The organism is Streptomyces sp. NPDC048338 (genome assembly GCF_043201055.1).
Taxonomy (GTDB): Bacteria; Actinomycetota; Actinomycetes; order Streptomycetales; family Streptomycetaceae; genus Streptomyces.
The window spans coordinates 164,416-356,001 of record NZ_JBICYQ010000011.1; the positions used below are offsets into that span (position 1 = coordinate 164,416).

Below are 191,586 nucleotides of genomic sequence, written 5' to 3' on the forward strand. Positions count from 1 at the left end.
GGAGTTCGTGCTCCCCGAGGACGGCGACGCCTTCGTTCCGGCGGGATACGAACTCGGCCCGGCCGACTGCGTACAGGGCATCGAGACGGGCCCGGTCACCCGGATCGCCTACGCGGATCTGGCCGGCGAGCGCCCCTTCTGCGTCCGTAGTCCCGACGAGCGGGACATCGTCGTCGTGCGGCTGGTGGAGGCCCGGCCCGACGGTCGGGTCACCGCGTCGTTCGAGCGCTACCACCGTACGTAGCGGCTCGCGGCCGCCGCCCCGCTCGACCGGTACGACGTGCGGCGTGTACCGGCTCTGCCTCTTCCGTCACTGGTCAGGGCCGTGATCTCCCGGGCGGGAGGGGCCCGGTATGGTTCGGGCCATGGCGTCTCGCAGCACTCAGATTCTCGAAGCCGCCGCCCGGGTGATCGCCCGGCGCGGGGTCCGTGGCCTGCGCGTGGAGGAACTGGCCGCCGAGGCGGGCGTGTCCACCGCGCTGATCTACTACCACTTCAAGGACCGCACCGGGATCCTGCTCAAGACGCTGGAGTTCATCAACGACCGCGCCGGGCGCTACACCACCCACCGCGACCCGGACGCCGAGCCGCTCAGCCCCCGTGAGGAACTGGACCAGACACTCCTGCTGGAACTCCAGGACACCACCGAGGTCAGGGAGAACAGCAGCGCCTGGGGCGAGTTGCGGGCCAGCGCCGTCTTCGACGAAGTCCTGCGCGAAGACCTGGCACGAGCCACTCTGGTCTGGATCCAGGAGGTGGCGGCCCTGCTGGGAGGTGTCCGGCCGACGGCCCCGGCGGTCGCCCTCGCGGCCTCCGCCGAACGGCTCACCGCCCTTCTGGAGGGGCTGAGCATGCGCTGGCTCAGTGGCACTCTCCAGATCTCCCACGCCCGGACCCTGATGAGCGAGGCCATCGAGGCCGAGGTCGAACGACTGGGCCGCCCGGACGCTTCCCGCTGACCTGTCATGCACTGACTGGAATTTCAACAATCGCGTCATCGGAGCCGCCCTCCCGGGTCACCCCGCCGGGAGGGCGGCCTTTTCATTGCCTCAAACCGCCCATTACCGCCCAAAGGTGAGCGCTCTACGGAGGAAATCTTGCCATCGCGACTCTTGACTGAATTTTCAGTCGAGGGCAGGATTCTGTTCACACCGCGTACCCGTCCCCCCCGCCTCGGCCGGATCGAGCCGGCCACCGCCGACGGGTGCTTCTGGCGAGACGAAGAGAGACCCGTGATGACTGCGTTCCGTATGCCCGCCGAGTGGTCCGAGCACGAGGGGTGTCTGATGGCCTGGCCCGTCCGTGAGGACCTGTGGGGCGGCGTGCTCGACGACGCCAAGGAGGAGTACGCGAACGTCGCCCGGGCCGTCGCCGCGTTCGAGCCGGTGACCATGGTCGCGCCGCCCGGCCACGGCGAGGAGGCCGCGAAGCGGTGCGGCCCGGAGGTCGCGGTGGTGGAGATGGCGCAGGACGACTCCTGGTTCCGCGACTCCGCCCCGCTCTTCGTGCTCGACGGCGACGGCAACCGCGCAGGGGTGGACTTCCGCTTCAACGCCTGGGGCCGCAAGCACCACCCCTACGACTCCGACGACCGGATCGGCGCCCTCCTCCTGGAGCACCTCGGAGTCGAGCGCGTCCACTCCGACATGGTCCTGGAGGGCGGGGCGATCACCGTCGACGGCGAAGGCACCCTGATCACCACCGAGCAGTGCCTGCTGCACCCCAACCGGAACCCGGGAATGGACCGGAACCGGATCGAGGCGGAACTGAAGTCCCGGCTCGGCGTCGACAAGGTGGTGTGGCTCCCGTACGGCGGCCTGCTGGACACGGAGACCGACGGGCACGTCGACGGCGTCTGCGCGTTCGCCGCCCCCGGCAAGGTCGTCGTCTCCCTGCCCGAGGACCCCGGCCACCCCGACCACGCCCGCATGCGGGCCAACCGCGCGGTCCTGGAGGCCGCCACCGACGCCCGCGGCCGGCGGTTCGAGATCGTCGACGTCCCGCAGACCGCGTTCGTCGGCATCGCCGGCGGCGAGGTCGAGGTGTCCTACCTGAACTACTACGTGGCCAACGGCGGCGTCGTCGTCCCGGTGGCCGGCCTGCCCCAGGACGACGAGGCCCTCGCGGTCATCGCCGAGGCGTACCCCGGACGCGAGGTCGTCGGGGTGCGGGCGCCCGCCATCGCCTTCGGCGGCGGCGGGGTGCACTGCATCACCCAGCAGATCCCCGCCGCGACCGCCACCGCCTGAACCGACACCGGACCGCTCCGGGAAGGCTGCTCCGCCGACTTCCCACGCCGCACCCCTCACGGAAAGAGAGCGCGACGATGACCCCACCCCGGCCCCCCGGCGGGCTGCGCCCGCCCGGCAGACGCGGACGGATCGCCGCGACGACGGCCGTCCTGACCTCCCTCGCCGTCCTCGCGGCCTGCTCCGGTCCCCCCAAGGACCCGGGCGTCACCGGAAAGGAGGTCACACTCTCCACCTCCACGCCCCGGGCCCGTGGCGAGATCGACTCCTTCACCTGGGCCGTGTACGCCGAGCCGCCCACCCTCGACTACACGGTGGCCTTCGACTACCCGCAGAACACGATCCTGTCCAACGTGTGCGAGAGCCTCATGCGCTGGACACCGGGGCTCACCCTCGAACCGGGCCTGGCGCGCAAGGCGTCGAACCCCGCCCCCACCACCTGGGTCTACGATCTGCGTCCCGGCGTTCGCTTCCACGACGGCAGGACGATGACCGCCGACGACGCGGTCCACAGCCTGAACCGGCAGCGGGACCCGCACAACGCCGCCGCCTGGGCGCAGAGCTTCCAGAACGTCGCCTCCATCCGCAAGACCGGCCCGCTCCAGATCACGGTCGAACTGAGGAAGGCCGACTCCCAGTTCCCCCAGTACATGGCCACCGCCGCGGGCGTGGTCGCCTCCAAGGCCGGCATCGAGGCATCGGGCAAGGACTACGGCACCTCGGGCGGCCTGTCCTGCACCGGGCCGTTCGAGCTGGGCACATGGAGGAAGGGCCAGTCGATCGAGCTCGAACGCTTCGACGGCTACTGGGGGACCAGGGCCAAGGCGAAGAAGGCCGTCTTCCGGATCCTCACCGATCCCTCGGCCCGCACCAACGCCCTGCTCAGCGGCGAGGCCGACGGCGGCTACCTCATCCCCACCGAGAGCTACGGACGCCTGCGCGACAGCGGCGTGGGCACGCTGTATTTCGGGGAGGGCCTGAGCACGGTCAACGTCAACATCACCAACATGCGGGGCCCGCTCGGCGACGTCCGCGTACGCCGCGCGCTGTCCCTGGCGCTCGACCGGTCCGGATTCGTGAAGGCCGGCCTCGGCGGCGCGGGCACCGCCACCGGTTCCCTCACCACCCGCGCCGCCTGGGGGAACGCCTCGGAACGGACCCGGCAGGCCGCCTTCGCGTCGTTGCCGCCCACCACACCGGACATGCGGAAGGCCGAAGCGCTGATACGAGAGGCCGGCGCCACGGGCAGGACCCTGACCGTCGCCACCAGCGCCATCGGCCAGGACGTCTCCCTCCTGGCCACGGCGATCCAGGCCGCCGGCACCAGGATCGGCCTCGACATCCGCCTCAAGACCATCGCCCCCAACGCCTTCACCGCCCTGTTCACCGACCCCCGGGCCCGCGAGGGCATCGACATGTTCCCGCTCACCTACTACGACTCGATCACCGACCCGCTGGACCTGCTGACGAACTTCAAGACCGGCGCCTACCTGAACTTCGCCGGCTACAGCGACAAGCGCTACGACGCCCTCGTCGACCGGGCCACCTCCGTCTACCAGCCCGAACAGCGCATGAGGATCGAGGTCGAGCTGCAGAAGCACGCCGCACAGCAGCTCCTGTGGATCCCGGTCGCCGAGTGGCCCACCGCCCTCTTCCTCAACAAGAGGATCACCGGAGCCCCCGCCACCATCGCCTACATGTACTACCCGTGGGCCGCCGACGTGGGGGCCGCGAAGTGAGCTTCACGAGATTCGCCGTACGGCGCGTCGCGGAGATGGCGGCCACCCTGCTCGCCGCCTCGTTCGTGGTCTTCGGCGCCATGTACCTCGCACCGGGCAGTCCGGCCGCTTTCCTGCTCTCGGGACGGTCCGCCTCGCCGGAGGCACTCGCCGCGATCAACACCCAGTACCACCTGGACGATCCGTTCCTCGTCCGCTACCTCCACTGGCTCGGCGACGTCGTACAGGGGGACTTCGGGCGCTCCCTCACCTACCGCACCGACGTCTCCCGGCTCCTGGCCGACCGCCTCCCCACCACCCTGCTGCTCGTCGCGATGGCGCTGGTCGTGGTCGTGGTGATCGGTCTGGTCCTGGGGTGGATCGGCGCCGTACGCGGCGGAGCCACCGATTCCACGCTCCTGGTCGGGACCACGCTCGCCGTCGGCACCCCGTCCTTCGTCGCGGCCGTGCTCCTCCAGGCGCTGTTCGCGGTCGAGCTGGGGTGGTTCCCCAGCAGCGGCGCCGGAGACGGCTTCCTGGACAAGCTCCGGCACCTGACGCTGCCCGCGGTCGCCCTCGCCCTCTACCTGATCGGAATGCTCGCCCGCGTCACCCGCTCCGCCATGCGCGAAGCGCTCGACAGCGAACACGTCACGGTCGCCCGGAGCCGGGGCGTGCCCGAGGGCCGGGTCGTCCGCCGCCACGTCTTCCGCAACTCGCTCGGCACCGTCCTCACCACCGGCGGACTGATCGTCTCCACCCTGCTGGTCTGCACGATCCTCGTCGAGACCGCCTTCAGCATCGGAGGCGTCGGCCAACTCCTGGAACTGTCCACCACCACCAAGGACTTCCCGACCGTCCAGGCCGTCTCCCTCATCGTCGTGGCCCTGTTCATGACGGTGAACCTGATCGTCGACCTCGTCCTGCCCCTGGTCGACCCGCGCGTCACCCTCGGATCGAGGAGTTCCTCCCCATGACCGCCGTCCTGACCCGCCGGCCCGGCCTCTCCAGGATCCGCACGGCCGAGTCCCCGCTGTACCTGCTCTGTCTCGGCCTGGTCGTGCTCGTCACCGCCGCCGCCGTCCTCGCGCCATGGCTGGCGCCCCACGACCCCAACGCGGTCGACCTCGGCGACGCCCTGGCCGGCCCCTCCGCCGAACACGCGCTCGGCATGGACGCGGCCGGCCGCGACACCCTCTCCCGGCTGCTCCTCGGGGCCCGCACCTCACTCCTCGGCCCTCTCGGAGTCGTGGTCCTCTCCACCCTCGCCGGAGTCGTCGTCGGCACCGCGGCAGCCTGGCGCGGCGGATGGCTGGACTCCGTCCTGTCCCGCAGCACCGAGCTGGTCTTCGCGTTCCCCGGCATGCTGCTGGCGATCCTGATCATCTCGGTCCACGGCGAAGGCCTGCTCGCCCCCGTCCTCGCCCTCTCCCTCGCCTACCTGCCGTACGTCAGCCGGCTCACCCGCTCCCTGGTCCTGGCCGAACGTGAACGCCCGTACGTCAGCGCCTACCGGGTCCAGGGCCACTCGGCCCTCCAGATCTGCCTGCGCCACGTCCTGCCCAACATCGCGCCCGTCGTCCTCGCCCAGTCCACCATCAACTTCGGCTACGCGCTCATGGACCTCGCCGGACTGTCCTTCCTCGGCCTCGGCGTGCCCGCGCTCACCCCCGACTGGGGCCGCATGGTCTTCGACGGCCAGACCGCGGTCCAGCACGGCTACCCGCTGTCCGCGATCCTGCCCTGCCTCCTCATCGTGCTGACCGTCGTCGCCTTCAACGTGGTCGGAGAACGCTGGGCCGACCGCGTCGCAAGGAGAGACCGATGAACACACTCGACATCCAGGGGCTGCGCGTCACGCTGCCCGGCACGGCCCGCCCCGTGCTCGACGGCGTCGACCTGCACGTCGCCGCCGGCGAGACCGTCGCCCTCGTCGGCGAGTCCGGCTCGGGCAAGAGCCTCACCTCGCGCAGCGCCCTGGGCCTGCTGCCGCCCGGAGCCGTGGTCGAAGGCGCCGTCCGCGTACACGGACGGGACGTGCTCACCATGAACGCCAAGGAACTGAGGGCCCTGCGCACCGGCACGGTGTCCATGATCTTCCAGGACCCGCGCGCCGCCCTCAACCCGCTGCGCCGCATCGGCGACTTCCTCACCGAGAGCGTGACCCTCACCAGGACCATGGGCCGGCCGGAAGCCACCGCACGCGCCGTCGAACTCCTCGAAGCGGTCGGTCTGGACGCCTCCGCGCTGCGCAAGTACCCCGGCCAGGTCTCCGGAGGCATGCTGCAACGCGTCATGATCGCGGCCTCGCTGATGGGCGATCCCGCCCTCCTCCTCGCCGACGAACCGACCACCGCGCTCGACGTCACCACCCAGGCCGAGGTCGTCGCCCTCCTCGCGGAACTGCGCGAACGCTTCCGCACCGGCCTCCTCTTCGTCACCCACGACCTCGACCTGGCCGCCGCCATCAGCGACCGCGTCTACGTCATGTACGCCGGCCGCATCGCGGAGAGCGGCCCCGCCCAAGCCCTCTTCGCCCACCCCAGGCACCCCTACACCTCGGCGCTGCTCGCCTCCACCCCCCGCCTGGAAGCCCCCCGGGGCAGGCTCACCGCCATCCCCGGCCAGCCCCCGGACCTCCGCCGGGAACTCCCCGGCTGCCCGTTCGCCGTCCGCTGCCCGCTGGCCACGGAGATCTGCGACCTGGGCGCCCCCGACCCGAGCCCCGCCGCCGGGCTGCCGCTCCACCGGGCCGCCTGCCACCACAGCGACCTGCTCGAAGGGAAGCACGCGGATGCCTGAGAACGTACTGGAGGCCGTCGGACTCCACCGAGCCTTCGGCGGCGTCCGCGCCGTGGACGACGTGTCGTTCACCCTTCCCGAAGGCGGCTCCCTGGGCATCGTCGGCGAATCGGGCTCCGGCAAGACCACCACCGCCCGGATCGTCGTCGGCCTGGAACGCGCCGACGCGGGCGAGGTCCGCGTACGGGGCCGGGCCCGCGACGCGCGAAGCCGGGGCAGGGCCCGGCGCCTGGCCCGCGCCCGGGAGGTCCAGATGGTCTTCCAGGACCCGTACCTCTCCCTCGACCCCAGGACCAGCGTCGAAGGCGTCCTGCGCGAAACCCTTCGCCTGCACTTCCCCGGAACCGACCACGACCGGCGGATCCGGGAACTGCTCGACCAGGTCGGCCTGGGGACCCGCGCCGCCGAGGCGCGGCCGCGGCAGCTCTCCGGCGGCCAGCGCCAGCGGGTCGCCATCGCCCGCGCCCTCGCGGTCGAACCGGCCGTCCTCGTCCTGGACGAGGCGGTCGCCGCCCTCGACGTGTCCGTACAGGCGCAGATCCTCAACCTGCTCGCCGACATCCGTGAGGAGACCCGGGTGGGCTACCTGTTCATCACCCACGACCTCGGCGTGGTCCGGTGCGTCACCGACGAGATCGTCGTCATGCGCCGGGGCGCCGTCGTCGAGGCCGGCCCCACCGATGAGGTGCTCGCCGCGCCACGACACCCCTACACGCGGCTCCTGCTGGAGTCCGTGCCCCGCCCCGGCTGGGATCCCCGGGCGATCGCCGCCGCCCGCCGGGCCCTCTGACGACCCGGTCGCGTCCGCCCCCGGTGAGCGCACGCACCGGTGCCCGCGGAGCGGCCGGGGCGACCCCGCTCGACACCACGGGACCGAGCAGCCGGCTCGGTCGGTTCCACGCCGCTCGTCCGCCACCCGCGCGAGCGCTCGCTGAAACAGGAGGTCACCATGAACGATCATCCCGCAGGCCGCCCCTCACGCGGAGGCCTGAACAGACGAGGATTCCTCGCCGCCGCCGGAGCAACCGCCGTCGGCGCGGCCCTCGCGACGTCCCTCCCGGAAAGGGCCGACGCGGCCGCGGGCGCCTTCCGCGTCCCGGTGGAGGACGTCCGCCACACCCGTACGTGGATGGCGTGGCCCGACAGCACCGCGATCTGGTCCGGCAAGCTGAGCGGAGTGCAGGCGGACATCGCCCTGATCGCCCGCACGATCGCGAAGTACGAACCGGTCGTCATGTGCGCCAACTCCGGCAGCGCCGCCAGGGCCCGCTCGCTGTGCGGCTCCTCGGTCACCGTCATCAGCTCCATCCCCGTCGACGACTGCTGGATGCGCGACACCGGGCCCGTGTTCCGGACCGACGGCCAGGGCGGCCTCGACGCCGTCGGCCTCAACTTCAACGGCTGGGGCGACAAGCAGACCCACGCCAGGGACAACCTCGTCGCCGGACGGATCGCCTCCTACGTCGGCGTACCGATCACCTACGCCGGCCTCGTCGGCGAAGGCGGTGCCATCGAACAGGACGGCGCCGGCACCCTCATGGCCACCCGCAGCAGCCTCGTGAACCGCAACCGCAACCCCGGAATGACCGAACGCCAGGTGGAGTCCGCCATGCTGGCGGCCTACGGCGCCTCCAAGGTCATCTGGTTCGACGGCGTCCGCGGCCAGGACATCACCGACGACCACGTCGACGCCACGTCCCGCTTCCTCGCCCCCGGCGAGGCCCTGGTCCAGATGCCCCTCGCGTCCGAGAACGACGCCTACGCCCGCGACGCGAGGCAGCAGTACAGCATCCTGTCCGCCTCGACGTCCGCCAACGGCATCCCGATGGACACGATGCGCCTGCAGGGCCCGGACTACGGCAGGATCCGCTCCGCCGACCCGGACTTCCTCGCCTCCTACGCCAACTTCTACCTCTGCAACGACGCCGTGATCAGCGCCCACTTCGGCGATCAGCGCGCGGACACGGCCGCGAAGGCGACCCTGGCCCGCCTCTACCCGGACCGTGTGATCGAGCAGTTGAACATCGACCGCCTCGGCACGGGCGGCGGCGGCATCCACTGCGTCACCCAGCAGCAACCCGTCCGCTGACACCCCGCACGACCGCCGGTGCGGTGACGGCCCACGTCGCCGCACCGGCCCTTCGGCAGGTGTCCGCCACCGCCCGGTGTGTGAAGTGATCCCGCTCCCGAGGTCAACCCGGAGCGCCAGGTGCGGCTGAGCTTCCCGAGCCGACTCCCGTCAACGATCATTTCGCGCCACGCGTGGCCAACTCCGCTGCCTCCGATGTCTTTTGGGCCCCTCCAGCAGCTGTTGGCGATATGTTCGTCCTGCCCGGTCAGGCCACCGGGAGGTGTATCGGACGGCGGCACGAGGGACCGGCGGGAGCAGATGAGCACAGGGCAGTCAGACGGAGGGCGGGACCAGCGGTGGAGGGTCCTGCGGAGTACGACGCTCCGGCTGCTGAGCGCGACGCTCGTCGGTGCGCTCATCGGGCTTGCCGTCTTCAGCATGACCCAGGTCACGAGCCGTAGCCTGTTCGTGATCACCGGTGGCATCGCGGGCGCGGCGGCGGTACTGGTGGTGCAGTGGTACCAGCGCACCGCCCGCCTCACCGAGGTGAAGGTCACGGTCCCACAGCTGAGCGAACTCACCTTCACCGTCAACAACGATTCCCGGCAAGTGGCCTGGCAGATGTTCGTGGAGACGGTCACGAGGGTGTCCACTCAGCCGCTCGCCAGCGATCAAGGAGTGGTCCGCGAGTCCCTCACGTCGATGTACGGCCTCTTCGCGACGACGCGCGAGACGCTCAAGGCCGCCCGCCCCTCCGCCGCGGTCCCGGGCGGGCAGACGGTGGAGTACCTGGCCATCACCATGCTCAACCAGGCGCTCAGGCCGTTCCTGTCCCACTGGCACCCTCGCCTGCAGGAGTTCGAGAGGAACCACCCCGACAGCCGGGAGTCCGAGTGGCCGGAGAACGAGACCTGCCGGGCCGCGCTGCGGGTCGTGCAGCGCGACGTCTACGACTACGCGGTCGGCTTCGCCCGCCTCGCCGGCGTGCGTGAGGCCGAGGCGCTGATCGGAGTCGTTCCCGCCCCGCGTGCCCCCGGCGACGGGGCCGGGGCCGGCCAGGCCCGTGCGGCGGGCGGCGGTACGCGGCCCAGCGATTGATCGCCGCCCGGGTGGCAGGTCGGCGGCGGTGTCCCGGCGGGCCGACGACGGTTCGCCGGTTCCGATCCGAAACGGGGGAATGTCAGGTGTCTCGTCGTCCATCACCAGGTGCGCGTCGACGGTCCTCACGACTCAGCCCCCGGTCGGCGGTGACGCGGACCGCGCTCCTGGTCTCGGCGCTGGCGACGGCTTTCGCCGCCGGATGCGGCGAAGGCGGCGAAGCAGGGCCGACGGCCGGACCCGGATCGGGAAGCCGTTCGCCGTCGACTTCTCCGGGGCAGGGGCGTTGGCTTTCAGCCCTGACGGATCGACCCTGGCCACGGCGAGCGACGACACCACGGTCCGACTCTGGGACGTCCGCAGCCAACGGCAGGTCGGCGCGCCCATCGGCATCGGTGACGCAACGGGGACGGTACTCAGCCCGAACGGCCGGACCCTTGCCGTCGTGGGCACGGACGACACCGTGCGCTTCTGGAACCTCGCCACGCGTCGCCCGACCGGCGCCCCTCTGGTCGCGGGAGAGATAGCACTGGGCTCGCGCGTGTCCTTCAGCCCGGACAACGCCGTACTGGCCATCGCCTCACGTGACGTCGACTGTGGGATGTCGCGACCCGCCGTCTCGTCGGCACGCTGCCGCTCGGCACGAACGACGCCATGTCGCTGGCTTTCAGTCCGGACGGCAAGACCCTCGCCACCGCGAGCCGTGACAGCACCGTCCGCACCACCGCGAGCAGATCGGGCATGCGCTGGTCGGCCATCGCAGCGGGGTCACCTCCGTGGTGTTCAGCCCCGACGGGAGAACGCTCGCCACCGGCAGCATGGACCAGACGGTCCGGCTCTGGGACCTCGCCACCGGGCGCCAGATCGCCGATCCGCTCGAAGGACATGCCGCCGGTGTCGTCGGTGTGGCCTTCGGCCCCGGCGGCCGAACCCTGACCAGCTGGAGCGAGGACCGAACCGCACGGCTGTGGAACGTCGAAGCGACGGTCGACCCGGTGCGTTTCCTCTGCCGATGGGCGCGAGGAGCCTTCACCTCCGACCGCTGGCGCGAGGAGGTGCCGGCGGGGCCCGCGCCCCGCCCCCTCTGTCCGGACTCCTGACCGGTGCGCCGTTCGCGGAGCATCGGGTAGGGATGACGTTCCTTCGCCAGGTACCGCCTCCCCTCCCGTCGCCGGCGAGCGTTCTACGGTGGTTCGATGCGATCTGTGCCGAGATGGTCCCTGATCTCGTCGGGTTGTGCCCCCGTCCTGCTCATCGGAGGCTGGACGGTCGCCGCCGCGCTGGAGGGGCCCGCCTACGATCCCGTCAGCCAGACGATCAGCGTGCTCGCGGCCTACGGCGCCGCGGGGTTCTGGGTGATGACGACGGCCCTCTTCGCCCTGGGCGTCTGCCACCTCCTCACCGCCTGGGGGCTCCGCCCCGCGGCGACCGCCGGGCGGGTGGCGCTGGCGTGCGGGGGAGTCTCCGCCCTGGCGGTCGCGCTGGTTCCGGCACCCAGCAGCGGCGGGTCCCTGCGCCACGGCTCGGTCGCCGCGGTCGGCTTCGCCCTCCTGGCCGCCTGGCCGGTGCTGGCCGCCCGCCGCGGAAGCCGCGCCCCCTGGGGCTTGCGACCCGTGCCCGCCGCCACGGCCTCCGCCCTGATGGCCCTCGGCGCCGCCTGGTACCTCGTCGCCACGCAGGGGCACGGGACCGCCGGCGTCGCCGAGCGCTTCGTCACCTGCCTCCAGGCGCTCTGGCCCTTCGTGGTCGTCGCCTCGTGCCTGCGCCGTTCCGGCGAGCGGGAGACCCCGAGCGGCCCGGCCCGCGGGTGACGGGGTGCCGTCGGTGCCCGATCCTGGTGACATGAGTGCCAACGGTGCCGACGCCGAGGACACCCAGGGCGCCGAGGCCACCGGCCGGGGCAGACACCCGCGCCGGCCGCCCCCCGCCTACGCCGCCGCGGCCCGACGCTCGCTACAGGTGACCCTCGCCGCCGGGGGCACCTTCTACTTCTTCCTGTACGGCCTCGACCAGCCCGTCGCCGCCACCTACGCGCTGTTCGCGGCGGTCTCGCTGGCCGGCCTCGCCCGCATCCCCGGCACCGGGCGGCAGCGCGCGGGCATGCTGCTGCGACTCCTGCCGGTCACCTGGCTGCTCGTCGCCGCCGGCACCCTGCTCGCCGTGGAGACCTGGAGCGCCGTCGCCGGCATGCTCGTCATCGGCTTCGTCCTCGCGTTCGTCGCGGTCGGCGGCCCACGGCCCGCCGGAGCCGCGCCGGGCCTCCAACTCCTCTACATCCTTCCGTCCTTCCCGCCGTTCGCACCGGAGCAGCTGGGCGAGCGGCTGATCGGGGCCACCACCGGAATCCTGCTCCTCGTCCTCGCCGAGGCATTCGTGTTCCCGGAGCCGCCGACCGTGTCGTACCGGGAGCTGACCGCCCGTGCCGCCCTCGCCGCCGAACAGTGCGCCGCCGACCTCGCCCGCGCGCCCTTCGTCCTGTCCCCGGCGACGAGAACCTCGGCCGCCGCGGCGGCCGAGGCCCTCCGGCCCTCACTCGTACCGGAGGCGGAACGTCCGGCCGGCCCCGGAGTCCGCTCCCGCGGCCTGGCCCACGCCGGCCTCGCCGCGCGGACGCTCCTGCACCGGCTCGTCCGCCTGCCCCCGCTGCCGCCGGACCACAAGCCCACTCCCTCGGGCCTGGACCTGCTGCACGCCGTCGGGCGTTCCGCGGCGGACAGCGCGGCGCTGCTGCGGGGCGGGCCCGCCGGCGGACCGGACGCCGCACCGGCCCGCGAACGCGCGGCGCTCGCCGCACTCCCCACCGGAGGGGTGAGTCCGGCGGCCCTGCGCCGCCGCGCCGACCTGCTGGAACTCGCCGACGCCGCGTCCGCTCTGGCCCGCGCCTCCGGTCTGGCCGTACGGGGCCGGGAGGCGGCCTCCGGCGTGCCCCTGGACCGGTTCTGGTACGCGCGGATGCGGGCCCCGCAGCTGTGGTGGCGGAGGCTCGTCGGGAACACGGGAAGCCGGTCGGTGTTCTTCCAGAACGCCGTCCGCATCAGCCTGGCCCTCGCCGCGGCCCGCGCCGTCGCCGGCATCGACACCCTGCCGCACGGTTTCTGGGCGATGCTGGCGACCCTGTCCCTGACCCGCACCACCCTGGTCGCCACCCGGACCGGGATCCGGCAGGCCGTGACCGGGACCCTGGTCGGCGCCCTGGCCACGGCGGGCATCCTCGCGCTCGTCGGGGCGGACACCACCGTGTACGCCGCCGTGCTGATCCCCGTACTGCTGCTGACGTTCACCGTGGGACCGGTGAAGGGCGTCGGCTGGGCACAGGCCCTGTTCGCCATCACGGTCGCCCTGGTGTTCGCCCAGCTGGCGCCCGCCACCTGGCAGCTGGCCGAGGTCCGGCTGCTGGACGTCCTGGTCGGCAGCGTGATCGGCGCCGTCTTCGGGCTGCTCGCGTGGCCGCGCGGAGCGCAGGACGAGGTGCGGCGGTCGACCGCCGTGCTCCTGCGGTCCGCCGCCGAGGCCGTCGTCATGACGAGTTCGGCGCTGGCGGCCGGCGGCCTGCGCGACCCGGCCGCGCCGCCGCTCAACGGTCTGCTGCGGCACTCGCTCGTGCTGGCCGAGTCGACCTTCGCGCAGTTCCAGAGCGAACCGACGGCGCCCGTGGCGGCACGGCCCGGATCCGTCCGGACCCGGGAGGACCCGTCTCGGGCCGTCGACTGGCAGGCCGCGCTGCTGGCCGGGCACCACACGCTGTGGGGAGCGGAACGCGTCCTGCTGCCGCCCGCGTCCGCGGACGGCCCGGTCGGGCCCGTCACCGTACCGCCGCTGGAGCCGGCCGTGGCCGCGTCCCTCACCCGGCTGGGGGAGCGGGTGGCGGGGCGGATGCTGCTGCTGTCCGCCGTACTGGACGAGAACGCGCAGGCCGAACGGGTCCCGGTGCCGCCCCCGCTCGCGGGCCGGGCCGCCGGCTCGCCGCCCGGGGTCGGGACGGCGGCCGGGGTCGAGACGGCGACCGAGAACACACCGGTGCCCGAGGACGGGACGGCGACCGACGTCGCGGGGGCCTGGGCGCCGAGCGGCTCGTACGCGGCGGACGCCTGGCTCCGCTCGCTGCTCCTCGACCTGGATCGGATCACGGGCGGGAGCGGTGGCGGCGGAGACGACGGCGCCGCGAGCGGGGGAGCGGACGGGTCCGGGCGGGTGGCGGCCGAGGGTGCACGGGACGCCTGACGTGGCGGCCGTCCCGTCAGGCCCCTGCGCGACGCGGACCGGCCGGAACCGGGCCCGAGGGGTACCGTTCCTTCTAAGGAACCCCTCAGTCCGCCGGTCCGCAGGCCGGTCCGCGTCAGAGTGCCCGGAGCGTGCCCCCATGAGCCGACTCCACGCCCACCCGTCCGCCGACGCCGAGGACCTGCTGCACACGCTCGTCCGGCTCACCGGTGAGGTGCTCGAAGGGATCAAGCTCCAGGAAGCCCGCGTCGAGCTGGCCCTCGCACTGCAGCGCCAGGTCCTCCCGGCCGAGCTGCCCACGGTGCCCGGTCTCGCCGTCGCCGCCCGCTACGTGCCCGCGCGGCGGGGGCTGGAGATCGGCGGCGACTGGTACGACGGCTTCGTGATGGCCGACGGGACGATCGGCGTGGCGATCGGGGACGTCCAGGGCCACGACGCCGAGGCCGCGGCCTTCGTGGGGCAGGTACGCAGCGGACTGCGCGCCGGCGCCCGGGCGACCACCGACCCCGGCGACGTACTCGCCCAGGTCAACGAGCTGCTGGTGTCGATGGACAGCGGACTCTTCGTGACCTGTTCGTTCCTGCGCTTCGACCCCGTCACCCACGAACTCGCCGGAGCCCGCGCGGGCCACACCCCGGCGGTCTGGGCCACGGCCGACGCCGGCCCCCGTTCCGTCCTCGACGCGGGCGGACTGCCCCTGGGCATGTTCCCGGGCGAGCACTATCCGGTCACCCGCCGTGTCCTCACCACCGAGGGCGCCGTCGTCCTCGTCACCGACGGAGTGGTGGAGGGTCCGCGCTTCCCCATCGAGGACGGCCTGGAAGCGGTGGCCGCGCTGGCACACGCCGGATTCGACGCCGACGCCGACCTGCTGGCCTCCTCCGTGATCAAGATCGCCGACATGACGGGCCACAGCGACGACGCCGCCGTGGTCGTGCTCCGGCACGCCGCCCTTTCCCCGCCGTGACCGACCCGACCTCCGCCCGCCGTGACCGACCCGGCCTCCGCCCGGTGGTCTTCCGGTCTTCCGCCCGGCCGTCTGCCGGAGCCCTGCCCTGCGCGTCACCGCCAGGCGTTGTTCGATGAATACATGACGTTCCTGGAACGGCTGCGGGGACACCCGACCGGCGGTGGCGCCGTCGGCGCCGTCGTCATGGTGCTCGCCGTCGCGGGCGCCTACTACGCGGGGGCCCGGCTCGGGCTGCTGCAGGAACTGGTACGCGGACAGGTCACCCCGCTGTGGCCGCCGACCGGCATCGCCGTGGCCTGCCTTCTCTGGTTCGGCCTGCGGGTGTGGCCCGGGATCGCGCTCGCCGCCTTCCTCGTCAACCTGCCGATCGGGCCGTCGCTCCCCGCGGTCGTCGCGATCGCCGCTGGGAACACGCTGGCGCCGGTCGTCGCCTTCGTGCTGCTGCGCCGGGTCGGCTTCCGCACGGAGCTCGACCGCATCAGGGACGCCTTGGCGCTGGTGTTCCTCGGCGCCCTGGCCGGCATGTTCGTCAGCGCGACCGTGGGCGCCGGTGCGCTGACGCTCTCCGACGCGGTGCCGGACGGCGGCTTCTGGGCCGCGTGGTCGGTGTGGTGGACGGGCGACGCGATGGGCGTCCTCGTGATCACGCCGTTGCTGCTCGTCCTGCCTGCCCTGCGTCGGCCTCGCGGCGTCTCCCCCTACCGGTGGGCCGAGGCGGCGCTGCTGCTCGCCGGCACGGCCGCCGTCACGGTCGTCGCCACGACGAGCACGGTCAACCTGCTCTTCCTCGTCTTCCCGTTCCTGCTCTGGGCGGCGCTCCGGTTCCAGCTGACCTGCGCGGCGCCCTGCGTGCTGATCGTCTCGCTGCTGGCGATCCACGCGGCGGCGAACTCCTCCGGGCCGTTCCAGGGCCACGACCTCTTCGACCAGATGTTCACGCTCCAGGCCTTCAACGGGGTGGCCTCCATGACCGCCCTGCTCCTGTCGGCGATCGTCACGGAACGCAACCGCACGCATGAGCAGGTCTCCTACGTGTGCGGGCTCCTCGCCACGGCGGTCGCCCGGCTCACCCACGACGAGGGTTCCGGGGTACGGCTCCGTCCGCCGGAGCACGACCTGCCCGGAACCGCGCCCCTTCCCGACGGCCCCGCCGGTCCCTTGCGGTCTCCGCTACCCGGACTCGGCGCCCAGGACCCCGGTCGCGGTCCTGGTTCCGGCCTCGGTGCTGGTCCCGGTCCCGGTCCCGGAGCTGGTTCCGGTGCGGCACCGGGACCGGAGGGCCGCGGCCCGGCGGACGGGGCCGGCACGGACGCGAGCCGCTGACCGGCGCGCCATCGACCGCCCGTACGCGGGCGGCAGCAGGTCCCCGGTCGTGGACGCCGGAGTGCAGCGCACCCCGACGCCGCGCGGCAGCGCCGCTCACGTCCCCGACGGCCGCGGCTGCTCCGGCGGAACCGAGCTCTCGGCGACCGCCATCCACTGGTCCAGGTCGGCCTGGGTGAACTCGGTCCACGGCGGGATTCCGGGGAGCCGCCGGAGGAGGTCGTAGGCCTCGGGGATCCGGGCTCCGCGGAGGACCGGGCAGTGACAGCCGGCGATGACCTCGGCGTTCAGGTGCTGGAAGTCGGTGACGACCGTCCCGAACTTCTCGGCGTCCAGCAGGGCGACCCAGGGGGACACCAGGCTTCCGCCGAAGAGCTGGCCGTCGCGGAATTCGTCCGGCGACAGCGCCGCCATCTCGGGCACCGGGGTCGGCACGTTCGTGGCGAAGGTGTCCACGGCCCACAGGACGCCGGCCTTCGGGTCGAAGAGGGCGCGGGTCGTGGGGTTGTCGTACAGGGGCGGCCGCTTGGCGACCAGCGTGCGATCCCCTGCGTCGATCGTGTCGCCGTCGGTCATGAAGCGGCACCGGTTGACCGGAGTCTCCCACTCCTCGGCCATGCGGCCGATGGAGAACCATGTCGTCAGCAGGGTGGCGTTCGGGCATTCCGCGAGGACCGCCAGGAGATTGCCGGCGTGGTCGCGGTCGTCGTGGGTGAGGAAGATCCACCGTACGTCCAGCGGATCCACGAGGGACCAGGCCGCCTCCAGCCACTGGGAGCGCACCGCGGGCGCCCCGGTGTCCACGAGGACCGGTTCGCTTCCCCGGATCACCATCGAGTTCATCGGGAAGTGGCCGACCGGCGGGGCCTCAAGGGCCCACGGGATGACGAACGTCTCCTCGGCGATCTTGTACGGCTGCAGAAGGTCGAAGCTCTCCGTGGTGGTCATCGCTGCCCTCCCTAGGACGGAGTCGCCGCAGCGTTCATGAATCCAGTCCAGCCCCGTGCCGGACTGCCGTCAAACGCGGAGTTCCCGGCGGTCGGATTCGGTGAGCGACGGCCCCGTGGCGGAAACCGCCCCCCACCTTCATGACATGTCATTGACAAGACGGGCGCTTCGTCGCTTGATGGGAGGCGGCACGGAATGGGAGCGCTCCCACTCTGTCGCTCCTCGGGTGCGCGTTCCCGGGCATCCGTCAGCACCCGTACCGGGGCGACTCCTCCGCCCTCGTGAACCACGTCCACCGCACCCGCCGATGGAAGGTCGACCCCATGCAGCGCTTCCGCCCCCGACGGCGCGCCTGTCTCACCGCCGCGGTCCTCACCGCCGCCCTGCTGTCCCCGCTCGTCCCGGCGACCACCTCCGCCGCCGCGGGCGACACGAGCCCGGTCCGGGTGAACCAGATCGGCTACCTCAGCGGCGCGGACAAGATCGCCACGATCGTCAGCTCCGCCTCCACGCCCCTGGCCTGGCAGGTCCGCAGGACGGCCGACGACGCGGTCGCCGCCTCCGGCACCACCCGGGTCCACGGCGCGGACCGCGCCTCGGGCGATCACGTCCACCAGGTCGACTTCTCCTCGTTCACCCGGGCCGGCGACTACCGCCTCACCGTCGACTCCGCGGGCGCGAGCGTGCCCTTCTCGATCCGGGACACCTCGCTGTACCCGCAGCTCGGCCGCGAGGCCATGCAGTACTTCTACTTCCACCGCATGGGTACCCCGGTGGAGGGCCGCCACCTGCAGAACCCCGCGCACGCGCACGCCGCCCTGCATCCTGGGGACGACTCCGTGCCCTGCTACGGCAACTGGTGCGGCGGCGGCCGGCTGGACGTCGCGGGCTCCTGGGCCGACGCCGGGGACTTCGGCGTCTACCCGGTGAACCACGCCGTGTCCGCGTGGACGCTGCTCAACCTCTACGAGCGTGACCCCTCGGCCTACGGCGACGGCAGCCTGGCCCTCCCGGAGAGCGCCAACGGCCGGCCGGACATCGTCGACGAGGTCGCCTACGGCTCCCGCTTCATGCCGGGCATGCTCCCGCCGGCCGGACTCGCGTCCCACAAGGTGCACAACCACGAGTGGAGCGCCTTCCCCGTCGCCGACGTCGGCGCGGAGAACGCCTTGGCCCGCTCCGCGATGCCGCCCTCCACGAACGCGACCTATGCCGTGGCCCGCAACAGCGCCCAACTCGCCCGGGTCCTGCGGGCCTTCGACCCCGGCCGTGCCGACCAGCTGTGGGCGAGCGCCCGCACGGCCTGGGAGCGCGCCGAGGCGCAGCCCGACGTCGACTACCCCAGCGGCACGGACGCCGAGGGCGGTGGCGACTATCCCGACACCGTCAACAGCGACGACCGCTATGCCGCGGCCGTCGAGCTCTACCTCACCGCCGCGCGGCGCACCGACTCCGGCACCGACACCTACCGGCGGGCGGTGACGACCTCACCCCACTACGGCCAGGTCGGCATGTTCGACTGGGCCGAGGTCGCCACCACGGGGACCCTCTCGCTGCTGGCGGTCCCCAACGACCTGCCCGCCGCCGACCTCGCCCGCATGCGCGGCAACCTGACCGGCTTCGCCGACCGGATCGTCGCCACGCTGAACGGTGAGGGCTACCCCTCCCTCCTCCCCGGGAGCGCGGCCTACCCGTGGGGCTCCAACTCCGCCATCGCCAACCGCATGCTGCTGCTCGGCACCGCGCACGCCGTGACCGGCGACCTTCGTCACCTGAAGGCGATGCACCGCGGCATGGACTACCTGATGGGCGCCAACGCGATGCGGCTGTCGTACGTCACCGGGTACGGCGAGCACGCGGAGTCCGACCTCCACGACCGCCTGGCCTGGGGTGGCTACCCGGGCACGCCGTACCCGCGCGGCTGGCTGTCCGGAGGCCCCAACAACGAGCTCGTGAACGACAACGCGACCCCCACGGGCATGCCCGCCGCCAAGTCCTACGCGGGCCCCGGCACCGCACCGGACGCGTGGTGCTCCAAGGAGAACACCGTCAACTGGAACGCTCCGCTGGCCTGGGCGGCGACCTACCTCGACCGTACGGCGAACCGGCTGGTCGCACCGGGGTCCGGCGACACGACCCCGCCCTCGGTGCCCGCGGCGCTGCGCGTCACGGGCGCGACCGCGAACTCGGTGGCGCTGAGCTGGGACGCGTCGGACGACGGGCCGGGCAGCGGGGTGGCGGGCTACGAGGTGCTGAGGGACGGCGTACGGGTCGGTGACGTCACCGCCCTGTCGTTCACGGACACGGCGCTGGCCGCGGGCCGCACCTATGCGTACACCGTCCGGGCCCGGGACGCCGCGGGCAACCTCTCGGCCGCCTCGGCCCCGGTGCCCGCCACGACCGCCGGGGACCCGGCCGCGACCCTGCTGTCCCAAGGCCGTCCGGCCTGGGCCTCGTCGGTCGAGAACGCCGGCCTGACGGCCGCCCTGGCGGTGGACGGCCGGGCCGACACCCGTTGGAGCAGCGCCTTCCAGGACGGCCAGTGGATCAACGTCGACCTCGGCGCCTCGCGCTCGGTCTCCCGGGTGGTGCTGCGCTGGGAGGCCGCGTACGCCAAGGGCTTCCGGGTGCAGATCTCCGACGACCCCGCGTTCGGCACGTCACGCGACCTGTTCGCGACGACGGACGGCCGGGGCGGCACGCAGACGCTCGACGTCCGGGGCGAGGGCCGTCATGTCCGCGTCCTCGGCACGACCCGCGCGACGCCGTACGGCATCTCGCTGTACGAGTTCCAGGTCTACGGCCACTGACGCGGAAGTCCCGCCCGGCCCCGCGGCGCGTCCGCGGGGCCGGACGGCGGTTTTCTGCCGTCCGTGGGTCGCGGCGGAGCGCTCCGTGACACGGTCCCGGCCCGTGCGCGACCGCGGTTCAGCCTGAGGCCGGAGCCGCGCGCGGTGTCGGCCGGACCCACGCCGGTACGTACCGGAACACGCCGTGCGGGCCCTCCAGCCGCGAGTAGTCCTTCCAGTCCATCGGGTACGTGCCTTCGAGGATGCGGGTGTGGGGAGGGTACGTGCCTTCGGCCCAGAGGAGCGTCCCGGCGAGCGTGCGGCCCTCGTGGATCCGGAAGTCCGCGTCCCTGGTCCTCGTGGCACCCGCCTTCGGTGGCGTCCACAGGGCCTTGTCGTTGGTCAGGAGCAGGGCCAGTCCGTTCTGGCCGGGGTGGGTGCCGAAACTCTCCAGCCTGGCGATGTCGGACACGAAGCCCAGCCGGCCGAGGTCGGTGGCCGCGTGCGACGACAGCGCGTACCGCTCCTTCGAAGGGCCCGCCGTGCCGCTCCATCCGGCCTTGAAGTACTTGAACTCGACGGCCGTGCGGCCGGCGGGACCGGCGCAGAGCAGGTCGAGGTGGATGGCGCCGGCCATGCCGTTCGGAAACTGACGCACCTCCAGGCGTGCCTCGATGCCGGGTGCCAGCTCCCACAGGACTCGCGCGAACCCGTGCTGGAGATCGGCTTCCGAGTGGAACACCGGCCGGCTCCGTGCGAGGCGCGCCATGACGTCGGTCAGAGGGATCTCGCCCGCGATGAGTTCGGGTCCGCGAGACCCCGCGGCCGTCACCGGGACACCGATCCGTGATCGCGTCGAGCGGCGTGCGCGCGCTTCACCGTCATGCGTCCCCCCGGAGATGGCTCGGTCGTCGCGACGACGGTATCGGCCACTCGCCCGCGTCTGCGCGTGGTTCACGCAGAGAGGAGGCATCCGTGCCGTTCCCCGGGCTCAGGCGTGTGCCAGTTCCCCGAGCAGTCTCCAGGTGCGGCGGCGGTCGGCCTCGCCGCCGAGTTCGGTGGCCGTGAACACCACCTCCGTCGCGCCGGCGTCGCGGTAGCGCCGTATCTCGGCGGCGACATGCTCCTCGTCCCCGATCACCGCCAGGTCCGTGGCGCGCGTGGCGCCGGAGAGCGCGATCGCGCGCTGGTAGGAGGGGATGCCCTCGTACAGTGCCAGCGCGCCGGCCGCGGTCTCCCGTACCGCGTCCGGGCCGGCGGTCACCACGCCGGGAACGAGGGCCACGATCCGCGGCGCCGGCCGGCCCGCCGCCTCGGCGGCGGCAGAGACGGCCGGGACGATGTGCTCGGCGAGCGCGCGCGGTCCTGCCAGGAACGGCAGGATCCCGTCGGCGAGTTCACCGCTGACCCGGAGGGTCTGCGGTCCCATGGCGGCGACCAGCAGCGGCACCGTCGGCCGCGCGTCGGGCACTGCCGCCGGCAGCGGGGTCGTCGCCGTCAGCAGCTCGCCGTGGAAGTCCGCCTCCCCGGTCTCCAGCAAGGGGCGCAGAGCGGTGAGGAACTCCCTGAGGAGCGCCACGGGTCGTTCGTACGGGATGCCGAAGCCCTGCTCGACCAGGTGCCGGGCGCCGAGGGCGATGCCCAGGTGGTAGCGGCCGCCGGTGGCGGCCTGGGCCGTCTGGGCCTGGCTGGAGATCAGCAGCGGGTGGCGGCCGAAGACGGGGATCGCCGACGTGCCCACCTCGAGCCCGGGTACCTCGCGGCCGACGATCGCGGCCAGCAGGGGAGAGTCGTACGAGAAGCTCTGACCGAACCACGCGGAGCGCAGCCCGGCGTCCCGCGCCTCTCTCGCGAGGCGCACCGTGGCGTCGATCGGAAGCTGACGGGAGGTCGCGCTCAGAGTCACACCGATAGTCATGGTCGCGGCAACCGCCAGTGCCGCGAGCGGCATTCCGGATCGCGTGTGACAAGCGTGTGGCGGCTCCGTGACGCGGTCCGAGCGAGGTGGAGTCCGGGTCGAGGAGGGCGGGTTCGGCGGATATCGCCCGCCTTGGGGAGCGCGCTTTCGGTCACCTCGTGCGCCTGGTGTCCCGTCACCACCCGTGGTGGCGAGGGAGCTTCGATTGCGGAGCCATGGCGGTTGCATGACAAGGCTCCAACTTCCTTGTTCTACGCCCGTAGCGCCGCCAGGCTGCTGATCACGCCGGGAGCGGAACACGCCGTTCCCAGCCGTACGTGCGACCCCACGCACCCCCCACCACCGAGCGCCGCCCCACCAGGGCGCGCCGCCGATGAGGAGGACTCCCTCGCCATGACACTCCCGCAGAACTCCAGGACCCGTCTCGCCGTGACGGTCTCCACCGCGACCGCCGCCGCACTCCTGGGCACCTTCGCCGCCGTCCCCGCCCAGGCGGCTCCCGCCGAGGGCGTCGTGCTCGCGGCGGGGTCGGCCGACGCCGTACCCGGCAGCTACATCGTCACCCTGAAGCCGGGCGCGGGCATCAGGGCCGGCTCCGCCCAGGGCCGCGACCTGATAGCGGACTACGGCGGCCGGGTCGGCAAGACCTTCGGCTCCGCCCTCAACGGGTACACGGCCACCCTCGGCGCGACCGAGGCCAGGCGGCTCGCGGCCGACCCGGCCGTGGCCTCCGTCGAGCAGGACCGGATCGTCCGCTCCGACGCCACGCAGTCCAACGCGCCCTGGGGCCTCGACCGCATCGACCAGGCGAACCTGCCGCTCTCCGGCACGTACACCTACCCCGACAGCGCCGGCGGCGGAGTCACCGCGTACGTGATCGACACCGGTGTCCGCATCACGCACTCCCAGATCGCCGGGCGCGCCACGAACGGCTACGACGCGGTCGAGGGCGATTCCGTCGCCCAGGACGGCAACGGCCACGGCACCCATGTCGCCACGACCATCGCGGGCTCCACGTACGGCGTGGCCAAGTCGGCGAAGATCGTGGCCGTCCGCGTCCTGGACAACAACGGCTCCGGCACCACGGCCGGTGTCATCGCCGGCATCGACTGGGTCACCGCCCACCACACCGCGGGCGCTCCGGCCGTGGCCAACCTGTCCCTCGGCGGCGGCGCCTCCACCGCCCTCGACAACGCGGTGAAGAACTCCATCGCGGACGGCGTGACCTATGCGGTCGCCGCCGGCAACTCCGGTGTCAACGCGTCCTCGTCGTCGCCCGCACGGGTCCCCGCCGCCATCACGGTCGGCGCCACCGGCAGCACCGACGCCAAGGCCAGTTGGTCCAACTACGGCTCGGTGCTCGACCTCTTCGCTCCGGGAGTCTCCATCACCGCGGGCTGGAACACCGGCGACAGCGCCACCAACACCATCTCGGGCACCTCCATGGCCACCCCGCACGTCGCGGGCGCCGCCGCCGTCTACCTGGCCGGCCACCCCTCGGCCACCCCGGCCCAGGTCTCGGCCGCACTGGTGAACGGCGCCACGCCGAACAAGGTGACCAGCCCGGGCAGCGGTTCGCCGAACCGGCTGCTGAGGCTCGTTCCGTAACGCCGTCGCCCGTCACGGGTGCGCGAACGCCCCCGGAGGCCGCATGCCTCCGGGGGCGTTCGGCGCGCGCGGCCCGGGTCACCACCAGTAGGCGGGATACCTCGGCGCCGTGCGGCGGATGCGGGAGCCGGCGTATCCCGTCAGCACGAGCAGGACGGTGGAGCCGAGGAGCAGGGGCACGAACCGGACCGGATCGGGGGTCTGGAGGACGATCACGACCGAGGTGGCGCAGGCGGCCGCGTGCGGCGTGCGGGCGAGGGTCAGCAGGGCCAGCGTGGCGCCCGCCGCGACAGCCGCCGCCCAGGCGCTGCTGCCCGCGACGGCCAGTGCGGCGTATCCGACGGCCGCCCCGATCAGGTGGCCCCCGACGACACCGCGAGGCTGTGCGAGCGGCAGGGTGGGCGCGCTGTGCACCAGTGCGGCGCTGGCGGCCAGTGGCGGTATGAGCACCGGCTCGTGGAGGGCCGCGCCGATCGCGACCAGCCCCAGCAGGACGGCGGTCACGGCGCTGATGCTGTGGAAGGCGGCGAGCGGGCTGGGCCGGGCCGGAGCCCGGCCGGCGATCCCCGTCCTCGGGGAGGACGGCGGCGGAGTGGTGCGGGTGGTCTCGGGGCGCAGGGGTGTGGCGGTGCTCATGGGGTGTTTCCGGGGCGGGCGGCCGAAGCCGGGACGGGCGGGGGCAGGGTCGACGGGGCACGGGGCTCTGTGATCGACAGCCGGCCCGCCCCTGCGCCGCACCCGGGTGCGGCGGCGCATCCGAGCACGACCTTATCGTCCGGGTGTGCGACGGAATCGACCGGGGTCGGCGAACGCCGCACGTCAGGGGCGTACGGGCGGTCCGGACCCCAGGCTTCGAGGCGTGCCTTCAGTTCCGTGCGCGGGTCCGTAGCCCGATGCGAGGGGCAGTCGGCCTCGGGTCCGAGGGAGGCCGTGGGCCGGGTCGGAGGGGCGCACTCCCTCGCGGCGCCCCGGCCGCCGGTGCCGGGACGCGGGATGGCAGGGTCGTACCGACCACCCGGGAGGACCCCGTATGACCCGCACCACGCCCCCGCGCCCCGTCGACGTGGCGGCGCTCTTCCCCGCGCTCGCCGCCCACCGCCGGACCGCGACGCGGCTGCACCCCCGACCGGGTGCGGCGACGGCGGACCAGAGCTCGGTGGGCGGGCCGCTGCTCTGGCCTGCCGACGAGCCCTGGCCGGTGTGCACGGCCGTGCACGCCAAGGGCAAGGGGCATCGGCTGTCCGACGTACGGCTGCGCCGCCGCGTCCACGACGAGGCGCGCGGACGGGCGCTCACCCCGCAGGAGCTGCGACTCCTGGACGGTATGACCCGCGGCCGGCACGCCCCGGAGCTGCGGGACGAGGACCCCGTGCCCCTGCTGGCCGTCGCCCAGCTCCACACCCGGGACGTCCCGGACCTCGTCGGTCCGGAGGGCCACGACCTGCTCCAGGTGCTCTGGTGCCCGTTCGAGGCGCACGGTCCGGATCGGACGATCGACGTCCGGCTGGTGTGGCGGCGGTCCGCGGACGTCGGCGCGGTTCTCGCACCGCAGCCCGCACCGCAGGTCGTCGGCCGCGAGGAGTGCGTTCCCACCGCCTGTGTCGTCCACCCGGAGCAGGTCGTCGAGTACGAGTACCTCGGGCTGCTCGACGAGGAGCTCCAGGACGCCATCGACGCGTGGGAGGAGAGCCTCGACGATGACGCCGACGAGGGTGAGGACGGAGAGGGGGACGACGACGGGGACTCCGGAACCTCCGTGAGCTATGCGACCTACGAGGAGTACGAGGCGGCCATGGCCGCCGCCCGCGCCGCGGAACCCGAGACCGTCGACTACATGAGCGACCTCTCGATCGCCCCGGGCTGGAAGGTCGGGGGCTTCGCCTCCTGGCATCTCACCGACCCCGCCCCCGTCGACTGCGCCTCGTGCGGGACGCCGATGCCGCCGCTGCTCACCGTCGCCGGAGTGGAGTGCGACGGTGCCTCGCACAGCTGGATCCCGGTCGAGGACCGCGGTGCCGCCGACGATCCGCGGGCGATCGACCCGGTGGGCGTCTACCTCGGGCGCGGTCTCCTGCGCGTCCACACCTGTCCGGCGGACCCGGACCACCCGCATCGGCTGAGCTTCCAGTGACATCCCGGGGCGGCGCGATCAGCTTCCCCTCCCGGCACCCTCGCTCCTCCCGGTCCCGGTCCCGGTGCCCGCGTTCCTCCCCACGCCCCGCTCCCCGCGTTCCTTCGGGGCCGGGGAGGCGTGCCGTCGGTGCGTCTTCTACCGGAACCCGGGCCGGTCTGGAACGATCCGTGGATCTTCCCGTGCTCCGAGCGATGAGGAGTGGCCATGTCCGGACAGTTCGAGGCGACGGTCGACATCGACCGTCCCATCGACGAGGTGTTCGCCTACCTCGCCGACGGACGCAACGATCCGAAGTTCAGCCCCCGTGTGCAGCGGATCGAGCGGATTCCCGAATCGCCGACGGCGGTCGGCACGATCTTCCGCAGCACGGTCAAGGACGCCGGGATGAAGACCGCGCGCGAGTTCCGCATCACCGCCTTCGAACCGCCGCGCTCCCTGCGCTGGGCCGAGGAGTCCAAGAACATCGTGACGGCCGCTCAGGGCGGTTACGACCTGGAGCCGTTGCCGAACGGCGGGACCCGGGTCCGCATCCACAACGTCCTGGAGGGCCACGGCCTCGGCAAGCTGCTCGTCGGCTTCGCGCTGAGCGCCGCCCGCAAGGACGCCCCCGCCTTCGGCCGACGCATCAAGGCCGCGGTCGAGGCATCCTGATCCGTCGGGGCCCGGCACGGTGCCGGGCCCGCGCGGACAAGGGGAGACGTCACCGTGGAACGCTCATTCGAGGACCTCGTCGAGGAGGCCGCGTCGGTCTCGGTCGAGGGCTGGGACTTCTCCTGGCTCGACGGCCGGGCCACCGAGCAGCGCCCGTCCTGGGGCTACCAGCGCGTGATGGCCGAGCACCTGGCCGGGGCGAAGGCCGCGCTCGACATCCAGACCGGCGGTGGCGAGGTCCTGGCCGGTGCCCCCGTCCTGCCTCCGACGGCGGTCGCCACCGAGTCCTGGCCGCCGAACGTCGCCAAGGCCACGGCCCTGCTCCACCCGCGCGGCGTCGTGGTCGTCGCCGACGCGGACGAGCCGCCGCTGCCGTTCGCCGACGCCGCCTTCGATCTGGTCACGAGCCGGCACCCGGTCACCGTGTGGTGGGACGAGATCGCCCGGGTACTCGCGCCGGGCGGCCGGTACGTCTCCCAACAGGTCGGCCCGGCCAGCGTGTTCGAACTCGTCGAGTACTTCCGCGGCCCGCAGCCCGAGGAGGTGCGCCGGTCGCGGCACCCCGACGACGCGGTGGCCGGCGCCGAGGCCGCCGGGCTGGAAGTCGTCGACCTGCGATCGGAGCGGCTGCGCACGGAGTTCTTCGACATCGGCGCCGTGGTCTACTTCCTGCGCAAGGTGATCTGGATGGTGCCCGGCTTCACCGTGGACGGATACCTGGACCGACTGCGGGACCTGGACGAACGGATCCGCGCCGAGGGCCCGTTCGTCGCCCACACGACCCGCTTCCTCATCCACGCCCGCAAAGCCGCCTGACCCCGCGACGGTGTACGGGCGGGGCCGGCCGGCGGGCGTACGGGCCGGCCCCGCGGCCCCGGGATCGTCCGGCGGTACGGGGGCGACGCGCCGGGAAATGCGATCGACAAGCGGGTGCCCCACCCCCTGTGATGGACCCGTACGCCCGCGAGCGGGCCCCTGCCTACCGTTGGAGCCGTACACGTGGCGACCGAGCAACTCACCGCATCCCGGCCGCCGATCGACGCCGCGCTGGCTCGCCGCCTGATCACCGCGCAGTTCCCGCAGTGGGCGGGGCTGCCCCTGGAACCGGTCGAACCGGCCGGGTCGGACCACGTGATCCACCGTCTCGGGGACGAGCTCGCGGTCCGGCTGCCGCGTCATTCCGGGGCGACGGAGCAGGCCGGCAAGGAGTACGAGTGGCTGCCCCGGCTCGCGCCGCGCCTTCCCCTGGCGGTGCCGGAACCGGTGGCGGTGGGCGAACCCGCCTTCGGCTACCCGTGGTCCTGGGCGGTCTCCCGCTGGCTGGCGGGCGAGGTGGCCACGGTCGAGGCGCTGGCCGACTGCCGCGCGTCGGCCGTCGGACTGGCGGGCTTCCTGACCGCGCTGCAGAGCCTCACCCCCGAGGGACCGGCGCCCGATGCCGGCGGGGCACTTTCCGGCCGCCCGCTCGCCGACCGCGACCGGGGGACCCGGGCCGCCATCGCCCGGGTCGGCGGCGTGTTCGACACGACGGACCTGACCGGACTGTGGGAGTCCGGACTGCGCGCGCCCGGGTGGGACCGCGCTCCCGTCTGGTTCCACGGTGACTTCCACACCGGCAACCTGCTGACGGTCGACGGCCGCCTGAGCGCCGTCATCGACTTCGGCGGACTGGGCATCGGCGACCCGGCGTGCGACCTGGTGATCGCCTTCACCCTCATGTCGGCCGACACCCGTGCCGTCTTCCGGGAGGCCCTCGGCGTCGACGACGCCACCTGGACCCGGGGCCGCGCCTGGGCACTGACCACCGGGCTGAACGCGTACACGGCCTACGCGGCCACCAGCCCGAGGGTGGCCGCGCAGACGACCCGCCAGATCACGCAGGCCCTGATCGGCTGACGACCGGGTCGCCGTGGCCAGGGGTGCCCGGAGAGCGGAGGGACCGCACGAGCGATCCGGAAGCGCGACCGGTCGGCCGCCGACCGGTACGCCTCCCGCGCCGAGGCCTTCACGGCCCACGGCGGCCCGCTGCCGTCCAGTGGATTCAGATCCGGCGTCGGCTCCTTCCTCCCGGGCGAAGCCCAGGGCGAGGGACTGTGACGACCCGCTCGCCCCTCCCGCCCGGAACGTCCGTCCCTGCCTCGCGCCCGGTGAGGAGGAGTGTTTCCCTGAAGAGGAGGAAGGACCCGGCTCGCGGACCCGGCACGAGGACGCGGAGGAGCGGCGACGCGTCGCGCACCGCGCGGTCAGGATCCGCGAGAAGCGGACGGGCCCTTCCTCCCGCCGTCCCCCTCGGGCACGCGGACGACGGCGCCCGCGACTCCGGGCGCGGTCCCTGAAAGGCGGTGGAGGCCATGGAGTCGCCTCTCGTCGTAGGAGTCGACGGTTCCGAGAACAGCCTCACGGCCGTGGACTGGGCCGTGGACGAGGCCGTACGCCACGGTCTCCCCCTGCGCCTCGTCCATGCCTCGCTGTGGGAGCGGTACGAGGGCGTCGTGGGTCCCGGAGAGGAACGGCCACCGGGCCAGGTGCTGGCCGAGAACATCACCGCCGCCGCACTCGAAAGGGCCCGGCGCCGCGCCCCGGAACTGCCCGTCGACACCGACATCGTCGCCCAGGACGCGTCGAGCGCCCTCCTCGACGAGGGGATGACCGCGTCCGCCCTCGTCGTGGGATCCCGCGGCGGCGGGGGAATGGCGGGGCTGCTCCTCGGCTCGGTCAGCCTCCTCGTGGCGGCCCGCGCCCACTGTCCGGTGGTCGTCGTGCGCGGTGAACCGTCCGCGCTGGACAGCCGCCACGCGCGCGTCCTGCTGGGCGTCGGCGGCGACGAGGCGGACGGGCCGGCCCTGCGCTTCGCCTTCCGCGAGGCGGCGGCACGGGGGTGCGAGCTGGAGGTCGCGCACGCCTGGCGACGCTCGGTCCGCGACCCGGTCCACCATCCGTTGATGGCAGGCGGGGCGAGCCCCTACTTCGACGGGCGCGCCGCCGAGCTGCTCGACGAGGTCCTCGGCCCGATGACGCGCGCCCACCCGGAGGTGCGCGTGCGGCGGACCACCGGCGAGGGCCCCGCCCGCCGGCTCCTCGTGGAACGCTCGACCGACGCGGACCTCCTGGTCGTCGGCGCCAGACGCCGCGGCGGCCTCATCGGTCTCGAACTCGGCCGCATCGCCCACCGCGCCCTCCACCACGCCGCCTGCCCCGTCGCCGTCGTACCCCGCCACCCGGACGCACGGGAGGGGGACGCCGAGACCTGAGCGCGGGCGCGGGTGTACGGGCCCCTGCCAGGGCGAACGCGTGCCCCTCCCGGGCGCGCCGCCGGAACGGCAGTGCCTGCGCCGGACCGGGGCACAGGCCGGCCGGCCCCGGACGGGGGCCCGTTCGGCCCGGTCGCACTGCCCCGGGCGGCTCTCGGCCGGGGACGGCCCGCGAGCGACGGTGGAGACAGGACGACATCGCCGCACGAGGAGGACACGGTCATGGCCACCGGCAAGGAGCGCCGTCGCTTCATCCCCGACTTCGACACCTGGTTCGGCAGCGAGTTCCCGGGTCTCCCCGGCTGGCGTCCCGCGACCGCCGCCCACTCCATCCCGATCGAGGTGACCGGTCAGGACGGTCGGTACGTCCTGCGCGCGGAGCTGCCCGGGATGGACCCCGATCACGACATCGGCATCACGGTCGACGGCGACCTCGTCACCGTCACCGCCGAGCACACGGACGGCCCGGAGGACACGGAGCACTCCGAGTTCCGCTACGGCTCGTTCCGCCGCAGCGTGCGGCTCCCGGCCCGGATCCCGCCCGAGGGCGTGGACGCTTCGTACGCCGACGGGATCCTCACCGTGCGCATGACCCTGGAACGCCCGGCCGAGGAGACGGGCCGCCGCATCCCCGTGAAGCGGGCCCCGGACGCCGGCTGAGGCGCCCGGCACGAGCGAAGGAGCGCAGCGATGAACCCGAAACGCGTACTCGTCGCCTACGGGAGCAAGCACGGCGCGACCGCCGGGATCGCCGACGAGATCGGCCGGACCCTGCGTGCCGACGGCCTCGACGCGGTCGTCCTGTCCGCCTCCGACGTGACCGATGTCAGCGGCTACGACGGCGTCGTCCTCGGCGGCGCGCTGTACGCCGGGATGTGGAACGGCGCTGCGCGCCGCTGCGCCCGGCGCAACGCCGACCAGCTCAGGCACCGGCCGCTGTGGCTGTTCAGCAGCGGACCGGTGGACCGGTCGGCGGAGGAGCACGACATCCGGCCCGCCCCCGGGGTGGCCCGGCGGATCAAGCGCCTCGGCGCCCGCGAGCACATGACCTTCGGCGGCGCCCTCACGGACGAGACCCCGGGCGTGTTCGCCCGGTCCATGGTCCGTTCCGGCAAGGGCGGGGACTTCCGCAACCCCGAGCGGATCCAGGCCTGGGCCCACCACATCGGGACCGAGCTCACGGCCCCCGCCCCGCCGGAGGCCCCCGCCAGGCCGTGACGCCCCGACCCGGGACAGGCGTGGCACCCCGGCTCGGCCCGGCACGGGCGACACCGCGCTCCCCGGACGTTCCCGGAGACGGTGCCGCCCGTTCCCGGTTGCGCCGTCGCCCGTTCGCGGAACGCTGGAAGCACAGGTGGTGATGCGGATGGGGCAGCGGAAGCCTCCCGAGATGCGGGCGGTGCTCTTCGACACCGACGGCGTCCTGCTGGACTCGGCCGTCCTGCACGCCGCCGCGTGGAAGCGGGCCTTCGACGCCTGCCTGACCACGGGAGCGCTCGGCGCGGGGCAGCCCGCCTTCGACGAGGTGGAGGAGTACGCCGCCCTCGTCGACGGGAAGTCCCGTTTCGACGGGGCCCGTGACTTCCTGCGGGCGCGGGGCGTCGCCCTGCCGGACGGAACCCCCGGCGACCCGCCCGGCTGCGCCACCGTCTGGGCGGTCGCGGCGGCGAAGGAACGGGCCATGGCCGCGACCCTCCAGGACACGGCGGTGCGTGTCTACGCCGACGTCGCCCCCGCGCTGCGGGCCCTGCGCGACGCCTCCCTGCTGCTGGCCGCCGTCTCCGCCTCCCGGCACGCGCGGCCGCTGCTCGCCGCCGCCGGGCTCGACCTCCTGCTCGACACCGTGCTGGACGGCACGGACGCGGCCCGGCTCGGGCTCCCCGGCAAGCCCGACCCCGCCCTGTTCCTGGCCGCGGCCCACCGCCTCGGCACGCCTCCTGACCGGTCCGCGATCGTGGAGGACGCCCTCGCCGGCGTGGAAGCCGGCCGGCGGGGCGGATTCGCCCTGGTCGTCGGCGTGGACCGGCGGGCGGCCCCCGGTACGGCGGACGGGCTGCGCCGGCACGGCGCCGGCCTGGTCGTCCCGGACCTCACCGCGCTGGCCGCGCGCCTGGGCGGTGGCGCGGCATGACCGGCGCCCCGTGGACCTGGGAGTACGGCGCGTACGACGCCACGAAGGAACGCCTGGTCGAGACGTTGTGCACGCTCGGCAACGGCCGGTTCGCCACCCGCGGATCCGCACCCGAGACCGCGGCCGACCCGGTGCACTACCCCGGCACGTACGCCGCCGGCTGCTACGACCGCCTCACCTCCGCCGTGGCCGGCCACCGGGTCGACAACGAGGACCTGGTCAACCTGCCCGACTGGACCCGGTTGCGCTACCGCTGCCTGCCGGACGACGGCCCGCCCGGCGCCTGGCTCACCCCCGACGGACCCGGCCTGCGCCACCATCGCGTGGTGCTCGACCTGCGCACGGGGGTGCTGACCCGGCGCCTGTTCCACGAGGACGCCGGCGGCCTGCGCCTGGGCGTCACCCACACCCGGATCGTGCACATGGGCACGCCCGTCCTCGCGGCCCAGCGGTCCGTGTTCTCGGCCTACGGATGGAGCGGCGCCGTCGAGGTCGAGTCCCGGATCGACGGCGACGTCACCAACGCGGGCGTGGCGCGCTACCGCGACCTCGACGGACGCCATCTGACCGGCCACCGGGCGGGATTCGAGCCGGACGGCGTGGCCCTGCTCGCCTGCCGCACCGCCTCGTCCCGCATCGCCGTCTGCCTGGCCGTACGCACCGACACCCGGCCCGGAACCCGCGCGCGGGAGGCGGCGCACCGGAACGGGACCGTGCAGACCTTCCGGGTGCCGCTCTCATCCCGGAACCCGGCGACCGTCACCAAGACGGCCGCCCTGACCACCTCGCTGGACCGCCCCGCCGGCGATCCGCCGACGGCGGCCCTCGACGAACTCGGCCGGGCGCCCGACTTCCCCGGACTGCTCGCCTCCCACGTCGCGGCCTGGCGACGGCTCTGGAGCCAGGCGGAGTTGGACGTACCCGGCGAGGCCGGACGGATCCTGCGCCTGCACCAGTTCCACGTCCTGCAGACCCTGTCCCCCCACACGGCGGACCTCGACGTCGGGGTCCCCGCCCGCGGCCTGCACGGGGAGGCGTACCGGGGTCACGTCTTCTGGGACGAGCTCTTCGTCCTGCCCCATGTCACGCTGCACTTCCCGGACGTGGCGCGGGCGCTGCTCCTGTACCGCCACCGACGGCTCCCCGCCGCCCGGGACGCCGCCGCGCGCGCGGGCGCCGAAGGGGCGATGTATCCCTGGCAGAGCGGGAGTTCGGGGCGGGAGGAGACCCAGTCCCTGCACCTGAACCCCCGTTCGGGGCGCTGGCTCCCCGACCACTCCCGGCTCCAGCGGCACGTCGGTTCGGCGATCGCGCTCAACGTGTGGCGCTACGGCCGGTCGACCGGCGACGTGGGGTTCCTGCACGGTCCGGGCGCGGAGATCCTGCTGGAGGTCGCGCGCTTCTGGGCGAGCGTGGCGACGTTCGACCCGGACCGCGCCCGGTACCGGATCCGGGGCGTCGTCGGACCCGACGAGTACCACGACGGCTATCCGGACGCGACCGAGCCCGGCATCGACGACAACGCGTACACCAACGTCACGGCCGCCTGGGTGCTCGCCCGGGCCCTGGACCTGCTCGGCGAACTGCCCGCCGCGCGCCGCGCGGAGCTGGCGGAACGGCTCCGGCTCGACGCCGCTGCCCTCGACCGCTGGCAGGACGTCAGCCGGCGCATGTACGTGCCGTTCCACCGGGGCGTCGTCAGCCAGTTCGAGGGCTACGGCGAACTCGACGAGCTGGACTGGGAGTCGTACCGCTCCCGCTACGCCGACATCCGGCGGCTGGACCGGATCCTGGAGGCCGAGGGCGACACCGTCAACCGCTACCAGGCGTCGAAGCAGGCCGACGTCCTCATGCTGGGCCACCTCTTCCGCCCCGCCCGGCTGCGAGACCTCTTCGCGCGGCTCGGACACCGGCTGGACGACGAACTGTGGCGGGCGACCGTCGCCTACTACCTCGACCGGACCTGCCACGGGTCGACGCTGAGCAGCCTGGTGCACGGGTGGGTGCTCGCGCGGCAGCAGGGGCCGGCCGCCTGGCGGTACTGCGAGGAGGCCCTGCTCGGCGACGTCACCGACGTGCAGGGCGGCACGACCGGGGAGGGGATCCACCTGGGGGCCATGGCGGGGACCCTCGACCTCGTGGAGCGCGGCATCACCGGGCTCGACGCGGACGCCGACGGCCTGCGGGTGGCGCCGATCGCGCTGCCCGAGATCCCCCGGCTCTCCGCCACCCTCTGCTTCCGCGGCCATGGCGGACTGCGTCTGCGGATGCGTCCCGGCCGCCTCGGGATCTCCGTGCCGGACTCGCTGCGTGGACCCCTCGTGGTGATCCTGCCGGGGGAGCGACGGGTCACGGTGGCGGCCGGTGAGGAACGGTGGTTCCGGCTGCCGCCACCGTCACCGCCACTGCCACCGCCGCCCCCGCCGTCCTGAGCGATGGAGGGGGGCGGCCGGCCGGTGGCGTGGACGGTCGGGACCACCCCGTCACGGGCGGGAGCGTCAGTCGAGGTCGAGTACCTCGGAGACCGGCCGGCGGGGCGTGGCGGGGCCGGGAGGGCCGTAGCCGATCCGGAGGATCATCTGGACGCTGCCCGTCACCGCGACCGGGTCGCGGGCCACGCGGCGCAGCTCGGCCCACTCCAGCGGCTGCGAGATCGGGGAGGTGACGAGGCCGTCGAGCGTGGCCTGCAGCAGGACGCGATGCATCGCCTGCCCCGCCCGCAGCCAGTCGGCGGGCCGGTCCTCCTCCGTGCCGAGCAGCAGGATCTGGGGGTGCTTCTCGAAGACGGCGGTACCGCGGTCCGCGAGCCGGCGCGGCGGGTCGAAGTCCCGGACGGGGGCGCTCACCCCGAACTGCCGGGGCCCGAAGGCGTAGGCCGGGACGCCGTCGCCGGTCTCGCCCGGAGCGCCTGTGCGGGTCCACGCGGCGATCTCCCGCCGGACGGTGGAGTCGGCCGCCTCGAACAGCGCGGAGTCCCGCACCAGGGTGAGGACGGCGTCGGTGTGCCACGGCCCCGGCACGACCAGCCGGCAGCCCTCCAGGAGCGCCGCCGCCCGCAGGGCGCCGAGGACCGGGGCGGGGACCGGCTCGTCGCCGTACGGGAATCGGCTGGTGTGCCGGCGGCGCAGGATCGGCTGCAGCGTGGCGAGTTCACGGTCGCGATCCAGGAGGGGATCGGAGCCGCGGTGCACGCGGACGTCCGCGAACCGCCAGGGATCCGCCGGATCGGGCAGCAGCCGCGTGGTGGTGTCCCACCCCCGCCAGGCGGCTGCCACCCGGAGGCCGAACAGGGCTGCGCCGCAACCGAGATGGAGGGCGCGGTGGCGGGGGTCGCCCCGGGGCATGGCCCGGGCGGGGTCGCCGTGCAGCCGGATCGTGTCGGTGCCCGGCCGGTGGGCGAAGCGCCACGGCTGCGCGTTGTGCATCGAGGGCGCCGTGACGGCGTCCTCGACCAGCGAGGTCACGGTCTCCGGGTCGAGTGCGTCGATGCCCACGGGATCGTCCTGTCTGTCCGGGACCGCCGCGCTCCGGCGAGGTGCGGTGCGGTGGGGCGGTCGGTGGTGGGGGAGCCGGGATCCGACGGGCCGGCCCGCGCCCCGGTGCCTCCTCCCTTCACGCTCCGCCCGTCCGCTCTCCGGCACGAGGGCCGAACGGGCCCTCGGTGGGGACCGACCGGGACCCGGTTCGCAGCCGTCCGGCGCCACGCGAGGGCGGGGGACGGGCAGCACCGTCCGGGCGGTCCGCACCGCCTCCGCGTCCACCGCCGCTCCTCGCCGGCGGTCGCGCGTGGTCCCCGGTCGGACCGGTCCCGGGGGAGTCGCCCGGAATCCGGGCTTACGGTGGAACGAGGAGGCGGCGCGCGCTCCCCTGCCGATCTGCACGGAGGCGTCCATGGGAGAGGAGGCACGGGACGGCGCGGCGGCGAAGAGCCCCCGGCCGCGACTGGACGAACTCCTCGACGAGCTCCAGGACCGTCTCGGCGAGGTCCGCGCCACCCGGGACCGGCTGAACGGCCTTCTGACCGCCGTCATGTCCCTCGGCCACCAGCTCGAACTGCCCGAGGTCCTGCACGGCATCGTGGAATGCGCCGTGACCCTCGTGGACGCGCGGTACGGGGCCCTGGGCGTGATCGGTGACGACCGCAAGCTGGCCGAGTTCCTCCCGATCGGCGTCAGCGACGCGCTGCGCGCCCGCATCGGCGCACTGCCCTCGGGACACGGCCTGCTCGGCGAGCTGATCCGGCACCCGGAGCCGCTGCGCCTCGCGGACCTGGCCGACCATCCCGCCTCGTACGGCTTCCCGCCGCACCACCCGCCGATGCGCACGTTCCTCGGGGTTCCCATCCGGGTCGGCGACGAGGTCTTCGGCAACCTCTACCTGACCGAGAAGCGGGGCGGGGCGCTCTTCGACCAGGAGGACGAGGCCGTCGTCCTCACCCTCGCGGTGGCGGCGGGCGTCGCCGTCGAGAACGCGCGCCTCTTCGCCGAGGCCCGGCTGCGCGAGCGGTGGCTGACCGCGAGCACGGCCTTCACCAGCGCCCTGCTCTCCGGGACCGAGCAGGAGCAGGTGCTCGAAGGCATGCTGGCGCAGGCCCTCGGCATCACCGGCGCGGACACGGGGGTCTTCTACGTCGTGGGCCGGGGTGGTGAGCTGCGAGGTTCCCTGGCGCTGGGCGAGGGGGCGGAGGCGCACCGCGGGATCGCCCTCGCGAGCAGCGAGGGCACGCTCGCCGCCGCGGCCCTGGCGGCGGACGGGCCGGTGATCACGTCCGACGTCGAGCACGACGAGCGGGTCAGGGTGCGGCCGGAGCACTGGAAGGGCTTCGGCCCGGCGGTGGCCGTCACCGTCGGCACCCGGGAACGCCTCAGCGGGGTCCTGCTCCTCGCCCGGACCCGTGGCAGGCCGCCGTTCTCGGCCGTCGAACTCGCGGGGCTGCCCGGATTCGCCGGCCAGACCGCGCTCGCGCTCGAACTGGCCGACCGGCGCCGCGCCGCCGAACAGGTCGTGCTCCTGGAGGACCGCGACCGGATCGCCCGCGACCTGCACGACCTGGCCATCCAGAGGCTCTTCGCCACGGGCATGACGCTCCAGAGCGCCCAGCGCTTCGTGGACCATCCGGAGGCCACCGAACGGCTCGGCCGGGCCGTCGACGACCTCGACGCGACGATCAAGATCATCCGATCGACCATCTTCGGTCTGCGCGGACAGGGGGACGAGCGGCAGCCGCGGAAGCTCAGGGCGCGGGCCGTCCGCGCCGTGGACACCGCCGGGGCCGCCCTGGGGTTCACGCCCAGCCTGCGCATGGAGGGGCTGCTCGACACCGACGTGCCGCCCGAGGTCGCGGACGCTGCGCTGGCGGTCATCGGCGAGGCCCTGACGAACGTCGCCCGGCACGCCCGGGCGCGCCGGGCGGACGTGGCCGTCGTCGTGGGCGACGGAACGCTCACCGTGACCGTGAGCGACGACGGCGTCGGCATGCCGGCCGGTGGCCGGCGCAGCGGCCTGCGCAACCTCGCCGAGCGGGCGGAGCGCCTGGGAGGAGGGCTGTCGCTCGCGGCGAACGGCCCGGAGGGCCGGGGCACGGTGCTGGAGTGGCAGGTTCCGCTGCGCGGGGTCCGCCCGGGTGAGTCGGGTACGACGGAGGAGGGGGAGGAGGGCGGGAGTCCCGCCGGGTAGAGCGCTGGGGGCGTCCCGGCACGGCGTGCGCCAACGTGGGCACCGGGCGGGGACCACCGGGCGCGTCGCCGGGCCCGGAGGAGCCCGCCGCGCCGGATCGGGGCGGTCGGCGTGCGGACGTCAGCGCGCCTGCTCCTCGTGCTCGCGCACCTGGGCGGCGATGACCGCCGCCTGGACCCGGCGCTCGACCCCGAGCTTGCCGAGGAGGCGGGAGATGTGGTTCTTCACGGTCTTCTCCGACAGATAGAGGCGCTCGGCGATCCGGCGGTTCGTCAGGCCCTCCCCGATCAGCTCCAGCACGTCCCGCTCCCGCTCCGTGAGGACCGCGAGCCGCTGGTCCTCCGGCGGGCTCGCCGGCTCCGGGTCCCGGAGCGAGTGCATGAGCCGGGCCGTCGTCGCCGGGTCGAGCATCGACTGCCCCGTCGCCACCGTCCGGACGGCCGCCACCAGGTCGGAGCCCTTGATCTGCTTGAGGACGTAGCCGGCGGCACCGGCCATGATCGCGTCGAGCAGGGCCTCCTCGTCGTCGAAGGACGTGAGCATCAGGCAGGCCAGCTCCGGCATCCGGGACCGCAGCTCGCGGCACACGGAGACGCCGTCACCGTCCGGAAGGCGTACGTCCAGGATCGCCACGTCCGGCCGGAGCGCCGGCCCGCGGGCGAGGGCCTGCCCGGCCGTCGCGGCCTCGCCGACCACGGCCAGGTCCGCCTCCGCGCCCAGCAGGTCGCGCAGGCCGCGCCGGACGACCTCGTGGTCGTCCACGAGGAACACCCGGACGGGTGCCTCGGCGGAGAAGCCCGGTACGTCGGACATGGCGGCCCCTGAGATCGGTTCCGGTGGTGCCCCGTCCCCACGTCCAGTGTCCCAGGGTGGGCGCCGATGCACCCGGAGGAAGGCCGTCCACGTCTGCCGGGTCCGTCCCACGGCACCGGGCATCGCCCCCTCCGGGCGGGTTCGCCCCGCGGGGTCACCCGATGGTCACCACCCGTGCCCAGTCGGGCGGTGTGTCCGGTTCGTGGTCGGGGTCGTCCTCGTCCCAGGAGCCGGCGGACAGCGGCCGGGGGAAGAGGCCCACCACGGTCCGGCACGGTGGCGGCGCCTCCGGCCACGGCGTCTGCCCGTCGGTCAGCACCACGATCACGTCGGGGCGCGGCTGCAGCCGCAGCGCCCGGGCGAAACCCGTGCGCAGATCCGTGCCGCCACCGCCGAGCAGCGGGATTGCCTCGGCCCGGCAGAGCGGGTACGCGACCCCGGCCGCAGCGTCGCACGGCAGCACGGTGACCAGGTCGCGCCGACCGCCCACGGCGCGTGAGATCGCGGCGACCTCCAGGAGCGCACCGCCCAGTTCGGCGTCGCTGACGGAGCCGGACGTGTCGATGACGACGGCGACCCGGGGCGGTCTGCGCCGCAGACTCGGCAGCACCACGCCGGGGATACCGGCCGACCGGCGCGACGGCCGCCCGTAGCTGTAGTCCTCGCCGGCGCCGCTGCCGGAGGCCGCCGAGCGGACCGCCGCTCCGAGCAGCTCCCGCCACGGCTGCGGTGGGTGGAACGCCTCCTCCGCCCAGCGCCGCCAGGTCTTCGGCGCGTTCCCCGGCCGCCCCGAGATGCCCTGTGCCACCCGGAACCGCACGGCGTCCTGCTGCTGCGCGGTCAGGCCGTTCGCGCCGTCCGGGCCCAGGTCCCACTCCCGCTCGTCGCCGTCCGCGCCGCTGCCGCAGTCCAGCCAGGCCCAGTCCTGGGTCCGCGGCCCGAGCCGGAACTGACGCAGGTAGTCCTCCATGAGCTGTCCCTCGGGCAGCATCAGGTGCTCCGGCCGTACCGCTCCCTCGGGGCCGACCAGCCCGTCGCCGAAGACGTCGTCGTTGATCTCGAAGTCCGCGGCGATGTTCATCCGCAGCCGGTCGCCGGGGGCCGTCAGCCCGCGTTCGCGCGCCACCCGGTCGCTGCGCCCGTGATGGTCGCGCAGCAGGTGAGACACCTCGTGCACCCAGACGCCCGCCAGTTCCTCGACCGGTGTCCCGGCCACGAAGCCCGGCGAGGCGTAGCACCGCCAGTGCCGGTCGACGGCCATCGTCGGCACCCGCCGTGACTCCACGACGTGCAGTGCGAAGAGGGCCGTCGCCAGGTACGGACGGACGCGGACGGCGTGCAGCCGCGCCGCGTAGAGCTTGCCGAGGTCCAGTTCCCCCGTGGCGCCGGCGGTCATCGGGGCGCCTTCGCGGTGGCGTCCACGGCGCGGGCCACCGCCTCGTCGGCCCGCCGGGACAACGCGACCACCCCGGCGAGCTTCTCGATCGACGCCGGCAGGTCCCAGTCCTCCCGGCGCAGCGAGGCGAGCGTGGTCGCGGGGACGACCACCAGGTCCGGGGCCCCGGTCTCCAGGGCCCGGACCAGCAGCGCCCACGCCGCGTCCCAGCGGGAACGCTCCGGCCGGTTGCGGACCGCGTCCACCACCCCGTCCAGCGTGGCCTGGCGCAGATCGCCGCGCTCGGGCAGTTCGGCGGCCGCCGGGTCGGCGAGCAGCACCTCCGGGTCGGGGAGGTCCATCCGGTCCAGGCTCGCCAGCAGCTCCAGTCCCGGACCGTCCCCCACCGTGCCCCTGACCAGCAGGGCGAGCACCTCGCGGGAGACACCGGCGGCGGTCGCGAAGGCGATCAGGGTCAGGGTCATCTCCCAGCTCCGGGGCGACGGCCAGGCTCCGCCGCGGTGCGTCTCGGTGGTGGGCATCCGGTGGACCAGCGCCGGGCGCGCGGCGAGGAGCCCGCACACCGCGCGGCGGGCGAAGTCCACGGACTCCGCCAGCTTCTCCGGGTCGAGCCGGGGGAGCGTGGCGCGTGGCCAGGTGCCGCCGAGGCCGCGGACGACGACGTCCTGGTCGTGGGTCCATTGGAGGTGGACGAAGCGGTTCGCCAGCGGCGGGCTCAGCTCCCAGCCGTCGGCGGCGGAGGAGCGCGGATTGGCTGCGGCGACGATCCGCACGCCGGACGGGAGGCGCAGGGCTCCGACGCGCCGCTCCAGGACGAGCCGGAGCAGGGCCGCCTGGACGGCGGGCGGCGCGGTGGACAGCTCGTCGAGGAACAGCAGCCCCCGGCCCGCCCGGACGAGACGGACGGCCCAGTCCGGCGGCGCCATCGGGACGCCCTGCTCCGCCGGGTCGTCGCCGACGACGGGCAGGCCGGAGAAGTCGGAGGGCTCGTGCACGCTGGCGACGACCGTGGTCAGCGGGAGGTCGAGGGTGGCGGCGAGCTGGGTGAGGGCCGCCGTCTTGCCGATGCCGGGCCGGCCCCAGAGCAGTACGGGCAGGTCGGCGGCCACGGCCAGGGTCAGGGCCTCCAGCTGGATGTCGGTGCGCTCTTCCGTGGTGGTGTCGCGCAGCAGAGTCAACAGCGCTCCGGCGACGTCGAGTTGAGGGGTGTCGTACGGACCGGCGGACGGCGGCGCGGTCCCGGCCGGGTCGGTGGCGAGATCGGAGGCTAGGCCGACGCCGGCGTCGGTGGCGGGGTCGGCGGCGAGGAGTGGTGCGTAAGAGGTCATGAGTGATCACCTTGGGGTTCGTGGTGAGCGAGTGGGGAAGCGGAACGCAGCGGGAGCGAGGTGGTGGGGGAAGGCGGGAGGGGCCGAGGTGGCCAGCGCCACGGAACGGCAGGGGCGGCAGGGGGGGCAGGCCGGATCGGCCGGGGCGTGCGGCGACGGCGAGGAGGGCGTACAGGGAGGGCGAGGAGGGCGTACGGGGCGGGAGCCCCGCTCAGCGCCCGGTGGTGTCGCGAGGGTGGGATCGATGGTCGCGGGGACGTCGCGGTCCGGGCCGGAGGCGGCCGGGGGCGGGGCCGACGAGCCCCGCCCTGAACAGCCCGTAGGTGAGCCGCCGTCGGGCAGCCGTCTCCAGGGCGTCCCGGAGCGCGCCGTTGCGGAGCGTCGCCTCCGGACCCAGCAGCGCCTCGACGATCGCCAGGGCACCCGCGGTGTCACCGTGGTCCAGGCGCTCCCGCACCCCGCCGAGGCAGTGGGGGTTGCGGTGCGCCTCGTCGATCGCCCGCAGGCAGGGCAGGGGGGTGCCGGTCAGCGCGACCAGCAGCTCCTCGCGCCGGATCTCGACCGGATCGTGGTCCAGCGGGGTGAGTACGCCGTCGACCAGGCCGATCCGGTGCTCGGCGCCCCGGCACTCGACCAGGCGTGGCCGTCCCGCCGGATCCAGGACCGGAGCCCTGGAGAGGCCGTGCGAGGCGTCGTCGGGCAGCAGCGCCGAGACGACGAGCGGATGGAGTTCACCGGCCTCGACCGCGTCCGCACGGAGCAGTTCGAGGTCGGGGAGCAGCCAGGTCGCCGCGTCGGGCAGCAGCGGCAGGGCGCCGGCCGTACCGTCGGAGGCCGCCGTGGTGACCACCGGCCCGCCACGCCGTGCGCCCGGGCGCTCGCCCCCGGAGCCGTCGCCGACCGGGGCGAGGTGCAGGACCAGCCGGTGCCGGCCGACCCGCACGGCGACCCGTCCGCCGGCCTCGGGCCGCCCCTCGGCACGGAGCAGGATCGCCGCCTCCGCCGCCCAACGATCCACGGCACAGGGGACGTCGAGCGGCAACGCGTCCAGGAAGCCCTGGACCACGTGGTGTCCTGCCGGTCGTGCCGGGCTCCCGGCGTCCCGCGGATCCGAGCGCCTCGGGCCGCCGCCCGCCGACGCCTCTCCGGCCGCACCCGACCGGGCCCGGAGCTCGTCCGTCCGCCGCGCGTCCCAGAGATGGCGGTGCAGGTCGAGGCGGAACCGCGGGTGGGGCCTGGGATGCGGATGCCGTCGCGCGTCGGCGCCGGGCCGCGTACCGTCCCACAGCGCAAGGCTCATCCGCTGACCGGCGTCCGCCCAGGCGGGTGCGGTCCGGACCACCAGGTGCACCGGATGTGGTCCGTCGCGCCCGGGAGCGTCGTAGCGCGCCAGAGCGAGGGTCAGACCGGGCCGCAGCAGCCCGTCGGGAGCGATCCTCGGCATGTGCCAGCGCAGCAGATCGGGAGCGAGGTGGCGGAGATCGGCGCGGATCCGGGAGGCCAGCTCCGTGCCGTACGACCGTGCGACGGCACGCAGGTCGAGGTCGACGTCGAGGTGCGCGGCGGTGCACGCGCCCGCCCAGTCGCCGACGGCGCGGCGTGCGGTGGCGGTCTCGATCATGGTGGCCGGGACGGCGTACCGACGCACGCGCGACCAGAGGGAGAGACGGGAGTCGTCGTCCGGGAAGGGAGTGCGCATCAGCACTCACCTTGCGTGGACGGGACCCCCCAACTGTGAGCAGTAAGAGTGATCATCGCGGCGAGCATAGCGCCGTGCCCGGCGCGCTGCCAGGAGATTTCGCGGCGATCGGCGCGCGAGGGCACGGCGGGGGCCTCCCCTCAGGCGGACCCTGACACCCGGTCGACGAGCCGGGCCAGTGCCGCCGCCAGCGCGTCCAGACCCGGGCCCGCGGGCCCGCCCGGCTCCTCCATGTAGAGGTCACGCCGGATCTCGACCATGAGGGCGCCGACGTTCCCGGCCGTGCCGTGGTACCGCAACGGCACGTACGTGCCCGCGAAGGGGCTGTCCAGCCCGATGCCGCCGAAGCCGGCGAACGCCTCCCGTGCCGCGTCGAGCAACGCGGGCGGCGTGTGGAAGGAGTCCGTCCCGAGACAGACCGGCGGACGCGGCCCGTCGCCGTGGAGTTCGTACGGCAGCGCCTTCGTCGGATACGAGTGGACGTCGATGACCACGGCCCGCCCGACGGCGTCGAGCCGTTCCGTCACCGCGGCCGTCATCGCCGCCGCGTACGGCCGGAAGTACCGTTCGATCAGCGGCTGTCCGTCGAAGTCCGCCCGCCGCAGGTCCTCGCGGTGCGTGGTCCGCGTGTACACGGCGCCCATGCCCGCCGCCAGCATCTCCTCGCGCTCGTCGGGGAAGCGCTCCGGGTCGACGACGAGCCGGGACAGTCCGTTGACGAAGCGCCAGGGGGTGCGGCCCGCCGCCCCCGCCGCCGCCTCGGCGATCTCCGCCGTGTGCGCGTCCGTGATGTGGTCCGACTCCACGCCGAGTTCCCGGTCGTCCAGCACGATGCCGGCGCGGACGTCCTCGGGGATCACCCGGGAGGAGTGCGGGACGTGCAGGATCACCGGGGAGTCGGGAGCCCCGGGGTGGAGCCGGAACGAGGGGGCGGTGTCCGTCATGTGTCTCCTTGGGGGGTGCGGGACGTCCGGTGTCCCGTCCATGATCGCTCGCGGCACCGACAGACCGCCGTCGACCGCCACCGGGGTCGCCTCGGCACGCCGTCCGCACCCCTTGCCACAATGACCCGGACCGAGAAACGCAGGTGAAGGGGGAAGAGATGGTCCTGCTCGTCTTGTCCGTGGTGCTGGCTCTCGTGGTGGCCGGGTGCGTCTGTGTCGTCTGGGGCGCCCGGGGCGGGCCCCGCTGGGTGCGCGGCGTGGCCGCCGTCACACTGGCGGCCGGTGAGGCCGTGCGCCGGTCCGGCCGCCGGCGGGGGCACTCGATCTCGTCCGGGAGTGGCGGGGGCGACTCGGACGGCGGCTGACCTGCCGGTCGAGCCCGGCCCGGTGTCGTGGACGCGTCCCGCCCGCCGCCATCGGGCCCGGCCCGCGACGCCGCCCCGGGCGTCCCGGCGCCCCGCTTCGGACCGGCGGTGAAGCCCGCCTGCTCCGTGGCCATTTCGACCGATACGCGCCACCCCGGAACGCCATGAAAGTGGGCATAGCGGTCCAACGGGGGGCGATAGGCGGTGGCGTAGGCTCCTGCGCGTCGGACGGGTATCGTCTCGGCCGCTCGGTCGAGAGGCTTCGAGCCTGCACCGAAGACGCGCCGCGGAATTTTCGGCGTTTCCTGTTATCCGGGAGACGGCCTGCGGTCTCCCAGGTGCCGGGCATCGACAACAGGCGGGACAGGCAGAGTGAATCAGGGCATGGCTACACAGCACGGTACGGAGCTCGTCAGGGCTGCGCAGGGCGGCGACCTGTGGGCGCAGGACCAGCTCATCGCGGCCTACCTGCCCCTCGTGTACAACATCGTGGGACGGGCCTTGAACGGTCACCACGACGTCGACGACGTCGTGCAGGAGACCATGCTGCGGGCGCTCGACGGTCTCCCCGCTCTCCGGGCCCCCGACAGTTTCCGGTCCTGGCTCGTGGCCATCACGATGAACGGGATCCGGGGTCACTGGCACAAGCAGCAGTCCCGCCTCCCCATCGGCGCCCTCGACGACGCGCGTGACATCGCTCACCCCGGCGCGGACTTCGTCGACCTGGCGGTCGTCAAGCTGCACCTCTCCGGGCAGCGGCGCGAGACCGCCGAGGCGACCCGCTGGATGGAGCCGGACGACAGCGCTCTGCTCTCGCTGTGGTGGCTGGAGTGCGCGGGCGAGCTGACCCGCTACGAGGTGGCGGCGGCCCTGGAGCTGTCCACGCAGCACACCGCGGTCCGGGTCCAGCGGATGAAGGCGCAGCTCGACACCGCCCGCGTGGTCGTCCGGGCCCTGTCGGAGAACCCGCTGTGCCCCACGCTCCGGTCCGAGCTGGGCACGTGGGACGGCCGTCCCTCCGCTCTCTGGCGCAAGCGCATAGCCCGCCACGCCCGTGGCTGCGCGCACTGCGCGGGACTCTGGAGCAACCTCGTCCCCGCCGAGGGCCTGCTGGCCGGACTGCTGCTGGTGCCGCCGTCGGCGATGCTGCTGGCCGCCGTCCGGGACGGCGCCGCGTTCGGCCTCACCACGGCCACCACGGCCACCACCGCCTACTCGGCACAGCCCTACGGCTCCGACCCCCTGTACGGGTCGCCCGCGCCGTACGAGGCCACGGGCGCCTACGAGGCGCCGGGCACGTACGGGACCCAGGGGCCGTACGACACACCGGGCGTCCACGACACCGCGGGCCTGTACGACGGGCAGGGCGGGTACGCCACGCAGGGCCAGTACGAGCCGCAGGGCCAGTACGAGCCGCAGGGCCTGTACGACGCGCAGAGCGGCTACGCCACGCAGGGCCTGTACGAGCCGCAGGGCCTCCAGGACACCCAGGGCCTGTACGAGACCCAGGGGTTCTACGAGACGCCCGGGGCGTACGAGACGACGGCGCCGAACGGCATACCGTCGCCGTCGCCGTACGAGGCGACGGCTCCTTACGGGATACCCGCCCAGCGGGCACCGTACGAGGCGACCCAGCCGTACGACCTGGCACCGCAGTACGGGACCGGCGGAGGCTACGAGTCCGCCGCGCCGTACGACCCGGCGGCGCCGTACGGGCAGCACGAGGCGTACCGCCCGGCGGACGGCCGCGAGCCGTTCGAGTCGGCGGCCGGGCACGAGGGCGCCGGAGCGCAGGAGCTGTTCGCGTCCTACGCGACGCAGAGCACCGTCACCTCCGTCGGAGCGGCCGGCCGCGGTTCGCGCGGTGCCCGGCGGCGTCAGGAGCAGGAGCGCCGGCGCGGCCGCCGCAGGGCCGTCGTCGCCGCCGGCATGGCGGTCGTCGCGGTCACCGGCGGGTCCTTCTACCTGAGCGGCGGACCCGACGGCGACGGTGAGGCGCTGGACGTGAACCGTGCCGCGGCCCCCGGTCCGGACCTGCCCCTCGGCCAGCAGCCGACCGCCCTCCTGGCGACCCCCTCCCCCTCGGCGTCGACGTCGGCGAGCGCCAGTGCCACCGCGAGCCCGTCCGCCCGTCCGAGCCGCACCGCGAAGGCCACGCCGCCGAAGACGACCGCACCCCGCACCTCGTCGCCCGCGCCCAAGCCGAAGAAGACGGCCGACTCCGGCTCCGACACCGGCTCGAACAGCGGATCCGGCTCCGACTCCACCGCCGACCAGGTGATCAGCCTGGTCAACGCCGAGCGCGCCAAGGCGGGTTGTTCCCCGCTGACCGCGAACTCGCAGCTGACCAGGGCGGCTCAGGCCCACTCCGACGACATGGCGGCGCGCGGCTTCTTCGACCACACCAACCCCGACGGCAAGGGCCCGGGCGACCGCGTCACGGCCACCGGCTACCCCTGGTCGACGTACGGCGAGAACATCGCCATGGGCCAGAGCAGCGCCGAGCAGGTGATGGAGTCCTGGATGAACAGCCCGGGCCACCGCGCGAACATCCTCAACTGCTCCTTCAAGGAGATCGGGATCGGGATCCACGACGAGGGCGGCCCCTACTGGACCCAGGTCTTCGGCGCGCGCTGACGGCCGGCACGATCCGCCGGGAGCCGGGAGCCGGGAGCCGGGAGCCGGGAGCCGGGAGCCGGGAGCCGGGTGGCGGGTGGCGGCAGGTCGTCGGGCCGTGCCCCCTGCCCAGCCCCGTGCCGCTCCTCTCGATCCCTGCCCCGTCACCTCCGGCGTCTCGGCGCCCTCGCCGTTCGGGGCAGCACGTCAGCGAGCAGCCGGCCCGCCAGGGCGCCTCCGAAGACGACGACGCCGACGGCGAGCAGCCAGGACTGGATGACGAGGAAGGCGCCGAAGGGGCCGTAGGTGACGGCGCTGGAGGCGATCAGCGGCGAGAAGACCAGCCGGGAGAAGATCCTGAGGCCGAGGAGCCCCACCGTCGTCGCGACCGCCCCCGGCAGGAGCGCGAGCCAGCCGATCCGGCCGCCCAGCAGCCAGCGTTGCGACCACCAGAAGAACAGGGTGCCGCAGAGTGCGGTGCCCACGCCGCGGGCCGGGTGGTCGCGCCAGAGGGTCGTGACCGCGAACAGGTAGAGGACGCCGATGAGGACGGCCAGCCACACCACGTGGCGCCACCGCGACCACCAGCGGTCCGGCGGCAGGTCCCAGACCTTCTCGTAGCCGGACTGGACCACCGTGCCGAAGGAGAGACCGAAGACGGCGAGGACGGCGAGACCGAACGCCGTGGTCGTCCGCCAGACCTGGCCCGGCAGGGCGAACAGCCGGGCGATCTCCGCCCGGGCCGGCGCCGAGACCCCCAGCCCGTCCCCGAGCCACTGCGCGAAGCCGCGTCCGCTCTCCGTGTCCGCCGCGGACACCACGATCAGCAGGGGGACGAGGGTGAGGAACCCCAGCGCCGCGAACCCGAGCGAGCGCTGCCAGAGATCGAGCGCGGCCACCCGCCCCCAGCGGTGACCGGCCCGCAATCGGCGGATCACACTGCGTGCCCGCGCGAGAGGAGAGAGCCGTCCGGCGGGGTCGGGGGCCGTCATCGTGCCGGGGGAGGCGCGGCCGCGACGGCCCGCGCCGGCACCCTCGGCACTCCGGCCGCGCTCGGGACGACGAGCATGGCGCGCTCCGGGGGAAGACGCTGGTGCCTCCACCGTAGGGCCGCCCGGCGACCCGGGCCAACGCGAGCCGCGGGCCACGGGGATGCCGTGCCGATCACGCCGGGAGCCGGGCAGGCCCGGCCCGACACCCCCACCGGCCGGTCCGTCGCGCCGCCGTCCTCACCGGGCCGGCCGTTCCGGACCCGCCGGGTACGTACCCGCCGCGGCGGGTAGGGGAAGAAGTGGAGGTCTCGATGTCGTGATCCGCGCCGACTGGTTCCTTGAACGCGGCGAACGCGGCAACCCCGCGACGCGCCTCGACGAGCGGCGCCCCGGCGGAACGGCCTGGTCCGAGGGGAACCTCGTCCAGCCGCTCGTGCACGGTGCCACGTACTTCGCGGAGCTGCTCGCGGCCGTGCGCGGCATGCGCCGCGGTGATCTGCTCCTCTTCACCGACTGGCGCGGCGACCCGGACCAGCGGCTCGCGGGTGCGGGCACCGAGATCGGCCCGCTCCTCTGCCGGGCGGCCCGGCGAGGCGTCGTCGTCAAGGGCCTGCTGTGGCGCTCCCACCTGGACACCCTCCAGTACAGCGAGACGGAGAACCGGCACTTCGGCGAGGAGATCGCGCGGGCCGGCGGCGAGTGCCTGCTCGACATGCGGGTACGCCCCGGCGGATCGCACCACCAGAAGATGGTGGTCCTGCGCCACCCCGGCCGCCCGGAGCGGGACGTCGCGTACGTCGGAGGCATCGACCTCTGCCACAACCGCCGCGACGACGCCGGACACCGGGGCGACCCGCAGGCGCTGCCCCTGGCCGCCGCGTACGGGCCGCGGCCCCCGTGGCACGACGTCCAGCTCGCCGTGCGCGGGCCGGCCGTCGGCGACATCGAGGCCGTCTTCCGCGAACGCTGGGAGGATCCGGCGCCGCTCAGCCGCAGCCCGCTCCTCCGCCTGCGCGAGCGGGCGCACCGGGAGGACACGGAGGCCGACGAACTGCCGCCCCAGTCGGCCGATCCGGCCCCCTGCGGCCCGCACGCGGTCCAGGTGCTCCGCACCTATCCGAACCGGCTGCTGCGCGGCTACCCCTTCGCCCCGGACGGCGAACGCAGCATCGCGCGCGGCTACCTCAAGGCGCTGCGGCGGTCGCGGGCGCTGATCTACGTCGAGGACCAGTACCTCTGGTCGCCCCGGGTGGTGGCCGCGTTCGCGGCCGCGCTGCGGGCCTCTCCCGGGCTGCTCCTGATCGCCGTCGTCCCCGCCGTACCGGAACAGGACGGCCGGCTGACCCTGCCCATGAACCTGATCGGACGGATCGAGGCCCTGGACGCGCTGCGCCGCGCGGGCGGCGACCGGGTCGCGGTGTACGCGGTCGAGAATCCCGTGGGCACCCCGGTGTACGTCCACGCGAAGGTGTGCGTGATCGACGACGTGTGGGCCTCCGTCGGCTCCGACAACGTCAACCTCCGCTCGTGGACACACGATTCGGAGCTCGGCTGCGCCGTGATCGACGTACGCAGGGACCCGCGCGAGCCGCTCGACCCGGCCGGTCTCGGGGACGGCGCGCGGCCCTTCGCCCGGGAGCTCCGGCTGGAGCTCATGCGCGAGCACCTGGACGCCCGGAGCGCGGACGGGCGTCGGGACCCGGAGTCCGACGCCCTCGCCGATCCGGTGACCGCCTTCGCGGCTTTCGCGAAGACCGCGGCGACGCTCGACGCGTGGTACGCGAGCGGCCGAAGCGGTCCGCGGCCGTCGGGCCGGCTGCGCCGGTACGTCCCTCCGGAGCTGTCCGCCGCGCAGCGCGCCGTCGCGATCCCGTTGCACCGCCTCTTCGTCGACCCGGACGGGCGACCGCTGCGGCTGCGCCGCCGGAACACCTTCTGAGCTGCGCCAAGCCCTCCACGTGACGACGGAGGCGTGCCACGGCACATCGGGGGTAGCCGCAACTCCACGAAGAGACCAACGGACTTGGGGGGATCGATGGGCGTACACATCAGACGCCGCCCGGCCGCCGGCGCGGCCGCGGCGGTCGGCGGCGGTACGGGCGCCGGGACGTCACGTACGAAGGCGGCGAAGTCCGCCCCGGCCGGGAAGGGCGGGTACTTCCGCCTCGGGCGGCGGAAACCGGGCGTGGAGGCGAAGCCCGCCCCGCCCGAGAAGGGGAGGTCCTTCCGCCTCCTTCGGCGGAAGCCCCGCGCCGAGGAGGCGAAGCCGGCGCGCAGAGGGCCGAGCCCTGTCATCCGGATCGGCGTGACGGTGCTGGCCCTGGCCGGCATGGTGGCCTTCGCCGTCGTCCTCGCGCGCCTCACCCTGCAGCCGTCGCCGGCCTCGGAGGTGCTCACCCACACCAACCTGCAACCCGGCGACTCGATCCGCAACTACCTCTCGCAGCCCGCGTTCCGCGACACGGTCAAGCAGCTCGGCGGCAACATCCTGCTGGGAGTGCCGTTCGGGCTCCTGCTTCCGGTGGTGTCCCCGTACACCCGCGGCTTCCTCCGCGTCGGGCTGCTGACGGTGGCGACGATGCTGGTGGTGGAGCTGGTCCAGGGGGCGCTCATCACGGGGCGCGCCTTCGACATCGACGACGTCGTGCTCAACACCTTCGGGGCGCTGCTGGGGTACGCCGTGGTCGGACGCAGGCTCGGCCGGGCGGTACACCCGCCGCGGCGACGGCACTGGTGGTCCTCCCGCCGTACCTGACGCGTTCGGGCGGGGGCCCGCCCGGCCGCGCACATGTGCGAGGGTGGGCCCCGTGACCACGAGTGAGAAGCCCGATCGTCTCGTCCTCGGCTGCATGGGCCTGGGCGGTGCCTGGGACACGAGCCCCTACACGGCCGCCGACGTCGACGCCGCGGAGGCGGCCGTCGAGGCGGCCCTCGACAGCGGCATCACCGCCTTCGACCACGCCGACATCTACCGGCACGGCAAGGCCGAGGCGGTCTTCGGCGAGGTCCTCGCCCGATCGGCCGGCCTCCGCGACCGGATCACCCTGCAGACCAAGTGCGGCATCCGGCTGGCCGACGGCGACCGGCCCGGGCTCTACGACCTGCGCGGGGCCACCATCGAGCGGAAGGTCGAGGAGAGTCTCGCCCGGCTCCGCACCGATGTGCTGGACACACTCCTCCTGCACCGTCCCGACCCGCTCGCCGACCCGGCCGAGATCGGCGAGGCCCTGACCTCGCTGCACCGCCAGGGTCTGGTCCGCCGCTTCGGCGTCTCCAACATGAACGCCGCGCAGATCGCCCGGCTCCAGGCGCACGTCGCGCTGCCGCTGGTGGCCGACCAGCTGGAGATGAGCCTGCACCGGAGGGCCTGGCTGGAGGACGGGGTGCTCGTCAACACCCCCGAGTCGGCCGCCAACGGCTTCCCGGCGGGCACCGTCGAGCACTGCCTGACGCACGGGATCTCCCTCCAGGCATGGGGGCCGCTCGCCCAGGGGCGCTACACGGGCCGGCAGGAGACCCCCGACGAGCACGCCACCGCCGCGCTCGTGAGCTCGCTCGCCGAGGCGAAGGGCACCACGCCGGAGACGATCGTGCTCTGGTGGCTCCGCCGGCACCCCGCCCGGGTCGTCCCCGTCGTCGGTTCGTCGAACCCCGGGCGGATCCGCGCCTGCCGGGACGCGGCGACCGGCGAGCCCGACCTGACCCACGAGGAGTGGTACACGCTGTGGGTGACCGCCCGCGGCGCGGCCCTTCCGTGACCCGCCGGGGGCACCCCGCCCGGCGGTCCGCGAAGAAATCCACGACCGGGTGGGTGTGAGACACCGGAACCGGGGCAGCAGGTCGTCATCCCCCCACGGGACACCGAGAGGGAACGGCCTCACCAACCCCCTTCTGGTGAGGCCGTTCCGGTGGTGCGGGACGGACCGGCCCGGAGCCCATCCGGCTTCGGCTGTACTCCCAACTCCCCCTGCACGGAGGGGTGATGGGCCTCTCCCGGTACGCTTCGGCGTGATCACGGCCTCGCCGGCCGCCGCCGTCGTCGCCGTCGGCCCGGCCGAGGCACAGTCCGGCCGGCCCCGGGGGCGAGACACCCCCCGGGGGCGTCGCGCCCCGTCCGGCGCGACCGGCCCCGTCCTGGGGGAGGACCCGTCCATGACCCGGTCCCGAAGCGTTCTCGTCATCGGCGGGGGAACCGCCGGATGCGCACTCGCCGTGCTGCTGGCCCGGGCGGGCATCGCCGTCGATCTCGTCGAGCGGAGCCCCGACGGGAACGCCGGCCGCGGATCCGGCATCACCCTGCAGGGCAACGCGCTGCGCGTACTCGACGCGGTCGGGGTGTGGGACCGCGTACGGGCGCGGGGCGCCGCCTCGGACGGCGTCACGATCGTCGCCCCGGACGGCACGCCCCTCGTCACCCAGGACGACCTGCGGACCGGCGGGGACGATCTGCCCGCCGCGCTCGGCATGCGGCGCCCCGTGCTCCAGAGCATCCTCACCGACGCCGTCCTCGCGGCGGGCGCGCGCTTCCGGCCGGGCCGCACCCTGACCCACCTCGCCCAGGACTCCCAGGGCGCGCAGGTCCGCTTCGACGACGGCACCTCCGGCCGGTACGACCTCGTCGTCGCCGCCGACGGCGTCCACTCCGCCACCCGGGCGCTGGTCGGCATCACGGAGACCCCCCGGCCCACCGGCATGGCCGTCTGGCGGGCTCCCGCGCCCCGCCCCGAGGGCGTCGACCGCACCCATCTCGCCTTCGGCGGACCGGCGTTCATCGCCGGCTTCTGCCCCACCGGCCCCGACACCGTCTACGCCTACCTGGTCGAGGCCGCGCGCGACCGGACCGCCGCGGACCCGGTCTCCCTGGTCCGGGAGATGCGCGAGCTCGCCGAGGGGTACGGCGGTCACTGGAAGACCATCACCGCCGCGCTGACGGACACGTCCCCGGTCAACTACACCTGGTGCACCGAGCACCTGGTGGACGGCCCCTGGTACCGCGGCCGCGTCGTCCTCGTCGGCGACGCCGCCCACTCCTGCCCGCCCACCCTGGCGCAGGGGGCCGCGATGTCCCTGGAGGACTCCCTCGTGCTGGCCGAGCTCCTCACGGAGGGATCCTCCTGGGACGACAAGCTGCTCGACGCCTACACGGAGCGTCGCCTGCCGCGGGTCCGCTCGGTGGTGGAGGCGTCGGTGCAGATCGGCCGCCGGCAACTGGACGGCGTCCGGGACGCCGACGTCCCCGGCCTGATGGGGCGGGTGATGGGGGCGTTGCGCGAACGCCCCTGACCGGCGGGCGGTTTCGCGGGCGGGGTTCGTACCCCGCCGATCGCGACCCGTCAGGCGAAGGCGTACGAGCGGAACGCGGCCCGCAGCGCTGCCACCGGGCCCCGTTCCCGGGTGAAGTACAGCTTGTTGGTGAGCAGGACCGCCCACCGGTGGCGGCCGGGCGCGATCCACATCGCCGTGCCCGTGAATCCGAAGTGCGCCCACACGTCCGCGGGCCCGCCGGTTCCGAGGTCCGGGTCGGGGTGCCAGAGCAGTCCCCGGGCGGGGGCGAGCCCACCGGTGTGGACGCGCAGCGAGTCGCCGACCCACCCGGAGTCGAACGGTGCGGCACCGGGGGAGAGCATGAGGGTGAGGAACCGGGCGAGGTCGCCGGCCGGGGCGAAGACCCCGGCTATGCCGCAGGCACCGCCGAGCAGCCGGGTCGAGAAGTCGTGCACGGTCCCCTTCAGATGGGTGCCCGTCTCGTCGTCGAACTCCGTGGGAGCGCACCGGGCCACGACGTCGGGTGGCAGCGGACCGTAGCGCGTCTCGGTCATGCCGAAGGGGCTCCAGACCCGGCTCGCCGCGAGCTCGGCCAGCGTCCGTCCGGTGAGGTGTTCGGCGAGGTAGCCGAGGACGAGCGCCGCCCGGTCGGTGTAGGCGACGGCCTCGCCCGGCCGGTGGCGCAGGGGTGCGTCGAGCACCCCCGCGCGGACGTCCGCGGGATCGGTGCCGTAGTGGTGGCGGAGGTTCGCCCGCAAGGGCAGACCCGCGGTGTGGGTCAGGAGGTGGTGGGCCGTCGCGTCGCCGATCGGCCGGCCGGCCGCCTCGGGCCAGAACGCGCCCAGCGGCCGGTGGAGTTCGAGACGGCCCGACCCGACGAGGAGGCCGGCGACGGACCAGACCGCGAGGATCTTGGTGAGGCTGGCGAGGTCGAAGACCGTGTCGGCACGCATCGGCTCGTGCGGACGCGCGGGGTCGAGGAGACCCGCGGCGCCCTCCGCGAGGATGCCCCCGGCGTCCCCGACGGACCAGACGGCTCCGGGGCAGACCCGGGCTCCCACGGCGTCCCGGACGAGCGATTCGATGCGGTCGGCGCGGAGTCCCATGGCGTCCCCCGGTGTGCGGTCGGGCGTCCCGAAGGTGGCGGGCTCAGACGGTATGCCCTGACCGGGCCCGAAGGATGCGCCGTCCGGCACCGCCCTCAGGGCCGGAACACCTTCAGTTCCGAGACCGTGTACGACATCTCCGAGACGTTCCTGTCGGGCGCCGGGTGGTAGCGGCCGGCGCAGACGGACAGGTTCACGATGAGATGGGCCCGCCAACTGCGGCCCACCCCCCGCCGGTCGGCGAAGGCCCGCACGCCGTTGACGCTCCACACCACCGAGCTCGCGCCGAACTCGGTCCGCAGGGTCACCCATTCACCCGGGCGGATCGCGGGATCCCGGTAGTAGAGGTGCCCTCCCCGCACGTGGTTGGAGAGTTCGAGCAGGTCCGGGTTGTCGGGGTGGTACTCGAAGACGTCGATCTCCTGCCCGCCGTCCAGCCAGGTCCAGATCGCGGGCCAGGCGCCCAGCTCCTTGGGCAGCTTCACCCGCGCCTCCAGGATGTCGCCGGCGCGCACCATGAATCCCTCGGCGCTGCCCTCCGTCGTCAGCAGGCCGGCGTTCCACTTGCCGTCGGGCCGCCGGGTCGCCCGGAAGACGCCCGAGCGGCTGTACGCGGGGTCCTCGACGAGGTGGTCCAGCTTGTTGTCGCCGGCGTTGGTCGGCCCGCCGTTCGGGTAGGCCCACGAGTGTCCGGCGACCCACTGGGTGGGGGAGCGGAAGTCCGCGGTGAACACCGGTGACGCGGTACGGGGTGGCGCGGGGGCGCGCGAGGGCGCCGGGACCGTGTCGCGGCCCTGCCCTCTGCGACGCCGCTTCAGCCGGTCGATGAGGCCTGTGAGCATGAGTGACTCCCTCGAAGGGGTGGTATGGGCGGTCTGGAGCGGTTCTGCCCACAGGCGCGTCACTCATGCGGAAATGCTCACAGTGTGTCGAGTAGTCGTCACGAAGGAGTAATCGTCATGGGAATGGGGGGCGGGGGCGGGCCGTCCCGGTCGGCGTTCCCCTCGGCTCCCCTCCGCCCTCGGCTTCCCTCGGCTCGCCGCGGTGCCGCCTGGCGCGGGTCCCCGGCCCGCGGCATCCGTCGGGCCGTCGCGCCTCGGGGTCCACGATTGCGCTGTCCGGCTGGCGGCGCACGGCCGCGTCACGCAGGCTCGATCCGTCCGGATCGCCGTCTCCGCCCGAGGTGACGACGCCTCACGAAGGGAAACCAGACCCGTGGCCACTCGCCTCAACCCCTACATCAGCTTCGCAGGCGACGCCCGCCAGGCCGTGGAGTTCTACCAGGAGGTCTTCGGCGGCACCCTGACCCTGAGCACCTACGGCGACGTCTCCCCCGAGCAGGCCGGCGCCGTCGCCGACAAGGTCATGCACAGCATGCTGGAGACGGACGGCGGCCTCACCCTGATGTGTGCCGACAACCCGCCGGGGACGGAGCACAAGCCGGGCAACGACATCGCGGTGAGTCTGAGCGGGGAGGACGCCGGGGAGCTGCGCGGCTACTGGGACAAGCTCGCCGGCGGCGGCACGGTGGCGGTGCCCCTGGAGAAGCAGATGTGGGGTGACGTCTTCGGCATGTGTACCGACCGCTTCGGCGTCACGTGGATGGTCAACATCAGCGAGCGCGGCTGAGCCGACCGCCTCCCGGCCCGGCGCGGCCGGCACGTCGCGCGGCCGTGAGCCCCGCCTCGGCCCTCCGGCGCACCGGAGGGCGGAGGCGGGGCCTCGTGCGTCCGCCTTCGACGGGCCGCCGTCCGGCGCCCCGACCGGGACCCGGGCCGCATCGGCCGCCACGGACCCCGCCGGTCCGGCCGCCCTGGTCATGGGGGGCGTCACACACCGTTCTGGATACCCCCCTGGGTATTGCTGCTACGGTGGAGGGGTAGATACCCCCGGGGGTAAGCATCGCGAGGGAGAGTGCAGTGTTCTTTGTCGACACCCTGGAGACCGAGGGGCTGGGCAACCGCAGCTATCTGGCGGGAGGCGCCGGGGCCGCGGTCGTCGTGGACCCGCCCCGGGACATCGATCGCGTGATCGCCGAGGCCGCCCGCCGCGGTGTGCGCATCGTGGCCGTCGCCGAGACTCACGTGCACAACGACTACGTGACCGGCGGCCTGGAGCTCGCGCGTCTGACCGGCGCGCGCTATCTGGTCCCGGCCGGGGCCGACGTCGCCCACCCGCGGGTGCCGGTGACGGACGGGGACGTCGAGCCGGTCGACGAGCGGCTCGTGCTGCGGGCGGTGGCCACTCCCGGGCACACCCCGCACCACACCTCGTACGTCCTGGAGGAAGAGGGCCGCGCGGTGGCCGCCTTCACCGGCGGCTCCCTGCTGATCGGCGGCGTGGGACGCCCCGACCTGGTCGAGCCCCGGCTGACCGAGAGCCTCGCCCGCGCCCAGTACGCCTCCGTGCACCGCCTGGCCGGTGAGCTGGACGACGCGGTCCCGGTGCTGCCCACGCACGGCTTCGGCAGCTTCTGCTCCGCCGGCCAGGCCGGCGCGACGTCCGGCACCATCGGCACCGAGAAGGCCTCCAACCCCGCCCTCGTGCGGGACGTGGACACCTTCGTCAGGGAACTGCTGGCGGGGCTGGAGGACGTGCCCGCGTACTACGCGCACATGGGCCCGGTCAACGCCGCCGGTCCGGCGCCGGTCGACCTCACCCCGCCGCGGCGCGCCGACGCCGCCGAGATCGAGCGGCGTCTCGCGGCCGGGGAGTGGGTCGTCGACCTGCGGAGCCGTGTCGCCTTCGCGGCCGGCCACGTGGCCGGCTCCGTCAACTTCGAGGTCGACGGCAGGCCGGCCGTCCATCTCGCGTGGATGATCCCGTGGGGCAAGCCCGTGACCCTTCTCGGGGAGAGCGCCGAGCAGATCGCCCGCGCGCAGCGCGAGCTGACCCGTGTGGGCATCGACCGTCCGGCCGCGGCTGCCGTCGGCGGGCCGGCCGACTGGCTCGCGGAGGGTGCCGAGCCGGGCTCGTTCCCGCGTGCCGTGTTCGCGGACCTCGCCGCCGCTCGGCGGCGAGGCGCGGATCCGGTGGTGCTGGACGTGCGCCGGGACAGCGAGCGCGCGGGCGGCTGGATCGAGGGCAGCGTGCACGTGCCCGTCCACCTGATCCACCGGCGCCTGGAGGAGGTGCCGGACGGCACCGTCTGGGTGCACTGCGCGGGCGGGATGCGTGCGGCCATCGCCGCCTCCGTGCTCGCCGCCGCCGGCCGGGCGGTGGTGGCCGTCGACGACGGGTACGCCGCCGCGGCCGAGGCCGGGCTCACGCTCGTCACCCCGTCCGGTGACTGACGGCGCGCGGGTGCCCGGCCCGGCACGCGGGGCGCGCCGATGACCGCGCTCGTCCTGGCCCTGATCGCGGGCGGCGTGGTCGGCCTGGCCCTCGGCGCGCTGGGGGCGGGCGGCAGCATCCTCACCGTGCCCGCCCTGGTCTATCTGCTCGGCTTCGCCCCGTCCGCCGCGACCACCGCCGGCCTCGTCGTCGTGATCGGCACCTCGCTCACCGCGCTGCTGGCCCACGCCAGGGCGGGAGCGGTGCGGTGGCGTGCCGGCCTGCTCTTCGCGGCGGCCGGACTGCTCCCCGCCGCCGCGGCGGGCCTCGTGTCCGTGCACCTGCCCGCCACGCTGCTCACCACGATGTTCGCCGTACTGGCCGGGCTGGCGGCGGTGCGCATGCTGCGGGGCGCGGGGCCGGCGGCGGGGGGCGGCGCGGAGGCGGCGGCCGGCGGGAACGGGGCGGCGGGCCCGTCGTCGGCCGGCCGTGCCGCGGGAGCCGGGGCGGGCCTCGGCGCCGTGACCGGTCTCCTCGGTGTCGGCGGCGGGTTCCTGGCCGTGCCGGCGCTGGTGACGGTCCTCGCCGTGCCGATGAGCGCGGCGGTGGGGACGAGCCTGCTCGTCATCGTCGCCAACGCGCTCGTCGCCCTCGCGGCCCGGGCCTCCACCGCCGTGCAGCTGGACTGGGCGCTGATCATGCCGTTCCTCGCCACCGCCGTCCTGGGGGCCTGGGACGGTCGGCGACTGGCCGCGAAGGTCTCCGCGCGGGCGCTCCAGCGGGTCTTCGGCGGCGTGCTCCTGGCCGTGGCCGCCGCCATGGGCGTCACGGTCCTGCTGTGAGCGGACCCGGGCCGGCGGGCGGACTCAGGCCAGCGAGAGGAAGAGCTTCTCCAGCCGGGCCCGCATCTGCGCGGAGTCGCGCATCTCCGGGTCCTCGCCGGTCATGCACTGCTGCAGTCCGGTGGCGATGATCGAGAAGCCGGCGCGGTCCAGGGCGCGGGAGACCGCGGCGAGCTGGGTGACCACGTCCTCGCAGTCCCGTCCCTCCTCGATCATCCGGATGACGCCCGCCAGCTGGCCCTGAGCCCGCCGGAGCCGGTTCAGCGCCGACTTCAGCTCCTCGGCCGACATGTCGAGTTGCACGCTTCCTCCTCCTGCATATACCCCTGCGGGTATCCTACCGTGGGGGTGAACACTCCACCGAAAGGTTCCGTTCCGTGACGACCCCGACCGCCCTGACCACTTCGCAGGCGACGCGCCGCCTCGGCGAGTACACCGTCATCGACGTGCGCACCCCCGGCGAGTACGCCTCCGGCCACCTCCCGGGCGCCCACAACATCCCCCTGGACCGCGTCGAGGAGGCCGCCCACGCCCTGCGGTCCGCGGCCGAGCGCGTGCCGCTGCTGATCGTATGCGCCTCCGGTGCCCGGTCCGCCCGGGGCTGCGTCCAGCTGGCGGCACTCGGCATCGACGCCACGAACCTCGACGGCGGCACCGGCGCGTGGGCGGCGGCCGGCCACCCGGTCGACCGGCCCGCCGGGGCCAGGACCACCTGGCCGATGGACCGCCAGGTCCGCCTCGCCGCGGGAACCCTGGTCCTGCTCGGATTCCTGGCCGGTCTGGCCTGGCCGCCCGCCCACTGGCTCTCCGGCCTGGTGGGAGCCGGTCTCGTCTTCTCCGGCGTGACGAACGCCTGCGGCATGGCCGCCCTGCTCGCGAGACTGCCCCACAACAGGGCCCCGCGGGACGCCGTCGGGTTCGAGGCGACCCTGCGGGCCCTGACCGTCTGAGCCCACGGCCCCGGCCGTGGGGCCGGGCGGCCCGCCGGTCAGCGCAGGCTCGTGCCGTACACGTGGTCCACGGTCAGCGTGAGCAGGACCCTCCGGTCGGCCACCATGACCGCCCGGTACTCGTCCCAGTCCGGGTGCTCCCCGGCCGCCTCGCGGTAGTAGTCGACCAGGGCCTGGACCTCGGGGCCGTCCGGGTCGGTCCCGGGGCCGACGAGGGTCACGGTGCCCTCGGCCGTCGCCCACGACCGGCCGTCGGCGCTCGTCACCTCCAGGGCGGCGCGTGGATCGCGGCGCAGGTTGGCGGTCTTGGCCGTCCCCGCGGTCGTCGACACCCGGACGACACCGGCGGACCGGTCGTACGAGGGGAGGACGGGGGAGAGCTGGGGGCGGCCGTCGGACTTGATCGTCGCGAGCACGCCCAGCCGGCTCTCCGCGAGCAGGGCGTGCGCGTCGAAGGCTGTGTCGGTCATGCAAGGATCAACTCGCCGCCGGATGCCGTGTATTCCGTGTCCGCGGGGTGCTCCGGCCGCACGCGTGCGCGGAGACCCCCCGCCCCGCGGTGCCGCCCCGCTCGTCGCCCGCCCGGTCAGGGGCCCGTCCTCGGTGCCTACGATGAGCCCATGGCCGAACGCGAGGGATTCCCCACTGCGCGTGATGCGCACCAGCGCACCCCTGGTGCCCGCGAGCTCTCCGCGGCGGCGGGGGTGTTCGCGCTGCTCGCGGACCCCACCCGGCTGCACCTGGTGTGGCTGCTGACGCGCGGGGAGTCGGACGTGACCGCGCTCGCCGAGGCGTGCGGCGCGGCGCGGCCCGCGGTCAGCCAGCACCTGGCGAAACTCCGTCTCGGCGGCCTCGTCCAGCACCGCAAGGACGGACGGCGGGTCGTGTACACGCTGCCCGACGGCCACATGCGGCGGCTGGTCGTGGAAGCCATCAGTCACGCCGACCACCAGGTGACGGGCGAACCCTGGCACGACTGACGTCCGGGGACGGGGGCGTGCCCCAGGGGCGCGAACCCCTCTCGAATCATCATGTGCGCACCTGTGCACATGTCGGCTACGGTGGTGTCCACCCCGACCCCGGAGCCGAACGAGGGCGGTCCCCATGCTGTCCGTGCTGCGCCACCGCGCCTACCGGCACCTCTTCGCGGCCCAGGTCGTCGCGCTCACCGGTACCGGCCTCGCCACCGTCGCGCTGAGCCTGCTCGCCTACGACCTCGCCGGCGACCGGGCCTCCGCGGTCCTCGGGACCGCGCTGGCGCTCAAGATGGTCGCCTACGTGACGATCGCCCCGGTGGCCGGCGCGCTCGCCGAGCGGATACCCCGGCGCGCCCTCCTCGTCGCCACGGACCTCACCCGCGCGGCGATCGCCCTGACACTGCCCTTCGTGACCCAGGTATGGCAGGTCTACGTCCTCGTCCTGCTGCTCCAGGCCGCCTCCGCCGTCTTCACGCCGGTCTACCAGGCCACCCTCCCCGACGTGCTCCCGGACGAACGCTCCTACACCCGGGCGCTGTCGCTCTCCCGGATCGCCTACGACCTGGAGAGCCTGTTCAGCCCGGTGCTGGCCGCCGCGCTCCTGACCCTCGTCCCGTACGGAGGGCTCTTCACCGGCACCGCGATCGGGTTCCTCGCCTCGGCCGCGCTGGTCGTCTCCGTCCTGCTCCCCGGACCCGCGACCGACGAGCCGGCGGCGGACCGGGCCCCCCGCTCCGGCGGCCGGTACGCCCAGGCCGCCTTCGGCACCCGGCTCTTCCTCGCCACACCACGGCTGAAGGCCCTTCTCGCGCTCGACCTCGTGGTGGCCGCCGGTGGTGCCCTGGTCCTCGTCGGCACCGTCGTGCTGGTGCGCGACACCCTCGGCCGCTCCGCCGGCGACGTCTCCATCGCCCTGGGCGCGTACGGCGCCGGATCCATGGCCGCCGCCCTGCTCCTGCCGCCCCTCCTCGACCGGCGCGGCGAACGGGGTCCGATGCTCGCCGCCGCGTTCGCGACCGCCGCGGTGCTCGCCGTGCCGGCGACGACCGGCGCCTGGTCCTGGCCCGGCCTGCTCGCCGCCTGGTTCCTCGTCGGCGCGGTGGGGTCGGCGGTCCTGACGCCCGGTGGCCGGCTGGTGCGCCGCTCGGCGGCGGGCACCGACCTGCCGGCCGCCTTCGCCGCGCACTTCTCCCTGTCGCATCTCTGCTGGCTGCTCACCTACCCGCTCGCGGGCGTGCTGACCGCGACGGCCGGACCACGGGTCTGCGCCGCCGTCCTGGCCGGCGTCGCCCTGGCCGGCTCGGTCGCGGCGGTCCGGCTGTGGCCGCGTGCGGACCCGGACGGGACGGCCCACGTCCATCCCGAGCTGGCGCCGGACCACCCGCACCTGGCCGGTGCGGGCGCGCCCCACGTGCACGGCTACCGCCGGGACGCCCTCCATCCCCGCGGACTCAGCGGGCGCCCCCGGAACGGGCGAAGCGCAGCGTGACGAGCTCGAACGGACGGAGCCGCAGCCGCAGCGCCCCGTCCGTCACCCGCGCCGTCCCCGCCGGGGCGTCCGCGAGGGGACGCTCCAGGAGGTCGCAGAGCTCGACGCCGACGGCACCGGTGAGGTCGAGCGCCGTCGTCAGCCGGACGTCGGCGCGCGCTCCCCGGGACTCGTAGAGCCGGACGACCAGGTCGCCGCTGCGGTCGTCGGCCAGTTTCACGGCGCTCACCACCACCCCGTCATCGTCCAGGGCGACCAGCGGGGCGACGTCCGCGTCGCCCGGGACGCGGCGCTCCGGCAGGTTGACCCGGTAGCCCTCGCGCACGGCGTCGCCCACCGTCGCGCCGGGGACCAGGGCGTGGCGGAACCGGTGCACTCCCTGGTCGGTGTGCGGGTCGGGGAAACGGGGCGCGCGCAGCAGCGAGACCCGGACCGTCGTCGTGGTGCCGCGGTCCCCGGCCGTCCGTACCGTGCGCGTCACGTCGTGCCCGTACGTCGAGGCCGTCACCAGCGCGACGCCCCAGCCGGGCTCCTCCACATGCACGAAGCGGTGGTTGCAGGCCTCGAACTTCGCCGCCTCCCAGCTGGTGTTGGTGTGCGTGGGACGGTAGAGGTGGCCGAACTGGGTCTCGGACGCGTAGCGGTCCGCGTGGACGTCCAGAGGGAAGGCCGCCTTGAGGAACCTCTCCGTCTCGTGCCAGTCGACCTCGGTCCCGAGGTCGAGCCGCTTCGCGCCCGCGTCGAGCGTGAGCGTCTGCACCGCGCGCGAGGCGCCGAAGGAGCGGGTCACGCGGACCGCGACGGACCGCGGGGTGTCGTCGACGACGGCCACCTCGTCGGCCTCGGTCAGATCGGTGACCGTGTTGCGGTAGAAGCGGTCGACGTCCCAGGCGTCCCACATGTTCGGGAAGTCGGGGTGGATCTGCAGCAGGTTGGCCGCGGCCCCCGGAGCGATCGTCTCCCGGCCCGCGGCGAGGTCGACCACCGAGACCACCAGGCCGCGCTCGTCCACCGCCACCCGCAGCAGACCGTTGGACAGGACGTGACCGCCGCCCGGCCGGTCCGTCACCGTGCAGCCCCCGGACGCCCCGTCCCCGTCCCCGACGGCCGGCTGCTCGGCCACCGCCCGCGCGCCGCCCGCCGGCACCCCGGCCCGCGCGTGCGGCGCCGCGTTGAAGACCACCTCGCCCCCCGCCGTGCCGTCCCCGGCCAGCGCCCGCTGCGCCCGCCGTACGATCCCGGTCAGTTCCCCGGCCACGGCCGCGTACGTCCGCTCCGCCTCCCGGTGCACCCAGGCGATCGAGGAGCCGGGCAGGATGTCGTGGAACTGGTGCAGCAGCACCGTCTTCCAGACCCGGTCCAACTCCTCGTACGGGTAGGGCGATCCGGTCCGGACGGTGGCGGTGGCCGCCCACAGCTCGGCCTCGCGCAGCAGGTTCTCGCTCGCCCGGTTGCCCTGCTTGGTCCGCGCCTGGCTGGTCAGGGTCGCCCGGTGCAGCTCCAGGTACAGCTCGCCCACCCACACCGGCGGATCCGGGTACTCGGCCTGGGCCTTGGCGAAGAACTCGGCCGGCCGCTCCCAGCGGACCCGGGCCGATCCCTCCAGGTCCCGCAGGCGGGCGGCCTTCGCGACCATCTCGCGGGTGGTGCCGCCGCCCCCGTCGCCCCAGCCGGTCGGCGCGAGCGAGCGCCGGGACCGGCCCTTGTCCTTGAAGTTGCGGACCGCGTGGGCGATCTCCCTGCCCTGCATCGAGCAGTTGTAGGTGTCCACCGGCGGAAAGTGCGTGAAGATCCGCGTGCCGTCGATGCCCTCCCACCAGAAGGTGTGATGCGGGAAGGAGTTGACCTGGCTCCAGGAGATCTTCTGCGTGAGCAGCCACCTCGAACCCGCCGCCCGGATGATCTGCGGCAGCCCGCCGGCGAAGCCGAAGGTGTCCGGCAGCCACGCCTCCTCGTTCTCGACCCCGAACTCCTCCAGGAAGAACCGCTTGCCGTGCACGAACTGACGGGCCATCGCCTCGGAGCCCGGCATGTTGGTGTCCGACTCCACCCACATGCCGCCGGCCGGCACGAAGCGGCCCTCCGCGACGGCCCTCTTCACCCGCGCGTACACCTCGGGCCGGTGCTCCTTGATCCACGCGTACTGCTGGGCCTGCGACATGGTGTAGACGAAGTCCGGCTCGTCCTCCAGGAGCGCCGTCATGTTGGCCGTGGTCCGCGCGACCTTGCGGACCGTCTCGCGCAGCGGCCACAGCCAGGCCGAGTCGATGTGCGCGTGACCGACCGCGCTGATCCGGTGCGCCGAGGGTTCGGCGGGCGAGGCCAGCACCCCGGCGAGGTGCTCGCGGGCGGCGGCGGCCGTCCCGTTCACGTCCTGGAGGTCGACGGCGTCCAGGGCCCGCTCGACCGCCCGCAGGACGTCCCAGCGCCGCGCCCCCTCCACCGGCAGCTCCGCCATCAGCTCGCCCAGGACCTCCAGGTCCATCACGAGCTGCCACACCGTCTCGTCGAAGACCGCGAGGTCCATGCGCTCCAGCCGGTACTGCGGGCTCGTCCCGGCCGTCGCCTTCTCGCCGAGGCCGGTCGGTTGGAAGGGGCGGTAGTCCATGATCACCGGATTGGAGGCGGCCTCCACGTGCAGCAGCACCTCCTCGCCGCCCGCCACCGGCGCGCCGATCCGCACCCACTGGTTGCGCGGGTGGAGCCCCTTCACCGGGGACCCGTCCGGCCGGTAGACGAGGCCCTCGCACTGGAAGCCCGGCATGTTCGCGTGGAAGCCGAGGTCGATCAGCGCCTCGACCGTCCGGCCCGCCCATGCCTCCGGCACCCGGCCGGAGACGGTGAGCCAGCTCGTGCCCCAGGGCGCTCCCCAGGCGTCCCCGGCGGCGATCGGGGTACGGGGCGCGGCGAGGCCCTCGGCCACGGACACCGGTTCGTCCGGCGCGGTCCAGATCCCGGCCTCCAGGGGCACCGACTCCGGATGGACGGCCGGCCGGATGCGCTCGTCGAGGACCCGCCTCAGCCGGGACTCGATCAGGCTGCGGTCGTCGTGCATGGCAGTCACTCCCTCGCGTGGGGTGTGCGGGTGAAGGCCCGTCGGGCGGGGCCGGGATCGTCGGCCGTGACCGTCCGGCTGATGCCGCGTGCGTTCAGATGCTCGCGGGCCGGGGCCCGCTCCGCCAGTACGACCGCCGGTCGTACTCCGCCCGCGGCGAGCCGCGTGAACGCCTCGGCGAAAGGCCCCGCCGGGGCGCGGACGGGTATCCGGACGTCGGTCGCCGGTGCGGCCGGACCGGGCCCCGCCCGCGGCCCGGTGCGTCGGAACCCTTGACGTGCGGCGAATAGGGAGGAAAATACTGAATACACCAGAAACCAGAGCGAGCCGCACCCGACGGCGAAGACGTTCGCCGCCCCGCGTGACCCCCTCGCGGCTCTGGCCAGGCCCCCGGCAGCTCCTCCCGGGCCCGGGCTCCCGACGACGGTCGAGAACCCCCGGCACGGTGACGGACTACCGGGGGACCGCGTGTCCGGACTCCCCGTGACCAGTCGGGCCCCCATGGAACCCCTCGCCGCCGCCCTGCTCGACATCGACGGGGTGCTCACCGTGTCCTGGAAGCCGCTCCCCGGTGCCGTCCGGGCCGTGCGCTCGCTGCGGGACCGCGGCCTTCCGCTCGCGCTCGTCACCAACAACACCTCGCGGACCCGTGCCTCGATCGCCGGAAGGCTCGCGGCCGAAGGCTTCCCCGTCACCGCCGACGACGTCCTGACCGCACCCGCCGCCACGGCCTCGTACCTGCGGGACCATCACCCGGGCGCGCGCTGTCTGCTCCTCACCACCGGGGACGTCCGCGACGACCTCGACGGCGTGACGCTGGTCGGCGAGGACGACCCGGCGCCCGAGGTGGTCGTCCTCGGGGGCGCCGGCGACGCTTTCGCCTACCCGGCGCTGAACCGGGTGTTCCGCCTGCTCCAGGACGGTGCGCACCTCGTCGCCATGCACCGCAACCTGTACTGGCGCACCTCCGGCGGTCTCGACCTCGACACCGGGGCCTATCTGCTCGGGCTCGAACGCGCCGCCCGGGTGGAGGCGGTCGTCACCGGCAAGCCCTCCGCCGCCTTCTTCGCGGCCGCCCTCGCCCATCTGGAGGTCCCCGCCGCCCAGGCGCTCATGGTGGGCGACGACATCGTCTCGGACGTCCTCGCCGCCCAGCGGGACGGGATCACCGGCGTCCTCGTCAGGACCGGCAAGTACTCGCCCGAGACCCATCGTTCGGCCGACGGGACACCGGACCACGTGCTCGACTCCGTCGCCGACCTGCCGGCCCTGGTCGAACGACTCGCCCGGGACAGCCCTTAGGGGGTGTCTTGTCGATCAGGCCGGATCGGCGAGCGGTGTCCTGGGGCTTCGGACAGGACCCGTCCCGGTCGTGAGGCGGCAGGGTCGCTTCCGGACGGCCGGGCGGGCGGCCGTAGGGACGGTGATCCACGGGGTGGGTGTGGCGCGTGCGTTGAATGGGGCTAGTGGCGAGTGAGCTGGGTGTGGCGAGAGCAGTTGCGTGGTGCCAGTGTGACGGACGGTGGCCGGCCGGTTCGGAATTGTCCGCGGCGTGACGTAGAAACGTGAAGTGGGGGAACCGCTGACAGGTCGAAGGGGACGGGTCGTGCAGACACACGCGGGGCGGGGGTGCGTCGACCGCGCGCCCTTCGTCGGGCGGCGGGCGGAGCTGGACCGGCTCGGCGCTCTCCTGGACCGGATCGACACCGGGGGGCCGGCCGCCGCCCGCGTCACGGCTGTCGACCTCACGGGCGAGGCCGGGGCGGGCAAGAGCCGGCTGCTCACCGAGTTCGCGGCGCGGGCGCGCGCCCGCGGCCTGACCGTCCTGCGCGGCCGCGCCGTCGACGACGGGCACGCGGGCCCCTTCCAGGTCTTCACCGACGCCCTCGGCGACCTCGACCACACCCACGAGGACGACTCCGCCTCCGGCCTCGGCGCCCTGCTCGGTGCCGGTGCCGGTGCCGCCGCCGGTGCGGGTGGTGCGGGAAGCGGCATCACGTTCGGACCGGGCGACTCCGCCGGCGTCGCCGGACGGTCCTCGCTCCTGCGCCGCGCCGCGGCGGCGCTCGGCCGGGTCCCCGGTCCCGGCCTGGTCCTCCTCCTCGACGACCTGCACGGAGCCGACGCGTTCTCCCTGGAGCTCCTCGACCACCTCCTCAGACACCCGGTGCGAACCCCGTTCCTGCTCGTCGCGGCCCGGCGCGAGCGGCAGACCCCGCCGGACCTCGCCGCCGCCCTGGCCCGCGGCATCGACACGGGCGCGGTCACCCGCCTCACCCTCGGACCGCTGGACCTCCGCGACTGCGTCGAGCTGGCACCCGGCCTCCCGGTCCGGCAGGCCGAGGAGGCGTACACCGCGAGCCAGGGCAGCCCGTTGTACTTCCTGGCCCTCGCCCATGCCCGCAGCTGCGCGGGCACCACGGGACCCGAGGCACACCTGCTCGGCGAACTGGCGCAGCTGCCGCCCCTGCAGCGCGCCGTCGTCGAGGCCGTGGCGGTCCTCGGCGACCAGGCGACCCCCGAACTGGTCCGGGCGGTCACGGCCGCCGGCGCCGACGACCTCGCCGAGGCCCTGCGCCAGGCCGCGCGCCGCGATCTCGTGCGCCCCGACGGGGGCGGTCACCGCCTGCTCCCGCGGCACCCCGTCATGCCGCGGCTGGTGCGACGTGCCATGGACCCCTGGCGGCGCCAGGAGTTCCACCGCCGGGCGGCGGCCGAACTCGCCCTGGCCGGGGCCGCACCGGCCGAGCAGGCGCGCCACCGGGAGCACGCGATGACCCGCTGGGACCCGGAGGGCGCCGCCGTTCTGGTCAGCGCCGCCGCGGAGACGGAGGCCACCGCCCCGGGGCGCGCCGCCCGCTGGCTGGACGTGGTCCTCCGACTCCTTCCCGATACCTGCGAACACCGCGGCACCCGGCGGGAGTTGACGCTTCTGCGGGCACGGGCGCTCGGCGCCGCCGGGCGGGTGGAGGAGAGCCGCGACCTGCTCCACCGGCTCATCGACGGCGGTCCGCCCGCGGGCGGCGGCGAGACGGACCGCCGACGGGACGACGGGGCGGACTGCCGGCAGCACGACCTGACCGGTGGCGCCCGCGACGACGTGCCCCGCGCCCGCGCAGGCGACGACGCAGGCGGGGACGACGGCGGGGACGACCTGCGGATCTCGGCCGTCCTGCTCTGCGCCTTCATGGAACGCCACCTCGGCCGCTACCCCGAGGCCGACGCCCTGCTCCGCCGCGAACTGGAACGCGTGCCCGGCCCCCGGCCCGCCCGGCGCCTCGGGCTCGTCGTCGAATGGGGCTGCCGCGCCCTCTTCGCCACCCGCTACCCCGAGGTCCGCGACGAGGTGGCGCGCGTGCTGGCCGACGCCCGGAGGCGCGGCGACGAGCCGGGCGCGGTGGAGGCGCTGACGCTGGCCGCCCTGGGCGAGGCCTACGAGGGCGACGTCCCCGCGGCCCGCTCCCACGCCGACGAGGCGGCGGCGCTGGTCGACGTGCTGACCGACGGCGCGCTGGCGGCCCACTGCGAGTCGCTGGTCCGACTCGGCTGGAGCGAGGTCTTCCTCGACCGCTACGCCGACGCGGAGCGCCACAGCGCGCGGGGCATCGCCATCGCCCGGCGCGGCGGCCGGCCCTTCGCCCTCTCGCAGCTCCTCATGTGCGCGGCGTACGTCCGCTTCACCACCGGCCGGGTCGCGGCGGCCGTGGAGCTCGCCGACGAGTCCCTGGCGGTCGCCCAGACGCTGGGCGGGGCGGAGCTGCTCGGCTTCACCCGGGCGACCCGGGCCGCGATCCTGCTGCACGCCCGGCCGCTGGGTGATCCGGCCGGGCCGGCGGCGGCCGAGGAGGCCGCCGCCACCGTGAGCGGCGCCGAGGGCTGGTGGGCGATCCAGGCGCGCTCGCTGCTCGCCTACGCCATTCCCGCGGGCGAGGACCCCCACCGGGTCCGGGACGTCCTGACACGTGCCGGAGGCGGCCGGGACCTGCCCCGGATCCAGTCCTCCGTCCGGCCGAGCCTGCTGGAACTCCTGGTGGCCGCCGACCTGGTCGCCGGCGATCCGGCCGAGGCCGAGCGGGGTGCGGCCCGCGCGACCGCACTCGCGGAGCGGCTCGATCTCCCGGTCCAGCGCGGGGCGGCCCTGCGCGGCCTCGGCCGGCTGCAGGCGCACCGGGGGGACCCGGCCGCGGCGGCCCGCTCCTTCGCGGAGGCGGCGCGGCTCAGCGCGCGCTCCGGCGCGACCCTGCGGGAGGCGCAGAGCCTGCTGCTCGGCGCCCCGTTCACGCGGGCGGCGGGCGACGGACCCGGGGCGGTCTCGATGTGGCGCCGGGGCCGCCGGCTCGCCGTGGACGGCGGCGCGCGGATGCTCGCCGACCTGGCCGAGCGGCTGCGCCCGGCGGTCTTCGAGCCCGCGCCGGCGGGACCGGCCGGCCCGCGTCCCCCCGCGGCGGGCGGTGCGCCCGCCCGGGACGACCGGCTGGCCCGTCTGACCCCGCGTGAGCGGGAGATCTCCGCGCTGGTGGCGGAAGGGCTCACCAACCAGGCGGTGGCCGACCGGCTGGGCTTGAGCCCCCGGACGGTCGAGAGCCACGTCGCCCGCGTCTACCGCAAGACCGGGGTGGTGACGCGGGCGGCACTCGCCTCCCTGGTCGTGCGGGGCGGCCTGGCCGACGGCGACGGCCCGCCGCCGGGCAGGACCGGTCAGTCCTCCTGCGGGTAGGCGGCGATGACCTTGCCCTTGGGGTCCGCCTTCAGATAGCCGGAGCCGTAGTCGTCGGAGAGGTAGACGCTCATCCCCGGGCCCGTCTTGAAGATGGTGGACGGCGTGTTCACCACGAGGTAGCGGCTGGTGGGGTTCTTGACCCCGAGCTCCTTGTCCGCCCGCTTCATCAGCGCCGGGACGGCGTCCCAGTCGAAGTCGGCGAGATCGACCGCCACGGTGCCCGACATGACCGTGCCGCCCGAGCCCTCCTTCACGGCGACGTCCCCGCCGCGGTAGCTGAACGAGTCGTACCGCTTGGTGCTGCCGTCGACCAGCGCCTCGGCGAGCACGTACTCCGGGTACACCACGAAGCGGGTGACCTTCGTGCCGCCCATGACGGGCTTCAGCTTGGCCACGGCGTCCTTGATGCCCTCGGCCGTGAGCAGGTCGGTCTTCACCGGATCGTCGTCGGCCGCGTCCACGGGGGTGTCCGCCGACGCGTCCGACGACGGCGTGGCGGAGGAGGACGGCCCCGTGGCCGAGGTGGTGGGGCCGCCGTCCTTGGCCTCGTCGCCGGTCCCCTTCCGCTCGTCCCAGTTCAGGTAGCCGATCGGCAGGGCCACCGCGAGCAGCACGGCGAGGGCAGCGCCGACCAGGCGGCCGGTCCGCCGCCGGCCCCCGGACACCGTGGCGGTGGGCGCGGAGGAGGGGAAGGGCGGCGGCGTCGGCGCGGCCGGCCCCCCGTGGACCGGGAACGGCGACGGCGTCGCATTCCCGGCCGGGCCCGTGAAGGAGCCCTGGACCGGGGCCTGGCCCGCGGCGGGCGGCGCCAGATGGAACGACGTGTGCGCCCCGGACCGCGGGTCCCCGGCCGCGGGCACGGCGTCGGCCGGCCGGCCGGCCGACCTCGGGTCGACCGGACCGCCCCCGCCCCCTGCCGAGCCCGTCGCACCGGCCCCCTGACCGGTCGGTGCGACGGGCTCGGCGACGGCGGCCAGCGCGAGGTCGAGCGCCTCGGCGTCCGGGCGCGCCGCCGGATCACGGACGAGCAGGGTGGCCAGTACGGCGCCGAGCGGGCCGGCCTGGCGGGGCGGTGGCACATCGTCGGAGAGGACGGCCGCCAGGGTCGCGAGCGTGTTGGCGCGGCGCAGCGGATGCCGGCCCTCCACCGCCACGTACAGGAGCATGCCGAGGGACCACAGGTCGCCGGCCGAACCGCCGACGCCGCCCCGGACCCGCTCGGGCGCCATGTAGTCGGGCGAGCCGATGACGGAGCCCGTGGCCGTGAGGCTGGTGGACTCGCGTACCGCGGCGATCCCGAAGTCCGTGAGCACCGGCCGCCCGTCGGGGCGCATCAGGACGTTCGCCGGCTTCACGTCCCGGTGCTCGATGCCGCGCGCGTGGGCCGCCCGCAGCGCCGACAGCAGGTCGCGGCCGAGGCGGGCCGCGTCGGCCGGAGCCATCGTGCCGCGCTCCAGCCGGTCGTGCAGCGAGCCGCCGGTCACCAGCTCCATCACGAGCCAGGGGTACGTGCCCTCCCCGCCGTCCACGATGTGGTGGATCGTCACGACGTTCGGATGGTCGACCTGGGCCAGCGCCCGGGCCTCGCGCAGGACCCGCTCGCGCAGCGTCCGGGCGGCCTCCGGCTCGTACTCGGCCATCGCCGGGTCCGGCGGCCGGACCTCCTTCAGCGCCACCTCCCGGTGCAATGCCAGGTCACGGGCGCGCCACACCGTTCCCATGCCGCCCCCGCCGAGCCGCTCCACCAGCTCGAAGCGACCGTCGATCACTCTGCTCACGTACTCTCCCGCGTCCTGTCACCGGCGTTCGCGGCCGTGGCCCGCCGATGGTCCTGCGTGCATGCCCGCAGCCGTTCGAGCTTGGCGCGCAGGTCCGTGGCTCCGGACTCCGTCGCGGACCCGCCCCCCGGACCGGGTGTGGCGCCGAGCCCCCCGGCCCGTACCCCGCACTGTAGGAGAAGGAGGGTGGCGGTCTGCGCGGCGGTGGTGTCCCCGGCCTCGTGGGCCTCGACCACCTGGTCGCACAGGGCTCCGAGAGCGGCCATGGCCCGGGCCTCCGGTCCCGGTCCGGCCGCGCCGGCGGCGTCCGGGGCGCAGAGCAGTGCCCGGGCGCGGGACAGCAGCGACTTGCCGTGGCTGCCGGCCAGTTCGTGCAGCTCGGCCGCCCGCGCGAAGTGCGTCTCGGCGCAGTGGCCGGCGTCGCCGCGGTGGTCGAGCGCCAGGGCGTCGAGGGAGTCCGCCTCGTCGCCGGGGGAGAGCCGGCCGCCGGCGCGCGCGACGGCCGCCGCGGCCCGGCGCCACGCGGCGCCCGCATCGGGATGGCCGGCCTCGGTGAGCATCCGGGCCCGGGCGAGCAGGGTCCCCGCCGTGTCGAAGCCGGTCACCGGACGCCTCGCGATGCGCGGCGGCGGGCTTCCGTGGTGTCCTCGGCGGGGCCGGCTCCGGTGATGCTCTCGAACGCGTTCAGCGGGCCCATCCGTGTTCCTGCTCGGGGGAGACGTGCGGCGGTCGGACGGCGCCGCGCACCGGTCCCGCCGCGGAGCCTTTCACGCCCGGCGCGCGTCCACATCCGTAGAACTACGGAACTTCGCCGACCGGGCCGGCCCCCCTTCTCCCGTCCCGGCCCTGCCCGGCGACGCCGCCGGGCGTCCGCGCGGGCCACCATGCCGCCGGGCGTCCGCGCGCCCCGTCCCGGCGAAGTGAGTAGCGGTACTCATGCCGTCCACCGCCCGCGGCGGGACCATGGCCGACGGGAGCCGACCGGGCGGCTCGGAGGGGGTTGGCATGAGCAAGGCGGCAGGTGTGTTCGTGGCCGCGGGAGCCGCGGTCCTGGCACTGGTGACGGCGTACGCGGTGGGGGCCCCGCCCGCCTTGGTGCTCGGCGTCGGAGCCGCCGTCCTCGGACTGCTCTGGCTGCTGCTGCTCCTGACGGCGCCCTGGAACCTCTACTTCCGCGCCCACGCGGTGCTCGCCGAGATCGCGATCAGCCGGCGGAAGGGGCTGGAGGTCCCGAAGGAGCGCGACGCCGAAGCGGGCCGCATCGCCCGCGTGATGCTCCGCCTGGCCGTCGCGGGCCACCTGGCGACGGCCGTCGCGGTGGGCGCGGTCGCCTGGGCCAGCGGACGGGAGGCGGGCTACTGGTTCGCCGGGTTCTTCCTGCTCAGCACCTTCTTCCGGCCCGCGGGCGCCTACTTCGCCCAGCTGCGCCGGCGGCTGGGACGGCTGCTCGTGGAGGCGACCCACCCACGCGACGACGTGGTCGCCCTGCGCGGCCGGGTCGACCAGGTGGAGAACGGCGCGCGGGTCCTCGAGGACCGGACCGAGGAGCACTACCGGACCCTGGCCGAACTGCGCCGCGCGGTCGACGCGCTGGCCCTGTCCACGGACCGGCGCGCCGACGACACCGACCGTCGCATCGCCGCCATGGCGCGGGAGTTCGAGGCGACGATCGACCGCCTCACCGACAACGAGGAGATCATCGCCGGGCTCAAGGCCTTCCTGCGCCTGCTGCGCGCCACCGACGCCGTCGACGGCACGGGGCGCCCGGCCGCCACCTGACCGGTGGGGGAGCCGCCCGGGCATGTCGGTCCTGCCGGGCTCTCGGCGTGATCGACAAGCCCCCCGGAGGGCTCCTCACAGCGAGCCGGGGGCCACTGTGTGACGCGTGTTACGGACCAAGATCAGCCCGGTTGACACAGATGTAACGGGCATTTCCTACGGTCGTGGCACGAACGGTTCCACAGAGAGGCCCCCGGTGACGCCAGAGGACACGCGCAAGCCGCGCACCGGCCCCGACCAGGTGCGGACCGTCTGCTCGTACTGCGGTGTGGGCTGCGGAATGATCCTCGACATCGGCCGGGGACCCGACGGCCGCCGCACGGTCCTCAAGGCGACCGGCGACAAGGAGCACCCCGCCAACTTCGGACGCCTGTGCACCAAGGGCGCCACCACCGCCGACATGCTCGCCGCGCCCGGACGGCTGACCACCGCGCTGGTACGGGAACGCCGCGGCGAGGCCCCCGTCCCCGTCTCTGCCGACCGTGCCATCGCCGACACCGCCCGCCGCCTGCGCGCGATCGTCGACCGGCACGGTCCGGACGCCGTCGCCCTCTACGTCTCCGGCCAGATGAGCCTGGAGGCGCAGTACCTGGCCAACAAGCTGGCCAAGGGCTTCCTCGGCACGAACCAGATCGAGTCCAACTCGCGGCTGTGCATGGCGAGCGCGGGCACCGGCTACAAGCTCTCCCTCGGCGCCGACGGCCCGCCCGGCTCGTACCAGGACTTCGAGCACGCCGACCTCTTCCTCGTCATCGGCTCCAACATGGCCGACTGCCACCCGATCCTCTTCCTGCGCATGATGGAGCGGGTCAAGGCCGGGGCGAAGCTGATCGTGGTCGACCCGCGGCGCACCGCCACCGCCGCCAAGGCCGACCTCCACCTGCGGGTGAGACCGGGCACCGACCTCGCCCTCCTCAACGGGCTGCTGCACCTGCTGCACGAGAACGGACACACCGACCCGGAGTTCATCGCCGCGCACACCGAGGGCTGGGAGGCGATGCCCGCCTTCCTCGCCGACTACCCGCCCGCCACCGCGGCGGAGCTCACCGGCATCCCCGAGGAGGACATCCGCACCGCCGCCGCCTGGATCGGCGCGGCCGGGGAGTGGACCAGCTGCTGGACCATGGGCCTCAACCAGTCCACCCACGGGACCTGGAACACCAACGCCCTCGTCAACCTGCACCTGGCCACCGGCGCGATCTGCCGCCCCGGCTCGGGCCCCTTCTCCCTGACCGGCCAGCCCAACGCCATGGGCGGGCGAGAGATGGGCTACATGGGCCCGGGGCTCCCCGGTCAGCGCTCGGTCCTGGTCGCCGAGGACCGGGCCTTCACCGAGGAACTCTGGGACCTCGCGCCCGGCACGCTCCGCGAGGACGGCTCCGGCCGCGGCACCGTCGACCTCTTCCGGCGCATGGCGGACGGCGAGATCAAGGCCTGTTGGATCATCTGCACCAACCCGGTCGCCTCGGTCGGCAACCGCCGCACCGTCATCGAGGGCCTGGAGGCCGCCGAACTCGTCATCGCCCAGGACGCGTTCGCCGACACCGAGACCAACGCCTACGCCGACGTGATCCTGCCCGCCGCGCTGTGGACCGAGACCGAGGGGGTACTGGTCAACAGCGAGCGCAACCTCACCCTCGCCTCCCCGGCCGTCGACCCGCCCGGCGAGGCCCTCGCCGACTGGCGGATCATCGCCCGCATCGCCCGCGCCCTGGGCCACGAGAAGGCGTTCGCCTACGAGAGCGCCGAGGAGATCTTCGAGGAGATCACTCGCGCCCGGAACCCGAAGACGGGCTACGACCTGACCGGCGTCACGTACGAGCGGCTGCGGGACACCCCCGTGCAGTGGCCGGCCGCGCCGGGCGGCCCCGACCGCAACCCGATCCGCTACCTGGACGCGGACGGCGCGGGCCCGGTCTTCCCCACGCCGAGCGGCCGGGCCGTCTTCCACGCCCGCCCTCACCTCGACCCGGCCGAGATGCCCGACGACGACCACCCCTTCGTCCTCAACACCGGCCGTCTCCAGCACCAGTGGCACACGCTCACCAAGACCGGCCGGGTCGCCAAGCTCAACCGGCTCGACCCCGCCCCGTTCGTCGAGATCCACCCCGAGGACGCCGAACGACTCGGCATCGCGGAGGGCGACGCGGTGGAGATCACCTCGCGGCGCGGGAAGGCCGTCCTGCCGGCGGTCGTCACCGACCGCGTCCTGCCGGGCTGCTGCTTCGCGCCGTTCCACTGGAACGACCTGTTCGGTGAGTACCTCAGCGTCAACGCCGTCACCAACGACGCCGTCGATCCGCTCTCCTTCCAGCCCGAACTGAAGGTGTGCGCGGTGGCCCTGACCAAGACGGCCGCGCCGGGACCGGGACCCCGGCCGGCGGCGGCGCCCGGTACGGCCGCACCCGGCGGGCCACCGGTGCCCGCCGTCGTCCCCGTCGTCCTGCCCCGGGCGGCCCCTCCCGGTGTGTCCGCGGCCTTCGGGCTCGAACCCTCCCCGCCGCCCGTCCTCAGCGCGGAGGAACGGCAGTATCTCGTCGGCTTCCTCGCCGGTCTGGAGGCCGGCGCCCCGGGCGTCCCCGTCCTGCCGCCCGGCGCGCCCTTCCGCGAGGAGCACGCCCGCTGGGTCGACGGCGTCCTCGCCGGCCTGTACTCGCGCGCCCCCCGGGCCGTCCCCGCCGGGCCGGGCACGGCCGCCCCGGCCTCCGCCCGCGAGATCGTCGTCCTGTGGGCCTCGCAGACCGGGAACGCCGAGGACTTCGCCGCGGCCACCGCCGACCGGCTCGTGGCGGCCGGGCACCGGGCCGCCCTCGCCGGCATGGACGAGACGGACCCGTCCGCCCTGCCGCCGGCGGCCGACCTGCTGCTGATCACCAGCACCTTCGGCGACGGCGACGCCCCCGACAACGGCTCCGGCTTCTGGGACGCCCTCGCCGGCCCGGACACCCCGCGCCTCGACGGACGGCGGTATGCCGTGCTCGCCTTCGGGGACTCGTCGTACGACGACTTCTGCGGCCACGGACGGCGCCTCGACCAGCGCCTCGACGAGCTCGGGGCCGTACGCCTCGCGCCGCGGACCGACTGCGAACCCGACTACGAGCCCTCCGCCGAGGCGTGGCTCGACCAGGTCCTGACCAGCCTCACCGGCCTCACCGACGAGCCGCCGCGGACCGTGCCCGCGCCCGTACCGGGCCCCGTCCCCGTCGCGCCGCGCAGGTCCAAGCCCGTCGCCACCCCCGCCCGCCTCGTCGGCAACCGGCTGCTCAGCCGGCCCGGCGCAGGCAAGGAGGTCCGCCGCTTCACCTTCGACACGAGCGAGAGCGGCACCCCCCTCGGCTACGAGGCGGGGGACGCCCTCGGGGTCCAGCCCGTCAACTGCCCCGGGCTCGTCGCCGAGTGGCTGGCCGTCACCGGACTCGACGCCGGAGCCACGGTCGAACTCCCGGGGCTGGACCCCGTCCCGCTGGGCGAGGCCCTGCACCGCCACCTCGACATCACCCGCCTCACCCCCGCCCTGCTCGGATTCGTCACCGAACGGACCGAGGACCGCGACCTCAAGCGCCTGCTGCGCCCGGACAACAAGGACGGCCTCGCCCAGTGGTCCTGGGGCCGGCAGGCCGTCGACGTGATCGCCGAGCATCCCGTACGGGCCGCGGCGCAGGAGTGGGCCGACGTGCTCGGCCGCCTCCAGCCGCGTCTGTACTCGATATCCTCCAGCCCGCTCACGGACCCGCACCGCGTCTCCCTGACGGTCTCCGTGGTCCGCTACGAGAACCTCCGCGGCAGGCCCCGAAAGGGCGTCTGCTCCCCCTACCTGGCCGACGCCGAGCCGGACGCCGTGGTCCCGGTCTTCGTGCGCCGGGCCGCGCACTTCCGGCCCCCGGCCGACCCCGGCACCCCGATGGTGATGATCGGGCCGGGCACGGGCGTGGCCCCCTTCCTCGGCTTCCTGGAGGAGCGCCGCGCCCTCGGCCACCGGGCGCCGAACTGGCTCTTCTTCGGTGAGCAGCACCGCGCGACCGACTTCCTCTACGAGGAGGAGCTCACCGCCTTCCTCGCCGACGGCACCCTGGACCGCCTCGACACCGCCTTCTCCCGGGACCAGCGCGCGAAGGTCTACGTCCAGGACCGGATGCGGGAGCACGGCCCGCAGCTGTGGTCCCGGCTCCGGTCCGGCGCCCACCTCTACGTGTGCGGCGACGCCGCGCGGATGGCGAAGGACGTCGACCGGGCGCTGCGGGACATCGCCGTCGCGCACGGCGGCCACGACGAGGAGTCGGCGGCGGCGTACGTCAAGCAGCTCGCCGCCGAGAAGCGGTACGTCCGGGACGTCTACTGAGCCTCACGCGCCCTGGGGGGTGTCTTGGCCACTCAGGCGGTGGCGCCGGCGCCCGCGGCGGTCACGGGTGCCACCGGGGACAGCTGCGGGCGCTTCGCCGTGCGCCCGTCGCCGGAGGAGCGGCCGCGCAGCCGGCGGCCCAGCCAGGGCCCCAGGAATCCGGCCGCCCAGCGGACGTCGGCCAGCGCCGCACGCGGGCCGGTCGGGGCGGGGACCTCGGACGGGGGCAGGGGCAGGCTCCAGGTGTCGTCGCTGCCGGGCAGGGCCAGGGCGTGGGCCACGGCGGCGGCGATCCGCTCGTGGCCCAGCGGGCCGGCGTGCAGCCGGTCCGCGCTCCAGATCCGCGGGTCCGTCACCACCTCGTGCCCGGTGCTCTCGGAGACGACGACGCCGTGCCGCGCCGCGGCGACGCGGATCCGGTCGTTGAGCTCCTCGATCCGCGGGCGCAGCGGCCGGGCCAGCGGCACCAGGACGGTCAGATCGGGGAAGGTGAGCGTCGCCACGCGCGTGCCGGAGCCGGTCAGCGCGGCGAACATCGCCTCCAGGTGCCCGGCCACCTCCGCCGCGTCGAACGACGGCCGGAGCATGTCGTTCACCCCGGCGACCACCGTGGCCAGATCGGGGCGGAGCGCGAGGGCCGGCGCGAGCTGCCGGGCGCGCACCTGGCCGGCGAGCAGTCCTCGGACGGCGAGGTTGGCGTACTGCACCCGGGGATCCACCACCGCGAGCCGTTCGGCGAGGCGGTCGGCGAAGCCGCGCAGGCCCACGGTGTCGTCACCGTCGCCGACACCCTCGGTCTGGCTGTCGCCGAGAGCCACGTAGCGGAGATAGGGGGAGGACTGCTCGGTGGTGGGCATGACCTCACTCTATGGTCAGCAGAGTGAGTATTCAACAAATCTACTAATCAGGGAGGGGGGTGCCGGACCGGCCGCCACGGGCCGACGACCGCCCGATCGACTCGACCAGGGGGAGCAGGCGGTGCGGAACCCGCTCCCGCAGCGCCATCTCCGTGCGCGTGCGGACGACCCCGGGCAGCTGGATCAGCTGCTGGATCACGTCCTCCAGATGGCCGTTGTCCCGCGCCACCACCCGCGTCAGCAGGTCCCCGCCGCCGGTGATCGAGAACGCCTCGACGATCTCCGGAATCGCGGCGAGCGCGTCGCCGACCTCGTCCAGGTGCCCCTGCGTCACCTCGATGTGGACGAAGGCGAGCACCGGGTGCCCGAGCGCGGCCGGCGACAGGAACGGTCCGGTGCCGGTGATCACCCCGTCCCGCTCCAGCCGGTCGACGCGGGCCTGCACGGTGCCCCGCGCCACCCCGAGGATCCGGGCGTACTCCCGCACGCTGGTGCGCGGCTGCTCCAGCAGCAGCCGCAGGATGCGCGTGTCGAGCTCGTCCACCGCCATGGTCCGATGGCCTCCTTCCGGCCGATGTCTACTCGCGCAGACTGTACCAATGGCCTACCTCAGGCCGGTCGAGTTGAGCCAGTGGCGGATGAATGTTTTCCTCGGAGCAGAGAACGTAGACGGCGCCGCGCTTGCGCCGGACCGGCGACGAGGCCGGTACCGGACCGCGGCGCCTTTCCCATGTCCGAGAGCAGCCACGAGCAGGCCCGGGCACGAGATCATGCGAAGAGGGTGTGTGTACGGCAGCGGGGGCGGGTCGACCGTCGTGAAGAAGGGCCGGGAGACCGGCGGCCGGCTGGTCAGGCTGGTGTTCGTGGCCCCGGACCCGGGGAAGGTCAGGCTGCGCGTCTCCTCGCGCGCCGTCCTCGGCGTCGGGCTCGCGGTGGCCGCGGCCGAACTCGCGGGCCTCTCCCTCACCGCCTCCCTCACCGGGGGCCTGGCCGCGCTGCTCGCGCTCTTCACCGTCGGCGACCCCACCGTCCGCCGGCAGGCCCTCACCACCGCCCTGCTGCCCGCCGCGGGCTTCCCCGTCCTCGCACTGGCCACCGCCCTGCACGGCGCGCCGCTGCTGCGCGACGCCTCCTGGCTGCTCGTCGTCTTCGCGGGGGTCTACGCCCGGCGCTGGGGCCCGCGCGGCCAGGCTCTCGGCATCTTCGCGTTCATGATGTTCTTCGTCACCCAGTTCCTGCACGCGCTGCCCGCGCAGCTGCCGGAGCTCTACGCCGCGGTGACCCTCGCGCTCCTCGTCGCCGGAGCCGTGCGCTTCGTCGCCTGGTGCATCGAGCGGCGCGTCCCGCCGCCCGCCGCGCCCGCCCCGCTGCCCGGCAGGGGCCTCGCACGGCCCACCACCCGGCAGGCCTTCCAGGCCACGGCCGCGTGCGCCGTCGCACTCGCCGCCGGACAGGTCATCTCGCACGACCGCTGGTACTGGGCCGTCGGCACCGCCTGGTGGATCTTCGTCAACACGGCCTCGCGAGGCGAGACGCTCGTCCGGGGCTTCCGGCGGGTCGTCGGCACCGTCACCGGCATCGCCGCGGGTCTCCTCGTCGCGATCCCGCTGGCGGGCGCGACCGCTCCGACCGCCGCGCTGGTCGCCGTCTGCGTCTTCGGGATCTTCTACACGGCGCCGCTCTCGTACAGCTGGATGATGTTCTTCGTCACCGTCATGGCGGGCCTGCTCTACGGCCTGCTCGGCGTGCTCCACCCCGGGCTCCTGCTGCTGCGCTTCGAGGAGACCGCGGTCGGCGCGCTCGGCGCGGCCGTCGGCGTCGCCCTGCTGCCCGTGACCACCCACGCCGCGACCAACGCATGGATCGAGCGGGCCGTGACCTGCGTGCACGAGTGCACCACGGTCGCCGCCCGCCGCCTCGCGGGGGACCCGGAGGCCGACCCCGCGCCGCTCGCCGCCGAACTCGAGCTGTTGCTCGGCCGGGCGAGGATCACGCTGGCCCCGTTGACACACCCGCTGAGCCCGCTGCGCGCCCGCAAGGCCCGCGCCCGCCGCGTCCTCGCCCTCCTGGACGACTGCGCCCGGGAGATCCGGGGGCTCTCGGCCGTGGCCGCCGACCCCGACGCCTCGCACGACGCCCGGCTCGCCGCCGCGTCCTGGCGGGTCGAGTCGGCCGTCCACGCCCTCGTGCCGCAGGTCCGGCCCGTCCGCCCGGCCTCTCCGGACTCCGCCCTCCCGTCCCACCACCCCGGCGCGGAGGCGGCCCTCGGCCACCTGTACGGCCTGGAGCGCGCCCTCGTCGACCTCGCGACCCCGCTCCGCAGCGCCCCGGACGCCCCCCTGGTCCCGGCGGCCTGACACTCCCCGGCCGCCGGGCGATCGCCCGGAGCCCCGGCCGCGGGGTGGCCGGCCCGGCGGCTCCCGGCCGGGCCCTCCGGCCCGCCCCGACCCGTCGCCCGGACCGATCCTCCGTACCGGAGCCGGTCGCCCGTCCTCCCGCCAGGACCCAGTTGGTCTAGACCGCCTGCTAACGTCAGGCCGGACTACGGAGCGGTCGACCCAGGCCGCTCGGCGGAAGGGGAGACGCCATGGGCGGCACACGCGCGCGCAATCCGGTACGGGCCTTCATCGGCTCCTTCACCTCGACGGGCGGCCGCGGCATCCTCGCCGCCGACGTCGACCCACGCACGGGCGCCCTGACCGTCACCGGATCCACCGACGCGGTCGCCGACCCGTCCTACCTCGCCCTCGCCGGCAGCACGCTCTACGCCGTGTCCGAGACCGAGGCGGGCGCGGTGGCCGCCCTCGACGTCAGCGGAGCCGCGCCGCGGCCGCTCGGCGCCCCCGTGTCCGTCCGGGGTGCCGGGCCGACCCACCTCGCCGTCGCGGCCGGGCACGTCCTCACCGCGAACTACGGCTCCGGCAGCGTCACCGCCCTCCCCGTCGCCGCCGACGGCTCCCTCGGACCGGCCGCCGACGTCGCCCGGCACGAGGGCTCGGGCCCGGTCGCCGACCGCCAGGCCGGTCCCCGCGCCCACCAGGTGCTGCCCGCCCCCGGGGGCCGCTGGGTGGCCGCCGTGGACCTCGGCACCGACTCCGTGTGGATCCACGCCCTCGACGCCGCGACCGGCGCCCTGCGGCCCCACGGCGAGACCTCCCTGCGCCCCGGCACCGGGCCGCGCCACCTCGCCTTCCACCCGGCGGGCGGCCACGCCTACGTCCTCAACGAGCTGGAGCCCACCCTCACCGTCTGCCGCTGGGACGCCGACGCGGGCGTCCTCGAACCGCTCGACGAGGTCCCCGTCCTGCCCGAGGGAGCCGCCGCGCCGAGCTACCCCTCCGAGGTCGTCGTGGCCCCCGACGGCCGCTTCGCCTGGGTGGCCGTCCGCGGCGCCGACCTGCTCGCCATCCTGGCCCTCGACCCGGACGGCGGGAGGGCGGCTCTGGTCGACACCGTGCCCTGCGGCGGCCGCTGGCCCCGTGACCTGGCCCTCGACCCCTCCGGACGCCGGCTCTACGCGGCGAACGAGCACTCCGGCGAGGTGACGTGGTTCGACCTCGACCCGGAGACGGGCGTCCCGAGCCGGGCGGGCTCCGTCGAGGCCCCCGCGGCCACCTGCGTGGTCCTCGGCTGACGGCGACCGGCCCGCGGGCCGGTCCCCGCCCACCACCGCCACCCGCCGGGCGAACCGCCCGGCGGCGCGCAGACGGGAGGGCCCGCACCGGACTCACCCGGTGCGGACCCTCCCGTACTGCTTCGCTGGCCTGCGCGCTCGGCGCGCGGGTCAGTGGCTCGGCGCCCCCTGGGCCTGCTGCGAACCGATGCCCAGCGCGGCGGTGTACTGCGAGAGCACGAGCTTGCCGATCGCCGGGTACGCACCCAGCGGCTCGGCGGCGGCGCAGCCCGCCTCCTTCGCGGCGGCGTCCAGCAGGCCGCCGGCCAGCTCGGGACCGATCAGGTACGGCGCGAGCGCCAGCTGCTCGGAACCGGAGCCGCGCAGCTGCTCGGCCACGGCGGTGATGGAGCCCTCCTGGTCCAGGGCCGCGGCGATCACGGGGACGGCCAGCCGGGCGGCCAGCAGCATGCCGGTGATGCCGGCGGCCTGCACGGCCTCCTCGCCGCCGACCGTGGCCAGCACGATGCCGTCGGCGGCGGTGGCCACCGTGAACAGGCGGGCGCGGTCGGCACGGGCCAGACCGGCCTCCGACAGGCGCACGTGCAGGGCCTCGGCGAGCAGCGGGTGCGGGCCGAGGACGTCGGTCAGCTCGGCGATGTTGCCGCTGTCCATGACGGCCTGGCGGACCCGGCGCATCAGGGCGCTGTCCGGGCCGGCGAGCAGCGGGACCACCACGGCGGCCGGGCCCTCGGGGGCGCTGACCTCGCGACCGGCGGCCAGAGCCAGCTGGTAGCGCTCGGTGCGCACGGCCGCGGTGCGCGTGAGCGCGGCCGCGAGGGAGGGGTACTCGGCGTCGTCGCCGTCGAGGTAGCCGATCACGGCTTCCAGGCCGGGCAGCTCGGAACGGGCGATGCTCACGACCTCTTCGGCCAGTGAGCGTATGGCGGGCGAGGGCTCGCCGGGGACGGCGAGAACGAGTGCGGGAGCGCCCTCGGGCGCCGCCGCGGGTTCGGGGCGGCGGTGCCGTCCGGTCTGGCGGGGTCGCGGCATTCGTACAGGCAGGCCGGAAGCAGGCCCAGTGGGGGAGCTCATGGCGCCGCATGCTACTGGTTTTGCCCGCCGCGCAGTTCGGTGAGGTGCGACAGAGCGTTATCTGCCCCTCTATGTCCGAACAGTGGCTTACCTGGTGAGATGGAGCAACCTCGGCTCCTCCGGCAGCCGGAGCGACCCGGTCGCGCACGCGGCGGCGAGGGAGACGGCTCCGGCCAGTGGATCGCCGGCGGCGGACACGGCGCGGACCTGCGGAAGTTGCTCCGCGAGCTCCTTGCGCAGCGGTGCCAGCAGAGCGTCCCCCAGCTTGAACAGGCCGCCGGTCAGTGCCACTTCGCACGGCAGGCCGGCGGGGCACACGGCGGCGGCCGCCTCGGCGATGTGTGCCGCGGCCCGCGCCAGCACCTCGCCGGCCACCGGATCGCCCGCGTCGGCGCACGCGGCGACCGCGGGCGCGAAGGAGGCCAGCACGGCGGGGCGGTCGGTCCGCGGGTAGAGCGCGCCGGGCAGTCCGGCGGCCGGCCCGAAGAGCTCCTCGGCCCGGGCGAGCAGCGCGGCCGAACCGCCGCGGCGGCCGTCGTACGCGCGCATCGCCGCCTCGAGGCCCGCCCGGCCGATCCACGCGCCGCTGCCGCAGTCGCCGAGCAGATGTCCCCAGCCGTCGGCGCGGCGCCAGGAGTCCAGGTCCGTACCGAGCGCGATCATGCCGGTACCGGCGGCGACGACCGCCCCGGGCCGCTGCCCGAGGGCCCCCGCGTAGGCGGTGACGGCATCGGCGGCGAGGACCAGCGTGCGCACCCCCAGGGCGCGTTCCAGCGCACCGGGCAGCTCGGCGCGGAGTTCGTCACCGAGCGTCGCCATCCCGGCGGCGCCGACCGCCACGGCCACGACCGTCCCGGTCCCGGACGGGCCTGCGCCGCCGCCGGACGCCCCGGCCCGCAGCGTCTCGACGGCGGGCAGCACCTGCGCCAGAAGATGGGCCGCCTCGATCCCGCCCGGCCCGGTCCGCACCGGTTCGCGGGACGAGACGGAGCCCAGCACCCGCCCGCCCGACGCCTCGGCCAGGGCGATCCGCAGTCCCGAACCGCCCGAGTCGACCCCGACGACCAGGTCCCCGGCCCTCGGCGGCGTCACCGCGCGCCGCCGGTGCCGGTCGGGTGACTGCGTGACCTCATGGACGGACTCCTTGACGGGGGAGGAGGGGCGAGGCGGGCGGAGGGGGAACGGGCGGGGAGGGAGCGAGGGGTGACGGCCGGAAGCCTAACGGCGGTGGGCGCTCGGGGTGGGGGATCCGCCCCGGGGTCCCGTGACCGGTCGCGGGAGCGGCGCGCGCCGCCGGCCGCTCCGTGGTGATCGACTGTCCGTGTAGGCCGGTAGGGTGACCGACTGTGGCAGCACGACCGTTGAGTGAACTTGTGGAGCCCGGCTGGGCCGAGGCGTTGGCGCCGGTCGCCGGAGGCATCGCGGCGATGGGCGATTTCCTCCGCGCGGAGATCGCCGCCGGCCGGACGTACCTCCCGGCGGGGCAGCATGTCCTGCGCGCCTTCCAGCAGCCGTTCGACGAGGTGCGGGTGCTGATCGTGGGGCAGGACCCCTATCCCACGCCGGGCATGGCCATCGGGCACAGCTTCGCCGTCGCGCCCGAGGTGCGGCAGCTGCCGGGCAGCCTGGAGAACATCTACCGCGAGCTGCACACCGACCTGGGTCTCGCACGGCCGTCGAACGGCGATCTGACGCCGTGGACCCGGCAGGGGGTGCTCCTGTTGAACCGCGCGCTCACCACCGCCCCGCGGAAGCCGGGAGCCCATCGCGGCGCCGGCTGGGAGGCCGTCACCGAGCAGGCCATCCGCGCGCTCGCCGCCCGCGGCAAGCCGCTCGTGTCGATCCTGTGGGGCCGTGACGCCCGGAACGCCCGCCCGCTGCTCGGGGACCTGCCGGCCGTGGAGTCGGCCCACCCCTCCCCGATGTCCGCGGAACGCGGCTTCTTCGGCTCGCGCCCGTTCAGCCGCACCAACGAGCTCCTGGTCCGCCAGGGCGCCCAGCCCGTCGACTGGAGCCTCCCGTAGGGGTGTCCAGCCCACCGGGCCGGGTGCGTGCCCCGGGGCCCTGGCCCGGCACGCGACCGGACGTCAGCCGATGACCGCCGCGCGTACGCAGAGCACGTCCGGCAGGTGCGAGGCGAGCTGCTGCCAGGTGTCGCCGTCGTCCGCGCTCGCGTACACCTCTCCGTTGCGGTTGCCGAAGTAGACGCCCGCGGGGTCGCCGTCGTCCGTGCACATGGCGTCCCGCAGCACCGTGCCGTAGTGGTCGCCCTCGGGCAGCCCGGCGCCGAGGGGCTCCCAGCTGCCGCCCGCGTCGGTGGTGCGGTAGACGCGGCAGCGGTGGTCCGCCGGCACCCGGTCGGAGTCGGCGTTGATGGGGAAGACGTAGGCCGTGTCGGCGCGATGGGGGTGCGCCGCGACGGCGAAGCCGAAGTCGGACGGCAGCCCGGCGCCGATGTCCGTCCACCGGGCCCCCGCGTCGTCGCTGCGGAAGACGCCCCAGTGGTTCTGCAGGTACAGCCGGTCCAGATCGCCCGCGTCCTGCGCGATCTTGTGGACGCACTGCCCGAACTCCGGGTTCGGATCGGGCAGGAAGACCGCCGACACCCCGTCGTTGGACGGTGCCCAGCTCTCGCCGCCGTCCTGGGAGCGGAACACCCCGGCCGTCGACACCGCGACCGTCAGCCGGTCCGCGTCCCGCCGGTCGGTGACGATCGTGTGCACGGCCTCGCCGCCGCCGCCGGGCACCCACCGGTCCCGGGTCGGGTGCTCCCACAGCGGGCGGACCAGGTCGAAGGACTCCCCGCCGTCCTCGGACCTGAAGAGCGCGGCGGGCTCGGTCCCCGCGTACACGACGTCGGGCGAGTGGACGGGTGCCGGGTGCAGCTGCCACACCCGCTCCAGCGAGGCGCCCGTGTCCTGGGGGAACTTGACCGCCGGCCGCGGGGGCTCGTTCCAGGTGGCTCCGAGATCGTCGGAGTGGAACACGGAGGGACCCCAGTGCGCGCTGTCGCCCCCGACGAGCAGCCGCGGGGTGCCGCGGCGCGTGTCGATGCCGATCGAGTACACGGCCTGCGCGTTGAAGTGCGGGTCGTCGAACTCCCACCGGCCGTCGCGCCTGCGGCCGATGAACAGGCCCTTGCGGGTACCTACGGTGAGCAGAACGTCGGGCATGGCCGATCCCTCCAGGACGTCGTCGTCGCGGACAGGGGCCAGTCTGCACCCGGCCACCGACAGCGGCTCCCGGAACGGCGTCTGCCCAGGTCGGACGCGTGTTACCGGTCCGGCCCGGGGAGACGGCGCGGCAGCGCGCGGGCTCAGATCGCCCAGGCGTACTGGCTGGGGGCGTGGGTCTCGGCGCCCAGCTCGCGTGCGGCCCGGCGCGCCCAGGAGGCGTCGCGCAGCAGTTCGCGCCCGAGGAGGACGGCGTCGGCCTCGCCGTTGGCGACGATCTTCTCGGCCTGCGCGGCCTCGGTGATGAGGCCCACCGCGGCGACGGGGAGCCCGGTCTCGGCCTTCACCCGCGCCGCGAACGGCACCTGGTAGCCGGGGCCGACCGGGATCCGCGCCGGGCCGCCGTTGCCGCCGCTGGACACGTCCAGGAGGTCGACGCCGTGCTCGCGCAGCAGGGCCGCGAAGCGGACGGTCTCGTCCGCGGTCCAGCCCTGGTCCTCCAGCCAGTCGGTGGCCGAGATCCGGAAGAAGACGGGCAGCTCCTGCGGCCAGACCGCGCGCACCGCGTCGACGACGTCGAGCGCGAAGCGGGTGCGGTTCTCGAAGGAGCCGCCGTACTCGTCCGTCCGGTGGTTGCTGTGCGGGGAGAGGAACTCGCCGATGAGGTAGCCGTGGGCGCCGTGCACCTCGACGACCTCGAATCCGGCTTCGAGCGCGCGGCGGGCCGCGTCCGCGAACCGGCCGACGATCTCCCGGATCCCCTCGGCGGTGAGTTCGGTCGGTACGGGGTGTCCGTCGGCGAACTCCACCGGGCTCGGCCCGACCGGCTGCCAGCCGTGACCGTCCTCGGGCACCGGGCCGCGGCCCTCCCAGGGGCGGTTCGTGGACGCCTTGCGTCCGGCGTGCCCGATCTGGATCCCGGGCACCGTGCCGTGGTCCTTGAGGAAGCCGGCGATCCGGCGGAGCGCCGCGACCTGGGTGTCGTTCCAGATGCCGAGGTCGGCGGGGCTGATCCGGCCTTCGGGGGCGACGGCGGTGGCCTCGACCAGGATCAGGCCCGTGCCGCCGGTGGCGCGGGAGGCGTAGTGGGCGAAGTGCCAGTCGGTGGCCACGCCCGCGTTCGGTCCGAACACCTCTGCCGAGTACTGGCACATGGGGGCCATCCACACACGGTTGGGGATGGTCAGCGACCGCAGGGTGTAGGGCTCGAACAGGGCGACGCTCATGGCGGACTCCGTTTCAGGGGGCCTGGTGGGTGCTCGTACGATACTCATCGTAGTACGGCGTCTGTCAAACTACGAGAGCTCTCGTACAATGATCGGGTAGCCAGGACACCGGACGAAGTGGAGCCGCCGTGACGACCGCGACCAACCCCCGGGTCCTCGACCATCCCGCGCGGGACGCGATCCGGCTGGAGGACGTGCTGCACGCGCTGTCGGACGCGGTGCGGCTGCAGATCGTCAGCGAGATGGCGCGCGAGGAGGCGGAGTTGAGCTGTTCGCACTTCGACCTGCCGGTGACGAAGTCGACGACGACCCACCACTTCAGGGTGCTGCGCGAGAGCGGCGTCATCCAGCAGATCTACCGGGGCACGACCAAGCTGAACGCCCTGCGCCGGGACGACCTGGACGCGCTCTTCCCCGGCCTCCTGGACAGCGTGCTGGAAGCCGCCGCCGCGCAGTCCCGCCGTCTCGGCGACCCGCGGCCGGCCGCCGGCACGTCCTGACCCGTCACCCCCGGCCCCTCCGTGGCCGCCCCGCGGGACGGACCGCCGGTCCCGGAGCCGTTCACCCCGGTGGTGTCGCCGCCCCGCCGCCGGTCCGCGCCGCCGCCCGCAGGCCGGCCCAGTCCGGGATCTTCACCCGCCCGCGCCCCAGGGAGCGGCCGAGCTCCGACTCGGCGCGTTCGATGGCGAGCCAGCCCGGCCAGGCGACCGGCTCGTGCCCCAGCTCGCGCAGCGCGGCCAGCGGCTCGGCGCTCACCGGCCGGGCGGCGACTCGTTCCGCGTCGGCCAGGAGCGAGGCGACGGTCTCCTTGGCGCAGGGCCGGTTCGTGCCGATCACACCGGTGGGGCCGCGCTTGATCCAGCCCGCCACGTACTCGCCGGCGGACGGCTCGCCGTCCCGCAGGACGCGGCCCGCCGCGTGCGGGACCGTGCCCCGGGAGTGGTCGAAGGGCAGCCCCGGCAGGGCGACCCCCTGGTAGCCGACGGCGCGCAGCACCAGCTGGGCCTCGATCTCCTCGTACCGGCCCGTGCCCCGCACGCCGCCGTCGCCGTCGGGCTCCGTCCGCTCGAACCGCACCCCGGTGACCCGGCCGTCCGCGCCGAGGAGTTCCACCGGGCGGAGGAAGAACCGCAGCGTGACGGAGCGCCCGTCCAGGCCGTCGGCCGGAGCCGGGTCCGCCCAGCCCCGGACGACCTCCAGATTCCGCCGGTTCACGGCCGGCAGTCCCGACGGGTCCGCGAGCGACGCGTCCAGCGCCAGATCGGCCGGCTCCACCCGCACCCGCGTGCCGGCGAGACCGCCCAGCTCGCGCAGCTCCTTCGTGGTGAACCTGGCCTGACCCGGCCCGCGACGGCCCACCATGTGGACCGTGCGGACCCGGCTCTCCTCCAGGGCGGCGAGGGCCTCCTGGGGCACGTCCGTCGCCCTCAGCTCGTCCGAGGCGCGGACCAGGATCCGGGCGACGTCCACCGCCACGTTCCCGACCCCGATCACCACCGCCGACCGGGCGTCGAGTCCGAACCCTTCGGCGGCGGCGTCGGGGTGCGCGCTGTACCAGGAGACGAACTCGGTGGCCGAGTGGCTGCCGGCCAGGTCCTCGCCCGGCACCCCGAGCCGCCGGTCGCGCGCCGCGCCGACGCAGTACACGACCGCGTGGTAGAGCTCCAGCAGCCGGGCGGGTGTCAGTCCGTGCGCCCCGACCTCGACGTTCCCGAGGAAGCGGATCCGCTCGTCCTCCAGGACCGCGCGCAGGTTCTGCTGGAGGGACTTGATCTTCTCGTGGTCGGGCGCGACGCCGTAGCGCACCAGACCGTACGGGCACGGCAGCCGGTCGAGCACGTCCACCCGCACGTCGGGCACCGCCGACTGCTGGACCAGCGCCTGGGCGGTGTAGACCCCACTGGGCCCGGAACCGACGACAGCGACACGAAGCACGGCCGTACTCCTTCCCGCCGCGGGGAGTCCCGCCGAGAGGCTTCCAGCATCGCACCGCAGCCCTCCCGGGGGGAGAAGCGCGACACGGTCCTTTCGGGTGCCGCGCTCCTCGGCCGCCCGGGGCCTACATCGACCGCATCCGGTTGATCTCCGAGCTCTGCTGCGCGATGACGTCGTTCGCCATCTCCTCCACCAGCACGTTGTTCCCGGAGCCGAGCACCTCCGCCGCCATCGACACCGCCCCCTCGTGGTGCGTGATCATCAACCGCAGGAAGAGCCGGTCGAAAGCGGCTCCCTCGGCCTTCCGCAGCTCGGCGAGCTGCGCCTCGGTCGCCATCCCCGGCATGGCGTGGTGGTCGTGCGCGCCCTGGTCGCGCGGGCCACCGTTGTTTTTCAGCCAACCTTCCATCGCGCCGATCTCCGGCTGCTGGGCCGCGGAGATGCGCTCCGCCACCTTTCTGACCTGCTCCGATCCGGCCCGCTGCGGGGCGAGCGCGGTCATCGTCAATGCCTGCCGGTGGTGCGCGATCATCATCTGCACATAGGTGAAGTCCGCCGCGTTCGGCTTGTCGTCCGGCCTCAGCCGCGCCGCCTCCTCCGGCGATATCCGCCGGGCGGGCTCACCCGGCTTGCCGGGAGCCACCACCGCGGGGCCCGAGGCGCCCGTCGACCGCGACGCGTCCGGGTCGGATCCCGACTCGCAGGCGGCCAGGGCCAATACGGCGGCCGCGCCGAGCGCCACGGCGACTGCTCCACGGATACGGCGGTTCAACACGACGACCTCCAAGGTGGTTCCGGGGACCGGGGGACGAGACCCGGCACGACGGCAGGGGTGGGGCGGACGCGGGGACAGGGACCGTTCCTAGCACCCTTCCGTGGGTCGTTGATCGGAAACCTTGATTACGTCTGTGTTGCCATCTGTTGAGATGTGCATGCAAAGGAAGATACTGCCGGGGTCCATCAACCGTTCAACTACGAACGGACACAAGGGAGGACGGAGTGACTTCGTTGCGTATCACGCGTACCCCGCGCGCACGGATCAGAGGTCTGGGTGTGGCCACCGCCGCAGCCGGACTGCTGGTCAGCCTGCTCGCAGCCGGCCCCGCAACCGCCACACCCGACCCGGGTGACTCCTCCGCGCCGGGCTCCGTCTCGGCGCAGCAGGCCGCCGAGGCGCGGTCCGCCATCCAGAGCGGCGAGATACCCGGTGTGGACGAGGTCGTCCACAGCAAGAACATCGAACACCTCGTCAACATCCCCAAGGACGCGCTCCCGGGGACGAACTCCGACCTGGCCTTCCAGGGCAAGTACGCCTTCGCGGGCAACTACGACGGCTTCCGGATCTTCGACATCAGCAACCCGAGGGCTCCCAGGACCGTCGCCCAGGTGCTGTGCCCCGGATCCCAGAACGACATCTCGGTCTCCGGCAACCTCGTCTTCCTCTCCACCGACTCCTCCCGCAGCGACAACTCCTGCGCCAGCACCACCCAGCCGGCCACGGAGAAGTCCTCCTGGGAGGGCATGAAGATCTTCGACATCAGCGACATCACCAACCCCAGGTACGTCGCCGCCGTCGAGACGTCCTGCGGCTCGCACACCCACACGCTGGTGCCGAAGCGCAAGGACGTCTACGTCTACGTCTCCTCGTACTCGCCGAACGCAGCCTTCCCCGACTGCCAGCCCCCGCACGACGGCATCTCGGTCATCAAGGTGCCCCGCAAGGCGCCCGAGAAGGCCGCGATCGTCAACTTCCCCGTCCTCTTCCCGGGTGAGGGCCCGGACGGCGGCGGAAACCCCGGCGGCCCGACCAACCCGGGCGTCTCCAAGACCACCGGCTGCCACGACATCACCGTGCTGCCGGGCAAGGACCTCGCGGCCGGCGCCTGCATGGGTGACGGCATCCTCTTCGACATCGCGGACCCCGAGAACCCGAAGGTGATCGACCAGGTCCAGGACAACGTCAACTTCGCCTTCTGGCACTCGGCCACCTTCAACCAGAAGGCCGACAAGGTCGTCTTCACCGACGAGCTCGGCGGCGGCGGCGCGGCCACCTGCAACGCGGTCGTGGGCCCGAACCGCGGCGCGGACGGCATCTACGACATCGTCGGCAAGGGCAAGAAGCGCAAGCTCGTCTTCCGCAGCTACTTCAAGATCCCGCGCCACCAGGCCGACACCGAGAACTGCGTCGCCCACAACGGCTCGCTGATCCCGGTCAAGGGCAAGGACCTGATGGTCCAGGCCTGGTACCAGGGCGGCGTCTCCGTCTGGGACTTCACCGACTCGGCCAAGCCCAGGGAGATCGCCTACTTCGAGCGCGGCCCGCTGTCCGCCACCACCATGAGCACCGGCGGCGCGTGGTCGGCGTACTACTACAACGGCTACATCTACTCCAACGACATCGCGAAGGGCTTCGACGTCCTGAAGATCTCCGACCGTCGTACCGACCCCGCGAAGCGGATCCGGATGGACGGCCTCAACGTCCAGACCCAGCCGGACTACTTCGACGACTTCGACCGCTGATCCGACGCGGGTGGCCGGCCCATCAGGGCCACCGGTGTGAGCGGCACCCCGTCGGGCGGACCTCCGCCCGGCGGGGTGCCGCGCTCCCAGCCGAGCCCGTACCGCTGGAACAGTTCCGCGCGCAGCCGGCTCACCGGCATCGGAGCCCCCGGCAGCAGCACCGCCACCACGGCGCCCATCAGCAAGGCCCGCAGCAGGGGGTAGTCGGTGTCCGGGTCGGCGGAGCCGTACCGGACCATCGTGTCCCGCAGCAGGGCGGCGAGCCGCTGCTGCTCCGGGCAGCGCACGAACCCCTCCGCCTGCAGGATCAGCGCCATGTGCGTCCGCATCAGCACCGGCCGGTCCACCGCCAGGCCCAGCACCGCGTCGATCGCCCGCGCCAGGCGCTCCCGGCCGTCGTCCGTCCGCGGCTCGCGCTCCAGCGCCTCCTCCAGCGTCAGGTGCATCAGCCGGTGCACGGCGGACTGCAGCAGCTGACGCTTGCCCGGGAAGTAGTACGAGATCAGCCCGCGGGCCGAGCCGGCCCGCTCGGCGATGTCGCCGAGCGTCGTCGCCTCGTACCCCCGCTCGGAGACCAGCTCGACGGTGGCCTGCAGCAGCCGCTCGCGCGAACGGCGCCGAAGCTCTTCATTGACCGATGCGCTACGCGGGGACATGCTGGACTCCTGCGTTGACTGGCTCACGGCCAATATACTCAGCGCATCCTGCTGTCGCGCCCTCACGGCCGGTCGGCGGGACTGCCGTCTGTTCTGGGCGACGCGGGGGATCGTCCAGGACAGGCGGCGTCACGAGCCTTCTCCCATTGTCCTCCGCTCGTCCGCGGGGGCCGCCCGGCGGTACGTGAGGATCGCGACGGCGACGCACGTCCAGCCGAGGAGCCAGCCGGCGACCACGTCCGACGGCCAGTGCACCCCCAGGTACACCCGGGTCCACCCCACGCCCAGCACCGACACCACCGCCGCCACCGCGAGGACGCTCCAGCCCCGCCACGTCTCCCGCCAGTGCATCGCGAGCACCCACAGCAGCAGCCCGCAGCTCACCACCGCCGTCATCGCGTGCCCCGAGGGGAACGCCGCGTACTGCGCCGAATCGACCGGGTCGGGCCAGCTGGGCCGGGCCCGGCCGACCGCCGACTTCAGCCCCTGCTGCAGCGCCGCCGCCAGCACGCTCGTCCCCGCCAGCCAGAGCGCCGGCCGGCGCTCCCCTCGCCACCACAGCACCACCACGGCCACCGCGATCAGCGCCCGCATCGTCCACGGATCCCACACCCAGTCGGTCAGGATCCGGTTGGCGCGCGTGAAACCGGGTTCGGCCACGGCGCTGCGGTGCAGCGCGTCGACGACCCACCGGTCGAGCGAGAGGAGCGGGGGCCATCCCACGGCCACCAGGACGAGCAGCAACACGGCCAGGGCACCGGACACCACCGCGGAGGAGCGCATGGGGTGATCCTCCCCGACCCGCACACCGAACGGAGCGACCGGCTCCGCGAAGGCGGCTAACCGAGCGCCCGCAGCGCCGGAACGAACGCCACCAGCACCGGCACCACCGGCACCAGCGCCGCCGCGGCGGTCAGCCGCAGGCGCCGCCCCGCCGTGAAGCGCGGCGCGGCCCTGAGCAGCCGGTCCACCCGCCTCGGCAGATCCGCGTCCGGAGTCGTGCCCGGTCCGAACACCCCGCGGTCCTCGTTGAGTTCCACCAGAGCCAGCGCGATCGTCAGCCGCCCGAAGCGGCGCGAGGCGACGTCGTCGGCAGCCAGCTCCACCAGCCGGTGCATCTCGTCCCGGAAGGCCGCGAAGACCGGAATCCCCGGAAAGCCCGTCGCCAGCGCCCCCGAGCAGTGCCGCAGCCAGTCGTGCCGCGCCCGGGCGTGTCCCTGCTCGTGCGCGAGCACGGCGTCCAACTGACGCCCCTTGAGGCGGCGCAGCGCGGCCGTCGTGACGACCAGCTGCGGGGCCGGACCGGGAAGCAGCCACGCGTCCGACCGCTCGCCCTCCAGGACCACGAGCCGCTCCCTGCCGGAGCCGCTCTCCTGTTCCTCGCCCGGCAACAGCGGGGAACGGCGCAGGAGTTCCCCACGGCGCTGCCGGCGCCGGGCCCGCGCCCGGCCGATCTCCCGGCCCAGCATCGCGCCGCTCCACAGGCCACCACAGGCGAGGGCCACCGCGAGCACGGCCGACCAGGGCCGGCCGGCGCCCAGTTCGTACGCCTCCAGCACTCCGCGCGGCGCGGGCGCGAAGACACGACCCCGCACCACCTGCCAGGCCGCCGCCGCGCTGAACGTCATCGACAGCGCGAAGCTCAGCAGCACCCCGGCCACCACGCACTGCCACACCCAGAGCGCCACCACCGGCTCGCGCTCCGCCCAGTCGGACCGCGACAGCAGCCGAGGGGCGACGACGGCGGTGAGGACGCCGAGCGCGAGCAACGCGAGGGAGACCACCATGGCGTCAGACTATGAGGGCCGTGCTACCCGGGGGTATGCCCGTGCGCGGCAAGTGACGCACGCCACGGTTTCGCCCGGCGCGTCGCGCCAGGCCCGCTGTGAGGCGGAGGCCGGCCGGCGGCCTCCCGTTCACGCGGGCAGGGTGACAGCCCGGTGCCGGTGCTCACAGCGTCACGAGCATCGCCAGCATCGCGAGCGCCATCGACAACCGGCAGACCCGCGTGAACTCCGGCCGCTCCGCCCAGAGCACGGGAGCGGAGCCCGCCGGCGCCGCCACCGGGACCAGACGCGCCCCCGCCCGCAGGACGTACACCGAGTAGTACGCGAGGAGCGCTCCCGTGAGCAGCGGTATCCCACCCGTGCCCGCCGCGCCGTGCCCCCCGTGCCCCCCCTGCGCACCCCCGCCCGGGGCCGTGGCCATCGCCACGGCCATGTAGACCATCGCCGCGGACCCCACCAGGTGGTGGAGATGGTGGCCGCCGCTCCGGGCGCCCGCCAGCGCGCGCAGCGACGCGACGCCGAACACCACCGCGTACACCGCCCAGCTCCAGACCGGCGGCGTGAGCACCGCCGCCGGCAGGGCCATCGAGGCCATCCCGAAGCCCATCACGGCCTCGCCGCCCGCGGCCCTGCGCTCCTCGCCCGAGCATCCGCGCCGACGCAGCAGGCAGTACGCCGCGCTCGCCGCGCACAGCGCGACCATCGCCCATGCCGGCCACGCAGCCCACGCCGCTCCGTGCACCGCACACCTCCCCGTCCGACGGCGCCGCTCGGCCCCCCGAGTGCATGCCCAGCCGCACCGGGGCACACGCGAGCGCAGAGGCGCGCAGGGGCGTACGAAGGGGAGCGCGCGCCCACGTTAGGCTCGGGGCGATCGCCTTCACCGATCGATCAGCGCCCCGAGGGGAGACCGAACACCATGGACACCGCCGCGCCCCAGGACACCGGCCGGATCACCTACCGCGACGCGGTCGAGGACGACGTCCCGGTCCTGGTCCCGCTCGTCGAGTCGGCCTACCGCGGCGACTCCAGCCGGACCGGCTGGACCACCGAGGCGGACATCCTCCAGGGCCAGCGGACCGACGCGGAGGGCGTCCGGGCCGTCATCACCACCGAGGGCAGCCGCCTGCTGGTGGTCGAGCAGGACGGCCGGGTCATCGCCTGCTGCCAGCTGGAACACCGCGGCGAAGCCGCCTACTTCGGCATGTTCGCGGTCAGTCCGGCGCTCCAGGGCGCCGGCCTGGGCCGCCTGATCATCACCGAGGCGGAGCGGCGGGTCCGCGAGATCTGGGGCGTGCGCGAGATGCACATGACGGTGATCTCGGTGCGCGAGGAGCTCATCGCCTGGTACGAGCGGCGCGGCTACCGCCGTACGGGACGGATGACCCCGTTCCCGTACGGCGACGAGCGCTTCGGTGTCCCGCAGCGCGACGACCTGCAGTTCGAGCTGCTGGTGAAGGACCTGGTCTGAGAACCGCCCCCGGCCGGGGGCGGGTCAGGCCGTGAAGCGGCCGGTGCGGCGGATCTCCGGATAGTCGGTCGTCGCGCCGTCCAGCTCCAGGGCCCGCGCGAGCCGCAGGTGCTCCTGGGTGTTCACCACCCAGCCGATCACCCGCAGCCGCTCCGCGTGGGCCCGCTCGACGGTCGCCAGCGTCAGGTGCCGGATGTTGAGGACGAGGGCGCCGGCACCGACCGCGAGGGCCCGGTCCACGACGTCCTCGCCCCAGCGGTCCGCGACCAGGGCCGTGCGGACACCGGGCACGAGACGTGCGGTCTCGGCGATCGCCTCGTCGTGGAAGGACAGCACCTCCACCCGCTCGGCCAGGTCGCGCCGGTTCAGCACGCCGGCGAGCGCCTGTGCCGCCGCCACGTCCTTGATCTCGGCCTGGAGCGGGGCCCGCACCGCGTCCAGGACCTCCTCGAAGACGGGGACGCGCTCCCCGTCGCCCGCGTCCAGTTCGCGCAGCTCGGCGAGCGTCTGCGCGGAGATCGGGCCGCTGCCGTTGGTGGTGCGGTCGACGTCCGCGTCGTGCATGACGACGAGGGCGCCGTCCTTGCTCAGGTGGAGATCCAGCTCGATGGCGTCCATCCCGGCCCGCTCCGCCCGCACGAACGAGCGCAGGGTGTTCTCGGGCTCGACGCCCATGACTCCGCGATGACCGATGGTGAGGAAAGTCAAGACCTTCTCGCTTCCGTCGATGTCGGGCCCGGGGACCCCTCCGGGCACCCGGTGCGGCTCGGGGCGCAGCCTAACGGCTGGGCATCGAGAGGTCAGCGCACGTGCGGGTGTCGGCCGCACGGGGCGTTCGAGGCGGCCCCCACGCCCGACGGGGTGCCGGGGGCATCCCGGAACGCTCCCGTCAGGGGCGGCCGAGGACCCGCGCCCGGGCGTCCCGCAGGCAGCTCGCCCGCCGGGCGGCGGCCGGTCGCCGCGCCGCCCGGAGGCCAGGCCGCGTCCGGATGCCTCGACGAGGAGGTCGACGCCTTGTCCCGTGCGGCGGATGCGATTGCCTCGACGCTTCCAGACAGGAAAAACAGCGGCGATCAGGGGGGTCGCACAGGATAATTTCTCCCTTCTCCTCTTGTGGGGGAGAACCTCGCATGGTTACGGTGTCTTAACGCGAGGTTCTCCTGTGGAGGAAGAGGCATGACGGAAATTCTTGTGCAGGACGTGACCAGTGGGGGGATATCCACCGCCACCCCGGTGATCGAGCATCCTGCCTGGCCCGAGCTCAAGGGTGCCGTGGAGGCGATCCGTCCCTGGCAGAACGCCGACGGCTCCATCGACTTCGAGGCCGAGGGTGCGCCGACCCGTGAGGTCGCCACCGTCACCGTCAGCCGTGTCGCGCACGCGGTCGAGCAGCTCTCCCCGCTGCTCCCGCACGACGCCGCCTACCACCTCGCGCTCGTCGCCGACCTGCGCAAGTGGGTCGAGGAGGGCTTCGGCGTGCCGGACTTCCTCGACTCGCTGCTGGCCTTCCAGCCGGCCGCCGGCCGTGCGGACGGGCTCCAGCACCTGGTGCTCTTCCCGATGTACACGCAGAACGGCAACCCGGACCGCAACTTCGAGGCCGTCGTCCTGCGCATGGTGTGGCCCGAGTGGCTCTCGGAGCTGGAGCGCACCCGCTACGACAACCCGCTGTTCTGCGGCATCACCTTCGAGGACTTCACCGCGGGGTACGACACGCACTCCGCCGTCCTCTTCCCCGAGACCATCGCGGTGCGCGAGGCCCCCGAGCGCTTCAGCTGGGGCGGCATCTTCTGCGACCGCGAGGCCGCCCGCTTCCGCAAGGTCACCGAGGCCGCCGTCGACATCCTGGGCATCGAGCTGCCCGAGGACATCGCCGCCATGGTCCAGGACCAGGAGCGGTGCGAGAAGGCGTTCGTCCTGTGGGACATGGTCCACGACCGCACCCACAGCCACGGCGACCTCCCGTTCGACCCGTTCATGATCAAGCAGCGCCAGCCGTTCTGGATGTACGGCCTGGAGGAGCTGCGCTGCGACCTCACCGCCTTCAAGGAGGCCGTGAAGCTGGAGGCCGAGGGCAACACCCACGGCCGTGACGTGCAGTACGCCGTCCTCTTCGACCGGATGTTCCGCTTCCCGGTCTCCGGCGACCGCAACCGCAACTACGACGGTGTGGGCGGCCAGCTCCTCTTCGCGTACCTCCACAAGCACGACGTGGTGCGCTGGACGGACAACAAGCTCAAGATCGACTGGCAGCGGGCCCCCGAGGTCACCAACCAGCTCTGCGCCGAGATCGAGAAGCTGTACCGCGACGGCATCGACCGCCCCAAGCTGGTCCACTGGCTGGCCGCGTACGACCTGGTCTCCACCTACCTCGCTCCGCACCCGGGCTCCCGCTGGGCCAAGGGCCCCGACGCCCTGGACCTGTCGCTGCCGCCCCGCAAGCTCGTCGACGACGTGCTTCCGGACGAGTTTCCGCTCAGCATGTTCTATGAGGCCCTGTCCAAGAAGCTGAAGGGCGTGATCGCCTCCACCAAGGGCATCACCGCCGCCGACGCGTCCCGGGACGGGCAGGCTGCCGCGTGAACCCTGTCACGGAGGAGGCGACGACCATGAACGGCAACGGGAACGGCGGACCGCTGGACGGAGCCGTCATCGCGGTCGCGGGAGCGGCCGGCGCGGCCGGCCGGGCGACGCTTCTGCGTCTCGCCGAAGCCGGAGCGACCGTCGTCGCCTCGGACGCGGATCCCGAGCGTCTGGCCGAGGCGGTCGACGCCGCCCGCTACGCCCACGGCGGTGCCACCGTCATCGGTGACACGGTCGACCTCTTCGACCTGGGCGCCGCCCGCGAGTGGGCGGACAAGACCGAGAAGGAGTTCGGCCGGATCGACGGGCTGGTCCACCTCGTGGGCGGCTGGCGCGGCAGCGGCTCCTTCGCGGAGACCGACCTCGCGGACTGGGCCTTCCTGGAGAAGCTGCTCATCCGCACGGTCCAGACCACCTCGCTCGCCTTCCAGGGCGCGCTGCAGCGCAGCGAGCGCGGCCGCTACCTGCTGGTCAGCGCCGCGGGCGCCTCCAAGCCCACCGCCGGGAACGCCGCCTACGCGGCGGCCAAGGCGGCGGCCGAGGCGTGGACCCTCGCGATGGGCGACGAGTTCCGCAAGGCGGGGGGCGAGAAAGGCCCGTCGGCGGCGGCTGCGATCCTGGTGATCAAGGCACTGGTGCACGACGCCATGCGCGCCGAACGCCCCAATGCGAAGTTCGCGGGCTTCACCGACGTCAAGGATCTGGCCGACGCCATCGCCGGTGTCTGGGACCGGCCCGCACAGGAAGTGAATGGACAGCGTCTGTGGCTGACCCCCAAGCCGTGACCCCGGCGTTCCCCACCAGGACCGACGCGCGTCGTCACCACGACCCGTCGGTCCGGGGCTTCGCCAGCGACAACTACGCCGGCGTCCACCCCGAGGTGCTCGCCGCCCTCGCCCTCGCCAACGACGGTCACCAGATCGCGTACGGCGAGGACGACTACACCGAGCACCTCCAGCGGATCATGCACAGCCACTTCGGCCCGCACGCCGAAGCCTTCCCGGTCTTCAACGGGACGGGTGCCAACGTGACCGCGCTGCAGGCCCTGACCGACCGCTGGGGCGCGGTGATCTGCGCCGAGTCCGCGCACATCAACGTGGACGAGGGCGGCGCGCCCGAGCGGATGGGCGGCCTCAAGCTGCTCACGGTGCCGACTCCGGACGGCAAGCTCACTCCCGAGCTGATCGACCGGCAGGCGTGGGGCTGGGAGGACGAGCACCGGGCGATGCCGCAGGTCGTCTCGATCACCCAGAACACCGAACTCGGCACGGTCTACACCGTGGACGAGATCCGCGCGATCGTCGAGCACGCGCACGGCAAGGGCATGAAGGTGCACCTCGACGGCGCCCGGATAGCCAACGCCGCCGCCTCGCTCGACGTGCCGATGCGCGCCTTCACGAACGCGGTGGGCGTGGACGTCATCTCGTACGGCGGCACGAAGAACGGCATGCTCTTCGGCGAGGCGATCGTGGTGCTCAACCCGGACACCGTCAGCCACATGAAGCACCTGCGCAAGCTGTCCATGCAGCTCGCCTCGAAGATGCGGTTCGTCTCCGTGCAGCTGGAGGCCCTGCTGGCCAAGGACCTGTGGCTGCGCAACGCCCGGCACTCCAATGCCATGGCGCAGCGCCTCGCGGCCGGCGTCCGCGGCGTCGACGGCGTGGAGATCCTCTACCCCGTGCAGGCCAACGCGGTCTTCGCCCGGCTGCCCCACGAGGTCAGCGCCCGGCTGCAGAAGCGCTTCCGCTTCTACTTCTGGGACGAGGCGGCCGGTGACGTGCGCTGGATGTGCTCGTTCGACACCACGGAGGACGACGTGGACGCGTTCCTCCAGGCCCTGAAGGAAGAAATGGCGCGATAGCGCCCATCAGATCGCATGGATATGCGCTCGGACGGAAAGTCATTGACTCCCGTCCGGGCGCTTTCCTATGCTCCCGCCCCATGGAGCTGATCCAGCAAGAACCCGACATCGCTGCGTACCTGACGGAGTGCGAGGCGGTGGACCATCGGCATCCGCGCGTGCGCGCCGTCGCGGACGAGCTGTCATCCCGGCATGTCGATGCATACTCATACGCGAAGGCCGCCTATGAGTTCGTACGTGACGCCATTCCCCATTCGATGGACTCCGGCGACCCGTGCGTGACCTGGCGCGCCTCCGACGTGATCGGGGCCCGCACCGGGATCTGCTACGCCAAGTCGATCGCGTACGTCGCGCTCCTGCGGGCCCGCGGCATCCCGGCCGCCCTCTGCTACCAGCGGCTCGCCGACGACGACGGCTCGAACCCGGTCGTCCACGGCCTGGCCGCGGTCCGGCTGCCGGGGGCCGCGCGGTGGGTGCGCCAGGACGTCCGGGGCAACAAGCCCGGCGTCGACGCGCACTTCTCGCCCGGCGAGGAGCGACTGGCCTGGGTCGTACGACCGGAGTGCAATGAAATGGACTACCCGGTGCTCTATGCTGAACCTCATCCGGTCGTCCTGAGCGCCCTGCGCGCCGCGTCCGACCGGTCCCACCTCGCACGCACGCTCCCCACGGAGCTGTGACCGGAACCGAACGGCGGACCATGACCCTCACGCTCACCGTGTCCGACGAGGTACGCGGCCTCGTCCCCGGCTTCACCCATCTCGCCGTCGAGGCGCGCGGACTGGTCAACGGGCCGAGCGACGAGGTGAGTTCGGCCCTGCTCGATGAGGCGGGCCGCCGCCTGGCCGAGCGTCTCGACGGCCGGTCCCCGGACCGTGACCCGCACGTCGCCGCCTGGCGCGCCGCCTACACGGCCTTCGGTGCGAAGCCCTCCCGTACCCGCAACTCCGCGGAGGCGCTGGCCAGGCGTGCCCTCGCGGACGGCGGACTGCCGCGGATCAACCGTCTCGTCGACGCGTACAACGCGGTCAGCGTCGCGCACCTGATCCCCGTCGGAGGCGAGGACCTAGACCGTATCCAGGGCGCCATGCGGCTCGTCGTGGCCACCGGGGACGAAGCGTTCGCGACGACGGCCGGCGGGGTGGAGACCGTCGAGCATCCGGAGACCGGCGAGGTCGTCTGGTGCGACGAGGCCGGCGTCACCTGCCGCCGCTGGAACTGGCGCCAGGGGCCCCGCACCCGGATCGACGACTCCACCGTGAACGCGCTCTTCCTGCTGGAGGCGCTGGAGCCGATGACGACCGCGGAGCTGGTGGCCGCGGGCGCCGAACTGGCCGCATCGCTGGAACGCCTGAGCCCCGGGGCGCACATCACCGTCGGCGCCCCGGAGTGACGTTTCAGCGGACCGGGCCGGTCAGCCCGCTTCCTTGACCTGCGCCGGCGTCGGAGCCGTGCCCCCGAGGTGCGCCGGGACCCACCAGGTGTCGCCGGCGTCCTTGGGACGCACGGGGTAGGCGCGCTGCGCCGCCTCCAGGAGCTCCTGGACGCGCTCGCGCAGCCGCCGGGTGATGGCGCCCGCGTACTGGTCCGACGGCGCCGCGATCGGCTCGCCGACCCGGATGGTGACCGGGATGTGCTGGCGCTTGAAGTTCCGCGGTCGGCCCTTCGTCCAGATCCGCTGCGTGCCCCACAGCGCCATCGGGATCAGCGGGACCCCGGCCTCCTGGGCGAGCCGTGCCGCACCCGACTTGAAGCTCTTCAGCGTGAACGACTGGGAGATCGTGGCCTCGGGGAAGACGCCGATGACCTCGCCCGACCGCAGGGACTCGAGCGCGTGCTGGTACGCGTGCTCGCCCTGTGCGCGGTCGACCGGGATGTGCTTCATGCCGCGCATGAGGGGGCCCGACACCTTGTGCCGGAACACCGCGTCCTTGGCCATGAAGCGCACGAGGCGCTTCTGCGGCAGCGCGGCCAGACCCGTGAAGATGAAGTCCAGGTAGCTGATGTGGTTGCTGACGAGTACCGCCCCACCCGAGCGCGGGATGTTCTCCGAACCCTGAGTGTCGATCTTCAGGTCGAGCGCCTTGAACATGGTCAGAGCGGCGCCGATGACCGGCCGATAGACGAGTTCTGCCATCGGAGAGGAACCCCTTCTTCAGTGCCTGGGGATGGTTCTCCCGGCGGAAGTTACGCAGCCGTAGGTTTTTGGCTTTGGGCAGATCGTGCCCCATGTGGGCCGTGCTGACCAGTCCTGACGCCTTCGTACGGGGAGATTCTCGTCACCCTGCGCACACGTGGCGGGAATCGAACGGAGCCGTGGGACGCTGCATGCGGAGAGCGGGGACGGCAGGGAGGCGGACACGTGAACGAATCGGGCGAGGGTTCCGGCACCCTCGGGCGGGGCGCCGGCGGACGGGACGCGGGCACGCTCGGCGCCGACCGGCTCGGCGCGGAGCTGGGGGAGCGCGCCACGCTGGTGCAGTTCTCCACCGCGTTCTGCCAGCCCTGCCGGGCCACCCGCCGCACCCTGTCGGAGGTGGCGGGGATGATCGACGGGGTCGGCCACGTGGAGATCGACGCCGAGGAGCGGCTGGACCTGGTCCGCGCGCTCGGGATCGAGCGGACCCCCACGGTGCTCGTCCTGGACCGGACCGGCCGGATCGTCCGCCGGGCCGCCGGGCAGCCCCGCAAGGCGGACGTCATCGCCGCGCTGGGCCGGGCCGTCTGACGCGGTGACACATCTCCCACATCGCGGTACGCACTTGACTGCACCCGGCAACGATCGTCAGTCTGGCGGGGTGCCCCACGAACTCCTTCTCTACGGCCGGGCCCACGTGGACCTGGCCCGCAACGCGAGCGCGCGCTGTCCGGGTGTCTGAGAACCCACGGACCCCTCTCACGACGCCCTCGCAGAAGGACAATTCCATGACGGTTTCGCCCGAGCTCCGCACCATAGGCGCCCCTCGGCAGGCTTCTCCCGATCTCCTCCGCTCCGTCTTCCGCCGGCACGCCGCCGGTGTCGCGGTCGTCACCGCCTACGGCGACCGCCCCGTCGGCTTCACCGCGACCTCCCTCAACTCCGTCGCCGCGGAGCCGCCGCTGATCTCCTTCGGCGTGGGCACCTCCTCCTCCAGCTGGCCCGTGGTGGCCGAGGCCGAGCACATCGGCGTCCACATACTCGGCGAGCACCAGCGGGAGCTGGCCGCCACCTTCGCCCGGAGCGGCGCCGACCGCTTCGGCGACCCGACGCGCTGGAGCGTGGGACCCGAGGGCGTCCCCGTCCTCGACGGCGTGCTGGCCTGGCTCGTGTGCCGGGTGGTCGCACGCGTGCCCGCCGGGGACCACCGGATCGTGATCGCCCAGGCCGTCGCCGGCGACCCCGACGGGACCGGCCGCCCGCTGCTCTACCACCAGGGCCGCTTCAACGCGCTGCGCGACTGAGAGTTCCGCCCCTCGGGCGTTGGCAAGGTCACACGCCTGAGCGCTTGCTTACTGGTAACGGACTGGGTGTACTGACGAGTAATATTTCGGTCGGGGGCTACGCACGCCCCGACCGGAAACCCGCCCTTCAGGCGCCTATGCTGCGAGCAACAAGGCAGCCCAGTAATGACCGATGCAGTAGGAGAGCCGGCGTGAGCTTGAGGATCGTTGTCTGTGTGAAGTACGTGCCCGACGCCACCGGCGACCGGCACTTCGCCGATGACCTGACCGTCGACCGCGACGACGTCGACGGCCTGCTGTCGGAGCTGGACGAGTACGCGGTCGAGCAGGCGCTCCAGATCGCCGAAGAGGCCGACGACGCCGAGGTCACCGTTCTGACGGTCGGCCCCGAGGACGCCAAGGACGCTCTGCGCAAGGCGCTCTCCATGGGCGCCGACAAGGCCGTCCACGTCGAGGACGACGATCTGCACGGCACCGACGTCATGGGCACCTCGCTCGTGCTCGCCAAGGCCATCGAGAAGACCGGCTACGACGTCGTCATCGCCGGTATGGCCTCCACCGACGGCACGATGGGCGTCCTGCCGGCGATCCTCGCCGAGCGTCTGGGCGTCCCGCAGGTCACGCTGCTCTCCGAGGTCAAGATCGAGGACGGCGTCGTGAAGGGCCGCCGCGACGGCGACACCGCCTCCGAGCAGCTGGAGGCCGCGCTTCCCGCGGTCGTGTCCGTGACCGACCAGTCGGGCGAGGCGCGCTACCCGTCCTTCAAGGGCATCATGGCCGCCAAGAAGAAGCCGGTGGAGTCCCTGGAGCTCTCCGACCTCGACATCGAGGCCGAGGAAGTGGGTCTGGAGGGCGCCTGGACCGCGGTCGACTCGGCGACGGAGCGTCCCGCCCGCACGGCCGGCACGATCGTCAAGGACGAGGGCGAGGGCGGCAAGCAGCTGGCCGAGTTCCTCGCGAGCCAGAAGTTCATCTAGGGCTCGCGCGAGCCGTTCAGTCCGCCCCCTTTTCGTTCGCAGGAGATTGAATCCCCATGGCTGAGATTCTCGTCTACGTCGACCACGTCGACGGAGCCGTCCGCAAGCCCACCCTGGAGCTGCTGACCCTCGCCCGCCGTCTCGGCGAGCCCGTCGCCGTCGCGCTGGGCGCCGGCGCCGAGGCCACCGCTCCGGCGCTTGCCGAGCACGGCGCGGTGAAGGTCCTGACCGCCGACGCCCCCGAGTTCGCCGAGTACCTCGTGGTGCCGAAGGTGGACGCGCTCCAGGCCGCGTACGAGGCCGTCTCCCCGGCCGCCGTGCTCGTCCCGTCCTCCGCGGAGGGCAAGGAGGTCGCGGCCCGCCTCGCGGTCCGCATCGGCTCCGGCATCATCACGGACGCCGTGGACCTGGAGGCCGGTGACGAGGGCCCGGTCGCGACGCAGTCCGCGTTCGCCGCCTCCTTCACCACCAAGTCCCGCGTGTCCAAGGGCACGCCGGTCATCACGGTCAAGCCGAACTCCGCCCCGGTCGAGGCCGCCCCGGCCGCCGGCGCCGTCGAGGCCCTCGCCGTCACCTTCTCGGCGCAGGCCACCGGCACCAAGGTGACCGCCCGCACCCCGCGCGAGTCGACCGGCCGTCCGGAGCTGACCGAGGCCGCGATCGTGGTCTCCGGCGGCCGCGGCGTCAACGGTGCCGAGAACTTCTCGGTCATCGAGGCGCTCGCCGACTCCCTCGGTGCCGCCGTCGGCGCCTCCCGCGCCGCCGTCGACGCCGGCTGGTACCCGCACTCCAACCAGGTCGGCCAGACCGGCAAGTCGGTCTCGCCGCAGCTGTACATCGCGTCCGGCATCTCCGGTGCGATCCAGCACCGCGCGGGTATGCAGACCTCGAAGACCATCGTGGCCATCAACAAGGACGCCGAGGCCCCGATCTTCGACCTCGTCGACTACGGCGTGGTCGGCGACCTCTTCGACGTCGTCCCGCAGCTGACCGAAGAGGTCAAGACCCGCAAGGGCTGACCTGCGGATCTGTCGGGCCCGGGGGCCGCACGGTGAACTCTCACCGTGCGGCCCCCGGCCGTTTCGGACAACCATTGACGCAGGTCCCGCCGGACTTATAACTTCGCTATACGGATTGTTGATTCCGTGAAGCGGAAAGTGGGAGGAGCTGGGAATGGGTCAGCAGGGTCGGCAGGAGAAGGTCGCCACGAGTCTCGCCGGAGCGGTCAGCGAGGGCATCAGCGCCTCGCTCGCGTCCGTGGACGCCGAACTGGACCGCCGCTACCCGGGAGACCCCGGCACCCGCCAGCCCGTCCACACCGTCTACGTGCCCGGCGACGTCTTCGACGCCGGCACCCTCCGCTCCTGGGGCGACCAGGCCCTCGCCGCTCTCGACGAGCACGCCCCGGACGCGGAGTCCTTCGCCGCCGTCCTCGGCCTCTCCGACGACCTCGCCGTCGACGTCCACGCCCGGGTGCGGGCCAAGCTGGAGAGCGAGCCGATCGAGGACCTCCGGGTCGACTTCGAGGACGGCTACGGCGGGAAGGACGCGGACGCCGAGGACCGCGACGCCGCCCGCGCCGCCCGCCTGATCGCGGAGGCCTACCGTGACGGCACCGCGGCCCCGTACATGGGCATCCGCATGAAGTGCATGGAGGCCGCCGTCCGCGACCGCGGCATCCGCACCACCGACATCTTCCTCACCGGCCTGATGGAGAACGGCGGCCTGCCCGGCGGCCTCGTCCTGACCCTCCCCAAGGTCACCTACCCGGAGCAGGTCACCGCCTTCGTACGGCTCCTGGAGGCGTTCGAGAAGGCCCACGGCCTGGACGCCGGCCGCCTCGGCTTCGAGATCCAGATCGAGACCAGCCAGTCCATCCTCGCCGCCGACGGCACCGCCGCCGTCGCCCGCATGATCGGCGCCGCCGAGGGCCGCGCGACCGGACTGCACTACGGCACCTTCGACTACAGCGCCTGCCTCGGCGTCTCCGCCGCCTACCAGGCCAGCGACCACCCCGCCGCCGACCACGCCAAGGCGATCATGCAGGTCGCCGCCGCCGGCACCGGTGTACGGGTCTCCGACGGCTCCACCAACGTGCTGCCGGTCGGCTCCACCGCCCACGTGCACGAGGCATGGCGCCTCCACTACGGCCTCACCCGCCGCGCCCTCGCCCGCGCCTACTACCAGGGCTGGGACATGCACCCCGGCCACATCCCCACCCGCTACGCCGCGGTCTTCGCCTTCTACCGCGAGGGCTTCGAGGCCGCCGCCAAGCGCCTGTCCGCCTACGCGAACCACGCCGCCGGGGACGTGATGGACGAGCCCGCCACCGCCAAGGCGCTCGGCTCCTACCTGCTGCGCGGCATCGACTGCGGAGCCCTCGACACCGCGGAGGTCGACGCCCTCACCGGCCTGACCCGCGCCGACCTGGACCGCTTCGCCGCCCCGCGCCGCGGAGACCTCACGGCCACGGCTCAGTAACGCGCGGGGAGTCGACCCCGGGTCGCCCCGACTGCCCCGTACTCCACACGCGTTCACGTGCGTCGCACGCACGCGCGACAGAGGGACGGGGCAGTGGTGTCATCGGGGGAGAACCAGCGGCTCGCGGGCCGCCACCGCATGGTGGGCGGACTCGGCCGCGGCGGCATGGGCGTCGTCCGGCGCCGTCGACGAGGTCCCCGGGGCCGCGAGGCCGCGGGCGAGGAGCGGAGCGCCCGTGCCGGCGCGTCCGCCGGGCCCGGCCTCGTCCCGTCGCGGGTCACGCCGGCGGCGGGACCTCGCCCGAGCCGCGCGCGATCAGCGTCGTCCGCAGCACCACCTGCGCCGGCGCCTCCTCCACGCCGTCCAGGCGGCGGAAGAGCCGTTCCGCGGCCGTACGGCCCAGCGCGGCGGCGTCCTGGGCGATCACGGTGATGCCGAGCAGGTCGGCCAGTTCGATGTCGTCGAACCCGACCAGGGCCACCGGGTGTTCGCGCCCGGCCAGCGTCCGTACCGCGGTGACCGTGACGCGGTTGTTCCCCGCGAAGAGCGCCGTGACCGGCTCCGGTCCCGAGAGCATCGCCGTCACCGCCGCGCGGACCCGCTCCGGGTCCGTCGGGCCGAGGGAGACCCAGGACTCGTCGACCTCGAGCCCCGCCTCCTCCATCGCGGACCGGTAGCCCCGCAGGCGCTCCGTCGCGGTGTGGATGCGGGGCTGGTCGCCGACGAAGCCGATACGGCGGTGGCCGTGGGCGATCAGATGGGCCACTCCGTCCCGCGAACCCCCGAAGCTGTCCGAGAGGACGGCGTCGGCGTCGATCCCGCCGGCCGGCCGGTCCACGAACACGGTCGCGACGCCCGCCTTCATCTCCGGCTCCAGATAGCGGTGGTCGCTGCCGGCGGGGATGACGATCAGTCCGTCGACCCGGCGGGCGCACAGGGCCAGCGCCAACTCCTGCTCGCGGTCCGGGTCCTCCGCGCTGGATCCGTTGATGAGCAGCGCCCCGTGGGCGCGGGCGACCTCCTCCACGGCGCGGCTGAGGGGGCCGTAGAACGGGTCGGCGAGATCCTCCAGGACGAGCCCGACCGAGGCGGTCCGCCCCTTGCGCAGGACGCGGGCGCTGTCGTTGCGGCGGAAGCCGAGCGCGTCGATCGCCTCCTGCACGCGGCGCTCCGTGTCGGGGGTGACCCCCGGCTCGCCGTTGACGACCCGGGACACCGTCTTCAGACCGACGCCGGCCCGGGCGGCGACATCCTTCATCGTGGGCCGATTGCCGTAACGGTGCTCGGAGCGGCGGGCGATGTCGGCCACAGTGCGCAGATCCTCTGTCTCGTCGGGACGGTCTCGTCGGGCGCCGTCGTGATGTTGTCGAGCATAGGCCCTGGACAACGTTGTCAGAGGACGAGAGACTGTAGGTCACACCGATCAACGGCCTTCGCCTGCCCTTCTGGAGACACCGCGCCCATGCATACCGACCTCACCGCCGGCCTCGTCGTCGCGCTGGACATCGGCGGCACCAAGATCGCCGGCGCCCTGGTGGACGGCGGCGGTGCGATCCGGGTCCGGGCGCAGCGGCCGACTCCCGCGCGGGAGGACGGCGAGACGGTGATGCGAGCGGTCGAGGCCGTGATCGCGGAGCTCGCGGTCTCGCCGCTCTGGGACGCGGCGGGTGCGGTGGGCATCGGCAGCGCGGGCCCGGTCGACGCCTCCGCGGGCACCGTCAGCCCGGTCAACGTGCCGGGCTGGCGCGGGTTTCCGCTGGTCGAGCGGGTGCGCCGGGCGACCGGGGGCAGGCCCGTCACGCTGGTCGGCGACGGTGTCGCGATGACCGCGGCCGAGCACTGGCAGGGAGCGGCCCGGGGCCACGACAACGCGCTGTGCCTGGTGGTGTCGACCGGCGTGGGTGGCGGACTGGTCCTCGGCGGCCGGGTGCACGCGGGCCCCACCGGCAACGCGGGCCACATCGGGCACATCAGCGTGGATCTGGACGGCGACCCGTGTCCGTGCGGCGGCCGGGGCTGTGTGGAGCGGATCGCGAGCGGGCCCCACATCGCCCGGCGTGCCGTGGAGAACGGCTGGCTGCCCGGGGCGGACGGCGACACCTCGGCCGCCGCGGTGGCCGCGTCGGCACGGGCCGGGGACCCGGTGGCCGTGGCCTCCTTCGAGCGGGCGGCGCAGGCGCTGGCGGCGGGGATCGCCGCGACGGCGACGCTCGTCGAGATCGACATCGCGGTGATCGGCGGGGGAGTGGCGGGCGCGGGTGAGGTCCTCTTCGCCCCGTTGCGGCGCAGTCTGCGCGACTACGCCACTCTCTCGTTCGTCCGCACGCTGGAGGTCGCCCCGGCCCTGACGGGCACGGACGCGGGTCTCCTGGGCGCGGCCGCGGCGGTGTCGCCGCGGCACCGCGAGGGGGCCGGGGTCTGGGGCTGACGAGCGCCGCCCGGGCGTGGGTTCGGCCGCCGCGTGGGCCCCGTGCCGACTCCCCGTCAGGGAACTCCGGCGTGGATCCGGGTCCGGCCGCTCCGCCCGGCGCGTCACCCTCTCGCCGCGACCGCCGTCCGCTGCTGCACGACCACCAGGAACGCGTCGGACTCCAGGTCCATCACGACCTCCGCCGGGAGCCCCTCGCTCCGGCGGGCGCTGGCGAACTCCTCCGCCGGCCAGCTGCCCCGCGGACCTCCCGCGGGAAACCTCTCCAATACCGTACGGCTCATCTCCGCACCCCCTTGCCTCGCCGGTCCAACGACAGTCCGTGCCGAAGTGTTACGCACCCGGCCGCACGGGCGTTCGCGCAGTGAGGTGACTCACACGCCCGGCGGCCCGCCGCAGGGCCCGTCTACCCCCGTCGCACCGGCCGGAACGCTCCGGTTCAGCCGGGGGGTTTCCGTGGCAGGGTGTTGCGGGCAAGCCACTGTGGGCTACCGAAGAGGGGGAATCGTGATCGTCTGGATCAACGGTGCGTTCGGCGCGGGGAAGTCCGGCACCGCGCGCGAGCTGGTCGATCTGATCCCGAACAGCACGCTGTACGACCCCGAACTCACCGGCGGCGCGATGAGCTCGCTCCTGCCGAAGAAGCGGCTCGCCGAGGTCGGCGACTTCCAGGACCTGCCGATATGGCGCCGCCTCGTCGTCGACACCGCCGCCGCGCTGCTCGCCGAGCTCGGCGGCGTTCTCGTCGTCCCCATGACCCTGCTCCGGCAGGAGTACCGCGACGAGATCTTCGGCGGCCTCGCCGCCCGGCGCATCGAGGTGCGGCATGTCCTGCTCGCACCGGATGAAACGATCCTGCGCCAGCGGATCCTGCGGCGGACGCCCGACGGCTCACCGCCCGAGGAGATCGACGGGGTGCGCCAGTGGTCCCACGACCGCATCGAGCCCTACCGCGCCGCCCGGGACGGCTGGCTGGGCGAGGACGCCTACGTCGTCGACAACTCCGCGCTCACGCCCGAGGAGACCGCCCGGGTCGTCGCCGACGCCGTCCGGGCGGGTGCCGCGGCTCCCTGTGGGATCGTCCAGACCCCCGAGCCGACCGGCGAGACGCTGGCGGCCGGCGTCCTGCTCTTCGACGAGCACGACCGCTTCCTGCTCGTCGACCCCACCTACAAGCCGGGCTGGGAGTTTCCCGGTGGAGTCGTCGAGCGCGGCGAGCCGCCCGCCCGCGCCGGCATGCGTGAGGTCGCCGAGGAGATAGGGCTGGAACTCGACGCCGTACCACGCCTGTTGCTCGTCGACTGGGAACGGCCCCAGCCGCCCGGATACGGCGGCCTGCGCCTGCTCTTCGACGGGGGCCGCCTCCCCGCCGCCGAGGCCGGACGCCTCCTGCTGCCCGGTGCCGAACTGCGCGGCTGGCGCTTCGTCACCGAGGAGGAGGCGGCCGACCTGCTGCCGCCGGTCCGCTACCGCCGGCTCCGCTGGGCCCTGCGTGCCCGGGAGCGCGGCACCGTCCTCAACCTGGAGGCGGGTGTCCCGGTCGGCTGACCACGGCCCCGCTCCCGCGCGCCGGCCGGCGGGCCGCCCCCGGGCCCCGCTCCGGGGACGGCCCGCCGGTCATACGGGCGGGGCGCCCCGCGGCCCAGGTCCAGGCCCGGGAGGACCGCCCGGACTGGATCTAGCCCGCCGCCGCCAACTGCGCCGCCGCGTCCTCGGTCACCGGGTCTCCGTGGCCGCAGCAGATGACCGACGGCTTCAGTGCGGACAGCCGTCGCATCGAGGCCATGGCCCGCTCGCGGTCCACATGGAACACCCCGAAGGTCACGCCCTGCACGGAGGCCACCGTGTCGCCGGTGAACAGCACGTCGTGGCGGGGGAGATGGATCGCGATCGAGCCGTCCGTGTGGCCCGGGGCGTGCACGACCACGGCTCCGCCGCCGAAGTCCAGGACGTCGCCGTCCTCCAGCTCCCGGTCGACGCGGGTCGGAGGCGCCTCGGGGACGGTGAGGCCGTGCGCGTGGAGGGGGATCTCCCAGTCCAGGAGCGTCGGTTCGGGGACCGGCGCCTCGCCGCGGATCACGGGGGCGTCGAGGCGGTGGGCGAGGATCTCCGCCCCGAGACGGTCCGCGAGTTCGCCGGCCGAGCCGACGTGGTCGCGGTGGCCGTGGGTGAGGACGATCCGGCGCAGGCGGGCGGGGTCGAGGCCGGCCCCGCGGAGTGCCGCCTCGATCTCGGGCGCCGCGCCCGTCCAGCCGGCGTCGATCAGGGTCAGCTTCTCCTCGTCCTGCCACAGATAGGCCTGGCCGATGGAGAAGCGGAGCATGTGCAGGCGCGGGGTGATGCCGAGGAAGTCCATGCGGCGAACGTAGGCAGGCCCCCACGTCCGCCGCACGGAAGTACGCTCTCGGCGAGCTCCGCCGAGCGCTTAACCCTGCTTCGAGCGGGCGTAGTTCACCAGGAAGTGCGCCTCCGCCACCGACAGCCGCTCCAGCTCCTCCGGCGAGACCGACTCGTTCACCGCGTGGATCTGCGCCTCCGGCTCGCTCAGGCCGATGAGCAGGATCTCCGCCTCCGGGTAGAGCGTCGCGAGCGTGTTGCACAGCGGGATCGAGCCGCCCATGCCCGCGCTCTGCATCTCCTCGCCCGGGTAGGCGATCCGCATGGCCTCCGCCATCGAGGTGTACGCCGGGCTGGCCACGTCCGCACGGAACGCCTGGCCCTGGCCGACCTGCTCGAAGGAGACCCGCGCGTTCCACGGCGTGTGCTTCTCGATGTGCGCGTACAGCAGCTTCGTCGCCTCGCCGGCGTCCTGGCCGGGCGGCACCCGCAGGCTGATCTGCGCGCGGGCCGTCGACGGGATGGACGGGGTCGCGCCGGCCACCGGGTGGCAGTCGATGCCGATGACGGTGACGGCGGGCCGGGCCCAGATGCGGTCGGCGACCGTGCCGTCGCCCGGCAGCCCGACCCCCTCCAGGACCTTGGCGTCCTTGCGGAAGTCCTCCTCCGGGTACTGCAGTCCGTCCCACACCGCGTCCGCCGGCAGCCCGTCGATGACGGTCGAGCCGTCCGCCGCCCGCAGCGAGTCCAGGACCCGGATCAGCGCGGCCAGCGCGTCGGGCGCGGCGCCGCCGAACTGACCGGAGTGCAGGTTGCCCTCCAGGGTGTCGATCCGGACGCGGATCATCGTCATACCGCGCAGGGTCGCCGTCACGGTCGGCAGGCCCACGCGGAAGTTGCCGGTGTCACCGATGACGATGGCGTCGGAGGTCAGCAGCTCGGGGTGCGCCTCGGCGTAGCGCTCCAGGCCGCCGGTGCCCTGCTCCTCGGAGCCCTCCACGATCACCTTGACCGTGACGGGCACCCCGCCGTTCGCCTTGAGCGCGCGCAGCGCCAGCAGGTGCATGATGAAGCCGCCCTTGCAGTCGGCGGCGCCGCGCCCGTACCAGCGGCCGTCGCGCTCCGTGAGCCGGAAGGGCGGGGTGATCCACGCCGACTCGTCCAGCTTCGGCTGCACGTCGTAGTGCGCGTAGAGGAGGACGGTCGGGGCGCCGGCCGGGCCGGGCAGTACGCCGTACACCGACTGCGAGCCGTCGGGGGTGTCGAGCAGCGCGACGTCCTGGAAGTCCTCGGCGCGCAGGGCGTCGGCCACCCAGTTCGCCGCCGCCTCGCACTCGCTCCGCGGGGCCACGGCCTCGTCCGCGACCGACTCGAACGCCACCAGCTCCGCGAGCTCCGCCTGGGCGCGGGGCATGAGGTCGGCGATGGTCTCGGCGATCGGATTCGCGGTCATGGGCACGCTCCTGGTGGGTGCGACGTTAAGAGGGACGTAGCCGTATGAGTGTTGTACGGCGAACGCACGACCGATCCTACGGCGCGGGTCGCCGAAGATCGCGCCGTAGGATGCGGGGGAGAGCAGGGACGACCGGCCGGATCAGGAGCAGAAGCACATCGTGAGCAGCGAGAACGCAGACGCCGAAGAGGTACGCGCGGAGGCGGCGGAGATCGGGGCCGGGGCAGCGGCCCCGGAGGAGCCGGCCGCCGTCTGGGACGTGGTCGTGGTGGGGGCGGGGCCCGCGGGCGCGTCGGCGGCGTACGCGGCGGCGGTCGCCGGCCGTCGGGTGCTGCTCCTGGAGAAGGCCGAACTGCCGCGCTACAAGACCTGTGGCGGCGGCATCATCGGGCCGTCGCGCGACGCGCTGCCGCCCGGCTTCGAACTGCCGCTCCAGGACCGGGTGCACGCCGTCACCTTCTCCCTGAACGGCCGGTTCGCCCGGACCCGGCGCTCCCGCCGGATGCTGTTCGGGCTCATCAACCGGCCGGAGTTCGACGCCGGTCTGGTCGAGCAGGCGCAGAAGGCGGGCGCGGAGCTGCGCACCGGTGTCACGGTGTCGCGGGTGGAGCAGCACGGCCCGTCCGTGCCGGACCGGCGGACCGTCGCCGTCGTCCTGGCCGACGGCGAGACGGTGCTCGCCCGGGCGGTCGTCGGCGCGGACGGCAGCGCCGGCCGCATAGGGGCGCACGTCGGGGTCAAGCTCGACCAGGTGGACCTCGGCCTGGAGGTGGAGATCCCGGTGCCGCCGTCGGTGGCGGAGGACTGGAAGGGCCGGGTCCTGATCGACTGGGGCCCGATGCCCGGAAGTTACGGTTGGGTGTTCCCCAAGGGCGACACGCTCACGGTGGGCGTCATCTCGGCGCGGGGCGAGGGCGCGGCCACCAAGCGGTACCTGGAGGACTTCGTCGCCCGGCTCGGGCTCGCGGGCTTCGAGCCGTCGATCTCGTCCGGCCATCTGACCCGCTGCCGGAGCGACGACTCGCCGCTCTCGCGCGGGCGCGTGCTGGTCTGCGGCGACGCGGCGGGCCTGCTGGAGCCCTGGACCCGGGAGGGCATCTCGTTCGCACTGCGGTCGGGTCGTCTCGCGGGCGAGTGGGCGGTGCGGATCGCCGAGGCGACCGACGCCGTGGACGCCCGCCGGCAGGCGCTGAACTACGCCTTCGCGATCAAGGCCGGCCTCGGTGTCGAGATGGCGGTGGGCCGGCGGATGCTGGCCCTGTTCGAGCGCAGCCCGGGCCTGCTGCACGCGACCCTCACCGGTCTGCGGCCCGCGTGGAACGCCTTCGCGGACATCACCCGGGGTGTCACCTCGCTGGGCGGACTGGTGCGGTCGAACGGGATGGCGCGACGGGCCCTCGACGTGCTGGACCGCCGGATGGCGGCCACGGGCGGCACCGCGCCCCGCGGGGTCACCCCCCGCGCCCGGGCCGGTACGGACGAGGATTCCGCGGCCGTACGGGGCGACCGTGCGGCCGACCCGGCGTCCACGGGCACCGACGCCGCGCGGGACACCGCGCCGGAGTCACCGGAAGACCTCTGAGCGATGCGTTCCGTCCCGTCGGTCCCGCGTACCCCTCCGGGGGGCGCGGCGGCCGACGGGCGGCTCGCGTGCCCGCTCACGACGTCGTCGAGATGCGGAAGACCGGGTGGTCGGGGGCGGCGGCCAGGATCTCCTCGTCGGTCGACTTGGCGGTCACGCCCTGGAAGTACTGGTTGACCTCCCATCCCCAGCGCTCCAGGTAGGTGCGGAGCACCAGGAGCTTCTCCGCGTCCGGCAGTTCGACCGCCGTGAAGGTGCGGACCTTGCGGCCGATCCGCAGTTCACCGCCGCCCGCGGCGCGCATGTTGCGCACCCACTGGGAGTGACCGCGCGCCGAGACCAGGTACTGCTCGCCCCCGTGCTTGTGCGGGTTGACGGGGATGCGCTGCATCCGGCCGCTCTTGCGGCCCTTCACGGACAGCTCGGCCGAGCCGAGGAGGCTGACGCCGTGCCGGGCGAGCCAGCCGATGACGCTGTTGAGGCGGATGGCGAGCGGGCTGCCCTGGAGGTAGTACGGCTGCGACGACATCGGGACTCCTCGGAAGTGAACTGTCGAGCACCGCTCTGTTTTGTGAGCACTGCTCTCGCTTGAGAACAGTCTGCCTCTTCGGCGCCGCCTGCGCAAGAGCACTGCTCTTGTTTTAGTGCGGTGCTCCGAAACGTGGCACACTGCTCCCATGACCAGCGTCCAGGGAGCCCGCGCCCGCGCCCGCATCGAGATCACCGCCGCCATCAAGGACGAGGCCCGCGCCCAGCTCGCGGCCGAGGGCGCCGCCAGGCTCTCGCTGCGCGCCGTCGCCCGGGAGCTCGGCATGGTGTCCTCGGCGCTCTACCGGTACTTCCCCAGCCGTGACGACCTCCTCACGGCGCTCATCGTCGACGCCTACGACTCCGTGGGCGCCGCCGCGGAACGGGCCTGTGCCGCCGACGGCCCGAGCGGCCACCTCGCCCGCTGGACCGCCGTCTGCCGGGCGGTCCGCGCCTGGGCCCTCGCCCGTCCCCACGAGTACGCCCTGATCTACGGCTCCCCGGTACCCGGCTACAGCGCGCCCCAGGACACCATCGGCCCGGCCTCGCGCGTCGGCCTCGTCCTGATCGGCCTCGCCCGCGACGCCCTCGCCGCGGACGCGATCACCCCGCCCCCGCTGACCGAGGAGCTGCGCCCGGAGGCGGAACGGCTGACCGCCGACGTCGCCCCCGACCTGCCGCCCGCCGTCGCGGTCGCCCTCGTCGCCGCCTGGTCGCAGCTCTTCGGTCTGATCTCCTTCGAGCTGTTCGGCCAGTTCAACCGGATCGTCGAGGAGCGCCAGGCGTTCTTCGACGAGGCGGCCGGCCGCCTCGGCCGCGCCATCGGCCTGGCGCCCGGCACGTGACGCACAGGGCGGGGGCGGGGGCGGGGGCGACCGAGGGGCGGGTGACCGAGGGGCGGGTGACCGACCCCACCCGGCCGGGCTGACCGAGCCGGCCGGGCTGACCGACCCGACCCGGACGGGACGGTCGCACCGTGCCGCCGTCCTCGCCCTGCCGCCCGCGACCTGCCGAGTGGGCGCGTCTCCGAGGGGCCCCCGGCCGTACGGTCTACTCCCGCGGGAGTAGGCGTGATCACCACGTCCGGGTGACGCCCGCGCCGCCGCCGCGCGTCTAGCGTGGCGGGCATGGACCCACAGCCGACACCCGGCCCTGACCGAGGCGCGCGCGGCGGTCCGCCCTGCGGCCCACACGGCCGGGGCGGACCGCCGCGCGCCTGGCGCTGGGCCGAGCGCGAGCCGGGCGGCGCCCTGCCCTGGCTCTCCACCGTCCTCCTCGCCGCCTTCGTCCTCATCGGCTCCGGCTTCGCGGCGCGGAACCAGCCCGACCGGGAGGCGCTCGACGCCCTCGGCCGCGTGCTGCTGCTGACCGGGTCCGCGCTCCTCCTGTGGCGTCACCGCCGTCCGGTGCCGGTGGTCTTCGGGGTCGCCGCGCTGACGCTGGCCTACTTCGCCGCCGGATACGCCTACGGACCGGTCTTCCTCACCGTCGCCGTCGCCTGCTACGCCGCGATCGTGCACGGCCACCGGCGCGCGGCCTGGTGGGCTCTCGGGCTGCTGTGGGCCGGCCATCTCCTGGTCTCCCACTGGCTCTACCGCCATCTCCCGCCGGCCGGTGACGGCCCCGGCCCGTGGGGTCAGGAGATCCCCGTCGCCGCCTTCGTCGTGGCCGTCCTCGCCGCCTCCGAACTGGTCCGGGTCCGCCGTGAGCAGTGGGCCCAGCAGCGCGCCGAACGCGCCGCCGCCGAAAGCCGCCGGGCCGACGAGGAGCGCCTGCGGATCGCCCGTGAACTGCACGACGTCCTCGCCCACTCGATCTCCGTCATCAACGTCCAGGCGGGCGTCGGTCTCGCCCTCCTCGACAGCGACCCCGAACAGGCCCGCACCGCCCTCACCACCATCAAGGCGGCCAGCAAGGAGGCGCTGGGAGAGGTACGTCAGGTCCTCGCCACCCTGCGCACCCCCGGGGACGCGCCCCGCGCCCCCGCGCCCGGCCTCGACCGGCTGCCCGAACTCGTCGCGCAGGCCGCGTCCACCGGGCTGACCGTGGAGACCGCGACCGAGGGGGACCCGGTGCCGCTGCCGCCCGGCACCGACCTCGCCGCCTTCCGCATCGTGCAGGAGGCGCTCACCAACGTGGTCCGGCACTCGGGTTCCCGTACCGCCAGGGTCGTGATCGGCCACACCCCCGGGACGCTGGAGCTGCGGATCGACGACGAGGGGCCCGCCACCGGTGGCGACGCGGGAGGGAGCGGCAACGGGCTCGCCGGAATGCGGGAGCGGGCCGCGGCCCTCGGTGGCACGATCGAGGCGGGCACCCGCCCGGACGGCGGCTTCCGGGTGCGTGCCGTCCTCCCCGTACGCCCTGAGGAGACCTCGTGATCAGCGTCCTGCTCGCCGACGACCAGTCGCTCGTACGGGCAGGGTTCCGCGCGCTGCTGGACGCCCAGCCGGACATCCGGGTGGCGGGTGAGGCCGCCGACGGCGGAGAGGCGGTGGCGCGGGCCCGCGAACTGCGCCCGGACGTGGTCCTGATGGACATCCGGATGCCGCTCCTCGACGGCCTGGCGGCCACCCGCCGGATCACCGGCGACCCGGAGCTCGCCGCCGTCAAGGTGGTCATGCTGACCACCTTCGAGCTCGACGAGTACGTCTTCGAGGCCATCCGCTCCGGCGCGTCCGGCTTCCTCGTCAAGGACACCGAACCCGAGGAGCTGCTGCGGGCCGTACGTGCGGTCGTCGACGGCGACGCGCTGCTGTCGCCCGGGGTCACCCGACGGCTGATCGAGGAGTTCGCCGCCCGGTCCAAGGAGCCCGCCGGGGCCGTCGGACTGGACGAACTGACCGAGCGCGAGCGGGAGGTGATGGCCCTCGTCGGCATCGGCCTGTCGAACGAGGAGATCGCCCGGCGCCTGGTCGTCAGCCCCCTGACCGCCAAGACCCACGTGAGCCGCACGATGGTGAAACTCGGAGCGCGGGACCGGGCCCAACTCGTCGTGCTGGCGTACGAGTCGGGGCTCGTCCGGCCCGGCTGGCTGGGCTGAGTCCCGTCCGGCCCACCCGGTGTCACCGCCGGGGACGGCCCGGGCCCCCGCCGTGGGAGGCGACGGCGCGGGGGAGGCGACGGCGGGGGACGCGACGGCGCGCGGGTCCCGGCGTCAGGACCCGGGGCGCCCGCGCCGCCCCCCCCGTCACCCGGGGTCAGTCGCGGACCGCGACCGGCTCCGGGGGCGTCTTCTCCTGGGCCGCCTTCCCCGGGCGGGCCTGCTCCGGGGCCGACTGCCCGGGCGCGGTCGGCGCCGGGGCGGAGCCCGCCACCACTCGCGAGTCCCGCACCCGGCGGGTGCGCAGCCCGGGCAGCGTGATCAGCAGGCCGGCCAGGGCGATGACCGTGACGACGGCCAGGCCGGGACGGAAGCCGTCGAGGACGGCCTGCGGGTCCCGCGCGGAGCCGGCCTCGCCGCCGTTCGCCGTGATGACGGCCGTGATCACGGCCAGGAACACGGCGCCGCCGACCTGGATGGAGGTGTTGAGCAGGCCGGAGACCATGCCCTGCTCGTGGTCCTCCACACCGTTCGTGGCCTGGATGTTGAGGGACGGGAACACCAGGGCGCAGGCGGAGCCGAGCAGCAGCATCGAGGGCAGGACGACGGCCGCGTACTGCGGGGTGAGCGAGATCCGCAGGAAGAGGGCGTAGGCGACGACGAGCAGGGTGAAGCCGGTCGCGATCACCCGGGGCGTACCGAAGCGGTCCACCACCGCGCCGATCTTCGTGGACGACAGGGCCACCAGGGCGCCCGCCGGCAGGAAGGCCAGTGCCGTCTGCAGGGCCGACCAGCCGAGCAGCGACTGCATGTACTGGGTCACGATGAACTGGAAGGCGACGTACGAGCCGAAGAAGGCGGCGGCGCCGAGCTGCGCCCGCACCTGCGAACCCGACCGCAGCACCCCGAGTCGCACGAGCGGTCCGGGACTGCGCCGCTCGATGGCGACGAAGGCCGCCAGCAGGACGCCGGTCGCCAGGAACGACAGCAGCGTGCGGGCGGACGCCCAGCCCGCCTCGGGTGCCTGGACGACGGTGAAGACCAGCAGCAGCATCGCGGCCGTGCCCGTGACGGCGCCGGGCAGGTCGTAGCCGCCGTGGCCGCGCTCGCGGGCACTGTGCGGGATCAGGCGGACGGCGAAGGCGAGGGCGACCAGGGCGATCGGCGCGGGCAGCAGCATCGTCCAGCGCCAGCTGAGCTCGGTGAGCAGGCCGGAGAGGACGAGGCCCATCGAGAAGCCGGTCGCGGCGCAGGTGGTGTAGATGGACAGGGCGCGGTTGCGCTGCGGGCCCTCCTTGAACGTCGTCGTGATGATCGACAGGCCGGCGGGCGCGGTGAACGCGGCGCTCAGGCCCTTGATGAAGCGGCTGGCGATCAGGAGGGGGCCGGAGTCGACGAGTCCGCCGAGCAGTGAGGCGAGGGCGAAGACGGCCAGCGCGATCAGGAAGACCCGGCGGCGGCCGAGCAGGTCGGCGGCGCGGCCGCCGAGGAGCAGCAGGCCGCCGTATCCCAGGATGTAGCCGCTGACGATCCACTGCAGCGTGGCGGTGGACAGGCCGAGATCGGTGGCGATCGACGGGAGGGCGACGCCGACCATGGAGACGTCGAGGGCGTCGAGGAACATCGCGGCGCAGAACACCAGCAGGGTGCCCCAGAGGCGGGGGCTCCAACGTTCCTGCGGCGGGGAGGCGGTGAGCGGAGTGGTCATGAGCAGCACGGTACATGCGCGTGCATTGAATGCAAACGCATTTAATTCCGATGCAACAAAAGGCGTCTTCTCTGCTAACGTGCGGTCATGGGAGCGAACAAGTCCGAGCGCGCACTCGTACAGGAGTGGCGGGACGTCCTCGCGTTGCACGCACGGACCACGTGCGAACTCGACCGGGCCCTGCACCCGCACGGACTCGGCGCCAGCGACTTCGAGGTCCTCGACGTGCTCGCCGAGCGCGCCTCGGCGGACGGCGACCTGGCCTGCCGCGTCCAGGAACTGGCCGGGCGCGTCCACCTCAGCCAGAGCGCCCTGTCCCGGCTCATCGCCCGCCTGGAGAAGGACGGGCTCGTCGTCCGCGCCATGTGCCCGGAGGACCGCCGCGGCGTGCGGGTCCAGCTGACGGACGCGGGCCGGGAGCGGCACGCGGAGGTGCTGCCCGTCCAGCGCGAGGTCCTGACCCGGATGCTGGAGGAGACCGGCTGAGGTTCGGGGTCCGGCCGGCCGGGTCCTGTCCGGGCGGTCTTCCCGGGCCCGCGACGACGGCCGTTCCGGCGCCGCCGCCTCCACGCCCTACGACCAGGTGACGGCGGACTTCTCCCGCCACAGCCGTACGAGCGAGGCGTCGCCGGTCACCGACACGGCCGACGCGGGCAGCCGGTTCCAGAGCATCAGCAGCAGCCGGTCGGCCGGGCCGCTGAGTTCGCAGTCCGCCACGCCCTCCCCGGTCCGCTCGGTCCGCGGCGCCTCCGTCGACAGCAGTGACGTCCACACGTCACCGGTGTCCGTGGCCCGTACGCGCAGGGTCCGCGGCTCGGTCGTACGCACCCGGCTGCGGGCGCGGCCGTGGAAGGCGCGCAGCAGCTCGTCGATCCCGTCCACGGCAGGCAGCGGGTCGACCGCACCGGGGAGCCCGGCCGGCAGGGCGGACTCGGCGTCCGCCCGGTGGATCGTCGTCTCGTGGGCCTGCCTGCGGGCCCAGAACGCGAGCGGCGAGGGCGCGGGCAGGAAGGTCCAGCACTCCAGGTCGGCCGGAGCCGCCCGAAGGGCGGCGACGAGCAGCGCGTGGCCCTCGCGGTAGTGCGCGAGCAGCTCCTCGCCGTCCAGCGCGGGCTCGCCGCCGTCGGGGTGGTACGCGGTGCGGCCCTCGGCCACGAACGCCGTGGCCCAGCGGTGCACCATCGACGTGTGCCGCAGCAGGTCCCGCACCCGCCAACCGGGGCAGGTGCGCACCTCGGCGTCGGGCCCGGCCTCCGCCGCCACGTCGGCCAGCAGGCGGCCCGCGGCCTCCAGGGCGTCGATGTGCTCGGCCGGCTGCATGATCTCCGCGCTGTCCATGAGCCGTCATTCTGCCGGCGCCCGGACGGGCGCGGGGAGGTCCGCGTGCCGGCCGGGGAGGCCCCTTCGCGTCCGGAGCCGGCTTCTTCGTGTCCGGAGCCGGCCCGGGGGCTCGCTCCGCCGCTGTGCGGCGGACCCTGCCCCGCGGCGGAGAGGCGAGGTCAATCCGCCTCGGGAGCCCGGGTGTTGCGGGCCGCGTACCCGATCACGGCGGCGCCGGCCGCCAGTGCGGCCACGGTGGTCAGGGCCACGGGGAGCGAGAACCAGTCCGCGAGGAAGCCGATGGACGGCGGGCCGAGCAGCATGCCGCCGTAGCCGAGCGTGGAGGCGGCGGCCACCCCGCTCGGACCGGCGAGCGCGCCCGCGCGCGCCACGGCGACCGGGAAGATGTTGGCGAGGCCGAGGCCGGTCACCGCGAAGCCGAGCAGGGCGACCCAGACGTTCGGGGCGAGTGCGGCCGGCAGCATGCCGGCGGCGGCCGTCGTCCCGCCCGCGACCAGGGTGCGGGTCTGGCCGAGGCGCTCCAGCAGCGCCGTGCCCGAGAGCCGGCCGGCCGTCATCGTCAGGGCGAAGAGCGCGTAGCCGGCGGCGGCCACGCCCGGGTGCGCGTGGAGGTCCTGCTCCAGGTGGAGTGCGCCCCAGTCGGCCAGCGCGCCCTCGCCGTACGCCGTGCACAGCGCGATCACGCCGAAGACGACGACCGCGCCGCGGGCGCCGGTCCTGCCGGTTCCGTCCCGGGGCCGGTCGGCGGCGGGGACCGTCTCCGGGAGGGCGGGGGACGGCTCCCGGAGCAGTACGGGACCGGCGGCGGCCGTCAGGAGCAGACCGAGGACGGTCAGGCCGAGCAGGTGGGTCGCGGGGGAGAGGCTGCCGGCGACGAGCCCGCCGAGTCCGGCGCCGAGCATGCCGCCGAGGCTGAACGCCGCGTGGAAGCTGGGCATCACCGGCCGGCGCAGCGCCGCGACGAGGTCGACGGCGGCGCTGTTCATCGCGACGTTGATGCCGCCGTACGCCGACCCGAACACCAGCAGGACGAGCCCCAGGGAGAGCGGTGAACGGGTGAGGGCGGGCAGGGCGATCGAGAGGGAGAGCAGGACGGCGGTCGCGACGGTGACGGCGTGGCTGCCGTAGCGCCGGCAGAGCCGTCCGGTGAGCGTCATCGTCACCACGGCGCCGGCCGAGACGCCCAGCAGTGCGAGCCCGAGGTCGCCCGCGGAGGAACCGGTCTGCTGCTTGATGGCGGGGATCCGGACCACCCAGCCGGCGAACAGGAAGCCGTCGAGGGCGAAGAACAGGGTCAGGGCGGAGCGGAGGCGGGACAGGGAGGGAGAGGCGGTGTCTCCGCCGAGGCCCCCCGGTGCGGCCGTCCGTACTTTGTTTAGTAGCGGCACAAACTCAGGATAGGGGTGTACGGGTCCGGAATTCAACCGAGGAGGCGAGGGGGCGGGATGCGGAGGCCGTCCGGCGCTGCGTCGCGTTTCCGCCACCGCCCCGGCCGGCCCGGACCCGGCGGGATCGAGGGGCCGCCCGATCATGGGAGACTCGCCCCCATGAACGGCAAGGCGACGACGACGCGGACACGTCTGGACAGGGGGCGCAGCGCGCTCGGACCCGCGCTGGAACTGGTGCACACCGGCCGGGCGCCCACCCGTGCCGTGCTCACCGCCGAGCTCGGGGTCACCCGGGCCACCGCCGGCGCCGTCGCCGCCGAGCTGGAGGCGCTCGGCCTCATCCGCGTCGACTCCAACCCCGGCGCCGCCGCCGGGTCGCAGGGCCGCCCCTCGCACCGGCTCGCCGTGGACGAGAAGGGCCCCGTCGTCCTTGCCGCGCAGGTCCACGCCGACGGCTTCCGGGCCGCGCTCGTCGGCCTCGGCGGCACCCTCGTCGCCACTGCGCCGGGCTGCGTCACCGTCTCCGCCGACCCTGCGCAGGTCCTCGGCGCGGTCGTGGACGCCGGCGCCGAACTCCTGGCGGCGAGCGGCCGCCGCTGTGTCGGCGCCGGGCTGGCGGCGCCCTCCGCCGTCGCCGAACCGGAGGGCACGGCGCTCAACCCCCTCCACCTCGCCTGGCCCGCCGGCGCCCCGGTCCGGCAGATCTTCGCCGAACGCGTCCGCGCCGCCGGCATCGAAGGGCCGTCCTTCACGGGCAACGACGTCAACCTCGCCGCCCTCGCCGAACACCGCCACGGCGCGGGCCGGGGCGCGAAGGACCTCCTGTGCGTCGCGACCGGTCACCGCGGCGTCGGCGGCGCACTCGTGCTCGACGGGCGTCTGCACACGGGAAGTTCGGGCCTCGCTCTGGAGGTCGGCCACCTCACCGTCAACCCCGAGGGCCGTCCCTGCCACTGCGGCAGCCGCGGATGCCTCGACGTCGAGACCGACCCGCTGGCCTTCCTGACGGTCGCGGGGCGCGCCCCGGGCCCGGAGGTCTCCCTGCTCCAGCAGGCCCGCGACCTGCTTCGGACGAGTCCCCACGACCCCGGGGTCCGGGCGGCCACCGAGGAGCTGATCGACCGTCTGGGCCTGGGCCTGGCAGGTCTGGTGAACATCCTCAACCCGGACCGCATCATCCTCGGCGGCCTGCACCGCGAACTCCTCGACGCCGACCCCAGCCGCCTGCGCGCGGTGGTCGCCGACCGCAGCCTGTGGGGCCGCAGCGGCGGCGTACCGATCCTGCCCTGCACCCTCGACCACAACAGCCTGGTCGGTGCGGCGGAGTTGGCCTGGCAGCCCGTCCTGGACGACCCGCTGGCGGCCCTGGGACGACCTCGGTCCTGACCCTCGGGGGCCGGACGGGGCGTGCTGGAGCCGGTGGAGGCCGTCCTCACCCCGAACCCGTCCGGGGAACGTGTCTCCGACGAACCGTTCGTCCAGGCGCCCGCGCTCCCCACGCCCTGAGCGGATGTGATCCACATCTCTCCATTCGCGGGCCGGGAGATGTCACAGGACGTGCCCCCGAGGCGTCCTGTGTACGAGTGGATGACCCGGCCTCATGCCGGGCCATCAGGGCCAACGGAGGAGACCACCGTGAACAGACAGCCGTCGACCGCCCCCCGCACCGCCGCGTTCCTCAGGGCCGCGGTCGGCCTGCAGACCCTGACCCTCTTCTTCCAGGCGTCCACCGCCGGAGCGCTCCTGACCTCCTCCCACGGCTACCTCCTCCACGACATCGGCTCGCGGGTCATGTACGCCGCCTGCATGCTGTACGTCCTCGCCGCCGTGCTGGCGTGGCGCCTCGGCGGTGGTTCCCCCCGCCCCGTCCTGTACTCCACGGGCTTCCTCCTGCTCGCCTCGGCGCAAGTGGCACTCGGCGTCGCCCACGTGCCCGGGCTCCATGTCCCCCTGGGCGTGGTGATGTTCGCCCTCAGCACCGTGGCCCTGGTCCAGGCGCTGTTCCCGCGCATGCTGCTGCACCCCGCCCCCAGGTCGAGCTGACGACCGGCGAGCGAGCCGCCGGTCGGCCGCGCCGGCCCGCCCCTGGACCGTTCCGCCGGGCCGAGGGCCGGCCGGGGGAGCCGGAGCCCGCGGCCGTACCCGGTGACACGCGCCCGCCGGCGGCCCGTCAGCCCTCCGGCCGTGCCCGCAGCGCGTCGATCGACCAGCCGAGCACCGGCCGGAGGCTCTCCGGGGCGGGCCAGTCGTTGACCACCGCGAGCAGCGCGAGGTACCGCTCCCGGCGCGGGTCGTTCAGGCCCTCCAGCCGGGTCAGGAGCCGCTGCCGGCGGCCGGTGCCGTCGTCGATGGGGCCGAGGAGGTGCGCGCAGCGGGTCAGGAGGGCCGAGACGCGCGGCTCGGCCCCGGGCGAGACCGGATCGATGCCGGCCGCCACGGCCGGGGCGATCTCGTCGCGGACGATCGCGGCCACGTCGTCGTGCGGCGAGGGCGGGCCGGCCTGAGCGTCGGCCGCCCGGTCCTCGGCCAGGTGGCGCACATGGGCGCGGAAGTCCGGGTCCTGCGACAGCTCGGCCAGTTCCACCCAGGCCTCGACCTGTTCGGTGGTGGGGTCGTCCGGCAGTTCCGGAGTCATCGAGCGCACGACCCCCGCGAACGCGGGGCCGGTGCCCACGCCCTCGAAGGCGGAGTCGAGGAAGTCGCCGACCAGCCGTCGGCGTTCGGTTGCGGAGAGTTTGGCCAGCCGGTGCATCAGATGTGTCTCCTCCAGTGTGGCCCCGCGCTTCGCCACAGCGGTCAGCACCGCGTGTCGCAGTCGCAGGACGCGGATCTCCACGGCCAAGGCCTCCGCGTGCGCCGCGGCGACCTCCGCCGGCGTGCGTTCCTCGTCCAGGACCTTCCGGACGGTCGCGAGGTCCACTCCCAGGTCGCGCAGGGTTCGTACGAGGTCGAGCCGGGCGACGGCCTCGTCGTCGTAGAGGCGGTACCCGGCCGGGCTGCGGTCGGTGGGCGGCACGAGCCCGGCGTCGGAATAGAAGCGGACGGTCTTGACCGCGGTGCCCGTTCGCCGCGCCAGCTCGCCGATCGAGTAGAGCGTGTGGCCGTTCATGTCCCCACCTTCCGGTCTCCCCCTGCCGGAGACTCAAGCCCACGAGAGCGGTTGCCGGGCGGCCGTCGGGCAGCAGGTCGGCCTTCGCGTCGATCCGAGCCGTCGGCGCGGTGTCCGGATTCTCGCGAACGGTGCCGCGCCCGAACCGGATCGAATGCCCCGTTCCGTCGGCGGGCGAGCCTCGGGCAGGTCGAATTCGCTGGTCGGCGGGGCGCGCACGGCGTACCGTCCGACCCTATGACCGATCTTGATCTTCCGCCGCGTCTCGGCAACCTGACCTTCCACGGCCCGCTCTCCGAGGACCGCGCCGTCCGCATGATCGAGCGGATCGCCGCCGCCTCGCCCGCGACCGTCCTCGACATCGGCAGCGGCTGGGGCGAGTTGCTGATGCGGGTGCTGGAGGCCGCGCCCGAAGCGAGCGGTGTCGGCATCGACATCAACGCCGAGGACCTGGCCCGGGGCCGGCTCCTCGCCGAGGAGAAGGGGCTGGCCGATCGCGTCGAGTTCGTCGAGGAGTCGGCGCTCGGCACCACGCGGGGACCGGTCGACGCGATCCTCTGCCTCGGTTCCAGCCAGGCCCTGTGCGACCCCGACCTCCCGCACGATCCCGCGGCGGCCCTCCGCGAACTGCGCCGCCTCGTCCGTCCCGGCGGCCGGGTCGTGCTCGGCGAGGGGTTCTGGGAGCGCACCCCGACCGACGAGGAGCTCGCCGGGATGTGGCCCGGCGCCCGCCCCGACGACCACCTCCTCCTCGGTCCGCTCGTGGACCTGGCGATCGAGGCGGGCTTCCGCCCCGCCTGGATCGAGACGGCGAGCCGCGAGGAGTGGGAGGAGTTCGAGTCCGGCTACCGCCACGACACCGAGGTCTGGCTCGCGGCGAACCCCGGCCACCCGCTCGCCACGGAGACCCGCGAGCGCGTCGACGGGCAGCGCGCGGGCTGGCTGAAGGGCTACCGGAACGTGCTCGGCATCGCCTACCTGACCCTGGTTCCGGTGGACTGACCGGCCCTGGCGCCCTGGGTGGGCCCGCGCCGCCGGCGGCCCGCCGGGCCGTCCGCAGCGCAGGCCCGCCCGGGTTCACGCCTGCCGCCACCCGCGCAGCTCCGACCGCTCCGGCGCGGAGAGGTGGAGCACCTGGAAGCGGTCGCCCCGGTCCGCCGGCACGTCCCTTCCGTCCGCCGCCCAGAGCGTGAAGTGGAGCAGCTCCCAGTGCCGCGGGTCGACCGCCACCGCGCTCGCCACGACGCCCTCCTCCCGGGCCTCGCGGGCCTGCCGTGCCAGCGCCCCGGCGACCGCCTCGGCCGGCGCGACGCCCTGCGGCACGGGGAGCGTGCGGCGCGTCGCGGTCCGCGGGACGTGCGGCGCCGCCGGGCCCTCGCCGTACGCCAGCCCCGCCCAGTGCTGCACCACCGGACGGCCGAAGTCGCGCACGATCCCCTGGAAGCCGGGACCCCACAGGAACGCGTGCATGCCCTCCGGCCGCACCCACAGGTAGAACGGGGCGTACTGGTTCACCGGCGATCCGTCCGCCTGTTCGCGCATCAGGTACGCCTTGAGCCCGAGCCCCGGGAAGTCGTCCAGCAGGTGGCCCCGGGTGGCGACCCGCTCGCGGATGATCTCCATGGGGTGGTCGGCGGGCAGGGTGATCTCGTACTGCATCGCGTGCATCGGGCGCTCTCCGGTTCTCTCGGGCGGGAGGCAATACGGAGGACCGCCCGGGCGCCGCGGGTGGCGTCGGGCCCCGTGAGCGGTGTACTCCTCCGGGCCTGCGGGCACTTCTCGGGGTGGACGGGCCCCGGGTCGGGCGGAGCGGGTCGGGTCGTGTGCGCGGCCGTCAGGTCGCGCGGGGCGCGAGCAGGCTGAGGAGTCCCCGCGCCGCCGCGTCGAAGGCGGCCGGCGAGCCCGCCGCGCGGGCGAGCACGTAGCCGCCCTGGACGGTCGCCACGACGGTGGCCGCCAGTTCGGCCGGTTCGAGCGGACCCGCCAACTCCCCGGTGGCCAGACCCTCCCGGACGACGTCGGCGATCCGGCCGCGCAGCCAGTCGAGAGTCTCGTCGACCGGGGCCCGCAGCCGCTCGTCGGCGAGGACGTCGGGGTCCATCGTCAGGCGGCCCAGCGGACAGCCCCTCAGCACCGGGCGCTCGCGCAGCAGATAGGCCTCCAGGCGCTCGTACGCCGAACCGCCGCCACCGAGGACGGCCTCCGCCGCGCCCCGCATCTCCTCGGCCGTCCGCCGGATCGCGGCCAGCGCCAGATCGGGCTTGCCGGCGAAATGGTGGTACATGCTGCCCTGCCCGGCCCCGGCGGCCTGCTGGATCGCCCTGGGGCTGGTGCCGACGTAGCCGCGCTCCCAGAGCAGCTCGCGGGTGGCCTCGACCAGTCGCTCGGAGGTACTCATACGGCGAGTGTACATACCAGTAGGTACAGAACCGGGAGCAGTCGTCACGGCCACCTCTACTCCCCGCGTCGTACGGGCGGAGCCGCTGGCCGTACGACGACCCGGACCCCCTCCCCGCGCGAGTCTCGAAGCACCGGCACACGCAGTCGGCACGACGCACGAGGAGCTGAGAGATCATGAACACACTGGCCCACGCGGGACCCGGCCCCTGGGTCCTCTTCTTCCCCCTCGTCTGGGCGGCCGTGATCGTCACCGTGGTCACCGTGCTGCGCCGGACCGGACGCATCGGCCCGTCCCGAGGCCGGGGCCCCTGGGGCCGCCCGGCCCACGACGAGCGGTCCCCGATCGCGCTCCTGGGCCGCCGCTTCGCCGCCGGCGAGATCGACGAGGACGAGTACTGGCGCCGGCTGACCGTCCTGGAGGAGCAGTTCGGCCGCTCCGCCGGGTCCGAGGGGCGCACGCGATGAGCACGTCCGCCTCCACGGAGACCACCCCGGTCCCGGACACCACCCGCGCCGCCGCGCGCGTCGTCGACGCCGTGAAGGTCTACGGCGACGGAGACACCGAGGTCAGGGCCCTGGACGGAGTCAGCGTCGACTTCCCGGCCGGACGCTTCACCGCGATCATGGGCCCCTCCGGCTCGGGGAAGTCGACCCTCATGCACTGCGCGGCCGGGCTCGACACCCTCACGTCGGGTGCGGCCCTCATCGGGGACACGGACCTCTCCACCCTCGACGACCACCGCCTGACCCTGCTGCGCCGCGAACGCGTCGGCTTCGTCTTCCAGGCGTTCAACCTGCTGCCGACCCTCACGGTCGCCGAGAACATCACGCTCCCCCTGGACCTGGCCGGCACCGCCCCCGACCGGGAGTGGCTGGAGGTGCTGATCGACACCGTCGGCCTGCGCGACCGCCTGCACCACCGGCCCGCCGAACTCTCCGGCGGCCAGCAGCAACGCGTCGCCGTCGCCCGCGCCTTCGCCGGCACGCCGGACGTCGTCTTCGCGGACGAGCCGACCGGCAACCTCGACTCGCGTTCGGGCGAGGAGGTCCTGCGCCTGCTCGGCCGGGCGGTGCGCCGGACCGCCCGTACGGTCGTCATGGTCACCCACGACCCGGTCGCCGCCGCCCACGCCGACGAGGTGGTCTTCCTCGCGGACGGCCGGCTCGTCGACCGGATGCCGGAACCCACCGCCGAGCGGGTCCTCGACCGCCTGAAGGCCTTCGACGGCGGCACCCGTACCCAGGAGGCGAGGTCGTGACGACACGCCGCAGCACCCATCGCACCGACGACGGGACCCCTGCCCGGGCCGGCGCCCCCACCCGCCCCGCGAGCCCCGCCCGTACCTCGCTCCGGCTCAGCCTGTCCGGGCTGCGCGCCCACCGGCGGCGCTTCGCCGGCACGTTCACCGCCGTCCTGCTGGGGGTAGCCCTCCTCACCGGCACCCTCGTCATGGGCGACACCCTGCGCGCGAGCTTCGACTCGCTGTTCGGCACCGCCGGGGCCGGCACGGACGCCGTCGTGCGCAGCACCGGCGTGGTCACGGTCGCGGGGGAGGGGCAGGGCACCCGCAGCCGCGTCCCCGCCTCGCTCGCGGACCGGATCGCCGCGGTGCCCGGCGTCGCCGCGGCCGTCCCTCGCATCGAGGGCGCCGGCCGGCTCGTCGGCGCCGACGGCGACCCCGTCGGCGGCCAGGGCCCGCCCACCCTCGCGGGCAACTGGATCGAGGACCCCGTCCTCAACCCGTACGCCCTGGCCGAGGGCCGCGCGCCGCGGACGTCCGGCGAGGTCGTGGTCAACCGCGGCGCCGCCGAGGCCGGCGGGCTGTCCGTGGGCGACACGACGACGCTGCGCACCCCCGACCCGGTGAAGGTGACCGTGGTGGGCCTGGCCACCTTCGGGGGCGAGGACGGCATGGCCCAGGTCACCTACACCGGCCTGACCCGCGCGGACGCCGAGAAGTACCTCATGCCGAAGCCCGGCGAGGCGACGGACATCCTCGTCCGGGCCGGTCCCGGCACCTCGCAGCAGGAGCTCGTCGACGCCCTGGACCCGGTGCTTCCCGACGGAGCCGAGGCCGTCACCGGGCAGCGGGTGGCCGAGGAGAACACGGAGATGATCTCCGGACGGTTCCTGACCCTCTTCACCACCTTCCTGCTGGTGTTCAGCGGGGTCGCGCTCCTCGTCTCCGTCTTCTCCATCCACAACACCTTCGCGATCGTCGTCGCCCAGCGGACCCGGGAGAACGCGCTGCTGCGCGCCCTCGGCGCCTCCCGGCGGCAGGTCGTCGGCGCCACCTTCGCCGAGGCCGTGGCGGTCGGTCTGGCCGCCTCCGCCGCCGGGCTGGCCGGCGGGATCGGCATCGCGGCCGGCCTCCAGGCGCTGTTCCCGGCCATCGGCTTCCCTTTCCCCGAGGGCCCGTTGGTGATCGGCGTCCTCTCGATGGCGCTGCCGTTCGCGGTCGGCGTCCTGGTCTGCGCCGGCTCCGCCCTGCTGCCCGCCGTGAAGGCCGGACGCACGGCGCCGCTCGCGGCGCTGCGGGAGACGGCCGTGGACGACGCGGGTGCCTCCCGGGCGCGGACTCGGGCCGGAGCGGCGCTGCTGCTCGGGGCGGTGGGCCTGGTCCTCGGCGGAGTCCTGGGGACCCCGTCGCTGTGGCTCGCGGCGACCGGAGCGGTCCTGGCACTCACGGCGTTCGTGGTACTCGGCCCGGTGGCCGCGTCGTACGCGGTGCGGCTCCTCGGGGCGCCGCTGCGCGGGGCCGCCCGCGGGCTCGCCCGGCGCAACGCGCTGCGCAGCCCGAGACGGACCGCCGCCACCGCGACCGCGCTGATGATCGGCGTCGCCGTCGTCTCCCTCTTCACCGTCTTCGGTGCCTCGCTCAAGGCGACCATGGACCAGACCGTCTCGCGGTCCTTCGCCGGTGACCTGGCCGTCGGCACCCCCTCGTTCGGCGCGGGCGGAAACGGGCTCAGCCCCCGCCTCGCGCCGGCGCTCGACCGGCTGCCCGAGGTGGAGAGCGCCGTCGGTCTCGGCCGCGGCGTGGCGGAGATCGACGGCCGGGGCCGCGCCCTGACCGTCACCGATCCGGCCGCGCTCGCCCGTTCCCTCGACCTGGGCGCCGTCGACGGCTCACTGGGCGGACTCGGCACGGACGGCATCGCCGTCGCCGCGGCGGAGGCGGAGAGGTCCGGACTGCGGCCCGGCGGCACCACCCGGGTCGTCTTCACCGACGGCACCCGGCACGCCTTCACGGTCCGTGCCGTCTACCAGCGGTCCGAACTGGCCGGGGACTACGTCCTGACCCGCGAGGCATGGGCCCCGCACCGCGGGCAGGACGCCGACACCCTCGTCGCCGTGAGCCTCGCGGACGGCGTCTCCGCCGACGCGGGCAAGGCGGCCGTCGAGAGGACCGCCGCGCGGTACGGCGACCCCGAGGTGCAGACCCGGGACGAGTACGCCGCCTCCTCGGCGAGCGGCATCGACATGATGCTGACGCTCGTCTACGCGCTGCTGGCCCTCGCCGTGCTGATCGCCCTGCTCGGCATCGCCAACACGCTCACCCTCGCGGTCCACGAACGCACCCGTGAGCTGGGCCTGCTGCGGGCCGTGGGCCAGACCAGGCGGCAGTCGAGGGTCATGGTCCGCTGGGAGGCCGTCCTGGTCGCGGCCTTCGGGACGGCGGGTGGGCTGGCCCTGGGCGGCTTCCTCGGGTGGGTGCTGGTCGAGGCGTCCGACGGGGCGAGCGACAGCGCGTTCGCCTTCGCCGTACCGCCCGCGCAGCTCGCCGTCGTCGCACTGGTCGGGCTGACGGCGGGCGCCCTGGCCGCCTGGCGGCCGGCCCGCCGGGCCGCACGCGTGGACGTGTTGCGGGCGATCGCGACGGAGTGACGTCCCGGGGGCGGCACACGCCGCTCCCCCGGGGAGTGTCCTGCCGATCCTGCCGGGCTCGCGGTGTCCACTGATCGGGCCTGATACACGGCGCTCCCCAGCCGCCGCCGAAGACGGCTCGGCCACCCGTCCGCGTCTCAGCTCGCGAGGACCGACCGGGCGGCGGCCGGGGCGCGGGCCGGCACCGTGGGGGTGCCGAACTCGATTCCGTCCAGACTGCTGCCGTGGGATCCCCGGTAGCGGGTGTGGCCGATGAAGGGGCCCTCGGTCGTGGCGCCGTAGACGGCGTGCGACCGGGAGGGGACCGCGGCCGCCGGGACGGGAGCCGGGAGGGTGAACCAGACGACCTTGCCGGCCTCCCCGTGCGTCCGGATGCCCCAGCTCTCGCTGAACGCCTCGATGATGGCCAGTCCACGGCCCGAGGTGGCGAGGTCGTCGACGGCCTCGGAGGCGGGGCCCCCGGCCGCCGCCGCACCGCCGACGGCCGGTATTCGCGGGTCGTGGTCACGGACGGACACGGTGAGGCGGTCGAGCAGCAGCTCGATCTCCACGGTGCACCGCTTGTCCGGCTGTGCGTGCCGGTGGACATTGGTGAGGAGCTCGGTGACACCGAGCGCCGCGTGGTCCACCAAGGCGTCGAGATGCCAGTAGCGCAGATGCGCCGATACGATTCTGCGGACCTGACCGATCCGCGACGGCAGGGCTTGGAGCTCCACCGTGCAGTGCCTGCTGGGCTCGCTGATCACGGCTGCGACTCCCCGAAGTAGTCCGGAAGAAGACGAAGGATCGGATCTTTCATGCGCTGCGCACTGCGGCGGCGGGCTGGTTCACAGCGTCACCACCGCTCAACCCTCAGTGAGGTGGTTCCAGCGTGAACCAGTGGTGACCGGCCCGCAACTTGCGGCGACCCGCCGCAGGTCACCCACGTCTCAGACGTTCCCGCCCCGCCGACCGGCCGCCTTCTTCAGCGCGTCGAGGAAGCGCCCCGGTCCGGAGTCGCGGTCCTGCGGCCCGTCCATGGTCAGGCGGTAGCGCGTGCCGTTCACCGTCGCCACCGTCTCGTCCGGTTTGGCGAACCACGGACGGCCCGCCCGCACCGCGTCCACCGGTGCGCTGTCGATCTCGCTGCCGTAGCTGGTCAGCAACGACAGCCTGCCGTCCTCGATCCGGACCTCGCCCGCCCTGGTCAGCGACCGGGGCCAGCGCTCGATCCGGACCCCCGTCGCGGTGAACTCGGGCTCCGCCATCACTCTCCGCCCCCTTCGTGCCGGTTCCTCCGACCAGTGTGCCGGGCGCGCGCCGGGTGCACCAGAGGCCCTTCTGCAAGCGACTCCTATGGACCCCCAAAGTGAACGTTTGTGCAGGTGAGGGAGTTATCTTCGGCAGTGGAAGACCTTGTGGCCACGGCTTGGAGAGCGACGCATGAGCACCACGGAGAACAGCGCGGCGGACGGTGCGGGCAGCACGGGCGCGGCGAACACCACCCCGTCGGTCACCGGCACGGCGACCACCGACCCGTCGGCCACCGCCCCGGCGACCGTCGACGTCGACCGCAGCGACCCGGCGTACCGCGCCTGGCTGAAGGAGGCCGTCCGCAAGGTCCAGGCCGACGCCAACCGGTCCGCCGACACCCACCTGCTGCGCTTCCCGCTCCCGGAGAAGTGGGGCATCGACCTCTACCTCAAGGACGAGTCGACCCACCCCACCGGCAGCCTCAAGCACCGGCTCGCCCGCTCGCTCTTCCTCTACGGCCTGTGCAACGGCTGGATCCGCCCCGGCAAGCCCGTGATCGAGGCGTCCAGCGGCTCGACGGCCGTCTCCGAGGCGTACTTCGCCAAGCTGATCGGCGTGCCCTTCATCGCCGTGATGCCCCGCACCACCAGCCCCGAGAAGTGCCGGCTGATCGAATTCCACGGCGGCCGGTGCCACTTCGTCGACGACTCCCGCAAGATGTACGAGGAGTCCGCGGCCCTCGCCGCGCAGACCGGCGGCCACTACATGGACCAGTTCACCTACGCGGAGCGGGCCACCGACTGGCGGGGCAACAACAACATCGCCGAATCGATGTACCAGCAGCTGAAGTTGGAGCGCTACCCCGAGCCGGCCTGGATCGTGGCCACCGCCGGTACCGGCGGCACCTCCGCCACCATCGCGCGCTACGTCCACTACATGCAGCACGACACCCGCATCTGTGTCGCCGACCCCGAGAACTCCTGCTTCTTCGACGGCTGGACGCGCAACGACCCGTACGCCACGTCCGACTGCGGCTCCCGCATCGAGGGCATCGGCCGGCCCCGCATGGAGCCCAGCTTCGTGCCCGGCGCCATCGACCGGATGATGAAGGTCCCCGACGCGGCCAGCGTCGCGGCCGTCCGCGCCCTGGAGGCCGCGATCGGCCGCAAGGCCGGCGGATCGACCGGCACCGGCCTGTGGAGCGCCCTCAAGATCGTCGCAGAGATGGTCGAGCACGGCCGCACCGGCAGCGTCGTGACGCTCATCTGCGACCCGGGCGACCGCTACCTCGACAAGTACTACTCCGACGCCTGGCTGGCCGAACAGGGCCTGGACATCGCGCCGTACGCCGCCGCTATCGACCGCTTCCTGGAGACGGGTGCCTGGCCGGAGTGAGCCTGCGGTCCAGCCGGCGCATGGCGTCGCGGAAGGACCAGCCGACGCCCGGCCGTGCCAGCCGCATCGCGAGCAGGTACGGCGCGGGGCCGTCCACCGCCATCGTCCACCGGACCCGGGTGCCCGGACCGGCGGGGGACAGGCTCCACTCCTCCACCATGGCCCGTACGGCGGGCGCGTTGGTCTCGTCGACCCGGTAGGCGTACCGGACGTCGGGTTCGGCGGCCATGATCGTCTCCTGGAAGGACACCCCGCCCCGCAGCGCGACCGTCCGGCCGGCCCCGCCGGCGGTCGGCCGGGCCGAGGCCACGGCCGTGAACCAGGCGGGCCAACTGCCCACCTCCTCCGCCAGCGACCGGTAGACGGCGCCCGGCGGGGCCGCCAACTCGGCCGTGAACACCAGGCGTGCGGGCGCGGACGCGACGAAGTCGAGCTCCACCGGCCTGAGTCGGCGTGCCATGGACCGTACCTCCCCAGCAGGTGTGATGCCGATCGTGTCGGGCTCCGGACGCCCTGGGTCCCGCCCCCGGGCGGACGACGCCGCTCCCCGGACGGGACCCGGGAGCGGGCCGAAGTGCGCACACCATAGTCGCCGGCCCGTCAGATGCCCAGCAGTCCGTCCATCACCCGGCCGAACAGCCGCCGTCCCGAGAACGCGAGCACCGGATCGACGAGGCGCGGCACTCCGCGCACCCGCAGCTCCTCACACCAGACCACGCGCGAGCCGCCGTCCGCCGTGCCGTGCACCTCGATCACGGCACGGCCCAGGACCACCCGGCCGCGCTTCTCCAGCCCGCACACGCCCGGCCGTCCCGGCTCCGGCGGCTCCCAGCGGACGACCTCCATCACGTCGTCGACGCCGAGCCGCCCGATCGCCGTCCGGGCCACGAAACGGGTGCCCACCCCGGGCGGGCCCGCGGTCAGCAGCCGGGTCGAGGTCAGCGGCACCCGCTCGCCGTGCGCCGGCCAGTCCGTGAGCCGCCGCCACGCGTCCCCGGCCGGCAGGCCCGTGACGCGTTCGATCCGGAAGGAGCTCACCGGCCGTCGCCCTCGGCCCGCTCCCGCTCGCCGGCCACCACCAGCCCCGGCAGGTGCTCCGCCATCTCCGACCGGGTCTGCGCCGACAGCCCCGCATCCGTCACCAGCGTGTCCACCTCGTCGAGCCGGGCGAACGAACTCAGCCCCACCGTCCCCCACTTGGTGTGGTCCGCCAGCACCACGACACGGCGCGCGGAGCGCACCAGGCGCCGGTTCGTCTCGGCCTCCGCCAGGTTCGGCGTGGACAGGCCCGCCTCGACCGAGATCCCGTGCACGCCGAGGAACAGCACGTCGAAGTGGAGCGAACGGATCGCCTGGTCGGCCACCGGGCCCACCAGCGCGTCCGACGGGGTCCGCACCCCGCCCGTCAGGACCACGGTCGCCGCGCCCGGGCGGGCCTCACCGGAGCCGGGCCGGCGTGCCGCGTGGAAGACGTCCGCCACCCGGACCGAGTTGGTCACCACCGTCAGATCCGGCACGTCCAGCAGCTGCGCCGCGAGCGCGAACGTCGTCGTACCCCCCGAAAGGGCGATCGCCGTACCGGGCGCGACCATCCGCGCGGCCGTCCGCGCGATCTCCTCCTTGGCGCCCAGCTCCAGAGCCGACTTGGCCTCGAACCCCGGCTCGTGCGTGCTCGTCTCGACGACCGGCACCGCGCCGCCGTGCACCTTCTCGACGACACCCTGCCGCGCCAGCGCGTCCAGGTCCCTGCGGACGGTCATGTCCGAGACGTTGAGCCGCCGCGTCAGCTCGTTGACCCGGACACCGCCGCGTCGCCGCACCTCGTCCAGGATGAGGGCGCGCCGCTGCTCCGCGAGGAGGTTCTGCTGGTCGCTGACCACCGATGACGGTCCTTCCGAAGGGGACTGGGGGATTGGCGTCGGATTCCGTGAGGAGCCGTGCACGGGTGCCCGGCCTTCCGCGATCCTGTTGCCTGCCGTCGAATCCTCCCACCCAGAGAGCGAGACACCGAAGTGTCCCCTGCCACACCGTCCCCGAAGAACGGGGGCGCGGCGCTCGAACTCCTCGTCCACGGTGTCGGCGGGGCCACGCCGCAGGACATGCTGGACGACCCGCGGACGGTGCGGGTGACCGGCGACGCGACCGCCGCCATGTACCGGCGCTGCGACGACCTCGACGCCGAGGACCACCCGGAGCGCTACGCCGAACGTCCGGTCCCGGAGGCGTACTGCTGGTCCAACCTCACCTCCGGCAACGGCGCCCGCGCCCTGTGGCTGCTCCTCCTGCCCTTCATGGTCGCCAACCTCGCCCACTGGATGCGCCCGCCCGCCCCGGACCGCCCCGGTCTCGTGCGGCTGTACGGGGTGCTGGTCCGGCTCGTCGCCCTCACCCTCACCGTGCTGCTCACCGCCGCCGCGTGCGAGGTCGCGCTCGACCTGACGGCCTGGCAGTGCGCGGGCGACGCCGCCTGCGCGCAGGACCGCTCCTGGCTGGGCTTCCTCTCCGCCGAAAGGGGCGGCTGGTGGTCCCAGCCGGGACGCCGGCTCGCGCTCGCCGCGGTCGTCCCGGCCGCGCTCGTCGGCCTGCTCTGGTACCTCTCCAACCGGACCTGGAGCGCCTACGAGGCACAGCGCCCGCCCACCGCCTACGACGACGCCCCTCCCTTCGCGGAGCCCGCCGAATCCGCCGCCGGACGCGGCGAGCCGGCCGATCCGGCCACCGACGCCGACCCCGGGGCCGAGGCGGACGACGAACCCGCCGGGCCCCCGGAGGCCGCCCTGCCGACCGAGCTCCGTCCCGCCCTGGGGCGCCGCGGATTCTGGTACGGCCGCCGGCTCGTCGCCCGGCTGCGCGCCGCCCACACCGCCGCCGGGTTCCTGACCGTCACGGCGGCCCTCACCGGCGCCGCCGCCCGCCACGACCGGGCCACCGCCCCCGACGCGCTGCGCACGGACTTCGGATGGGGGCTGCAGGCGGCCGTCGTCGTCCTCGCGGCGGTCGTCCTCTGGGTCGTCTGCCGCCGCGGCCGCAGCGAGCGGCGGCTCGACCTGCGCCTGGAACGGGTCCTGGTGTCCTGGCTGCCCTGCGCCTCCCTCCTGCTGCTCGCCCTCGCGGTCCCGCACGCCTGCTGGTCCCGCCCCGAGTGGCGTTCCGCCGGAACCCTCCCCGGCGACACCACCTTCGGGGCCCTCACCCTGGTCCAGGGCGGCCTCGTCGTGGCCCTCGCCGCGGTCGCCCTCCTCCACCGCCGCCGGCCCGAATCCCGCACCGCGCTCCTCGGCCTCGGCGGCCCGGCGGTCGCCATGCTCGCCTGCGCCCTGGGCGGCGTGATGTCCGGAGGCGTCGCCCAGCGCGTCGCCGACTGGCTGGACGGCTCGGCCACCCCGGGCATGGGCGACGGCTCTCCCATCGGCCCGCCCGTGCTGCTGAGCTGGCAGGCGTCCGTCATCCCCGTGCTGCTCGTGATGCTGCTCGTGCCGGCCCTCCTCCTCGCCGTACGCACCGCACGCGCCGCCCGCCGCCTCGGCCCCGTCGTCGAGGCCGTGTACGCGACCGACACCCCGGACCCGGTGCGCACCGGGCGGATCGCCGCGACCCGGGCCCGCGCCGGCCTCACGGACTTCGCGCCGCCGCTCGTGGGCATCGTCTCGGGCGCCACCCTGTTCCTGGGCGCCGCGTCCGTCGCCGGGGCCTGGATCGGCGGAGCCGTGCCGGGACGCGCCTTCGAGGGGGCCCACCCGGCGATCGCGTCGGCCGCCGACACCGCCCAGTCCCTGGGCTCCTGGATGATCGGCTTCGGCTTCATACTGTTCGTCACCTGGGGCCGACGCGCCTACAAGGACGCCTCCGCGCGCCGCACCATCGGCATCCTCTGGGACGTGGGCACCTTCTGGCCCCGGGCCGCGCACCCCTTCGCCCCGCCCTGCTACGCCGAGCGGGCCGTTCCGGACCTCACCTGGCGGATGAGTTCCTGGACCCGCCACACCGGCGGCCGGCTCGTCATCTCCGGCCACTCGCAGGGCAGTGTCCTGGCCGCGGCGGCGGTCTGGCAGCTGCCGCCGGCGACCCGCAAGCGCGTCGCGCTGCTCACCTACGGCTCACCACTGGAGCGGCTCTACGGGCGTTGGTTCCCGGCCTACTTCGGCCCGGGACCGCTGCGCGGCCTGCACCGCACGGTGCACTGCTGGAGCAACCTCCACCGGGCCACCGACCCGATCGGCGGCCCCGTACGGGTGCCGGCGGAGGGGGACCGGCCGGCCGTCGACCGTCCCGTCCTCCTCGACCCCGTCGAGTACGGCCGCACGCCGGCCCACCCCCTGCCCGAACCGATCCTGGGCCACTCCGACTACCAGGCCGACCCCGTCTTCGCCGCCGAACGGGCCGCGCTGCTCGACCGGCTGCCGCCCGCCCTGCCGCGGCAGCGCGGCACCGCCCGCACCGATCAGGGGAGTTCCGGCAGGTCCTCGGGATAGAGCAGGGTCAGGTCGTCCGTGTTCGCGTCGGCGAGCGCGGCGACCCGGCCGGCGTGCCGCTCCACCATCGACTCGAACGTCTGGCGCGCCGTACGGCCGTTGCCGAACGCCGGGCCCTTGGGCAGCTCGGTGAAGTACGTGCGCAGCGCCTCGCCGGTGCCCTCCGCGAGCCGGTACTCGTGCTCGTCGGCCTGCTGCCCCACGATCCGCAGCAGCTCGTCCGGCACGTAGTCGCTGAAGCTGATGGTCCGGGAGAACCGGGACGCGACACCGGGGTTGACGGTCAGGAAGCGGTCCATCTCGGCGGTGTAGCCGGCGACGATCACCACGACCGCGTCCCGGTGGTCCTCCATCAGCTTCACCAGGGTGTCGATCGCCTCCCGCCCGAAGTCCCGCCCCGAGTCCTCGGGGGACAGGGCGTACGCCTCGTCGACGAACAGCACGCCGCCTCGCGCCCGGTCGAAGGCCTCCTGGGTGCGGATCGCCGTCGAGCCGATGTGCTCGCCGACCAGGTCGACCCGGGACACCTCGACGAGGTGCCCGCGTTCCAGCACGCCCAGCGAGGCGAGGATCTCGCCGTAGAGCCGGGCCACGGTCGTCTTGCCCGTGCCGGGGTTGCCGGTGAAGACGAGGTGGCGGCGCACGGAGGCGGCCTTGAGTCCGGCCTCCTGCCGCCGGCGGCCGACCTCGATCATGTTGGTGAGGGTGCGGACCTCGTGCTTGACGCTCTCCAGGCCCACCAGCGCGTCCAGTTCGCCCAGCACGTCGTTCGAGGAACGTGCCGGCTCCGGCGCGGGAGCGGACGGCGGGGCGACCGCCGCCGTACGCGGCACGGGAACGTTCCCGAGCAGGCCCGGCGTCTGCGTGGCCGTCAGGACGGTCGCGCCCGCGCTGTCGGCCGGAGCCTTCCGCACCCCGCTCTCGTCGCTCGTGCAGTCCTCCACCACCGGGCCGCCGTTCGCTCCCTCGCCCGCCGAGCCGCCCTCGGCGAACTCGTACCCGCGCCGCGCCGACCGCTCCGTGCGGCAGCCGCGCAGCGTCGAGCGGCAGCCGTCCATCACGTGGAAGCCGTAGCCGCCGCTGCCGGTCACCCGGCAGCCGACGAAGGAGCCGCGGCCTTCCGCCGACACGTAGAAGCCGGCCTCGGCGGGCGAGGTGACCGTGCAGCGTTCGATCGTGGGGTCGGCGCCCTTGGTGACGATGACCCCGGTCTGCACGCCGTCGATGGTGCAGCCCGCCAGGGTGCCGCCGCTGCCGTGGTCCCGGAACCAGGCGCCGGTGGACGCCTCCCGGATCCGGCAGTCGTCCAGCTGCGCGGTCGCCCCGTCGCTCACCGAGACGGCGGTGTTGCGCACCTGCGACAGATCGCTGTCGACGACGTCGGCCCGCGAGCCCCGGTCGAGGACGAACAGGGCGTCCGGCACGTCGTGCACGCGGCAGGAGTCGAGCACCGCGGTCGCGCCGTCGCTCACCCAGACCGCCGGGTAGTCGCCGGTGCTGTCGTGGATCTCGCACTGGTTGGCGTCGACCCGGGTCCCCGGGTCCCATACCGACAGGCCGTTGCGGCCGAAGCGGCGCACGGTGGAGCGGGTCAGCGTGAGCACCGAGCGCGAGCGCAGGTCCACCGCGTTCTCGGGGATGTCGTGGATGTCGCAGTCGGACAGCGTCAGCACCGCGTCCGTGTCCAGCGTGATGCCGTCGGCCGAGGTGCGGTGCACCGAGGAGTCGGAGAGGTGCGCGGCGGCCCGGGCGGCGATCTGGAGGCCGGTGCCCTTGATCTCGTACACCTCGCAGCCGACGCCCTCCAGGCCGCTGCCCTCGCCGTTGACGGTGATCCCCGCACCCGAGGCGTGGTGGATCCGGCAGCGCTCCAGCCGGGGATGCGCCCCGCCGCGGACCGAGACGCCGGACTGGCCGGCCGCGACGACCTCGCACTCCTCGAACACCCCGCCCGCGCCGTCGAGTACGGCGATACCGACCCCCGCCGGATTGTCGACGGTGCAGCGCCGGACGGTGGGTCTCGCGGCGCCGCGCACCTCGATGCCGGCCGCCGAGCGGGTCACGATCCGCAGGTCCAGCAGTTCCGGAGTGCCCTCCTCGACGAGCACCGCGGGCGCCGCCGCGTCCTGCCCCTCCACGTGCAGGTCCTGGAGCGTCGCCGAGGCCCGGACGGTCAGCGGCACACCGTCCACCGGAGCGATCCGGACCGGCCCGACACCGCCTTCGGGCCCGCGCAGGGTGACGGCCCGTCGGATGACGAGGTTCTCCCGGTACGTGCCGGGGGCGACGGTGAGGACGTCCCCGTCGGCGGCGGCCTCCAGGGCGGCGGCGAGGGAGGCGTACTCGCCCGTGCGGCGTCGCCACCGCGATGTGCCGGTGTGCGTCACCTGGACCGTGCCCTGTGCCATGGGTGTGCTCTGCCCCCGCCTCATGCGTCGTCGCTGATCCGATGCCCCACCGTAGCGCGCGCGGAGGGGCCGGGTTGACGGGTCAGCTGCCCGCGCCCGTACGCCCCCAGTCGGGACCGGCCTTGGCCCAGGCGCGGTCGAGACGTTCGTACCGTCCCTGCACGAGCCGTCGCACGACCAGACGCCGTGAGGCCTCCACGAACACGGCCGCCAGGGCCGTCGCGAGGAGGCCGACGACGAGGGCGTGCGCACGGGCCGTTCCGGACTGCATCGGCGGCGTCGCCGGGCGTCCGCCCCGGTCGGTCCACATCGGGAAGGTGTCACCCGGGTCCGCGAGCTCGCGGCGGGTGGAGACCGTTCCCGTCCGGGACGTCCCGTCGGGCGCGGTCCAGCGGGCCACCACGGCCCGGCGCAGGGGCTCGTCGCCGTCGGACCCGGAGCTGTGCAGACCGGAGGCGGGGGTGTCGGTCGCCCGCACCACCCGGGCGGTGGTCCGCTGCCGCTGCTCGTGCTGGGTCCGAGCCGCCTGCTGGAGCGAGGCGTCGGTCCGTGCCCCGGCGATCCATCCGACCGCGGGCACGGCGAGGGCGAGCAGGACGACGGCCGTGAAGGCGACCCACGCCTCGATCAGATCGGTCCTCCGGCGCAGGGGATTGTGTCTCCAGCGCCAGATCCCGGTGACTGCGCGCACACGCTCCACCCCCTTGCTCGTCCGGGCCGCCGCACCCGGTGCGACAGCTTCCCCAACGAGTGTGACCCGGTGGTGGGTTCCCCGCGCGCCGGGCGAACCGGCGCGCCCCCTCCGCGTGTGCCCGACGGGGCGTGACGGCGCAGGTGAGGGGGGTGGTGAGGCGGTCGCGGGGGATCAGTCGAGGATCTTGACCTCGTCACCGACCCGGATCGTCCCGAGGTGTTCGGGCACCAGGTTCTGGCCGAAGATCAGCCGGTTGCCGTCCTTGCGGTGCCGGGCCAGCGTGCGCAGGGGTTCCCTGCCGCGCTCGGCGGTCTCCTGGTCGGTGGTGGTCACCACGCAGCGGCCGCACGACTTCGCCACGCGGAAGGAGACCTCGCCGATGGCGAGCCGGGTCCAGTCGTCCTCGGCCCAGGGGGCGGTGCCGTCGATCACGACGTTCGGCCGGAACCGGTTCATGGGCAGCGGGCCCTCGTCGGGATGGTCGCCCCGGGCGATCAGCGAGTTGAGGGCGTCGAGGGAGGCGACGGTGGTGACCAGCAGCGGATAGCCGTCCGCGAAGCTCACCGTCTCGCCGGGGAGCGCGTACTCGGGGTCGATCGGGCGGCGGTGCGCGGGGTCGTCCATGTGCACGAGGCGGACCTCGGTGTCCAGGTACGCGCTGAACCACGCGTCCGCCGCGGCCCCCGCCGGGACCGCCTCCACGGGAGTCTCGAAGACCTCCACCCGAATCGTGGAAGACGGCCGCGGCACCTCGATCGTCATCGGCTCCCGGCCGGGCGCGGACACCCTGAGGGCGTCACCCGGCAGCAGCTCGGCCGAGGCCAACGCCATCTGCGGATGACGGCGTTGGGTCACGACCTTGCCCGACGCGTCCACGACGGTCCAGCGGCGGTCGCCGGCCAGTCCCCATGGCTGGACGTCCGCGGCGAGGGGCGCGAAACCGCGCATCGCCTTGACCGGGTGGACGTGGACGGAGCGCACAACAGGAATCGGCATGCCGTCATCCTGCCAGCCGCTCCGTACCAGGAGTCGGTCAGTACCCTCTGCCCTGGTACGGGCGGTTGTAGGGGTCGTCGTACGGGGCCTGCGCCTGGACGGGGCGCGAGGCCGCGGGGCGCATCGCCTCGTACCCGGTGGTCATCGGGCGCTGCGGCTGCTGCTGCTGGACGCCCGGGTATCCGCGGGGGGCCTGCTGCTGCGGGATGTACGGAGCCGGGGCGTGCTGCAGCGGCACGGGGGCCATCTGCTGCGCCGGCTGCGGGTAGCCGTACGAACCGCCGCCGCTGTAGGCGGGGGCCTGATGGACGGGAGCCGCCGGGAGGGCGGGCAGGGCCGAGGGCAACGCCGGCAGGTAGCTGTTGCCGGTGTCGTAGAGGGAAGGCACTCGGATCGGTGCGATCTGAGGCGTGCCCCGCTCAGCGACGAGGGAGTCGTAGATCGGGGTGTCGGGGAACGACGGCGCGGTGTAGTAACCGCCTCCGTAGGTGGAGCGGGGGGAGGTCATGGCACATAAGTTAAGCCCACGATGTGCTGGTTGGGGAGCCCGATAAGAGGGTTGTTTGACGGGTTCTGAGTGACCGTCGATCCGTAATGCGATCGAACGTGACAAAAACGGTCGCCCGAAGAGGCGTCGATCTTGAAAACCCGAGCTGAGGAGGGGTTACCCACGGGTCGGCCCGGTGTGCTCGGCGTGACCGGCATTAGGTTGACGTAAAGAAATCCTGATGGGCGGGAGCCGTGATGGGGGCGAGCATGTCCATGCTTAAAGGGGCCAATGTTCCGGTGCCGGCACGTGCGGTGCGCGTGGAATTGGGCTGGCGTTCAGGCGCGGGTGTCCCGGACGTCGACGCGTCGGCGCTACTCCTTGTGTCGGGGAAAGTGCGCTCCGACGCCGACTTCGTTTTCTACAACCAGCCGGCGCACGCCTCCGGCGCCGTCCGGCACGAGGGGAAGCGGACCGCGGGCGACGCCGTGACCGACGCCCTCCGGGTCGAGCTGGACCGGGTCGAGCCCGAGGTCGAGCGGATCGTGCTCGCCGGCTCGGCCGACGGCGGCACCTTCGGACGGGTGCCGGGGCTGTACGTCCGGGTCACCGACGCGGACGGCGGGACGGAGCTCGCGCGCTACGACAGCGCGGACGCGAGCGTCGAGACGGCGTTCGTGCTCGGCGAGCTCTACCGGCGCCAGGGAGCGTGGAAGTTCCGGGCGGTGGGACAGGGGTACGACTCCGGCCTGGCGGGCCTGGCGACGGACTTCGGCATCACCGTGGACGAGCCGCAGCACGCGGCCGCCCCTCCGGTCCCCGCCGCCCCGCCCGTCACCGTGCACCCGCCGGTCCGGCCCACGACGCCGGCCCCGACGGCCCCGCCCGCCGGCCCGTCGCAGCCGGTCCGGCTCACCAAGGTCACCCTGACGAAGGAGGCCCCGACGGTCTCCCTGGCCAAGCAGGGCGGCACCTCCGGCGCCATGCGCGTGAACCTCAACTGGCAGATGCGCAAGCAGTTCACCGGCTGGGGGGCCAAGCTGGGCCGGGCGGTCGCCCAGCACGCGGACCTCGACCTCGACCTGTGCGCCCTGTACGAGCTGACCGACGGCCGCAAGGGCGTGGTGCAGGCGCTCGGCAACGCCTTCGGCGCGCTGCACCAGCCCCCGTTCATCCTCCTCGACGGCGACGACCGCACCGGGGCGTCCTCCGCGGGCGAGAACCTCACCATCAACCTCGACCACAAGGACAAGCTCAGCCGGGTCCTCGTCTTCGTCACCGTCTACGAGGGCGCCCGCAGCTTCGCCGACCTGCACGCCACCGTCACGCTCCAGCCCCTGCACGGAGCCCCCGTCGAGTTCTCCCTGGACGACTGCACCGTGCCGTCCACCGTCTGCGCGCTCGCTCTGATCAGCCGCGAGAACGGAGACCTCGTCGTCCGCCGCGAGGCCCGCTACCTCGTCCCGGCCCGCGGGGTCAGTCCGCAGCGGACCGTCGACCAGGCGTACGGCTGGGGCATGAACTGGACACCAGGGCGCAAGTGACGGCCGACCGGCGACCGCCGGCGGGCCGCGGGGCGCCCGGCCGGCCGGTCATCGCCGGTCGGGTGCCGCCTCGGGGCGGGCGTACGTCCGCCCCTTCCAGGCCGCGCCCCGCCCCCGGTAGTGCTGGACCGCCGAGTCCACCGTCATGAGCAGGTAGAGGAGGGCGGTCAGCGGCAGGGCGGGCGCCAGGGAGAGAGGCTGGCCGTAGTAGCGGAGCATCGGCACGTACGTCCCCGCCATCACCGCCCACGCGAGCCCGCCGGCGAGCGCCGCCACCGGATCGCCACCCGCCAGCCCGGCCACCAGCGTCACCGGCGGCGCGAGGTAGACCAGCGCCAGCCCGGCCACCGTGCCGACGAGCAGCAGCGGATTGTGCCGGAGCTGCGCGTACGCCGACCGCGACACCATCCGCCACAGATCCGCGAGACGGGGATAGGGCCGCACGCTGTCCACCCGCTCCGCCAGACCCAGCCACACCCGCCCGCCGGACCGCCGCACCGCGCGGGCCAGCGACACGTCGTCGATCACCGCCTGCCGGATCGCCTCCGGCACCCGCGCCCGCACGGCGGTCCGCGTCCGCAGCAGCACGCAGCCGCCCGCCGCAGCCGTCGCCCGGGGGCGCCGGGCGTTGATCCAGCGGAACGGATAGAGCTGCGCGAAGAAGTACACGAAGGCGGGCACGATCAGCCGCTCCCACAGCGTCGCCACCCGCAGCCTGGCCATCTGGGACACCAGGTCGAAGTCCTCGGTGACCGCAGCCTCCACCAGCAGCCGCAGGCTGTCCGGCTCGTGCGCGATGTCCGCGTCGGTCAGCAGCAGGAACTCGGGATCGCGGGTACGGGCCAGCGCCATGCCGTGCCGCAGGGCCCAGAGCTTCCCGGTCCACCCCGGTGCCGGCTCGCCCGGCGACACGACGGTCAGCGGCAGCCCTCCGTACCGCACGGCCAGCTCGCCCGCGAGCTTCCCCGTGCCGTCGGTGCTGCCGTCGTCGACGAGCACGATCTCCGCCTCGCCCGGATAGTCCTGGGTGAGCAGCGACGGCAGACTCAGGGAGAGCACCTCCGCCTCGTCCCGGGCGGGCACGACGATCGCGACCCGGGGCCGCGGCGGCGGCCCGGTCTCCGCCGACGGTGGTCGCGCCCCGTCGTCCTCCGGTCCCGGCCGCGCGGAGGCGCCGGCCCGAGGACCACGGCCCCGTGCGGACCGCCGCCCGCCGCCCGGCAGGCGCTGGTCCGTACGCCAGAAGAAACCCTGACCCAGCAGCAGCCACCCCCAGGCGGCCAGCGAACCCATCGCGATCCAGGCAGTGGCGCTCATTCGTCGCAGTCTGCCCCAGATTGCCGGGGGCGCAAGGGTGGTCGGCTAGGGTGACCGGGTGAAGATCGCGCTCATGGACTCCGGAATCGGCCTGCTCCCCGCGGCGGCGGAGGTACGCCGTCTGAGGCCGGACGCGGACCTCGTCCTCTCCTCGGACCCCGACGGCATGCCCTGGGGCCCGCGCACCACCGAGGACCTCACCGAGCGCGCGCTCGCCGTCGCGCGGGCCGCCGCCGCCCTCGCTCCGGACGCCCTGATCGTGGCCTGCAACACCGCCACCGTGCACGCCCTGCCGGCCCTCCGTGCCGCGCTGGAGCCGGACATCCCGGTGATCGGGACGGTGCCGGCGATCAAGCCGGCCGCCTCGGCCGGCGGCAAGGTGGCCATCTGGGCGACCCCGGCCACCACCGGCAGCCCGTACCAGCGCGGCCTGATCCGCGACTTCGCCGAAGGGGCCGACGTCACGGAGGTGTCCTGCCCCGGGCTCGCCGACGCCGTGGAGCACGCCGACGCGGAGGGGATCAAGCGCGCCGTGGCCGCCGCTGCCGCACTCACCCCGCGCGACGTCCGCGCCCTGGTGCTCGGCTGCACCCACTACGAACTGGTCGCCGAGGAGATCCGCGCGGCGGTGCAGCACCCCGACCTGCCCCCGGTGGTTTTCCACGGCTCGGCCGGGGCAGTCGCCGCTCAGACGCTGCGCCGCATCGGCGCCGGGGCCGCGCCGGACGCCGACCCCACCGGCGGGCTCACCGTGCTCCTGAGCGGTCGGACCGCGACGCTCCCGGACACCGCGCTGCGCTACGCCGAGGGGCGCCTGCTGGGGGCCGTGAGCCCCGCACGCTGACGCCTGTCCCACCTGTCCCGGTGGTTCGCCACCGGGTTCACGGCCTCCGGTCCTGTCCGGCCGGAGAGGAACCGGCCGAAGGGGCGCCGCGTACGCGGAACGTGAGTAGGCTGCCACCCATGAGGGACGAATCCCGACATCTCGACCCCACAGGCACCGGAGGACCGGTGCCCGAGAGGTGGACCGGCCGCGCCACCAACCGGCTCCAGTGGGTGCCCGCCGTCGCCGGCGTCGCCTGCATGGCCCTGGGCATCACCCTGGCCGTCGAGGCGCCCTGGACCTCCGGTGTCGCGCCGCTCCTGATGGCGGTGATCGGCTGTGTCGCGGTGGGCCTGCTGGTGCTGTTCGGCACGCTCGCCTTCGTCCACGTGGAGGTACGGGTCGACGACCGTGCGATGGAGGTCCGCTGCGGTCACATGGGCCTGCCGCGCCGCCGCATCCCGCTCTCCCACGTGGTCGGCGCCGACTTCGTCCCCCAGGTGACCCCGCGCGAGTGGGGTGGCTGGGGCTGCCGCTGGCGCCCCGAGAGAGGGACCGCCGTCATCGTCCGCCGGGGCGAGGCCCTGCTGCTGCGCCTGGGCGACGGCCGCACGTTCACCGTGACCGTCGACGACGCGATGGCCGGGGTCCGGGTGATCCGCGAGCTGCTCCGCCGCGCGACACCGACCGGCCCCGCCGGCGCCTGACGTCGTCGCCCCGCGTCACGGACGGCCGGGTCGGGTCCGGAGTCGCGGACGGGCCGGTTCGGCCGGGCGTCGCGGACGGCAGTGCCGGGTCGGGTCCGGAGGCGCGGACGACCGGGCTCAGTCCGGAGCGGTGGAGGTACGGGCCGTCGCCAGTCCGGCGAGCAGCCCGGCGCCCACCGTCACCGCGGTGAAGCTCAGCGCGTTGCCCACGGTGGCCAGCGCCGCCAGCGCCGTGAGGGTGGCCCCCGCCGTGAGCACCACCGCAGTGGAGCGCGGCGAGGCCCACAGGGCGCACACCAGCCACGCGTACACGCCTCCGAGCAGGACGACGCCCGGCACTCCCTGTTCGGCCGCCTGCTGGAGGGGCGCCGAGTGCGGAGTTCCGTCCGCGAGCGGCTCCTCCAGGGACGTCCGGCTCAATGTGCCGAAACGGTCCGGGCCGCTTCCCAGCACCGGGTTCTCCCGGGCCTGGTCGATCGCGTCCTGCCACAGTCGCACCCGGTGAGGGGTCAGCGGTCCCTCCAAGGAGACGGTCAGCCCCTCGGGCAGCGCCTCCTCCGCCACCGCGAACGAGGCCCCGACGGCGACGCCCGTCACCAGGACGAGCCCGGCGAGCCCGAGGAACCGGTGCCGCATCCGTACCGCCGCCGCCGAGCAGAGCCAGACACCGAGCGCCGCCACGAAGCCGGCCACGGAGCCCAGCGCCAGCGCCACCCCCGCGACGGCCAGGCCGAGGACGCGCAGCGCCACCCGGGCGGGCGCCGTGCCGGCCGCCGACGCCGCGCAGCAGGCGGCGCCCGCGGCGAGGACCAGCAGGGCGGCGGCCGCGCCGGTCGGGCCGAGCGGCACGGCGGCGGGAGTCGAGCCCGGGACACCGGACCCGGACGCGAGCGCGAGGGCCAGGGCGGCGAGGGAGGCGGTGGCGGCGGCCGCGACCGGCAGGAGGGAACCGCAGATCCGGCCGCAGGCGTACCCGGCGGCCAGGGCGAGCACCGCGAGAAGGACGCCCTCCGGGCGCGCGTCCCGCCCGGTCGCGCTGACCAGCGCCCACAGCGTGCAGCAGCCCAGGACCAGCACCCCGGCGACGTCCGGTGCCCGCCCGTGTTCGCGCACGGCGGCCCGCTCAGTCGCAGGAGCAGCCATCCCGTCGACCCCCCGTCGACCCCGATCAGTCCGGCGGACACCGTAGCGGCCGCGCTCCCGGTTTGTGGAGGGCTGGTGCAGAAACGATGTGGCAGAAAGGGGCGGAGTCGCCGCGTCCCGGGCCTCGACGGAGGTGTGCGGCGCCGGCGCGAGCCTCAGGAGCGGGGGCGGCCGCCCACCGGGAAGCGGGGTGTCGGCCGAGGCCGGAGGCGGGAACGACGTGCCGGGACGGCCACGGACCGGACTCCTCCGGCCGGGGCCGTGCGCCGTAGACTCCGCCACGTGAGCACCACCATCACCCCCGTCGACGCCCCCGGCCCCGCCGACGCCTCCGGGTCCGGCCGCTTCGCCCCACGGCGTTTCGTGCGCCCCGGCGCCGCCGTCCTGTCCGGGCTCCTGCTCTTCCTGAGCTTCCCGCCCCGGCCGCTGTGGTGGCTCGCGCTGCCCGCCTTCGGACTGCTCGGCTGGACCCTCCGCGGCCGCCGGCTCCGGGCCGGCTTCGGGCTCGGCTACCTCGCCGGCCTCGGATTCCTGCTGCCGCTGCTGATCTGGACGGGCGAGGAGGTCGGTCCGGGCCCCTGGGTCGCCCTCACCGCGGCCGAGGCGCTCTTCGTCGCCGCTTCCTGTCTCGGCATCGCGGCCGTCTCGCGGCTGCCCGGCTGGCCGGTGTTCGCCGCCGCGGTGTGGATCCTGGGCGAGGCGGCCCGTGCACGGGCCCCCTTCGGCGGCTTCCCCTGGGGGAAGATCGCCTTCGGCCAGGCCGACGGCGTCTTCCTGCCGCTCGCGGCCGTGGGCGGCACCCCGGTGCTCGGCTTCGCCGTCGCCCTGTGCGGCTTCGGCCTGTACGAGGTGGCCCGCCGGATCCGCGCGTACCGCAGGACCGGCACCGTCCCGCGCGGCCCGCTGGCCGCCGCGGCGCTCACCGTCCTGCTCCCGGTCACCGGCGCCCTCGCCGCCCTGCCGCTCGTCGACGACGCGGCCGAGGACGGCACCGCGACCGTCGCCGCGGTGCAGGGCAACGTCCCCCGGCTGGGACTCGACTTCAACTCCCAGCGCCGTGCGGTGCTCGACAACCACGCCAACCGCACCAAGGAACTCGCCGCGGACGTGAAGGCGGGCCGCAAGCCGCAGCCCGACTTCGTCCTGTGGCCGGAGAACTCCTCCGACATCGACCCCTACGCGAACCCGGACGCGCAGGAGGTCATCGACGAGGCCGTGCGCGCCATCGGCGTGCCGACCGTGATCGGCGCCGTGGTCGCCCCGCCGACCGGCAAGCTCCGCAACACCCTGATCGAGTGGGACCCCGAGAAGGGCCCCGTCGCCACCTACGACAAGCGGCACGTGCAGCCCTTCGGCGAGTACATCCCGATGCGCTCCGTCGTCCGGCTCTTCAACAGCAACGTCGACCGGGTCAGCCGCGACTTCGGTCCCGGCAGCGAGGTCGGCGTCTTCGACCTCGCCGGTACCAAGGTCGGCCTCGCCACCTGCTACGAGGCCGCCTTCGACTGGGCCGTGCGGGACACCGTCACCCACGGCGCGCAGCTGATCTCCGTACCGAGCAACAACGCCACCTTCGGCCGCAGCGAGATGACCTACCAGCAGCTCGCCATGTCGCGGGTGCGGGCCGTCGAGCACAGTCGCTCCGTGGTCGTCCCGGTCACCAGCGGCGTCAGCGCGATCATCCGCCCCGACGGCGAGATCGTGCGGGAGTCGCGGATGTTCACACCGGACGTGCTGGTCGACGAGGTGCCGCTGCGTTCCTCGCTCACTCCGGCGACGCGCATGGGCACACTGCCCGAGGCGCTCCTGGTGGCGGTCGCCGCCGCCGGGCTCGGCTGGTCGGCGCTGCGCGCCGTCCGGGCCCGCCGGACCGCCTGAGCCGGCGCCTTCGCCGCGGGTGCGGTGGGGAGGCCGCCTCCCGGGTCCTCGCCGCACCGGGTCCCGGGGCGATGGCCCGGAGCGTCTCGCCGGCCGCCCCCGCGGTGCGCCACCGGCCTGACCTGCGGGCAGGACCTCTCCCGGCAAGATCGGCAAGACACCCCCTAGGGTCGCGGTATGGGTACTCCTGATTTCATCCGCGACCTGCGGGCCAGCGCCGGACACCAGCTCCTCTTCCTGCCCGGCGTCAGCGCCGTCGTCTTCGACGACCGCGGGCGCGTCCTGCTCGGCCGGCGGGCCGACACCGGCATGTGGGCGATCGTCGGCGGCATCGTCGAGCCGGGGGAGCAGCCCGCCGCCTGCGCCGTCCGCGAGGTGTACGAGGAGACCGCCGTCCGGTGCGAGGTCGAGCGGGTCGTCCTCGTGCAGACCCTGAGGAAGCCGGTCGTCTACCCGAACGGTGACCGGTGCCAGTTCATGGACGTCTCCTTCCGCTGCCGGGCCGTCGGCGGCGAGGCCAAGGTCAACGACGAGGAGTCGACGGAGGTCGGCTGGTTCGAGGTGGACGCCCTTCCCGAGATGAAGCGCTTCTCCCACTTCCGGATCGAGCAGGCGCTCGCCGACGAACCCACATGGTTCGACACCATGCAACCAGGCTGAAGTGTGGGTTCGACACACATCGGTGAGGGGTGGGCCCCTTCATAGGGTGCGGAGCATGAGCGCCCCCACCACATCAGGTCCCGTCCCCGCTCCGTCACCGGCCCCTTCGTCGACCGTGACGTCCGCGTCCGCGCCGACGGGGGGCCGCCGGCCCGGGCCGACTCCCGCGCCCGGATCCGTCGCCCTCGACCTCGCCGGGTGCGTCGCGCTCGTCACCGGCGCGGCCGGCGGGATCGGCCGTGCCTGCGCCTTGCGTCTCGCCGCCGCCGGGGCCCGGGTCAGAGCCGTCGACCGGGCCGCCGAGGGCCTGGAGACCCTCGCCGACGAGGCCGCCGGGCTCGACGGCGCGATCGAGCCGCAACTCCTCGACCTCACCGACCTCGACGCCGCCGAGGCCGCGGCCCAGGGCGCCGACATCCTGGTGAACAACGCGGGCCTCCAGTTGGTCCGTCCCATCGAGGAATTCCCGCCGGACGTCTTCCACACCGTCCTCACCGTGATGCTGGAGGCCCCCTTCCGGCTGATCCGGGGCGCGCTGCCGCACATGTACGCGCAGGGCTGGGGCCGTGTCGTCAACCTCTCCTCCGTGCACGGCCTGCGGGCCTCCGCCTACAAGTCCGCCTATGTGGCCGCCAAACACGGCCTCGAAGGACTCTCCAAGACCGCCGCGCTCGAAGGGGCCTCCCACGGGGTCACCTCCAACTGCGTCAACCCCGGCTACGTCCGCACCCCCCTGGTCGAGCGGCAGATCGCCGACCAGGCCGCCGCCCACGGCATCCCGCCGGAGCGGGTCCTCACGGACGTCCTCCTGAAGGACTCGGCGCTCAAGCGGCTCGTCGAGCCGGAGGAGGTCGCCGAGGCGGTGCTCTACCTCTGCACCCCGCACGCCTCCTTCATCACGGGCACCTCCCTCACGCTCGACGGGGGCTGGACGGCGCACTGAGCGGCCGCGCGGCCTCGCGCACGCCCGGCGGGACCTCGCGGCTCGCGGGCCCCCGGGGGGACCGCCCTGGCGGCCGGACCCGGGCCCGCCCGGCAAGACGCCCCTTCGGCGGCCCTCCACCCGCCCGGGCCGCCGAAGGGGGTACCCGGCCCCGCCGCCGGGTCGTCCACAGGGCTGGTGCGATCACCCGTACGGCAGGTATCCCTGTGTCCATGTCCCAAGAACAGGTCTCCTACCTGGAGCTTCTCGCCCGCGGAGCCGCGACGGAGGCGTACGACCGGCCCGTGCTGCTCGCCCGTGCGAGCGGCGCGGGCCCCGAGGCGCTGGCCGCGCTCGAACAGGCCAAGCAGCTGGCTCTGCGCGTGCGGGCCGAACTGGAGGGCCGACGGCGCCGCGAGGCGGAGCTGTCCGCCCTCTTCGAGACCGCCCACGACCTCGCGGGGCTCCGCGACCTGGACGCCGTGCTCCGCGCCATCGTGCAGCGCGCCCGCTCCCTCCTCGGCACCGAGGTCGCCTACCTCAGCCTCAACGACCCCGCCGCGGGGGACACCTACATGCGCGTGACCGAGGGCTCGGTCTCCGCGCGGTTCCAGCAGCTCCGGCTCGGCATGGGAGAGGGCCTGGGCGGGCTCGTGGCACAGACCGCCCGCCCGTACGTCACCGACGACTACTTCGACGACCCCCGCTTCCAGCACACCCGCACGATCGACACCGCCGTCGGTGACGAGGGGCTCGTCGCCATCCTCGGTGTGCCGCTCACCCTGGGCAGCCAGGTCATCGGCGTACTCTTCGCCGCCGACCGGCGGGCCCGGGTCTTCGAGCGGGAGCAGGTCGCCCTGCTCGGATCGTTCGCCGCGCACGCCGCCGTCGCCATCGACACCGCCAACCTGCTCGCCGAGACCCGCTCGGCCCTGGCCGAACTCGAACGGGCCAACGACATCATCCGCGAGCACAGCGGCGTCATCGAGCGGGCGTCCGAGGTCCACGACCGCCTCACCGAGCTGGTGCTGCGCGGCGGCGGGGTGCACGACGTGGCCGGCGCCGTCTCCGAGGTGCTCGGGGGAACGGTCGAGTTCGCCGAGGAGTGGACGGGCTCCGCCCGGCTCGCCGACGGTCACGCGCTGCGCGACGGGGACCGCTGGGTGGCCGCCGTCTCGGCCGGCGGCGAGACCTTCGGCGCGCTCGTCCTGAGCGGTCAGCCCGATCTCGACCCCGTCGACCAGCGCACCCTGGAGCGCGCCGCCCTGGTCACCTCGCTGCTGCTGCTGGCCCGGCGCTCGGCCGGCGAAGCCGAACAGCGGGTGCGGGGCGAACTGCTCGACGACCTCCTCGACGCCCCCGACCGCGACCGGCGTCTGCTGCGCGAGCGCGCCGCACGCCTGCGGACCGACGTCGACGCGCCCCACGTCGTCCTCGCCGCCCGCATCGACCGGGCCGGAGAGAAGGCCGACGCCGACACCGGCGTCCGGGAGAGCGCGGACCGCCAGCGGCTCTGGTCGGCGGCCTCGCACCTCGCGGCCACCCGGCACGGCCTCGCCTCCGCCCGGGACGGCGGGACCGTCCTGCTGCTCCCGCTCGGCCCGGGGGACACCGCAGCCGAGCTGGCCCGGCAGACCGCGCGGCACCTCGGCGGCGCGCTGCACGAACCGGTGACGGTCGGTGCCTCGTCGCCCGTCGCGGCGCCCGCCGCGAGCCCGGGCCAGGTCTCCACGGCCTACGAGGAGGCCCGCCGCTGCCTGGACGCGCTGCTGCTGCTCCGGCGGGCGGGCGAGGGCGCGGCGTCCGAGGACCTCGGCTTCCTCGGGCTGCTGCTCGCCGACACCCGGGACATCGAGGGCTTCGTCGAGCGCACGATCGGCCAGGTCGTCGCCTACGACCGGCGCCGCGGCACCGACCTCGTACGCACGATGGACGCCTACTTCGCGAGCGGGATGAGCCCGGCGCGCACGAAGGACGACCTGCACGTGCACGTGAACACGGTCGCCCAGCGGATCGAGCGGATCGGCCGGCTCCTCGGGCCGGACTGGCAGTCCCCGGCCCGGGCCCTGGAGATCCAGCTCGCGCTCAGGCTGCACGCCATGTCGGCGGCCGTCGCCCGCTGAACGGGCCGAAGGCGCCGGGTCCTGTGCGGACCCGGCGCCTCGGTGTGAACGGATCAGGCGTCGGCGCGGACCTGGTCACGGGCCGCGGGAGCGTCCTCGGCCACCTCCGACAGGTCCCGGTTGCGGGTCTCCCGCGCGCAGGCGATGGCGACGACCGTGAGGAGCGCGGCGGCGATCACGTACAGCGTGATCGGCGTCGAGGTGCCGTAGTCGGCGAGCAGCGCGGTCGCGATCAGCGGGGCCGGCGCGCCGGCGGCGACCGAGGAGAACTGGGCACCGATGGAGGCGCCGGAGTAGCGCATCCGGGTCGCGAACATCTCGGAGAAGAACGCGGCCTGCGGCGCGTACATCGCCCCGTGCAGGATCAGACCGACCGTCACCGCGAGCAGCAGGGCGCCGAAGCTTCCCGAGTCGATGAGCGCGAAGAACGGGTACATCCAGGCACCGACGCCGATCGCGCCGATCAGGTAGACCGGCCGGCGGCCGACGCGGTCGGACAGCGCGCCCCAGGCGGGGATGACGGCGAAGTGCACGGCGGAGGCGATGAGGACGGCGTTGAGCGCGGTCTGCTTGCTCAGGCCGACCGACGTCGTCGCGTAGACGAGGATGAACGCGGTGATCACGTAGTAGCTGATGTTCTCCGCCATGCGGGCGCCCATCGCGACGAGGACGTCACGCCAGTGGTGCCGCAGCACGGCGACCAGCGGCATCTTCTCGACGTGGTCGGCCGCGGCCCTGCGCTCCTCTGCGGCGGCGAGGGCCGCCTTGAAGACGGGCGACTCGTCCACGGACAGCCGGATCCACAGGCCCACGATCACCAGGACGCCGGAGAGCAGGAACGGCACGCGCCAGCCCCACGAGAGGAACGCGGAGTCGGAGAGCAGCGCGGTCAGCGCGGACAGCACACCGGTCGCCAGGAGCTGCCCGGCCGGCGCGCCGGTCTGCGGCCAGGACGCCCAGAACCCGCGTCGCCGCGCGTCGCCGTGCTCCGAGACGAGCAGGACCGCTCCGCCCCACTCGCCGCCCAGCGCGAAGCCCTGCACCAGCCGCAGCGCGGTGAGCAGCAGGGGAGCGGCGGATCCGACGGTGGCGTGGGTCGGCAGCAGACCGATGGCGAAGGTCGCCCCGCCCATCAGCAGCAGGCTGAGCACCAGCAGCTTCTTGCGGCCGAGCCGGTCCCCGTAGTGTCCGAACACCAGCGCGCCCAGCGGCCGGGCGGCGAAGCCGACGGCGTACGTCAGGAAGGACAGCAGCGTGCCGACCAGCGGGTCGGAGTCGGGGAAGAACAGCTTGTTGAACACCAGTGCCGCGGCCGACCCGTACAGGAAGAAGTCGTACCACTCGATGGTCGTGCCGATGAGGCTCGCGGCGACGATGCGCTTGAGCGATCCGGGTGGCGTCGGGGAGGTTGTTGCGGCGGCCATGTGCACCACTTCCAGGCGGGTACGGGGACGTTTCGGTGTCGCCACACCGTAGGAAGTGGCAGGTCAGCGGCGTATGTGGTGGGACACCATAGTTCAGGGCCGTCGAGTGCGTCCAGCAGCCATGGCTGCGGGGTGCGGCCGGCTGAGGGGTCTGAACAGGCGGAGGAAGCGGCTGTCCAAGTTGCCCTGTCGGCCCACCTTCGAGAGGTGGCGTGCCTGGCCGCCGGTACGCCGTCGCCGAGCCGAGCAACCCCTGCCGGTCGAGGACGACATCTGCCGGACCTCCACCGCCCACGCGCGCAGCGGGCACCCCCCCCGCGGGTACGGGACGCCGCCGGGCGACCGGCCGCCGCCGAGCGGAGACGGCCAGGCGGGGATGGCGACGGACAGCGTCCGGTACCGGACGCCCGCTGCCCGCTGCCCGCTGTTTCGCCGCCACCGTGTCGGACGACGGCTGCGGCCGGTGGGCCGTCCCCGCGGGGGTCAGCGTGTGACCGGACCGTTCTCCCGTCCTTCTCACGGCCCGTGCGGACGCTGCTGGACCTCCGTCTCCGGCGCCTGGGGGTTCTGGCCACGGAAGCGGCCGAGTGTCTTCGTGAGGGCCTTCCATGGTGAGGCGTCGTCCTTGGCCGTCGCCGGTGAGGCCGTCCGGGGGGCGCCGTCGCCGCTGTTCGCCTCGGCGAGGGCCTCGAGCGCCGACTCGGCGGCCTCCCGGTACAGGTCGCAGGATGCCGTCATGGCTTCGAGTGCCTTGGCGTACTTGGTGACCATGGCCCGTGCGTGGACCAGCTCCTCGTCAGGGGTGAGCAGGTGCCAGCCTCGGCGCAGCCGTGTCAGGACCTGTTCGGCGTCGGCCGGCAGCGGCCGGGGCAGGGAGGCGAACTCCTTGATCTTGTCCAGGAGTGTGGTGGGTTCCGTGCCGTCCAGGAAGACATCGCGCACCGTGAAGTGCTCCGCGTCGTAGTCGGAGGCCCGCGGTGTCGGGGGCAGGATGACGGCGCCGCCGCGCGGTACCCCCACACCCAGCTCACGCTTCATCACGAAGTCGGCGATCAGCGCCTGCTCCGGCGTGGCCCGGTGTTCGACGACCCGGTGCCGCAGGCTCGGCGGCAGGAACGCCGTGATCGGTCGGCGTCCCAGGGTGTCCGGCGTCATCGCCTCGTGCACCACGACATGGATGCACCAGCTCTGCCGGGTGCAGGCCCGCAGCAGGCGGCGCAACTCGTCGTCGTCCTTCGGCAGGTGGTTCGCCGACCGCAGGCGCACGTCCGGCACCGTCTCGTGGTCCCAGGCGACCTGGTCGCTGTCGGGCCAGAACACGGTGGCCGGAGAGGGCCAGTCCGCTTCCCACGCCCGCTCGGCCTCGGCTGCGAGGACCCAGGTGACACCCTCGCTCTGCATGCGCCGAGATTCGGGCTCGTACGTGGTGAGCTGCGCGCGCACGGTGACGCCGTCGGCCACGCGCCAGCGGGCTTCGAAGAGGCGGCGGGCGGACGGGCCGGGGTCGGCGGACTCGTCCCGGGGGTACAGCTCGGTGGAACGCGCCGCCTCGACGGGGTCGAGGTCGAGGAAGTCGTCGATCACCCGGGCCGCCCGGAGAGCGAGCAGGTTGCGCCGGACGTCCCGCTCGGGCTCGGGCCCGAGGTGGCGCCCACGCCCGAGCCAGGCGGTGTCGGGGACGGTGGTCGATGAAGTGCTGTTCTTGGCCATGGAACCGTTCCGTGGGCGATCAGGGCCCGACCAGTATGGTTCCGCGGCCCGAGGGAGGGGAGCGGTACCCCGTCCGCGCCGCTGTGGATCGACGGCCCGGTCGGCGGTCGAGCCGATCGACCCACAGGCGAAGGGAACGGCTCGGGCGAGGAGAAGCCGAGATCGGGTCGCCCACATACCGAAAACATGGGGGGTCACTCCCCATGTGGTGCGGGCGCCCCGCGTACCAGGATCGGACCCGGCGCGGAGCAGCACGCACGGACGACGGGGGAGGGGCGATGGCGGCGGATGACGGACAGGAACGGGCCGGGACCTCGCTGTCGGCGGTCGAGCGGTGGTGGGAGGCCGGACTGGTCTCCGGCGACGGGGGTGCCGGACGGCCGGACTGGGCCGCTCTCGCCGAGGAGGCGGCGGCCGCCGCGCCCGAGGAGGCCGTGGCGCCCGCGGGGGACCATCCGGGGCTGAGCGGCTTCGAGTGGGTGCTGCGGACCTTCACCGACCGCGCGGGGGAGCGGCTGGAGCGGGGCGTTCCGGAACGGGCGCGCATTCTCGTGGACCTGGCCGCCGTGCGGGGCGACCTGGAACGCCGGCTCAGCGGCACACTGGCGCGCGCGGCGGCGCGGACGCTGGTCCTGGAGCTGTACGAGGCGCGGACCGCCGGTCGGCTCGACGGCGACGAACCGCGGGCCCGGTTCCGCGACTTCCTGGGGCGCGTCGCGTCCCGGCGGGGCCTGACGGCCCTGCTGGCCGGGCGGCCGGTGCTCGCCCGGATCCTCGGGCGGGCCGCGCTCGACGCGGCGGACGCGACGGCCGAGGCACTGCGGCGGCTGGCGGACGACCACCACCTGCTCACCGCCGGCCTCCTGCGGGACTCCGGCGGGGACCCGGGGCCGCTCGTGGGCGTCGACACCGGCGCGGGCGACGGCCACCGGAACGGGCGGAGCGTGATGCTGCTGCGCTTCGCCGACGGCACCCGGCTGGTGTACAAGCCGCGCCCCCTCGCCGTCCACCGCCACTTCAACGAGCTCGTCGCCTGGTTCAACCGGCTGCCCGGCTCGGTCGACCTGCGCACCCTTCGGCTGCTCGACCGGGGCGCCTACGGATGGGTGGAGTTCGTCGAAGGAGGACCCTGTGCCTCCGCCGAGCAGATCGAGACGTTCTACCGCCGTCAGGGCGCGCTCCTCGCGCTGCTGCACCTGCTGGACGGCACCGACCTGCATCACGAGAACCTGATCGCCGCCGGCGCCCACCCGGTGCTGGTCGACGTCGAGACGCTGTTCCACCCGCCGCTGCCGGGCGCCACCACGGAGGACCCCGCGGCCCGTGCCCTGCACGCCTCGGTGTACCGCGTCGGCCTGCTGCCCCAGCTCCTCGTCGGCGACCACAGCGCCCTGGACGTGTCCGCCGTCGGCGGCGGTCACGAGGCGGCCTCGCCGGTGGCCCGGGCGGACTGGGCCGACGCCGGCACCGACCGGATGCGCCTGGTGCGCAGGGCCGGGCGGTTCGGCGAGTCCGCCAACCGGCCCCGGCTCGCGGGCGGCGCGCCCGTCGAGCCCGGAGCCCACATCGAGGCCCTGTGCGCCGGGTTCCGCGCCGGGTACACGGCGATCGGCGCGGCCAGGGACGAGCTGCTCCACGAGACGGGCCCGCTGCGGGCGTTCGACACGGACGAGGTACGGGTGGTGATGCGCCCGACCTGGCTGTACGGCGTACTCCTCGACGAGACGACGCACCCCGACCTGCTGAAGGACGCGGACGCGCGGCAGCGCGTCCTGGAGACCCTGCGGACCGACGGTTTCGGCACCGCCCTCGCGCCCGGCCTGGTCGACGAGGAGATCGCCCAGCTCTGGGCGGGAGACGTGCCCCTCTTCACCGCGCGCCCGGGCGGTGACCGCCTGTGGGGCGACCCGGGCAGGCCGCCGGCCGGCCGCACGGAGCTGCCCGGGACCGCCCGCGTCGCCATGAAGCTCGGCGCGATGGACACGGTCGACCGGCAGGACCAGGAGTGGATCGTGCGCGCCGCGATGGCGACGTCCTCCCGCACGCCCGCGCACCGGCCCGCCGGCGGCCTGCGCGGCCGCACGGCGGACCGCGCCCCTGAGCCGGAGCGGCTGCTGTCGGCGGCCCGTTCCGTCGGGGACCGGCTGGTCTCCCTCGCGTACCGCGAAGGGCCGCGCACCAACTGGATCGGCCTGGAACTCCTGGACGACCGCTACTGGCGGATCGGGCCGATGCCGGCCGACCTGGCCGGCGGCTACACCGGACCGGCGCTGTTCCTGGCCCAACTGGCGGCGCTCACCGGCGCCGGACACTACGCCGAGACGGCCCGTGCGGCCCTGACCCCGGTGCCCCGGCTGCTCGACGCGCTCGGCGACCGGCCCGCGGATCTCCCCGCGGTGGGCTCGGGGGCCTTCTCCGGTCTCGGCGGCATCGCCTACGCGCTCGCCGAGACGGCGCGGCTGCTGGGCGATCCGGAGGTCGGTTCCTGGGCCTCCGCGCTGCTGCGGCTGGCCGGTGAAGCGGCCCGTTCCGAGGGGGAGTTCGGGGTGGGTACCGGCGTGGCAGGCGGGCTGGTCGCCCTGCTGGCCGCGCAGGGGGACGGTTCCGGACCCGGGGGCGACGACGAGATCCGGCGGGCCGCCCGGGCGTGCGCGGACCGGTTGTGCGAGGTCGATCCCACGGCCGGCGGCCGTGGCTTCACGACCGGAGCCGCCGGGATCGGATGGGCGCTGCTGCGCTTCGCCGGGCACCGGGCGCGGATCCCCGGCGGAGCCGGTGACGGGACCGCGGAGCGCGCCCGGGTCGCGGGCCTGGCCGCGCTCCGGGCGGCCGTCGACGGGGACGCGTACGCCCGCGGGGGATGTCCCGAAGGCCCTGAGACCGGCCGTGGCGCGGGCGGGGACGCCGGAGACCCCTCCGCCCCGGTGCCGGTCCACGGCTCCGGAGCTCGGGCCTCGGCCTGGTGCCGCGGTCGGGCCGGGATCGCGCTCGCGGTGCTCGACTCCCCGGCCGCCCTGGACGACCCGTACCTCGCGGCCTGGTCGCGCGGGACGGCTGAGGAGCTGGGCCGCGGCCGGCCCGCTCCCGACGACAGCCTCTGCCACGGCGAGGCCGGGCTCTGCGAACTCCTGGGCCACGGCGCGCTCAAGGACGCCCGGTCGCACCGGATCCGCCGAGCCGGAGCGCTCCTCGCCTCCGTCGAGGAGACCGGGGCCGTCAGCGGCACGCCCGAAGGCGTCCCCCACCCCGGCCTGCTGACCGGCCTGGCGGGGATCGGACACGGGCTCCTGCGCGCCGGGTTCCCGGATCGCGTGCCGTCCGCGCTCCTCCTGCGGACGTCCGGGCCGGGGCGACCGCCGGAGACCCGATCCCGCCGAAAGCCACCGGCGAACACCACACATGACGATCCGTCACCCGAGCGGGCGACGCCCGGCGGCCGGCGACCGCGCCCCACCCCCTGACGGACGTCGCTCCGACCACCCCACCTCCGACCACCACCCCGACCGCCGATCCGTGACCGGCACCGACCGCCGCCACCCCACCCCCGACGGCCGACCTCCGACGACCACCCGACGAGCCCTCGTCCCCGGGACCGCCGAGCGGTCCCACCCCTCGACCGCACGACCGGACACACCGCACGACCGGAATACCGCACCACCGCACCACCGCACGGCACGACCACCACTCCTGCGGATGCGAAGGACGAACGAACCATGCAGATCGATGACTCGGTGAGATACGTCGACGGCGGACACCTCCACGCGGTCCAGGACCACCCGGTGGGCGAGGTGACGCTCGGCGTGAGCGGGGCGCTGGGGCTGCGCAGCAGGCTGCTCGGAACGGCGGACTCGGACTCCGCCGCCTCTCTGGACATGCCCTACACCACCGGCACCGTCCCGCTGTCCTGAGGGGAGGACGGACCAGGAGGGACGCGTCGCCGGGCGACGTGACGCGGATGACGCCTTGACAGCACGAGCGGAGGCCGGGGGGTTCCCCGGCCCTCTGCCGTGGGTGAAAAGGATCAAGTAACCTGCGCCCATGCGAGCGACGTCGTCGGTCATCGTGGGGCGGGACGCCGAGACAGGGCTGCTGGACGAGGCCCTGGAGGGCGTCGGAAGGAAGGCCGGACGGGCGGTGTTCCTCGTCGGCGAGGCGGGGATCGGCAAGTCCCGGCTGGCCGGCGAGTGCGCCCTGCGCGCGTACGACCGGGACGTGCCCGTGCTGCGTGGCCGTGCCACGTCCACCGGGCTCGTCGTGCCCTTCCGGCCGCTGGTCGAGGCGCTGTCCTCGCGGTTCCGGGCCGTCGGCGCCCCGGATCATCCGGAACTCGACCCCTACCGGCCCGCGTTGGCCGGCCTCGTGCCGGAATGGCGGGCCGGCACCGTGGCGCCCGGCTACGCGATCTCCCTGGTCGAGCTCGCCGAGGCGCTGCTCCGGCTGCTGGCCGTGCTCGGCCGCGAGCGGGGCTGCGTGATCCTGCTGGAGGACCTGCACGACTCCGACACCGAGACGATCGCCGTCGTCGAGTACCTCGTCGACAACCTGGCGGATCTGCCCGTCCTGCTGGTCGGCACGCTGCGGCCCGACGCCGGTCCGGCCCTCGACCTCGCGCTCGCCGCGGAACTCCGCAACACCGCGGCGGTGCGGGAGCTGGGGCCGCTGGACGAGGACTCCGTACGGGAGATGGTGGACGCGTGTCTGGACGCCGCACCGGACGAGGTGCCCTCCGCCGCGCATCGGCACCTCGCGCGGCGGGCGGGCGGCAACCCGTACCTGGTGGAGGTGCTGCTGGCCGACCTGCTGGACACGGGACGGCTGAGCAGGGGCGGCGACGGGTGGCGGCTCACCGACCACGGTGAGGCGACCGTGCCGACGGGCGCGGTCCGCAGCTGGGCCCGGCGGCTGGACCGGCTCGACGAACCGGTGCGCGAACTCCTCCTCCTCGCGGCGACGCTCGGCGGCCGGTTCTCCGTCGGCGCGCTGCGGGCGGTGACCGGCCTCGACGACCGGGCGCTCTTCGCCCACCTCCGGTCCGCGTCCGAGGCCGGGATCATCGCGCCGGACGGTGCGGCCCACGACCACTACACCTTCCGTCACGTCCTGACGGCGGACGCGCTCCGGGCCTCCTTACCCCCCGCCGAGCAGGCCGCGCTGGCCCGCCGCGCGGCCACCGCCATCGAGGAGTCCTCCGGGGAACTCTCCGGTGAGCAGCGTCAGTTGGTGGCCACCCTGCGACTGGCGGCGGGTGACCGGGAGACGGCGGCACGGCAGTTCGCCCAGGTGGGGCGGCAGATGCTGGACGCCGGCGCGTCGGGCTCGGCCGCCGTGCTGCTGGAGCGGGCCCGGGGGCTCGCGGCCGAGGAGGAACGGGACGAGGTCACGGTGCACCTGGCGATCGCCCAGGCCGAATCCGGACGCCTCGACGCGGCGGCCGCACTGCTCGACGACCTGCCCCCGGCGCCCGCCGGCTCGCGGGCGGCGGAGGATCGGGCCCAGGCGCACACGCAGGTCGCGTGGGTCGCGACCATGGCGGAGCGGCAGGAGGAGGCACGCCGCCGGATCCGGGCCGCCCGCGCCCTCTTCGGGGGCGCGCCGCGTCCGGAGCAGGAGGCGGCGCTCGTGGTCGTCGAGGGGCACCTCGCGCTGCTGCCGGAGCAGGACGGCCGTGGAGACGGGCGGGAGCGGCTGAAGAAGGCGGAACGTTCCGCCAGACAGGCGGCGCTGACCGCCGAGCAACGCGGCCGGCCCATGGTGGCCTGCCAGGCGTGGCAGCTGCTGGCCCTGCTGTCCCGGGAGCGTGGCTTCGACGAGGCCGACGCCTGCCTGGCGCGGATGCTGTCGGTCGCCGAGAAGCACCGCCTCGCGACGAGCCGGGCCGAGGCCCTGGTGCGGCTCGGCACCAACGCGTTCATGCGGACCGGGGAGGCGACCCCGCTGGAGACCGCCCGCGCGGCGGCCCACGAACTCGGCTCGCTCGCCCTGCTGCAGACCGTCGACGGCCTGCTCGCCATGCAGAGCGTGCTGGGTGCCCGCTGGGACCGCGCCCGGGAGATCGTCGAACGGTCCGTGGAAGCCAGCGCACGGTTGCAGAACCTGTCGGCGCACCGCTATCTGCTGCTCGTGGACGCCACCCTCGCCGCCCACCAGGGGCGGGCCCGCGAGCAGGAACGGGCCCTGGCCCGGTTCCGCCGGGCGGGCGGCGAGGAGTCGATGCTCGTCCCCCTGCAGCGCGGACTGTGCCAGGCCGTGGGTGCGCTGATGGGCGAGGACCGGCAGCGGGCGAGGGACGAACTGGACGCCGCGCTCGCCTGGGAGCGCGCGCACCCGAGCTTCTTCTACCTCAGCGGCCGGTACGGGCTCCGCCCCCTGCTGCGGCTCCTCGACGGCGACGACGAGGACGGCGCCGCGGCCTGCCGGGAGGCGATGGCCTCGCCCGGCGGGCAGCTGGCCTGGAACCGTATGTTCCTCGGCCTGGCGGACGCGGTGTCGCGAGGCCGGGACGGCGACCCGGACGGCGCGCGGCGGGCCGTGGCGCAGGCCGCCCGGGCGGCGCCCGTGTTCCCGCAGGCCTGGCACCTCGCGCTGCGCCTCACCGCCGAGGCGGCGCTCGCCGACGGCTGGGGCGAGCCGGTCGCATGGCTGCGGACCGCCGAGGAGTACTTCCACGAGGCGGGCGTCCCCGCGGTGGCCGGGGCCTGCCGGGCCCTGCTGAGACAGGCCGGGGTCAGCGTCCCGCAGCGCCGCGGCGGCCGGGAGCGGATCCCCGCGGAGCTGCGCGCCGCGGGCGTCACGCCTCGCGAGTACGAGGTGTACGTCCTGCTCGTGGACCGGCCCGGCAACCAGCAGATCGCGCGGCGCCTGTGCATCTCGCCCCGGACGGTGGAGAAGCACATGGCGAGCCTCATGGCCAAGACCGGCTGCGTGGACCGCTCGGCGCTGTGCGCGTCGTCGGCGGAGCGCGCGGAGGGCCGGGAGTAGCCCCCTGCCCGCCCAGGGCGCCGCCGGCCCGACCGGGCGGGCCGGTGCCCTGCCGCGGGCGGGTCGCCGGCCCCCGGATCCGTACCGCGCCCGCCCGGACGGCCTCGGACGACCGGGCGGGACGGCCGGGTATGGGGGGCGGCTTCCGGTTTGCTGGGGGGTGCTCCGGTTCGTATGGGGGTCCGGACCCCCAGGACGCCGTTCCGGGGGGCGCGAGTGTGCGGGTCCCGCACCGATGTGCGGCGGCCCCGGGCGGCGGACCATCGACGGGACCGACCACACGCCGTCGCCCCACGGAGGTTCGCTCGATGCCGCGTCCGTCCGCGCCGCCCGCAGCGTCACCCGGCACGCTCAGGTTCTCCGTCCTCGGCCCGCTCGCGGTCCACCGGGACGACCGGGCGCTGCCCCTCGGCCCGTTGAAGCAGCGCGTCGTGCTGGCGACGCTGCTCGGCTCCGCCAACAGCCCCGTCTCGGTGGACGCGTTGACCGACGCGGTCTGGCCCGAGGAACCACCGCGGACCGCCCGCAAGAACCTCCAGGTGTACGTCAGCTCCCTGCGCGCACTGATCGCCGAGGACGACCGGGACCGGCCGAGGCTCGTCCACACGGGCGCCGGGTACGTGCTGCGCGTGGCCGAGGACGAGCTCGACCTCCAGCGGTTCCGTGCGCTGGTCCGGGCCGCCGAGGGGCAGCCGCACCGCCCGGCCGCCCGGCTGCTGCGCCAGGCCCTCGATCTGTGGCAGGGACCTCCGTTCGGCGAGGACCTGCGGCGGTCGCCCCGGCTCGCGGAGGAGGCCGAGCGGCTGGAACTGCGCCATCTGACGGCCTACGAGACCTGGGCGGAGGCGGAGTTGGCCCTGGGGGCCGTGTCGGCGGTGGTCGAAGGACTGCGTGACCTGGTCGAGCGGCACCCGCTGCGGGAGCGGCTCCGGTCCACCTGGATGTGCGCGCTCAGCGGCTCGGGCCGGCAGGCGGAGGCGCTCGCCGCGTACGACGAGTACCGGCAACTCCTCGCCCGGGAACTGGGACTGGAGCCCGGCGGCGCCATGGCCGCCCGCTACCGGGCGATCCTCGCGGGCGACCGGCCGGCCGGGACGGACCGGCCCGCGGGACCGCCCGCCGCGCCGGGCGGAGCCGCCCGGAGAACGACGTCCGCCGCCGCCCTCCCGGCCGACCCGACCGATGTCACCGGGCACGGGCCGGAACTGCGCGACCTCCTGGACCTGCTCGACGGCGACGGCGACGGCGACGGCGCGGCCGGCGTGGTGCTGCTGTCCGGCCCGGCCGGATCCGGCAAGACCACGCTGGCGGTACGGGCGGCCCACCGCCTCGGCGACCGCTTCCCCGACGGGCGGCTCTGCGTCTCCCTGCGCGACGCGGACGGGCGCGCCCGACCGCTGTCGGCCGTGCTCGCGGAGCTCGGCGAACGGACCGGCCGGACCGGGCTGTCGAGCCCCGAGGAATGGCGGGAGTGGCTCGCGGAGCACCGCGTGCTGGTGATCCTGGACGACGTGCCCGAGGAGCGCGCGGTGCGGCCGCTGCTCCCGAGCGGAGGATCGGGCCGGGTGCTGCTCACCGCGCGCGGCCGGCTCGGCGGCCTGGCGCCGGTGCACCGGGTCGAGGTCCCGCCACTCGGCACCGCCGAGGCCCTGCAGCTCCTCGCCGGACTCGTCGGCCCGAGCCGGGTGCGGGCCGACCGGGACGCCGCGCTGCGCATCGTGCGCGCCTGCGGCGGGTCACCGCTGGCGGTCCGGGTGAGCGGCATGCGGCTCGCGGTGCTCCGCCACCTGCCGCTGCGGGAGTTCGCGGACCGGCTCACCGACCCCGCCGGGGTACTGGACGAGCTCACCTCCGGGGACGTGTCCGTGCGGCACCGGCTGGCCCGCGGCTGGGACGCCCTGCCGCCGGAATGCGGCCGCGACGCCGGACGGCTGGCCGTCGGCACCGGGGACGGGCCGTTCGGCCTGACGGAGGCGGCCGAGGCCCTGGGATGCGACGAGCGCCATGCCGTACGGGTGGTGGAGTCGCTCATCGACGCCGGGATGGTGACCTCGCCCGGCGGCGAGGTCACCGCGCACGCGGCGCAGTACGAACTCCCGCACCTGGTCAGGCTGTACGCCCGCGGCACCCACCAGGGGGACCCGGTGCCGGCCTAGGGGGTGTTGCGAAAGTCCCGCCGTGGGAACCGCGCAGGCTCCGGGCGCCCGGAGCGCTCGCCTCACGGCCGCGTCGGACCGTGCCCCTCCGGGGCCGGGAGGCCCACGTGATGGGCCAGGAAGGCGAGGCACTCGGCCTGCAGCGCCACCGCGCGGGAGGCGGACCGGTCGGCGTGCCCGACGCCGTGTTCCAGCCGCAGGAGGACCGGTCCGCTGCCGGACGTGGCGTGCTGGAGCGCGGCGCACATCTTGCGGGCGTGCAGCGGGTCGGTCCTGGTGTCGCCGTCCGCGGCGGTCAGCAGCACCGCCGGATACGCGGTGCCGGGCGTGACGCGGTGGTAGGGGGAGTACCCGAGCAGTGTCGGCAGCAGGGCAGGGTCGTCCGCGCTGCCGTACTCGGGTGTCCAGCTGGGCCCCAGCCCGGAGTGCTCGTACCGGACCATGTCCAGGAGCGGGGACATGCACACCACGGCGGCGAACCTCTCCGGCTGCTGGGTGAGGGCCGCGCCGACCAGCAGGCCGCCGTTCGACCCGCCCATGATCGCGAGGCGGCCCGGCGCCGTCCAGCCCTCGGCCGTCAGCCGGTCGGCGGCGGCGGCGAAGTCGTCGAAGGTGTTCTGCTTGTGTTCCCTGCTGCCGGCCCGGTGCCAGGCCTCGCCCTCCTCGCCGCCGCCGCGCAGCCCCGCCCAGGCGAACACCCCGCCGGCCCTGACCCAGGCCAGGACCTGCGCGCGGTACCGGGGCGACATGGTGCGGCCGAAGCCGCCGTATCCCGTGAGCAGCGCCGGACGCGGCACGTCGGGACGACCGGTGGGGGAGATCACGAACATCCGGACCGTCGTCCCGTCCCGCGAGGGGAAGGCCACCTGCCGGGTCACCGCGCCGACGGCCGTCGCGGCGTCCGGCGCGGCGGCGGTCGCGTCGTGCTCGCCGGGGGACACGCGGCACGTGCGGGCGTCGAAGCGGAGCACCCGGGGCGGTGTGACGAAGTCGGTGTACGCGAACCACGCCTCGTGACTCCCCGGCGGCCCGGCCGAGAAGTCGCCCACCGCGCCGGTGCCGGGAAGCGGGACCGTGGCCACCTGCCGGGCCTCGACCAGGTCGTGCACGGTCACCTCGGCCACCGTGTCGCGGGTCCAGGCGGCCAGGCCCAGCGGGTGCTTCAGCTCAGGACCGGAGAGCACGACGAGATGGGTCAGCACCGCGTCCGGCCGCTCGGGGATCACCTCGCGCCAGGCGGCGGGTCCCCGGTGGAGCTCGTCCGGCCGGCACGCGACGACCCGGCCGCGCACGGCGTCGCGGTCGGTGCGCAGCCAGACCGGGTCCCGCGGACCGGTGCCGGACACCGCGTGCAGCCGGGTGGCGGCGTCCATGCCCTCCTGGACCGGCCGCAGCAGCGGGCGTTCGAGCGGGCCGGCGGACAGGTCGGCCAGGTAGACGTCGGTGCCCCGGCCGGTGCCGAGGGTGGCCGTGACGCCGAGCCAGCGTCCGTCCCGGGTCACGGAGACGCTGTAGAACTGCGTCCGGTCCCGCCCGTCACCGAAGACCAGGGCGTCCGCGTCGGGACTCGTCCCGACCCGGTGGAGGTAGACCCGGCGGTGGTAGCGCTCCTCACCCGGGTGCAGCCGCGGGTCCAGGTGCCGGACGTAGTAGAACGCGCCGCCTCCGGGGAGCCAGCCGATCGACGACCTCCTCACCCGGTCCACCGGGCCGTCGACGACCTTGCCGGTGGCCACGTCGATCACCCGGAGCAGCGAGTCCTCGGTCCCGTTCCGCGACAGCTGGCAGGCCAGCAGATCGCCCTCGACCGAAGGCTCCCAGGCGTCGAGCACGGTGCGTCCGGACGGGTCGAGGGCGCCCGGGTCCAGGAGCACCCGCTCCGTCGCGCCCGCCTCCGCCACCACCAGCACCGCATGCTCCTGGTCGGCCCGCCGGCGCAGCCGGAAAGTCCTGCCGCCGCGGACCTCGGGCGACCCGGCGCGCTCGACGGCGTCGAGCGCCGACACCTCCGCCCGCCATCCCTCCAGACCGGGCAGGGCCTCCCGTTCCGCCTCGTACAGAACCTGTTGCTCCTCGCTCCAGCGGCGCGTCGCGGCGGACCCGCCGTCCTCCAGCCAGCCGTACGGGTCGGGGACGTGCAGTCCGTGGAGCTCCCGGACGAGGTCCTGGCGTTCGGCGTGGGGGTACCGGCGAAGCGCCGGCCGGGTCTCGGGGGTCACTCGATGCTCCCTCGTTCGTCGGAACCTCGGAGGTCGTCGGAGCGGTGGACGACGCGGGCGGACGGCTCCGCGTCGTCGCGGTGGGCGACGACGTCGGCGTCCTCGTTCCCGGCCGTCCCCGTCCCGGGCACGTCCTGCGCGCCGCGCCGGCGGCCGGCGGCCCGGCGCCCCGGCACGAGCGAGCGGAACGTCGCCGGGCGGAGGCGTGGCCGCGGCTTCGGCGCGGGTCCGGGGCCGCCCGGCGGAGCGGCCGGTCCGGGGTCCCGTGGGCCGGGCGCCGCCGGAGCCTCCGCCGCGCCGCCGTCCGCCGCCGCCGCGCGGGGCAGGGCGGCCCAGGCGAACACGCCGGACAGCAGGACGATCACCCCGGACACCGCCAGGATCGTGTCCAGGGGGCCGAACCGGATCCCGCCGAAGGAACCCGAGACGTCCCGCAGCACGGAGCCCGCGAGCCAGCCGGACAGGACGGCGGAGAGCATCGACGCCAGCTTCGTGACCGGATAGAACACGGCCATGACCCGGCCCCGGTAGTCCGGAGGAGCCGCTGCGAGCAGCAGCGGGGCCATCGCCGTGTTCAGCACGGTGAGCGGAACGGTGAAGACGAAGAGCAGGGCCACGCCGCCGAGGAAGCCGGTCTGACGGGAGTAGGCGACCAGCAGGACGCCGCTCACCAGCAGACTGATCCAGGTCGTCCGGCGCGCCCCGAACCACTGCACCACCCGGCCGCCGCACAGCGCGCCGGTGATGCCGCCGACCCCCATGGCCATGCCGATGTACCCGTAGAGATGGGCGTCCGCGTGGAGGTTGTCGGTGGTGAAGAAGACGTTGAGGGTGCTCAGCGCGCCCACCCCGAACTGGCCGATGACGGCCAGCAGGAGCAGCGCGACCAGGAACCGGCTCCGGGTGAAGAAGCGCAGCCCGTCCGCGAACTCCCGTCGCAGGCCGTCCCGTCGCTGCCCGGCGGGCTTGCGCCTCCCGGCGACCGCCGGAGGCACCTCGATGGAGCGGATCGCCACGTACGACACCGCGTAGGTCAGCCCGTTGAAGAGCAGCGCCCACTGGAGGCCGGCGGTGAACAGCAGCGGCGCCGCGATGGGGGGCCCGATGATCCAGGCCGTCTCCCCGGTCGCCTGGCCGATGCCGGCCGCCCGGGCGCGGTCGGCCTCCCCGGTCACGAGGTCGGCGAGGATCGCGAACCGCGCCGGCGAGAAGAACTGGCCCGCCGCGTGCAGCAGGAGCACGGTCGCGTAGACCAGGGCGAGCCAGACGCCGGCCGGCAGGGCGTCGGCGGGCAGGAAGGAGACGGCGGTCAGCACGGCCACGAGCGCGCCCCGGACCACCTCGGTGCGCAGCAGCGTCCCGCGTTTGTCCCAGCGGTCGACGAAGACGCCCGCGAGCGGGCCGATGACCAGGACGGCGACACTCGACGCCATCAGGATGCCGCTGACGGCGACCGGCGCCCACGACTGGCCCTTGCCCAGCACGGTCGCGACCCACAGCACCAGCGTGGTGCTGAAGACGGCGTCCCCGACGGACGAGACGGCCTGGCCGAACCACAGCCGGGTGTAGTCACGGTTGATCAGTGTCAGGCGCGCCGTCATGACCGCTCCCGCGACGAGACGATCAGCGCCATGAGGGCGGTCACCAGCGTGGTGTGGTACGCCTTCCGGAAGAACTCCCCGGCCGGGGCGTCGGGGGACGCCGCGAGCGCCGCCGACCGCCCCGGGAGCGCGCCGTCGGGCCGTTGGGCCCGCACCAGGCACTCCACGGCCGCGGCGCCCGCGGGCGTGTCCAGCGGCTCGCCGCCCAGGACGGACAGCGTGAGGACGAGCTCCGCGGCCAGGTCCCACCGTTCGTGCTCCACGCAGTGGCGCAGCATCAGGTCGGCCAGGTCCCGGGCGCCCGCCGGGTCGAACCCCTCGGGCAGCCGGGAGCTCCGGCCGAAGTCGCCGAGGTAGAAGGCGGTATGAGTGAGGGCGTACGCCTTCGGGGTGGTCAGCGGAGCGCCGTCCGCCGCCGGCGGGTCCTCGGGACCTGCGGCCCGGAAGGCCGCGAGCGGGCTGTCCGGGAGGAGGGCGGCGTACGGCTCGATGCCGTGGCGGACGCCCGCCTTGTCCGCGTAGTAGCGGATCTCGAAGCGGCGGTAGGGCGACTTGCCGTCCGGCGAGAGGAATGCCGGGGCGAGCCGTGCGACGACGGCCCGGGTCTGCGTGTCGTCGATCCCGTCGGGGGCCAGCGCGGCGAAGACCAGACCGTACGTGGAGGTGTGGTCGGGGACGTCCTCGAAGAGGGCGGGGAAGGCGGGATCCTGCCACAGCGCGCGGACGAGGGCCCTGGCCCCGGCCAGCGCGTCCGGCGCGTCGTCGCGACGTGCCGCGCAGTGGCAGAGCAGCGCCAGTTCCAGCGCGGCCTTCGCCTTGCCGTGCGTCGCCGAGCGGGCCGCGGGCGAGAACGGGTCGAAGAGGTCCAGGTTCTTTCCCAGCCAGTCGAGGGCGCCGGCGGAGAGTTCCTCCAGAACGGGGGACACCGCTACAGCCGCCCTGTCTCGTGGAGGTAGTCGAGCAGGGCCGTGTCGACGGTGTCGCGGAACCGCGCGAGCGTCGTCGCGTTCTCGTCGTAGCGGTAGAGGTCCTGGCAGGCGATCCACCGGTCGCGGGTCTCCGCGCCGGGCAGGTAGCCGTCGGTGACGGTACCGACCTCCCAGTCGGGTTTGCCCGCGGTCTCCCAGCAGCTGGCCAGCGTCCCGTCGGCGCTGACCACCGCACCGTAGCGGCCGTCGGCGTGACCGCAGGTGACGCACGTCCTGCGGGAGCCGGGGCGGCTCACGGTGAACCCGAGGTCGAGCGCCCGGCGCTGCCACCGGGTGAAGGCGGCCGACAGCTCGCCGGTGTGCAGCAGGCTGTTGGCGTACCCGACGCCGACGTCGCCGATCCGGGCGAAGTACAGGGTGCACCGAGCGGGGTCGAGAGCGGCGGCGAGCCGGTCGATCAGCGGGTCGACCCCGTCGAACGTCTCCTGGGAGACGTTCACCCGCAGGGTCCACCGGAGCGGGGAGACCTCGGACGCCTTGACGATGTTGCGGACGATCTTGTCGAAGGTCCCGCCGCCGTCCGCCCTGCCGACCCGGATCCGGTCGTGGTCGGCGCGGTCACCGTCGAAGGTGACCTGGACGGACGTCAGTCCGAGTCCGGCGAGCCTGCGCGCCAGCGAGGGGGTGAGCAGGGTGGCGTTCGAGATCATCCAGGCCGAGGTCGGCGCGAGGTCGCCGGCCCGCTCCAGCAGTTCCAGGCAGCCGCGCGGGTTGAGCAGGGGCTCCCCGCCGAAGAGGAGGATCCTCAGCTTCTCCAGTCCGACGGCGGCCATCTGCCGCTCGGTGAACCCGAGGATCGACGTGATCGTCTCCGACGTGAGCCGGGTCCGGGCGATCCGCGGCGGCCTGCTGCCGCCCGCCTGGTCCTGGGCGGTGTTCTGGAAGCAGTAGCCACAGCCCAGGTTGCAGTGGGTGCTGGTGAGGACGGTCAGCGCGTAGGCGCGGACCCGGGTGGGGGTGAACATGCCGCTCTCGCGCAGCCGGAGCTCGGCCTCGGGACGCAGGGCTCCGTCGGTGGTGACGTGGCGGGCGCCGAGCCGGGCCACCCCGCCCGGGCCGAGGAACCACCAGTTCCGCTCGCCTTCGAGAAGGCGTGCGCCGGACTCGTCGCCCGGTACGGAGGCCACCGCCCGTCCGGACGTCACTGCCTGGTCGATGCTCATCGGGCCTCCCCCGCCACGGACGATCCCGCCACGGACAGCCCGCCGGAGCGGCCGTCCGCGACGACCAGGGTGGCCAGTGCCGTGACCAGGGTCGCCTGGTACGACTTCCGGAAGCGCTCCACGGCCGTGGCGTCCGCCGCGGCCCTCCTGACGACGGACCGTCCGGGGATCGCGCCGTCGGGCGCCTGGACCTCGGCGAGCATCCGGACGGCGGCCGCCCCCGAGGGCGTGCCCAGGGGATCGGCGCCCAGGCAGTGCTGGGCGAGCACGAGCTTTCCGGCGAGGTCCCATTCGCCGAGGCGCACGCAGTGGTCGGTGAGGCGTTCCACGACGCGGAGCGCCCGCTCCGCGGCCTCCTCGCCGAGACCGGGGTCACGGAAGCCGAAGTCGCTGAGGTAGAAGACGGTGTGCGTCACCACGCAGACGTCCAGGTCGGCCGCGGGCAGCGTGCCGGCGCGGGCCGGCAGACTGTCGGCGTACAGCTCCCGGTACGAGGCGAACCGGTGCTCGGCGCCCGCGAGATCGGCGTAGAACCTGGCCTCCAGATGGAGGTACGGCGGCTTCCGGCGCGGGGCCAGATAGCCGTCGGCCGACAGCCGGGCGAGGACGGTACGGGGCGCGCCCGACCGGGTCCCGGCCGGTGCCAGCGCCGCGTACATCAGCTCGAACTGCCGTGCGTAGCGCGGGTCGAGGGTGAGCAGGGCGGAGAACTCCGGCTGCCGCCAGACCCGTTCGACGAGGGTGGCCGGCCCGCCCAGGCCGGCGTCGCCGGGCGCCGCCTTCTCCCAGTAGCGGCGGAGCAGGGCCAGCTGCAGGAGCGCCTTGACGCGCGGGGTCACCGGCAGCTCGGCGCGGCCGGCCGGGGAGTCGAGGAATCCCGCGTGGCGGGCCAGCCACTGCCGCGCACCCGCGGACAGACTCGTCACGGCCTCATCGAGGCCGGCTGATCGCGTACTCATGGTCCTCCTTCGGGGTCGCGGATGCCTGAGCCACCCGCTCGACGATGTCGGCCGCGCGGGCGGCTCCGTCCAGGACGGCCAGCCGGCCGCCGAGCGCACGGGTGCGGCTGTGCAGGCCGTCGTCGCGCCAGGCCGCGTCCAGCACCGCCGCCGGCCGGGACGGGGTGCGCGGCAGGCGCACGGCCACGCCGGCCCGTACGCAGGCGCCGGTGAGCAGCGGTTGTTCGGAGCCGTTCGGCGAGAGCACGAGGGGCCGGCCGCGTCGCAGAGCGGCCAGCACCGGAGCGGAGGTGCCGTTGGCCAGCACCAGGCCGGCGAGGTCGACGAGGGGCCCCATCCACGGCTTGCGGACGGACACGATGTCGGCGCCGGCGGCGGGCCGCGGGTCGGTGGACCGACCCTGTTCGACCACGGCCTGGAACCGGCCGCCGGTGAACGCCTCGTTGAGACGGGGCCACAGGCTGTCGCCCCCGAAGAAGCGGCCCAGATGGACGTAGACGACGGGCTTGCCGGTCGACTCCAGGCGATCCCGGACCTCCTGGAGCTCCGTCCGGTCGGGCGCCGGCTCCCAGGCGAGCGGCCCCACGTGCCGGACCCGCTCGGGGAGTTCCGCGCCCGGGTACTCCAGGGACGGATCCCCGCGGAGCAGCAGCGCGTCACCCGGCAGCGGACTGTCCGCCCACCGCGGGGCACGGCCCGCCAGGCCGCACTCCTCCCGCGTGGCGGCGTGGATCCGCAGGCAGTCGAGGGTCCGGCTCTCCCGGGTCCTGCCCAGGTGCGGCTCCCCCTCGCCGCCCGTCCGGTAGTCCCACAGGTGGACGGAGAGCCCGACCACCACCACCGGGACGTCCAGCGTCTCGGCGGCGAGCAGGGCGCCGTTGCACAGGACCGAGGTGACCAGCAGGTCGGCCCCCGACTCCCGGGCGGCCCGCAGGATCGCGCGGTACTGCGCGGCGCCGGTCTTCCCCCACCACGTGGCGGAGAAGGCCCGTCGCCCGCCGAAGTCCTCCGCCACCGCCATCGGCAGTCCGGCCTCGGCGACGACGCCGGCGGCGTTTGCGCGGGCCAGCACACCGACCCGGTGTCCCCGGCGGTCCAGCTCGCGCCCGGCCGCGAGCACCGGGTAGAGGTAGCCGCCGTCGCTGAGCGGGCAGAGCAGGATCTTCACGACGGTCGTGCTCCCTCGGTCGGTGGGGGACGGGCGGCCGGTCCGGTGCCGGTGTGGCCGCGGGCCCCCCGGCTCACGGCAGGATCTGCCGGGAACCGGGTGGCCCGCGCGGTGCTCAGGACGCGATGGCCTCGCGTCAGGAGAGGTCGCTGGAGTTGTTGACGATGCAGCCGGCCTCGGCCTCTTCGTCCTCGCTGTGGGCGACGACCTCGATGTCCTCGTCCTCGGGCTGCGGGTTCGTGTTCTCGGCCATGTGCGTCCTCCTCGGTTGGCGGCGTCGCTGCGCCGGCTGGGAAGGAACGTACGGACCCGCGGTATGGGAACGGCTGTCCACCGGTTCGGCGCCGGTAGACGCCCAGTCCGCGGGGGTCCGACGGCCGCGCGACACCCGCCGGGCGGGCCGCACCCGGCGGGCGTGCGCCCCTCCGCACGGCCCTGACCTGCGAATTGACCGATCCTCAGGCGCCGGTGAACCGGAAGTCTGCCGTCCCGGGGCACGATCCGGTCCGGACTCCGCGCGCGGCACGGGCACGGGGGAGCGGAGCGGACACGGAGGAGGAGACGTGGAACTGGCGGAGCTCATCGGCCTGCGGCCGGTGCCCTGCGGCGGCCTCCTGGTGGGGCTCACCCGCCGCTGCCCGCTGAGCTGCGCGCACTGCTCCACGGGATCCTCCCTCGCGGTCTCCGAGCGGCCCGACCCCGAGCGACTGCTGCGCTTCGTCGGCTCGTTCGGACCCCAGGACCGGCCCGAGGTGGTCATGCTGACCGGCGGCGAACCCCTGCTGCTGCCGGAACTGGCCGCCCGGCTCGCCGGTCTCGCCCGCGCCTCGGGCTCCCGGGTGGCGCTGCTCAGCGGCATGTTCTTCGCCCGCGACGGACGCGTCCCCGCCCGGATCATGCGCGCGATCACGGCCCTCGACCACTTCTCCGCGAGCCTGGACGTCCACCACGAGCGCGAGGTTCCGCGCGCGGGCGTGCTGCGCGCCCTGCGGGCCGTCCTCGACGCCGGGATCCCCGCGAGCATCCACCTCACCGGAACCGGCCCCGACGACCCGTACCTGGCGGACGCCGTCGCGGACGTCCGCCGCGCCTTCGGCACCCGGGTACCCCTGCTGGTCAACGAGATCCGGCCGCTCGGCCGCGCCGCGGGCCTCGTCCCGGCGACACCGCCCGGACCGGACGACTCCCTGCCGACGCCGTGCGCCCTCGCCGCCTGGCCGGTGATCGCCTTCGACGGGACCGTGGCCGCCTGCTGCAACCAGTGGACGGTGGACCGGCGCCCCGTCCCCCGGCACCTCCTGCTCGGGCACATCGCCGACGACGACTGGCCGGCCGTCCGCGAGCGCTCCCTCGGCTCCCCGGTGCTGCGGATGCTGCGCGCCGTCGGACCCCGGCGGACGCACGCCCGCTACGCCACCGCGCCCGCCCCGGCCGGCTACTGCCGCAGCTGCCACGCCCTCGCCGACCTGCCGGACGTCCTGGAGGGCGCGGCCCGCGACGCCGGCGGCCGGGTCGGCGCACTCCTGGACCGGCTCAGCGCGGAGGAACAGCGCGCCGCCGGACCCGCTGCCCTCGTCCGCCGCATGGGCTGCGCCCGCTACGCGCACCTGGTCGAGTCGCCACCCGCAGAGGAGAGGAGCCGTCGATGACCGCCACCGCGTCCCTCGCGCTCAGGACCAAGCTCACGCCCACCGCACCCGTGCTCCGGGCCGCGACCGCGTCCCTGTGGCGACCGGAGGGTCTGCGGCGGCGGTACGTGCGCTACCTGGCCGCCATGCATCCGCTCGTACGGGCCTCCGTGCCGCTCCTGGAGCGGGCCGCCGAGCGCTGCGCCGGCCTGAGCGACCCGGCCGCGCGGCGCCTCGGGGCGTACTACGTCCGCCACGCCGAGGAGGAACGCGACCACGACGCCTGGCTGCTCGACGACCTGGCCGCGGCCGGCTCCGGGCCGCTCGCCGTGCCGCCCCCCGTCGTGGTCGAACTCGTCGGGGCGCAGTACTACCGCGTCGAGCACGAGCACCCGGTCACCCTGCTCGGCTACATCGCGGTCCTGGAGGGAAACGCGCCGGGGCCGCGACTCGCGGACCGCCTGATCGAGGCCACCGGGCTGCCGGGCGGTGCGTTCCGCACCCTCAGGGAACACGCGGAACTCGACGGCGGCCACCTCGACGACCTGCACCGGGTCCTCGACGAGCTCGCCCTGACCCCGGAGGGGCAGACCGCCGTCTCCGTCAGCGCACTGCACACCACCCATCTGCTCACCCGGCTCTTCCAGTCCCTCGCCGCCGAACCCGGAGGACACCCGTGACCGAGGACCCCGCCCCGTACGACGACGTCCCGATCGACGGCACCCCGTGCGGCCAGGCGCACGCGGACGCCGCCGCGGCCGACGGCCCGCCCGAGCCGTCGCTGGAGGCCCTGGCCGCCGCCGGGTTCGACGTCGGCGCCCTCAGCGAGGAGCAGCACGAGGTCCTGCGCGTGCTGACCCCGGAGGAACTGGCCCTGCTCGTCGACATCAGGGGGCGGCTCGACGCCGCGGCCCCCGAGGTCCAGGCCCACGCCGACGTGGCGGGCGGCGCGCTCTTCTGACCCGGGGCGTCCATTCGCTCTCGCCGGGCTCGCGGTGTCCCGCGACTCCGTCTCCCGCGCCCCCACGGCCCCGCGCCCCACGGAGGAACCCATGCCCTGCGCCTCGTGCCGGAGCGCACTGCCGCCCGGTGCCCGTTTCTGCCCGTCCTGCGGCAGCCCGTGCGCGCCCGGGCCGGTCACGGCCAGGCCGACCGGCCGCAAGGTGGTCACCCTCCTCTTCTGCGACCTGGTGGGCTCCACCGCGCTCTCCGGCGCCCTGGACGCGGAGACCCTCCGCTCGGTGACGCTCCGCTGGTTCGACCTGATGCGGCAGCGGATCGAGGAACAGGGCGGCACCGTGGAGAAGTTCATCGGGGACGCCGTGATGGCCGTCTTCGGCGTACCGACCGTACGCGAGGACGACGCCCGCCGGGCCGTGGCCGCCGCCCTGGCGATGCGGGAGGCGCTCGCCGGGTTCAACGCCCGCCTGGAGGAGGCGGTCGGGGTCCGGCTGGAGATGCGCATCGGCGTCAACACCGGCCAGGCCGTCACGGGTTCGGCGACACTCCGGCAGGCGATGGTGTCCGGCGAGGTGGTGAACGTCGCCGCGCGCCTGGAACAGAACGCCGCCGCCGGGGAGATCCTCATCGGGCCGGACACCCTGGCCGCCGCCGGACCGGGTGTGCGGACGACGGAGACCGGACCGCTCTCGCTCAAGGGCAAGAGCGACCGGGTCGCCGCCCACCGCCTGCTCGGCCTCGACGAGGAGGACGGCCCCGAGTCGCTGCGCCGCTTCGACCTCGGATTCGTCGGACGCACCCGCGAACTCGGCCTGCTCGAAGCGGCGCTGGACCGGGTCTCCCGGACCGGCCGCGCCGAACGCCTGGTGATCGGCGGGGAGGCGGGCCAGGGCAAGACGCGGCTCGTGCGGGAGTGGCTCCACCGGGCCGGGGAAAGGGACGGCGGCCCCCGCCACGGCGTCGGGCGCTGCCGTGCCCGCGGCGAACAGCCCAGCCTCGGACCCCTCGCCGACGCCGTCGCCGACCTGCTGGGAACCGGCCCCGTCGCGGCCTCCCCCGACCTGGACCTGCTCCACCAGGGCCTGCTCCTGGACGGCACGCCCAACCCGTCGCCCGCCGACACCTGCGCGGCGCTCGCCAGGGTCCTCGCCGGGATCTGCGGGGCGCGGCCCGTCGTGCTGGTCGTCGACGACTGCCACTGGGCGGCGCAGCCGCTCTTCGGCCTGCTCGACCGCCTGCTGCGCGCCCTCACCGACGCGCCGGTCCTGATCGTCCTGCTCGCCCGTCCGGAGCTCTTCGACGCCCGTCCCGAACTCGCCGTGGACGCCCTGCCGCTCGGCGGGCTCACCGACACCGAGGCCCGGCTCCTCGCCGCCGAGCTGACCGGGGGCCCGGCGACCGGCGAGCCCCTCGACCCCCGGATCCTGGCCCGGGTGGGCGGCAACCCCCTGCACCTGGAGCAGCTCCTCGTCGCCGGGGACCACCTCGACGCCGACAGCGTCCCGCTCCCCCTCCAGGCCCTGATCGGAGCCCGGATCGACGCCCTCGACGCTCCCGAACACCGCGCCCTCGGACTGGCGTCCGTCCTCGGGGGCGACTTCACCACCGACGAACTGACCGCGCTCGCCGGGCATCCCGCCGAGGCGTGGACCGCGTCCGAACTCCGGTCCACGCTGCACCGGCTGGTCCGGCACCGCCTCGTCAGGCCGGAGGGCGCGGGGTTCCGTTTCGCCGGCGGGCTGATCCAGGAGGTCGTCTACGCCAGCCAGTCCAAGCAGGACCGGGCCGACCGGCACGAACGGGCCGTACGCCTGGACTCGGTCCGCGCGCGGGGCGACGCCGCGATCGGGGCCCATCTGGAACAGGCCCACCGCTACCGGGTCGAGCTGGGCGCGCAGGACGCGCACACCGACGCGCTCCGCCTGCGGGCCGCCGACGCGCTCGCCGAGGCCGGGCGCCTCGCGCTGGCCCACGCCGACCCGGTCTGGGCCGCCGATCTGCTGTCCAGGGCCACCGGCCGGTACGCGGCGGGCGAACCCGGCCGTACCGCGGCGCGCCGGCGGCTCGGCCAGACCCTGCTGGACCTGGGGCGCGGCAAGGAGGGCCGCGCACTGCTCGAAGAGGTACTGGCCGAGGACCCGGACGGCGGCCCGGACCTGGTGGAGGCCGCGCACGCCCGCCTCGCCCTGGCCTCCGCCGGTCGGCCGACGGGCGGGGACGCGTCACCGGCCGAGGCGGCCAGTGCCACCCTGCCGGTCTTCGTGGCGGCCGGCGACGAGCTCGGGCAGGCCCGCGCCTGCCTGCGGCTCGCCCAGCGCGCCCAGGAACAGGGCCGCCATCGGGCTGCGGAACGGCTGCTCGCCCGGGCCCTGGACCACGCGGTCCGGGCCGCCGCCGAACCGGAACAGGCCGCGGCCCTCGGCGCCATGGGCGTCTCGCTCTGGCGCGGTCCGCACCCCGTGCCGGATGCCGTGGCCCGCTGCCGAGCGCTCCTGGCCGACCAGGGCGCCGGCCGCCGGGCGGTCCGGCTCACCCTCAACTGCCCGCTCGCCGTGGTGCTAACCCTGCACGACGACCGCGACGGGGCCCTGGCCTGCCTCGCGGAGGCGGAGCACCTCGCGAAGCGGCTCGGCTACGCCGAGGCGGACGCGTTCCTGCCCCTCTTCACCGGGACCGTCGCCGAACTCGACGGCCGCCACGAGGAGGCGCTCCTGAGCCTGGAACGGGCCGCCGCCGCCGCGCGGAACCTGGGCGCCACGGGGCTGCTGCGCAGCGCTCTCCTGGACGCCGCCCGCATCCGGCTGGACCTCGGCGACTGGCGCTCCGCCCACCGCATGCTGGCCGATGCGGAGGCGGACCGGGCGGAGGCGGCCCGGCCGCGCGCCGAGTCGGCCGACCTCGACGGCATGCGTGCCCGGATCGCCGCGGCGCGGGGACGGGCGGCGACCGCCGGCCGGCTGGCCGCCCGGGCGCTCGCGACCGCGACCCGCACCGACTCACCCATCGTCGAGGGCCTCGCCGCCCTCGATCTGGCCCGCACCGCCCTCGCGCTGGGACGCCCGGCCGAGGCGGCCGATGCGGCGGCCCGCGCCCGTCGGCGCTTCGCCGCCAAGGGCCATCTCCCCGCCGTACGCCAGGCCGAGGCGCTCGTCGCCCGCTGCCCCGGCCGGCCGCCGGGACACCGCCCCGCCGACGGACGCGTCACCGGAGCCGGAAAGGATGCACCACGATGACCTCCGCCCAGCGATCGGCGCCCGGACTCACCTGGGGCCTGCGAGGACGGGGCCCCGCGGACGTGCTCGTGGAGGCCGACGGCGCGCCCGACCCGCCCGAAGGAGGTCTCCTCGGCGGCACCGGGCGAGGCGTACGCGTCTGCGTCGTCGACTCGGGGATCGAACGCGACCATCCCCTGGTCGGCCCCGTGGCCGGGTCGTGGCGCGTCGTCAAGGACGACGACGGCGTGCGCGTCGAGGAGACGGAGCCGGAGGACGCCTGCGGCCACGGCACCGCCTGCGCCGGGATCATCCGCCGGACCGCGCCGGACTGCGAACTGTCCAGCGTGCGGGTGCTCGGCGAGCGGTTCTCCGGCAGCGGGGACGTCCTGCTCGAAGGGATCCGGTGGGCCGTGCGCCGGCGCTTCGACGTGGTCAACCTGAGTCTGTCCACCAGCCGCGACCGCTTCGTGGAGGAGCTGCGGCGTCTGGCCGACGAGGCGTACTTCCAGCAGACCGTGATCGTCGCCTCGGCGCACAACACCCACGTCGAGAGCTTCCCCTGGCGCTTCTCGTCGGTCATCTCCGTGGGCAGCCACCAGGAGGACGACCCGGACCTCCACCTCTACAACCCCACGCCGCCGGTGGAGTTCTTCGCCCCCGGCCAGCGCATCCCGGTCGCGTGGCTCGGCGGCACCTCGATCCGCAGCTCCGGCAACAGTTTCGCCACCCCGTTCATCGCCGGGCTGTGCGCGCGGATCCTGTCGAGCCATCCCCGGCTGACGCCGTTCCAGCTCAAGAACGCCCTGTACCTGTCCGCAGCCAACGTCCGTGTCCACGGCCGCCGGTAACGACCGGCACCGGAAGGGAACCCCCATGGCTCAGACGACCGCGCCCGTCGTGTCCGCAGCGTCCCGGCCCGATCCGGCCCTGGCGGAACTCCTGCAGTCGGTGGTGGACACCGCGCGCGCCCTGTTCGGCGCCCAGGCGAGCTCCATCCTTCTCCTGGACGCCCCGGCCGACGAGATCGTCTTCGAGGCCGTCTCCGGGCAGGGACAGGAGTTCCTGGTGGGCCGCCGCTTCCCGGCCGGCCGGGGCATCGCCGGATGGGTCGCCGCCTCGGGGGAACCGATGGTGGTCGACGACCTCCACGCCAGTACGTCCTTCGACCGGAACATCGCCGAGTCCACCGGCTACGTCCCCGACGCGCTGATGGCCGCCCCTCTCCTGCACGGCGACCGGATCCTCGGCGTCCTGGAGGTGCTCGACCCGTCCCCACAGGCCCGCTCGGGCCTCCCGGAGCTCGACCTGCTGTGCCTCTTCGCCCGTCAGGCGGCCGTCGCCCTGAACGTGGTCACCACGCACGCGCCACGCCGGACCGCCCCGGACAGCCCGGACGACCCCTCGCGCGCCGAGCTCCTCCGTCTCCTCACGGAGGCCCGCCGGCTGCTCGGGGAGTGAGGCGGTGCGCCTCCCGTGCCGGCGGCCGTCCGTCCGCTGCCGGACCGGTCGGGGGCCGGTCAGGCCGTCAGGTCGAGGACGACCGAGCCCGGCGCCGACAGCGCACGGAGCCGGACCGGTGAGAGCACCGGCCGGTGGGCGCCGGGGGCGAACACCACCAGGTCCGCGCCGAGCAGCGCGCGGTCGAGGGCCGCCTCGGCCGTGAGCACGATGCCCTCCCGAGCGGCGTACGAGGCGGACTCCGCGTCCGGCCAGCGCGGTGGTTCCGATGCCGGCGCCGGGTGGACGGTGACCGAGACCAGGCCGACGAGTTCGCGCGCCAGCACGCCGAGCGCGGCCGTCGCGCCCGGCCCCAGGACCGTGGCGGACAGGGCGCCCGCCGCGAGCCGGCCGCGAGCGGCACGGACGGCGGCCGACAGCCGCTCCTCGCCGGAGCCGGAGCCGGAGCCGGAGCCGGAGCCGGAGCCGGAGCCGGAGCGTGAGCCGGAGACTGAGCGCGAGCCGGGGCGGGCGGTCGGGACGGTCGCGGGGACACCGGGCCGGACCGGGACCGCTCCGAGGGGGGCGGAGCGCTCCGGTCCGTAGGACGACGGGGGTGTACGGGACATGGCGCGGCCTCCCTGCGGGCGGGGCGCTGTCGCCCCGGTCCTCCGCAGAGTGGCGGCGACGGCTATCCGACCGCTACCCGAACGCCGTCAGTCGGCCGCTCCCAGCAGCAGCCGCTTGCCCAGCAACTCCTCCCGCAGCCGCGCGGACGCGGGGGACCCGTGCCCGGCGAGGAGCCGTGCCGCCGCTGACGCCTCGCCCAGCGCGGTCGGCGTGTCCAGGGTGGCCGCGTGCAGGTCGAGGAGGGCGCTCGCCGCCCGCCCCTGCCACAGCGGCATCGCCAGCGCGGCGAACACGCCCTGCGCGGCGGTGAGATGGGCGAGCGCCGCCGTCGGGGCGCCGGCGTCCAGTGCCGACCGGCCGAGCCCGAGACAGGCGCGGCCCTCGGTCAGCCGGTCCCCGGTCCGCCGGGCCAGGGTGAGGGCCTGGAGCAGGACCGCCTCGGCCTGCTCGCCGCGTCCGGCACGGGCATGGCAGAGACCGGTCCCCAGCAGGGCGTGACCCTCCGCGGTGCGGTCGCGCCCCGCGCGGCCGATGCGCAGGGCCAGGGCGAACGCCTGCTGGGCGAGTTCCGTCTCCCCCGTCTGCAGGGACAGCTCACCCAGCTCTCGGACGACGTGCCCCTCGGCGGCGACGCTGCCCGCTTCCCGGGTCAGTGCCAGCGCCGTCGTGAGCATCGAGCGGGCCGTGCCGGTCTCGTCGGCCTCCCGGTGGAGGGCCGCGCCGCCGGCCAGGGCCAGGGCCTCGCCGACCGGGTCGCCGGCGCGCCGCAGCAGGGCAGCCGCCGCGGCGTGCCCGGCCAGGCTCTCCGGATGCCGCCCGCCCAGCCGGTCCACGGTCGCGAGGAGGTTCCCGGCCAGCCCCTCGCCCTGCGCGTCGGCGAGTTCGCGGAAGGCGTCACGGGCCGCGCCGAGCAGCCGGGAAGCCTCGTCCAGCCGGTACCGGAACAGCGCGAGCGCGCCCAGCGAGTACGTCGAGACCGCCGTCCCCCGCCGGTTCCCGGCGGCCTCGCAGACCGTGAGGGCCGCGTGGGCGGTGTCCGACCAGTCCTCGCACCGGCCCTGGGAGGCGAACCTGATGGCGCAGGTGGCGGCGAGATCCCGGCACAGGTCGTCGAGACCCAGCTCCGCGGCCTGCCGCACCGCCGCGACCAGTGCCTCGTGCTCCTCCTCCCACCACAGGGCGGGGACGTCGAGCAGTCGGTCGGTGAGCGGGCCCGGCAGCGGTCGGCGAGCGGCCGTGCCGTGCGGGACGCCGAACGGGCCGCCGTGCTCGCGTCGGTGTGCCTCCTCGGCGAGGGCGGTCCAGGAGGCGAGGGCCCGTCCCAGGGCGGCGCGCCGCTGCTCGGGCGTCTCCGTCGCGCGGAGCTCCTCCTTGGCGTAGACCCTGATCAGTTCGTGGAAGCGGTAGCGCGGCGGGCGGCCTTCCCGGGGCAGGACGTCGAGCAGCTGGGAATGGACGAGTTCCTCGACGATGTCGTCGGCGGTGACGAGATCGCAGTCGAGCAGCGAGGCAGCCGTCCAGCCCGCGAAGTCGCCGCCCTCGACGAGCGCGAGCAGCCGGAACAGCCGCTGCGGCTCGGGATCGAGCGCCCGGTAGGCCAGCGCGATGTGCGACCGCACCTCCATCCCGCAGTAGTCGAACTCGTCCAGCCTGCTCGCCTCGTCCCGGAAGCGCCGGACCAGCCGGTCGAGAGGCCAGTGCGGGCGGCAGGCGAGCCGGGCGCCGACCACCCGCAGCGCCAGCGGCAACCCGCCGCAGAACCGGGCCAGTTCGAGGGCGGCGGGGAGCTGCCCGGTGACCCGCTCGACGCCCGCGATCCGGGTCAGGAGCTCCACCGACAGCTCCGGGTCGAAGAGGTCCAGGTTGATCTGGCGGATACCGGGCAGTCCCGTCAGCCGGTAGCGGCCGGTCACCAGGACGCCGCAGTGCGCGTCGCCCGGCAGCAGCTCCCGTGCGACGGCCTCGTCGCTCACCTCGTCGAGCACGATCAGCACCCGCCTGCCCGCGAGCAGGCTGCGGTAGAGGGTGCGGCGCTCGTCGGCGTCCTCCGGAATCGCGTGACCCGGCACGCCCAGCGCGCGCAGGAAGCGGGCCAGTACGCCCGCCGTGACCTCCCGGCCGCCCTCCCCGCCGAGATTCGCGAAGAGCCGGCCGTCGGGGAACGCGTCCCGCAGCGCGTGCGCGGCGTGGATCGCCAGGCTCGTCTTCCCGATGCCGTCCTGTCCGCTGATTCCCGCGATGCGTACGGCTTCTCCCGGACGGAACGCGCCGTCGCCGCCGGAGAGGAATTCCGAGATCTCCGCGAGGAATTCCGCCCGACCGGTGAAATCCGGCAGATCGGAGGGGAGTTGTTCGGGTCGCGCGGACGGTCCCGCCGGGACGGCCGCCACGGAATGCGTGGCGGTGACGTCGGAGTGCGGGGAACCGGCTGCCGCGGGCGGGGCGTCCGCCGAGCCGGACCCGCCGGGCGTGGCGCCGTCCGGGGGCCGCAGGTCGAGCGCCGGGTCCGCCCTCAGGATCGCCGTCTCGAGCTCCTGGAGCTCGCGGCCGGGCTCGATGCCCAGCTCCCGGACGAACACCGCGCGGGTACGCCGAAACGCGTCGAGAGCCTCCGCCGTCCGCCCCGACCGGTGGAGGGCGAGGATCAACGAGGCGTGCAGGCCCTCGCGCAGCGGCTCCTGCGCGGTGAGCGCGAGGAGCTCGCCGGTGATCTCGGCATGCCGGCCGAGGGACAGGTCGAGCCGGGCCAGCTCCTCGACGACCGACAGCCGCCGCTCGTCCAGCAGGGTCGCCCCCTGGCGCACGAGCTCGCCCTCCAGGCCGAGCAGGGCCGGACCGCGCCACAGGGCGAGTGCCGAGCGGAACACCGTCGTGGCCCGCTCGGGCCGTCCGGCCGCGGCGTGGTCGCGGGCCTCGGCGACCAGCTTCTCGAAGCGCCGCAGGTCCAGCTCCCCGTCGGCGAGGGCCAGCCGATAGCCCGAGGCCAGCGTCGTGATGGCATCGGGGCGACCCGCCCGCGCGAAGGCCTTGCGCAGGGCCGAGACGGCGGACTGCACCTGGGTACGGGCGGTCTCCGGGGGCGCCTCGCCCCAGACGGCGTCCACCAGCTGCTCCCGCGGGGTGACCCGGTTCGCGTGCAGGGCCAGCACCGCCAGAACGGTCCGCTGCCGAGGCCCACCCAGCCCGAACACCACTCCGTCGCGGGTGAGTTCGAGCGGCCCCAAGAGGCTGAGTTCCATGTGCCTTCCCCCAGTCGTCACGCCCCGATGTGCTTCGGGCCGACCGAGGGGAGGGTAGACGCCCGCCGGACAGGCCCTCCAGACGCGGGAATTCACGGAATTCGATGCGGGACATCGTCCGACACGATGCCGCGCGACCCGGTGCGCGCCGCCATCGGCGCTTTCGATCGGGGGATTCGGCAGCGTCCATCGGGACGGCGTTGTGTCAGGGAGGCGCCCGACACAAGGCTGTTCCCGGTTCCCATTCGAATTTCTTCTCAATCGCATCACCGGAGGTGAGTCGTGTTCCAGGACGACGACAAGGGACGCTACGCCGTCGTGATCAACGACGAGGAGCAGTACTCCGTCTGGCCCGAGTCCCGCGAGGTGCCGGCGGGCTGGCACACCACGGGCTTCACCGGCACGAAGGAGGAGTGCGTGGCCCACGTGGACGAGGTCTGGACGGACATGCGCCCCCTGAGCCTGCGGCAGGCCATGGCGGCCGACGCCGCGTCGGAGCAGGCGGCCGCCGGGACGGGCGTGCGGTGAAAGGGGACGTACGCCCGCTGATCGGCCGGGAGGAGGAGCTGGCGGCCGTCCGCCGCCTGCTCCCGGCCCGCGGCGCCGGACCCGCCCTCGTCGAGCTCGCGGGCGACCCGGGCACGGGGAAGACCAGACTCCTCGGCGAGATCGCGGCACTGGCCGCCGAGGCCGGCGTCCAGGTCCGCGGCGTACGCCCGGCGGAACTGCCCGCGACCGGACTCCCGTCCGCCGGCCCCGCCGAGCCCCTCCTGCTCCTCGTCGACGACGTGCACGGCGGCGGCCCGGAGGCGGAGCGCGCCCTGCTCGGCCTGCTGCGCACCCCGCCGGCCGAGGCGCTCCTGCTCGTCCTCGCGCACCGGCCCCGGCAGTGCCCGCCCGCCCTGCGGGCCGAACTGACCGCGGCCCGCGGGACCTGGCGGACCGCCCATCTCGACCTCGCCGACCTCGACCGCACCGCGACCGGGACCTTCCCGGCACAGCGGCTGTGCCACCGGCACCGCGGCTCGCTGTACGACCGCACCGGCGGCAACCCCCGCCTCCTGGAGCTGCTGGTGGCGTCCTGCGCCGGACCCGGCGCCTGCCTGGAGGAGGGGCCGGCGGACGAGGCCGCCGCCCGGCGCGCGGCCGCGCCGCTGCTCGCCGAGGTGACCGCGCTCTCCGCCGACGCCCGCCTCGTCGCCCACGCGGCGGCGGTGCTCGGCGAGCCGGCCGGACCCGACCTGCTCGCCGACGTGGCCGACCTCGCCCCCGGACGGGTCCTCGCCGCCGTGGACGAACTCCTCGCCGCCGACCTCCTGCGCCCCGCGCCGGAGCCCGGACAGGTCGCCTACCGGCACCCGCTGGTCGGGCGCGTCGTGTACGGGGCGGTGCCCGGAGGCTGGCGGCTCGGCGCCCATGCCCGCGCCTGCGCCCGGCACCGCGCGGACGGCGTCGCGCCGGTCCGCTACGCCCGCCACCTGGAGCAGTCCTGCGCGACGGGCGACGCGTCCGGCGCCGCCGTGCTCACCGCGGCGGCGGAGGCCGCGCTGCCCACCGACCCGGCCACCGCGTACCGGTGGTTCGGTGCGGCGGCCCGACTGCTCCACGACACACCGGCGCACCGCAACCGCCGTCGTGCCGCCCTCGCCAGAGCCGCCGCGGCGGCCGTCATGACGGGCCGCACCGACCGGGCGAGAGCCGCACTGGAGCGGCGTGACCAGCTGCTCGACGGGCCCGACCACACGCCCGAGGCCGCCGACGCGGCCCTGTGCCGCGCCGCGATCGCCCAGTCGGACGGAGACGTCCCGCTGGCGCGCTCCGTGCTGCGGACCGCGCTGTCCACCACGGGCGCCGACCATCCGCACGGCGCCGCCGCACTGTGGATCGCCCTGGCCGCGACCGCGTGCCGGGACGCCGGACCTGAGGGCCGGGACTGGGCCGACGAAGCCGTGCTCGCCGCCGCGGGCAGCGGCGACGAGGCCGCACAGGTCCACGCCCTGGCTCTGCACGGAACGGTCCGGCTGGCCGGCGGCACGGCCGCCGCAGCGGGCCGTGACGCCGCGGCCGCCGCACGGCTCGCCGACGCGCTGGGCGACCGGGCCCTCGCCCTGCGACTGGACGCCCTGGACTGCCTGGCCCGTCTGGAGACGGACCTGGAGCGTTACGGACCCGCCGTACGGCACCTCAACCGGGGACTGGCGATCGGCCGGGCCGCGGGACAGTGGCCCGCCGTCGCCTCGATGGCCGCCGGGCTCGCCACCGTACTGCTCCGGCAGGGCAGGCCGGCGGAGGCCGCGGCCCCCGCGGAGGAGGCCGTCCGCTGCTCCGAACTCGTCGGCGGCACCGAACTGCGCGCCATGGCCCTCTGCCTGCGCGCCCGCGTGGCCCTGGAGGTCCACGAGCCGGAGACCGCCGTCGCGGTCGCCCGCGCGGCCTGCGTGGTCGCCGCTCCCGACGGCCACTGGGCGCGCCGCGCCCGGATGGCGCTCGCCGCGGGCCAACTGGCCGCCGGCGACGCGCTCGGCAGCCTGGAGACCCTGGCCGGCGCCGGACTCACCGACCCGGCCGCCGCCCGGCTGCCGCACCCGACCCGCCTCAGGCTCGCCGAGATCCTCTGCGCCGCGCGGCTCGCCGCGGGCCGTCCTGACGCCGCCCGGCTCGCCGCCGGGGAGGCCGCCACCGTGGCCGCGGAACTCGGGCTCGCCGGTGCCCGTGCCCGGGCCGCGCTGCTCGGCTCGGCCGCCGCCGAGGAGCCCGCCGAGGCGCTGAGGCTCGCCGAGGACGCGCTCGTCGCTGCGGCGGAGAGCGGACACCTCGCCGACGAGGGCTGGGCCCGGACGGCCGCGGCCCGCGCACTGGCCGCGCTCGGCGAACCGGACGAGGCGGAGCGCCATCTGGCGGCCGCCGACGCGGTCGCGGCCGGCTCCGGCACGAGCCGTCTGGCCGCCGCCGTCACCCGCGCCCGCGAGGCCGCCCGCCCGCCGCTCGCCGCCGGCACCGCGGCCGACGGCACCGCCGAGGGAGCGCACATGCTGAGCCAGCGCGAGTTCGAGATCTCCACCCTCGTCAGCCAGGGCTGCACCAACCGCCAGATCGCGCGGACCCTCGGTGTCAGTCACAAGACGGTGGAGACGCACCTCGGCCGCATCTTCGCCAAGCTGGAGGTCTCCTCACGGGCCGAGATCGCCAACATGATCGGCCGCAACACCGTGGTCGCCCGGCCGCGCGCGCGGGCGAAGGCCCTGGCGGTCCCCGCTTAGGGGGTGTCCTGCCGATCTTGCCGGGCCGAGGGGTGCGGCGGCCGCGCACCCGCCGCCGCGGACGGCCCCCCGTCGCCCGTGCGGGACGCACCCGGCCACCACGTACACGACGGAATCCCCCACGAGACGGACGACGATGACACCGCAGACCCCGCACGACGACCTCGACCCGGCCGGGCGGCGCTGGCTGCGCCTGCTCGGACCGGCGGTCGGCGGTCCGCCCCGCGCGCGCCTGGTGTGCCTGCCGCACGCCGGCGGAGCCGCCACCGCGTACCTGGGCTGGGTCCGCCATCTGCCGCCGCGCACCGAGCTGTTCGCCGTCCAGTACCCGGGGCGGCAGGACCGGCTGGCCGAACCCTGCGTGGAGTCCATGACGGAGATGGCGGACCGGGTGGCCGCCGCACTCGCCGGGCTGCCCCCTCTGCCCACCGTCGTCTTCGGCCACAGCATGGGGTCCCTCGTGGCGTACGAGGCCCTGGCCAGGGTGCAGAAGAGGCATCCGGCGGCCGTCCCGGAGCGGTTGTTCGTCTCGGGAACGGCCGCCCCGCACCGCGACCGCGAAGGGCTGCCCGCCCTCGACGACGCCTCGCTGGTCGCGTACACCCACCGTCAGGGCGGAGCCTTCCCCGGGGTCTACGAGGACCCCGAACTGCGAGAGCTGCTGCTGCCCTCGCTGCGCGGCGACTTCAGGCTCCTCGCCGGCTACCGGCCGGCCCCCGCGCCCACGCCGCTCGGCGTCCCGGTCACCGCGCTCGGCGGTGACCGGGACACCGGATGCACCGCCGAGGACCTGCGCGGCTGGGCGGGTCTCACCACCGGGACGTTCGCCACCCGGACGTTCCCCGGCGGGCACTTCTACCTCCAGGACGGCGAGGAGCACCTCGTCCACCTGGTGACGTCGACCTCCGTCAGCGCGGCGAATCGCTAGCCATGCACGCCGTCAGCGTGGTCCCGTCGACCGGGTCGATCAGCAGGAACGAACCCGTCCGGCGCGAGTCCGCGTACGCGTCCACGGCCAGCGGCTCCGCCGTGCGCACCACCACCCGGCCGATGTCGTTGGCCCGGAGCTCGCCCGCCGCCGGCTGCTGGCTGAGGTCGTCCAGGGTGAGCCGCGACGGGATCTCCCTGACGATCGCCTTGACCGTGCGGGTCGCGTGCTTCAGGAGCACGCGGTCGCCGACCTTCAGCGGCCGGTCGGCCACGTGACACACCGTCGCCGTGACGTCCCGGGTGACCGGCGGGCCCTCGTCGCCGAGTGCCAGCAGGTCTCCGCGGGAGATGTCGAGATCGTCGGCCAGCCGGACCGTGACGGACTGCGGCGCCCAGGCCCGGTCCGTGCTGCCGTCGAGCGTGTCGATCGCCTCGATCACGCTGGTGTGCCGGGACGGCAGGACGGTGACCGGTGCGCCGACACTCAGCACCCCGGAGGCGATCTGACCTGCGTAGCCACGGTAGTCGGGGTGTTCGGCGGTCTGCGGACGGATGACGTACTGCACCGGGAACCGGGTCGGCTCGCCGGACGGGTCGTGACCCACCGGCACGCTCTCCAGGTGCTCCAGCAGGGTCGGGCCGCCGTACCAGGCCATGCGTCCCGAGGGCACCACGACGTTGTCCCCCGCCAGGGCGCAGACGGGGATCGCGGTGACGCCCGAGACTCCCAGTCCGTTCGCGTACGTCGTGAACTCGTCCGCGATCGCGGCGAAGACGGACTCCTGGTAGCCGACGAGGTCCATCTTGTTGACGGCGAGGACCACGTGCGGGACCCGCAGCAGTGCCGTCACCGCCAGGTGGCGGCGGGTCTGCTCGACGACGCCGTTGCGGGCGTCGACCAGGACCACGGCCAGTTCGGCGGTGGAGGCGCCGGTGACCATGTTGCGGGTGT

General features: G+C 74.5%; 158 protein-coding genes and 3 pseudogenes (1 of these 161 only partly in view). 96 read left to right on the top strand and 65 right to left on the bottom strand.

Features of this window, described 5'->3' with window-relative positions; all coding sequences use genetic code 11:
- The 17 genes and pseudogenes from ACGFZF_RS25325 to ACGFZF_RS25405 all read left to right on the top strand — a co-directional run.
- On the top strand, positions 1-244 hold the 3' portion of the coding sequence (locus ACGFZF_RS25325) for a serine/threonine-protein kinase (protein ID WP_393557587.1). Its footprint begins 1,292 nt before the window's first position; the window shows 244 of its 1,536 coding nt (coding positions 1,293-1,536); its start codon lies beyond the left edge, outside the window; its stop codon occupies positions 242-244.
- 121 nt (positions 245-365) lie between these two features.
- A complete protein-coding gene (locus ACGFZF_RS25330; RefSeq protein ID WP_393557589.1) occupies positions 366-959 on the top strand; it encodes a TetR/AcrR family transcriptional regulator in 594 nt (197 codons plus the stop codon).
- A gap of 276 nt (positions 960-1,235) precedes the next feature.
- Positions 1,236-2,249: an agmatine/peptidylarginine deiminase gene (locus ACGFZF_RS25335; protein ID WP_393557591.1), complete on the top strand. Its 1,014-nt coding sequence runs from the start codon at positions 1,236-1,238 to the stop codon at positions 2,247-2,249.
- 77 nt (positions 2,250-2,326) lie between these two features.
- Entirely contained in the window at positions 2,327-3,988 is a 1,662-nt protein-coding gene (locus ACGFZF_RS25340) for an ABC transporter substrate-binding protein (RefSeq protein WP_393557593.1), read from the top strand.
- Complete coding sequence (locus ACGFZF_RS25345; RefSeq protein ID WP_393557595.1) at positions 3,985-4,944, top strand: ABC transporter permease; 960 nt, start codon at positions 3,985-3,987, stop codon at positions 4,942-4,944. Before ACGFZF_RS25340 ends, ACGFZF_RS25345 begins: the two co-directional genes overlap by 4 nt.
- Entirely contained in the window at positions 4,941-5,795 is an 855-nt protein-coding gene (locus ACGFZF_RS25350) for an ABC transporter permease (protein ID WP_393557597.1), read from the top strand. Before ACGFZF_RS25345 ends, ACGFZF_RS25350 begins: the two co-directional genes overlap by 4 nt.
- Positions 5,792-6,769, top strand: a complete 978-nt coding sequence (locus ACGFZF_RS25355; protein ID WP_393557599.1) for an ABC transporter ATP-binding protein — start codon at positions 5,792-5,794, stop codon at positions 6,767-6,769. Before ACGFZF_RS25350 ends, ACGFZF_RS25355 begins: the two co-directional genes overlap by 4 nt.
- Positions 6,762-7,559 (top strand): ABC transporter ATP-binding protein, encoded by a 798-nt coding sequence (locus ACGFZF_RS25360; RefSeq protein WP_393557601.1) that lies wholly within the window; start codon positions 6,762-6,764, stop codon positions 7,557-7,559. The genes ACGFZF_RS25355 and ACGFZF_RS25360 overlap by 8 nt, the downstream gene beginning before the upstream one ends.
- Positions 7,560-7,718: 159 nt before the next feature.
- Positions 7,719-8,858: an agmatine/peptidylarginine deiminase gene (locus tag ACGFZF_RS25365; protein WP_393557603.1), complete on the top strand. Its 1,140-nt coding sequence runs from the start codon at positions 7,719-7,721 to the stop codon at positions 8,856-8,858.
- Positions 8,859-9,278: 420 nt separating this feature from the next.
- Positions 9,279-9,938 carry a hypothetical protein gene (locus tag ACGFZF_RS25370; protein WP_393557605.1) on the top strand — a complete coding sequence of 220 codons (660 nt, stop codon included), beginning with the start codon at positions 9,279-9,281 and terminating at the stop codon, positions 9,936-9,938.
- 202 nt (positions 9,939-10,140) lie between these two features.
- A pseudogene (locus tag ACGFZF_RS25375) lies at positions 10,141-10,284 on the top strand (WD40 repeat domain-containing protein); the annotation flags it as partial.
- Positions 10,285-10,592: 308 nt separating this feature from the next.
- Positions 10,593-10,646, top strand: a pseudogene (locus ACGFZF_RS25380) (hypothetical protein); the annotation flags it as partial.
- A gap of 38 nt (positions 10,647-10,684) precedes the next feature.
- Positions 10,685-11,038 carry a WD40 repeat domain-containing protein gene (locus ACGFZF_RS25385; protein WP_393557871.1) on the top strand — a complete coding sequence of 118 codons (354 nt, stop codon included), beginning with the start codon at positions 10,685-10,687 and terminating at the stop codon, positions 11,036-11,038.
- 96 nt (positions 11,039-11,134) lie between these two features.
- The gene (locus tag ACGFZF_RS25390; RefSeq protein ID WP_393557607.1) at positions 11,135-11,749 is read left to right on the top strand and encodes a DUF998 domain-containing protein; all 615 of its coding nucleotides are present in this window, start codon (positions 11,135-11,137) and stop codon (positions 11,747-11,749) included.
- A gap of 31 nt (positions 11,750-11,780) precedes the next feature.
- A complete protein-coding gene (locus tag ACGFZF_RS25395) occupies positions 11,781-14,159 on the top strand; it encodes an FUSC family protein (RefSeq protein WP_393557609.1) in 2,379 nt (792 codons plus the stop codon).
- A gap of 139 nt (positions 14,160-14,298) precedes the next feature.
- Entirely contained in the window at positions 14,299-15,126 is an 828-nt protein-coding gene (locus tag ACGFZF_RS25400; RefSeq protein WP_393557611.1) for a PP2C family protein-serine/threonine phosphatase, read from the top strand.
- A gap of 186 nt (positions 15,127-15,312) precedes the next feature.
- Positions 15,313-16,236, top strand: a pseudogene (locus ACGFZF_RS25405) (MASE1 domain-containing protein); the annotation flags it as partial.
- A gap of 312 nt (positions 16,237-16,548) precedes the next feature.
- Here ACGFZF_RS25405 and ACGFZF_RS25410 read toward each other — a convergent pair.
- Positions 16,549-17,400: an MBL fold metallo-hydrolase gene (locus ACGFZF_RS25410; RefSeq protein WP_393557613.1), complete on the bottom strand. Its 852-nt coding sequence runs from the start codon at positions 17,398-17,400 to the stop codon at positions 16,549-16,551.
- A gap of 323 nt (positions 17,401-17,723) precedes the next feature.
- Here ACGFZF_RS25410 and ACGFZF_RS25415 point away from each other — a divergent pair, with 323 nt between their 5' ends.
- A complete protein-coding gene (locus tag ACGFZF_RS25415; RefSeq protein ID WP_393557615.1) occupies positions 17,724-20,210 on the top strand; it encodes a glycoside hydrolase family 9 protein in 2,487 nt (828 codons plus the stop codon).
- Between the two features lie 118 nt (positions 20,211-20,328).
- Here the strand turns inward: ACGFZF_RS25415 and ACGFZF_RS25420 are convergent, their stop codons facing one another.
- Positions 20,329-20,931: a hypothetical protein gene (locus ACGFZF_RS25420; RefSeq protein WP_393557617.1), complete on the bottom strand. Its 603-nt coding sequence runs from the start codon at positions 20,929-20,931 to the stop codon at positions 20,329-20,331.
- Between the two features lie 249 nt (positions 20,932-21,180).
- Positions 21,181-22,107 carry an LLM class F420-dependent oxidoreductase gene (locus tag ACGFZF_RS25425; RefSeq protein WP_393557619.1) on the bottom strand — a complete coding sequence of 309 codons (927 nt, stop codon included), beginning with the start codon at positions 22,105-22,107 and terminating at the stop codon, positions 21,181-21,183.
- 393 nt (positions 22,108-22,500) lie between these two features.
- Between ACGFZF_RS25425 and ACGFZF_RS25430 the strand changes: the two genes are divergently transcribed.
- Positions 22,501-23,715: a S8 family peptidase gene (locus tag ACGFZF_RS25430; RefSeq protein WP_393557621.1), complete on the top strand. Its 1,215-nt coding sequence runs from the start codon at positions 22,501-22,503 to the stop codon at positions 23,713-23,715.
- A gap of 78 nt (positions 23,716-23,793) precedes the next feature.
- Here the strand turns inward: ACGFZF_RS25430 and ACGFZF_RS25435 are convergent, their stop codons facing one another.
- Positions 23,794-24,351: an HPP family protein gene (locus tag ACGFZF_RS25435; protein ID WP_393557623.1), complete on the bottom strand. Its 558-nt coding sequence runs from the start codon at positions 24,349-24,351 to the stop codon at positions 23,794-23,796.
- Between the two features lie 394 nt (positions 24,352-24,745).
- On the opposite strand from ACGFZF_RS25435, the gene ACGFZF_RS25440 reads away from it, so the two are divergent.
- The 9 genes from ACGFZF_RS25440 (at position 24,746) to ACGFZF_RS25480 (ending at position 34,314) form a co-directional block, all read left to right on the top strand.
- Entirely contained in the window at positions 24,746-25,846 is a 1,101-nt protein-coding gene (locus ACGFZF_RS25440; RefSeq protein WP_393557625.1) for a hypothetical protein, read from the top strand.
- Positions 25,847-26,053: 207 nt separating this feature from the next.
- The gene (locus tag ACGFZF_RS25445; RefSeq protein WP_393557627.1) at positions 26,054-26,500 is read left to right on the top strand and encodes an SRPBCC family protein; all 447 of its coding nucleotides are present in this window, start codon (positions 26,054-26,056) and stop codon (positions 26,498-26,500) included.
- A gap of 54 nt (positions 26,501-26,554) precedes the next feature.
- The gene (locus tag ACGFZF_RS25450) at positions 26,555-27,316 is read left to right on the top strand and encodes a class I SAM-dependent methyltransferase (RefSeq protein ID WP_393557629.1); all 762 of its coding nucleotides are present in this window, start codon (positions 26,555-26,557) and stop codon (positions 27,314-27,316) included.
- A 183-nt stretch (positions 27,317-27,499) separates the two neighbouring features.
- Positions 27,500-28,396, top strand: coding sequence for an aminoglycoside phosphotransferase family protein (locus ACGFZF_RS25455; protein ID WP_393557631.1), 897 nt, complete (start codon positions 27,500-27,502; stop codon positions 28,394-28,396).
- 455 nt (positions 28,397-28,851) lie between these two features.
- On the top strand, positions 28,852-29,751 hold the full coding sequence (locus tag ACGFZF_RS25460) for a universal stress protein (protein ID WP_393557633.1): 900 nt from the start codon (positions 28,852-28,854) through the stop codon (positions 29,749-29,751).
- Positions 29,752-29,973: 222 nt separating this feature from the next.
- Positions 29,974-30,411, top strand: coding sequence for an Hsp20/alpha crystallin family protein (locus ACGFZF_RS25465; protein ID WP_393557635.1), 438 nt, complete (start codon positions 29,974-29,976; stop codon positions 30,409-30,411).
- A gap of 30 nt (positions 30,412-30,441) precedes the next feature.
- Complete coding sequence (locus ACGFZF_RS25470; RefSeq protein ID WP_393557637.1) at positions 30,442-30,969, top strand: flavodoxin domain-containing protein; 528 nt, start codon at positions 30,442-30,444, stop codon at positions 30,967-30,969.
- Positions 30,970-31,117: 148 nt separating this feature from the next.
- Positions 31,118-31,882, top strand: a complete 765-nt coding sequence (locus ACGFZF_RS25475; RefSeq protein WP_393557639.1) for an HAD family hydrolase — start codon at positions 31,118-31,120, stop codon at positions 31,880-31,882.
- Positions 31,879-34,314, top strand: a complete 2,436-nt coding sequence (locus ACGFZF_RS25480; protein ID WP_393557641.1) for a glycoside hydrolase family 65 protein — start codon at positions 31,879-31,881, stop codon at positions 34,312-34,314. Before ACGFZF_RS25475 ends, ACGFZF_RS25480 begins: the two co-directional genes overlap by 4 nt.
- 66 nt (positions 34,315-34,380) lie before the next feature.
- Here ACGFZF_RS25480 and ACGFZF_RS25485 read toward each other — a convergent pair whose 3' ends face one another.
- Positions 34,381-35,376: an Acg family FMN-binding oxidoreductase gene (locus ACGFZF_RS25485; RefSeq protein WP_393557643.1), complete on the bottom strand. Its 996-nt coding sequence runs from the start codon at positions 35,374-35,376 to the stop codon at positions 34,381-34,383.
- A gap of 397 nt (positions 35,377-35,773) precedes the next feature.
- Here ACGFZF_RS25485 and ACGFZF_RS25490 point away from each other — a divergent pair, with 397 nt between their 5' ends.
- Positions 35,774-37,558 carry a GAF domain-containing protein gene (locus ACGFZF_RS25490; protein WP_393557645.1) on the top strand — a complete coding sequence of 595 codons (1,785 nt, stop codon included), beginning with the start codon at positions 35,774-35,776 and terminating at the stop codon, positions 37,556-37,558.
- Between the two features lie 120 nt (positions 37,559-37,678).
- On the opposite strand, the gene ACGFZF_RS25495 is transcribed toward ACGFZF_RS25490, so the two are convergent.
- The 5 genes from ACGFZF_RS25495 to ACGFZF_RS25515 all read right to left on the bottom strand — a co-directional run bounded on the left by ACGFZF_RS25495 (position 37,679) and on the right by ACGFZF_RS25515 (position 43,738).
- Positions 37,679-38,371: a response regulator gene (locus tag ACGFZF_RS25495; RefSeq protein ID WP_393557647.1), complete on the bottom strand. Its 693-nt coding sequence runs from the start codon at positions 38,369-38,371 to the stop codon at positions 37,679-37,681.
- Positions 38,372-38,525: 154 nt separating this feature from the next.
- A complete protein-coding gene (locus tag ACGFZF_RS25500; protein WP_393557649.1) occupies positions 38,526-39,767 on the bottom strand; it encodes a VWA-like domain-containing protein in 1,242 nt (413 codons plus the stop codon).
- Entirely contained in the window at positions 39,764-41,095 is a 1,332-nt protein-coding gene (locus ACGFZF_RS25505) for an AAA family ATPase (RefSeq protein WP_393557651.1), read from the bottom strand. The genes ACGFZF_RS25500 and ACGFZF_RS25505 overlap by 4 nt, the downstream gene beginning before the upstream one ends.
- 211 nt (positions 41,096-41,306) lie before the next feature.
- Positions 41,307-42,794 carry a hypothetical protein gene (locus ACGFZF_RS25510; RefSeq protein ID WP_393557653.1) on the bottom strand — a complete coding sequence of 496 codons (1,488 nt, stop codon included), beginning with the start codon at positions 42,792-42,794 and terminating at the stop codon, positions 41,307-41,309.
- Between the two features lie 140 nt (positions 42,795-42,934).
- Positions 42,935-43,738, bottom strand: a complete 804-nt coding sequence (locus ACGFZF_RS25515; protein ID WP_393557655.1) for an N-formylglutamate amidohydrolase — start codon at positions 43,736-43,738, stop codon at positions 42,935-42,937.
- 158 nt (positions 43,739-43,896) lie between these two features.
- Here ACGFZF_RS25515 and ACGFZF_RS25520 point away from each other — a divergent pair, with 158 nt between their 5' ends.
- Entirely contained in the window at positions 43,897-44,103 is a 207-nt protein-coding gene (locus ACGFZF_RS25520) for a hypothetical protein (protein WP_393557657.1), read from the top strand.
- 384 nt (positions 44,104-44,487) lie between these two features.
- Positions 44,488-46,740 (top strand): sigma-70 family RNA polymerase sigma factor, encoded by a 2,253-nt coding sequence (locus ACGFZF_RS25525; RefSeq protein WP_393557659.1) that lies wholly within the window; start codon positions 44,488-44,490, stop codon positions 46,738-46,740.
- Between the two features lie 143 nt (positions 46,741-46,883).
- Here the strand turns inward: ACGFZF_RS25525 and ACGFZF_RS25530 are convergent, their stop codons facing one another.
- Positions 46,884-47,711: a ribonuclease BN gene (locus ACGFZF_RS25530; RefSeq protein ID WP_393557661.1), complete on the bottom strand. Its 828-nt coding sequence runs from the start codon at positions 47,709-47,711 to the stop codon at positions 46,884-46,886.
- Positions 47,712-48,027: 316 nt separating this feature from the next.
- Here ACGFZF_RS25530 and ACGFZF_RS25535 point away from each other — a divergent pair, with 316 nt between their 5' ends.
- The 4 genes from ACGFZF_RS25535 to ACGFZF_RS25550 all read left to right on the top strand — a co-directional run bounded on the left by ACGFZF_RS25535 (position 48,028) and on the right by ACGFZF_RS25550 (position 52,994).
- Positions 48,028-49,650, top strand: a complete 1,623-nt coding sequence (locus tag ACGFZF_RS25535) for a phospholipase D family protein (RefSeq protein WP_393557663.1) — start codon at positions 48,028-48,030, stop codon at positions 49,648-49,650.
- Positions 49,651-49,746: 96 nt separating this feature from the next.
- The gene (locus ACGFZF_RS25540; protein ID WP_393557664.1) at positions 49,747-50,466 is read left to right on the top strand and encodes a VanZ family protein; all 720 of its coding nucleotides are present in this window, start codon (positions 49,747-49,749) and stop codon (positions 50,464-50,466) included.
- 52 nt (positions 50,467-50,518) lie between these two features.
- Positions 50,519-51,469, top strand: coding sequence for an aldo/keto reductase family oxidoreductase (locus ACGFZF_RS25545; protein ID WP_393557666.1), 951 nt, complete (start codon positions 50,519-50,521; stop codon positions 51,467-51,469).
- A gap of 394 nt (positions 51,470-51,863) precedes the next feature.
- Entirely contained in the window at positions 51,864-52,994 is a 1,131-nt protein-coding gene (locus ACGFZF_RS25550) for an FAD-dependent oxidoreductase (protein ID WP_393557668.1), read from the top strand.
- A 50-nt stretch (positions 52,995-53,044) separates the two neighbouring features.
- Here ACGFZF_RS25550 and ACGFZF_RS25555 read toward each other — a convergent pair whose 3' ends face one another.
- Both ACGFZF_RS25555 and ACGFZF_RS25560 read right to left on the bottom strand, forming a co-directional pair.
- A complete protein-coding gene (locus ACGFZF_RS25555; protein ID WP_393557670.1) occupies positions 53,045-54,082 on the bottom strand; it encodes a serine hydrolase domain-containing protein in 1,038 nt (345 codons plus the stop codon).
- A 95-nt stretch (positions 54,083-54,177) separates the two neighbouring features.
- Positions 54,178-54,924: a beta-glucanase gene (locus tag ACGFZF_RS25560; protein ID WP_393557671.1), complete on the bottom strand. Its 747-nt coding sequence runs from the start codon at positions 54,922-54,924 to the stop codon at positions 54,178-54,180.
- Positions 54,925-55,297: 373 nt separating this feature from the next.
- Between ACGFZF_RS25560 and ACGFZF_RS25565 the strand changes: the two genes are divergently transcribed.
- From ACGFZF_RS25565 to ACGFZF_RS25575, 3 genes are all read left to right on the top strand, one after another.
- A complete protein-coding gene (locus tag ACGFZF_RS25565) occupies positions 55,298-55,711 on the top strand; it encodes a VOC family protein (protein WP_393557673.1) in 414 nt (137 codons plus the stop codon).
- A 290-nt stretch (positions 55,712-56,001) separates the two neighbouring features.
- Positions 56,002-57,375, top strand: a complete 1,374-nt coding sequence (locus ACGFZF_RS25570) for a rhodanese-like domain-containing protein (RefSeq protein WP_393557675.1) — start codon at positions 56,002-56,004, stop codon at positions 57,373-57,375.
- A 39-nt stretch (positions 57,376-57,414) separates the two neighbouring features.
- Positions 57,415-58,197, top strand: coding sequence for a sulfite exporter TauE/SafE family protein (locus tag ACGFZF_RS25575; protein ID WP_393557677.1), 783 nt, complete (start codon positions 57,415-57,417; stop codon positions 58,195-58,197).
- Between the two features lie 24 nt (positions 58,198-58,221).
- Here the strand turns inward: ACGFZF_RS25575 and ACGFZF_RS25580 are convergent, their stop codons facing one another.
- The gene (locus ACGFZF_RS25580; RefSeq protein WP_356602288.1) at positions 58,222-58,500 is read right to left on the bottom strand and encodes a metal-sensitive transcriptional regulator; all 279 of its coding nucleotides are present in this window, start codon (positions 58,498-58,500) and stop codon (positions 58,222-58,224) included.
- Positions 58,501-58,574: 74 nt separating this feature from the next.
- Here ACGFZF_RS25580 and ACGFZF_RS25585 point away from each other — a divergent pair, with 74 nt between their 5' ends.
- Entirely contained in the window at positions 58,575-59,147 is a 573-nt protein-coding gene (locus ACGFZF_RS25585; RefSeq protein WP_393557679.1) for a rhodanese-like domain-containing protein, read from the top strand.
- A gap of 38 nt (positions 59,148-59,185) precedes the next feature.
- Here ACGFZF_RS25585 and ACGFZF_RS25590 read toward each other — a convergent pair whose 3' ends face one another.
- Positions 59,186-59,617 carry a PPOX class F420-dependent oxidoreductase gene (locus ACGFZF_RS25590; protein ID WP_356602284.1) on the bottom strand — a complete coding sequence of 144 codons (432 nt, stop codon included), beginning with the start codon at positions 59,615-59,617 and terminating at the stop codon, positions 59,186-59,188.
- 150 nt (positions 59,618-59,767) lie between these two features.
- On the opposite strand from ACGFZF_RS25590, the gene ACGFZF_RS25595 reads away from it, so the two are divergent.
- Positions 59,768-60,127, top strand: a complete 360-nt coding sequence (locus ACGFZF_RS25595) for a metalloregulator ArsR/SmtB family transcription factor (protein WP_356602282.1) — start codon at positions 59,768-59,770, stop codon at positions 60,125-60,127.
- A 124-nt stretch (positions 60,128-60,251) separates the two neighbouring features.
- The gene (locus ACGFZF_RS25600; protein ID WP_393557681.1) at positions 60,252-61,613 is read left to right on the top strand and encodes an MFS transporter; all 1,362 of its coding nucleotides are present in this window, start codon (positions 60,252-60,254) and stop codon (positions 61,611-61,613) included.
- On the opposite strand, the gene ACGFZF_RS25605 is transcribed toward ACGFZF_RS25600, so the two are convergent.
- The gene (locus tag ACGFZF_RS25605) at positions 61,576-64,668 is read right to left on the bottom strand and encodes an alpha-mannosidase (protein WP_393557683.1); all 3,093 of its coding nucleotides are present in this window, start codon (positions 64,666-64,668) and stop codon (positions 61,576-61,578) included. The two genes, ACGFZF_RS25600 and ACGFZF_RS25605, sit on opposite strands and share 38 nt — an antisense overlap.
- Positions 64,669-65,169: 501 nt before the next feature.
- Between ACGFZF_RS25605 and ACGFZF_RS25610 the strand changes: the two genes are divergently transcribed.
- Together ACGFZF_RS25610 and ACGFZF_RS25615 are read left to right on the top strand one after the other, a co-directional pair.
- Positions 65,170-65,970, top strand: a complete 801-nt coding sequence (locus ACGFZF_RS25610; protein ID WP_393557873.1) for an HAD-IIA family hydrolase — start codon at positions 65,170-65,172, stop codon at positions 65,968-65,970.
- 304 nt (positions 65,971-66,274) lie between these two features.
- Entirely contained in the window at positions 66,275-69,385 is a 3,111-nt protein-coding gene (locus ACGFZF_RS25615) for an AAA family ATPase (protein WP_393557685.1), read from the top strand.
- Here ACGFZF_RS25615 and ACGFZF_RS25620 read toward each other — a convergent pair.
- Both ACGFZF_RS25620 and ACGFZF_RS25625 read right to left on the bottom strand, forming a co-directional pair.
- On the bottom strand, positions 69,367-71,109 hold the full coding sequence (locus ACGFZF_RS25620) for a serine/threonine-protein kinase (RefSeq protein ID WP_393557875.1): 1,743 nt from the start codon (positions 71,107-71,109) through the stop codon (positions 69,367-69,369). The genes ACGFZF_RS25615 and ACGFZF_RS25620 overlap by 19 nt on opposite strands.
- Positions 71,110-71,162: 53 nt before the next feature.
- Entirely contained in the window at positions 71,163-71,771 is a 609-nt protein-coding gene (locus ACGFZF_RS25625) for a hypothetical protein (protein ID WP_393557687.1), read from the bottom strand.
- Between the two features lie 400 nt (positions 71,772-72,171).
- On the opposite strand from ACGFZF_RS25625, the gene ACGFZF_RS25630 reads away from it, so the two are divergent.
- Positions 72,172-72,945: a hypothetical protein gene (locus ACGFZF_RS25630; protein ID WP_393557689.1), complete on the top strand. Its 774-nt coding sequence runs from the start codon at positions 72,172-72,174 to the stop codon at positions 72,943-72,945.
- A 196-nt stretch (positions 72,946-73,141) separates the two neighbouring features.
- Entirely contained in the window at positions 73,142-77,284 is a 4,143-nt protein-coding gene (locus tag ACGFZF_RS25635; RefSeq protein ID WP_393557691.1) for a molybdopterin-dependent oxidoreductase, read from the top strand.
- A gap of 32 nt (positions 77,285-77,316) precedes the next feature.
- Here the strand turns inward: ACGFZF_RS25635 and ACGFZF_RS25640 are convergent, their stop codons facing one another.
- A complete protein-coding gene (locus tag ACGFZF_RS25640) occupies positions 77,317-78,141 on the bottom strand; it encodes an SGNH/GDSL hydrolase family protein (protein WP_393557692.1) in 825 nt (274 codons plus the stop codon).
- A 43-nt stretch (positions 78,142-78,184) separates the two neighbouring features.
- Complete coding sequence (locus tag ACGFZF_RS25645) at positions 78,185-78,691, bottom strand: Lrp/AsnC family transcriptional regulator (RefSeq protein ID WP_393557694.1); 507 nt, start codon at positions 78,689-78,691, stop codon at positions 78,185-78,187.
- A gap of 307 nt (positions 78,692-78,998) precedes the next feature.
- Between ACGFZF_RS25645 and ACGFZF_RS25650 the strand changes: the two genes are divergently transcribed.
- Both ACGFZF_RS25650 and ACGFZF_RS25655 read left to right on the top strand, forming a co-directional pair.
- Entirely contained in the window at positions 78,999-80,498 is a 1,500-nt protein-coding gene (locus tag ACGFZF_RS25650; protein WP_393557877.1) for an FUSC family protein, read from the top strand.
- Positions 80,499-80,728: 230 nt separating this feature from the next.
- Positions 80,729-81,775, top strand: coding sequence for a lactonase family protein (locus ACGFZF_RS25655; RefSeq protein WP_393557696.1), 1,047 nt, complete (start codon positions 80,729-80,731; stop codon positions 81,773-81,775).
- A gap of 150 nt (positions 81,776-81,925) precedes the next feature.
- Here the strand turns inward: ACGFZF_RS25655 and ACGFZF_RS25660 are convergent, their stop codons facing one another.
- Positions 81,926-82,849 (bottom strand): sirohydrochlorin chelatase, encoded by a 924-nt coding sequence (locus ACGFZF_RS25660; protein ID WP_393557698.1) that lies wholly within the window; start codon positions 82,847-82,849, stop codon positions 81,926-81,928.
- Between the two features lie 87 nt (positions 82,850-82,936).
- Positions 82,937-83,941: an N-acetylglucosamine kinase gene (locus ACGFZF_RS25665; protein WP_393557700.1), complete on the bottom strand. Its 1,005-nt coding sequence runs from the start codon at positions 83,939-83,941 to the stop codon at positions 82,937-82,939.
- A gap of 254 nt (positions 83,942-84,195) precedes the next feature.
- Here ACGFZF_RS25665 and ACGFZF_RS25670 point away from each other — a divergent pair, with 254 nt between their 5' ends.
- Positions 84,196-84,873, top strand: a complete 678-nt coding sequence (locus tag ACGFZF_RS25670) for a uracil-DNA glycosylase (protein WP_393557702.1) — start codon at positions 84,196-84,198, stop codon at positions 84,871-84,873.
- A gap of 63 nt (positions 84,874-84,936) precedes the next feature.
- Here ACGFZF_RS25670 and ACGFZF_RS25675 read toward each other — a convergent pair whose 3' ends face one another.
- Together ACGFZF_RS25675 and ACGFZF_RS25680 are read right to left on the bottom strand one after the other, a co-directional pair.
- Positions 84,937-86,022: a WD40/YVTN/BNR-like repeat-containing protein gene (locus ACGFZF_RS25675; protein ID WP_393557704.1), complete on the bottom strand. Its 1,086-nt coding sequence runs from the start codon at positions 86,020-86,022 to the stop codon at positions 84,937-84,939.
- Positions 86,023-86,165: 143 nt separating this feature from the next.
- Positions 86,166-87,248 (bottom strand): NADH:flavin oxidoreductase/NADH oxidase, encoded by a 1,083-nt coding sequence (locus ACGFZF_RS25680; protein WP_393557706.1) that lies wholly within the window; start codon positions 87,246-87,248, stop codon positions 86,166-86,168.
- Between the two features lie 128 nt (positions 87,249-87,376).
- On the opposite strand from ACGFZF_RS25680, the gene ACGFZF_RS25685 reads away from it, so the two are divergent.
- The gene (locus ACGFZF_RS25685) at positions 87,377-87,748 is read left to right on the top strand and encodes an ArsR/SmtB family transcription factor (protein ID WP_393557708.1); all 372 of its coding nucleotides are present in this window, start codon (positions 87,377-87,379) and stop codon (positions 87,746-87,748) included.
- A 61-nt stretch (positions 87,749-87,809) separates the two neighbouring features.
- Here ACGFZF_RS25685 and ACGFZF_RS25690 read toward each other — a convergent pair whose 3' ends face one another.
- Complete coding sequence (locus ACGFZF_RS25690) at positions 87,810-89,183, bottom strand: FAD-dependent oxidoreductase (RefSeq protein WP_393557710.1); 1,374 nt, start codon at positions 89,181-89,183, stop codon at positions 87,810-87,812.
- Positions 89,184-89,307: 124 nt separating this feature from the next.
- Positions 89,308-89,958: a DUF305 domain-containing protein gene (locus ACGFZF_RS25695; protein ID WP_393557712.1), complete on the bottom strand. Its 651-nt coding sequence runs from the start codon at positions 89,956-89,958 to the stop codon at positions 89,308-89,310.
- Between the two features lie 224 nt (positions 89,959-90,182).
- Here ACGFZF_RS25695 and ACGFZF_RS25700 point away from each other — a divergent pair, with 224 nt between their 5' ends.
- Complete coding sequence (locus ACGFZF_RS25700; RefSeq protein ID WP_393557714.1) at positions 90,183-91,703, top strand: LVIVD repeat-containing protein; 1,521 nt, start codon at positions 90,183-90,185, stop codon at positions 91,701-91,703.
- Here ACGFZF_RS25700 and ACGFZF_RS25705 read toward each other — a convergent pair.
- The 4 genes from ACGFZF_RS25705 to ACGFZF_RS25720 form a co-directional block, all read right to left on the bottom strand.
- The gene (locus tag ACGFZF_RS25705) at positions 91,679-92,359 is read right to left on the bottom strand and encodes a TetR/AcrR family transcriptional regulator (protein ID WP_393557716.1); all 681 of its coding nucleotides are present in this window, start codon (positions 92,357-92,359) and stop codon (positions 91,679-91,681) included. The two genes, ACGFZF_RS25700 and ACGFZF_RS25705, sit on opposite strands and share 25 nt — an antisense overlap.
- A 129-nt stretch (positions 92,360-92,488) precedes the next feature.
- Positions 92,489-93,142 (bottom strand): phosphatase PAP2 family protein, encoded by a 654-nt coding sequence (locus tag ACGFZF_RS25710; RefSeq protein ID WP_393557718.1) that lies wholly within the window; start codon positions 93,140-93,142, stop codon positions 92,489-92,491.
- 56 nt (positions 93,143-93,198) lie between these two features.
- Positions 93,199-94,146, bottom strand: a complete 948-nt coding sequence (locus ACGFZF_RS25715) for a M56 family metallopeptidase (protein ID WP_393557720.1) — start codon at positions 94,144-94,146, stop codon at positions 93,199-93,201.
- Between the two features lie 163 nt (positions 94,147-94,309).
- On the bottom strand, positions 94,310-94,888 hold the full coding sequence (locus ACGFZF_RS25720; protein ID WP_393557722.1) for a DUF5134 domain-containing protein: 579 nt from the start codon (positions 94,886-94,888) through the stop codon (positions 94,310-94,312).
- 177 nt (positions 94,889-95,065) lie between these two features.
- Between ACGFZF_RS25720 and ACGFZF_RS25725 the strand changes: the two genes are divergently transcribed.
- A complete protein-coding gene (locus ACGFZF_RS25725) occupies positions 95,066-95,617 on the top strand; it encodes a GNAT family N-acetyltransferase (RefSeq protein ID WP_393557724.1) in 552 nt (183 codons plus the stop codon).
- Between the two features lie 24 nt (positions 95,618-95,641).
- Here ACGFZF_RS25725 and ACGFZF_RS25730 read toward each other — a convergent pair whose 3' ends face one another.
- Positions 95,642-96,325 (bottom strand): glycerophosphodiester phosphodiesterase, encoded by a 684-nt coding sequence (locus ACGFZF_RS25730; protein WP_393557726.1) that lies wholly within the window; start codon positions 96,323-96,325, stop codon positions 95,642-95,644.
- 468 nt (positions 96,326-96,793) lie between these two features.
- On the opposite strand from ACGFZF_RS25730, the gene ACGFZF_RS25735 reads away from it, so the two are divergent.
- The 5 genes from ACGFZF_RS25735 to ACGFZF_RS25755 all read left to right on the top strand — a co-directional run bounded on the left by ACGFZF_RS25735 (position 96,794) and on the right by ACGFZF_RS25755 (position 101,454).
- Positions 96,794-98,200, top strand: coding sequence for a DUF6421 family protein (locus tag ACGFZF_RS25735; RefSeq protein ID WP_393557728.1), 1,407 nt, complete (start codon positions 96,794-96,796; stop codon positions 98,198-98,200).
- Between the two features lie 26 nt (positions 98,201-98,226).
- Positions 98,227-98,985 (top strand): SDR family NAD(P)-dependent oxidoreductase, encoded by a 759-nt coding sequence (locus ACGFZF_RS25740; RefSeq protein WP_393557730.1) that lies wholly within the window; start codon positions 98,227-98,229, stop codon positions 98,983-98,985.
- Positions 98,964-100,061, top strand: a complete 1,098-nt coding sequence (locus ACGFZF_RS25745; RefSeq protein WP_393557732.1) for a threonine aldolase family protein — start codon at positions 98,964-98,966, stop codon at positions 100,059-100,061. The genes ACGFZF_RS25740 and ACGFZF_RS25745 overlap by 22 nt, the downstream gene beginning before the upstream one ends.
- 80 nt (positions 100,062-100,141) lie before the next feature.
- Positions 100,142-100,741: a transglutaminase family protein gene (locus ACGFZF_RS25750; protein WP_393557734.1), complete on the top strand. Its 600-nt coding sequence runs from the start codon at positions 100,142-100,144 to the stop codon at positions 100,739-100,741.
- Between the two features lie 20 nt (positions 100,742-100,761).
- The gene (locus ACGFZF_RS25755) at positions 100,762-101,454 is read left to right on the top strand and encodes a B3/4 domain-containing protein (RefSeq protein WP_393557879.1); all 693 of its coding nucleotides are present in this window, start codon (positions 100,762-100,764) and stop codon (positions 101,452-101,454) included.
- A 21-nt stretch (positions 101,455-101,475) separates the two neighbouring features.
- Here ACGFZF_RS25755 and ACGFZF_RS25760 read toward each other — a convergent pair whose 3' ends face one another.
- A complete protein-coding gene (locus ACGFZF_RS25760; RefSeq protein WP_393557736.1) occupies positions 101,476-102,198 on the bottom strand; it encodes a lysophospholipid acyltransferase family protein in 723 nt (240 codons plus the stop codon).
- 318 nt (positions 102,199-102,516) lie between these two features.
- Between ACGFZF_RS25760 and ACGFZF_RS25765 the strand changes: the two genes are divergently transcribed.
- The 5 genes from ACGFZF_RS25765 to ACGFZF_RS25785 all read left to right on the top strand — a co-directional run bounded on the left by ACGFZF_RS25765 (position 102,517) and on the right by ACGFZF_RS25785 (position 106,960).
- Positions 102,517-102,789: a TlpA family protein disulfide reductase gene (locus ACGFZF_RS25765; RefSeq protein ID WP_393557881.1), complete on the top strand. Its 273-nt coding sequence runs from the start codon at positions 102,517-102,519 to the stop codon at positions 102,787-102,789.
- A 197-nt stretch (positions 102,790-102,986) separates the two neighbouring features.
- Complete coding sequence (locus ACGFZF_RS25770; protein WP_393557738.1) at positions 102,987-103,502, top strand: flavin reductase family protein; 516 nt, start codon at positions 102,987-102,989, stop codon at positions 103,500-103,502.
- Positions 103,503-103,693: 191 nt separating this feature from the next.
- Positions 103,694-104,479, top strand: coding sequence for an electron transfer flavoprotein subunit beta/FixA family protein (locus tag ACGFZF_RS25775; protein ID WP_393557739.1), 786 nt, complete (start codon positions 103,694-103,696; stop codon positions 104,477-104,479).
- Positions 104,480-104,535: 56 nt separating this feature from the next.
- Complete coding sequence (locus tag ACGFZF_RS25780) at positions 104,536-105,498, top strand: electron transfer flavoprotein subunit alpha/FixB family protein (protein ID WP_393557741.1); 963 nt, start codon at positions 104,536-104,538, stop codon at positions 105,496-105,498.
- Positions 105,499-105,652: 154 nt separating this feature from the next.
- Entirely contained in the window at positions 105,653-106,960 is a 1,308-nt protein-coding gene (locus tag ACGFZF_RS25785) for a DUF6986 family protein (RefSeq protein ID WP_393557743.1), read from the top strand.
- 277 nt (positions 106,961-107,237) lie between these two features.
- On the opposite strand, the gene ACGFZF_RS25790 is transcribed toward ACGFZF_RS25785, so the two are convergent.
- Positions 107,238-108,218, bottom strand: coding sequence for a LacI family DNA-binding transcriptional regulator (locus tag ACGFZF_RS25790; protein WP_386543353.1), 981 nt, complete (start codon positions 108,216-108,218; stop codon positions 107,238-107,240).
- A gap of 204 nt (positions 108,219-108,422) precedes the next feature.
- On the opposite strand from ACGFZF_RS25790, the gene ACGFZF_RS25795 reads away from it, so the two are divergent.
- Positions 108,423-109,388, top strand: a complete 966-nt coding sequence (locus tag ACGFZF_RS25795; RefSeq protein ID WP_393557745.1) for an ROK family protein — start codon at positions 108,423-108,425, stop codon at positions 109,386-109,388.
- Between the two features lie 104 nt (positions 109,389-109,492).
- Here ACGFZF_RS25795 and ACGFZF_RS25800 read toward each other — a convergent pair whose 3' ends face one another.
- A complete protein-coding gene (locus tag ACGFZF_RS25800) occupies positions 109,493-109,672 on the bottom strand; it encodes a hypothetical protein (RefSeq protein WP_393557747.1) in 180 nt (59 codons plus the stop codon).
- Between the two features lie 223 nt (positions 109,673-109,895).
- On the opposite strand from ACGFZF_RS25800, the gene ACGFZF_RS25805 reads away from it, so the two are divergent.
- Positions 109,896-110,936 (top strand): NUDIX domain-containing protein, encoded by a 1,041-nt coding sequence (locus ACGFZF_RS25805; RefSeq protein WP_393557749.1) that lies wholly within the window; start codon positions 109,896-109,898, stop codon positions 110,934-110,936.
- Between the two features lie 130 nt (positions 110,937-111,066).
- Here the strand turns inward: ACGFZF_RS25805 and ACGFZF_RS25810 are convergent, their stop codons facing one another.
- Together ACGFZF_RS25810 and ACGFZF_RS25815 are read right to left on the bottom strand one after the other, a co-directional pair.
- The gene (locus ACGFZF_RS25810; RefSeq protein ID WP_393557751.1) at positions 111,067-111,744 is read right to left on the bottom strand and encodes an MBL fold metallo-hydrolase; all 678 of its coding nucleotides are present in this window, start codon (positions 111,742-111,744) and stop codon (positions 111,067-111,069) included.
- A gap of 69 nt (positions 111,745-111,813) precedes the next feature.
- Entirely contained in the window at positions 111,814-113,178 is a 1,365-nt protein-coding gene (locus tag ACGFZF_RS25815; protein WP_147975718.1) for a dipeptidase, read from the bottom strand.
- Between the two features lie 160 nt (positions 113,179-113,338).
- Between ACGFZF_RS25815 and ACGFZF_RS25820 the strand changes: the two genes are divergently transcribed.
- Positions 113,339-114,760: a geranylgeranyl reductase family protein gene (locus ACGFZF_RS25820; RefSeq protein ID WP_393557753.1), complete on the top strand. Its 1,422-nt coding sequence runs from the start codon at positions 113,339-113,341 to the stop codon at positions 114,758-114,760.
- A 76-nt stretch (positions 114,761-114,836) separates the two neighbouring features.
- On the opposite strand, the gene ACGFZF_RS25825 is transcribed toward ACGFZF_RS25820, so the two are convergent.
- Complete coding sequence (locus ACGFZF_RS25825; RefSeq protein WP_393557755.1) at positions 114,837-115,289, bottom strand: nitroreductase family deazaflavin-dependent oxidoreductase; 453 nt, start codon at positions 115,287-115,289, stop codon at positions 114,837-114,839.
- A 148-nt stretch (positions 115,290-115,437) separates the two neighbouring features.
- Between ACGFZF_RS25825 and ACGFZF_RS25830 the strand changes: the two genes are divergently transcribed.
- From ACGFZF_RS25830 to ACGFZF_RS25840, 3 genes are all read left to right on the top strand, one after another.
- Complete coding sequence (locus ACGFZF_RS25830) at positions 115,438-116,133, top strand: TetR/AcrR family transcriptional regulator (protein ID WP_393557757.1); 696 nt, start codon at positions 115,438-115,440, stop codon at positions 116,131-116,133.
- Positions 116,134-116,406: 273 nt separating this feature from the next.
- Complete coding sequence (locus ACGFZF_RS25835; protein WP_393557759.1) at positions 116,407-117,669, top strand: sensor histidine kinase; 1,263 nt, start codon at positions 116,407-116,409, stop codon at positions 117,667-117,669.
- Complete coding sequence (locus tag ACGFZF_RS25840; RefSeq protein ID WP_393557761.1) at positions 117,666-118,331, top strand: response regulator; 666 nt, start codon at positions 117,666-117,668, stop codon at positions 118,329-118,331. The genes ACGFZF_RS25835 and ACGFZF_RS25840 overlap by 4 nt, the downstream gene beginning before the upstream one ends.
- Positions 118,332-118,488: 157 nt before the next feature.
- Here the strand turns inward: ACGFZF_RS25840 and ACGFZF_RS25845 are convergent, their stop codons facing one another.
- Positions 118,489-120,039, bottom strand: coding sequence for an MFS transporter (locus tag ACGFZF_RS25845; RefSeq protein ID WP_393557763.1), 1,551 nt, complete (start codon positions 120,037-120,039; stop codon positions 118,489-118,491).
- Between the two features lie 87 nt (positions 120,040-120,126).
- Here ACGFZF_RS25845 and ACGFZF_RS25850 point away from each other — a divergent pair, with 87 nt between their 5' ends.
- Complete coding sequence (locus ACGFZF_RS25850; RefSeq protein ID WP_393557765.1) at positions 120,127-120,525, top strand: MarR family winged helix-turn-helix transcriptional regulator; 399 nt, start codon at positions 120,127-120,129, stop codon at positions 120,523-120,525.
- An 87-nt stretch (positions 120,526-120,612) separates the two neighbouring features.
- Here ACGFZF_RS25850 and ACGFZF_RS25855 read toward each other — a convergent pair whose 3' ends face one another.
- Positions 120,613-121,359 (bottom strand): maleylpyruvate isomerase family mycothiol-dependent enzyme, encoded by a 747-nt coding sequence (locus tag ACGFZF_RS25855; RefSeq protein ID WP_393557884.1) that lies wholly within the window; start codon positions 121,357-121,359, stop codon positions 120,613-120,615.
- A 179-nt stretch (positions 121,360-121,538) separates the two neighbouring features.
- Positions 121,539-122,768, bottom strand: coding sequence for an MFS transporter (locus ACGFZF_RS25860; protein WP_393557766.1), 1,230 nt, complete (start codon positions 122,766-122,768; stop codon positions 121,539-121,541).
- Positions 122,769-122,927: 159 nt separating this feature from the next.
- On the opposite strand from ACGFZF_RS25860, the gene ACGFZF_RS25865 reads away from it, so the two are divergent.
- Positions 122,928-124,154 carry an ROK family protein gene (locus tag ACGFZF_RS25865; RefSeq protein ID WP_393557767.1) on the top strand — a complete coding sequence of 409 codons (1,227 nt, stop codon included), beginning with the start codon at positions 122,928-122,930 and terminating at the stop codon, positions 124,152-124,154.
- Positions 124,155-124,403: 249 nt separating this feature from the next.
- Entirely contained in the window at positions 124,404-124,811 is a 408-nt protein-coding gene (locus ACGFZF_RS25870) for a hypothetical protein (RefSeq protein WP_393557768.1), read from the top strand.
- A 127-nt stretch (positions 124,812-124,938) separates the two neighbouring features.
- Here ACGFZF_RS25870 and ACGFZF_RS25875 read toward each other — a convergent pair whose 3' ends face one another.
- A complete protein-coding gene (locus ACGFZF_RS25875; protein ID WP_393557769.1) occupies positions 124,939-125,877 on the bottom strand; it encodes a MerR family transcriptional regulator in 939 nt (312 codons plus the stop codon).
- 237 nt (positions 125,878-126,114) lie between these two features.
- Between ACGFZF_RS25875 and ACGFZF_RS25880 the strand changes: the two genes are divergently transcribed.
- Positions 126,115-126,879 carry an SAM-dependent methyltransferase gene (locus ACGFZF_RS25880; RefSeq protein ID WP_393557771.1) on the top strand — a complete coding sequence of 255 codons (765 nt, stop codon included), beginning with the start codon at positions 126,115-126,117 and terminating at the stop codon, positions 126,877-126,879.
- Positions 126,880-126,954: 75 nt separating this feature from the next.
- Here ACGFZF_RS25880 and ACGFZF_RS25885 read toward each other — a convergent pair whose 3' ends face one another.
- Both ACGFZF_RS25885 and ACGFZF_RS25890 read right to left on the bottom strand, forming a co-directional pair.
- Positions 126,955-127,545, bottom strand: a complete 591-nt coding sequence (locus ACGFZF_RS25885) for a DUF4865 family protein (protein ID WP_393557773.1) — start codon at positions 127,543-127,545, stop codon at positions 126,955-126,957.
- Positions 127,546-127,711: 166 nt separating this feature from the next.
- Entirely contained in the window at positions 127,712-128,290 is a 579-nt protein-coding gene (locus ACGFZF_RS25890; protein WP_393557775.1) for a TetR/AcrR family transcriptional regulator, read from the bottom strand.
- Between the two features lie 161 nt (positions 128,291-128,451).
- Here ACGFZF_RS25890 and ACGFZF_RS25895 point away from each other — a divergent pair, with 161 nt between their 5' ends.
- From ACGFZF_RS25895 to ACGFZF_RS25905, 3 genes are all read left to right on the top strand, one after another.
- Positions 128,452-128,742 (top strand): SHOCT domain-containing protein, encoded by a 291-nt coding sequence (locus ACGFZF_RS25895; RefSeq protein WP_393557777.1) that lies wholly within the window; start codon positions 128,452-128,454, stop codon positions 128,740-128,742.
- Complete coding sequence (locus ACGFZF_RS25900) at positions 128,739-129,536, top strand: ABC transporter ATP-binding protein (protein ID WP_393557779.1); 798 nt, start codon at positions 128,739-128,741, stop codon at positions 129,534-129,536. The genes ACGFZF_RS25895 and ACGFZF_RS25900 overlap by 4 nt, the downstream gene beginning before the upstream one ends.
- A gap of 101 nt (positions 129,537-129,637) precedes the next feature.
- Positions 129,638-132,166, top strand: a complete 2,529-nt coding sequence (locus tag ACGFZF_RS25905) for an FtsX-like permease family protein (RefSeq protein WP_393557886.1) — start codon at positions 129,638-129,640, stop codon at positions 132,164-132,166.
- A gap of 137 nt (positions 132,167-132,303) precedes the next feature.
- On the opposite strand, the gene ACGFZF_RS25910 is transcribed toward ACGFZF_RS25905, so the two are convergent.
- Together ACGFZF_RS25910 and ACGFZF_RS25915 are read right to left on the bottom strand one after the other, a co-directional pair.
- Positions 132,304-132,912 (bottom strand): ATP-binding protein, encoded by a 609-nt coding sequence (locus ACGFZF_RS25910; RefSeq protein ID WP_393557781.1) that lies wholly within the window; start codon positions 132,910-132,912, stop codon positions 132,304-132,306.
- A 183-nt stretch (positions 132,913-133,095) separates the two neighbouring features.
- Positions 133,096-133,413, bottom strand: a complete 318-nt coding sequence (locus ACGFZF_RS25915; RefSeq protein WP_356602178.1) for a hypothetical protein — start codon at positions 133,411-133,413, stop codon at positions 133,096-133,098.
- Between the two features lie 175 nt (positions 133,414-133,588).
- On the opposite strand from ACGFZF_RS25915, the gene ACGFZF_RS25920 reads away from it, so the two are divergent.
- Complete coding sequence (locus ACGFZF_RS25920; protein WP_393557783.1) at positions 133,589-134,794, top strand: PLP-dependent cysteine synthase family protein; 1,206 nt, start codon at positions 133,589-133,591, stop codon at positions 134,792-134,794.
- Here the strand turns inward: ACGFZF_RS25920 and ACGFZF_RS25925 are convergent.
- The 3 genes from ACGFZF_RS25925 to ACGFZF_RS25935 all read right to left on the bottom strand — a co-directional run bounded on the left by ACGFZF_RS25925 (position 134,754) and on the right by ACGFZF_RS25935 (position 136,674).
- Positions 134,754-135,254, bottom strand: a complete 501-nt coding sequence (locus ACGFZF_RS25925; protein WP_393557785.1) for an SRPBCC family protein — start codon at positions 135,252-135,254, stop codon at positions 134,754-134,756. The genes ACGFZF_RS25920 and ACGFZF_RS25925 overlap by 41 nt on opposite strands.
- A 140-nt stretch (positions 135,255-135,394) precedes the next feature.
- Positions 135,395-135,832, bottom strand: a complete 438-nt coding sequence (locus ACGFZF_RS25930; RefSeq protein ID WP_393557787.1) for an SRPBCC family protein — start codon at positions 135,830-135,832, stop codon at positions 135,395-135,397.
- Positions 135,829-136,674 (bottom strand): DeoR/GlpR family DNA-binding transcription regulator, encoded by an 846-nt coding sequence (locus tag ACGFZF_RS25935; RefSeq protein WP_393557789.1) that lies wholly within the window; start codon positions 136,672-136,674, stop codon positions 135,829-135,831. The genes ACGFZF_RS25930 and ACGFZF_RS25935 overlap by 4 nt, the downstream gene beginning before the upstream one ends.
- Positions 136,675-136,806: 132 nt before the next feature.
- Between ACGFZF_RS25935 and ACGFZF_RS25940 the strand changes: the two genes are divergently transcribed.
- On the top strand, positions 136,807-139,266 hold the full coding sequence (locus ACGFZF_RS25940; protein WP_393557791.1) for a hypothetical protein: 2,460 nt from the start codon (positions 136,807-136,809) through the stop codon (positions 139,264-139,266).
- On the opposite strand, the gene ACGFZF_RS25945 is transcribed toward ACGFZF_RS25940, so the two are convergent.
- The 4 genes from ACGFZF_RS25945 to ACGFZF_RS25960 all read right to left on the bottom strand — a co-directional run bounded on the left by ACGFZF_RS25945 (position 139,236) and on the right by ACGFZF_RS25960 (position 143,872).
- Complete coding sequence (locus ACGFZF_RS25945; RefSeq protein ID WP_393557793.1) at positions 139,236-141,674, bottom strand: right-handed parallel beta-helix repeat-containing protein; 2,439 nt, start codon at positions 141,672-141,674, stop codon at positions 139,236-139,238. The two genes, ACGFZF_RS25940 and ACGFZF_RS25945, sit on opposite strands and share 31 nt — an antisense overlap.
- Before the next feature lie 82 nt (positions 141,675-141,756).
- A complete protein-coding gene (locus tag ACGFZF_RS25950; RefSeq protein WP_393557795.1) occupies positions 141,757-142,365 on the bottom strand; it encodes a hypothetical protein in 609 nt (202 codons plus the stop codon).
- A 174-nt stretch (positions 142,366-142,539) separates the two neighbouring features.
- Positions 142,540-143,364, bottom strand: coding sequence for an MOSC domain-containing protein (locus ACGFZF_RS25955; RefSeq protein ID WP_393557797.1), 825 nt, complete (start codon positions 143,362-143,364; stop codon positions 142,540-142,542).
- 37 nt (positions 143,365-143,401) lie between these two features.
- On the bottom strand, positions 143,402-143,872 hold the full coding sequence (locus ACGFZF_RS25960) for a DUF6643 family protein (protein ID WP_393557799.1): 471 nt from the start codon (positions 143,870-143,872) through the stop codon (positions 143,402-143,404).
- 236 nt (positions 143,873-144,108) lie between these two features.
- On the opposite strand from ACGFZF_RS25960, the gene ACGFZF_RS25965 reads away from it, so the two are divergent.
- Positions 144,109-145,395 (top strand): TerD family protein, encoded by a 1,287-nt coding sequence (locus ACGFZF_RS25965; protein WP_393557801.1) that lies wholly within the window; start codon positions 144,109-144,111, stop codon positions 145,393-145,395.
- Positions 145,396-145,443: 48 nt separating this feature from the next.
- Here the strand turns inward: ACGFZF_RS25965 and ACGFZF_RS25970 are convergent, their stop codons facing one another.
- Complete coding sequence (locus ACGFZF_RS25970; protein ID WP_393557803.1) at positions 145,444-146,712, bottom strand: glycosyltransferase; 1,269 nt, start codon at positions 146,710-146,712, stop codon at positions 145,444-145,446.
- Positions 146,713-146,770: 58 nt separating this feature from the next.
- On the opposite strand from ACGFZF_RS25970, the gene ACGFZF_RS25975 reads away from it, so the two are divergent.
- Entirely contained in the window at positions 146,771-147,556 is a 786-nt protein-coding gene (locus tag ACGFZF_RS25975) for a glutamate racemase (protein WP_393557805.1), read from the top strand.
- 119 nt (positions 147,557-147,675) lie between these two features.
- Complete coding sequence (locus ACGFZF_RS25980) at positions 147,676-148,242, top strand: hypothetical protein (RefSeq protein ID WP_393557807.1); 567 nt, start codon at positions 147,676-147,678, stop codon at positions 148,240-148,242.
- Between the two features lie 117 nt (positions 148,243-148,359).
- Here the strand turns inward: ACGFZF_RS25980 and ACGFZF_RS25985 are convergent, their stop codons facing one another.
- Positions 148,360-149,385, bottom strand: a complete 1,026-nt coding sequence (locus ACGFZF_RS25985) for an O-antigen ligase family protein (protein WP_393557809.1) — start codon at positions 149,383-149,385, stop codon at positions 148,360-148,362.
- A gap of 282 nt (positions 149,386-149,667) precedes the next feature.
- Between ACGFZF_RS25985 and lnt the strand changes: the two genes are divergently transcribed.
- The 4 genes from lnt (at position 149,668) to ACGFZF_RS26005 (ending at position 154,968) form a co-directional block, all read left to right on the top strand.
- The gene (lnt, locus tag ACGFZF_RS25990) at positions 149,668-151,263 is read left to right on the top strand and encodes an apolipoprotein N-acyltransferase (protein ID WP_393557811.1); all 1,596 of its coding nucleotides are present in this window, start codon (positions 149,668-149,670) and stop codon (positions 151,261-151,263) included.
- A 177-nt stretch (positions 151,264-151,440) separates the two neighbouring features.
- The gene (locus tag ACGFZF_RS25995) at positions 151,441-151,923 is read left to right on the top strand and encodes an NUDIX domain-containing protein (RefSeq protein WP_393557813.1); all 483 of its coding nucleotides are present in this window, start codon (positions 151,441-151,443) and stop codon (positions 151,921-151,923) included.
- 115 nt (positions 151,924-152,038) lie between these two features.
- Entirely contained in the window at positions 152,039-152,866 is an 828-nt protein-coding gene (locus ACGFZF_RS26000) for a 3-hydroxybutyrate dehydrogenase (RefSeq protein ID WP_393557888.1), read from the top strand.
- Between the two features lie 212 nt (positions 152,867-153,078).
- A complete protein-coding gene (locus ACGFZF_RS26005) occupies positions 153,079-154,968 on the top strand; it encodes a helix-turn-helix domain-containing protein (protein ID WP_393557815.1) in 1,890 nt (629 codons plus the stop codon).
- A 53-nt stretch (positions 154,969-155,021) separates the two neighbouring features.
- On the opposite strand, the gene ACGFZF_RS26010 is transcribed toward ACGFZF_RS26005, so the two are convergent.
- A complete protein-coding gene (locus tag ACGFZF_RS26010) occupies positions 155,022-156,392 on the bottom strand; it encodes an MFS transporter (protein ID WP_393557817.1) in 1,371 nt (456 codons plus the stop codon).
- Between the two features lie 516 nt (positions 156,393-156,908).
- Positions 156,909-158,102 (bottom strand): hypothetical protein, encoded by a 1,194-nt coding sequence (locus ACGFZF_RS26015; RefSeq protein WP_393557819.1) that lies wholly within the window; start codon positions 158,100-158,102, stop codon positions 156,909-156,911.
- Between the two features lie 278 nt (positions 158,103-158,380).
- Between ACGFZF_RS26015 and ACGFZF_RS26020 the strand changes: the two genes are divergently transcribed.
- The 4 genes from ACGFZF_RS26020 (at position 158,381) to ACGFZF_RS26035 (ending at position 167,236) form a co-directional block, all read left to right on the top strand.
- Positions 158,381-161,563, top strand: coding sequence for a type 2 lanthipeptide synthetase LanM family protein (locus tag ACGFZF_RS26020; protein ID WP_393557821.1), 3,183 nt, complete (start codon positions 158,381-158,383; stop codon positions 161,561-161,563).
- A 252-nt stretch (positions 161,564-161,815) separates the two neighbouring features.
- The gene (locus ACGFZF_RS26025; RefSeq protein ID WP_147981511.1) at positions 161,816-162,010 is read left to right on the top strand and encodes a hypothetical protein; all 195 of its coding nucleotides are present in this window, start codon (positions 161,816-161,818) and stop codon (positions 162,008-162,010) included.
- A 130-nt stretch (positions 162,011-162,140) separates the two neighbouring features.
- A complete protein-coding gene (locus ACGFZF_RS26030) occupies positions 162,141-165,080 on the top strand; it encodes a helix-turn-helix transcriptional regulator (protein ID WP_393557823.1) in 2,940 nt (979 codons plus the stop codon).
- 308 nt (positions 165,081-165,388) lie between these two features.
- Positions 165,389-167,236: a BTAD domain-containing putative transcriptional regulator gene (locus ACGFZF_RS26035; protein WP_393557825.1), complete on the top strand. Its 1,848-nt coding sequence runs from the start codon at positions 165,389-165,391 to the stop codon at positions 167,234-167,236.
- A gap of 62 nt (positions 167,237-167,298) precedes the next feature.
- Here the strand turns inward: ACGFZF_RS26035 and ACGFZF_RS26040 are convergent, their stop codons facing one another.
- The 6 genes from ACGFZF_RS26040 to ACGFZF_RS26065 are packed head-to-tail and all read right to left on the bottom strand — an operon-like array spanning position 167,299 to position 175,335.
- Positions 167,299-169,455, bottom strand: coding sequence for a prolyl oligopeptidase family protein (locus ACGFZF_RS26040; protein WP_393557827.1), 2,157 nt, complete (start codon positions 169,453-169,455; stop codon positions 167,299-167,301).
- A complete protein-coding gene (locus ACGFZF_RS26045; RefSeq protein WP_393557829.1) occupies positions 169,452-171,056 on the bottom strand; it encodes an MFS transporter in 1,605 nt (534 codons plus the stop codon). Before ACGFZF_RS26045 ends, ACGFZF_RS26040 begins: the two co-directional genes overlap by 4 nt.
- On the bottom strand, positions 171,053-171,982 hold the full coding sequence (locus ACGFZF_RS26050) for a DUF6895 family protein (RefSeq protein ID WP_393557831.1): 930 nt from the start codon (positions 171,980-171,982) through the stop codon (positions 171,053-171,055). The genes ACGFZF_RS26045 and ACGFZF_RS26050 overlap by 4 nt, the downstream gene beginning before the upstream one ends.
- A 2-nt stretch (positions 171,983-171,984) precedes the next feature.
- Complete coding sequence (locus tag ACGFZF_RS26055; RefSeq protein ID WP_393557833.1) at positions 171,985-173,208, bottom strand: radical SAM protein; 1,224 nt, start codon at positions 173,206-173,208, stop codon at positions 171,985-171,987.
- Positions 173,205-174,167, bottom strand: a complete 963-nt coding sequence (locus tag ACGFZF_RS26060; RefSeq protein ID WP_393557835.1) for a DUF6895 family protein — start codon at positions 174,165-174,167, stop codon at positions 173,205-173,207. The genes ACGFZF_RS26055 and ACGFZF_RS26060 overlap by 4 nt, the downstream gene beginning before the upstream one ends.
- A complete protein-coding gene (locus tag ACGFZF_RS26065; protein ID WP_393557837.1) occupies positions 174,139-175,335 on the bottom strand; it encodes a glycosyltransferase in 1,197 nt (398 codons plus the stop codon). Before ACGFZF_RS26065 ends, ACGFZF_RS26060 begins: the two co-directional genes overlap by 29 nt.
- A gap of 563 nt (positions 175,336-175,898) precedes the next feature.
- Here ACGFZF_RS26065 and ACGFZF_RS26070 point away from each other — a divergent pair.
- The 6 genes from ACGFZF_RS26070 (at position 175,899) to ACGFZF_RS26095 (ending at position 182,596) form a co-directional block, all read left to right on the top strand.
- Positions 175,899-176,984: a radical SAM protein gene (locus tag ACGFZF_RS26070; protein ID WP_393557839.1), complete on the top strand. Its 1,086-nt coding sequence runs from the start codon at positions 175,899-175,901 to the stop codon at positions 176,982-176,984.
- On the top strand, positions 176,981-177,643 hold the full coding sequence (locus ACGFZF_RS26075) for a hypothetical protein (RefSeq protein ID WP_393557841.1): 663 nt from the start codon (positions 176,981-176,983) through the stop codon (positions 177,641-177,643). The genes ACGFZF_RS26070 and ACGFZF_RS26075 overlap by 4 nt, the downstream gene beginning before the upstream one ends.
- A 101-nt stretch (positions 177,644-177,744) precedes the next feature.
- Complete coding sequence (locus ACGFZF_RS26080; protein ID WP_393557890.1) at positions 177,745-177,924, top strand: aroma-sacti cluster domain-containing protein; 180 nt, start codon at positions 177,745-177,747, stop codon at positions 177,922-177,924.
- A gap of 91 nt (positions 177,925-178,015) precedes the next feature.
- Positions 178,016-181,156 (top strand): adenylate/guanylate cyclase domain-containing protein, encoded by a 3,141-nt coding sequence (locus ACGFZF_RS26085; RefSeq protein WP_393557843.1) that lies wholly within the window; start codon positions 178,016-178,018, stop codon positions 181,154-181,156.
- Positions 181,153-181,986, top strand: coding sequence for a S8 family serine peptidase (locus tag ACGFZF_RS26090; protein WP_393557845.1), 834 nt, complete (start codon positions 181,153-181,155; stop codon positions 181,984-181,986). The genes ACGFZF_RS26085 and ACGFZF_RS26090 overlap by 4 nt, the downstream gene beginning before the upstream one ends.
- A 25-nt stretch (positions 181,987-182,011) precedes the next feature.
- On the top strand, positions 182,012-182,596 hold the full coding sequence (locus ACGFZF_RS26095) for a GAF domain-containing protein (RefSeq protein ID WP_393557847.1): 585 nt from the start codon (positions 182,012-182,014) through the stop codon (positions 182,594-182,596).
- Between the two features lie 59 nt (positions 182,597-182,655).
- Here ACGFZF_RS26095 and ACGFZF_RS26100 read toward each other — a convergent pair whose 3' ends face one another.
- The gene (locus ACGFZF_RS26100; protein WP_393557849.1) at positions 182,656-183,204 is read right to left on the bottom strand and encodes a hypothetical protein; all 549 of its coding nucleotides are present in this window, start codon (positions 183,202-183,204) and stop codon (positions 182,656-182,658) included.
- An 87-nt stretch (positions 183,205-183,291) separates the two neighbouring features.
- The gene (locus ACGFZF_RS26105; protein WP_393557851.1) at positions 183,292-186,444 is read right to left on the bottom strand and encodes a BTAD domain-containing putative transcriptional regulator; all 3,153 of its coding nucleotides are present in this window, start codon (positions 186,442-186,444) and stop codon (positions 183,292-183,294) included.
- 282 nt (positions 186,445-186,726) lie between these two features.
- On the opposite strand from ACGFZF_RS26105, the gene ACGFZF_RS26110 reads away from it, so the two are divergent.
- From ACGFZF_RS26110 to ACGFZF_RS26120, 3 genes are all read left to right on the top strand, one after another.
- Complete coding sequence (locus ACGFZF_RS26110; protein ID WP_393557853.1) at positions 186,727-186,972, top strand: MbtH family protein; 246 nt, start codon at positions 186,727-186,729, stop codon at positions 186,970-186,972.
- Positions 186,969-189,704 carry a LuxR C-terminal-related transcriptional regulator gene (locus ACGFZF_RS26115; protein ID WP_393557855.1) on the top strand — a complete coding sequence of 912 codons (2,736 nt, stop codon included), beginning with the start codon at positions 186,969-186,971 and terminating at the stop codon, positions 189,702-189,704. The genes ACGFZF_RS26110 and ACGFZF_RS26115 overlap by 4 nt, the downstream gene beginning before the upstream one ends.
- A 136-nt stretch (positions 189,705-189,840) precedes the next feature.
- The gene (locus tag ACGFZF_RS26120; RefSeq protein ID WP_393557857.1) at positions 189,841-190,632 is read left to right on the top strand and encodes a thioesterase II family protein; all 792 of its coding nucleotides are present in this window, start codon (positions 189,841-189,843) and stop codon (positions 190,630-190,632) included.
- Here ACGFZF_RS26120 and ACGFZF_RS26125 read toward each other — a convergent pair.
- Positions 190,613-191,586: sulfate adenylyltransferase subunit 1 (locus ACGFZF_RS26125; protein ID WP_393557859.1), on the bottom strand; the 974-nt coding region annotated here is incomplete at its 5' end. The genes ACGFZF_RS26120 and ACGFZF_RS26125 overlap by 20 nt on opposite strands.

Coding starts and splice junctions, on each gene's coding strand:
- ACGFZF_RS25755 (WP_393557879.1), top strand. CDS start 100,762: ATGACCCTCACGCTCACCGTGTCCGACGAGGTACGCGGCCTCGTCCCC.
- ACGFZF_RS25425 (WP_393557619.1), bottom strand. CDS start 22,107: ATGACTATCGGTGTGACTCTGAGCGCGACCTCCCGTCAGCTTCCGATC.
- ACGFZF_RS25515 (WP_393557655.1), bottom strand. CDS start 43,738: ATGACGGACACCGCCCCCTCGTTCCGGCTCCACCCCGGGGCTCCCGAC.
- ACGFZF_RS25880 (WP_393557771.1), top strand. CDS start 126,115: ATGACCGATCTTGATCTTCCGCCGCGTCTCGGCAACCTGACCTTCCAC.
- ACGFZF_RS25760 (WP_393557736.1), bottom strand. CDS start 102,198: ATGGCAGAACTCGTCTATCGGCCGGTCATCGGCGCCGCTCTGACCATG.
- ACGFZF_RS25875 (WP_393557769.1), bottom strand. CDS start 125,877: ATGAACGGCCACACGCTCTACTCGATCGGCGAGCTGGCGCGGCGAACG.
- ACGFZF_RS26085 (WP_393557843.1), top strand. CDS start 178,016: ATGCCCTGCGCCTCGTGCCGGAGCGCACTGCCGCCCGGTGCCCGTTTC.
- ACGFZF_RS25605 (WP_393557683.1), bottom strand. CDS start 64,668: ATGCACGACGACCGCAGCCTGATCGAGTCCCGGCTGAGGCGGGTCCTC.
- ACGFZF_RS25560 (WP_393557671.1), bottom strand. CDS start 54,924: ATGCTCACAGGCCTCATCGACCGGCTGAAGCGGCGTCGCAGAGGGCAG.
- ACGFZF_RS26095 (WP_393557847.1), top strand. CDS start 182,012: ATGGCTCAGACGACCGCGCCCGTCGTGTCCGCAGCGTCCCGGCCCGAT.
- ACGFZF_RS25920 (WP_393557783.1), top strand. CDS start 133,589: ATGAGCACCACGGAGAACAGCGCGGCGGACGGTGCGGGCAGCACGGGC.
- ACGFZF_RS26055 (WP_393557833.1), bottom strand. CDS start 173,208: ATGAGCATCGACCAGGCAGTGACGTCCGGACGGGCGGTGGCCTCCGTA.
- ACGFZF_RS25595 (WP_356602282.1), top strand. CDS start 59,768: ATGGCCGAACGCGAGGGATTCCCCACTGCGCGTGATGCGCACCAGCGC.
- ACGFZF_RS25980 (WP_393557807.1), top strand. CDS start 147,676: ATGAGGGACGAATCCCGACATCTCGACCCCACAGGCACCGGAGGACCG.
- ACGFZF_RS26020 (WP_393557821.1), top strand. CDS start 158,381: ATGGCGGCGGATGACGGACAGGAACGGGCCGGGACCTCGCTGTCGGCG.
- ACGFZF_RS25465 (WP_393557635.1), top strand. CDS start 29,974: ATGGCCACCGGCAAGGAGCGCCGTCGCTTCATCCCCGACTTCGACACC.
- ACGFZF_RS25360 (WP_393557601.1), top strand. CDS start 6,762: ATGCCTGAGAACGTACTGGAGGCCGTCGGACTCCACCGAGCCTTCGGC.
- ACGFZF_RS26025 (WP_147981511.1), top strand. CDS start 161,816: ATGCAGATCGATGACTCGGTGAGATACGTCGACGGCGGACACCTCCAC.
- ACGFZF_RS25410 (WP_393557613.1), bottom strand. CDS start 17,400: ATGACCACCACGGAGAGCTTCGACCTTCTGCAGCCGTACAAGATCGCC.
- ACGFZF_RS26005 (WP_393557815.1), top strand. CDS start 153,079: ATGTCCCAAGAACAGGTCTCCTACCTGGAGCTTCTCGCCCGCGGAGCC.
- ACGFZF_RS26030 (WP_393557823.1), top strand. CDS start 162,141: ATGCGAGCGACGTCGTCGGTCATCGTGGGGCGGGACGCCGAGACAGGG.
- ACGFZF_RS25555 (WP_393557670.1), bottom strand. CDS start 54,082: ATGGGACTCCGCGCCGACCGCATCGAATCGCTCGTCCGGGACGCCGTG.
- ACGFZF_RS25330 (WP_393557589.1), top strand. CDS start 366: ATGGCGTCTCGCAGCACTCAGATTCTCGAAGCCGCCGCCCGGGTGATC.
- ACGFZF_RS26010 (WP_393557817.1), bottom strand. CDS start 156,392: ATGGCCGCCGCAACAACCTCCCCGACGCCACCCGGATCGCTCAAGCGC.
- ACGFZF_RS25960 (WP_393557799.1), bottom strand. CDS start 143,872: ATGACCTCCCCCCGCTCCACCTACGGAGGCGGTTACTACACCGCGCCG.
- ACGFZF_RS25445 (WP_393557627.1), top strand. CDS start 26,054: ATGTCCGGACAGTTCGAGGCGACGGTCGACATCGACCGTCCCATCGAC.
- ACGFZF_RS25395 (WP_393557609.1), top strand. CDS start 11,781: ATGAGTGCCAACGGTGCCGACGCCGAGGACACCCAGGGCGCCGAGGCC.
- ACGFZF_RS25435 (WP_393557623.1), bottom strand. CDS start 24,351: ATGAGCACCGCCACACCCCTGCGCCCCGAGACCACCCGCACCACTCCG.
- ACGFZF_RS25785 (WP_393557743.1), top strand. CDS start 105,653: ATGGGTCAGCAGGGTCGGCAGGAGAAGGTCGCCACGAGTCTCGCCGGA.
- ACGFZF_RS25370 (WP_393557605.1), top strand. CDS start 9,279: ATGACCCAGGTCACGAGCCGTAGCCTGTTCGTGATCACCGGTGGCATC.
- ACGFZF_RS26060 (WP_393557835.1), bottom strand. CDS start 174,167: ATGAGTACGCGATCAGCCGGCCTCGATGAGGCCGTGACGAGTCTGTCC.
- ACGFZF_RS26075 (WP_393557841.1), top strand. CDS start 176,981: ATGACCGCCACCGCGTCCCTCGCGCTCAGGACCAAGCTCACGCCCACC.
- ACGFZF_RS25855 (WP_393557884.1), bottom strand. CDS start 121,359: ATGCAGCCGGCCGAGCACATCGACGCCCTGGAGGCCGCGGGCCGCCTG.
- ACGFZF_RS25620 (WP_393557875.1), bottom strand. CDS start 71,109: ATGGGAACGGTGTGGCGCGCCCGTGACCTGGCATTGCACCGGGAGGTG.
- ACGFZF_RS26120 (WP_393557857.1), top strand. CDS start 189,841: ATGACACCGCAGACCCCGCACGACGACCTCGACCCGGCCGGGCGGCGC.
- ACGFZF_RS25675 (WP_393557704.1), bottom strand. CDS start 86,022: ATGCCCGACGTTCTGCTCACCGTAGGTACCCGCAAGGGCCTGTTCATC.
- ACGFZF_RS25335 (WP_393557591.1), top strand. CDS start 1,236: ATGACTGCGTTCCGTATGCCCGCCGAGTGGTCCGAGCACGAGGGGTGT.
- ACGFZF_RS25510 (WP_393557653.1), bottom strand. CDS start 42,794: ATGCGCACTCCCTTCCCGGACGACGACTCCCGTCTCTCCCTCTGGTCG.
- ACGFZF_RS25825 (WP_393557755.1), bottom strand. CDS start 115,289: ATGTCGTCGCAGCCGTACTACCTCCAGGGCAGCCCGCTCGCCATCCGC.
- ACGFZF_RS25480 (WP_393557641.1), top strand. CDS start 31,879: ATGACCGGCGCCCCGTGGACCTGGGAGTACGGCGCGTACGACGCCACG.
- ACGFZF_RS25350 (WP_393557597.1), top strand. CDS start 4,941: ATGACCGCCGTCCTGACCCGCCGGCCCGGCCTCTCCAGGATCCGCACG.
- ACGFZF_RS25885 (WP_393557773.1), bottom strand. CDS start 127,545: ATGCACGCGATGCAGTACGAGATCACCCTGCCCGCCGACCACCCCATG.
- ACGFZF_RS25440 (WP_393557625.1), top strand. CDS start 24,746: ATGACCCGCACCACGCCCCCGCGCCCCGTCGACGTGGCGGCGCTCTTC.
- ACGFZF_RS25780 (WP_393557741.1), top strand. CDS start 104,536: ATGGCTGAGATTCTCGTCTACGTCGACCACGTCGACGGAGCCGTCCGC.
- ACGFZF_RS25985 (WP_393557809.1), bottom strand. CDS start 149,385: ATGGCTGCTCCTGCGACTGAGCGGGCCGCCGTGCGCGAACACGGGCGG.
- ACGFZF_RS25810 (WP_393557751.1), bottom strand. CDS start 111,744: ATGGACTTCCTCGGCATCACCCCGCGCCTGCACATGCTCCGCTTCTCC.
- ACGFZF_RS26045 (WP_393557829.1), bottom strand. CDS start 171,056: ATGACGGCGCGCCTGACACTGATCAACCGTGACTACACCCGGCTGTGG.
- ACGFZF_RS25815 (WP_147975718.1), bottom strand. CDS start 113,178: ATGACCGCGAATCCGATCGCCGAGACCATCGCCGACCTCATGCCCCGC.
- ACGFZF_RS25355 (WP_393557599.1), top strand. CDS start 5,792: ATGAACACACTCGACATCCAGGGGCTGCGCGTCACGCTGCCCGGCACG.
- ACGFZF_RS25865 (WP_393557767.1), top strand. CDS start 122,928: ATGAACGGCAAGGCGACGACGACGCGGACACGTCTGGACAGGGGGCGC.
- ACGFZF_RS25655 (WP_393557696.1), top strand. CDS start 80,729: ATGGGCGGCACACGCGCGCGCAATCCGGTACGGGCCTTCATCGGCTCC.
- ACGFZF_RS25575 (WP_393557677.1), top strand. CDS start 57,415: ATGACCGCGCTCGTCCTGGCCCTGATCGCGGGCGGCGTGGTCGGCCTG.
- ACGFZF_RS25895 (WP_393557777.1), top strand. CDS start 128,452: ATGAACACACTGGCCCACGCGGGACCCGGCCCCTGGGTCCTCTTCTTC.
- ACGFZF_RS25925 (WP_393557785.1), bottom strand. CDS start 135,254: ATGGCACGCCGACTCAGGCCGGTGGAGCTCGACTTCGTCGCGTCCGCG.
- ACGFZF_RS26015 (WP_393557819.1), bottom strand. CDS start 158,102: ATGGCCAAGAACAGCACTTCATCGACCACCGTCCCCGACACCGCCTGG.
- ACGFZF_RS25790 (WP_386543353.1), bottom strand. CDS start 108,218: ATGAAGGATGTCGCCGCCCGGGCCGGCGTCGGTCTGAAGACGGTGTCC.
- ACGFZF_RS25945 (WP_393557793.1), bottom strand. CDS start 141,674: ATGGCACAGGGCACGGTCCAGGTGACGCACACCGGCACATCGCGGTGG.
- ACGFZF_RS25415 (WP_393557615.1), top strand. CDS start 17,724: ATGCAGCGCTTCCGCCCCCGACGGCGCGCCTGTCTCACCGCCGCGGTC.
- ACGFZF_RS25495 (WP_393557647.1), bottom strand. CDS start 38,371: ATGTCCGACGTACCGGGCTTCTCCGCCGAGGCACCCGTCCGGGTGTTC.
- ACGFZF_RS25845 (WP_393557763.1), bottom strand. CDS start 120,039: ATGACCACTCCGCTCACCGCCTCCCCGCCGCAGGAACGTTGGAGCCCC.
- ACGFZF_RS25505 (WP_393557651.1), bottom strand. CDS start 41,095: ATGACCTCTTACGCACCACTCCTCGCCGCCGACCCCGCCACCGACGCC.
- ACGFZF_RS25830 (WP_393557757.1), top strand. CDS start 115,438: ATGACCAGCGTCCAGGGAGCCCGCGCCCGCGCCCGCATCGAGATCACC.
- ACGFZF_RS25340 (WP_393557593.1), top strand. CDS start 2,327: ATGACCCCACCCCGGCCCCCCGGCGGGCTGCGCCCGCCCGGCAGACGC.
- ACGFZF_RS25475 (WP_393557639.1), top strand. CDS start 31,118: ATGGGGCAGCGGAAGCCTCCCGAGATGCGGGCGGTGCTCTTCGACACC.
- ACGFZF_RS26090 (WP_393557845.1), top strand. CDS start 181,153: ATGACCTCCGCCCAGCGATCGGCGCCCGGACTCACCTGGGGCCTGCGA.
- ACGFZF_RS26035 (WP_393557825.1), top strand. CDS start 165,389: ATGCCGCGTCCGTCCGCGCCGCCCGCAGCGTCACCCGGCACGCTCAGG.
- ACGFZF_RS25390 (WP_393557607.1), top strand. CDS start 11,135: ATGCGATCTGTGCCGAGATGGTCCCTGATCTCGTCGGGTTGTGCCCCC.
- ACGFZF_RS25915 (WP_356602178.1), bottom strand. CDS start 133,413: ATGGCGGAGCCCGAGTTCACCGCGACGGGGGTCCGGATCGAGCGCTGG.
- ACGFZF_RS25365 (WP_393557603.1), top strand. CDS start 7,719: ATGAACGATCATCCCGCAGGCCGCCCCTCACGCGGAGGCCTGAACAGA.
- ACGFZF_RS25610 (WP_393557873.1), top strand. CDS start 65,170: ATGGAACCCCTCGCCGCCGCCCTGCTCGACATCGACGGGGTGCTCACC.
- ACGFZF_RS25530 (WP_393557661.1), bottom strand. CDS start 47,711: ATGACGGCCCCCGACCCCGCCGGACGGCTCTCTCCTCTCGCGCGGGCA.
- ACGFZF_RS25500 (WP_393557649.1), bottom strand. CDS start 39,767: ATGACCGCCGGCGCCACGGGGGAACTGGACCTCGGCAAGCTCTACGCG.
- ACGFZF_RS26105 (WP_393557851.1), bottom strand. CDS start 186,444: ATGGAACTCAGCCTCTTGGGGCCGCTCGAACTCACCCGCGACGGAGTG.
- ACGFZF_RS25660 (WP_393557698.1), bottom strand. CDS start 82,849: ATGAGCTCCCCCACTGGGCCTGCTTCCGGCCTGCCTGTACGAATGCCG.
- ACGFZF_RS25725 (WP_393557724.1), top strand. CDS start 95,066: ATGGACACCGCCGCGCCCCAGGACACCGGCCGGATCACCTACCGCGAC.
- ACGFZF_RS25890 (WP_393557775.1), bottom strand. CDS start 128,290: ATGTACACTCGCCGTATGAGTACCTCCGAGCGACTGGTCGAGGCCACC.
- ACGFZF_RS25750 (WP_393557734.1), top strand. CDS start 100,142: ATGGAGCTGATCCAGCAAGAACCCGACATCGCTGCGTACCTGACGGAG.
- ACGFZF_RS25710 (WP_393557718.1), bottom strand. CDS start 93,142: ATGCGCTCCTCCGCGGTGGTGTCCGGTGCCCTGGCCGTGTTGCTGCTC.
- ACGFZF_RS25970 (WP_393557803.1), bottom strand. CDS start 146,712: ATGAGCGCCACTGCCTGGATCGCGATGGGTTCGCTGGCCGCCTGGGGG.
- ACGFZF_RS25795 (WP_393557745.1), top strand. CDS start 108,423: ATGCATACCGACCTCACCGCCGGCCTCGTCGTCGCGCTGGACATCGGC.
- ACGFZF_RS25430 (WP_393557621.1), top strand. CDS start 22,501: ATGACACTCCCGCAGAACTCCAGGACCCGTCTCGCCGTGACGGTCTCC.
- ACGFZF_RS25680 (WP_393557706.1), bottom strand. CDS start 87,248: ATGAGCGTCGCCCTGTTCGAGCCCTACACCCTGCGGTCGCTGACCATC.
- ACGFZF_RS25400 (WP_393557611.1), top strand. CDS start 14,299: ATGAGCCGACTCCACGCCCACCCGTCCGCCGACGCCGAGGACCTGCTG.
- ACGFZF_RS25770 (WP_393557738.1), top strand. CDS start 102,987: ATGACGGTTTCGCCCGAGCTCCGCACCATAGGCGCCCCTCGGCAGGCT.
- ACGFZF_RS25900 (WP_393557779.1), top strand. CDS start 128,739: ATGAGCACGTCCGCCTCCACGGAGACCACCCCGGTCCCGGACACCACC.
- ACGFZF_RS25470 (WP_393557637.1), top strand. CDS start 30,442: ATGAACCCGAAACGCGTACTCGTCGCCTACGGGAGCAAGCACGGCGCG.
- ACGFZF_RS25520 (WP_393557657.1), top strand. CDS start 43,897: ATGGTCCTGCTCGTCTTGTCCGTGGTGCTGGCTCTCGTGGTGGCCGGG.
- ACGFZF_RS25705 (WP_393557716.1), bottom strand. CDS start 92,359: ATGTCCCCGCGTAGCGCATCGGTCAATGAAGAGCTTCGGCGCCGTTCG.
- ACGFZF_RS25460 (WP_393557633.1), top strand. CDS start 28,852: ATGGAGTCGCCTCTCGTCGTAGGAGTCGACGGTTCCGAGAACAGCCTC.
- ACGFZF_RS25630 (WP_393557689.1), top strand. CDS start 72,172: ATGAGCAAGGCGGCAGGTGTGTTCGTGGCCGCGGGAGCCGCGGTCCTG.
- ACGFZF_RS25800 (WP_393557747.1), bottom strand. CDS start 109,672: ATGAGCCGTACGGTATTGGAGAGGTTTCCCGCGGGAGGTCCGCGGGGC.
- ACGFZF_RS25590 (WP_356602284.1), bottom strand. CDS start 59,617: ATGACCGACACAGCCTTCGACGCGCACGCCCTGCTCGCGGAGAGCCGG.
- ACGFZF_RS25995 (WP_393557813.1), top strand. CDS start 151,441: ATGGGTACTCCTGATTTCATCCGCGACCTGCGGGCCAGCGCCGGACAC.
- ACGFZF_RS25550 (WP_393557668.1), top strand. CDS start 51,864: ATGACCCGGTCCCGAAGCGTTCTCGTCATCGGCGGGGGAACCGCCGGA.
- ACGFZF_RS25645 (WP_393557694.1), bottom strand. CDS start 78,691: ATGGCGGTGGACGAGCTCGACACGCGCATCCTGCGGCTGCTGCTGGAG.
- ACGFZF_RS25850 (WP_393557765.1), top strand. CDS start 120,127: ATGGGAGCGAACAAGTCCGAGCGCGCACTCGTACAGGAGTGGCGGGAC.
- ACGFZF_RS26100 (WP_393557849.1), bottom strand. CDS start 183,204: ATGTCCCGTACACCCCCGTCGTCCTACGGACCGGAGCGCTCCGCCCCC.
- ACGFZF_RS25640 (WP_393557692.1), bottom strand. CDS start 78,141: ATGCCCACCACCGAGCAGTCCTCCCCCTATCTCCGCTACGTGGCTCTC.
- ACGFZF_RS25735 (WP_393557728.1), top strand. CDS start 96,794: ATGACGGAAATTCTTGTGCAGGACGTGACCAGTGGGGGGATATCCACC.
- ACGFZF_RS25490 (WP_393557645.1), top strand. CDS start 35,774: ATGGGAGAGGAGGCACGGGACGGCGCGGCGGCGAAGAGCCCCCGGCCG.
- ACGFZF_RS25740 (WP_393557730.1), top strand. CDS start 98,227: ATGAACGGCAACGGGAACGGCGGACCGCTGGACGGAGCCGTCATCGCG.
- ACGFZF_RS25955 (WP_393557797.1), bottom strand. CDS start 143,364: ATGCCGATTCCTGTTGTGCGCTCCGTCCACGTCCACCCGGTCAAGGCG.
- ACGFZF_RS25525 (WP_393557659.1), top strand. CDS start 44,488: ATGGCTACACAGCACGGTACGGAGCTCGTCAGGGCTGCGCAGGGCGGC.
- ACGFZF_RS25540 (WP_393557664.1), top strand. CDS start 49,747: ATGGGCGTACACATCAGACGCCGCCCGGCCGCCGGCGCGGCCGCGGCG.
- ACGFZF_RS25600 (WP_393557681.1), top strand. CDS start 60,252: ATGCTGTCCGTGCTGCGCCACCGCGCCTACCGGCACCTCTTCGCGGCC.
- ACGFZF_RS25715 (WP_393557720.1), bottom strand. CDS start 94,146: ATGGTGGTCTCCCTCGCGTTGCTCGCGCTCGGCGTCCTCACCGCCGTC.
- ACGFZF_RS25965 (WP_393557801.1), top strand. CDS start 144,109: ATGGGGGCGAGCATGTCCATGCTTAAAGGGGCCAATGTTCCGGTGCCG.